This is a genomic window from Frondihabitans sp. OV104 (assembly GCF_057787745.1).
The window spans coordinates 676,227-904,851 of the sequence record NZ_CM173541.1 but is presented as its reverse complement, the minus strand read 5'-3'; the positions used below and the strand labels follow the sequence as shown (position 1 = coordinate 904,851).

The following is a 228,625-nucleotide window of genomic DNA, read 5'->3' as shown; positions in this document are numbered from 1 at the left end:
TCAGCACCGGATTTCGCAGGTTCGGGCATTGGGCTGGTTATTGCCGTCTTCACCACTGTCGCTCAGAGTCGTCATAGGGATTTCCATGACTGGGCGCTTTGTATGGATTCACGTCACCACCCGCCCCAGGAAGGCAATCATGAACGACAGCAGCAACACCACGCCCGGTGCTTCTGGAGCCCCCGAAGACTCCCAGGGCGAGGAGAGCACGACGCCGACGTCGGCCCCCGAGAACGAGGCCGCAGCCGATGGCGCCACCGAAGAGCTCCCCACGGCCCACACGCTCCCGCACCGCACCGGCCCGACGCCCGCCCACTACGTGAGCGAGGCGGCCCCGCAGCAGGGCGCACCGCAGCAGGCGGCACCCGCCGCCGGCTCGGAGTGGTCCGAGATGGGCGCCGACGGCTACGCGGCCCAGCAGCGGGCCGGCTACGGCCAGCAGCCATACGGGCAGCAGCAGTACGGCCAGCCCTACGGCCAGCAGCCCGGGTACGGCCAGCAGCCCGGCTACGGTCAGCAGCCCGGGTACGGCCAGCAGCCCGGCTACTACGGCCAGGCGCCCTCCGGCTACGGCGCCCCGGTGCCGCCCGCATTCCAGAACGCGAAGGGCAAGCCGAAGCGCTGGATGACCATCGTCGGCGCGGCCGCGGCCGGCGTCATCATCGTCGGAGCAGCCGGCGGCGCCTTCGCGCTCGGTCACTCCACCGGCGAGAAGGCGGCCGACGCCGCCGGCCAGAGCCAGACGCTGCAGCTCCCGAACGGGTCGAGCGGCTCCGGATCATCCGGATCGGGTTCGACAGGCGGCACCTACGGCTTCGGCCAGGGCACGCTGCCCGGCTCCGGCGGCTCGTCGAGCGACGGGTCGAGCTCCGGCACCGGCACCGTTCCCGCCGACGCCACCGCGGCCACGTCCGCCGAGAAGCAGGGCGTCGTCACGATCGTGTCGACCCTCGACTACGACGAGTCGTCGAAGTCGGCCGGAACGGGCATGGTCATGACCAGCGACGGCGAGATCCTCACCAACAACCACGTCGTCGAGGGCGCCACGAGCATTACCGTCACGGTGGTCTCGACCGGCAAGTCGTACACGGCCAAGGTCGTCGGCACCGACGCGACGAACGACGTCGCCGTGCTCAAGCTCGAAGACGCGAGCGGGCTGCAGACGGTCTCCTTCGGCCAGAACGCCACCGTCTCGACCGACGACACGGTCCACTCCACCGGCAACGCGGAGGGCACCGGCAGCCTCGTCACGGCGAAGGGCACCGTCCTCGCGACCAAGCAGTCCATCACCGTGCAGAGCGAGTCCGGCACCGGCACCGAGTCGCTGTCGAACCTGATCGAGGTCAGCGCCGACGTGGTCTCGGGCGACTCCGGCGGCCCGCTCCGCAATTCGGACGGCAAGGTCGTCGGGATCATCACGGCCGCCTCGTCGGGCACCTCCGACACGACCGGCTACGCCATCCCGATCTCGGACGCCCTCACCATCGCCGGCAAGATCCTCGACGGCACGTCGACCAGCACGATCCAGATCGGCCTGCCGGCCTTCCTGGGCGCGCAGATCTCGTCCACCTCGACCGGCACGACCGGCAGCGGCGTCACCATCGCCGGAACCGTCTCGGGCAGCGCGGCCGCCAAGGCCGGGCTCGTCGCCGGCGACACCATCACGAAGCTCGGCAGCACGACGGTCACCGACTCGACCTCGCTGACCGACGCCGTGCAGTCGCACGACCCGGGCGACTCCGTCTCGGTGACCTACACCGACTCGGCCGGTGCCAGCCACACCGTCACCGTCACCCTCGGCGAGGGCCCGGCTCTCTAGCCACCCGCGTCACCGAACGGCCGTCCACCCCCGGGTGGGCGGCCGTTCCGCGTCGTGCAGGGCGCACGGCGCAGGAACTCGGGGCGCCCGCCTAGGCGAGCAGGTCGCGCAGCGCCGACGGCCCGATCACCGTCGCCCCGACGGCCGCCGAGCGCGAGGCGAGCTCCCGGTCGGCGGTCACCACGACGACCCGGGCCGAGCCGACGCGGGCCCGGGCCTCGGCGACCACGGCGGAGTCGCCGTCGGCCGGAGCCCGGACGACGGTCAGGAGGTCGGGGGCCGGGAGTTCCTGCGCGACCTTCGCTTCTCCTTCGACGACGAGCACGATGCCGGGCCAGCGTGTCGCGACGAGCGGGTCGTCGGTCAGGAGGGCGCCGGGGACTCCCCCGGCGGCGAGGCGGCCCAGGTCGGCGGCGAGGCGCTCGGTCGCGCCCACCCGGTCGCGCCACCAGCCGTCGGGCTTCGAGCCGACGACGTTGGCGGAGTCGACGATCAGGGCGACGCGGGTGTCGAGGAGCGGCCGGAGGCCCTTCCACGACGCGGCGAATCCCGGGTGGAGGGGGAGCGCGTCGACGGCGTCGACCGGCACCCACTCGAGCGCCTCGCTCTCGCCGTCGCCGATGACCGCCTCGAACGGGCGGATCGCCGTGGCGACGACGCTCGTGTACGACCAGAAGCCGAGGTCGACGGCCGAGGTGAACTCGATGCGGAGGGCGTCGGCGGGCACGGAGGCCTCTTCGGCGCTCTCGCGGAGGGCTCCGTCGACGGCGGACTCGTCGAACTGGCGGGCGCCGCCGGGGATGCCCCAGGTGCCGCCGAAGTGGCTCCATGCGACGCGGTGCTGCAGGAGGACGCGGTGCTGGGAGTCGACGATCAGGAGACCGGCCGCACCGGCCTTGCCCCAGTACTTCCGGCCGTCGGGCGCGACGACCCAGCCGTCGGCGGGTCCGTGAACAGTCACACCATGAAGCTTGCCACTGTTGGCGCCGGGTAAACGACCAGCGCCGCCCTCGACCGGATCAGAACAGCGGTGCGACGAACAGGAGGTAGGAGTACTGGGCGACGCCGAAGAGGCCGAGCCCCATCGCCCAGAGCGAGCGGCGGCGCCCGAAGGCCGCCTTGCCCCGGGCGACGAGCACGCGCGACCGGTGGAGGCCGAGGGCGCCGAAGACCAGGCCGAGCGCCGGGAGCACGTAGAAGCCGCTGACGAAGACCGCGCCGATCCCGACGATGATGCCCGCGATCGCGAAGCGGTTCGTCAGCTCGGGGTCGCGCACGGCCTGCACCGGCGAGAGGCCCGGATCGGCCCCGTCGACGCGTGCCCCCGCGGCTTGCGCCATGCGGCGGCGCAGGCGCTCGGCTCGGAGCGACATGGACGTCACCGGTTGCGGCGGCGAGACCGCGGGCGGCGTCGGGACTGCGGGGCGCGTCGGCTCCGAGGGCGGCGTCGGGTCCGTCTGGTCAGCTGGCATGGCCCAGCAAGGATACCCGGGCTGTCAGGTCGACCGCGGCTCGACCGGACAGCGGCTCAGTTGGCGAGAACCGAGAGGATGTTGCCCGAGGGGTCGAGGAACCAGGCGATGTCGGGCCCCCGATCGGCCGCCTTGCCGCGCATGATGCCGCGCTCGTCGGCCCAGCCGCCGTAGTTCTCGAGCGAGACCCCGGCGGCCTCGAGCTCGTCGACCGCCGCGTCGATGTCGGCGACCTCGAAGTTGAGGATCGTGAAGACGGCGGGCACGTGGTCGTCCTTCGGGTAGGCGATGACGTGGGCGCCGCCGGGAAGCGCGATGTCGAGGATCCCCATCCCGTTCTGCTCGACGGAGAACCCGAGCACTCCCCCGTAGAACTCCCGGGCGGCGTTGACGTCGCGGACGGCGAAACCGGAGAACGCGTGAGACGTGGTGAGCATGACGACTCCTTCGTGTCGATGTTGCATCAGCATGCCACTGGTGGTTCGATGTCGGGATGCTCTCGAACGACTCGGGAACCCACCACCCCGAGGATCAGTGAGGATTCGATGACCGACACCCGCGTGTCCGTTCCCGAGGCGCTGCACCGCGCGCTGGCGGACGTCGCGCTCGGCGGTCCGCTCACGTCGTGGGCCCACCTGACCGTCCAGGGCGACCGCACCCGGCCCGACGGCTGGCTCGACTCGCGCCGCCACACCCTCCGCCAGCACCTCTGGTCGGCCGGCGCACCCGAACCCGACATCGACGCGATCGACGCCGCCATGGCCGTCGCGCCGGATGTCCCGGGCCGCGCCAGCCGCTTCGTCGTCGCCCGCGACGGCGGTCTCCTGCTCAACGAGCTCCTGCTCGGCGACCGCGCCGGGCACGACACCGGAGGCACGGGCTTCGTGCCCGACGTGGCGCCGGTGCTGGCCGCGTTCGGCACCGTCGACGGCGGTGGCGCGCCGACCCGGTACGACGGCCTCGGCGTGCGCGACACCGTGCGGTCGCTGCGGGCGGGCCGCGTCGGCGTGCTGACGCTCGGCGACGCGGGATTCGGCGAGCAGACGGTGGTCGCCCTGCGCGGGGCGCCCTGGCTGGGCGAGGTCGGCGACCTCGGGCTCGACGACGCCGACCGTCTGGCGCTCGTGCCGACGCGCGCCGGACTGCTGCGGGCGGCCCTGCAGACGGGTGTCGAGGTGGCGTTCGCGCAGCCCGGCGGCGTGCCCGACGACCTGCCGGTCGCGTACACGTTCCGCTGACCGCGCCTACTCCCGGCCGGGCGGAGGGTCAGACGAACCGGACGGACTGCTGCAGGCGGTCGCGCAGCTCAAAGACGTCGACCCGCGGAGCCTCAGGGTCGAGCCCCTCTCGCAGCAGGTGCGGGAGCACGGATCGGCGTACGAGGTACGCCGAGTTCCGGCGCCCCTTGCCGATCGGCTCGACCGGATCGCCGGCGGCGTCGTCGGGCACCACGACCAGCAGGGCCGTGAAGGGCACCCGGCTGGTCTTGGCGAATGCGCGGGCGCTCCGGGTCAGCGCGCGCACCGGCTGCTCGTCGGGCGGGACGCCGTCGCCCACGAGCTCGCCCTTCACAGCCGACACCCGGCCGCCCCAGTCGTCGGACCGGATCGCGTACACGCCGGTCGGGGCCAGCACGACGTGGTCGAGCTTCACCTCGGCGCGCGCGGAGACGTCGCTCCAGACCGTGTAGGCGATGCCGAGCTCGCCGATGGCGGTCGCCGTCGCCTCTTCGGCCAGCGCCTTCGCCAGGCACCGACGGATCTCCCCCGGCGCCGAGCGCACCAGCACCGTGTCGTACGGGTCGTCGACGGTCTCGCCGCGGCCGACCCACTCGTGCAGCAGAGCCAGGTACAGCTCGCGCGCCTGCCCGCCCGGGTGGCCGAACGCGCGGGCGCGGGGCTTCGACTCGGTGCGGCGCCGCGGCGGGGCGGGCGCCCAGGTGTGCCCCTCGCGCTGCGATTCACGGGCGGCGGGCCGCCCGCTGTCGTACCGGGCCCGATCGTCGACGGAGCCGACGAGCTCCCAGGCGAGCTGCACGCGCCGGAACCTCTCGGGAGTGCCGCCGAGGTCGGGATGCGTCTGGCGTGCCAGCCGCCGGTAGGCCCGACGCAGTTCGTCCTGACTGACGGCAGGCGAGACGCCCAGGACCTCGTAGGGCGTGGCGGAAGCGGGGCTGTCTGACATGTGTCGCACGAGGATACCGGGAGGGGATCGCCCCAGTATCCGAGAACGCCCCGAATCATCGGCGACGGCCGGGATCGCGGCCCGGGTACGGTTGTCGCGTGACTGATGACGACCTGAAGCCCCCGGCCAAGCGCAACGTCAAGGCGCTCTCGGCGTTCCTCGCCGAGATGGAGCCCGACGACGCGATCGTCGCCACCTTCGCCACCGAGCGGTACGGCGTCTTCGCCGTGCGCGGCCAGTCGAAGCACTCGCAGTCGCTGGGCGGCTACAGCCTCGGCAGCCACCCCCTCGACTCGAACAAGAAGCCGCAGAAGACCCTGCAGCTGCTGCGGACCTTCCACTCGGCGGAGCGAGAGGCCCAGGCGCAGGAACTCCCGTCGGAGCCGCCCGCCGTCGACGCCTCCGTCGCCCACGGCGCCCTCGTGCGCGTCACCGTCTCCGAGCCCGCCTACGGGGTCTTCGACGTCGCCGGGGTTGCCGTGCACTCGTCCGTCGACGACAGCGTGCTGGTGGGCTCGTGGATCGTGTCGACCCGCGGCATCGTGGCCGAGCGGGTCGCCGCCGTCGAGGTGCTCGCGCCGGTCGGCGGGCACGACCTGGCCGTCCCCCGCGAGATCACGAGCTGGGGAGCCGAGGCGAGCGCCGAGGTCTAGCGCGGCGCTCGGGGGCGCAATCTGATGCGTTGTCGCTCCGCCGACATAGCTCCGCTATCGTCGGCGGCGCTCCGCCTTGCATCTCACGCCCCCGAGCACCGCGCCTTTACGGGGTGGGGGCGGCTTTGCGGGCGCGGCGACGCGCGCGACGGGCCTGGAACCAGGCGATGGCGCCCCGCACCTTGCGCTGCACCCACATGTTGAGCCGGTGCGCCGCCGGGAACTCCGTGCCGAGGATCGCCAGTCCGAGGAAGACGACGAGCCACCCCGGCCCCGGCAGCGGGATCAGGATGATGCCCGCGATGACGACCGCGAAGCCGATGATGCCGATCGCGACCTTGTAGGCCGTCCGCAGCCGCGGGTACAGGTTGAGCCGGGCACGGAAGAGACGGGCGCGCCTCGCGATCCGCGTGTTGCGGAGGCGGTGGTGGTGCGCGGGGTGGTCGGCCTCGTGCAGCGGCTCGTGCAGCGACATGACCGAAGCGTACCGGCGGCCCTTGGGAACCCCCGGGGTGCGAAGTGAGCGCTCACGGCCGGAGGGGTCTAGGCAGGACCAATGGAATACACACACCTCGGACGCACAGGGTTGTCCGTCTCCCGCGCCATCCTCGGCACCATGAACTTCGGTCCCGAGACCAGCGAGGCCGACAGCCACGCCATCATGGACGCCGCTCACGACAAGGGCGTCAACTTCTTCGACACCGCCAACGTCTACGGCGGCTCGGTGGGCAAGGGAGCCACCGAGTCGATCATCGGCCGCTGGTTCGCCCAGGGCGGCGGCCGCCGCGACAAGACCGTGCTCGCCACCAAGCTCTACGGCGACATGGGCGACTGGCCGAACTCGGGCAAGCTCAGCGCCTTCAACATCCGCCACGCCATCGACGCCAGCCTCGAGCGCCTCCAGACCGACCACATCGATCTGATCCAGTTCCACCACGTCGACCGCGACACCCCGTGGGACGAGATCTGGACCGCCATCGAGGTCGCCGTCACTCAGGGCAAGATCCTCTACGCCGGGTCGAGCAACTTCGCCGGCTGGCACATAGCGCAAGCGCAGGAGGCCGCGAAGGCCCGGCACTTCCTGGGCCTGGTCTCGGAGCAGTCGCTCTACAACCTCGTCGCCCGCGACATCGAGCTCGAGGTGCTGCCCGCCGCCCGCCACTACGGTCTCGGCGTCATCCCCTGGTCGCCCCTGCACGGCGGCATCCTGGGCGGGATCGTCGGAAAGGAGTCCTCGGGCAAGCGCCGCCTGACCGGACGCTCGAAGGAGTTCGTCGACGCGCACCGCGAGCAGCTCGAGTCGTACGAGACGCTGGCGCAGGAACTCGGCCACGCCCCCGGCGAGCTCGCCCTCGCGTGGCTGCTCCACCAGCCCGGGGTCACCGGGCCCATCACCGGCCCGCGCACCATGGAGCAGTTCGACTCCGCGGTCGCCGCCGTCGACATCCACCTCGACGACGCCGCCCTGGCACGCCTCGACGAGCTGTTCCCGGGGCACAAGCCCGCCCCGGAGGACTACGCGTGGTAAGAACGCAGCACCCGACGGCGGGAGCTGGCTCCTGCAACCCCTACGACAACGAGAGAGACCATTCATGAGACAGCGCATCATCGGAGATGTCAGCGTCAGCGCGATCGGACTCGGCGGCATGCCGATGTCGATCGAGGGCCGGCCCGACCGCAAGCGGTCCATCGCCACCATCCACGCCGCCCTCGAGGCAGGCGTGACGCTCATCGACACGGCCGACGCCTACAGCCTCGGCGGCAAGCCCGACGACGAGGGTCACAACGAGATCCTCATCGCCGAGGCGCTGAAATCGTGGCACGGGAGCATGGACGACGTGCTCGTTGCCACGAAGGGCGGCCACACGCGGATCCACAGCACCGACGGAGGCTGGGATCAGGACGGCTCCCCCGCCCACCTGAAGGAGGCCGCCAAGGCGTCCGCCAAGCGCCTCGGCGTCGACGCCATCGGGCTGTACCAGTTTCACCGGCCCGACCCCAGGGTGCCGTTCGCGGACTCGATCGGCGCGCTCGTGGAGCTGCTCGACGAGGGCGTGATCCGGATGGCCGGCATCTCGAACGCCAACGTCGACCAGATCCGCGAGGCCAACACGATCCTCGACGACCGCCTCGTGTCGGTGCAGAACCAGTTCAGCCCGGCGTTCCTGTCGTCGACGGCCGAACTGGAGCTGTGCGACGAGATGAGCATCGCCTTCCTGCCGTGGTCGCCCCTCGGCGGCATCACGGGGGCGTCCGCGCTCGGGTCGAACCACGCCGTGTTCGCCGAGATCGCGAACGCGCGCCGGCTCTCGCCTCAGGTCGTGTGCCTGGCATGGGAGATGCGCAAGTCGGAGGTCGTCATCCCGATCCCGGGAGCCAGCCGCCCGCAGTCGATCATGGACTCGGTCACCGCCGCGTCGATCAAGCTGAGCGACGACGAGTTCGCGCGTCTGGAAGCCGCCGCCGTCTCGGCGTAGGCCACCTCGAAAAGCCCCGATCGGGTGTTCTCGCTTGCGAGAACCCCCGATCGGGGCTTTTGACGTCTCCGCGGGGGGGGTCTAGGCCTCGCGGCCCGTCGGCATCTGCGTCAGCGTCGGGTCGGTCTCGGCCAGGCCGGCGAAGACGCCCTCGATGCGCTCGACGACGTCGGCCTCGAGAGCGACGCCCGCGGCGACCGCGTTCGACTCGACCTGCTCGGGGCGCGAGGCCCCGATGATGGCCGAGGCGACGTTGTCGTTGTGCAGCACCCAGGCGAGCGAGAGCTGCGCCTGCGTGAGGCCGAGGTCGGCGGCGATCGGCTCGAGCTGGGCCACCGCGTCGAGCACGTCGTCGCGCATCCAGCGGGAGATCATGCCGGCGCCGCCCTTGTCGTCGGTGGCTCGGGAGCCGGCAGGGAGTTCCTGCCCCTTCTTGTACTTTCCGGTCAGGACACCCTGGGCGATGGGCGACCAGACGATCTGCGAGATGCCGAGCTCCTTCGAGGCGGGCACGACCTCCTCTTCGATCACTCGCCACAGCAGGGAGTACTCGGGCTGGTTCGAGATGAGCTGGATGCCGAGCTCCTTCGCGAGGGCGGCGCCGTCGCGGAGCTGCTGGGCGTTCCACTCGCTGACGCCGATGTAGAGCACCTTGCCCTGGCGCACCAGGTCGGCGAACGCCTGCATGGTCTCTTCGAGCGGGGTCTCGACGTCGTAGCGGTGCGCCTGATAGAGGTCGACGTAGTCGGTCTGGAGGCGCTTCAGCGAGCCGTTGATCGACTCGGTGATGTGCTTGCGGCTGAGTCCGGTGTCGTTGTGCCCCTTGGGCCCGGTCGGGCCGTAGACCTTCGTGAAGATCTCAAGCGACTCGCGCCGCTCGCCCTTGAGGGCCTCGCCGAGCACGACCTCGGCCTGCGTGTTGGCGTACACGTCGGCGGTGTCGAAGGTCGAGATGCCGACGTCGAGGGCGGCGCGAACGCACGCCGTCGCAGTGTCGTTCTCGACCTGGGAGCCGTGGGTGAGCCAGTTGCCGTACGTGAGCTCCGAGATCTTGAGGCCGGAGTTGCCGAGATACCTGAATTCCATGCGAGTGTCGCTCCTGTCGTGGGGCGCGGCGGTGCGCCCTGGGCGACGGTACTCCGTGAGCGCTCACACGGGCGCGCGATCCGAGCCGTCGGAACCCTCGGAGTCAGAGGCGGAAGGTCGCGCGCGGGATCGTGTCGACGAGGTCGCGCGCGACGCGGAGGGCGTCGTCCTCGCTCATCTGATGGGTGACGACGAGCGACGCCAGGTAGCCGGCGTCGACCCGGCGCGACATGTCGTGGCGGGCCGGTATCGAGCAGAACGCGCGCGTGTCGTCGATGAAGCCGGAGGTCTTCGTGAAGCCGACGCTGTCGGTGACGGCCTCGCGGTAGCGGCGGATGGCCGCCGGGGTGTCGATGAACCACCAGGGAGCGCCCGCGAAGACCGAGGGGTAGAAGCCGGCGAGCGGCGCGATCTCGCTCGAGAAGGCCGTCTCGTCGACGGTGAAGAGCACCAGCCGGAACGTCGGGTGCGTGCCGAACGCCTCGAGGATCGGCCTGAGCGGACGCGTGTACGTGCCGGCGACGTCGGGCAGGTCGTGCCCGCGGTCGGGCCCGAAGCGGTCGAGCGACGGACGGTGGTGGTTGCGGAGCACGCCGGGGTGGAGCTGCATGACCAGGCCGTCGTCGGCCGACATCGCGGCGCTCTGGAAGAGCATGGTGCGGCGGTAGGCGACGGCGTCGTCGGGTGTCGCCAGGCCGCGGAGGGCGAGTGCATGCACGCGCTCGGCGTCGGCCGGGTCGAGCGGCTCGGACGACGCGTCGGGCACGCCGGTGTCGGTGGCGGTCGCACCGTGCCGGATGAAGTGCTCGCGGCGCGACCTCAGGGCGTCGAGAAGCCCCCGGTGCGTCGAGGTGTCGATGCCGCTGACCTCGGCGAGGCGCTCGACCGAGGCCGCCCACTCCGGCCGCGCCGGGTCGAAGTACGAGTCGGCGCGGAACGTCGGCAGCACGCGCCCGGTGAACGTCGGATCGTCGCGGAGCGCGGCGTGCGCCGAGAGCGACGAGGCCGGGTCGTCGGTGGTCGCGAGGACCTCGATGCGGAACGCGTCGAAGAGGGCACGCGGCCGCATGTCGCCAGCGGCGAGCCGCGACACGAGATGGTCGTACTGGCTGTCCGCGTTCTCTGCCGACGGATGCTCGTCGAGACCGAAGACGTCGTGCAGCTCGGTCTCGAACCAGTAGCGGACGGGTGTGCCGAGGAAGACGTCCCAGTGCTCGGCGAGGGCTCGCCACACCTCGCGGCCGGGCGCCGCCCCGCCCGACCCGTCGACCGGCTCGACGCCGAGCGCCTCGAGCGGCACCCCGGACGCGTGCAGCAGGCGCAGGACGTAGTGGTCGGGGGTGATCAGCAGCTCCGCCGGGTCGCCGAACGGCAGGTCGTCGACGAGCAGCTGCGCGTCGACGTGGCCGTGGGGCGACAGGATCGGCATCCGGGCGACCGACTCGTACAGGTCGCGCGCGATGCGCAGGGTCGCGGGGTCGGCCGGGAGCAGGCGGTCGGGGTGCGGGGCGAGGAGCCGCCCGATGGAGGTGGACGTCATCGTCGTGCCTTTCGTGATCAGCGAAGCGGGTTCGGTGGAGAGGGCTTGGTGGAGAAAGCTCAGTGGAGAGGGCTCAGCGGGGTGCGGGCCCGGTCGTCGACCGGACCGTCAGCGTGGTGGGGAGCACGACCGACTGGCGCTGGGGGTCCGTGCCGTCGGCCGAGCCGAGCTTCGCCATCAGCATGGAGACGGCCACGCGGCCGGCGCGCTCGATGGGGGCGTGGAGTGTCGTGAGCGGAGGGTTGCAGAAGTCGGCGCCGAAGATGTCGTCGCAGCCGACGATGCTGAGGTCGTCGGGCACCGACACGCCGCGCTCGCGGAGCCGCTGCAGCATGCCGATCGCGATGAGGTCGTTGAAGACGATGCAGGCGGTGGCACCCGAGTTCAGCGAGACATCGGCCGCGACCACGCCGGCGGCGGTCGTCGGCGTGAAGGGGCCGACGCGGCGGGGCGAGATCCCGAAGCGATCGGCGGCGCGCTCGAGCGACTTCCAGCGGCGCTCGTTCGACCACGACGTCACCGGACCCGACACGTAGACGATGTCACGGTGGCCGAGCGAGTAGAGGTGCTCGAGGGCCTGCTCGATGCCGCCCGGGGTGTCGATCAGGACGTTGGCCACACCCTCCGGCCGGCGGTTGATGGCGACGAGCGGAATCCGGCGCGCGAACTCGGCGAGGTCGGCATCCGGCAGCCGGGATGCGGTCAGGATGGCGCCCTCGGCGCTGGACCGCAGAGACATCAGGGTGGCGGCCTCGAGCTCGCCCGACTCCTCCGTGTCGACGAGCAGCTGCGTGTAGCCCGCCGCCTTCAGCTGCTGCTGCGTGCCGCGGATGATGTCGAAGTAGAACGGGTTGGTGATGTCGGCCACGAGCACCGCGATGGCCCGCGAACGGACCTGGCGGCCCGAACGACCGGACCTCGACGGCACATAGCCGATCTCGGCCGCCGCGCGCTCGACCCGGGCGCGAGTGGCGTCGCCCACCCGCTCGGGCGTCGACAGGGCGCGCGACACGGTCGACGGCGCGACGCCGATCATCTCGGCGACGTCGGTGATCGTCGCGGCCTTCCGGCGGGAGGGATCGGTCATGCGATCCATCATGTGGCAACGAAAGGCAATCGTGGCAAATTAGTGGCAAATAATTGTCTCTAATTTGCCATCCTCCTAGGGTCGGGGCAGTCGACGACGGACGCGGTCACCACGCATCGCCGCTTGACGCCACTCACCGTTTCAAGGAGGAAACCGATGAAAGCTCGCACGATCGCCGCGACCGTCGCCGCCATGGCAGCGCTCGCCCTCGCCCTGCAGGGCTGCTCCAGTTCCGGGTCGTCCGGCGACGGATCCGTGAGCGGCGCCGGCAAGACGCTCAACGTCCTGACGGGCGTCGACACCCTCTACCCCGCCGAGCAGAAGCAATGGCAGCAGGATCAGGCCGCCCGGTTCAAGAAGGACACCGGCGCCACCCTCAAGTACGACACCTACGCCTCGGCCAACGAGGAGCTCACGAAGATCCAGACCTCGGTCGTGTCGGGCCAGGGCCCCGACGTCTACAGCATCGGCACGACCTTCACGCCGACCGCGTACTCGACCGGCGCGTTCGTGAAGCTGAGCGACGACGACTGGAAGAAGGTCGGCGGGCGCGACAGGTTCGTGCAGGCGAGCCTCGGCATCTCGGGCCCCTCGAAGGGCGACGAGATCGGCGTGCCGTTCGCCAGCCGCCCGTTCGTGATGGCCTACAACACGAAGCTGCTGAAGGCCGCCGGCATCGAGAAGCCGGCGACGACGTGGGATGAGTTCGCCGAGCAGGCCAAGGCCCTGACGAAGGGCGACACCTACGGCATCGCGGCGGGCTACGCCGACGGATTCGACGTCTGGAAGTTCGTGTGGGCGATGGCCAACCAGGCGGGCAACCCGATCGTCGACGGCAAGACCGCCACCATCGACAGCCCGGCCATGCGCGCCGCCTACAAGGCCTACTTCGGCTGGGTGACCTCCGACAGGGTCGTCGACCCGGCGTCCGTCGGCTGGAACAACGCGCAGGCGCTCGTCGCCTTCGCCTCGGGCAAGGCCGCGTACTTCCCGATGACGACGGCGACCAGCAAGAACACGCTCGACAAGTCGGCAGTCAAGGGCGACTACGCGTACGCGCTCATGCCCACCGTCCCGCCGGGCGCCACGGAGCGTCCCGCCGATGGCAGGGACGCCGCGTCGATCCTCTCGGGCGACAACCTCGTCGTCGCGAACTACTCGTCGAACCAGGACCTCGCCTTCGCCTACATCAAGCAGGTGACGGAGCAGAAGGAGCAGGAGGACTTCTACACGACCTTCGGCCAGCTCCCCACGAACCAGGCCGCCGCGACCGCCCTCGAGACGGACGACAGCACGCTGGCTCCCCTGATCGCCGCCGCCGGCAAGTCCGTCGCCACCCCGTTCTCCGGAGCCTGGGGCGACGTGCAGCTGGCGATCACCAACATCACCGTGCAGAGCATCCCGGCACTGAAGAGCGGCTCGATCTCGGACGATGCGATCGAGAAGCAGCTCCAGACAGCCCAGAAGGCCGCGGAGTCATCGCTGAAGAGGACGAAGTGAGATGGTCATGACGACTCCCACCGTCGGCGAGCGCGCCGCTGCGCCGACCGGCGACCTGCGGCCGCAGCCGAAGCCGCCCCGGCGACGAGGTCTCTCGACCCGGGGGCGTCCGCTGTGGATGCTGCTCCCGGGCGGCGTGCTCATGGGCCTGGTCATCGTGGTCCCGCTGCTGCTGGGCGTGTTCATCGCGCTCCTCGACCTCGACCAGTACACGCTGCGCGCGTGGCTCACGGCCCCGTTCATCGGGGTGCAGAACTTCGTCGAGGCCCTGACCGACTCGCCGCTGCTGTCGTCGATCGGCATCAGCGCCAGCTTCGCGCTGATCGTCACGGCGGTCACGCTCCCGATCGGCGTCACCGCGGCGATCGCGACGCAGAACGCGTTCCGGGGTCGGGCTGTGATCCGCTCGATCTTCCTGATCCCGTACGTGCTGCCCGCGTTCGTCGTGGCGACGGTGTGGCGCACGATCCTGCAGCCCTCGGGTATCGCGAACAACGTGCTCAGCGGCTTCGGCATCGACGGCGGCCTGTGGCTGAACGGGCCGAAGAGCTACTGGGCCCTGGTGTTCGTGGCGATCTGGTCGTCGTGGCCGTTCATCTACCTGCTCGCGCTGTCGGGCCTGCAGAGCGTCGACACCGAGGTGCACGAGGCGGCCGCGATCGACGGCGCCCTCTGGTGGGCGAAGCTGCGCTACGTGATCTTCCCGTACCTGAAGGGGCCGATCTCGCTGGCGATCATCATCTCGATCCTGCACGCGATCAACAACTTCACGCTGCCGTTCGTGCTGTTCGGGGTTCCGACGCCGTCGAACGTGCAGGTGATGCCGGTGCTGACCTACATCCACAGCTTCCAGAGCTTCAGGTTCGGGCTGTCGGCCGCGATGGCGATCGTGTCGCTCGTGATCGTCGCCATCCCCCTGTTCGTCTACCTGCGGGCAGTGCGTCTCGACTCGGGCGACGAGAAGGTCCTGACCGAGACGGAGGCCGCCGAGTGAGCGCCGTCACCCCCCTGAAGAGCACGGGCGCAGGAACTCGCCGCTCCCGCTCGCAGCAGGCGCAGATCATGCGCCTCCTCCCCCGCCCCCTCCTCGTCGTGATCCTCGCGGTGCTCCTCGCGTTCGTGCTGATCCCCGTCGTGTACATCCTCCTGGCGTCGGTGAACTCCGATATCGCGGTGGCGCGCGGCGACTTCTGGCCGACCGCGTTCACGATGGAGAACTACTCGAAGATCTGGACGACGGTCGCCCTGGGCCGGGGCCTCGCCAACAGCGTGATCGTCGCCGGCGGCGTCGCCCTCGTCTGCGCGTTCCTCGCCGTCGCGACGGCGTACGTGCTGGTGCGGTTCCAGTTCCGCGGCCGCCTGACCTTCCTCCGCGGCCTCCTGGCGCTGCAGTCGATCCCGGGGACTCTGCTTCTTTTGCCGGTGTTCGTGCTGTTCTCCAGCTTCGCCACGGTCACGGGGGTCCAGGTGATCGGCACCCGGTGGGGCCTGTTCATCACGTACCTGACCTTCGCCCTGCCGTTCTCCACCTGGGTCATGGTGACCTACCTGCGCGGGCTCCCCCGCGAGCTCGAGGAGGCCGCCCGCATCGACGGGGCGTCGTCGTGGCGGATCCTCACCCGCATCGTGGTGCCGCTGTCGTGGCCCGGGATCGTGGTGTCGGGCATCTTCGCGTTCCTGCTCGGCTGGAACGACGTGCTGTTCGCCTCGATCATGACCAACCCGGACAGCCGCACGGCCGCGGTCGCGCTCCAGGTGTTCGGGGCCACGCAGGAGGGCGGGGCCATCCCCGTCTACGGCCAGATGATGGCGGCCGCGCTCGTGTGCGCCCTGCCCGTCGTCGTGCTCTATCTCATCTTCCAGCGCTACCTCGTCGGTGGCCTGACCGCAGGAGGCGTCAAATGACCACAGCAACCTCGACACTCACCTGGACCCTCTCGGGGTTCGGCGACGAGATCGACGCCGACCCGGGCGTTCAGGCGGCCGTGCTCGGCTCGCTCGGCGCCCGCCACATCGAGGTGCGCGGCGCCTGGGGCACCAACGTCGTCGACTTCACCGCCGAGCAGCTCGCCGAGCTGGCGTCGGTGCTCGAGCGCCGCGGCATGAGCGTCTCGGCCATCGCCTCCCCCGTCGGCAAGGTGCCGGTGTCGCTGCCCGTCGAGCACGAGGTCGAGAGGCTGGGCCGGGCCATCCGCGCCGCCCACGCCCTCGGCGCCCGCTACGTGCGGATCTTCTCGTTCTACCCGGCCGAGGGCCAGGACCCCGACGAGATCCGCGACGAGGTGATGGCGCGGATGCGCGCTCTCGCCGAGGTCGCCGAGCGGGAGGGCGTGATCCTGCTGCATGAGAACGAGAAGGAGATCTTCGGCGACATCCCCCGCCGCGTTCTCGACATCGTGACGACGGTCGACTCCCCCGCGCTGAGGCTCGCCTGGGACAACGCGAACTTCGTGCAGTGCGGCGTCAGGCCGTTCACGGAGGCGTGGCCGCTGCTCCACGAGTGGGTGGACTACCTCCAGGTGAAGGACGCCGTCATGGCAACCGGTCAGGTCGTTCCTGCGGGAGAGGGCGACGGGGAGCTTCTCGAGACCGTCACCGCCCTGCGCGATCGGGGGTACGACGGCTTCGCCTCCCTCGAGCCCCACCTCGCCGACACCAACGCCCTCGGCGGCTTCTCGGGCCCCGCCGAGTTCGGGCGCGCCGCCCGCGCCTTCGCCCTCCTCACCGACCGAATCGGAGTCACCACAGCATGAGCACGATCAAGGCAGCCATCGTCGGCTGCGGCGTCATCGGACGCCACCACGCAGCCGTCCTGACCGCGCACGACGGCTTCGTCGTCACGGCCGCCGTCGACTCCGTGCTGCCCGCCGCGACGGCGCTCGCCGACGAGCTCTCCGCCGCCGGCGCACCCTCCCCCTTCGTCGCCGAGAGCCTGGGCGAGGCGCTCGCCGGCGCGGACGTCGACCTCGTCGTCGTCTGCTCGCCCAGCGGCCTGCACGTGTCGCTCGCCGAGACCGCGATCGCAGCCGGCCGCCACGTCGTCATCGAGAAGCCCCTCGACGTCAGCATCGCCCGCGCCCGCCGCATCTCGGAGCTCGCCGCCGAGGCGGCCGAGCGCGGTCTGGTGGTCTCGGTCATCAGCCAGCACCGCTTCGACCCGGCCAACGCCCTGCTCGCCGGCGCCGCCCACGACGGCCGCTTCGGACGCATCACCTCGGGCCTCGCCTCGGTCGCCTGGTGGCGGAGCCAGAAGTACTACGACTCCGGCGACTGGCGCGGCACCTGGGCGCTCGACGGCGGAGGCTCGGTGATGAACCAGGGCGTGCACACCGTCGACCTGCTCGTCTGGATGCTCGGACGGCCGGTCGAGGTCAGCGCCCAGACCGCCGTGCTCGCCCACGATCGCATCGAGGTCGAGGACCTTGCCGTGGCGACGATCCGCTTCGAGTCGGGCGCCCTCGCGGTCGTCCACGCGACCACCGCCGCCTACCCGGGCGATCTCACGCGGATCCAGGTGCACGGCGACCGCGGCACCGGGATCGTCTCGGACGACCGGCTGGAGTACTTCCACGTCCGGGCCGACGACGTCGAGGACACCCTGCAGGGCTCGGCGAGCAAGGAGAACCAGGCGGCGGGGATGCTGCCCGACGACCAGATGGCGGGGGGCCCGGCCGAGAAGGACCACTTCGTGCGCGGCCACTCGCGCCAGTACGACGACATCCTCGGCGCGATCACGGAGGGCCGTCAGCCGGCCGTCCGCGTCGACGACGCCCTGCTCTCGCTCGCCACCGTCAAGGCCGTCTACGTCGCGGCCACGCTCGGCCGGCCGGTGGTCGTCGACGAGGTGCTCACCGGCATCCTCGACGACCAGGACGTCACCGTGGGGGTGCGCTCGTGAGGTTCTCCGTCTTCACCGCGTCCACGCCCGACTGGGAGCCCGCCGAGGCGGCGCGCACCCTCGCGTCTCAGGGGTGGGAGGGCGTCGAGTGGCGCGTCGTCGACCAGCCCGCCTCCGACTCCCCCGGGTTCTGGGCGGGCAACCGCTCGACCTGGCCGCTGACCGGGCTCGAGGAGTCCCTCCCGGCGATCGCCGCCGTGACGAACGACGCCGGCCTCGCGATGTCGGGCATCGGCGGGTACGCCCGCGCCGACCAGCACGACGACGTCGAGCGGATGCTCGCCGCGACGGCGGCGCTCGGCGCGGGCCAGGTGCGCGTCACCATGCCGCGCACGGACACCGGCGCCGCCTACCCCGCCGTGCAGCGGCGCACGCGCGAAGACCTCGAGTGGGTCGCGTCGCGCGCCGCCGAGCACGGGGTCAAAGCGCTCGTCGAGCTCCACCACGAGACCATCACGCCCTCGGCCAGTGCCGCGATGCGCCTGATCGACGGACTCGACCCGGTCCACGTCGGCGTCATCCACGACCTCGGCAACCTCGTGATCGAGGGGCGCGAGAACCACGTCGCGGCATTCCAGCTGCTGGGCGAGTACCTTGCCCACGTGCACGTGAAGAACGCCCGCTGGGTGACCGACGGCTCCCGCCGCGACGACGGATCGCTGATCTGGACCCACGAGTGGGCCCCGCTCCGCGACGGCCAGGCCGACGTCGGCGGGTATCTCCGCGACCTGGCCGACCACGGGTACGACGGCTGGGTCACCGTCGAGGACTTCTCGACCGACCTGCCGCTCGCCGAGCGCACGGCCGACGACCTGGCCTTCCTGCGCTCGCTCGTGAGCGCGCATGTCTGAGCGGCTCACGGCGGCGGCGCTCTCCCCGGACGCAGCCGCGGTGCGGGCGAACCGGCGGCGCGGCATCGTGCACCTCGGCCTCGGCGCCTTCCACCGGTCGCACGAGGCCTGGTTCACGCAGCGCGTTCCGGCCGACCGAGAGCAGTGGGGCATCGTGGCCTTCACCGGCCGGAAACCCGATGCGGCGCAGGAACTCGCCACACAAGGCGCGGTCTACACCCTGCTCGAACGCTCGGCCGACGACGACACGGCCACCCTCGTCGACGTGATCCTCGAGGCGCACGACGGGGCCGACGCCGCCGCCTGGCGGGCTGCCGTGGCGTCGCCGGCCACGGCCGTCATCAGCCTCACCGTCACCGAGGCCGCCTACTGCCGCGCGGCCGACGGCTCCGTCGACGTCGACCTGCCGGAGGTCGCCGCCGACCTGGCGGCCCTGGCCGCCGGCGAGCCCTGCCGCACCGTCCCGGGCCGGCTCGTCGACGGACTCCGCGCCCGGCGCGACGCCGGCTCGGGGCCAGTCGCGATCGTCCCGTGCGACAACCTGACGGCGAACGGCGAGGTCGTGGCGCGGGTCGTGACGACGCTCGCGGAGCTCGCCGGGGATACCGGGCTTGCCGCATGGATCGACGCCAACGTCTCGTTCGTCTCGTCGATGGTCGACCGCATCACGCCGGCGGCGACGGACGCCGACCGCGCCGACGCCGAGGCGCTCACCGGCTGGCGCGACGAGTGCGTCGTCGTGGCGGAGCCGTTCGCCGAGTGGATCGTCGCGGGCGACTTCCCCGCCGGACGCCCCGCGTGGGAGACCGCCGGAGTCCGATTCGTCGACGACGTCACGCCGTTCGAGCAGCGCAAGCTCTGGCTGCTCAACGGGGGCCACTCGCTGCTCGCCTACCTCGGCCTGCTGCGCGGCCACGAGACGATCGCCGAGGCCATGGGCGACGCCGCGTGCGTCGAGGCCCTCGAGACGCTGTGGAGCGAGGCCGCCGCCGAGCTCTCCCTGCCCGTCTCCGAAGTCGACGAGGCCCGCGCAGCGCTCCGGACCCGCTTCGAGAACCCCCGCATCCGCCACCTCCTCCGCCAGATCGCCGCCGACGGCTCGCACAAGATCCCGGTCCGGGTGATCGACCCGCTGCGGCGCCGCCTGCAGCGCGGAGCCGGAGTCGGACCCGGGCAGGCGACCGCCCTCGCGGCCTGGCTGCTGCACCTGCGCGAGCAGCCGTCGCTCGTCTCCGACCCCGGGGCTCCGGAGGCCTCGACGTCCGCCGTCCTCGCCGCCGTCGCTCCCGACCTCGCCACCCTGCCCGACCTCACCGAGGCGGTCGACGCCGCCGTCGACCGCCTCTCCGCCGACCTAGGAGTTCCCGCATGATCATCGCCAAGGCCGAAGTCATCGTCACCAGCCCCGACCGCAACTTCGTCACCCTCAAGCTCACGACCGACGACGGCCTGACCGGCCTCGGCGACGCCACGCTGAACGGACGCGAGCTCGCCGTCGTCGCCTACCTCGAGGAGCACGTGCTGCCGTTGCTGATCGGCAAGGACGCCCATCGGATCGAGGACATGTGGCAGTTCCTGTACCGGAGCGCCTACTGGCGCCGCGGCCCGGTGACGATGGCCTCGATCGCCGCGGTCGACGTCGCCCTCTGGGACATCAAGGCGAAGGCCGCCGGGATGCCCCTCTACCAGCTGCTCGGCGGCGCCTCGCGCACCGGGCTCCTCACGTACGGCCATGCCTCGGGCAAGGACCTCGAGGAGCTCTTCGACAGCGTGCGCTCGCACCAGGAGCAGGGCTACAAGGCCATCCGCATCCAGACCGGCGTGCCCGGCCTGAAGTCGATCTACGGCATCGCCTCCAACGCGACCTTCGAGGCCAACAAGGGCGTCCGCTACGACCACGAGCCCGCGCAGCGCGGGGCCCTGCCGAACGAGGAGGACTGGGACACCCGCTCCTACCTCCGCCACGTGCCGACGGTCTTCGAGGCCGTCCGCAACGAGTTCGGCCCCGACATCCCGCTGCTGCACGACGGGCACCACCGCATGACGCCGATCCAGGCCGCGTCGCTCGGCAAGAGCCTCGAGCCGTACGACCTGTTCTGGCTCGAGGACGTCACGCCGGCCGAGAACCCGGAGGCGCTGCGCCTGGTGCGCCAGCACACCACGACGCCGCTCGCGATCGGCGAGATCTTCAACACGGTGTGGGACTACCAGCAGATCATCCGCGAGCAGCTCATCGACTACGTCCGGAGCGCCGTGACGCACACCGGGGGCATCACGCACCTGAAGAAGATCCTCGAGTACGCGTCGCAGTACCAGATCAAGTCGGGCATGCACGGCCCGACCGACATCTCGCCGGTCGGCATGGCCGCCGCGATGCACCTCGGCCTGTCGATCCACAACTTCGGCATCCAGGAGTACATGAAGCACGGCGAGAAGACCGACGCCGTCTTCGAGCAGTCGTTCACCTTCGAGGACGGGATGCTGCACCCCGGCGACAAGCCCGGCATCGGAGTCGAGCTCGACGTCGACGAGGCGGGCAGGTACCCGTACGAGAAGGCGTACCTGCCGTACAACCGGCTCGCCGACGGCACGGTGCACGACTGGTGACGCGCGCCGGCCACGCACGCGATCTGCGGCGCTGTCGGTCGCCTAGGAGCCGAGGCCGGCCACGAGGTTGTCGGTCGCCTAGGAGCCGAGGCCGGCCACGAGGTTGATGAGCGTCGCCAGGATCACGGAGCCGAAGAGGTACGACAGCAGGCAGTGCCCGAGGACCACGTGGCGGATGGCGCTCTGCGTGATGCTGGTGTCGCTGATCTGGAAGGTCATGCCGAGGTCGAAGGCGACGTAGGCGAAGTCGAGGTACGCCGGCGGCTCGTCCTGGTTGAAGTCGATGCCGCCCACCTTCTCGCCCGAGTAGTAGAGGACGGCGTACCGGAGCATGTAGAGGGTGTGGATCAGGAACCACGACAGCGCCACGCTCGTGAGGGCGAGCCCGGCCAGCAGATCGGCGTGCAGCCCGGTGGCGTCGTGGGCCTCGACGACCGTCACCACGACCGTCACCAGGCTCGCGACGCTGGCGAGCACGAGCAGCAGATGGCTCGTCGGGCGCGACGGATCTTCGCGGTGGGCGTGCGTGCGGACCTCGCCGGCGGGCAGCGGCACCACGACGGCCCACACCCAGACGAGGAAGGTCAGGCACGCGACGGCCCAGCCGATCACGACGGACTGGAGGCCCGCGCCCAGCGCGGCGGCGACCCCGCCGCTCGCGAGGCCGACCGCCGCCATCACCGCGAACCGGAGGCGGCTGCGACCCCGGATGCCCGCCTCGGTGCTGGTGGCGTCGGGGCTGCTGTCCATGGGCTGATCGTCGCGCGCGCCCGGGGCCAGCGCGCGGCGACACGCCGTGTCGCGTCGTCCGCGCGCGGGGGCGCGCCGTGCGCGTGTCGTGCGTGCGTGTCGTCCGCGTGCGTGCTCGCGCTGCTCGGGCCGCGCGAGGTGGCCCTCCGCGTCGCACGCGTCCCGCCCGCCCGACGGCGAGGGCCACCTCGCGGGCTCGCCGACTCGCCGACTCGCCGACTCGCCGGCTCACCGGCCCGCCGGCCCGCCGAGCCGGCACGGCCTCGCGGCCCGACGCCGTCGCATCCGCCGGCGCGACCCCACCCGCCACACCCCGCGAGATGGCCCTCCGCGTCGCCGGCACCCCACCCGCCCGACGGCGAGGACCACCTCGCGGGCTCACGCCGGGGGGGGGCGCCGGGCCGGGCGCGGCGCCGCGGCAGCGGCAACGCCGGGCGCGGCCCCGGGGCCGGGCAGCGACAGCGGCCGGGGCCTGGGCCGGGGCCGGGGCCGGGGCCGGGGTTACGGCATCACGACGCGGGCCGACGGCGCGAGGCCTCGCCGCGAGCCAGCGCGCGACGCAGCCGTCCGACGAACGCCGCCCAGTGGGGGCCGCGGAGATCGTCGTCCGAGAGATAGAGCACGGTCCACCCGGCGTCGGCGAGTGCCTCGCGGCGGCGCTTGTCGTCGCGGTACGTCGTCCGGTTCGTGCGGTGGTGGTCGCCGTCGTACTCGACGCACACCCGTTCCCGGCCGAAGATGATGTCGGGCCGCGCCACGAAGCGGTCGTCGGCGTCGTGGATCGCGCAGTTGAGCAGCGGCAGACGGAACCCCTCCCGCAGCAGCTGGAGCCTGAGGCGCGTCTCGCGCGGCGACTCCGACCCGACGCGCACCTGGTCGAGCGCCGCGCACAGGGCTCGCACTCCGCGCTGCCCGCGCCGGCGGTCGGCAGCGGCGCGGAGCTCGTCGAGGTCGCAGCCCGCCGGCCCGACGAGGTGGTCGCCTGCGGCGACGAGCTCGTCGACCGAGAGGAGCGTTGCGCACTCCGCCCACGCGTCGACGCGGTCGGACACGCGGATGCCGCGCAGCACGGCCACCCGCGCCCGCTCGGCCGTGATCCGATGGCCGACGAAGCCGTCCCGTCGAGTGACCGACCCCGTCCCGATCGTCGTCGTGTGGACACCGTCGACCGCCGGGACGGGCATGCCCCAGAGAGCGGCGGCCGTCGTGTGGCTGAAGTGCTGGTTCGGGCCCAGCACCCCGGCCAGGAGCACGGGCGGAGGCAGCCCCGCGAGCGACACGTGCGCTCGGAGGCCGCGCGCAGGGCGCAGCAGATCGCGGCGGCGGAGGCGCTCGGGCGAGACGAGAGGGAGGGCGTCGCGGACGACGAACGGGTGAGTGCTCAAAGGCGAAGGAAGGGGTCGGGGGCGCATGCCGACAGAGTGGCCGAGCCGGGAGTTCCTGCGCTGGTGCTCTCCACAGGGTGCGGCGAGCTCTCCACAGGCCCCCGCGCCGTGAGATGGCCCCCGCCGTCGCCGTGCTGGCTGGCGAGCACGTCGAGGGCGGCCCGCCGCTCGACGCCGAGGGCGTAGGCGAGCATCGAGGTGCGCACCTCGGGCGGTGGCGGCGACGCGAACGAGCAGTCGAGGATCCCCTCGGCCAGGGCGGGCGACCACGCCGTGCGGATGGCGCAGGATCGCCCCCACGTCGCCGTGCTCGTGCATGTCCGGGCCGGTGTCGACGAGGACGAGCCCGGCGACCACGTCGGGGTGGGCGAGTGCGAGTTCCTGCGCCAGGGCACCGCCTGTCGAGTGGCCGATCACGACGGCGGGTTCGCCGCGCGCTCTCGCGAGATGGCCCTGCTCGTCTGGCCGCCCGCGCCGAAACGGCTGGCACGGCCATCTCGCGCGACACGACCCGGGCGGCGACGCCGCAGCGCCGACCCGCGATCCAGGCGACGCGTGTAGAAGGGACGACGGACCAAAGGAGAACACATGAGCACGACCTCACGCACGAACCCCTACGACGACATCGCCCAGGTGCCGACCTTCGACCTCACCTCGACCGACGTCGGAGACGGCTCCGAGCTGCCCACCCCGCAGGTCTCCGGCATCTTCGGCGCCGGCGGAGACGACGTCAGTCCGCAGCTCAGCTGGTCGGGATTTCCCGAGGGCACCAAGAGCTTCGCCGTCACGGTGTACGACCCCGACGCCCCCACCGCCTCGGGCTTCTGGCACTGGGCCGTCGTCGACGTGCCCGTAGCAACGACGTCATTGCCTTCCGGCGCGGGCGATGCCGAGGGGTCGGGCCTGCCATCCGGCGCGTTCCAGCTCAAGAACGACGGGGGTCTCGCCCACTACCTCGGCGCGGCTCCCCCGGAGGGCCACGGCAGGCACCGGTACTTCATCGCCGTGCACGCGCTCGACGTCGACACGCTGGGCATCGACGCGAGTGCCACGCCCGGCTTCCTCGGCTTCAACCTGTTCAGCCACACCCTCGCGCGGGCCGTCATCACGCCCTGGTTCGAGGTCAAGTAGCGGTCAGGCCGCTCAGCCCCTCCGTTTCGGCGCACCCCCTGCATCCCGCGGGCGGGATCGTGCCGAAGCGGAGGGGCTTCGCCGTGAAGGCGACAGATCTTACGAATCGCGCAGGAACTCCGGCCCACGCCCGTGGACACCTCGCCCCGGCCGTACGCTCGACACGATGGTTACCCTCGTCTTCCTGGGGCTCGTCGGTGGTCTGATCACCGGCATCTCGCCCTGCATCCTGCCGGTGCTCCCGGTCATCTTCCTGTCTGGCGGCGCGCAGGGCGCGAGAGAGAACATGCGGGACGTCGGCAGTCGTCCGTTCCTGGTCGTAGCGGGTCTCGCTCTGAGCTTCAGCGTCTTCACGCTGCTGGGCTCCGTCGTGCTGAGCGCCCTGCCGCTGCCGCAGGACATCATCCGCTGGGTCGGCCTCGCCGCCCTCGTGCTGCTCGGCGTCGGCATGATCGTGCCGCGCTTCCAGCACCTGCTCGAGAAGCCGTTCTCGTGGGTGCCGCAGCGGCAGGTCGGCACCGACCGCGGCGGGTTCCTGCTCGGCCTCATCCTCGGCGCGGTCTACGTGCCGTGCGCGGGCCCGGTGCTCGCCGCCATCACGGTGGCGGGGGCGACCGGCAGGATCGGCGGCGACACCGTCGTGCTCACCGTCGCATTCGCGATCGGCACCGCCACGCCCCTCCTGATCTTCGCGCTCGCCGGCCGTGGCGTCGCCGAGCGGGTCAAGGCGTTCCGCACGCGGCAGCGCGCCATCCGCGTCGGCGCCGGCGTGGTCGTGCTGGGCCTCGCCGTCGCGCTCGCGTTCAACGCCACCGACGGGATCCAACGGGCCATCCCCGACTACACAGCGTCTCTCGACCAGTCACTGCAGAGCGGCAGCTCCGGCGTCTCGTCTGCCTTGCAGGACGCCAGCGGGTCGGGGTCGGGGTCGTCCGGGAGCACCGGCGGCTCCGGTGTCTCCGCCGGCGACGGCAGCCTCGCGACCTGCCAGGGGGAGGCTCAATACACCGTCGCCAAGACGCTGCGCGACTGCGGCGCCGCACCGGCGCTCACCGGCCTGACCGGCTGGTTCAACACGGCCGACGACAAGCCCGTCACCCTGGCGTCTCTCCGAGGCAAGGTCGTGCTCGTCGACTTCTGGGCGTACTCGTGCATCAACTGCCAGCGCGCGATCGCGCACGTGGAGCAGTGGTCGAAGACGTACTCGGCCGACGACTTCGTCGTGCTCGGCGTGCACAGCCCCGAGTACGCGTTCGAGCACGTCGGCTCGAACGTGAAAGCCGGAGCGAAGCGCCTCGGAATCACGTACCCCGTCGCCCAGGACAACGGGTACAAGACGTGGTCGGCTTACGCGAACACGTCGTGGCCGTCCGACTACCTGATCGACGCGTCGGGCGACATCCGCCACGTGTCGGTCGGCGAGGGCGACTATGCCGGCGTCGAGGGCATGATCCGGCAGCTCCTCGCCGCGGCCGATCCGACGGCGACCCTGCCGCCGGCGACCGATGTGGCCGACACGACGCCGACCGACTCGTCGCAGTCGCCCGAGACCTACCTCGGCACGAAGCGGGCGACCTACTACGCGGGCAGCCCCGACCTGGCGAACGGCACAGCGACTTTCACGACGCCGTCGACCGTGCCCGCCGACGAGTTCGCGCTCGGCGGGCGGTGGAAGGCCGGCTCCGAGAAGCTGACGAGCGTGTCCGGATCGACGATCACGCTCAGCTACACGGCGTCGAAGGTCTTCCTCGACGTCGGCGGGACGGGCACGCTGACCGTCGGTGGCAAGTCGATCGCCGTGTCGGGGGCGCCGAACATCTACACGGTGGCGTCGTCGTCGGCCGCGGAGACGGGTACGATCACGGTCCACCTCACGCCGGGTCTCGACGCCTACTCGTGCACCTTCGGGTAGGTGGCGTGCGGCGCCAGCCGCTCGGCGCCAGCCGCTCGGCGCCAGCCGCGGTCGCCTTCTCGAGATGGCCGTGCGCGTCGGCGCGACGCCGGCCCGACGACACGCACGGCCACCTCGCGCCACGAAGCCGCGCCCACCGCGGCCACCTCGCGCCACGCGGCCGCGCCCACGACGGCCACCTCGCGCCACGCGGCCGCCGGCGCGCCGGCCGGGCGACGCGCGCCCGCGCTACCCCAGCCAGGCCTGGATCGGCCCCCGAGCGAAGTAGACGAGGAATCCGACGGCCACGATCCAGAGCAGCGGGCTGATCTCGCGTGCCTTGCCGGACAGCGACCGGATCAGCACCCACGAGATGAAGCCCGCGCCGATGCCGTTCGAGATGGAGTACGTCAGCGGCATGACGATGACGGTGAGGAACACCGGCAGCGCGACGGAGAACTCGCCCCAGTCGATGTGCCGGATCTGCGACACCATCAGGGCGCCGACGACGACGAGCGACGCGGCGGCCACCTCGAGCGGCACCACCTGGGTCAGCGGCGTCAGGAACATCGCGAGCAGGAAGAGCACGCCCGTCACGACCGATGCGAGGCCCGTGCGGGCGCCCTCGCCGATGCCGGCCGCCGACTCGACGAACACCGTGTTCGACGAGCCCGACGATGCACCTCCGGCCACGGCGCCCACGCCCTCGACGATGAGGGCCGAGCGGAGCCGCGGGAACGTGCCGTCGGGGGCCGCGATCTCCGCCTGGCGGGCGAGTCCGGTCATGGTGCCCATCGCATCGAAGAAGTTCGTGAAGACGAGGGTGAAGACGAGCATCGTCGCGGCGACGCCGCCGATGCGCGAGAAGGCGCCGAAGAGGTCGAACTGGCCGACGAGCGAGAGGTCGGGCAGCGAGACGATACCGGTCGGCAGGACGGGCGCGTTGAGGTTCCAGCCGGCCGGGTTGGTCCCGAGCGACTCCGGGACCTTGAAGATCGCGTTGAGGATGATGGCGATGATCGTCGTCGCCACGATGCCGATCAGGATCGCCGCCTTGACCCTGCGGGCCATCAGCACGCCGATGACGATCACGCCGATCACGAAGACGATCGTCGGCAGCGTCTGGATCGACCCGGCGTCGCCGAGCTGCACCGGTGGCGACGCCTCGCCCGATGTCCGCACGAAGCCCGCGTCCACCAGCCCGATGAACGCGATGAACAGGCCGATGCCGACGGTGATCGCCGTCTTGAGGGCCGAGGGCACGGCCTTGAAGATCATCGTGCGGAGGCCGGTGGCCGCCAGGATCACGATCACGAGGCCCTCGATCACGACGAGGCCCATCGCCTCGGGCCAGGTGACGTCTTTCACGACGCTGACCGCGAGGAACGAGTTGATGCCGAGGCCCGCCGCGAGGCCGAACGGCATGCGGGCGACGACGCCGAACAGGATGGTCATCACGCCGGCGGTCAGGGCCGTGACGGCGCCGACCTGGGCGTTCTGCAGCCAGTTGCCGAGGATGTCCTTCGACGCCTGATCGGCCGAGAAGCCGCCCAGGATCAGGGGGTTCAGGATCACGATGTAGGCCATCGTGACGAAGGTCACGAGGCCGCCGCGGACCTCCCTGCCCCAGGTCGACCCCCGCTTCGTGATCTCGAAGTAGGTGTCGACGGTCGTCGAGAGAGCGCGGTTCGCCATCGGTTCTCCTCAGGTTCAGGAATGGCCGTCAGCAAGCCTACGGCGTGGCCGGACCCTCACACGACCGAGGCCGCCGCGGTCACGGAAGGCGCGTGACCCGGAGGGGGATGACGCGCTCGGGGAACGACATCGGCGCCTGCAGGCCCGCCGAGGCGAGGGCAGCCCCCGGCAGGTCGACGCCGGGCCACCATGACGGAGGCCGGAGGCCCGGCTCGGGCTCGCCGATCAGGATCGGCTCGACGCGGTAGCGCGCCGCCGGGTCCAGGCCCGGCAGCACGAAGCGGCCCGCCGGCGCCGTGATCGACGTGCCCGTGAACGCGACGAAGAACAGGGCCTCCGACCGGTCGCCCGCCACGGCGCCGTACACGTTCAACGTGGGGTCCTCGGTGTCGGAGCGCACGACGACGCCGGTGTGCATCAGGGCGCGCGAGCGCTTGTAGAGCGCGACCCACTCGGTCAGCTCGGCCATCTCGAGTTCCTGCGCCTGGCCGAGGTCCCACTCGATGCCGAAGTGGCCGAAGATCGCCGTGCCGGCACGGAACGACAGCGGGTGCGCGCGCCCGGTCGTGTGGCTGACCCCCGAGCCGATGTGCGAGCCGAGCAGCTCGGGCGGCAGCAGCTGCATGCTCCAGCGGTTCATGTCCTGGCGCTCGAGCGGGTCGATGCAGTCCGAGACCCAGACCCGGTCGGTGCGCTCGATGACGCCGAGGTCGACGCGGCCGCCGCCCGACGCGCAGGCCTCGATCTCGAGGCCCGGGTGGCGGCGCTTCAGCTCGTCCATCAGCGCGTAGGCGGCGAGCGTCTGCGCGTGGACGCCGGGCGCGCCGACGGGAGGAGTGCCCGCGTCGAACAGGTCGCGGTTGTGGTCCCACTTGATGTAGGCGATGGCGTACTCGTCGAGCAGCGCCGACATCCGCTCGAGGATGTGATCGAACGCCTCGGGGATGCCGAGGTTCAGCACCTGCTGGCTGCGGGCGCGCACCGGAAGCCGGTCTCCGGTCTGCAGGATCCACTCCGGGTGGGCGCGCGCCAGGTCGCTGTCCTCGCTGATCATCTCGGGCTCGAACCACAGCCCGAACTCCATGCCGAGGCCGGTGACGTGATCGATCAGCGGCCCGAGCCCGTCGGGCCAGACGCCCTCGTCGACGTACCAGTCGCCGAGTCCGCGGGTGTCGTCGCGCCTCCCGCGGAACCACCCGTCGTCGAGCACGTACCGCTCGACGCCGACCTGGGCCGCGCGGTCGGCGAGGTCGGTCAGGCGCCCGAGGTCGTGGTCGAAGTAGACGGCCTCCCACACGTTCAGGGTCATCGGGCGCGGCCGCGTCGGGTGCTGCTCGCGCGACCGCAGCCAGCGGTGGAACCGCGCCGCCTGATCGTCGAGCCCGTCGCCGTAGGCCGCGTAGACCCACGGCGACCGGTAGGCGCCGCCCTGCTCCAGCCTGATCTCACCGGGAAGCAAGAACTCTCCCCCGCCGACGACCGCGGCGCCGGTGAAGAGGCGCTCGGCGTAGTGCCGGTGGTTGCCGCTGAACGCCGTGTGCACGCCCCACACCTCGCCGCGGCGGAACCCGAAGCCGGGCACGCCCGCGCTGAGCACCGTCGCCGCATCGGCGCCGGTGCGCCCCTTGCGGCCCTCGCGCTCGTGGATGCCGACGGCGAAGTCGTTGCGCTGCGGCACGCGCTCCTTGCCCCAGCGGCCCGCGAAGTCGAGAAGCACCTTCGCCCGGGGTGGCACGGGGAAGGCGAGGTTCAGTTCCTGCACCCGGTACAGGCCCGGGGCCTCGTTCAGGAGGGTCGCCCGCGCGCGGACGAGCCCGGAGGCGAGCAGCTCGAGCTCGACGGTGATCAGCAGGCCGGCGACCGCGTCGCGGGCCCCGACGACCAGGAGCCCCGCCCCCGCCTCGACGAAGACGCCGAACGCGGCGCCGTCGAGGGCCACGCCGTCGAGGGTGGACGACTCGGGGGTGAACGCGGGAGCCCAGGCCGAGCCGTCGTCGCGGTTGCCGGCGACGCCGGGCTTGCCCGCCCAGCCGACGTGCTGCTCGGGCACCAGGGCCAGGCGGATCGGGTCATCGACGATGTTGCCGGTGCGCGCCTCGACGTTGGCCAGCACGAGCGCCTCGGCGTCGGCCCGGGTCAGCTCGCCGAGGTCGGCGCCCCAGTGGACGATCGCCGGCAGCGCGGCGTCGGCGATGTCGACGAGCAGGCTGACTCCAGACGAACGGAGGTGGACGAGTTTCGGCATTGGAACTCCAGGGGGGGGGTGAGGCGCGATCGGCGGAAACACCAGTATGGCGACGTTGACACTCCGTTACGAGCGACCCGCGCGGAGAGCCGCGACGACGAGCGGAACTTGCAGCGGCAGGCGCACCACGGCGATCGCCCTGCGTCGGTTCGATGCGCGCGGGCTCCGGAGGGCGCCGACGGCCATCGTCACGTTCGCGGGAAACACCGCCACGAACAGCGCGGCCGTCAGCACCCCGCCGAGACGCCGAGTGCGCGGCACGGCGAGGGCCGCGGCGCAGACCAGCTCGGCTGCGCCCGACAGGTGAGTCCAGGTGCGGGCGGTGCCCGGCAGGGATCTCGGCACGATTCCGTCGAAGGTCTGAGGGCGAGCGAAGTGCAGGGTGCCCGACGTGCCCAGCAGGGCGACGAGGGATGCGGCGAGACGGGTCATGACGACGATCTCACTCCGCCCGGCTGACACCGCGACTCAGGATCGCGCTCGTCAGGGCCTCGACCGGCTCGCGCGCGGCCGACGGATTCGCCTGCAGCACGTAGTCGACGTCGCCCAGGTCGGGCAGCGCGAACCGCACCGACACCTTCACCAGGTCGGACGGGATCAGCGAGTACGGGAACGCCGCCACCCCGATGCCGGCGCGCACCGCCGCCAGGATCCCGTTCACGTCGCGCGTGTTGCAGGTGATCCGCCAGGTGCGGCCCGCGGCCTCCAGCGCGTCGATCGCCATCTGCCGGCTGAGGCTCGGCCCCTGGTACGTGATCAGCGGAACCGGCTGGTCGGGGTCGAGCTGCATCCGCTCCTGCGCCATCCACACCATCGGGTCGCCGGCCACCCGCGTGCCGGTGTCGAACTCCCCCGCGTTCTGCTTGACGAAGATGAGGTCGAGGTGGCCCGACGCGAGGCGCCGCCGCAGGGGCATCGACTGGTTGACGGTCAGCTCCAGGTTGATCTGGGGGTAGAGCTGGCGAAAATGGCGCAGGATCCGCGGCAGCTGCGTGATAGCCAGGTCGTCCGCCGCGCCGAACCTCAGCCGCCCCCGCATCGCCGAGCCCGAGAAGTAGCTCTCCGCCGCCGCGTGCGCGGCCAGGATCGTACGTGCGAACCCGGCCATGGCGTCGCCGTTGTCGGTCAGCGCCACCTCGCGGGTGTCGCGGGCGACGAGCACGCGGCCAGCCGCCTTCTCGAGCTTCGAGACGTGCTGGCTCACCGTCGGCTGGCTGATGGCCAGGCGCTGCGCGGCCTGCGTGAAGCTGTGCGTCTCGGCGACGACGAGGAAGGTGCGGAGCAGGGTCGGGTCGTACACGCGGTCTCCTCGCATTACGAAAGCCAATGACCTTGATTATGGCCATAGGGGAACAGAATGACAACGACGAACCTAGCGTGGAACGAGATCATCTCTCTCGCACCACGACCTCTGGAAACCTCTCTGTGACATCGTCGACGTCGACTGCCTTCCCCCCTACCGAACCGCTCACGATCGTGACCGAGCGCCCGCCGTGGCGTCACACCTTCATCGCCCTCTCCGTCCGCAACTTCCGCGTCTGGACGGCCGGCAACATGGTCGCCATGACCGCCGGCTGGATGCAGCGCGTCGCTCAGGACTGGCTCGTGCTCGAGCTCACCGGCAGCGCCACCGCCGTCGGCATCACCGTCGCCATGCAGTTCGCCCCGATGATCATGTTCGGCCTCCTCGGCGGCGTGCTCGTCGACCGGGTCTCGAAGCGCATGCTGATGATGATCACGCAGTCGGTCTTCGCCGTGCTCTCGGTCGGCCTCGCGGCCCTGACCCTCTCGGGCGTCGTCGAGGCCTGGATGGTCTGGGGCATCGCCTTCGTCACCGGTCTCGTCACCGTCATCGACAACCCCGCCCGCCAGGTGATCGTGACCGAGCTCGTCGGCCCGAAGAACCTCCGCAACGCGATCAGCGTCAACTCGTCGGTGTTCCAGCTCGGCGGCATGATCGGCCCGGCTATCGCGGGGGTCCTGCTGCTCGCGGTCGGCGCCGGCTGGGCGTTCGTCATCAACGGCGCGGCCTGCCTGCTCGTGGTCGGCATGCTGTCGCTGCTCCGGGCCGGAGAGATGTTCCGCACTGCTCCCGCGCCGCGCCAGAAGGGCGCGCTCAAGGCGGGCCTCGCCTACGCCGTCGGCAAGCCGACGATCATCTGGCCGGTGTTCCTGGTCGCCGTGTTCGCCGTCTTCGGCCTCACGATGCCGGTGCTGCTCGCCTCGTACGCCGACGTCGTGTTCAAGGTCGGCGCGGGCGGCTACGGCCTGTTCAACTCCATGGTCGCGGTCGGCGCCCTCACCGGTGCGCTGCTGTCGACCCGGCGCGCCAACCTGCGGCTCCGCACCGTCGTCATCGGCGTCGGCGTCACCGGGGTCATCCAGGCGGCCGGCGGGCTCATGCCGAACATCGTCGCGTTCGCCGTCGTGCTCATCGGCGTCGGCATGTCGGCGCTGCTGTTCCAGACCGCGTCGAACTCGCTCGTGCAGATGTCGTCGAACATCGGCGTGCGCGGACGCGTGATGTCGCTGTACATCCTCGTGCTGCTCGGGGGTCAGGCCGTCGGCGGGCCGCTGATGGGCTGGATCGTCCAGAGCTTCGGCGTGCACGTCGGCATGATGGTGTCGGGCGGGGTGCCGGCGCTCGCGGCCGTCTTCGCCGGCGTGATGCTGGCGCGCCGCGGGCACCTGGCGCTGCACGTGCGGGTGCGCCACCACGTGCCGGTGCTGAGCATCGACCACCGCGTGGCGTAGGCGGCGTCGCTCTCCGCGAGGTGGCCCGCGCCGTCGGGCCCCGCCGCGCGGGCCGACGCCCACGGCCACCTCGCGAGATGGCCCACGCCGTCGCGCCCCGCCGCGCGGGCCGACGCCCACGGCCACCTCGCGAGATGGCCCGCGCCGTCGCACCCCGCCGCGCACCGCGAGATGGCCCGCGCCGTCAGGACCCGCTGCGCGAGCCGACGCCCACGGCCACCTCGCGAGATGGCCCACGACGTCACGCCCCGCCGCGCGGGCCGACGCCCACGGCCACCTCGCGAGATGGCCCACGCCGTCGCGCCCCGCCGCGCACCGCGAAATGGCCCGCGCCGTCGGGCTCCGCCGCGCACCGCGAAATGGCCCGCGCCGTCGGGACCCGCCGCGCGAGCCGACGCCCACGGCCACCTCGCGCCGCAGCTACTCGCTCGCCGAGGCCACCGCCGACGCGCTCGGTCCGCCGCTCGGTGCACCGACGCCGCCGTCGCGGTGGTCGCGGTGGTCGCGGTGCAACTGACCGTCGCGCTCGGCCTGCACCCGCACCGACGATGTGTCGACGCGCGCGTCCCCGTCCGACGGCGCCGTGCCGACCCCGCCGCCCTGGGCGCTGTTCGCGGCCTCCTCGGCCGCCTTGCGCCCGGCCGCGATGGCGAGACCCTGCGCCGTCGCGAGCATCGAGGGCCGCTTGCCGGTGATGGCGGCCGTGCGCATCCGGCGCGTGAACAGCTTCTTGCCGAAGATCGTGAGCAGGGCTCCGGCCACGAGGTACCCCGCGAAGATCCGGAAGGCGCTCCACACGTCGGGGCCGACGCCGTACTCGGCGCGTCGCAGCAGCTCGATGGTGCCCGTTCCTGCGACGAAGGGGTGAAGGTGCTGGAAGAACTCCGGCACGAGCTGCACGGGGATGGCTCCACCCGAGGCCGGGACGGTGAAGAAGACGAAGATCAGAAGGGCGCCCGCGGCGACGAACCGGCCGAGGAAGTACGCGAGCCCGTTGGTCACGAGACCGACGGTGAAGACCGTGAGCGCGCCGATCCCCCAGATCTCGAAGAAGTTGCCCGACACGGCACCGATGATCGAGTGCGTGATCACCACGGCGATGAGCGGCAGCACGACGGCGACGCCGGCGATGATGGCCAGGCGCACCCGGTGCCGCAGGGCGCCGCCCATCAGGCCGACGAACATCGCGCTCATGTAGCCGGCGATCATGAAGACGAGCGTGACGTAGAAGAGCACCGTGCCGAACGAGTCGCCGGCGGGCAGGGGTGCGAGGTCGTCTACCGCGAGAGTGCCACCGAGCTGAGTCGCGACCGGAGTGAATGCCGTCTTGGCGAGGGTGGCGATCTGGTACTGCGCAGCGCTCGCGACCACCAGGGTCGAGGTGGTCGTGCCGGGCTCGAAGGCGGCGACGAGCTCGCCCGACCGCACGCCTTCGCGGGCCTCGGCGAGCGTCGCGACGGTGGTGACGTCGAACTTGCCGACCGTCTGCTTGGCGAACGCGTCCGCGACCTCGGAGCTCGATGAGCCGACGAACGCGACCGGGAGGTCTCTGGGCGTCGGGTCGTGGAACGCCAGCACGTAGAAGAAGCGGAAGCAGATCACGAAGAAGAACGGCAGCCAGAGCTGGAGCCCGATGAGCTGGACCCCGGGCGGCAGCTTCTCGTACGAGTTGCGGTAGCGGGTCCAGGCGCCGGGCTTGTCGCCGACGTGCTTGTGAGAGTCTTCTGCAGTTGTCATGGCTTCAGGCAGGATATCCCCGACAGGTGTCGGTCTTGGCGGGTGGCGCTCAGACTGCCGTGCGACGGCGCCCGCCGAAGGCCAGCGACACGTCGAGCCGCCACGGCGACTCCGACCACGGCGTCTGCACCTCGCCCACGAAGCGCAGCCGGTCGCCCGCGTGCACGGTGAGGCGCCCGCTGAGGTCGAACCGCGAGCTCAGGGCGAAGACGGCCTCCCCCTCGTCGAGCTCCAGGTCGTCGACGAAGGCGGTGTCGATGGTCGCCCCGAACCCCGCCTCGTCGAACCATACCGGGACCCTCGCGAGCAGGATCTGCGGAGCCACCGTCGCCCACTCCGCCACAGCGCCGGGCACAGCACCGGCGAGCACGCGCGCGTCGAGGCACCCGTCGGCGTCGAGGGTGGCCACCGACCTCCGGAGGTCGACGCCGAGGTCGACGCCGTCCACGCGAAACCGGTCGTCCATCCGTCCAGCGTAGGCCGCCGTCCGTTTACTTGTAGAGACAACCAATTGCTAGGATCTCGCCCATGACGGAAACCCGGTGGCTCACCTCCGACGAGCGCGAGGCGTGGGTGCGGTTCGCGGCCGTCCTGGAGCTGCTCCCGGGCGTCCTCGACTCCCAGCTGCAGCGCGACGAGCGGCTCACCCACTTCGACTACTTCGTGCTGGCGATGCTGTCCGAGGCACCCGACCGCACGCTCCGCATGACGGCGCTGGCGACCCGCACCAACGCCACGCTGCCCCGGCTCTCCCGGGTCGTGACCCGCCTCGAAGAGCAGAGGCTCGTGGCCCGCAGCCCCAGCGCCGACGACCGCCGCGCCACCGACGCCTCGCTCACGGACGCGGGCTGGCGGAAGGTCGTGCACGCCGCGCCCGGCCACGTGGCTAACGTCCGCGACTCGGTCATCGACGCCTTGACGCCCGCGCAGGTCGCGCAGCTCCGCTCCATCAGCGACGCGGTGCTCGGCCGGCTCGACCCCGACGGGAAGCTCTTCGCCTCCGGTAGTTGACTGGGCTCATGCGAACCATCGTCTACACCGAGCCCGGCGCCCCCGACGTCCTCCACCTCGTCGACCGCGACATCCCGACCCCCGGCCCCGGCGAGGTGCGCGTGCGCGTCGTCGTCTCGGCCGTCAACCCCACCGACTGGAAGTCGCGGCAGAACGGACCCGTCGAGTTCCCCGAGGTCACCCCGAACCAAGACGGAGCGGGCGTCGTCGACGCTCTCGGCGACGGCGTCTCGACCCTCGAGGTCGGCGACCGCGTCTGGACGTACCTCTCGGCTCGCAACCGACCGACCGGCACCGCGCAGGAGTACACCGTCCTCCCAGCCGAGCGGGTCGTGAAGCTCCCCGCGGGCACCAGCTTCGACGTCGGGGCGACCATGGGCGTCCCCGCGATGACCGCCCACCGCGCCCTGACCGTGCTCGAGGGCGGTCCCGACCGCCTGCACTCGGGCGCGCTCGACGGGCGGGTGGTGCTCGTCGCGGGTGGCGCCGGAGCCGTGGGCCACGCCGCCATCCAGCTCGCGCGCTGGGCGGGCGCGACCGTCATCACGACGATCTCGAGCGACGAGAAGGCCGAGCTGGCGCGACGCGCGGGCGCGCACCACGTGGTGAACTACCGCACCGAAGACACGGCCGCCGTCGTGAAGGCGATCGCCCCCGACGGCGTCGACATCGTCGTCGAGGTCTCGATCGTGCAGAACGCCGACCTCGACGCCGACGTGGTCGGGCAGCGCGCCGTCGTGTCGATGTACGCCGACGACGGCGGCGCGACCGCAGAGCTCGCGGTGCGTCCCAACATGTCGAAGAACACGCGCTACCAGTTCGTGCTGCTCTACACGATCGGCGAGACGGCCATGCGGGCTGCGGTCGAGGACGTCACCGAGGCCCTCATCGCCGGCGCGCTCCCCGTCGGCGAGGCCGCGGGGCTCCCGCTCGTCCGCTTCCCCCTCGCCGAGACGGCGGCGGCGCACCAGGCCGTCCAGGATTCCGTCACCGGGAAGGTGCTCATCGACATCGGCGACACGACCTCAGCCGGCTGACGTCCCTGCGGCGGGGCGGCGGCGGCCGAGGTGCCGGCCACGTCAGTCGCCCCCGCCGCCGCCTCCCCCGCCCCCGCCGTCTCCACCCGAGCCGCCGCCGTCGAATCCGCCGCCGCCGCCGTGCCCACCGCCGAGGTCGAACCCGCCGCCGTGACCGCCCGGATGGTGTCCGCCGCCGGAATCGCCGACGCCGACCCCGAAGGCGTAGGGCGCGTAGTCGACGTCGTTCCGGCCCACCGCAGGCTCCCGCCGCGCCACGATGATCCTGCGCACCGCCTGCGCCACGTCGGCCTCGCGGTGCACCTTCAGCCGCTCGGGGTCGATCGGCGTCACGAGCCGGCGCAGGATCCCCGCGGCGTCGCAGAACCCCACCAGCGCGCGGGTGCGCTCGTCTCCGTCGACCTCCCCCGCGAGGACGGCCTGCATCGCCGCCACGGCGCGCGTGCCGACCGCGGCGTCGCCCTCGACGACCGAGCGGCGCCGGAAGACCCCCAGCACCCTCCGCTCCCGTTCGACGAGCACGCCTCGCGCGATGAGGTCGTCGCGCACCGCGTCGCGCATGACATCGGTGTCGAAGAGGGCGAGCCAGCGGACGATCGGGTGCGGACGCGGATCGGCCACGACGAGGCCGAGCGCCCGGTCGACGGCCGGATCGCCGACGGGACGCTTGTCGAGCACGACGATGCGGTCGCGCGCGTCGCGGGCGACGCGGCGCGCGATCAGGAGGTCGGCGAGGAGCGCGCCGGCGAGGGCCGGCCCGTAGGCGTCGGTGCCGCAGAGGAGCGAGCCGGTAGCGGGGTCGCGAGCCAGCAGCGCGAAGTCGGAGGCGACGGTCATGCCGCGATCCTAGGGGGCGACGGGCGACGCGGTCCCGCGGCGAGTTAACGCACCCGTAACAGCAGAGAAACGGGGGCGTGACGCCACGCTTCCAGACTGTGAGGCACATACCTGTCGCTCGACAGGAATTCCCCTCGCGAAAGGCACGTCATGAGCTCGCCCTCTCGCTCCACCCCGCTCTCGCCCCGCACCGAGCCCGCTGCGGTCCGCACCGACTCGGCGGAGCCGAACGCGCTCGGCTACCCGCAGGACCTCCACCGCGGCGTGGGCTCCTTCGCCTCGTTCGCCGCCGGATTCTCGTTCGTCTCGATCCTCACGACCGTGTTCCAGCTGTTCGGCCTCGGCTTCTCGTTCGGCGGCGCCGCGTTCTTCTGGGCGTGGCCGGTCGTGTTCGTCGGCCAGCTGATGGTGGCCCTCAACTTCGCGCAGCTGGCGGCCTGGTGGCCGATCTCAGGCGCCATCTTCCAGTGGTCGAGCCGCCTGGCCGGGTCGGTGGTCGGCTGGTTCACCGGCTGGACGATGATCATCGGGCAGATCCTCACCGTCGCCGTCGCAGCGGTCGCCGTGCAGGCCGTGCTCCCGGCGATCTGGTCCGGCTTCCAGATCGTCGGCGGCCCGACGGCCGACTCGGCACCGCTGTCTGCGACAGGAGCGCAGAACGCCGTCGTGCTCGGCATCATCATGCTGGCGATCACGACGGCGGTGAACATCGTCTCGGTGAAGCTCATGGCGCGCGTGACGAGCGTCGGCGTCACCATCGAGATCGTCGGCGTCGTCGTGCTCGTGGCGGCGCTGTTCCTCCTGCCCGAGCGGTCGGCGAGCGTCGTCTTCACGACCGAGGGCCGCGCCCCGGGCGGCTCGTACCTCTGGGTGTGGCTGGCGTCGGCGCTGATGGCGGCCTACGTCATGGTGGGCTTCGACTCGGCGGGCGAGCTCTCGGAGGAGACGCATGCGCCCCGCCGCACGACGCCCAAGACGATCATCCGCGCCCTCACGGTCTCGGGCCTCGGCGGCGCGCTCCTGATCGTCGCGGCTCTCGTCGCGGCTCCGAGCCTGTCCGACGGCTCGCTCGTCTCCGGCGGGCTCGCCGGCGTGGTCGAGTCCCGGCTCGGAGGCGTCCTCGGACGACTGCTCCTGTGCTGCGTGGCCGTGGCGGTCTTCGCCTGCACGCTGGCGGTGCAGACGTCGGGCTCGCGCATGGTCTACTCCATGGCCCGCGAGCGGGCTCTGCCGTTCTCGGCCTTCCTCGCGAGGGTGTCTCCGCGCACGGGGACGCCGATCGCGACCTCGGTCGTCGTGGGCGTGGCCGCCGCGATCGCGCTGGCCGTCAACTCGGGCAACTCGGCCCTGTTCACGGCGCTGTCGAGCCTCTGCATCGCGATGCTCTACCTCGCCTACCTCGGCGTCACCGTGCCGCTCCTCGTGCGGCGTCTCCAGGGCTGGACGCGCGACAAGGAGGCCGGCGTCGACGAGGACGGCAGGCCGCTGTTCTCGATGGGCCGCTGGGCCATCCCGGTCAACGTCGTCGCGGTCGTCTTCCAGGTGCTCATGGTGATCAACCTCGCCTGGCCGCGAGCGGCGATCTACGACCTGACCGGGCACAGCTGGTGGCTGCAGTGGTCGGCGCTCCTGTTCATCACGGCCACGCTCCTCGTCGGCGGCGCGTACTACGCCGCGACGCACCGCCGTCACAGCGCCCTGCGGCTCGTCCCGACGACCGCCGCGATCCCCCTGGTGGAAGCCGCATGACCACCGACACGACGGCCATCGGCGCCGCGGCTCCCGGCACGGACACGGTGTGGGCCGCCCGCGAGAACGCGCGGGCTCGGGCGGAGCTGACGGCCGACTTCATGCCGTACCTCCCGGCCTCCACCTCGCCGTTCGCGCCCGAGGGCATCGATCCGAGCGACCTGACCTGGGCCGAGACAGTCGCGCCCGGCGGATACACCCACCGCGTCGTCGCCCGAGGCACGCGCATCCGCTTCGACGATCCGACGGGCGACGCGTGCGCGCACGTGCTCGTCTTCAATGCGCTCGAGCCGTGGGAGCGCCTGAACGTCGCCGACACGCAGAAGATCCCGTGGCAGGCGTACCTCGGCGAGGGGCATCCGCTTCTCTCGGGCGACGGGCGGGTGCTCGCCACGGTGACCCGCGACGGCTCGGGTCATCACGACGCGTTCTGCGGCACGTCGAGCGCGGCCTGGAACGACAGGAAGTACGGCGCCAGCGTGCCCGAGGGCCCGGCGCCGGCGGGCCGCGACCTCTTCGTGCTCGGCGCCGCGAAGCACGGCCTGACGCCGCGCGACCTGCCGCCGTCGGTCTCGTTCTTCCAGGGCGCCCGCGTCGACGAGCAGGGCGACGTGCACTTCGACGGGAGCGCAGGAGTGGGCGCCTTCGTCGAGCTGACCGCCGAGCTCCCGCTGATCCTGCTCGTGGCCAACGTGCCGCACCCCCTCGACCCGCGGGAGTCGTACACGGTGGGCCCGCTGCGGGTCCACGCGTGGCGAGGCTCCCCCACCGGTCCGGGCGATGCGGCGTGGAGCGCCAGCCCGGAGCGCACCCGCGCCTACCTCAACACCGCCGACTACTGGGAGGCACGCCGACCGTGACCCTGTTCGCCACCACCACCGGAACCCTGGAGTCGACCGTCCCGGTCGGCGCCTCGATGGCCGACGGGTCGCCGCTCGACTGGTCCGGCCCGCTGTCCGCCGGAGCAGTCGTCCTCGACGCTCGGATCGCACCCCGCGCCTCGTGGTCGGGAATCGTCGCCTCAGGCGACGTCCTCACCATCGTCGACGTCGGCGGCAACCAGTCGGCCGACTGCCTGATCTTCGACGCGCTCGACCACGGCCGGCGCTACAGCGTGCCCGACACGATCGCCTGGCAGGGCAACGCCTACGTGCGGGAGGGCACCGTGCTGCGCTCCGGCGAGGGCGAGCCGCTGATGACGGTGACGGCGAACGAGATCGACCGCCAGGACACCATCGGGGGCGCCTGCTCCAAGGAGTCGAACACGCTCCGCTACGGCTACCACACGCACTTCCAGCACGGCTGCCGCGAGAACTTCCTGGCGGAGGGCGCCAAGCACGGCCTCGGCGCCCGCGACCTGGTGTCGAACCTGAACTGGTTCATGAACGTCCCCGTCGAGCAGGACGGCACCCTCGGCATCGTCGACGGGATCAGCGCGCCGGGCCGCCGCGTCGCGGTCCGCGCCGAGCGCGACGTCCTCGTGGTCATCTCGAACTGCCCGCAGATGAACAACCCCTGCAACGACTTCAACCCGACTCCGCTCCGGATGATCGTCACGTCCGGCGGGGCCGCGCTGTGAGCGCCCGCTTCGACACCGTCCTGATCGCCAACCGCGGCGAGATCGCCCGGCGCGTCATCCGTTCCGCGCACGACCTCGGCCTGAAGGCCGTCGCCGTGTTCTCCGAGGCCGACCGGGCCGCCCCCCACGTCCGCGAGGCCGACGAGCGCGTGCTGCTCGGACCGGCGCCGGCCCGAGAGTCGTACCTGCGGATCGACGCGATCCTCGAGGCGGCGGAGCGCACCGGCGCGGGCGCCGTCCACCCGGGCTACGGGTTCCTCTCGGAGAACGTCGAGTTCGCCCGCGCCGTCGAGGGCGCGGGGCTGGCCTTCGTCGGCCCGACGCCCGAGCAGATCGTGTCGTTCGGGGCGAAGCACACCGCCAGGGCTCTGGCCGGCCAGGCCGGCGTGCCGATGCTGGCCGGGACGGGCCTGCTCGCAAGCGCCGACGAGGCGGTCGCCGAGGCGCTCCGCATCGGGCTGCCCGTCATGCTCAAGGCGACCGGCGGCGGCGGCGGGATCGGCATGCAGGCCTGCGCGACCGTCGACGAGGTGCGGGAGGCCTACCTCGGCGTGGCGCGGCTCGCCGAGAAGAACTTCGGCTCGGCCGGAGTCTTCCTCGAGCGCCTCGTGCGCCCCGCCCGGCACGTCGAGGTCCAGCTGTTCGGCGACGGCGAGGGCCGTGTCGCCGTGTTCGGCGATCGCGACTGCTCCCTCCAGCGCCGCAACCAGAAGGTCATCGAGGAGGCCCCGGCACCGGCCCTGCCAGGCCACGTGCGCGAGCTGCTGCACTCGTCGGCGCGATCGCTGGCCGAGAGCGTGGGGTACCGCTCTGCGGGCACGGTGGAGTTCGTCTACGACCCGGTCCGCGAGGAGGCGTCCTTCCTGGAGGTCAACACCCGGCTGCAGGTCGAGCACCCGGTGACCGAGGAGGTCTACGGGGTCGACCTCGTCGCCCTCATGCTCCGACTCGCGCGCGACGGCTCCGCCGGCATCGACGACGCAGTGTTCGACGCCGCCGCCGAAGCGCGTGGACATGCCGTCGAGGCGCGCGTCTACGCGGAGGACCCGGCGAAGCAGAGCCGCCCGAGCTCGGGCCTCGTCACCCGCGCGGCCTTTCCGGGAGACGGCTCCCCCGCTCTCGACGGAGTCCGCGTCGACGGCTGGATCGAGACCGGGCTCGAGGTGTCGCCCTTCTACGACCCGATGCTCGCGAAGGTCATCGCGTCGGCGCCGAGCCGCGACGGCGCGCTCGACCTGCTGCGCGAGGGCCTCGAGTCGTCTCGCGTCGATGGCGTGGTGACCAATCTCGCGTTCCTGCGCTCCCTCACCGACGACGTCGAGCTGCGCGGTGCCGTGCACTCGACCTCGACGCTCGACGAGACGCACGACCCGGACGCCCGCATCGACGTCGTCTCGCCCGGTCTTCAGACGACGGTGCAGGATCTCCCCGGCCGCGTCGGCTACTGGCAGGTCGGGGTGCCTCCGTCGGGTCCCTTCGACCCGGTGTCGTTCGCCGAGGCGAACCTCGCGGTCGGCAACCCGGAGGGCGCGCCGGCGCTCGAGGTGACCGCCACCGGACCCACGCTGACCTTCTCGACGCCGAGCGTCGTCGCCGTCACCGGGGCGCCCGCGACGATCGAGGTCGACGGCGTTCCCGTGGCGCAGTGGGAGCCGTTCGACGTCGGAGCCGGGCAGACCGTGTCGGTCGGCACGGCCGCGGGGCCCGGCCTCCGTCTCTACCTGGCGGTCCGGGGCGGCATCGACGTGCCGCCGTACCTCGGCAGCGCCTCCACGTTCACCCTCGGCGGCTTCGGCGGCCACGCGGGGCGAGCACTGCTCGCCGGCGACGTCCTGCGCACGGGCTCGCCCGACTCCGAGGCCGACCACCCGGCCATCGTCGGCGACGAGCGGCTGACGCGGATCCCGGGGCCGACCCCCGCGCACCGTCGGCCCGCGCTCACGTCGAGCTGGCAGATCGGCGTCACGGAGGGGCCGCACGCGGCGCCCGACTTCTTCACGCGCGCCGACCTCGACGCCTTCTACGCGACCGACTACGGCGTGCACCACAACTCGGCGCGCACGGGGGTGCGCCTCATCGGGCCCCGCCCCGGCTGGGCCCGCGAGGACGGCGGCGAGGCCGGACTGCACCCGTCGAACATCCACGACACCGCCTACGCCGTCGGCGCCGTCGACTTCACGGGAGACACGCCGATCATCCTGGGCCCCGACGGGCCGAGCCTCGGCGGCTTCGTCTGCCCTGCCGTCGTCGCGAGCGGCGAGCTGTGGAAGGTCGGCCAGCTCCGCCCGGGCGACACCGTCCGGTTCGTGCCGGTGAGAGAAGGCGACGCCGCGGCGCTCGTCGACCACCGGGCCTCGCTCACCCTGCTGACCTCCGGCGGCGACGGCGACGACGGGGTGCTCGCACGGCGCGACGCGTCGGCCGATGGGCCGAGCGTCACCTACCGACGCGACGGCGACGACAACGTGCTGGTCGAGTACGGCGACATGACGCTCGACATCGGTCTCAGGATGCGCGTGCACGCTCTCCAGGAGCGGCTGGCGGAGGCCGGGGTGGCCGGCGTCGTCGACGTCACCCCCGGTATCCGGTCGCTGCAGGTCCACACGGACGCCCGCACGCTGAGGGCCTCCGACATGGCGAGGATCCTGCAGGAGCTCGAGACGGAGATCCCGCCGACCGGCGAGCTCGTGGTTCCGTCGCGCACCGTGCGGCTGCCCCTGTCGTGGGACGACCCGGCGACGCGCCTCGCGATCGAGCGCTACATGGCCGGCGTCCGGAGCGACGCCCCGTGGACCCCGTGGAACATCGAGTTCATCCGCCGCATCAACGGCCTCGAGACGGTCGACGACGTGTTCCGCACCGTCTTCGACGCCAGCTACCTCGTGCTCGGCCTCGGCGACGTGTACCTCGGCGCGCCGGTCGCGACGCCGCTCGATCCACGGCACCGGCTCGTCACCACGAAGTACAACCCGGCCCGCACCTGGACCGCCGAGAACTCCGTCGGCATCGGCGGGGCGTACCTCTGCATCTACGGCATGGAGGGCCCGGGCGGCTACCAGTTCATCGGGCGCACCACGCAGATCTGGAACCGGTTCCGCAAGGGCGGCCTGTTCCAGGACGACCCCTGGGCGCTCCGCTTCTTCGACCGCATCGAGTGGTACCCCGTCTCGGCCGACGAGCTCCTCGAGCTCCGCGCCGAGACGGACGCCGGGCGCGGTGTCGTCGACACGACCGACGGCGAGTTCTCGATCGCGTCGTACCAGCGGTTCCTCGACGACAACGCCGGGTCGATCGCCGACTTCCGTGCCGTGCAGGCGGCGGCGTTCGACGCCGAGAAGGAGCGCTGGCGGGTCTCTGGCGAGTTCGACGTGCGCGACGAGCCGCCCGTTCCCGCGACCGACGAGGTCGTCCTGCCCGAGGGAGCGACGGGGGTGTCGGCGCCCTTCCTGTCGACGATCTGGCAGGTGAACGTCGAGAAGGGGGCGATCGTCGAGAAGGGCGACCGCATCCTGGCCGTGGAGGCGATGAAGATGGAGTCGGTGATCGAAGCACCCGTGTCGGGGCGGATCCTCGAGGTGTACGCGAGCACCGGCGATCAGGTGTCGCCCGGCCAGGTGCTGGTGTCCATCGAGCACGGCTCGAACGGAGCCGCGTCGTGAGCGCCGTCGCGCGCGTCGAGGCGGCGTTCGCCCGGATCGCCGAGGCCGACCGGCCCGAGGTCTTCATCAGCCTGCGCTCTCTCGACGAGGCCCTGGTCGAGGCCCGCGCACTCGACGAGCGGGCGTCGGCCGGCGAGCATCTTCCCCTCCACGGCCTGGTCGCCGCGGTCAAGGACAACATCGACGTCGCGGGGCTGCCGACGACAGCGGGCGCCGCCGCCTACTCGTACGAGCCCTCGCAGGATTCGACGGCCGTCGCCCGGCTCCGCGCCCTGGGCGCGCTCGTCCTCGGCAAGACCAACCTCGACCAGTTCGCGACCGGCCTCGTCGGCACGCGGAGCCCCTACGGCGCCGTCCGCAACGCGTGGGATGCCTCGCGCATCTCGGGCGGCTCCTCGTCGGGATCGGCCGTGGCCGTGGCGCTCGGCATCGTCGACCTGGCGTTCGGCACCGACACGGCAGGATCAGGCCGGGTCCCCGCCGCGCTCAACGGGATCGTCGGCGTGAAGGCCACTCGCGGCCTCCTCCCGACCACAGGCTCCGTGCCGGCGTGCCGCTCGATCGACTGCATCACGGTGTTCGCCCGCGACCTGGGGCTCGCCCGGACGGCCGTCGAGCTGCTCTCCGGCACCGACGGCCTCGACCCGCTGTCCCGCGACGACCGGCCGACCGAGATCGTCCTGCCGGCCCGCCCCCGCGTCGCCGTCCCCGCGCCCGTGCACCTCGACGGGCTCGCCCCCGGCTGGGCAGACGCCTTCGCGCGCAGCGTCGCGGCCCTCGCGGCCACCGGCGTGGACATCGTCGAGGTCGACATCGCCCCGCTCCTCGAAGCGGCGACCCTCCTGTACGGCGGAGCCTTCGTCGCCGAGCGCTACGCCGCGGTCGGCGACTTCGTCGACGGGCACCGCGACCTCATCGGAACCGACCTCGACCCGACCGTCGCGTCCATCGTGCTGGCGGGTGCAGAGCCGAGCGCCGTCGACCTCTTCCGCGACCGGGAGACGCTGGAGAGGCTCGGCCAGACGGGGCTCGCCGCCCTCGACGGCTGCGATGCGCTCCTCACCCCGACGACGACCTGGCATCCGACCCTCGCCGAGGTGGCCGCCGACCCGGTCGGCGCCAACTCGCGCATGGGGCGCTTCACGAACTTCGCCAACCTGCTCGACCTCGCGTCTCTGGCGGTGCCCGCCGGCTTCGTCGACGGACTCCCCTTCGGCGTGATGCTGACCGGGCCCGCGTTCTCGGATCGCGCGCTTGCGGGGCTGGCCACGCGCATCCTGCACCCCCGCATCGACCTGCTCGTCGTCGGGGCGCACCTGCGCGGGCAGCCGCTCGAGCGGCAGCTCGTCGTCGCCGGAGGGACGTTCTCGCGAGCCGTCCGGACCGCCGCCTCGTACCGTCTCCACGCGCTGGCCACCACGCCGCCGAAACCCGGACTCGTGGCCGTCTCGGCGGGCGGCGCGCCTATCGCCGGCGAGGTCTGGTCGCTGCCGGCGGCGGGATTCGCGACGTTCGTCGACGCGCTGCCCGCGCCCATGACGATCGGAGCCGTGGCGCTCGAGGACGGCGCCGTCGTGCGCGGCTTCCTCTGCGAGCCGGCCGCCCTCGACGGCGCTCGCGACATCACGCGCTTCGGCGGGTGGAGGACTTATCTGGCGGACGCAGCCCTCGTCGAGTCCGCCCAGTCGGCGTCGGCAGAATAGGTCGCATGAGCACACGTCCCGCCAAGGTCGGCCGCCCGCGCGCCGTCTCGGACGCGGCGCCCGAGACCTCGGCCCGCGACCAGATCCTGACAGCAGCCGCCGCCCTGTTCGTCGACCAGGGCTTCGGCCAGACCTCGACCCGCGCGATCGCCGAGGCCGTCGGGATCCGCCAGGCATCGCTCTACTACCACTTCGCGGGCAAGGACGAGATCCTCGTCGAGCTGCTCGAGACCTCGGTCCGGCCCAGCGTCGACGTGGCCGAGCGGTTCGCTGCGGATGTCGGCGACGACGCCACCCGGGCGGCGGCCACGCTCTTCGCGTTGGCTCACGTGGACGTCGGCACGCTCTCGTCGACTCCGCACAACATCGGCACGCTCTACCTCCTCCCGGAGGTGCAGGATGCCCGCTACGACGAGTTCCGCGGCGAGCGCGATCGTCTGCAAGGCGTCTACGGGAGGCTCGGCGCCCTGGCCTCGCCTCTCGCGATCCCGGAGCCTCTGATCGGCTCGCTCCTCATCCAGATGGTCGAGGTCGTGATCCAGCTCCGCCGTCAGGGGGTGGCACCGGAGTCGATCGACCGCCGCGCGATCGCTGCGTCGTGCCTGCGGATGCTGGGCCTCGGCGACGACGACGTCCGCGCTGCCGCGTCGGCGGGCGCCCTCCTCCTGCCCCGCCCCTGACGCGCCGGACCGCGACGACGACCGCCATTCGGCCGGTCGCGGAACGAGCCCGCCCTCCGGCTTCCCTCTGGAGCCACTTCACGTCCGCGTGAATTCACGCCCAGGGAAAGCCTCCCGAGTGACTTTCCCTGGGCGTGAATTCACGCGCAGGCAAAGCGGCTGGAAACGGGAACCCGGTTGCCAGCGCGGGGCGGTCAGGTGATGATCGCGGCGGTCGAGCCGGCGTTCGCTCCCGAGGTCGACGAGGCGCGGTGCTGCTCGATCGACGAGCGGACGGCGCGGGCGACGTCGGCGTCGCGGAACGGCTTCAGCACGTGGCGGTCGACGGGGCCTGCCACGCGGCGGAGCACGCCGGTCGCGTCGCAGATGCCGATCAGCGCCTGCGCGCTCTCGTCGGCCTTGACCTCGCCGGCGAGCACGACGCGGATCGTCTCGAACGCGGTGCGACCCGCCTCGCCCGTGGTCGCCGGGTAGCGCTTCGAGGGGAAGATGCCGAGCACGCGCTTCTCCTGCAGCGACACGTCGCCGCGACGTAGGAGCAGCCCGATGACGTCGTCCTGCACCTCACGGCGCTCGAAGCGCGACACCCACCGCGCCACGGAGCGGTGCTTCGGGTCGGCCTGGACAGCGGCGAGCGCCCTGTCGAGCACGGCGTCGCCGAGCGGCCGGGGGTCCATCAGCTGGAGCTTGCCGCGGTCGTCCCACGAGATCCGGCGCTCGATGAGCAGGTCGGCGACGACGGCTCCGGCCACCCCCGCGGCATAGGCGATCTGGTCGACCAGGAGCTTGCCGGTCTGCGGATCGCGGGCGAGCAGTGCGAAGTCGGTCGTCGTCCCCATGGGGCGAGCCTAGGGGACGGTGCGTATTGCGCCGGGTGAAACGTCGCCGTCACAGAGCGGACTGCGGCGTAATCGAGCTTTAACTGGCACGACGCCGGCGGCTGTCGCGCCGCCCACACACTGAGTCTGTCCCCGTCAGACCGACAAACGAGGTGCTCATGTTCCATCTGTCCTGGTTCCTTCAGACCGGTTTCGGCGCCTACGGCTGGAATCAGCAGTGGTCGGGAAACATGGCGAAGGACGTCGCCAACCCGCAGCTGTTCATCGACATCGCGACGAGCCTCGAGCGGGCCGGCTTCGACTACATGATGCTGGAGGACTCCAGCGTCATCCCGGACGTCTTTCAGGGAACGATGGAGTCGTCGCTGAAAGGCGGGACGGTCCGCATGGACCCGATGCCGCTGGTGCCGCTGCTGGCGCAGCACACGAAGCACCTCGGCATCATCGCCACGGCCGCCACGACGTTCTACCCGCCGTTCCTCGCGGCGCGGCTGTTCTCGACGCTCGATCACCTGACTGATGGCCGCTTCGGCGCCAACCTCGTCACGGCGAGCCCGCACGCGGCGGCCCAGAACTACGGCTACGAGAAGCACTTCGAGCACGACCTCCGCTACCGAATGGCTGACGAGTGGGTCGCCGCGGTGAAGGCGCTGTGGGACACCTGGGAGCCCGGCGCCCTCACCCTGAACGAGGAGACCGGCGTGTTCGCCGACCACACCAAAGTGCACCGCGCGGACTTCGAAGGCGAGTTCTACAAGACCCGCGGACCCCTGAACACGGTGCCGTCGCCGCAGGGCCATCCCGTGTTCTGCCAGGCCGGCGGCAGCCCGGCGGGCATGGACTTCGGCGCGAAGAACGCCGACACGATGATCGCGACAGCTCCCGGCGTGGAGGCGATGAAGGCGTACCGCGAGAACATCTCCGAGCGGATGCGGAAGTTCGGCCGCGATCCCGAGGACGCCAAGGTGCTCTTCCTCGTCGAGCCAGTGCTCGGCGACACCGACGCCGAGGCCCAGGCGAAGAAGGACCGCGCCGACGCCGCCTTCTACGCCAACCCGAACGGCGCCCTCGCCGGGCTCTCGTACACGTCGGGGATCGACTTCTCGCAGTTCGACCTCGACGCGCCCCTCCCCGACATCACGGGCAGGCACAACGGCCACCAGAGCGTGATCGAGACGTTCTACGAACAGGCCGCCGGCAAGACCCTCCGCGACGCGCTCTACGACACCCGCAGCGTCACGCACTCGATCGAGCTCGTCGGCTCGCCCGAGACGGTGGCCGACCAGATGGAGGAGGCGATGGACTTCGTCGGCGGTGACGGGTTCCTCGTGGCCCTCCCCGTCACCCGCAAGAACATCACCGAGGTGTGCGACGGGCTCGCGCCCGTGCTCCGTCGGCGGGGCCTGATCCGCGACGGCTACGAGTACGGCACCTTCCGCGAGAACCTCCTCGCCTTCTAGACCCTTCCCTCGCGGAAGACCGCACGGCACCACCGCAGCACCGTTCCCTCCCTGCTCCATGTCCGCACCCACCCGCCACATGAACTGGAACGAATCCCCATGAAACGACCTCTCCATCTCACACGCGCGATCGCCGTGGCCGTCGCCGCGACGCTCGCGCTCGCCGGCTGCGCCTCGGGCGGCTCGTCGTCCGCCGGCGGCGGCCTGACCTCGATCGTCGAGGCAGTTCCTGCGTATCCGACCTCGTTCTCGTTCGACGGGCTCGGCTCCGACGCCGTCGAGCTGCTGCAGCAGACGAACGCGACGCTGATCCGGAACCCGTACGTCGAGTCGAACGACAAGACCGCCAACACGCAGGACTGGTACCACTGGGAGGGCGTGCTCGCGAAGAGCTACGACGTGTCGTCGGACGGCCTCGTGTACACGTTCCACCTCCGCACCGGCGTGAAGAGCCAGGCGGGCAACCCGCTCACGGCCGACGACGTCATCTACTCGTTCGAGCGCAAGTGGGGGGCCGCGACCGGGATCACCTCGTCGATCGCCCTGCCCGAGCTGACCGACCCGGCCAAGCAGATCAAGAAGGTCGACGACCACACGGTCACGTTCACCGTGGCGAAGAAGGGCTACGGCTTCCCTCTGCTCGCCCTGATCTCGAAGATCTCGGGCCACATCTACGACTCCAAGCTGCTCAAGGAGCACGCCACCAAGGCCGACCCGTACGCGGTGAAGTGGTCGAGCGAGAACGGCAACTACGGCTTCGGCGCGTACGACATCGACTCCTTCAAGGACGGCGAGCAGATCGTGCTCAAGGCGAACCCGAACTACCCGCTCGGCGAGGTCGCGATCAAGCAGATCACGATGAAGGTCGTCGGCGACGCCGCGAACCGCGCGGTGCTGCTGAAGAACGGCGACGTGCAGGGCGCGACCCAGCTCCGCCCGGCCGACGTGGCCGACCTCTCGAAGGACTCCGGGGTGTCGACGTTCACCGCCGAGACGAACAACTTCCTCTGGGCGCTCCTCAACACCACCAAGGCGCCGCTCGACGACGTGGAGGTGCGCCAGGCGCTGTTCTACGCCGTGCCCTACGAGCAGATCATGAAAGAGGTCTACAAAGACCGCGCCGACCCGGCGGTGGCACTGCTCGACCAGGACAGCCCCGGCTACGACGGCGACGGGCTCCTCGATCAGAGCTACCAGCCTGAGAAGTCGCTCGAGCTGCTGAAGAAGGCGGGCATCACCACTCCGGTGACCGTCAACCTGCTGATGTCGAACTCGCAGCCCGACCTGCAGGAGGCCGCCGTGCAGATGCAGTCCTACGGCGAGGCCGCCGGCTTCAAGTTCACGATCGACGTGGTCCCGACCGCGACTGTCTCGGCGAAGACCACAGCGAAGAACTACGACGTCGAGCTGCTGCGCGACATGTCGATCTCGTACGAGTCGATGCCGTACTCGCTGCTGCTGGCGTTCCCTGAGAACAACCCGCAGCGCTCCACGACCGGCTGGGCTCCTGCGAACTACTACGCCGCCGTCAACAAGGGCATCGACGCGGGCGACTCGCTCAGCGATGAAGCCGGAAAGTACTGGAACGAAGCGCAGCAGATCTGGCAGGCGGGCCGACCCATGATCCAGATCACCCGCGTCGACCCGCTGAACGCGATGTCGAGCAAGCTGACCGGCTTCGCCCAGCGCTCCGACAACATCATCGACTGGTCGGTCGTCAAGCCGAAGTCGTAGCACCACCCCGGCGGGCGGCCTCTTCCGGGGCCGCCCGCCTTCCCTCCCCACCCCAAAGAAAGACGGCACGCAAATGTTCCACATGTCATGGTTCCTCGGTCTCGGTTTCGGCGCTTACGGCTGGAACCAGCAGTGGTCGGGCAACGTCGCCAAAGACGTCGCCAACCCGCAGCTGTTCATCGACATGGCCACCAGCCTCGAGCGGGCCGGCTTCGACTACATGATGCTGGAGGACTCGAGCGTCATCCCCGACGTCTTCCAGGGCACCATGGAGTCGGCGCTGCGCTCCGGCGTCATTCGCATGGACCCGATGCCGCTGGTGCCGCTGCTGGCCCAGCACACCAAGCACCTCGGCATCATCGCCACGGCCGCCACGACGTTCTACCCGCCGTTCCTCGCCGCCCGCCTGTTCTCGACGCTCGACCACCTCACGGACGGCCGTGTCGGGATGAACCTGGTCACTGCCAGCCCCCACGCGGCGGCGCAGAACTACGGCTACGAGAAGCACTTCGAGCACGACCTCCGGTACAAGATGGCCGACGAATGGGTGCAGGCGGTGAAGTCGCTCTGGGACACCTGGGAACCCGGCGCCCTCACCCTCAACGAGGAGACCGGCGTCTTCGCCGACCACACCAAGGTGCACCGCGCCGACTTCGAGGGAGAGTTCTACAAGACCCGCGGCCCGCTCAACACCGTGCCCGGGCCGCAGGGCCACCCCGTCATCTGCCAGGCCGGAGGCTCCCCCGCCGGCAAGGACTTCGGGGCGAAGAACGCCGACACGATCATCGCGTCGCTCGCCGAGAACCCGGGCGCTGCCAACATGAAGGCGTACCGGGAGGACATCTCCGAGCGGATGATCGGATTCGGCCGAGACCCGAAGGATGCCAAGGTGCTCTTTCTGATCGACCCGATCCTCGCCGACACCGACCGCGACGCGAGAGACAAGCAGGAGCGCATCCAGAAGGCGATGTCGGAGAACACCAACGGGCTGCTGTCGATGTTCTCGTACTTCTCAGGCCTCGACTTCTCGAAGCTCGACCTCGACGCCCCGCTGCCCGACCTCGAGGGCCAGCACAACGGCCACCAGAGCCTCATGCACGACTTCATGAAGAAGGCCGAGGGCAAGACCCTCCGCGAGGCTCTCACCGCCCGCGCCATGCACTCCGGCTCGGTCGAGCTCGTCGGGTCGCCCGACACCGTGGCCGCGAAGATGGGCGAGGTCATGGAGGAGGTCGGCGGCGACGGGTTCCTCGTCGCGAGCGCCGTCACCCGCAAGAACATCACCGAGGTGTGCGACGGCCTGGCGCCCGCGCTCCGCCGCCGCGGCCTGATCCGCGACGGCTACGAGCACGCCACCTTCCGCGAGAACCTGCTGGCCTTCTGATGTTCCACATGGGCTGGTTCGTCGGGCAGGGGGTCTCTGCCAGCGGCTGGACCGACTTCTGGGCCGGCGACCGCATGACCGACTGGGTGAAGCCCGACCTGCTGATGGACCTCGCCCGCTCGATGGAGCGCGCCGGCTTCGACTACATGATGCTCGAGGACGCCTCGCTCATTCCCGACGTGTACCAGGGGTCGACCGAGACGTACCTGAAGTACGGCATCAGCTCGCCGAAGAACGACCCGGTCACGCTCGTGCCCCTGCTCGGGCACGTGACCAGCCGCCTCGGCATCATCGCCACCGTGACGACGACGTTCTACCACCCGTTCATGGCGGCGCGGCTCTTCGCGTCGCTCGACCACCTCACGAACGGCCGCGTCGGCGCGAACCTCGTCACCGCGCACAACGCTCGCGGCGCGCAGAACTATGGTCGCCCGGCGATGCCCGAGCACGACACCCGCTACCGGATGGCGCGCGAGTGGATCGACATCGCCGGGCAGCTGTGGGACTCGTGGGAGGAGGGTGCCGTGGTCAACGACCTCGCCGAACCACGCCTCGTCGACCACACGAAGGTGCACCCGATCGACTACGAGGGCGAGTTCTTCTCGTCGCGCGGGCCACTCAACACGATCCCCGGCCCTCAGCGGCGCCCGGTGATCTGCCAGGCCGGCGGCTCCCCCGCCGGCAAGGCGTTCGCGGCCGAGGTCGCCGACACGATCATCGCCGGCGGCAAGAGCCCGGCTGCGATGAAGGCGTACCGCGACGACATCTCCGCGCTGATGACCGGATTCGGCCGGAAGCCGACCGACTGCAAGGTGCTCATGACAGCCACGCCGATCCTGGGCGAGACGAACGAGGAGGCGAAGGCGAAGCAGAAGCGCCTCCTCGCGCAGAACACCGAGCGGATCGACTACCTGCTCGCCGGCCTCTCGTACACGACGGCGATCGACATGGCGAGGTTCGACCTCGACGCGCCGATCCCCGACGACCTCGAGACCGACGGCGCGCAGAGCATTCTCGCCGACCTCAAGCGCGTCGCGAACGGCCGCACCCTCCGCGAGGTCGTGACCGGCCCTCGGGAGTCCGACTCCGACGACTTCGTCGGCACGCCCGACAAGGTCGCCAGCGTCATGGGCGACATCATCGACGAGACCGGCGGCGACGGCTACCTGCTCGGCAACCAGGTGGAGCGCCGCACCATCGGCGAGATCACCGACGGCCTCATGCCCGCGCTGCGGCGGCGCGGGCTCGTGCGCGACCACTACGAGCACGAACACCTGCGCGACAACCTGCTCGCGTTCTAGAGGCCTTGACAACACCGAGGGGCGCAGGAACTCGCAGTTCCTGCGCCCCCTGCGTCTTTCGGGCGGACGCTCCGGGTCCTAGTCGAGGATGCGAGCCGTCGCGTCGCCCCGCGCCGAGAGCGCCACCCGGTCGCCGCGGAAGTGCGTGTAGCTGTACTCGCGGGCCTGCCCGTCGCGGTCGCGCAGGACCATCTCGCGCACCAGCATCGGCCATCCCGGCTCGAGGCCCATTAGCTCGGCCACCTCGGGATCGCACGGCACCGCCTCGATCGACGCGCTCGCCCGGCCGAAGGGCACGCCGAAGACGATCTCGAAGGTCTCCTCGATCGGCGACGAGTGGCTCGCGTCGAGCACGACCCCGTCGGCGGCATCGTCGGCGAGCATCGGCAGGTACCCGATGCGCAGGAAGAGCGGCTCGTCGCGGTACCAGCCGAGCTGCTCGTGCACGAGGATCCGCTCGGCGTCGAGCGCCATCCGCGTCGCGATGACCGCCGGGGTGTCGACGACGTGCATCCAGCTGTCGCGCACCTCGACGACCGCGACCTCGCCGGCGGCCTCGGCGTCGCCCGCGGGAGCCGCCGACGCCTTCGACGCGCGCGGGGTCGTCGTGGTCGGGAACTCCAGGATCTCGCCGTTGATCGCCGTGCCCACGCGCGGCCGACGCACCAGGAGCCCGTCGCGCGCGAGCATCTGGAGGCTGCGGCGGAGCGAGTTGCGGGTCGCGCCGAAGGCCGCGATCAGCTCGGCCTCGGCGAGGCGGTCGTCGAGGATGCCCCCGGAGACGATGCCCGAGCGGAACTGCTCGTAGCTGCGGCGCGACGAGTTGTCGAGCCGGGCGGCTCCCTCGCGCTGGCGGCGCATGTAGGCGGCGCGCGCGGGATCGATCGGTGCGTAGCTCATGCACCTATGAGACGGCGTCGGGCAGCAGACGACAAGTGTCGTCCGGCATTCGTCACGAGATCGATTCATCCCGGCGCGCGGCGAAATCAGTCGGACACACGATCGCGCCGCGGGTGAAACAGCCCCGGCATAGCATCGGGACCACTCGTTCCACCCATGCGATCACACTCATTCTGCGGGGGCGACATGACGCTGCTCAACCAGGCACCACTCGGTTCGGGGCATTCGGACGCACCCTCGGTGCGCGCCTACGAGCTGCTTCGCACCGCCATCCGCGCCGGCGACTTCGGCCCGACCGGCCGGGTGGCGGTCGACGAGCTCAGCCGCGCGACCGGGATCGACGCGGAGACCGTGCAGGGTGCCGCCCGGCAGCTCGCGGGGCACGGCATCGTGCGCATCGACTCGGACGGCGCGGTCGTCTCGCGGCCGCGCTTCGTGCAGATATCCGTCGTCGACCTCGCGCTCGGCGACCCCTCGTGTCCCGGCTCGGTCGTGTCGGGCGAGTTCCGGGTCGACGAGGTCGAGCACCGCGTCGTGCAGTCGACACCTGTCATCCGGGCCCGGCTGCGCACCGACGTCGACCGGGTGCTGATGGTCGAGCAGCGCGGCGTCTTCGACGGCGAGACGATCTACGTCCGCGTCGGCTACTACGCCGAAGACGACCCGCACTCGCTGTCGCGCGCCATGATCGCGGAAGACCAGCCGCCGATCGCGCCGATGAAGGAGGTCTTCCGCCGCCTCTTCGGGGCCGGATTCGGCACGGCCGCCACCACGGTGCAGGCTGTCCGCAGCGACCCCGCGACGGCATCCACCCTGGGGGTCCGGGCCGGCACCCCGGTGCTCCTGCGCGAGTCGACGATCGCCGACGAGAGCGGGCGCCCGCGGACGTTCAGCTACACGCACTACCGGTCCGACCGGGTATCGCTGTCCGATCTCACGGCCTGACCTCGGCCAGGCAGCCTCATGTTTCGGGCGCGTGAATTCAGGCGCAATGGGGTTTTCACGTAGGTCGCCTCCCGCCGAAACACGCCGCCACAAGACTCATTACCACCTGATCGAAACTCACCCTTCGAACGCCAAAGGACGGTAATGGCTTCCACGACCAGCTCCCCTGAACTCTTCGGGCCCGATCTCTCCGGGCGCCTCGCCTCCGGCCCGCTGCTCGAGGTCGAGGGCCTCAGCGTCCGCTACGGCGGTCCTGACGGCCACCTGGCCGTCAAGGGCGTCGACTTCCACATCGGCCGCGGCGAGCGAGTCGCCCTGGTCGGCGAGTCCGGCTCGGGCAAGACCTCGCTGGGTCTCGCCACGGCCGGATTCCTGACGCAGCCCGGCGTCGTCGTCGAGACGAAGCGCATCGCCTTCGACGGGAAGCCGCTGCAGGAACTCGGGAAGCACCGTCTGCCCCGCCGCATCCCCGGCATCTCCATGGTCTTCCAGGACGCCATGACGTCGCTCGACCCGACGTGGCGCGTGGGCTCGCAGCTGCGCGCCGTGCTCCGCGCCAACGCGAGGCTCTCGAAGAGGGAGGCCACCGACCTGGCGCGCGAATGGCTTGTCCGCGTCGGCCTGACGGACACCGACCGGGTCATGCACGCGCGCCCGTACGAGCTGTCGGGCGGCATGCGCCAGCGCGTCATGCTCGCGATCGCGCTCTGCGGCAACCCGCGCCTCGTGATCGCCGACGAGCCCACCAGCGCGCTCGACGCCTCGGTGTCGCGCGCCACGATGGACCTCCTCGTCGAGCTCACCGACACCTTCGACACGTCGCTCCTGATCGTGAGCCATGACATCCACCTGTGCATGGAGTACTCGGACCGCACGATGGTGATGTACCACGGCGACATCGTCGAGCAGGGCCGGTCGGCCGACCTGGCGACCGGTGCCTCGCACCCGTACGCCGTCGCGCTGCTCGAGTGCATCCCGTCGCTCGAGAGCCGCCACCTGGCGCACCTGCCCACCCTCACGGACTTCCTGCCCGAGAACGCCGTCGAGGTCGCCGCGTGACCACCACCGCATCCTCCCCCGTGTCGCTCGTGCCCGCGCCCGGCGTCGTCGACACCGTCGTCTCGTTCGAGCGCGTCGCGAAGCAGTACGGACCCCGATCGCACCGCCACACGGCCGTCGCCGAGACCAGCGTGTCGTTCGACAACACGCGGCGCATCGGGATCGTGGGCGAGTCCGGCTCGGGCAAGTCGACGATGTCGCGCATGGTGGTGGGGCTCGAGACCCCCACGGCCGGTCGCGTGCTGTTCAGGACCGGCGACGCGTCGGCGCCCGAGCGCGACGTCGCCGACCTGCTGCAGCGCAGGAGCGACCGGGAGGAGTTCCGGCGCGCTGTGCAGTTCATCGGTCAGGACACGACGTCGTCGTTCGACCCGCGGCATCGGCTGATCGAGGCCGTCACCGACCCGTCGATGGTCTTGCATGGTCTCTCGCAGACCGCCGCCAAGGAGCGTGCCCTGGAGGCCCTCGACAGCCTGGGCCTGCCGCGGGCGCTTGCGGAGCGGTACCCCGGCGACGTGTCGGGCGGCCAGCGGCAGCGGTTCGCGATCGCGCGCGCCCTGGTGGTGCGACCGAGGATCCTGATCTGCGACGAGGTCGTCTCGGCGCTCGACGTCTCGGTGCAGGGGTCGATCCTGAACCTGCTGCGCGACTACTGCGACGCGAACTCGGCCGGCCTGGTGTTCGTGTCGCACGGGCTCCCGGCCACGGCGTTCGTCGCAACCGAGCTGATGGTCATGTACCTCGGCGAGGTGATCGAGCAGGGGACCACGGACGACGTCGTCGACCGCCCCCAGCACGAGTACACGCGGCGCCTGCTGAGGGCCTACCGCGGACCCGCGCCCGTGGCGGTGATGAGCTGATGGAGACGCTCCGCCGCCAGCGCTGGTGGATCCAGCGCGTCGTCGCCCTGCCGGTGTACCTGCTGGTGTTCACCGTCGCGACGTTCTTCCTGATCCGGACGATCCCGGGCGACCCGGTGCTCGCCGTGCTCGGCGACAGCTGGACGCCGGCCGACTACACGCGGATGCAGCAGACCCTCGGGCTCGACGGCTCGCTGCTCACGCAGCTCGGCCGCTACCTGGCGAACCTGCTGCACTTCGACCTCGGCAACTCCATCGTGAGCGGCAAGTCGATCGCCGCCGACCTGTCGACCAGACTCCCCGCGACCTTCGAGCTCGCCATCCAGGCGCTGCTCGTCTCAATCGTGGTGAGCCTGGTCGCGTCGTACTTCGTGATCATGAAGCCGGCCAACCCCCTCGCCCGCGTCATCAACGGCTACGCCCGCGCCGCCGGAGCGATCCCCGAGTACGTGCTCGCCGTCGCCGGCCTGTTCATCTTCTACTCGGTGCTGCACTGGGCGCCCGCGCCCCTCGGCCGCATGGACGTCGCAGTGCTCACCCCCGACACGATCACCGGGATGCCGGTGCTCGACGCGGTCATCCAGGGCAACTGGGCCGCCGTCGGGTCGCTCGTGTCGCACCTGGTGATCCCGATCACCGTCATGGCGCTCGGCCAGTCGGCACTCCTGATCAAGCTGCTGACGGCGAGCCTGGAGGAGGCCCTCGACGCCGCCCCCACCCGCTTCCGGATCGCTGCCGGGGCCGGGCGCGTCTCGGTGATGCTGTCGATCTTCCGCCGCGCGCTCCCCCCGGCGGTCACCATGTGCGGCACTCTCTTCGGCTACCTGCTCGGCGGCGCGATCATCATCGAGTCGCTCTTCGGGTTCGCCGGCCTCGGCGACTACGCGGTGGCCGCCGTCGGATCGAACGACTACACGGCGCTGCAGGGCTTCCTGCTGGTGATCGCCGCCATGACGCTGATCCTCTTCCTGATCGTCGACATCGTGAACATGTTCATCGACCCCCGGCGTCGCCCGGGTGTCCGTACGGAGGACGCATGACCGCCACCATCGACGGCGAGGCGATCAAGACCATCGCCCGCTCACGCCGCCCGCGGCCCAACAGGGCCCGCAAACCCGGCCTCCGCGGCACCTGGCCCCGCCTGATCCCGTTCGCGGTGATCATCATCGTCGCCGTCTTCCTCGTCGGCGTCACCCCGTTCAGCCCGATCCGCGTCTCGGGCGCCGCCTCGCTCCCGCCCGGGCCGAAGCACTGGTTCGGCACCGACTCGGCCGGACTCGACGTCTTCTCGCGGACCATCGCGGCCACGCGGATCAACCTGCTCATCGCCCTGCTCGTCGCCGCCCTCGCGACCGCCGGAGGCATCGTGCTCGGCCTCGTCATCGGCATGAACGAGTCGGCTCGAGGCGCCCGCGGACGCATCGCCCAGGGCACCGCCCGGGTAATCGACCTCGTCGAGGCCGTGCCCGGGATCATCATCGGCCTCGTCGCCGTCGCCTTCTACGGGGCCAACGTCGTGACGCTGACCCTCGCGATGGCGTTCATCCTGTTTCCCCTGCAGTCGCGGCTCACCCGCACCGAGGTGCTCCGCGTGCGCTCGGAGGCCTACCTCGACGCGGCGCGCATGAAGGGGATGAGCGAGTTCGCGCTCACCGTGCGGCACGTCATGCCGAACGCGTCGTGGGCCGCGCTCGAGAACTCGTCGGTGATCTTCGCCGTCAGCATCATCCTCACCGCCGGGTTGGGCTTCATCGGCGTCGGCCTCCCGCCGCCCACGCCGGAGTGGGGCGCCATGCTGTCGCGCGGCGCGAGCGACGCGCTCGTCGGCAAGTGGTGGTCGGCGGCCTTCCCCGCGCTGGCGCTGGCCGTGACCGTCGCCGCCGTCAGCCTCGCCAGCGGCGCCGTCTTCGCCGCCCGCCGCCGCTAGCGCCGCCGCCGGCGCCCGCCCGCCGCCGCCGCCGCCCCCGCCCGCCGCCCACCCGCCCGTGAGACTCCAGCGTTGGCCCCCGATTCGCACCTGCGAGGGGCCAACGCTGGAGTCTCGTCGCTCACCGACGCGGCAAGAGGCGGCCGAATCGATCGACGAGTTCCGTCGACGGCAGGTCGACCGAGGTCACCCGCACCACCCTCCAGTCCGCATCGGCGAATCGTTCGCGCCGCTGAATGTCCGTGCGGAAGGTCCGCGCGCTCGTCCGGTGGTGGTCCCCCTCGTACTCGATGGCGATTCGCAACGACGGATATGCCAGATCGGGGCGACCGAGGTAGACGCCGTCGTCGGAGTACTGCTTCTCGTTGAGGGCGTCCGGCTCGCGCCAGCCGTTTCGCAGGATGAAGAGCCGCAGCTCGGTCTCCTTCGGAGACCAGACCTTGGGCCGGCACAACTCGAAGGCCTCCCTGAGCCGGACGGCACCACGGCGTCCGGCCGCCTCACGCACCGCTGCGCCCAGGCGCTCGGTCTTGAGGTAGCGAGCCGGCCCGTACGGGGACCACTTCGAGAGGAGGGCATCCCCCATCGCGACGAGGTCATCGACGTCGAAGCTCTCGGCGCACTGGATCCACGCTCGCAGGGGCCTCACCACGGGAACGCCTCGGTGGATCGAAAGCGGTATGCCACGGCCTGAGTGGCCGACGACCCCGTCCCGTCGAGGCTCCCGGAAGGAGGCGACGGAGACCACATGCAGCTCGCTGTCGGGCCGGGAGCACCACGAGGGCAACGGCAGGCCCCACAGGCCGGCCGCGGTCGCGTGGCTGAACCCCTGGCCTGGAAGCAGCAGCGGCAGGAGCTCCCGACAGCGGCCGGCGAGGTCGGCGGGGAGTTCGCCCCGACTCCGCACTCCCGAGTGGGGAGTCCGAAGTGACGGTGCCCGGAGGCGCTTGCGCGACACTCCGAGGGCGATGGCGTCGGCGGTTCGAAAGTCGGGCGCGTCGAGCCCTTCCGGCAGTTCTGTCTCCATCCCGACACCCTCGCCGATGCGCTCGTTTCGCCGCTGCGGTTCTCCACAGCGGACGAGACTCCAGCGTTGGCCCGGAAACCGAGCGTCGGAGGGGCCAACGCTGGAGTCTCGATGGGCGGCCGGCGACGGCGGGGGGGGGGGGGGGGGGGGGGGGGGGCGGCGGAGGCGCTAGTTCGCGACGAAGCTGCGCAGCGCGGCGACGACGAGGTCGTGGTCGACGACGTCCTTCAGGCCCGAGGCCGTGATGGTGCCGACGACCTGCCCGCCGACCACGAGGGGGAATGCCCCGCCTGACACGGCGTAGGTGTCGTCGACGAGCAGCGGAGTTCCTGCGCCCTCGTCGTTCAGGCGGGTGAGGAGCGACGGCTGCGAGTCGCGGACGGCGACGGCCGCCTTGCGGCGCAGCCACGAGTCGGTGTCGGGCGAGACACCGCCCTGCGCGCTCTTGTAGACGACGTGGTCGCCGAGCACGACCTGGATGGCGAGCGCGTACCCGTTCTCGCGGACGAGCTCGGCGGCGAGCGACCCGAGGGTGTACGCGTCGCTCTGGTCGAACGAGTCGAACCGCAGCTCGTCGAGCTGGGCCTGCACGTCGGAGGGGGTGAACTCAGGAAGGGTCTCGGTCGTCATGCGCCCCAGTCTGTCAGGCGATCCGGGCGCAGGAACTCGGGGTGCTCGCGATCCCCGGCGAGTAGCGTCGAGCGCATGCCCGCACTCACCGATACGTTCACCCTCTCCAACGACGTCGAGATCCCGAAGATCGGCTTCGGCACCTGGCAGATCCCCGACGGCCCCGACGCCTACGACTCGGTCGCCGCCGCGCTGAAGGCCGGCTACCGCCACATCGACACCGCCCGCGCCTACGGCAACGAGGCGAGCGTCGCCCGGGCCATCCGCGACAGCGGCATCCCGCGCGACGAGATCTTCGTCACCACGAAGCTGCCCGCCGAGATCAAGGACCACGACGAGGCCCTCGCCAGCTTCGAGACGACGATGTCGGCGCTCGAGATGGACTACGTCGACCTCTACCTGATCCACGCACCCTGGCCCTGGACCGACATGGGCAGCGACCACCGCACCGGAAACCAGGCCGTGTGGAAGGCCCTCGAGGGCATCCACGCCTCCGGCCGCGCCCGCTCGATCGGCATCTCGAACTTCACCGTCGACGACATCGAGTCGCTGATGGAGACCGCGACGGTCACGCCGCACGTCAACCAGATCCGCTGGTACGTCGGCTACACGCAGGACGAGACGACGGCCTACTGCCAGCAGAAGGGGATCCTCGTCGAGGGCTACTCGCCGCTCGCGACCGGCGCGATCCTCGACAGCGCCGACCTCGCGGGCATCGCCGCGAAGTACGGCAAGTCGGTGGCGCAGCTCTGCATCCGCTACCTGCTCGAGAAGGACGTGCTGCCGCTGCCGAAGACGACTAGCGCCGAGCGGGCGGCCGAGAACGCCGACGTCGACTTCGAGATCTCGGCCGACGACCTCGCCGCCCTCGACGCGCTGACCGACCCGACGGCCTGACCGACCGAACGGCCTGGCGGGCCCGCCGACCTGACGGGCCCGCCGGCCCGACTGCCGCCTACGACCCGGCGATCGCGGCGGTCACGCCGGCGACGTAGCGTTCCAGCTGATCGCCCGACGGGTCGTGCGTGGGGTTCACCTCGGTGAGGCTCAGCGCCCGCAGGTTCGGGGCCGACAGCAGGAACTGCACGACGTCGAGCGCACCCGCCAGCGTCTGCCCCGTGCCGTAGTGCGGGAAGTCGGCGAGCGGCAGGTCGGCGGAGTCCACCGCGTCGACGTCGAAGTGCACGACGAGCCCTTCGAACACGTCGAGGCGGGTGCGCGCCGAGCCGGCGGCCTCCATCGGCACCTCACGCAGGTGGTCGTCGCTGAAGTGGAGCACCTCGCGGTCGTCGGTGAGGACGTCGTCGTCGAACGAGTCGGGGTCGTCCTGGTTGTAGCCGAGCAGGACGATCTGGTCCTCTTCGAGCGGCGGCCACGACGGCCCCAGGCGGCCGAGCGGCGAGTCGACGATGCCGAGCAGGTGCGACACGACCGTCGAGTCGAGGATGCCGCTGCCACGCACGCCGGGCACGGAGAGGTCGGCGTCGCCGTCGACGTAGGCGACGCCCACCTCGGCCTGGACGCGCTGGACGCCGGCCACGACACCGAGGGTGACGGTGCAGTCGCCGCCGATCACGACGGGGATGCGGCCGTCGCGGACGATGCGCTCGACCTCGTCGGCGACCTGGCCCGCGACCTCGATCGCGGCGGCGATGTTGCGCGCGCCGCCGACGGGGTCGGGATCGGCCCGGAACACCGAGCCCGCCACGTCGCCCGCGTCGATCACATCGGCGCCGGCCTCGCGGAGCCGGTCGACGAAGCCGAAGTCGCGCAGGGCCTTCGGCCCGAGCTCCAGCCCCGCGTGGTGGGCCCCCGCGCTCGAAGGGACACCGAGGACTTCGTACGCTCGCGCTTCGCTCATGCCTCGAGCGTGCCATGTCGGCGACGGGTGTGCCCGATATGCACGGGGAGCGTGCAGTTCCTGCGCCCCCTAGAGCACCCGGGCGGCCTCCTCGATGGCGGCCGGGCGCCGCTGGATCTCGGCGATGCGGGCGATGTCGAACTTGCCGGAGCGATCGAACGCGTAGAGGCCGTTCTGCTCCTGGAACACGTCGGTGAGCTGCGTGTAGCAGTAGCCGAACATGTCGGCGTTGCCGAGCAGCGTCGTGACCAGCCCCTCGAAGCGCTCGTAGAACTCCTCGGCGGTGCGGACTCGCTCGCCGTACCCCCACGACGTCGTGCCCGACTGCGGGGCGGCGTCGGTCGCCGCGGCGGTCTCGGCGTTCCACCAGATGCCGCCGAACTCGCTGCAGAAGTAGGGCTGGCCGTTGTAGGGGACGCTCCACGGCTGAACGTCGTACTGCTGGAGGTCGCGGTCGTCCTCGGTGTTGAGGAAGGCCGTCTTCGAGCCCACGTCGAGCAGGCCCATCGTCTCGCGGAAGGTGGCCGGCACCTGGTCGTAGTTGTGGCTGTCGTAGATGTCGGTCTCGAACACGCGGTGCGAGTAGCCGGAGGTGTCGAGCACGGGACGCGTGGTGTCCATGGCCTTGGTGGCGAGGAACATGCCGTGCATGACGTCGTCGAGCACGGTGATGCGGTCGGAGATGTGCTGGCGCGTCTCGTTGAGCGGGCACCAGCCGATGATCGCCGGGTGCGAGTAGTCGCGCTCGAGCGCCTCGAGCCACTGCGTCGTGTAGGTCGCGCCGGGCTGCTGGCGGTCGTCGCTCGGGCCGGTCGTCTTGCAGCCCCAGTCGCCGAACTCGCCCCACACGAGGTAGCCCATGCGGTCGGCGTGGTAGAGGAAGCGCTCCTCGAACACCTTCTGGTGCAGGCGCGCCCCGTTGAAGCCGGCCTCCATCGAGAGGCGGATGTCGTCGATCAGCGCCTGGTCGCTCGGCGCCGTGAGGAGGCCGTCGGCGTAGAGGCCCTGGTCGAGCACGAGGCGCTGGAAGACGGTCTCGCCGTTGATCAGGACCGCCTGGCCGACGATCGAGACGCTGCGGAGTCCGGCGTAGCTGCCGATCGAGTCCACCACGTCGCCGTCGGCGCCGAGCAGCTCGATGCGCACGCCGTAGAGGAACGGGTCGCCGATCGACCACACGCGAACACGGTCGGCGGGGATCGGCACGGTGACGCGGGGCGACAGGGTGAGATCGGCTCGGGCGTCGTGCACCGCGACCTCGCCGTCGTCGTCGGACAGGACGACGCGCACGCGGCCGCCGGCGAGCCCCGTCGACAGCGGCACCTCGACGGTGAACGACTCGGAGCCGAGGTCGGGCGTGATGCGCGGCCGACCGATGGCGACCTGCGGCACCGGCTCGAGCCACACCGTCTGCCAGATGCCGGTGGTGCGGGTGTAGTCGGCGTCGTGGTTCCAGTACTCGGCCGACTGCTTGCCGCGGGCCTGCGGGGCGTCTTTGGAGTCGCGGGCCCGCACGGTGATGACGACCGTGTCGCCGGCCTTCGCGCCGGCACGGCTGGTGATGTCGGCCGTGAAGCTCGTGAAGCCGCCGCGGTGCCGCTCGACCTCGGCGCCGTCGACCCAGACCGTCGCGTCGTGGTCGACCGCGCCGAAGTGCATGAGCACGCGGTCCCCGGCCCACTCCGCCGGGATATCCACCTCGCGGCGGTACCAGACGGCGTGGTGGAAGTCGTCGTCGCCGATCCCCGACAGGGGCGCCTCCGGGGCGAACGGCACTGTTATCTCGGCACGCAGGAACTGCGACGCGTCGGCGAGCCCGCGCTCGAACCCGGAGTCGCCCGGATCGAACTCGAACTGCCACTGGCCGTTGAGGTTCAGCCACCGCTCGCGCGTGAACTGGGGGCGGGGGTACTCCGGGCGCGGGATGGTTGCGGTCATGACGTCGTCCTCGAGGTCGTGGAACAGGTGATCCGCGTCCACGCTACAACGTTGTAATAGCCCGTCGCACCTTCCCTGCCCAGAAATTCAAGGAGAAATGTGCCTCGACCTTGGGCGGCATGCGGATCACCAGGGCGGGTCGGCGAAGATCTCCTTGAATTTCTGGAGACGGGCGGGCGGGGGCGGGGCGGGCGGGGGCGGGGCGCGGCGTCAGGCCGGGACGAACAGCGTGATCGTGTCGACGACGAGAGCCGGCCTGTCGGAGCCCTCGATCTCGACCGTGACCCGGTAGGCGAGCCGCACTCCCCCGGAGCCGGGCGTCACGCCGGTGATCTCGCCGACGGCCCGCACGCGCGACCCGACGACGACGGGCTGCACGAACCGCAGCCGGTCGGCGCCGTAGTTGATGGCGGCCGAGACGCCGTCGACCCGCAGCAGCCCGTCGGCGAACGCGGGCAGCAGCGACAGCGTGAGGTACCCGTGGGCGATCGTCGCGCCGAACGGGCCGTCGGCCGCGCGCGCCGGATCGACGTGGATCCACTGCTGGTCGCCGGTCGCGTCGGCGAACGCCTGGATCCGCGCCTGGTCGATCACGATCCACTCCGACGGACCGAGCTCGGTGCCCTCCGACCCCGCCAGATCGGCGGGTGCGGCGAAGACCGCGGCGCTCACGAGAGCGGCCCTCCCGCCACGTACAGCACCTGCCCCGACACGTAGCCGGCCTCCTCGGAGCAGAAGTAGGCGGCGGCCGCGGCGACGTCGTCGGGCTGGCCGACGCGGCGCACGGCGATCTGCTTCGCGGCCTCGGTCAGGAAGGTCTCGAGCGGCACCTTCATGCGCTCCGCGGTCTGCGCGATCATCGCCGTCTCGATGAACCCCGGTGCGATCGCGTTCACCGTGACGCCGAACGGGCCGAGCTCGATCGCGAGCGTCTTGGTGAACCCCTGCATCCCGGCCTTGGCCGCCGAGTAGTTCGCCTGCCCGCGGTTGCCGAGCGCCGACGACGACGACAGGTTCACGATGCGGCCCCAGCCCTGGTCGACCTGGTGCTTCTGCACCGCCCGGCTCATCAGGAAGGCCCCGCGGAGGTGCACGCCGAGCACGGCGTCCCAGTCGTCGACGCTCATCTTGAAGAGCAGGTTGTCACGCAGGATCCCGGCGTTGTTGACGAGCACGGTCGGCGCCCCGAGCTCGGCCTCCACGCGGCCCACCGCGCCCGCCACCGACTCCTCATCCGAGACGTCCGCTGCCACGCCGACGGCACGGCCCCCGGCCGCCGTGATCTCCGCCGCGGCGGCGTCGGCGTCCTCCTGCCTCAGGTCGACGAGAGCGACGGCCATGCCGTCGCGGGCGAGGCGGCGGCCGACCGCGGCGCCGATGCCGCGGCCTCCCCCGGTGACGATGGCGATGCGCTGCTCGGGGTCGGTGCGCTGGTCGGTCATGGTGTTCCTCTCTGAAGTGCGGAAGTACTGAAGTGCGGAAGTACTGAAGTGCGGAGGTACTGAAGTGCGGAGGTACTGAAGTGCCGGAGTCCGGACGTGCCGGAGTCCGGAGGCTCTGCGGCGCCCGTCAGGGCGACGGGAAGACGATCAGCTGACGGAGCGCCTCGCCGTCGGCCAGCGAGTCCATCGCCTCGTTCAGGCCCGAGAGCGGGATGGTCGACGACACGAGCTTCTCGACGGGGAGGAGGCCCTTGCGCCACAGGTCGACGTAGACGGGGATGTCGCGCGACGGGACCGACGAGCCCAGGTAGCTGCCGACGACGGTGCGCGCCTCGGCCGTGAGCGTGAGCGGGGCGATCGTCGAGCGCGCACCGGGCCTGGGCAGCCCGACGGTGACAGTGGTTCCGCCGGGCGCGGTGAGAGCGAACGCCGTCTCGAACGCGGCGGGGTGGCCCGCCGCCTCGATGACGACGGGAGCCCGGAGCCCCAGGGCGACGGCGTCGTCCGGCGACGCGACCTGCGCGGCGCCGAGGGCCGTCGCGAGTTCCAGCTTCGCAGGGACGGCGTCGATGCCGATGACCCGGTGCCCGGTCGCCTTCGCCACGAGGACGGCCGCCATCCCGACGCCGCCGAGGCCCACGACGACGACGTCCGCCCCGGGGTCGGGGCGCCCGGCGTTCAGGACCGCGCCACCGCCGGTGAGGACCGCGCAGCCGAGAAGGGCTGCGACCTCGGGCGGGACGTCCGGATCGACGCGGACCACCGAGGTCTCGCTCACGACCGCATGGGTGGCGAAGGCGGACACGCCGAGGTGATGGTGCACGGACACGCCGTCGCGGGTCAGCCGCGAACCACCGCCGACCAGCACGCCGTCGCCGTTGGCGCGGCTGCCGACGATGCACGGCAGGCGTCCGTCTGTCTGACAGGCCTGACACCTGCCGCACCGCGGCAGGAACGTCATGACGACGCGATCACCGGGCGCCACGTCGGTGACACCGGCGCCGACGACCTCGACGATGCCGGCGGCCTCGTGGCCGAGCAGCATCGGCACCGGTCGCACCCGGGCGCCGTCGACCACCGAGAGGTCGCTGTGGCAGACGCCCGCCGCCTCGATCCGCACCAGCATCTCGCCGGCCCCGGGCGGGTCGAGCTCGAGCGTCGAGAGCGTGAGCGGGCGCGACCCGGCGAAGGGCCGGGCCGCATCGGTCCGCTCGAGCACGACGCCGTCGATCCTCACCGCGAGCTCCAGGCCGGACGACCGCTCACGAGATCCGCGCGATCACCATCGCCATGCCCTGGCCGCCGCCGACGCACATGGTCTCGAGGCCGAAGGTGGCGTCGCGGGTGCGGAGGCCGTTGAGCAGAGTCCCGGTGATGCGGGCGCCGGTCATGCCGAAGGGGTGGCCGACGGCGATCGATCCGCCGTGCACGTTCAGCCGCTCGACGTCGACGCCGAGTTCGCGCGCCGACGGGATCACCTGGGCGGCGAACGCCTCGTTGATCTCGACGAGGTCCATGTCGCCGATCGACATGCCGGCGCGAGCCAGCGCCTGGCGCGATGCCTCCACCGGGCCGAGCCCCATGATCTCGGGGCTGAGACCGGTGACCCCGGTCGAGATGATCCGGGCCAGCGGCGTGATGCCGAGCTCGGCGGCGCGGGTGTCGCTCATGACCACGAGCGCCGCGGCCCCGTCGTTGAGCGGGCAGGCGTTTCCGGCCGTGACCGTGCCGTCCTCGCGGAAGACCGGCTTGAGGCCGGCCAGCGTCTCGGGCGTGACGCCCGGGCGCGGCCCGTCGTCCACGGTCATGACCGTGCCGTCGGCGAGCGGGTAGGGGGTGATCTCGCGCGCCCAGAATTCGTCGACGATGGCCTGCTCGGCCCGGTTCTGGCTCAGGGCGGCGAACTCGTCCTGCTCGCGACGGCTGATCCCGAGCATCCCGGCGACGTTCTCGGCGGTCTCGCCCATTGAGATGTACGGGTCGGGCAGGGCGCCGCGGAGGCGCGGATCGACCCAGTCGCCGCCGTCGGCGGGGGCGTGGAACTCGGGGAAGCGCGGGTTGCGGAGGTCGACCCCGGGGATGTAGTCGCTCGAGCCGCGGGCCGCGCCCGACACGCTCTCGACGCCGGCCGAGATGAACACGTCGCCCTCGCCGGCCTTGATCGCGTGGAACGCCATGCGCGTGGACTGGAGGCTCGACGAGCAGTACCGGTTGACGGTCGTGCCGGGCAGGTGGTCGTAGCCGAGCGCCACGGCGACGATGCGGGCGATGTTCATGCCCTGCTCGCCGCCGGGCATGCCGCACCCCATCACGAGGTCGTCGATGGCGGCCGGGTCGAGTTCCGGCACCTTCGAGAGCACGTCGCGCACGATGAACGCCGCGAGATCGTCGGCGCGCTCGCGGCGGAGCGAGCCCTTCATGGCGCGGCCGATGGGCGTGCGGGAGACCGCGACGATGACTGCCTCGGTCATGAGACGAACGCGCTCGTGCCGGTGATGGCGCGGCCGACGATGAGGGAGTTCATCTCGCGGGTGCCCTCGAACGAGTAGATGGCCTCGGCGTCGGCGAAGCGGCGGGCCACCCCGTAGTCGAGGACGATGCCGTTGCCGCCCATGACCTCGCGGCACCAGGCGACCGTCTCGCGCATCCGCGACGTCGCGAACGACTTGGCCATCGACGCGTGCGCGTCGGTCTGGCGGTCGTGGTCGAGGAGGTCGGAGGTCTGCATGCAGAGGGCGATGGAGGCCGAGATGTTGCTCAGGCAGCGCGAGAGCAGGTCTTGAACGAGCTGGAACGACGACAGCTTCTTGCCGAACTGCTCGCGCTGCTTCACGTAGGCGACGGCCGCCTCGTAGGCGCCGATCGCGTTGCCGATGGCCTGCCAGGCGACGTCGGCGCGGGTGAGGAGGAGCACCTTGGCGGTGTCGCGGAAGGAGTCGCCGCGCTGCAGCCGCCGCTCCTCGGGCACGATGACGTCGACCATCTCGATGTCGGCGTTCTGCACGATGCGGAGGCTCTGCTTGCGCTCGATCTTGGTCGCGGTGAAGCCGGCGGTGTCGGTCGTGACGAGGAAGCCCTTGACCTGGCCGTCGGCGGTGTCGCGGGCCCAGATCACGACGACGTCGGCGAAGGTGGCGTTGCCGATCCAGCGCTTCTGGCCGTTCAGGGTCCAGCTGTCGCCGTGGCGGGTCGCCGTGGTGCGGAGGCCGCCGGCCGAGTCGGAGCCGGACAGCGGCTCGGTGAGGCCGAAGGCGCCGATGGTCTCGCCGGTCGCCATCTTCGGCAGCCACTCGGCGCGCTGCTGAGGGCTGCCCGCGACGCCGATCGAGCCCATGGCGAGACCCGAGGTGACGCCGATGAAGGTCGACACGCTCGCGTCGATCCGGCCGGACTCGAGCGCCGCCCAGCCGCGGAACTTCGCGCTGTTCTCGAACTGGCGCGACTCCTCCCAGATCGGGCCGTAGGCGCCGAGATCGGCCAGGGGCTTGATGACCTGGTGCGGGAACTCGGCCCGCTCCCAGAAGTCGTCGGCGATCGGGGCCACCTCGGTCTCGAGATAGTGGCGCAGCTCGTGGATGTTCTCGTTCTCGCGAGCGGTGAGGGCGTCCTGGGCGAAGTAGAAGTCGCTCGACAGGTAGGCGGTTTCAGGTGTTGTGAGGGTCACTGGTCAGCTCCGTTGCGTGGTGTGTGACTACCGGTTGCCTCCATCATGCATCGTTTTCGAAAATGTTGCACGGACTCCCTGTGAATGCCTAGAGTGCTCTCATGTCGACGCAGACCGCAGCCCCCGCCGCCGTGCCGGCGTCGTGGGCGGGCAGCGTCGCGATCCGCGTGCCGTCCGAGCTCTCGGCCCGCCTGGCCGCCGGCACCCACTCCGACACGGTGCGCGCGTTCGTCCTTGCGCGCCGGACGTTCCTCGCCGGCGAGCGGGTCGACATGAACGTTCTGGCCGCCGGCCTCGGCGTCGACCGCACGTCGCTGTTCCGCTGGCTGGGCAACCGCGACGCCCTTCTGAGCGAGGTGCTGTGGTCGCTCGCCGAGCCGACGCTGACCCGCATCGAGAGGTCGACCGACGCCGTCGGGGCGGCACGCCTGACCCGCGTGCTGGGCGACTTCGTCGCCGCCCTGATCGAGGCGTCGTCCTTTCAGGGGTTCCTGACGCGCGAGCCCGCTCGGGCGCTGCGGGTCCTGACGACGAAGGAGAGCCAGGTGCAGCGCCGCTACCTGGCCTTCGTCGAGGCTCTGCTCGAGGCCGAGGTCGCCCGCGGCGCGATCCGGTTCTCGCTCCCGATCCACGACCTCGCGTACCTGCTCGTGCGGATCTCGGAGTCGTTCACGTACGCCGACCTGATCACGGGCGAGAAGCCCAGCGCCGAGCGGGCCCGCGCGGCGTTCGAATACGTTCTGAGGGACTCATGATCGACGGAACCCGCCCCTACCGCCTCGCCGTGGCGACCCGCTGGAACGACAACGACGTCTACGGCCACCTGAACAACACCGTGTACTACCAGGCGATGGACACCGCGATCAACACCTGGATGATCACGGTGGCGGGGCTCGATCCGCTGCACGGGCCCGCGCTCGGGTTCTGCGTCGCGTCGTCGTGCGAGTTCCAGGCTTCCGCGGGGTTTCCGGACGAGATCGCGGTCGAGCTCTCGATCGCGAGGCTCGGCACCACGAGCGTGACCTGGGCACCCAGGATCCTGCGCGACCGCGACGACACGCAGCTCGCCGTCGGCACGTTCACCACCGTGTTCGTCGACCGGGAGACGACGCGACCCGTGCCGATCCCGACGGGGATCCGGCTCGCCATCGAGAGCGAGTTCGCCGTCCCCGCCGCCTGACCTCATCACACCCGCATCACCGAACGAAGGACGAACGATGACGTTCACCACCGCCCCCGCGACCACCGCCCCTGATGGCACCGCGGAGCTGCTCGACGGCCCCGGCCTCGGCACCCTGTCGATCGCCGCGATCCTCGCCGAGAGCGCCCGTCGCCACCACGACCGGCCGGCCCTGCTCTTCTCGGGCGGCACCACGACCTACAGCGAGCTCTGGAACCAGACGCGTGCCTACGCCGGGGCCCTTCGCGCGCGCGGCATCGGCCCGGGCGACCGCGTCGCCCTGATCGTGCCGAACGTGCCCGACTTCTGCCGCGCCTACTACGCCGTGCTCGCGTTGGGCGCGATCGTCGTGCCGGTGCACCTGCTGTTCAAGTCGGAGGAGATCGAGTACGTGCTGCGCGACTCGGGCGCCCTGCTCGCGATCGTCGCGGCGCCCCAGCTCGGCGAGGCGCTTCCCGCTGCGGCAGCCGCCGGGGTCCCCGTGGTGTCGGTGCTCCTCCCGGCCGACGCGCCGACGCCCGTTCCGGTAGCGCGGCTCGAGGTCGAGGCCGCCGCGGCCACGCCCATCGAGCGCTACGAGTCGGTCAACCCGCTCGCGGCGGCGACGATCCTCTACACGTCGGGCACGACCGGCCACCCCAAGGGCGCCGTCGGCTCGCACCTGGCGATGATCGAGCAGGTCAGCGCCGAGCTGATCGACTGCACCGACATGGCCAAGGAGGACGTCGTGTTCGGCGGCCTCCCGTTCTTCCACGCCTTCGGCCAGACGTCGGTGCTCAACACCGTGTTCCGGCGCGGCGCCGCGATCGTGCTGCTGCCGAAGTTCGACCCGGCCGCCGCGCTCACCCTGATGGCGGCGACGAGGACGACGATCTTCACGGCCGTGCCGACCATGTACATCGGCCTGCTCGCCGCCGCGGCAGCCGCGCCCGACGAGCCGCGCCCGCCGCTCCGCTACGCGGTGTCGGGCGGCTCGGCGCTGCCGGTGGCCGTGCTCGAGCGGTTCCAGGAGACGTTCGGCGCGCCCGTGCAGGAGGGCTACGGCCTCACCGAGACGAGCCCCGTGGCGACGGTGAACGACCTGGACGACCCGCGCGCGGGAACGATCGGCAAGCCCATCTGGGGCGTCGACGTCGAGATCGTGAAGCCCGATGTGGACGACCACGTCGAGTTCCTGCCCCGGGGCGAGATGGGCGAGATCGTCATCCGCGGGCACAACCTGATGAAGGGCTATCTGGGCAACCCCGAGGCGACCGACCAGGCGATGGTCGACGGCTGGTTCCACACCGGCGACCTGGGGTCGAAAGACGAGGACGACGTGGTGACGATCGTCGACCGCAAGAAGGACATGATCGTGCGCAACGGCTACAACGTGTACCCGAGCGAGGTCGAGGACTGCCTGATGCGCCACCCCGGCGTGATGAACGCGGCGGTCTTCGGCGAGCCCGACGACGTGCACGGCCAGGAGGTGCACGCGGCAGTCGTCGCGCGGCCCGGCGAGGCGATCGACTGCGACGACGTCATCGCCTTCGTCAAGGAGCACCTGGCGGCGTACAAGTTCCCGCGCGTGGTGCACGTGGTCGAGTCGCTGCCGCTCGGGGCCAGCGGGAAGGTGCTGAAGCGGGAGCTCGTCACGCTGTTTGCGTGAGCGAGAACACCGACGCTCTTTGCGTGAGCGGGGGCGGCCGAAGCGCGAATAGGCTCGGAGCATGACCGATACACCCTCGTCCAGCCCCCGCCGCGCCCTCGTCCTCGGAGGGGGTGGCATCGCCGGCATCGCGTGGCACCTCGGCGTCCTGACCGAGCTGCTCGCGGTCGACGTCGACGTCGACCACGCCGACCTCGTCGTCGGCACCAGCGCCGGCTCGGTGGCGGGGAGCATCCTGCGATTCGGCATGGCGCCGGCCGTCTTCGCCGCCCAGGCCGCCGCCGGCTCGGCTGTCACGACTCCCCCGGAGGGCGTCGACGCGCCCGGAGCCGACATGAGCGACTTCGGGCAGAAGGTGATGGACGTCGTGGCGGGTGCGACCAGCCAGCAGGAGGCCCGCGCCAAGCTCGGCCAGGCCGCGATCGCCTTCGCCCGGGGCGCCGAGTCGCCGCTGCTCGCTCAGCTCGGCAGTCAGTTCCCCGACGCGTTCGGCTGGCCGCCCGCGCCGCTCAGGGTGTGCGTGGTCCGTGCCGACACCGGCGAGTTCGAGGTGCTCGACTCGTCGAGCGGCGTGCCGCTCTCCCGTGCCGTGGCCGCCAGCTGCTCCGTGCCGCTCGTCTTCCCGCCCGTCGAGATCGGCGGCCACCCGTACGTCGACGGCGGTGCCCGCTCGGCGACCAACGCCGACGTCGCAGACGGCTTCGACCGGGTGCTCGTGCTCTCGTGCGGCACCGAAGACCCGGCCAACCCGCTCGGGCCCCAGCTCGACGAGGCCGTCGCCGGGCTGCGCGCGGCCGGCGCCGACGTGATGGTCATCACCGCCGACGAGGCCAGCCTCAAGGCCTTCGGCGGCAACTCGCTCGACGACTCGTCGCGCATCCCGTCAGCGCTCGCCGGCCGCACGCAGGCCGCGGGCATCGCCGGCGAGGTCGCGGCCTTCTGGTCGTGAGCCGCGAGGGCGAGGCGGCGCAGGAACTCGCCGTCCTCCTCCGTGCCACGGTCGACCGACTGACCGCCGCCGGCGCCCGCGACGAGGCGCTCGGCGCCGTCAAGGAGCCGCGCGGCTTCGGCCCGTTCAAGTCGAGCCCGGCGATCGCCCCGATCGGCCGAGCCTGGCGCCTCGGGAGCCTGCTGCTCGGCGCCGACGCGTCGCTGTTCTCGGTCGGCCGGATCACCCGCGCCACCGACACCGGCCGCCCGCAGGGGCTGTCGCTCGGCGTCGAGCAGCGCCGCGCCGAGCGGATCGCGGCGATGCGCGGCCGCTTCGCCGACGGCGAGGTCGTCAACTTCGACTACGAGCCCGTCGACACCGGCGCCGCCGCCCTGGCCGACGGCCGCGGCACCCTGCTGCTCGGCGCCGACGGGACCGTGCGCCTGCGGTGGAACTCCGCCGGCGACACCCGCGCGCTCGCCGCCTACCTCGACGAGCAGATCGCGCTGCTGCTCGACGGCGTCTGGCCCGCCGACGACTGAGCGGCGCTACTTCTTCGCGCGGGAGGGCTGCACGCGGGGCGGCTCCCCCGGCATCTTGGGGAAGTCGGGCGGGAAGGGCAGTTCCTGCGACCCGTCGCGCTCCCACCACTCGAGCAGCGGGGCGATCGAGCCACCCGGAGTCTCGTGCATCGCCTGCCACGGGTCGCCGACGGTCTCGAGCCGCGAGGGCACCGACAGGACCGTGAACGACGCAGGATCCACGGCACCGAGCTCCTCCCACGACACCGGCGTCGACACGGTCGCCGAAGCCAGCGCCCGCGGGCTGTAGGCGCCGGCCATCGTCCGGTCGCGGTTCGCCTGGTTGTAGTCGACGAAGATGCGCTTGCCGCGCTCCTCCTTCCACCAGTGGGCGGTCACGGCGTCGGGCAGGCGCCGCTCGAGCTCGTGCGCGGCGGCGATGACGGCGTGGCGGACGTCGAGGAACTCGTGCTCCGGCGCGATCGGCGCGAAGACGTGGATGCCGCGGTTGCCCGACGTCTTGACGTACGCGGTCAGACCGACCTCGTCGAGCACGGCGCGCAGGGCGACGGCTGCGGCGATGGCGTCGGCGAAGTCGGTGCCCGGCTGCGGGTCGAGGTCGATGCGCATCTCGTCGGGGAAGTCGGGTGCGTCGGCGCGCGAGGCCCACGGGTGGAACACGACCGTGTTCATCTGCGCGGCCCACACGGCCGCGGCCGGCTCGTCGATCACGAGCTGCGGGTGCACGCGTCCGCTCGGGTAGGTGACGTCGGTGGCGCGCACGTAGTCGGGCGTGCCGCGGGGCGGGTTCTTCGAGAAGAACTGCTCGCCGTCGACGCCGCCCGGAAACCGCTGCAGCGAGATCGGCCGACCGCCGTTGGCTCGCACGAACGTCTCGCCGACGGTCACCAGGTAGTTCGCCAGGTCGAGCTTCGTGATGCCGAGCTCCGGCCACAGCACGCGCCCCGGACTCGAGACGCGCACCTCCCGCTCGCCGACCTGCACCATCACCGCGTCTGACGCCATGCCGTCACCGTACTGCTCCCGCCGGCAGAGCGTGCGGCGGCGGCTGCGACGGGCCACACTCGGGGCATGATCCCGAGCGCGCAGAACCCCGTCAGCCCGATGCTGGCGAAGGCCGTGGCGGCCGTGCCCGACGGGCCCGGCCTGGCGTACGAGCCGAAGTGGGACGGCTTCCGCGGGCTCGTGTACGTCGACGACGACGGCGGCGTCGAGATCGGCAGCCGGGGGTCGAAGTTCCTGACCCGGTACTTTCCCGAACTGGTCGACGCCGTCCGCGAGCAGGTCACCGGAGCGTGCGTGCTCGACGGCGAGATCGTGCTGCGCCAGGGCGACGAGGGCCACGAGACCCTCGACTGGGAGGCGCTCTCGGCCCGCATCCACCCGGCCGCGTCGCGCATCGCGAAGCTCAGCGCCGAGACGCCGGCCTCGTTCATCGCCTTCGACCTCCTCGCCTGCGGCGACCTCGACCTCACCGGCGTCGCGTTCTCGGAGCGCCGCGCCGCGCTCGTCGACCTGTCGGCGTCGTTCCGGGCGCCGCTGCACCTCGGACGCACCACGGACGACCCCGAGCTCGCCCGCAGCTGGCTCGACCAGTTCGAGGGAGCCGGCCTCGACGGCGTCGTCGCCAAGCCGCTCGACGCCGTCTACGAACCGGGCAAGCGCCGCCTGCTCAAGATCAAGCACCACCGCACCGCCGACGTGGTCGCCATCGGCTACCGCGTGCACGCCTCGGGCTCCGGGGTGGGCTCGCTGCTCGTCGCGCTCCACGACGAGAACGGCGAGCTCAGGAACGTGGGCGGCGTCTCCGCCTTCTCGAACGCCACGCGCCTGGCCCTCGTCGACGAGCTCGCGCCCCTCCTGCTCCGCGACGACGACGGCTCGCCGGTCGCCGCTCAAGGCGAGCGCAACCGGTTCTCCAGCTCGAAGGACGTCTCGTTCGTGCCGCTCGAGCCGACGCGCGTGCTCGAGGTGCGCTACGACCAGATGGAGGGCCACCGGTTCAGGCACACGGTGCAGTTCGAGCGCTGGCGGCCCGACCGCGAGGCTTCGACCTGCACGTTCGAGCAGCTCGAGGTCCCTGCCGCGTACGACTTCGGGGCGATCGTCGTCTGAGCGACGCGATCAGGCCATCGGCGCGACCTTCGCCAGCCCGTCGAGGATCGTCTGCCAGTTCGACGCCGAGTGCGCGGCGGCCTCCTCCGAGTCGTTCCCGGTCTGCTCCACGGTCACGCGGCAGCCGCCGTCGACCGGCTGGATCCGGTAGCTGACCCGCTGGTAGTTCTCGGGCACGTCGGGCTTGCCCGACATCGGGCTGAAGAAGCTGGTGACGAGCCGCAGCGGCTCCGCCCGGTCGAGGACGGTGCCGTGGTCGCGGTAGGGCCTGCCCTCCCACTCGCCGGAGTAGGTGATGGGGCTGCCGATCTCCCAGTCGCTGTCGACGACGGTGCCGAAGAAGTACTGCTTCACGAGGGCCGGATCGGTGAGTGCCTTCCAGCACTGCTCCGGGTCGGCGTCGACCACCTTCATGGCGCGTGCAACATGGTCGGTCATGGATCCTCCAGACGTGTCACGCGCAATGATGCTCTTCCCGGCGGAGAGCCGCCACAGTAACGTGTGGCCATGACAGCGACCGAGGCACCTGCGAACCACACGACGACCGTCCGCTCGACGGTGATCTCGGCGCCCGCGTCCGCGATCCTCCCCTATCTGACCGACTTCACGACCTGGGTCGATTGGTCGCCGTGGGAGAAGAGCGGCACCAAGCGCGAGTACCAGGGCCCGCAGGGCGAGGTCGGCGCGTTCTACGGCTGGGACGGCGACCGCAAGACCGGAGCGGGCCACATGACCGTCGCCAAGATCGCGCCGACCGCCGTCACCATCGACCTCGACTTCACGCGCCCCTTCACGACGTCGAGCAAGGTGCACTTCGGCCTGTTCGAGACCGACGGCGCGACCAAGGTCGTCTGGACCATGTACAGCCCCAAGAACGTGATGTCGCGCATCATGGGCCTGTTCATGAACTTCGACAAGATGATCGGCGGCGACTTCGAGACCGGGCTCGCGAAGCTCAAGGCGCTGGTCGAGAAGGGCTGACGCAGCCTCGTGCGCCGCGACCTCCGCGGGAGTAGAACGAGACCATGACTCTCGGGACGACACTCCTCCGCATCACCGTCGGCGGCTTCTTCATCGGCCACGGACTCCAGAAGCTCAACGGATCCTTCGGCGGCCCCGGCCTCGAAGGCGCCGCCGGCATGATGGAGTCGCTCGAACTCCGCCCGGCCAAGCGCAACGCGCTCCTCGCCGCGGCTACGGAGACCGCCGGGGGCGCGGCCATCGTGCTCGGCGCCGCCACCCCGCTCGCCGCGGCCGGCCTCATCGCCACCATGACGACGGCGATCCGCACCGTCCACGTGAAGAACGGCCCGTGGAACGCCGACGGCGGCTACGAGTACAACGCGACGCTCATCGCGGCGCTCGCCGCAGTGGCGTCCGGCCCCGGGCACGTCTCGTTCGACGCCTTGTTCGGCAAGAAGAAGTGGGGAGTGGGCGGCACCCTGTTCGCCCTCGCCGCCGGTTTCGCCGCGTCGACGGCCGTGATCGAGATGGGGCGCAGGAACTAGCGCCCCGCGTCATCGATCCCGCGCTCGGTGCGCGAGTTCCTGCGGATGAGGCACGGCCTCCCCGCGGAGCGTCACCAGCCCAGCGTGCCGGGCGCTCCCTTGAACGGCCCGACGATGCGCGCCGTGATCCAGCCGCCGTAGAAGTCGCCCTCCTGCGCGGCGACTCGCTCGCCGTCGACGTCGCACGACTCCATCGCGCCGGGGTAGACGGCCACCGTGTCGCGCAGCATCTCGAAGCCCGGCCACGGCTCGCGGTAGAACCAGCCGGCGCGCGGAGCGACGACTCCCCCGGCGACGACGTCGAGGTACGCCGCCTGCCCCTTGAACTCGCAGAGGCTGCGGCCCGGGGCGGGCTGCAGCGCGCCGGGCGAGAACGCTGAGCGGGGCAGGTAGTAGACCGGCGGGTGGCTCGTCTCGAGCACGCGGAACGACGCGTCCGTCTCGGCGACCGTCTGGCCGCCGAGCCGCACGACGATGTGCTCGCCCGACGGCTCGACGCGGGGCGGGCGCGGGTAGTCCCAGACGGACTCCTGGCCGGGGCCGGGGTCGACGCGGTGCGGGGGGCGGCGGGTGGTGTGGCGCATGGGGCCATCGTGCTCCTGCTCGCCGTGTGCGCTCACACGCTCGCGAGGATTCTGGGCGTAGACGTCCTTGTCAGGGTCGCGCCGACGCGCGCTCCTCCTTGTCACGCGTGCACGACGGCGCGTCAGTCCTTCTGAAGCGACGTGGCGTCCTTGCACAAGGACCACGCGCTACTGCGGCACGGGCCCCGACAGCGCCCCGACGACCGCGACGGCCGCCGGCCAGTACGACGCGTAGTGGTTCGGATCGGCGTTGACCTGCACCTCGTGCGCGGCCTCGGTCGGCGCGAGCGTCTTCCAGCTCGGCAGCCGCACGAGCTTGTCGAAGAAGTGGGTTGCCGCGATGTACGGGGTCATGCGGTCGGAGTACGTGCCCCACGCCCCGTTGTCGCGCTGCTGAAACAGCCCGCGACTGTCGGGCCCGACCGCGTCGCCGTGGTCGATGTTGACGAGGCTCGACTCGCCCATCGCCGTCATCACGCCGATCGCCTGGGTGCGCGTGCCGATACCCTGAGCCCGTGCGGCGTTGATGATGTGGGCGGCGTTGATCAGGCGGTCCTGGCAGTAGCCGGCGATCGGGCCCGCAGGAACTCGGACGCTCCCGACCTGCACCGCCTTCACGGCCGGGCAGCTGACCCCGGCCGACCCCGCGTCGGCTCCGCCGGCCGTCGTCCCCGACTGTCCGGCGGCTCCGCCCGAGGCGGCCTTCGCGACTGCGTTCGCGGCGTCGCCGATCCGGGTGCCGACCCCCGACGCGACGGCGGAGATGCCGATCGCGACGGCTAGGGTGACGACGAGGCCCGAGCCGATCGCGAGCGCGAACCCGAGCAGCCGCTGGGTCGGCCGCGGCGTGAGGCCGGCGCGCCGGCGGTTGCCGCCGCGCGGCCTCGCCGAGCCGCGGCCAGCCGTCGAGCGGCGGCGAGCCGACCCTGCCCGGCGCGGACTCCGCGTGGGCACGGCACTGCGACGGGACGACGGACGACGGGGCACCAGACGAGGCTAGGCGATGCCTCCGACAATGACCTCGTACTCGAGGACGAGACCCGGCGAGGTCGCCCCGCGCTCGCACACTGCGTTCGCGCACAGCGCCCGCGCCCTGCGTTCGCTCACAAGGACGCGTGCGCGCCCGAGAAGGATTTCGCCGCCGAGGCGCAGCTCCCGCAAGGAGAACCGCGCCCGACTGCGCGCCCCACGAGGACGCCTCTGCCAGCAATCCTTGCCACCGAGCGCAGCGCGCAGCGCTACGCCGCCGACGCCGCGATGTTCACGAGCCAGGGGCGACGAGATGCGTCGATGATGACAGACGCAGCCGACATCCGGGTGATGATCAGACGAACGCCAGCACCACGACCGCGTTCACCGTCACGGTCGCCCAGAACGCCCACTGGAACGACGACTTGCGCGTCTTGTGCCGGAACACCTGCTGCGCGACGACGGCGCCCATCCAGCCGCCCAGCACCCCGACGACGAGCAGGTTGCGCTCGCTGATCCTCCATCGACCACGGCGCGCGGCCCGCTTGTCGACGCCGTAGACGATGAACAGCAGCACGCCGAGCGCGAGGTAGATCCACGGGGTCCCCGACGGGAACTCGCGGACGGAGGCGCGCCACAGGTACAGCGCGGCGAAGGCGGGGAGGGAGAGCCACGAGAGGAGGGAGCGCACTCGGCGATGGTACTGGGCGAGGTGCCGCACGTTCCTGCACACCAGATCACCCCGGCTGACGACACAGCCCGGCACGCGGAGCTAGCCTGGACGAGTGCCCTTCCATCCGCTCGCCGACGCCGTCTCGCCGGGAATGGCGCACACCGAGACTCGCGCCCGGGTCGTCGCGCTGACGCAGCTGCGGTCCGACCTGTTCATCCGGGCGGCGTCCGCCGGCCTCAGGGTGGTGCTCGTGAGCGACGAGCAGACCCGGCTCACCGACGCCTACCGCGACCTCATGGCGATCGCCGGCGGTGCATGGGTGGTCCGCTCGGCCGAGGGGCTGCGCGACGGGATCACCGGCCGCACGCTGCCGTCGGTCGAGGCCGTGCTCGAACCGCCCGCTGACGACGACGCCGTGTCGTCGCGCTACGCCACCCTCGAGCAGCCCGACCAGACGCAGTTCGTGGTGTCGGCCTCGATCCGGCACCGGGCAGACGACGCGACCCGCCTCGGCCGTGCCGTGGAGGTGTTCGCGACCCTCGGCGGCGCCACGGCCCCGACCTGGTGGGGCACCGCCGAGCCCCTCGACGAGCCGTGGAGCAAGGACGCCGTGACGGCCGCGATCCGCGCCCGCATGCCGCACGACACCCGCGTGCTGGTCGGCGGCTCAGCCGAGCACCCCCTGGCGGCGAGCCTCCTGGGGCGACGCACCGACCGCGGCGTCGAGGAGGTCGTCACCGGCCTCGTCGGCGTCGGCGCGCCCGGGTCGAGTGCCGTGGCCCGCGCGTTCCATGCCGCCCCGAGCCTGCTGGCGTCGCTGGCCGACGAGGCTCTCCCCCTCGTCGCCTCGATCTTTGTACGCGTGGGCAACCGCGATCTGGCCACGCGACCTTTCGTGCGGCAGGATCCCGAGCCCGTCGCCCTCCTGATCGGCGCCCCGGCGGTCCGCGACCTGGGGCTCGACCCGGCCGGGATGGCCGACCGGTTCGGAGCCGTCCTCGCCGGCCGTCCCCGCGTGCCGGCCCTCGTCTTCCCGCTCCGCGACGACCCGGCCGACCGCACCGGCGGCTGGCCCCGCGCCGAGGCCGTCGTCGAGGCGCTCGGCCGCGACCGCCTGGAGCAGCTGACCGGCCTGCGCCTGCGCCCGAGCATGCGCCAGACGAACGATTCGATCCGAGAGGCGCACCCCGATGCCCCGTGAGTTCGTGCTGCTGACGCCCGAGATGCCCGGCGATGCGGCCTTCCGGAGCGCGGCCGACGCCATCGGGGTGCCGATCGCGCTGCACCTCGACGCCGGCGGCCTGCTGGCCCGCTTCAGCACGCCGGAGTCCGATCCGCTCGTGACCGTCCTGCACCCGCAGCGCGCCCCCGGGCCCGACGAGATCGCGCGGATCCTGCCGGGTGCCCAGCCTCGGCCGGGCACCCTGGAGCACGTCTGGTGGTCCGATGTGGTCGTGCCATGGGGCGCGGCGCAGCAACTGGCCGTCCGCCTCGCCGAAGCGATCGCCTCAGCCCTCGGCGGCACCCTCGTCGACCTGGCGTCCCCGCCGATGCCGCCGTCGACCGACCCGGCCCCCTAGGCCTTCGGCGTCACTCCGAACCGCTGGGTCAGCTGCCCCCCGATGAGGTCGCCGAGCGCGTCGGAGACGTCGTCGACCAGTCGCGTCACGACGTCGGGCACCCTGCCGCCGACCCCGGCGACGGGTGCCGACCGGTCGACGTTCTCGAGTCCTGCCGGCGCCTTAGCGAGGCCCGCGGCTTCGAGGGGACGCCACACCCGCTCGAGGCCGGCGACGTCGCCTGACTCGATGCGGCTCGCGAACACGTCGCTGAACACGGCCTGCAGGAGGCTGTCGAGCCAGCCGCCCCACTCGGCACGCCTGCTCTCGGAGGCGAGCGCCGAGGCGATGTCGCGGTTCGCGTCGAGCTGCGCGGCGGTACTCGCCGACACCGCGGCGAAGAGGTCGCTCCACTCGGGTGAGCTCTCGAGCGCGGAGAGCTGATCCGGCCAGGTGACAGGCGCTGCGAGGGCGGCCGTGATGACAGGCGAGTCGAGGGCCTCGTCGGGCGCGACCACGGGGGCATCGCCGACGCCCGCGAGGGCGGCGAGCCAGGGGGGCAGGAACTCGGCCGAGCGCGGGTAGCGGCGCAGGTCTTCGCGCCAGTCGTCGTCGGTCGGCATGACGTCGTCCGGGTCGTCGGGCGGCGTGAGCAGGCCGGTGAGAGAACCACCGTACGGTCGGACGTCGTAGTTGAAGTCGTAGTGGAACCTGCCGGCCGCCTCGATGGTCACGGTCGCCGACAGCCACGTGCCTCTCTCACCGTCGACCATCGCGGCGCGAACGGCGGACCAGGCTTCGAAGACGGCGAACCCGCCCCTGACACTGTCCGTGGACGAATCAGCGCGAATGACCTCTGAACTCGCGATATTCGCCGATCCGCCCTCGACGAACTCGCTCACGAGGGTGATCCACTCACCCGGGGGAGCCGCACGGAAGAGCGTGAGGGCCAGCTCGCGTTGGGCGTCGGCGGACCTCTGGACTTCTTCGAGAGTGGGACTCACTGCTTTGCTGTCGCTTTCGTCGGTTGCACGGCTACCAGGATGGCACCGATCAGTTTCGGAAGGACCGCTGATACATCTTCCCGTCGATGTTCCACTCGACTGTGTAGCCGGTGGGAATTCGCGTCGGGTCGCCGTGCGGATAGGAGAAGTCGATCGTCACATCGACACTGTGACCGGCGTCGATCTTCTTGGCCCACGAGTCTTCCAGAGCGCGATACGCGCCGCGGTTGACCTCGGACAGCTGCGGCACGTTGTTGAGACCTTCAGCCGGGGTGTCGAAGCGAATCCCGAACGGGTGGCCCGCGTCGTAACCCGGGATCTTGCCCGGCATGACGCGCTGCTGATACGCGTTGCGAGCCGTGCCGTCCGTCACCTGGTTCGGATCGAAGTGCCCCTCAGCGTGCTGCAGCCGGCCGACGTCGTCGGTGTGGAAGACGTACTTGCCGTCGTCGACGACGTAGACCGTGTTCGGCTCGATCCTGCTGTGGTACATCTCGTGGTTCCACGCGCCGGGGCTGCCCGAGTCGAGCGTGACGACGGCCGGGTCGGTGGCGGTGGCGACGTGGTCGGGAGGCGTCTCGACGTAATCCGACGAACGGTGAGGCCCCGCGTCGTGCGGCTGACCGCCGAGGTCGCCGTCCGCGCCGTGCTGCGGGCCGTGCGGCGGGGTCTCCCCGCCGCTCGAGCCGTGGCCGGAGGCGCCGCCGCCCGAGCCGTTGCCTGAGCCGCTGCTGCCTGAGCCGCCGCTGCCCGAACCGGAGTCGGCGTGCGACGGCCCACTTGCGTGCGAGGGCTGCGATGCGTCGACGTGGCTCTGCGGGCTGGCATCGGGGCCGCGCTCGACCGTCGTCGAGCCGTGCTCGGCGGACGGCGGCCGGACCGAGTCCGCGGCGCCGGACCCGGAGGCGCCGTGCTCGGCACCCGAGGCACCGGAGCCGACGAGCGCAGGCTCGTGCTCGACGGCGCTCGGCAGCTGCTCGACGGGGGCGTCGTGCCCCGACCACACCTTCGACTGGAGGTCGTGGACCGTGTCGATCTCGGAGAGGTCGGCCACCGGCGGCACGGCGTCGTCGGCCAGGCGCACCGGCTCGATGCCCTTGAGCACCTCGGAGTCGACGCCCTTGGTGGCGGCGATCAGGTCGAGCGGCGTGCCGGCCTTGCCCACCGCCTCGGCGAACCCGCCGAGGTGAGACGCCTCGGCGCCGTGCGCCGCGGCTCCGGCCGCCTCGGCGCCGTGCGCTCCCGCGCCGACCTCGCCGGCGCCGGGGATGAAGAACGACCCGATGTTGAAGACCGACTCGCCGGCGGCCCCGCCGGGGTCGTCGACCCACGACTGCGCGATGTTGTAGCCGTCCCACGACTTCGACTCCCACCACTGATCGGGGAGCTTCAGCCCGACGAGGCCGCCGACCGTGTCACCGAGTGCGGTGAAGTCGGCGTGGGCCTGATCCTGCATCGTGGTCTTCACCGCGTCGGGGAGGACGTCGGCGAGCGGCGACAGAGCGAGGCCGTCGATCGCCTGCTGCACCGGGTTCAACGACGCGGCCAGATGCGACAGACCCATCCAGGCACCGCCGTACGCCTGACCGGCCCGGCTCCAGGCGTCGCCGGTCAGGTCGGACCGCCCGGTCACAGCGCCGGCGATGAGCTCGGCGTACCAGGGGACGCCAGTTCCGTCGTAGCCGGTGAGGAGGGTATTGACACCCTGCACCATCTTGTAAGCACCGGTGACCACTCCCCCGACAAGGTGCGCCGGGAATCCGAGCGTCTTCTCGCCGCAGGATTCTTTTCGGCTGCCGGTCGAGCCCCATGGGGTCGTGATGTCTTTCTCGCCCTCCCACGGCATCTTCGGCATCATCGCTTCGACCTGGTCCATGATCTCGGCGGGTGTCTGACGACCCGACGTCGAGTCGGGCGACTGGCCGGCTGCGGTCAGGATCGCGGCGGCGCACGTCTCCTGAGCGGCGATCCACTGGTCGGCGAGGTCTTTGCCGCGGCGGATGAGGTCGTTGTTCTTGTCGACCATCGCCTGGTCCTGATCCCAGGAGTCGATGGTGACCGTCGGCAGGATGCTGCCCGTGACGACGCCGCTGGCGATCACCCACGGGTCGGTGCTGACCTGGTCGTGCGCCGTGTAGTGGTTCGCCTGGTAGACGAACGTCTGCGCCTCGGCCTTGAGCGCGGCGAGCTGCTTCTGGATCGGCGTCACCGCCTCGGCGTAGGCCGAGAGGGCTGCGGCCACGGCGCCGAAGCCGTCGCCGATGACAGTCGAGGCCTGCCCCACCGGGGTCATCACGTCGTAGAGGTGCTCGGCGCCGTCCGACTGATAGGACGCGGGCAGGGTCTGCCAGGCGCGGAGAGTCGCGGCACCGGCGTCGCGGATGTCGGTGCCCAGGCCGTCGAGGGTGGTCGCGTCGGCGGCGACCTGCCAGGGCCGCAGCCCTTCGCCGGGGAGGGCGGCGGGGTCGATGAGGCTCACTGGGCGGCCCCGGGGCGCTGGCTCGACGGCGTCGGGGCGGATCCTGCGTCCGTGCCAGAGCCCTGCCCGTCGAAGAACGAGAAGTCGTTCGTCGTCGCGGCGTGGACGGCCATCGACTCGGAGGTCGCCGCCATCTCCTCGTCGCCGTGGTTGATCGCGATCGTCGCGGTGGCGGCACCGTCGACGGCGGCCGGGATGCGCTGCTGCACGGTCTCGGTCGACTTCGTGATCGACGAGAAGAACTCGCCGAGCGCCGACGCGATGACCTGCGACTGCGCGTTGAGCGCCGCCGACTGCACGGTGGCGTCGACCTTGCCGAGCGCGTCGTAGATGGGCGCGCTCTCAGTGGTGACGCTCGAGAGGACCGACTTCACGCCGGCCGGATCGACCTTCCAGGTCATGGTGCTCCCCCTTGCATGGAACGGCCCGGTCAGCCGATGTTGTCGACCGCGCTCTTCGCCTTCTGGAGCGTGGCCTGCGCGGTGTCGTCGTTGCTCTGGAGCGACGTGCGGAGGGTCTGGATGATCTGCTTGACCTCGGCGGCCGCGTTCTTCCAGCGGAGCTCTTTCGACTGGTATTCGTCCGAGACGCCGTCGGCCTGGTAGTCGCTCATCGCGGCACGGACGTCGCCGTCGCGCTGGTCGATGAGCGCCTCGAGGCGTGCGGCGACGGTGTTGAAGTTGTCTTGAGCGCTCTGCGACGCGGCGACGTCGTAGTCGCGGCGGTCTGCCTGGTTGCCTGCCATCTGTCTCTCCCCCTCAGTGCGAGCCGCTGAAGCGCGCGGCGTCGAAGTTGACCGAGCCCTGGGCCTGGGCCTGGTCGTCGGCGAGCTGCTGGTCGCCGGTTCCGAATGCGGTGTTCATGCCGCCGATGCCGGTGAGCACGGCCGACAGCGAGGCGTTGAGCTCGTTCGCGACCTCGTCGGACTGACCCTTGAAGCGGTCGAAGGCGGCGCGCCCCTGGCCGTTGAACTTGCCTTGGAGCGGCTCGGCCGCCTGAACCAGCGCCTTGACCTGCGCTCCGAGGTCTTGCGACGCCCCGCCGGTCTTCTTGCTCAGCACTCCGAGAGTGTCTGCGCCCATTGCGAACTTCACGGTGATCCCCCATCGATCTCATCGTCGTTGCCGGCCCTGGTTGCAAGACCGCCCGCACCCCCTCAACGAGGGTCGCCAAACCATCCTGCGCCCCGATTGCGCATCATGCAACTTCACTCGCGGATTGTCCCCCGGGTTGCCGACAGCATTTCGTCCCCTGACAAAACAGGCCGTCGGGGCCGTTATCGTAGGGTATTCGACGTTGACGGCTACCAGGGGGGAGCACTCATGAGCGGCGCCCTGCTGGGTTCTCTGAGCTGCGCGCGGTGCGCGACGATCCTCCCCTCCGACGATCTCTTCTGCACCCGTTGCGGTGCCCGACAGCTGCGGTCCGCAGCAGGAGGGGCCCTCGTGCAGAGCGCCGGGCTCACCGCCGGCGTGGTCCAGGCGGTGCCCTCGCGCCGGCGTGCGGCCGATGCGGTCGACGTCGCCGCGGCGATCCTGGGCGGGGTCCTGGGCGGAGCCGCGGCCCTCGGCTCGGGCCTGGTCGTCGCCGCCCTGATCATCGGCATCGTCGTCGTCGCCGCCGTCCAGCTCGCGTTCCTCTCTCGTACCGGCCGCACTCTCGGCCTGCGCGTGCTGAACCTCCGCCGCGTCGACAACCTGACGGCGCTTCCGTCCACTGTCCTCGGGGCCGCTGAGGCCGCTCTCGTGCCCTGGCGCCCGCGCTCCGTCCTCACGGCGGATCTCTCGCGGGGTCGCGATCCGCTGGCCCCGGTCAGCTCGGCGGCGTCGCTCGCAGAGCTCCACGTGGCCTCCGGGGCCGAGCCGAGTCCGTCCGAGCGTCCCCTCGGCAGGCGGGCACAGGGCGACTCACCGCACGGGCTCTCTCCCCACGACCTCGGGGACGTCCCGCCGAGCGCCGCCGACTCGCCCCGCCGCAGCCGCCACGGGGCCCGCGCCGCGACCGCCGACGCCACCGGCACCGCGCTGGCGTCGGTCCGCCTCCTCTTCGACACCGGCGCCGAGCTCGAGCTGTCGGGGTCGCTGCTCGTCGGCCGCAACCCCGAGACCGACGCCCGCGGCACCGACGTCCACGCCCTCCCCGACCTGTCGCGGAGCCTCTCTCGCACGCACGTGCTCCTCGACTGGCGCGACGGCCTGCTGTGGGTCACCGACCTGAACACCACGAACGGCAGCGCGATCGTCGACGCCGACGGCGGCTACCGACCGCTCGTCCCGGGCCTGAAGTCGGCGGCCTCGCCCGGCTGGCGCGTCGAGATCGGCCGCCGCACCATCCAGATCCTCCCAGGAGCACCCGCATGAACAACGACGCCATCCTCCTCGAGTCGGTCAGGACGCACCGGGCGAGGCTCCGCGGCGCATTCCTGGTCGGCGAGCTCGCCGAGCGGCGCGACGTCAACGACAACGTGAAGAGGCTCATCGGCAGCGTCGTGCTCGGCGCGGTCATCTGCGCGGGCTGCGTCGGGACGTCGTTCGTGCTGAACGCCCTGGCCGACCAGAAGGCGGCGTCCTCGACGTCGACGGCGGCTCCGCAGTGACCGACTACACGCGTCTGACGATCGTCGGCTCGGCGAGACGGGCGACGATCGTGGTCCCGAGCGACGAGTCGATCGGCGCGCTGGTGCCCCGGCTGATGGAGCTCCTCGAGGAGCGCGTCGCGAGCGTCGCCCGCCCGCTGACGCTGGTTCGGCTGACCGGCGAGCAGCTCGACGCCACGATGTCGACGGCGGAGCAGGGTGTCGGCGACGGGGAGGTCCTGCGCCTCCTGCGGCTCGACGAGGCTCCGCCGCCGCCCGAGGTCAGCGACGTCACCGACACCGTGAGCGAGACCCTGGCCACGCGACCCGGACTCTGGTCGGCCGGCCACCGCACGGTGCTCGGCGCCGGCGCCATTGGAACCCTGGCGCTCGTCGCCGGATTCGGAACCGACACCGCGCCGGTCGCCGCCGTGGCCGGCTGGGCGGTCGCCGCTGTCGCCGCTGCATCGCTCGGCCTGGCCGGCCGGGTCTCCGCCTCGCGGGTGCTGCTCGGAGCGGCGCTCGGGCTCTCCCTGCCCGCAGCCGTCTGGCTGGCCACGGGGCTCCGTTTCGGCTTCGAGGCAGGCGTCGAAGTCGTCGAGACCAAGGAGCAGTTCGTTCTCGACGCGGTGGCGTTCCCGGTGGCCGCCCTGCTCGTCTTCGCCTGGCTCGCGCTGCTGCTCGGCGTCGGGGTCGGCCGCCGATCGCGCCCGGCAGCCCTCGGATCCGCCGCCGGTGCGGTCTCGGGGATCGTAGCGTCGGCGATGCTGACCGCCGGGCTCCCGCTCGGCGAGGCGGCTGCGATCCTCACGCTGCTCGCCGCCGTGGCCTGCGGTCTCGTTCCCTGGTACGCCATGAGCGCATCGGGCCTCACCGGCCTCGACGACCAGGTCATGGCCGGGCGCCTGGCCGAACGCACGTCGGTGCTCCAGACCGTCGGCGACGCCTACCGCACCCTCACCTGGACCACCTTTGCCGTCGCCACCGCACTCGCCGCTGGCCTGACCGGGCTGGTGTGGTCGCAGGATCCCTGGCTGAACGCGCTCGCCGCCGTCGCGATCCTGGTCTCCGCCCTGCGCACGCGCGCCTTCCCCCTCGCGGCACAGGCCTGGGCGCTCTGGGTCGCCGCACTCGTCCCGATCGTCGGCTACGTCGTCTGGCACCCGGGATCGACCTGGCTGCTCGGCGCCGTCGCACTCGTCGTCGCCCTCCTCGTCATCGCCCGGCCCGCGATCCACCAGCGCGCGTCGCTCCGCCGACTCGGCAACGTCGTCGAGTCGCTCGCCGTCATCGCCCTGGTCCCGCTCGCGCTCGGTGCATTCGGCGTCTTCGGTCAGCTCCTGGGAGCGTTCTGATGCCGGCCCTCCGCAGCCTTCTCGCCAGCGCGCCCGCGGCCGTCTTCGGCTCCGCCACGGCCGGCCTCACCGAGCTCGACGGCGCCGACCGCGTCATCCGGGCGCCCCTCGCGCTCAGCCACCGGATCGCCTTCGTCCAGCTCGCCGGAGGAACCGGCACCTCGACCGCGTCGGCGGCCGTGGCGAGCCTCCTGGCGCACCGGCGGCGCGGCCCGGTGCTCGGCGTCGCGGCGTCCGGCGGCGACCGCACGCTGCTCTGGCACTCCGGCGCGACCGACGTCGAGCCGGGCGGCGAGCCCGATCCCCGTCGTCGATCACCTCGCGGGTTCACCGACGCGTCGGCCGGTCTCGCGGTGTCGCCGGGCGGGCTGCACCTTCTCGACGTGCGGCCGGGGCCGGCGCCCATCGCCGCGACCGAGGCCGACTGGGCCCTCTCGGTCGCGCCGATCACACGGTTCTTCGACGTCGTCTGCACCGACTGGGGCGTCCGGCGCCCCGAGCTCGACCTGGGCGGCGTCGCCGCGGGAAGCCACGCCGTGTGCCTGGTCGCCCGTGCCGACCGGTCCAGCCTCGAGCAGGCCGTCGCCGTCGGGCGCGCGCTCAGCGCCCTCGAGAGCCGGCCGCGCGTCGTCCTGGCCGCCGTCGACCTCGGCGACACCGGCGGGCGTGCCCCCGAGGCCGTGCGCTGGGAGCCCGGCACCACGATCATCCGGATCCCCTTCGATCCGGCGCGCTCCGCAGACGCACCGGCCGGGAGCGCCGAGCTGTCGACCCGGTCGCGACTCGCGACGACGCGGCTCGCCGCTCGTCTCATGCCGCCACTGGCGACACCGGCCCTCGCCGAGGAGGCGCTCCGATGACCCGCCGCCTCGTGCACCGTCCGACCCGCGTCAGCCGGCCGCTCCGCCCCGACGAGGAGGAGCCGCTCGCTCCCCCGCCGGCCCTCACCGAGGGCCCGGTCGGCGGCATCCCCCTGCAGACGCTGCTCCCCGTGGTCGGCTCGTTCTCGTCGATCATCATGATCGTCGTACTCCGGAACGCGAACCCCGTGTTCATGGTCGTCGGAGCACTGGTGCTGGTCGTGGCACTCGTCGGCGGACTCGGGATGGCCGTGTCGCAGCGCGGCAATGCCGCCCGCACCCGCCGGACGCAGCGCGAGAGGTACCTCGACTTCCTGGAGCGCACCCGCGGCACGATGCGCCGCCGGGGCCGCGAGGTGCGCGCCAAGGCGGCGACCCTCAACCCGGAGCCCGCGGCGCTCACCGAGCTGGTGCGCGACCCCGCGCGACTGTGGGAGCGGCGCCGCAGCGACACGGACTTCCTCGACGTCCGCCTCGGCACCGGCGACGTCCGCTGGTTCGACCTCACCCTGCCCCGCGACCAGAACCCCGTGCAGCCGTTCGACCCGATCATGCTGGCCGAGGCGGAGACCGTCGCGCGGCACTACTCGATGGTCGCCGGGATGCCGGTGACCCTCGACCTCGACCACGCGGGCCACGTGGCGATCATCGGCGACCGCGACGGTGTCGTGCGCGCCGCCCGGGCCCTGATCAGCCAGCTGGCCGCGCTGCACTCGCCCGACGACCTGCATCTGGCCGCCGCCTACCCCGCCGACGCGGCGGCCGAGTGGGACGGCTTCGACCTCCTGCCGCACGCCGTCGATGACGCGCTGAGGGATGGGCCCGTTCCTGCGCGCAGGATCGCCACCGACACGACGGCTCTGCTCCGTGTGATCGGAGGTGAGCTCGCCGACCGGGCGCAGCTCGCCGCGACGGCGAAACGCAGCGCGGGCACGTCGGGAACCGCGCTCGGCTCGCGCCTCGTCGTGTTCGTCGATGACTACGGCCACGTCGCCAGCGGCCTGCCGGTGCCCGACGCCGACCTCGACCTCGCCGACCTGCAGGTGACGGCGGTGCACCTGCTGAGCGACCGCCTGCACGAGCCGTCGAACGTCACGGTCCGGGTGACCGTCGACGGCGACGAGGCCGTGGTGACCGACGCCCGGGTGGAGGCGAACGGCGAGGTCACGACCTCGACCGTGCGGCTCGACAGCGTGGCCCCCTCGACGTTCCAGACGCTCACCCGCGAGCTGGCCCCGCTGCGGCTCAGCCTCACCGCTCAGGACGAAGCGGAGTCGGTCGAGGGGATCAGCGTCACCGACCTGCTCGGCATCGCCGACGTGACCCGCGTGGCCCCGGAGAACGCCTGGACGCCCCGGTCGCCCCGCGACTTCCTGCGCGTGCCGATCGGCCTGGACGACTTCGGCGCGCCCGTGCTGCTCGACCTGAAGGAGTCGGCACAGCTCGGCATGGGACCACACGGCATCTGCATCGGCGCGACCGGATCAGGCAAGAGCGAGATGCTCCGCACGCTGGTGCTCGGCCTGGGCCTGTCGCACTCCCCCGAAGACCTGAGCATGGTGCTCGTCGACTACAAGGGCGGCGCAGCATTCGCGGCCTTCGCCGGCCTGCCCCACGTCGCCGGGATCATCGACAATCTCGCCGACGACGCGGGCCTCACCGAGCGCGCCCGGGCGTCGATCGCCGGCGAGGTGGTGCGCCGCCAGAAGGTGCTGCGCGACGCCGACAGCTCGCCCTCGATCACGCACTACCGCGAGCTGCGCGAGCAGCGCCCCGAGCTCCCGCCGCTGCCGCACCTGCTGCTGGTCATCGACGAGTTCGGCGAGCTGCTGACGGCCGAGCCCGAGTTCATCGACCTGCTGATGACGATCGGCCGCATCGGGCGCTCGATCGGCGTGCACCTGCTGCTGTCGAGCCAGCGGATCGAGGCCGGCAAGCTGCGCGGCCTCGACACCTACCTGTCGTACCGGATCGGCCTCCGCACCTTCTCGGAGGCGGAGTCGACGACGATCCTCGACCGGCCCGACGCCTTCCACCTGCCCGCGATCCCCGGCTACGGCTACCTCAAGGTCGACACGTCGATCTACCGGCGGTTCCGCGCCGGCTACGTCTCGGGGCCGATCGAGCAGTCGACCAGCCCGGCCTCGGACCCCGCCGCCCGGCCCGAGCCGCTGGTCCTGCCCGCCTACAACACGCTGGCCTCGGCAGACGCGACCGGCGACGAGCCGGAGGCCGAGCTCGAGCGACCATCCGTCGGCCGCGCCCTCGTCGACGAGGCCGTCGACCGGCTCCGTGTCGCCGGACGCACGGTCAGCCCGGTCTGGCTCCCGCCGCTCCCGGACCGGCTCGCCCTGTCGCGCGTGGTCCAGGGGCGACGCGAGCTCGACGAGGCCCTCCGGATCCCGCTCGGCCTCGTCGACGACCCGGCCAGCCAGTCGCAGGGCTCGTGGGTGCTCGACCTCACCCGCTCCGGCGGCCACGCGGCCGTCATCGGCGCCCCGCAGACCGGCCGCTCGACGCTGCTGCGGTCGGTCGCCGCCGCCACGGCGCTCACGACGACGCCCCGCCAGGTGGCGGTCTACGGCCTCGACCTCTCGGGCGGCGGCCTGGCGCGCATCGAGGGGTTCCCGCACGTCGGCGGCGTCGCCACGCGCTCCGACCCCGACCGCGTGCTGCGCCTCCTCGAAGAGCTGCACCTGATGCTCACGCAGCGCGAGCGGGTGTTCCGCGAGAACGGCATCGACTCGCTGCCGGCGCTCCGTGCCCGGCACGCCGCAGGAGGACTGCCCGAGCTGCCGTCCGCCGACGTGATCCTGCTGGTCGACGGCTACGGCGCCGTGCGCGACGAGTTCGAGCGCTTCGACCAGCCGCTCGCCGAGCTGCTCCAGCGCGGGTCGAGCTTCGGCATCCACGTCGTCCTGTCGCTCACCCGCTGGAACGAGGTGCGGATGAACCTCCAGCCCCTGATCGGCACCCGCCTCGAGCTCCGCCTCAACGACGCAGCCGACTCGGTCATCGACCGCAAGCTCGCGCAGACGATCCAGCCGTCGCAGAAGGGCCGCATGATCACGGAGGAGCGCCGCTTCGCGCAGATCGCCCTGCCGGTGCTCGACGACGTCGACGACGACGGCGTGCCCGAGGCGATGGCGCAGCTCGCCGCTCGCGCGAGCGCCAGCTGGAACGGCCCCGCCGCGGCCCCGATCCGCCTGCTGCCGACCGACTACACGCCCTCCGAGCTGCCCGACGTCTTCGACGAGCCCGACCGGATCCCGTTCGGCCTCCGCCAGGACACCATGCAGCCCGCCGTCCTCGACCTGCAGCACACCGACCAGCACCTCACCGTCTTCGGAGACGGCGGCTCGGGCAAGACGACCCTGCTGCGCGGCCTGATCGAGGGGCTCGTCGAGCGCTACACGGCCGACGAGCTCGTGATAGCCGTGATGGACGCCCGCGGCACCCTCGCCGACGTCACCCCCGACGACTACCTCGGCGGCTACGCGTCGTCCGCGCTCGAGGCCCGCCAGCTGACGACCGCGATCGCGCAGGAACTCGACAGCCGTGGCGCGTCACCCGACCGATCGAAAGGACCCCGCATCGTCGTGGTCGCCGACGACTTCGACATCCTCGCCTCGGGCGGCACCGAGCCGCTGCGGCCCCTCCTCCCGTACCTCCCGTCGGCGCGCGACCTGCGCCTCAACGTCCTCCTCGCGAGGCCGGTCGCCGGCCTCCAGCGCGCCCTCTTCGACACGTCGCTCCAGTCGATCCGCGACACCGGCGGCTCCACCTTCCTCATGTCGGGCGAGCGCGCCGAGGGGCAGATCCTGCCGCGGCTGTATGCCGAGCAGATGGTCGCCGGGCGCGGCCGCCTCGTGCGGCGCGGCGAGCGGCCGTTCGTGGCGCAGGTGGCGCACTTCGGGGCCGGGGTCGTGCCCGCCGACGGGGCTGCCGATGTCTGACTTCGAGCGGCGCCGCGAGACCCGCGGGGTCCGGGTCGTGCTCGCCGGGACCGCCGGCGGCACCGGCACGACCACGCTGGCCGCGCTCGTCTTCGAGAGCCTCCGGCACTCGCTCGAGGGTGCGCCGGTGCTCTACGACCACTCCGGCGGCGACCTGGGCGCCCGGCTGACCAACGGCGACGATGTCGCGCAGCTCGACGACTCGCTCGCGCTGCACGACATCGGGCCGCACGCGTTCACCGGAGGAATCGACGCCCTCGAGGCGCCCCACGACCTCCTGGTCGCCGTGACAGCCGCGTCGCCCGCCGGCCTGTCGCTCGCCGAGCGACTGCTCTCGACCGCGGCCGACCGGTTCGGCGCCGCCGGGACCTCGCGCCTCGTCGTCGTCGCCAACGGGGCCGCGGGGCGCTCGCGCATCGGCCGAACCGCCGAGGTTCTGCGCGACCGGTTCGGACAGGGTGCCGTGGTGCTGTTCCCGCGCGACGAGGCCCTCGCGATCGGCGGCCGGATCCCGCTCACGCGTCTGGGGATGCCTGCCCGCCTCGGCCAGGCCGCGCTGGCGCAGCGATCCGGCGAGCTGCTTGCGATGCACCGTCGGGCCCGCTGACCCGCACACTCTGCGCCGCGGAGCAGGACCTCAGCCGAAGACCGGCGACGGCGCCGGGATCCGCACGGGCGGCCGCGCGGCGAGGCGCTTCTTGACGCCGGCCCAGATCTTCTTGCGGCGGCCCTTGAACCAGTCGTCGTCGTCCTTGTGGTTCGTGATCTCCTGGTACGCGAGATACACCGACATGGCGAGGCTCAGCACCGAGAGCTGCTGTCCGTCGAGCAGTCCGACGACGCCCTGCGCCGCGAAGCCCACGACGACTGCCCAGCTCAGGATCCGGCGCTGCGTCAGAGCGACGTAGCGCTCGCGAGAGCCCTTCACCGTCCTGCGGACCCGCCCCGTGAGGGCGGTCTCGGCGAGGATCACAGCGAAGAGGACCATCGAGATGCTGTAGCTGACGGTTTCCATTGCATGCCTTCTGTCTCGGTCCATTGTCGACCCGAACCCTTGTCGTCCGCTACGAGTGCTCGGCGGTCGTCTTCACGAGGGGAGGTCGCCGGCGGCGGCCCGCGCCCGGAACGCCACCATGTTCATCCGGTTGCCGCACCGCACGCTGCAGAACCGCTTCGACCCGTTGCGCGAGAGGTCGACCAGCACGCCGTCGCAGTCGAAGGCCTCGCAGGTGCGCAGGCGCCCCATCTCGTCGCTGCGGAGCACGTCGACGAGCGCGAGCGCCGCCTCGACGCGGATGCGGTCGGCGAGCGGCGCCGTGAGGTCGGTCGCGTGCAGGTGCCAGTCCAGAGCGTCGTGCCGGACGAGCTGCGGCAGGGCGCCGACCTCGCGCAGCATGAGGTTGACCTCGGCGACGGCGGCATCGCGGTCCATCACAAAGACCCCGCGCAGGCGGTCGCGCGCGTCGAGCACGGCGACGAGCTCGGCCTCGTCGCGATCGAACCGCCCGGAGTACCCGAACGCATCGAGCAGCGCCGTCAGCTCGGACGGCGTCGCGATCTCGTCGACGCCCGATCTCGACGCCGTGGGCACCGTGTTCGACAGGGCCACGACGAACTCGAGGGCCTCGTCGGTGTCAGGGGCAAAATGCAAGTTGACTCCTTACTCAGAGCCACACTAACGTCTCGATCAGAAGCACGACAACCTCTCATCTCCGACTCGCGCACACGCCTCGATCAAGGACCGCCCATGCCCCGCTCGTCCACCACCACCGGCCTCGTCATCGCCGTCGTCGCCGCGTTCACCTTCGGCATGTCGGGCGCGTTCGTGAAGCCGATGCTCGAGGCCGGCTGGAGCCCGGCGGCGGCGGTCACCGTGCGCGCCCTGGTCGGCGGGATCGTGCTCGCACCCGTCGCCGCGATCAGCCTCCGCGGCCGCTGGAGCGCGCTGTGGCGCGGCCGCTGGCGCGTGCTTGCCATGGCGGTCATCGGCGTGGCGGGGTGCCAGCTGGCGTACTTCGCGGCGATCCAGCGGGTTCCGGTCGGCACCGCGATCCTGCTGGAGTACATGGCTCCGCTTCTGCTCGTCGGGCTGGTGTGGGTCCGCACGCGGCGCCGCCCCGAGACCGTGGTGATCGTGGGCAGCGTCGTCGCCGTGGCGGGCCTCGTGCTCGTCGTCGCACCGGCCTCGGGCGTGCACCTCGACGCTCTCGGCCTGTTCTTCGGCGTGCTGGCCATGGTCGGCTGCGCGATCTACTACGTGGTGGCGGCGGCTCCGGCCGACGGGCTGCCCTCCGTCGCCCTCGCCGCCGGAGGCCTCCTGATCGGCGGACTCGTGCTCGGCGCCCTCGGCCTGGTGGGCGCGCTGCCGTTCACCGCGAGCTTCGCGCCCGTCACCGTGCTCGGATCGACCGTCGACTGGTGGGTGCCCGTCCTGATCGTCGGGCTCGTCGCCACCGCGATCGCCTACACGGCCAACATCACGGCCAGCGAGATGCTCGGGGCCCGCCTCGCCTCGTTCGCCGGCCTGCTCGAGGTCGTCGCGGCGACCCTGTACGCGTGGGTGCTGCTCGGCGAAGACCTGACGGTGCCGCAGCTGCTCGGCGGCGTCCTGATCCTGGCCGGGATCGCGTTCGTCCGCTCGGCCAGGGGCGACGCCTCGACGCGCATCCCGACCGGGCCCGCGGCACCGGCCATCGACCCCACGCCGACAGGGCCGCTCACCCTCGTCTAGTCCCGCCCAGAAGCAGTCAGCCCAAGCCGGTCAGCCCAGAAGCTTCTGGCGCAGGAACTCGACCATCGTCCGAACGAGCTCCCGCTTCGAGTCGGCCCTGCGGTACTCGTGCCCCTCCCCGGCCAGCTCGAGGTACGCCACGTCGGCGCCGCGCTCGTCGAGGGCCGCGACGATCTGGTGCGACTCCCCCACCGGCACGTTGGTGTCGAGCTCGCCGTGCACGACCAGCAGCGGTGCGACGATGTCGTCGGCCCGGCCGAGCGGCGACAGCTCGGCGAGCAGCTCCGCGTCGTCGACCGGGTGACCGTACTTGGTGGTGGCGGCCGCCGCGATCCAGGGCTCGGTGTCGCGGTAGAACGTGTGAAGGTCGCTCATGCCGCAGACGGCCACGCCGGCGGCGAAGACGTCGGGCGTGAAGGCGAGCGACGCGAGCGTGGCGTAGCCGCCGTAGGAGCGCCCTTCGACGGCGACGGTGGAGGCGACGGCGAGTTCCTGCGCCAGAAGCCAGTCGCGGCAGTCGACGATGTCGGCGTGCGCGTTCCAGCGGAGGGCGAGGTCGTCGGCGTGGACGAACTCCGAGCCGAAGCCGGAGGATCCCCGGATGTTCGGCGCGAAGACGGTGATGCCGGCGGCGACGAGCGCCTGGTGCTGGGGCGAGAAGGCGGGGCGCTCCTGCGACTCGGGGCCGCCGTGCAGGTGGATCATCGCGGCGGGCGGGCCGTCGCCTGACGCCGCGCGGTACAGCCACCCGGTCAGCGTCAGCCCGTCGCGCGCGGTGAGGGTCTCGAGCGTCGGCTCGACGAGGCCCTCGGGCAGCTCGGGCCCGTCGGTGACCGGCGACCAGGCGTGCGTCGAGGTGTCCAGGCGCCAGAGCGCGCGCGGGCGGAGCGGCCCCTCGACCGTGAGGAGCACGCTGCGGCCGTCGCGCGAGATGACCGGGTTGGTGACGACCTGGCCGGGGAGGCCGTCGACCCGGGTGCGCTGGCCGGAGGCGGTGTCGAGCAGGTCGATCTCGCTGCGTCCGGCGGCGTTCCAGACCAGCAGCAGCACCCGCCCGGCGTCGTCGGCGTCGAGCTCTTCGAGCTCCGCGTCGTCGCGGCCGGCGAGAACGTGCGACTCGCCGCGCCAGCCGTGCGGGCCGAGCGGCATCGCGACGAGCTGACGCCGAGGCAGCCCGGCCTCGGTGGCGAGGTAGGCGATGAGCGGGCTCGACTCCGACTCGGGCGAGGGCCGGATCAGCGCCGTCTCGGCCGACCCCGCCCACGGCTCGACGAGCAGCGGGTGGTCGTCGTCGGTGAGGCGGTCGACCACGACGACGAACTCGTGGCCGCGACCGCCGTCGCGCAGGATCACGAGACGCTCCTCGACCGACACGTCGAGGATGTGGATCAGCTCGCCGGTGGCCAGGTCGTCACGGGCGCCCGACTCGGGGTCGACGAGGTAGGCGCGAGCCGGCTGCTCCGGCTCGGTCGAGGGCAGCGTGACGACGACCCGGTGGCCGCTGCGCGACCACGGTCCGAGCTCGGCGTGCTGGTCGCGCGATCCGGCGATGCGCTGCGCGTCGGAGCCGTCGGGCCGCACGACCCAGACCTGCTGGCGCACACCGCCGTCGGTGGCCACGGCGACGGCGAGCCAGGCGCTGTCGGCCGACCACGAGACGGCGATGACGGGGTCGTCGCTCAGGGTGATGCGGTGCGGGGTCGGGAGAGTTCCTGCGCTGATGACGTCCTGGACGAACACCTCGGGACAGCCGAAGCGGTCGCTGACGAAGGCGACGCGACGGGCGTTCCGGGTCATGGTCGGGCCCCAGGAGCCCCACGCGCCGACGAGCTGGTCGACGAACGGATCGGCGACGGTGTTCACAGCCGTCACGAGGTCACCCCCTGGGCCTGCAGCCACATCTCGAGGGTGGCGAGCTGCCAGAGGGCGTTGGATCCGAGGGTGGTCCGGGCGTTGTTGGGATTCGCGAGCATCGACTCGACGGTAGCCGGGTGGAAGAATCCTCGCTCGCGGGCGGCAGGATCGAGCAGGGCGTCGCGCACCTTCTGCAGGTAGGGCCCCTCGAGCTGGCGGATCGCCGGCACCGGGAAGTACCCCTTGGTGCGGTCGATCACGGCGTCGGGGACGATGCCGCGGGCGGCCCGCTTCAGGACCCCCTTGCCGCCGTCCTGCAGCTTGAGCTGCGGCGGGATCCGCCCGGCCAGCTCGACGAGCTCGTGGTCGAGGAAGGGGACGCGCGCCTCGAGCCCCCATGCCATCGTCATGTTGTCGACGCGCTTGACCGGGTCGTCGGTCAGCATGATCGAGGTGTCGATCCGCAGGGCCGCGTCGACGCTGGTCTCGGCGCCGGGCCGGGCGAAGTGCTCGTCGACGAACAGGGAGGGCACGTCGGTCTCGGCCAGCCACTCCGGGCGCAGGATCCGCGGCATGTCGCGCCAGCGCCGATCGAAGAACACCGACGCGTACGCCTCGGCGGCTCGCGCGCGCGGCACGCCGTTCAGCGGCGGGTACCAGTCGTAGCCCCCGAGCACCTCGTCGGCACCCTGGCCCGACTGCACCACCTTGATGCTCTTCGACACCTCCTGGCTCAGCAGGTAGAAGGCGACGCAGTCGTGGCTCACCATCGGCTCGCTCATCGCGGCGATGGTGCCGTCGATGCCGGGCAGCAGCTGGTCGCCGGGGATCGGGATGCGGTGGTGGTCGGTGCCGAACTCCTTCGCGACGATCGACGAGTACTCGAACTCGTCGCCCGACTCGCCGCCCGCCGACTCGAAGCCGATGCTGAACGTCGCCAGGTCGGTCTGGCCGGCCTCGGCCAGGAGCGCCACGACGAGGCTGGAGTCGATTCCGCCCGAGAGGAGCACGCCCACCGGGACGTCCGACACCATGCGGCGCTTGACGGCGGTGCGGAGCGAGTCGATCAGGGCGTCCTGCCAGTCCTGGTCGCTCCAGCCGGCCTCGGCCTCGTCGCGAGCGAACGCGGCCTCCCAGTAGAGGGTGTCGGAGTGCTCGCCGGTGGGCTCGACCACGCGGATCGTCGCCGGCGGCAGCTTCTTGACGCCGTTCAGGATGGTGCGCGGCGCCGGCACGACCGAGTGGAACGTGAGGTACTCGGCCAGCGCGTCGACGTCGATCGAGGTGTCGGTGCCGCCGCCCGCCAGGAGCGCCGGCAGGGTCGAGGCGAACCGGATCCGCTCGGGCGTCGCGTCGTAGTAGAGCGGCTTGATGCCGAGGCGGTCGCGCACCAGGATCAACCGGCCCGACCGGTGCTCCCAGATCGCGATGGCGAACATGCCGAGCAGGTGGCTCGCGAACCGCGTGCCCCACTCGGAGTAGGCCTTGAGGATCACCTCGGTGTCGGAGGTCGAGAAGAAGTGATGCCCCTTGCGGCGCAGCTCGTCGCGGAGCTCGACGTAGTTGTAGATCATGCCGTTGTAGGCGATCGTCAGCCCGAGCTCGGCGTCGACCATGGGCTGCGCCCCGCCTGGGCTGAGGTCGATGATCGAGAGCCGGCGGTGCGCGAGGCCGATCGGTCCGCGCGTCCACAGGCCGTCGCCGTCGGGGCCGCGGTGCACCTGGCAGCCCGACATCCGGCTGAGGGTCGCAGGATCCGCCTGCCGCCCGTCGAACCGCAGCTCGCCCGCGAGCCCGCACACGTCAGGCCTCCCCGTCGGAGCCGGCGTCCGGCCCGATGATCCAGGTGTCTTTCGCGCCGCCGCCCCGCGACGAGTTGACGACCATGCTGCCCTCGGGCGCCACCCGGGTCAGGGCGAAGTCGGCCAGGCGCGCCTGCGTCGGCCCGACCCCGGTCAGGTAGACGAAGGCGCGGAGGTCGACGTGGCGCGGCTCGAGGCCGGTCGCCGTCAGAGTCGGGTGCGACGAGAGCGTCACGACCTCCTGCGCCACCCAGCGGGCCGGGTCGGCGGCGATCTCCGCGCGGCGCGCCGCGACCTCGGCCGCGTTCGCGCTCGGCCCGATCAGCACGCCGTGGCCGCCCTCGCCGTCGACCGGCTTCGTGACGAGCTCGCCGACGCGATCGAGCACGCTCAGCTTCTCGGCCTCGTCGCTCAGCCGGTACGTCGGCACCGACTCGAGCTTCGGCTTCTCGTCGAGGTAGTACTCGATCAGGTCGGGCACCGCGACGTACATGGCCTTGTCGTCGGCGAGGCCGTTGCCCGGCGCGTTGGCGAGGAAGACGTCGCCGGTGGCGGCGACGTCGATGATGCGCGCGCCGAGGTCGGGGTCGGCGGGGGTTGCCAGTTCCAGCACCTCGCCGTCCATGCGGAGGTAGAGCGCGTCGATGACCTCGCCCGTCGCCGCGTGCCGCACGCGGTGGCCGTCGACTGCGAGGTCGTCGGCGGTGACCAGGAGCAGTCCGGCGCCCTCGGCCAGGGCCTGGTGCTCGAACCAGGCGCCGCTGCCGGGCCCGCTGCTCAGGACGGCGCCCACCGGCTCGGGGTTCGTGCTGTGGGCGAGGAGCGTCTCGCGCAGCAGGGCGAAGACCGTCTCGGGGTTCAGGAGTCCGGCCGGGCGGGGCGCCTCGGGCACGACCTCGTCGAGGAGGTGGCGGACCGCCACGGCGTAGGCGGCGCCGCTCGGGCTGCGGACGTTGTCTTCGAGCACGCGCCAGCCGCCGAACTCGTTTCGGATCAGGTCGAAGCCCTGGATCGGCGCACGGACGGTGCCCGTCGGCAGGAGGGAGGCCTCGACGCGCCAGCCGCTCGCGTCGACGACCTGGGCCTCGCTCAGGACGCCGTCCGCGACGATGCGCCGGGATCCGTAGGCGTCTTCGAGGAACGCCTCGATCGCCCGGGCGCGCTGTGCGAGCCCGGCGGCCAGCTGCTTCCACTCGTGGTGCGTGACGATGCGCGGCACGAGGTCGACCCCGAAGCCTCGGAGCTTCTCGTCGACGACGAAGCTCAGGCCCCTCTTCTGCGCCCACTCGTCGCGACGCTCGTTCTTCGCGCGGATCGCCTCGGCGTCGAGCGTGCGGAAGTAGCCGCCCACGTCGGCGTAGGCCGGGCGGGCCCGGAGTCCCGGCCCGATCGCCTCGTCTCCGGCACGGAACCGGTAGCCCCGGATCGTCGGGGTCGTCGGCAGGTCGCCGGCGGCGGGCCCGTGCGTCTCTTTCACGACCTGGTCGACGACGTCGTCGAGGCTGCCGTGCTCGGCGAATGCGGCGCGCTGGCGGTCGGCCGAGTTGCCGCGCGCCAGGGTCTGCTCGATCAGTCCCTCGACGTCGTGCCAGTCGCCGAGCTCCTCCAGCTGCGGACGGAGGGAGGTGGCGAGCGACCGCACGGCCTGCGCCGCCGGGAGCCGCTCGGGGTGGATGCCCAGCCCGAGCAGCTCGCCCGTCAGGCCGGCGCGGGCCGCCTGCCACATGGCGGCGCGGTGCAGGGGCGCCGCGCGCTGGCGATCGGGCCGGCCGTCGAGGATGTCGATCTCGGCCTTGCGGACGGCCGCCCGGAAGAGCCCCGCGATCAGGACGGCGTCGTCGACGATCGGGCACGCGTCGCAGGTGCGGAGCTCGAGCGTCGGCGCGTGCGACGACGGCCGGATGTCGAAGTACGCCATCTTGGCGTCGGCGATGACGCCCGAGCCGATGAGGTCCTGCACCATGCGGTCGTACTCGGCGGCGCCCGACATCGGGCCCGTCGCGCCGGCGCTCGGCCAGCGCTGCCAGATGATCGAGCGGATGCTCGCGTAGCCGGTGTCCTGCCCGTTCCAGAACGGGGAGCTCGCGCTGAGCGCCAGGAGGCCCGGGAGGTACGGGGCCACACGGCCCATGATCTGCACGGCGAGATCGCGGTCGGAGACGCCGACGTGCACCTGCAGGCCGCAGATCAGCTGCTCGTCGACGAGCATGCGGTACTGCTCCTGCATGCGCCCGTAGCGGCCCGTCGTGGTGAGCTCGAAGTCGGCGAACTCGGAGCGCGGGGCGGTACCGGCCGCGGCGATCGCGAGATCGTTCGCGGTCGCGACCTCGACGAGGTCTCTCCGCAGGGCGAGGATCTCGCGGCGCAGATCGGTGAGGTTCGTGACGACCGGCACGTTCGTCTCGACGGTGGTGCGCTGGAGCTCCGCCCCGTACTTGTCGGGCGGCAGCTTCGACAACAGCTGTGGCGCACGCGCGGAGAGCCTCTTCGTCTCGAGGTCGATCAGGTGGAGCTCTTCTTCTGCCCCCAGGGTCAGCTCTGCGCTCATTGCTCGAACCTAGTCGGGTTCGTCTACCAGCGGTAGGACTCTTGGGGGTTCCTCATGGAAGTGGCGGGTCGGCCCCGCCGGATCGGCCCGGCCCCGCCCGGCCGGCGTCGCGCGCCGCTCGCCCCCGCCGGATCGGCCCAGCCCCGCCGAACGCCCAGCGGGCTCGTGCCGATTCAGCGGGCATGAGCCCCACGATCGGCCGAGCCCAGCCCCGCCCGGCCGGCCGGCGTCGCGCGCCGCTCACCCCCGCCGGATCGGCCCAGTCCCGCCCGGCCGGCGTCGCGCGCCGCTCGCCCCCGCCGGATCGGCCCGGCCCCGCCGAACACCCAGCGGGCACGTGCCGATTCGGCGGGCATGAGCCCCACGAGCAGCCCGCCCGAGGCCGAGACTCATAAGCCCTCGCCTGATATCGCTCAGATATCAGGCCAGGGCTAATACCCAGCACAGCCCGGCGAGGGCGAAGGCGCACGCCCAGCTGACGAGGCTCCCGATCAGGAAGTACTCGGCCTGATCACCGCCCGACGCCTTGTTGATCTCGGGGAACCGCACGATGCCCTTGGCCGCGATCAGCGCCGCCACGACCGGCCACGCCCCGGCCAGCGTGAAGCCGGCGAGCAACAGGCGCTCGATCGGGCCGATCATGCGGCCGCCCTTGAGGGGTTCGGGTCGCGGCTGCTCCGGAGCCGGCGCCTGTCGCCACCGACGCTTGGCGACGGCCGGCGGAGCGCTCGCCTTCTGAACGCCGGTCGGCAGCGCTGACGTCACGATCACGTTCGCCGACTCGATCAGGAAGAGCGCCGAGCCGATCCCGGCGACGACGGCCGCCAGCGGCACCGGGCGCAGGAACTCGAGATGGTCACCCCGGTACCAGTCCCCCACGAATCCGCCCGCTTCAGCGCCGACACCCCCGCCGAGCACCAGGGCCGCCAGCCCAGCGGCCAGACCCGCCACCGGAAACCACCGTCCGACCGCGCGCGACGCCCGACCCGACCGCGTCGTCGCGATCCACACGGCGGCTCCGACGACCTCGATCAGGGCACCCCAGAGCGGCAGGCCGAGCCCGAGCCACGCGACCCAGACGATCAGGGCCCAGGCGATCGCGATGGCGACGAAGGCGCGCTTGCGCGGAGCCGGGGTCTGCTCCCGGGCGGCCGCACGGATGATGTCGGTGATTCCGATGAGAGCGAGCAGGACGGCGGCGAGCATCAGGCGGCCCCTTCATGGCGGGGCACGGCGGCGAGCACGCGGAGGCCATCGACCAGCGCCATCGCGCCCGACGACTGCAGCGACTGCGACACAGCCGACTGCGTGACCCCTTCGGCGCGGGCGATCTCGGCCTGCGTGCTGCCGCGAAGCACTCCGAGCGCGACCCGTCGGGCGCGGGCGTTCATCCGCGACACGATCTGGTCGCGCGCGAGGAAGTACGAGTTCACGAGCCGCTCCTCCAGGCCGCCCGGATCGGTGGACGACACGAACCAGGATCGCAGGCTCGGGTTCTTCGCGTCCTCCCGCCGGTGCGACTCGTTGATCGCGTCGCGCGCCGACCACCAGCCCGGGCCGTCCTGCAACGGACCCCTGCCGCCCTCTCCGATCGGACGCACGAGGCCGGCCCCGAGGCCGAAACGCAGCTCGAGCCCCGCCGGAAGCCCGAGCATCGCCGCCGTCGTCGCGACGACCGCGTCGCCGAGGGCCGCGTAGACCACCTGGAACTCGTCGCCGACCGTGGCCTGCAGCGCATCGGCGGCCTCGACACCCGACTCGGCGAAGGCGGCCTCGACGAGCCGCTGAGCCCCGGCCCGGTCGGTCATGTCGCGGGAGTTGACGATGTCGCCGATGACGGCGATCACAGGTGAAGCGTCCATCCCGTAAGCATATCGCTTATTTCTGCAATTTATAAGCCCCTAGCTAATTCCCGCACCCGCCGTCTGCACCGACACCCGCACCAGCGGCGGGTAGCCGCCGGTGGGTGCTACTCGCAGCCGACGCCGTCGCCGTCGCGGTCGAGCTTGGACGAGTACCCCGGGTCGCCACGATAAATGGGCGCGGCGCCATGATTGCGAACGTCGGTGCAGTTCTCGTAGTAGGCGGTCGCGGCCGGAGCGGCAGCCGCAGCGGCAGCCGCCTGGTCCGCGGCGGCCTTGTCCGCGGCCGCCTTTGCCGCGGCGTCGGCAGCGGCCTTCTTCGCCGCCGCAGCCTTCTTCGCCGTGGCGACCTTCGCGGCAGCGGCAGCTTTCTTCTTGGCAGCCGCGACGTGCGCCGCGTGCTTGACATTCGTGACGCCCACGGCGACGGCCTCGGTCACCGCCTGATCGGCATCAGGCGAGGTCGTGGTCGACACGAACGGCGACACCGGCGCATCGAGCTCGGGGCACGAGATGAGGATCCGCTCGATCGAATCGTGCTCGGCCGGCGTCATCCACAGGCCGTACTCGGCCTTGACCGTCACTTGGCGCGAGACGTACACGCACCGGAACGCCTTGCTCTTCGGCAGCCACGATGCCGCGTCCGAGTCACTCTTCTGCTCGTTCGAGGCGCCGTCGACGGCGAGGAGGTTGACGGGGTCGTTCGCCAGGGAGACGCGCTGCGCCTGCGTGAGCTGCTGTGCGCCGGTCTGCCACGCGTCGCCGAGAGCGACGAGGTGATCGATCTGAACGGCAGTCGAGGTGCCCTCGCCGCGCGTGAAAGCGATCGTCCTGGCGGTGTAGGGCGACACCAGCGTTCCTGATTCGACGGTGCAGTCGCCATCGATCGCCGCGTCCGTGAGGTCGCGGGCGAGGATGTCGTTCCGGGTGTCACAGCCGTTGCCGTCGACGTCGGTCCAGGCGTCCCCGAACGAAGCGACGCGATCGTATCCGGTCATCGGCGCGCGTCCCTTCACGGGGAGTGTGGCAAGGAGCGACATGGCCGAGGTCTCGTACACGGCAGGATCGGCGGTCACGGGGGCAGCCTCTCCGACGGTCGCCGGCTCGACGGTCGCGGCGCTGGTCGCCGGTGCCGAGTGGTCGGGAGTGGTGGTCGCAGTTCCTGCGGCCTCGGTGGGGGTGTCGGAGGTCGACGGATCGAGAGCGCCGCTGACGCCGGAAAGCGCGATGGATCCGGCCAGGACCAGAGCACCCACCTTGCGCGACGGGAGCCGTGCCCACGAGGCACGACCCGTGATGACGACGTAAAGAGCCGTGAAGAGGCCGGCGACACCGATGGCACCAAGGGCCATGGCTTGCCCGCTGCTCGCGAGCATGACGATGACGAAGAATGCGACAACGGCACCGCCGATGACGGTGGTGCGCGTCGTCGGGCGGCGGCTCTGCGGCTTCCACTGGCTCATCGGACTACCCCCGTCGAGGTCAACGAGCGGACAAGGCAGAGCGAAATCGGGCGCACGGAGGCTGCTTTCGGGGAGGCCCCCGACGAGCGGGGGTCGTGATCGGTTGAGGCGCCGACGGGGTCTGATCCGTTGCCGGGACGCTTACGCCATCGTAGGCAGACCAACCGGTTCGGCCGACAGCCCCCGAGCGGGGGCGTCGCCGCCCGGCCCGACCCCGCAAATGGACCCAGCCATCAGTCCGCGGACACCCGCTGTGGTCGTCCGCACCGGGTCTAGCGGCCGCCGACGAACGGCGACACCGGCGCCGCCATCATCGGGCAGGCGGCCAGGATCCGGGCCATCGCCGCGTGCTCCGCGGGAGTGACCCATAGCGCGTACTCGACCTTGACGCTGACCTGGTGCGCCACGTACGTGCACCGGTACGACTTGTTCGCCGGGAGCCAGGACGCCGCGTCGGAGTCGCTCTTCTGCTGGTTCGACGGCCCGTCGACGGCGAGGAGGTTGACGGGGTCGTTCGCGAGCGAGACCCGCTGGGCCTGCGTGAGCCGCTGCGCGCCGGTCTGCCACGCGTCCGAGAGCGCGACCATGTGGTCGATCTGCACCTCGGCCGAGGTGTCGTAGCCGCGGGTGAAGGCGATCGTCTCGCCGGTGTAGGGCGATGCGAGCGTGCCCGACTCGACGTCGCAGTCGGCGGCGATGTCGGTCGCGGTGAGGTCGCGCGTGAGGATGTCCTCGCGGGTGTCGCAGCCGTTGCGGTCGACGTCGGTCCACGCCTCGCCGAAGTCTCCGACGCGGTCGTAGCCGGTGCTCGGAGCCCGGCCCTTCACCGGCAGCGTGGCCAGGAGCGCCAGCGCAGTCGTGTCGAAGACAGCCGGATCGGCGATCACGGGAGACTCGTCGCCGCCTGCCCCGGAGCCGCCTGCCCCGGAGCCGTCTGCCGCAGAGCCGCCTGCCCCAGAGCCGCCCGCCCCGGACGCCCCCGGGCTCGAGGTGACCGACGGCGCTGACGACTCGGTCACCGTGGGCACGGGCGCCGGCGCCCGGGAAGGAGACCGGGACGGTGACGTCGATGCCGGAGCCGGTGCAGTCCGCTGAGGATCCAGCTGCGACACCCCGACCCCGGTAACGATGAGCACGCCGACGAGGCCGAGGGCGGCGATCGGCCGCGACCGGAACCGCAGCCACGACGGCCGCGCCGAGATCAGGGCGTAGAGCGCCGTGCCGGCGACGCACAGGCCGAAGCTGATGAGAGCACTGGGGAGCCCGCCGCCGAAAGCGAAGAAGACGACCACGAGGGCGACCGCCGCGACGCCGACGGCGGTGCCGGGGTGCACGGTGCGGCCTGGTCGCCGAGGTGGCGGGGCATCCTCGAACTGGCTGTCGGTCGGGGTGAGGAACGAGAAGCCGTCGGCCGGCCCCTGGCGCCTGCCGCGCAGCGGGTCGCCGCGGGTGCGAGAGGCAGCGTCCTGCTCCCCGGGTCTCTGCGCCGGGTCGGACGAGGAGGGCGGGTCTCCGAACCCGAAGCCGAAGCCGTCGTCGTCGTTCGAGCTCACTCAGATCACGTCGCGCGAGGCGAGGACCCACTTGAGCGGGTCGACGATGCGGAACGGCGAGATGCCGAAGTGGCTGAGCGACTCGCCGTCGGGCGATTCGCCTAGCACGGAGACGGCGAAGAAGCGGTGGTCGATGCCGGCGCCGCGATTCGCCTGCTCCAGCGAGAACACGAAGTTCTGCGCGCCCAGCTTGTGCAGCAGGCTGCGGACCTCGAGGTGCAGCAGCTCGCCGTCGGCCGAGTCGTAGCCGCCGGTGTCGAGACTCGGGTCGCGCTGGTAGGCGGCGCCGGGGTTCGACATGACGGCTTTCCAGTCGACGTCGTTGACCCGCGCCAGCGCCTGCAGGGCGTCGAACTTCGAGACGATGACGGCGATCCGCGTCGACGATCCGGCGGTGAGCCGCAGCAGGTTTCCGAGCACGACCTTCGGGTCGCCGCCGCGATACAGCTGCTGCGGCACGAGGTCGCGCAGGCGGTCGCGGATCTCGGTGATCGCGAGCGGGTCGAACATGAAGAACACGCTGTCGGCGTACCGCAGGAAGGACAGGTTGGGAGCGTCGGCGGCGGCGTTCTCCATCTCCTCCCCGGCGACGTCGCGGATCACCAGAAAGCGTGGTCGACCCCGCAGCATGCCGAGCGAGAAGATCATCGGGTCGCGCTGGTACGAGTTGTCGGTGTTCGCGCGAGGGGTCGGCGCGATGATGCCCATCTGCTCGTAGAGCGGCTTCTCGTAGACGGTCTGGTAGACGTCGCGCGTGCGGTCGTTGCCGAAGTCGAAGGTCGAGCCGAGCTTGCCCAGCAGCACCTCGAGCTGCTGGATCACGACCGCGATGTAGAACGACTTGCCCGTCGCGCGGGCGCCGTTCATGGCGATCGTGGTCACGTCGTTCGAGCGCCAGTCGGGCGGGAGCGCGTAGTGGCAGATCGGGCACGCCTCGACCTGCGGCTGCGGGCAGCGGCCGCAGTACTTCACCGGCGATGGAGCCCAGCGGCGTGGCGCGTCGGCCGGCTTCTGCTCGAAGTTCATGTTGCCCGAGAGGGTGCTGCTGCCGAGGAACGACGACGCGATCGGGTCGTGCGTCTTCTCGCACTGCGGGTTCTGGCAGATCCAGGCGTAGACGTCGGCGGGGAGCTGCTGGAAGCAGCTGGGGCAGGCGGTCATCGGGCGATCCTCTCGGCGTGGGGCGTGCCGGGCGCGAAGACGCCGTCGAGCAGGGAGCGGACGAGGCGGCGGAGTTCCTGCGCGTCGTGGAGGAGGCGGGTCGCGGCCGGCTGGCCCGCGGCCACGGGCTCGAGGTGCGTGACGGGACCGCCGGTGGTCGCCAGGAGCTCGAAGGCGCGGCGCTCCAGAAGCACGACGGGGTGGCGCAGGTCGGTCGGAGTCGTGGCCGGTCGTGCGGCGGCGAGCACGTCGTCCGACACCAGGTAGGCCACCGTCGGCTCGCCCGGGTGGCGTCCGGACAGCGCCGGGTCGTCGAGGTCGGCACCCGTCGAGAGGCGGGTCGCCCCGCGCAGGCGCTGCAGGTCGGCCGCGAGATCGGCGGCAGAGGCAGAGGGGCGCAGGAACTCGACGCCATCCGTCACGAGCGCGACCTCCACGCTGCGGCCGGCCGCGATGACGTCGGCCACTCCCAGCAGCACCTCCACGAGAGCCGCGAGGGTCCCGTCGCGCCACCGCGCCTCGAGGGAGGCCGAGCCGTCGACGGCCACCGTCACGTTCACCGCCGACTCGGCGCCGACGCGGTCGACCGAGAGGATCTCGCGAGTCGCGATGCGCGCCGCGGTCGCGAGCTCGGAGAGCACCGCGGCGGACTCGACGGCGGCAGCGCGGGCGGTGAGCTTCGCACCGGTGACGTCGAGCGTCGCCAGGTCGCGGTGCGGGAGCCCCGACACGTCGACGTTCGCGAGCACGATCCGGTCGGGGTCGGGGAGGCGCTCGTCGACGACGAGGGTGACGCCCAGCACGGTGCCGGCGGGGAACGCGGCGGCGCCGACGGGCGACACCCGGACGGCGCTGTGACCGGCGGGCATCGGCACGACGAGCATGCCGGGTCGGGGCGCGATCACCCCGGCGACGGGCGCGCCCGCGTCGGTCAGCGCGACGGCGATCCGACCCGGTCCGGTCGCGCCGACGGCGACGACCTGGACGGTCAGGGCTCCGACGCGCACGGTGACGTCGCCGTTGCCCTCGAGAACGTAGGTGGGCATCAGCTGTCTTCTTTCTTGTTCTGGCGCGAGCCGAGTCGGCCCAGGAGGGAGGAGCGCGACTTCGACTGCGCGTCGGCTCCGGTCACGTCGTCGAGGTAGTCGCGGGTCCAGCGCTTCGCGTCGGAGACGGGAAGCGACCCGTCGGCGCGGTGGAGGGAGCGCGCCACGACGTCGGGGAGCTGCTCGGCTGTCGCCGCCCAGGCGTGCTCGAGCCCCAGCTGCAGCAGGATGCTCGCCACACGCGAGCCGTCTCGGGTCGTCAAGCGCGCGACGACGTCGCGCGGCTTGGTGGCGGGGAACGGCACGGGGAAGCCGCCGATGCCCCGCACGCCGATCTCGGCGATGGCCGGCATGTCGTCCTGGCCGAGCACCTTCGCCTCGAAGGTGAGGTCGAGGATCCGCGCCAGGGCGACGGAGTCGACGGCCCTGGCGATCTCGGTCAGGCGCTGCTCGAGGACGACTCCGAACGTCGCGTTCAGGCCGCGGAGCACGACCGCGGTGGCTGCGGCGGCGACGATGGCTTCTTCCGCACCGGGAAAGTACGTCCTGTGATCGTCGAGGAGCCGCACGAGCGGCGACAGGATGCTGATCTGCCGGTCCACGCCCTCGTCGCGGATCTTCTGCGCCAGCAGACGGAAATCGGCGGCATCGAAGGCCACGCCCGACCTCGTCGCAGAGACCTGCCGCGCCAGCTCGAGCATCTCCGCCGCGTCCGCAGGGCGCACGGCGAGGGCTCCGACGACGGCGCGGTCGGGAAGCGTGCCGGGCCGATCGGCCTCGATCGACAGCGCCTCCCGGACGCTCCAGGGCGGCATCGCGGTCCCGAGCGCGCTGATGACCGAATCGCCGCCGGCATTCCGTTCGAGCACCTCGCGCACGATCGACGCACGCAGGTCGGCGGCACCGCCGACGTCGCCGTTCCGCGCGCACTGGATGACGTACTCCCGGTCGAGGCTGCCGAGGCGCCCGGTGGCGGGATCGACGGAGACGGCCGCGCCCTCGGGGTAGAGCCAGGCGAGCACATCGGGCAGGAGGACTCCGCCGATGGGTCCGGTCTGGACGCGCTCGGCCGATGCCACGACCTCTCGGAGCAGGCGGGCCGTTCCGGGGGCGAGAGGGCCGGCGCGGGTCATGAGCGCCCGCGGCACATGCACGCCGTCGACCACGACGAGAGGCGCGACGGCGACCTCGAGGAGGATCTCGGATCCCTGGTCGGCGGCGCCGGACAGACCCGATCGCACCAGGAAGTCGACCAGGCGGACGGCCGCCACGGCGTCGTCGACGGTGACCGCTGCCGCGGACAGCCGGTCGGTCATCGCGGCGACCGTCTCGGCGGCCGCCGTCTCGACGCGCGAGACCGGGGTGAACGCCGTGGGTGCCGGAGCGGCTGACGATCCTGTGAGCCAGGGCAGGTCGCGGAGGGCGCGTCCGACGTAGACGGCCGACGCGAGGGCGGTGATCGTCGTGCCCGGGGCGCACGCCTCGAGGAAGCGCCAGACCTCGCCCGTGCTGGAGCCGAACATGCCGTCGGTCAGGTCGTGCATGGCCGACCAGAGGCCGTCGTGATCGATGACCCGGGCGGGCGTCGAGTCGCGCAGCACGGCCGCGGCCTCCTCGCGCGCGTCGGCGAGCTCGTCGCTCCTCGTGGCCACGGCCATCGCGAGCGGCCAGTCGACCGAGAGGCCGCGGTCGCCGATCTCGTTCGAGACGGCGTCGACGCGCGACAGCGTCCGAAGTGCCGTGTCGGGATCTTGCAAGACGACCTGCGCCATCGCCGACCACGCGGTCACCGCGACGCGAGAGCCGCGAGCCGTGACGCTGTCGGCGCCGCCGAGGTCGCCGAGCGACGGCGACTCGGCACTGTCGATGATGATCGCGCCCGATGTCTGCGAGTCGGTCAGGGCGGAGGCGTCGGCCCGAGGGAGTGCCGCGAGCAGCACGCCCCGCCGGAAGGCGAGGTCGAGCCCCGTCGAGCGCTCGAACAGCGAGAACGACAGGCGGCGACTCGTGCCCGCCGACAGGAAGGCGCTCACGCCGGTCACCCAGAGCGCGGCCTCGTCGGGATCCTCGACGACGAGGACGACCGGGCGGCCACCGCGAAGTGCTTCGGCGACGGCGTCGAGCAGCACGCTGAAGACCCCGACGCGCCAGACGGACGGGTCGAGCAGGAAGGCCACCGCGGCGGCGCGCGCGGCTCCCGGTTCGACGACGAGAGGTGGGGCGACGCCGAGCGCCGCCGCGACGACGTCCTGCTGGCCGAACGGCGCGAGCCAGCCGCGCCGCCAGGACTCGATCGGGCGCACAGCCGGGCTCTCGTGCGCCGGATGACGGTCGAGCACCACGTGCGAGAACACGTTGCCGGGGCGTCCCGTGCCGTCGAGCCCGCTCTGGACCGCGTGCCAGTAGGCGAACGACCCCGACGCGTCGAGTGGTCCGTAGACGAGGCGTCGCGGCTGGGCCGCGATGTCGTCGGGGCTCGGGAACTGCGGCAGCGCGTCGACGGGCTCGAACGAGGTGACGATGCGCGAGCGCAGGGTCTCCTCCTCGGCCTCGGTGAGGATCCCGCGGATCTCCTTGACCTGCCAGCCGCCCCGACCGCTGCCCGTGTCGAACGAGGTGTAGGTGAGCTGCGCCCACCGCTCCGCCGCCTTCCGCCCCCGGTCAGACACCGAAGCGGCCCGCCTTTCCGACGCGCAGCGACGAGGCGGCCGGATCGAGCAGCGCCACCGAACCGAGAGCGTCGGCAGGCACCTCGACGAAGAGACGCACGTAGCCGGTCGCCCCACCGGACTCGGCCTTCCAGGTGTCGGAAGGGGTGCGCCAGGCGATGCCCGGGGCGTCCCTCTGCACGTTCGGCAGCTGGGCGCGGCGCACCGGCATCCCGCCGAGCTCCTCTGCCGCCACCGTCATGGCGACCCCGTCGCTCATGCTCAACGGAAACCGCTCGGGGTTGTGCACGAGGACGCAGACGACGGGCCGGTCGACCGACTCGCTCACGGCGTGCACGGAGAACGTCACTCCCGTCACCTGCCGCATGATGTTGCGGTTGACCTCGAGGTCGTAGCGGAGGCGCGTGAGACCGGGGTACGAGACGGTGGTCGGCGCGCCCTGGACGCTGTTGCCGTTGTGGAACGCGACGGGCACCAGGTGCACGTCGTAGCCCTTCGTCGGCAGGGGGCTCGGGAAGGTGAAGCCGCCCGCCTGCTTGTACTGCTCGAGCGAGACCTCCAGAGCCCGGCTCTGCGCGATCGCGTCGACGGCCGAGCGCCCCGGTGCCGAGCCGTAGATCTGCACCGACGCGGCACCCTCTGGCCAGGCGAAGGTCAGGATCTGCTTGGTCACGCGCTCGACGATCTTCGCCGCCTTGATCGACCGTGGCCCGGCGTGCGACACCGTGGTGCCGACGAAGGCCTGACCGCCGAGCAGGGTCACCGGGGTGAAGTACGCCCGGGTCCAGGTGCGGGGCCAGGGCACGTCGGTCATGCCGCGGGCGCCCTCCTCCCCGACCTCGATCGGGTGGGCGAGGCGGTCGCCGTCGGCCAGGAGCGTCTGCACGAGCGATCCCTCGGGCAGCGGCTCGCGGTCGGCACCCGGCTGAGGCGGCTGCTCGGTCCGGTAGACGACGACCTGCCCGCCTGCCGGGGCCGTCCAGGCCAGATCGAACCGGCGGTCGTCGTCGCCGCCGTGAGCCTCGATGCGAAGGTCGCGAACCGGCTCCAGCACGTCCGAGACGAGGACGTCGCGCGGTGTCGGGAGCGACTGCTGCGTGACCCCGTCGACCGCGGCCTCGGCCACGATCGCGTAGAGGTAGCGAGCACCCCGCTCGGCCTGCGTGTCGACGAAGCCGCCCAGGTTCGTCGACTCGGTCATGATCTGGTACTGCGGGTTGCTCAGCCCGTGCGCGGCGCGCGAGACCGGGACGCGGTACACGAGCACCCGGCTCGTGCCGGGCCACACCGTCCACTGGCCGATGACGCGTCCCTCGTCCTCGCGGATCTCGATGTCGCGCGGCTGAGCGACGAACGCCCCGGTCGCGTGCAGAGCGGGCTGGGCGGCACGAGCAGACGCCTCGTCGGCTCCGCCGTTCGCCCAGACCTGCACGTGACGCACGGCGGTGGTGAAAGGCCGCTCGTCGCGCAGCGTGAGCTGCGTCGTGGCGCCGACGACGTCGGCGAGGTCGGGCGTGTAGGGAGCGAACTCATCGCTCGAGACAACCCGGTAGATCGTGACGTTCTGAGGAGTCGCCCCGGGAGCTCCGGCGAACGCCGCCCAGCTGAACGTGAACGACAGGTCGGGCGTCTGCACGCCCGCGAGCTGGACGGTCGCGTTGCCGGCGGGGATCAGCGCGTAGGGCGCGAAGCCGCTCGCCTCCACCGGCCCGGCGGCCGTCGAGTCGCTGCCGACGGGGCGAGGCGACGGTGAGGCCGCCTCGAAGATCCGAGGTTCGGCAGGTGCGGCGACCGGCTCGCGCTCGGGCTCCCGTGCCTGCGGCGTCACGGGCGCAGGAACTGCCTCGTCGACCGCGGCCGCCGACCCCGCCGGCTGCCCGACGCCGTCGAGCACGTCGCCGATCTCGTCGGCGAACTGCGCTTCGCCCGCCGACAGCATCGACCTGACCTGGTCGCGGCTGAGGCTGGTCATCCGCGCGATGCCGCGCAGCTTGAACTCCTTGAGCGCCGAGACGCCCTCGCGATTGCGCGCGAGCTGAGCGGCGCGCCAGCTCCGGAGCGCCTCGAAGCGGGCCTCGGCCTGCGGGTCGGCCGACGCCCCAGCGGCCGGGGTCTCAGCGGCCGGCGTCTCGGGCAGCGGCCTGGTCTCGGCGGCCGTGGTCTCGGGCAGCGGCTTGGTCGCCGGCTCCGCTCCGGACGACGCACCCGGCGCCGGCCGGCCCACCGGCGACTCGAGCTCGGGCGGGATGTCGGGGAAGCGCACGCCCATCCGCATCTGGTGGTTCAGGAACCCGAGCGTGGGCAGCCAGGAGACGACCTCGGGCGTGATCGGCACCTCGTCGAGCGGCACACCCTGCGCGACGGCCCGGAGGGAGTGCTCGTCGGGCACCGCGTAGCCGGCGCCGGACCTCGTGGCCGCCCAGCGCTGGAGGACGTCGAGCCGGTCTTCGGGAGTCAGTGCCATTCGTGGATTCCTGTGTCGGTGGTGGTCGGCGGCGTCGGTCGGACGGCGTGCGCGGTCGGAGCGGCTAGAACCGGAAGCCCTCGGGGGCGCCGCCGTCGAAGCCGCGGAGCGGCTCCGGCGCCGGAGTCGGATCGGGCGCGGTGGGCAGGATCGCGGCCCCGCCGAACGCCGTGAACGAGTACGGCGCCGACCCGCCCGAGAGCTGGGTCATTGTCGCGACGACCGAGAGGCCGTCGGCGCTGCGTCGGCCCCACGTGCTCGCCACCCGGGCGGCCGTCCCGGCCTGCGCCTCGGACGTCAGCTCGCCGACGTCGAAGGTCGCACCGAGATCGACGGCCTCGGGGGTGTCGACCTTGGCGAGGAAGTCCTCGAGCGGCAGCGCCAGGGCATCCGGCCGGCCCAGCGGCACGATCGACTTGAGCAGGGGCGAGACGAGGTGCGCCTGAGTGCCGCCGAGGGCCACCCGCGTGTCTCGCCAGACCCGGTCGGCGACCTCGGACTCGACAGCGACTCCGCCGATCAGCTCCACCCAGCGGGTGAGGAGCGAGCCCGGCTCCGCGCCCAGGCCGAAGAGTGCGCGCGGGTTCTCCCGGAGCTCGTAGGCGTCCGCGCCGATGGTCTGGGCGGCCGATCCGGTCAGCGACTGCCATGGCTCGTCGAGCCACCCGACGCGGAACACCTGCCGTCGGAGGGTGACGACGGCGTCGGCGAGCGTCGTGTCGTCGACGAGCGCCGATCCGAGCGAGACGCCGAGCGGGAGCGCCGGGCTGAGGCGGGTGTCGTCGTGCAGAGCGGCCGTGGGCGTGCCGAGCGGCGCGTCGAGGAGCGTGCCGACGGCGCGCGAGCACGCGAGGAACTGCCCGTACGCGTCCGTCAGACGGCGCAGGTCGCGAACCGCCTGGCGAAGGTTGCGCCGGTCGATCTCGACCTGCTCGGCGGCCTCCTTGCGGGCGTTGAGCAGCCGGAAGAGCTCGCGCTGCGAGCGGTAGAACGTGATCGACCCGATGAGGAACCAGATCACGACGAGTGCGGCCAGCGCGATCCAGAACCACTTCGGCTCGATCGTGTGGCGGGCGAACAGCACGACGTCGACGACGATCAGCGCGAGGAAGACGACGCTGACGATCCGGATGAACCGGGCGAGCCGCGCCTGCGTGTCGAGCACTGCCCGGTCGGTCTCGTCGCCGCCGGAAGCGGCCTTGAAGCGCTCCAGCAGGTCGCGGATCTCGTCGTTGGTGCGCTGGATGGCTCCGCCGATGGCCTCGCCGACGCGGGTCGCGAAGCTGGTGCGGTGCTTCGCCGTCCAGGCGAGGAGCTCATCATCGCTGCGGCTGGCGTCGAGGCCGAGCTGCAGGTCGTCGTTCTGCACGGAGACCAGGCGGCGGTGCAGGTCGTTGATCGCCAGCACGTCGTACGCGTCGACCGGCTCGCTGTCGACGCGCGCCGCGATGTGACCCGGGATGCCGTCGAAGCGCGCCTGCGGTGCCGGGACGATCAGGTCGGCACGGCGGAGCACGGCGCGCTGAGTGCCGATGACGACCGGCGGGAGCTCGGCGACGCGCTCCCCCGCGTCGCCCAGGGTGAGAGCCGCGGCGGCGTAGTCGGTCCAGGTGGACGACAGGTCGGTGCGCGCCTGGTGCTCCCGCGACCGCGGGTCGTTCTCGAAGACCTCGCCGATCGCGTCGGCCGCGGTCGCCAGCTCGTGCCAGCGCGCGGGCAGCCCGTCGGCGGTCACTCCGTTGACGACCACCGCGTACGCGGACGGCTTGTCGCCGAAGATCGCCGAATGGACGACTGCGGCCGCCCGGGACGACACCTTCGCGACGGTCGCGCGGTACCACTGGGCGGGCGCGTTGCGGATCGCGGCGCCGAGGAACCCGAAGAACAGGCGCAGCGCGGCGAGGACGCCGAGCGGCGTCGGCTGCACGGCGGGCCGGGTCTCGCGAGGGCCGCGGAGCACGTGCGCGTGCTTCTTCCAGAACGCGTCGGCCATGGTCGCCGTGGCCAGGGCCTCGTCGTCGATGTAGACGCTGGCGGGACCGACTTCGACCGGCAGCGGGAGCGAGTCGGAGGTCAGCGTGACGCGGCGGCGGAGCTCGGCCTCGAGCCGCTCGCTCTGGAGGCGGCGGTAGTAGGTGCGCGCCAGGCGGACGCTCTCGCCGGGCAGCATCTCGACGTCGTCGAGCGGGGCGCCGTCGAGGCCCGTCCAGAGCCCGGCCAGACCGGCGAGGCCGGCGGCGCCGTGCGAGCCGAAGCCGCGGTCGCCCGCACCGACCCCGAGGAGGTCGCGGCCGCGCTCGGGGCCGGCCGCCTGCTCGGGCGACAGGAGCACGTTGTGCCAGCCGGCGTGGGCGAGGTCGGCCGAAGTGGCCGGATCGCCGTGCCGCACGAGCGCGAGCCTGATCCTGCTCACTCGCGCGCCGCCGGAGCTCGATGACAGGAGGGTGAGCACGCGCTGCTCGTCGTCGGCCGAGACGGGCTCGGCGCCCGTGACGACCGGAACGAGGACGACCAGGCGGATCACGTCGACCCTCGCCGCCGTCACCAGCGCCTGCAGCGACGATCCCGTCGTCTCGCCGCCCGTGACCGAGAGGGCTCCGATCTGCGCGCCGCCGATCATGGCGGGCTCCACCCAGGCGAACGGCGACACGAGGCCGACCGCCGACCAGTCGGTCAGCGCGGCGCGCACGTGTGAGCAGGGTCCGGCCGGCGCGACGACGACGGTCAGCTCTGCCACTAGAAGACGCCGCCGTCGGGGATCTGGATGACGGACTCGTCGACGGTCGGGCCGCTCGACGTGCTCGCGCCTCCCGCGGTGACAGCCCGGTACGGCTCGTCTCTGACACGGTCGACGATGGCGATCAGCTCGCCGGCGACGACGTAGACGTCTTCGGCGAGGTCGCGGAAGAGCGGCGTCGCGGACGCGGCGGCGCGCGACGTGACCGAGCTGAACTGACCGCCGCCCGGAGCGCCCGCCTGGCCGGCGTGCAGGTAGTGGACGCCCGCGAGGTCGCGCACCCCCGACAGCCACTTCGTGGCCAGTGCCGCGCGCTCGGCGGGCGTCGCACCGGGCGTGACGCCGGCCATCGACGTGGCGCGGCCGGCGGCCCCGGCGCCGCTGGCGATCCAGTTGGCGAGGGATCGGTGGCTCGCGCGCTCCTGGATGCCCGTGGTGGGCCGGTCGGCCGCCGCGTCGTAGAGCGAGCGGAGCAGCGTGTAGGGGACGAACGACTCGAGGACCGGCGCCTCGTGAGCGCGTGCGACTGCGATGAGCGACGACTCGAGCACGGCGGGCATCCAGTCGTACTGCGCCTTGAACTCGGACGGCGGCGTGAGCAGCGGGTTCGGGAACGAGGCCCAGGCCGCCTTCTCGGCGTTCCAGATGCGGACGGCGGAGGTGAACGGCTCGTCGGGCAGGACGATGTCGCCCACGATCTGGCCGATGAACCAGCCGCCGACCATCGCGCGGCGCTCGGCCTCGCCCATCGGCAGTGACGCCGTCAGCGGGCGGGCGCGGCGCCACTTCCACCAGTCGGAGCGCCCCTGCGCGGGCAGCGCCGACCACTCCTGCGCGACGGGTTCGAGCACAGAGTCGAAGACGACCGGAGAGTAGTTCGGGTACGAGCCGAAGATGTCGATGCGCGTGATCGCGTCGTTCGAGGTCAGCGCGTTCGCGATGTTGGTGCGGCTGGCCTGGTCGACCCTGGTGTCGCGGGTGATCTCGTCGACGAGCTGGTCGGCGACCGGCCCGACGTCCGAGAAGGGGACCTCCGAGAACTTGTAGCGGTACTCCATGTCGCGGTTGTGGATGCGCTGCACGGCGGTCGCGTCGACACTGACCAGCGGGCGCGCCAGCGTGAGCGCCTCGCGGAACTTCGTCGTGATCTCGCGGCGGCGCTCCTGGATCTCGACCTCCGTGGCGTCGGCCCCGAGCACGTACTGCTTGAGAGACACCGTGCAGAAGTTGTCGAAGCTCTCGCGGGGACGTCCGACGAACTGGCGCGAGCGGGACAGGATGTCGGTCGCGCGGACGTGCAGGCTGAACTGCGCAGTGAGCGGCGCCTCGACCTGGTTCGTGAACGGATTGACCGTGAACGTGCGCGAGCGCCACGGCACGTCGAGGGTGAGCAGTCCGCGGGGCGGCTGGGCGGCCCCGGTGGTGCGCCAGTTGCCCGTGACGATCTGGCCCACGACGGTCGCGCGGGCACCCGCGTAGTCGGTGGCGGCCGCGCTGCCGAGGGAGGCGCGGACGTCGGCTTCGTACTGCGACGGGAAGACCGTCGACCGGGTGAGCAGCACCTCGTTGTTGGCGACGTCGAAGCGCGCGGGCACGCGGAGGTCGTCGTCGGACGGCCAGGCGCGATAGAGGTCGGTCTCGAGGCGCGCGAGGCCGAGGCCGTCGACGGGTGCGTCGTGCGACTGGGTGAGCAGCGCGTGGCCCTCGCCGACGGCCTTGATCAGCGGCGTGACGACGCCCGGGAGCGCGTCGGCCATGACCTGCTCGGCGAGGGCCGCCGACTGGCCGTAGAGCTCGTCGCCGTAGTTCGCCTGCACCTTCTGGTTCAGCTGCTCGAACACCTCGGCGCCGTTGACGATGGCGCCCTTCATGGCCGCGATGCGCTGACCGAAGCCGGTGTCGATCTGGGCGATGTCGTTGCGGCCCCGGAGCGAGAGCTCGTGGAGACCGCGGACGACGGTGTTGGCGAGGTGGCGCTCGACGCGCTGGAGCAGGGCGGTCGCGTAGGCGAGGCCGAACGTCGCTGTCGCCTCCTCCGTCATCGTCATGAGGCGGACGACGAAGGCCTGCTGCCAGGTGTGGGCCCACTGCGCGGCCGATGAGGCGATCGCGGCGGTGGCCGACGACCGGCCCTCGCGGAGGCGCTGCGCGACGGTGTCGAGCCACTGGCTGGCGACGACGCCGCCGGGCTGCGGCATGCGGCCCGACACGTGGGTCTCGGCGAGGCCGCGGACGACCGCCTGCATCTCGGAGCGCGGGGCGGCGGTCGAGGTGAACCAGGTGAGCAGGGTGCGCGGGTCGAGCGCGCTGCCCTCCTCGGCGGGGAGGCCGAGGGTCTCCATGGTGCGCGACCACTGGCTGTCCAGCAGGCGGGTGACCTGCTGGTCGGCCGACGCGGTCGAGCCGGCCTGGAGGTGCCCGAAGAGGAGGCGGTCGGCGCTGGTGCGGGCCAGTCGCTGAGCGGAGTACTCGCGGTAGCGCTCGCGCCCCATGCTCAGGCTCGAGAAGCCGAACGAGCCCCACTGCAGGGTGTCCCACGCGACGCCCCAGCCGAGGGCGCCCTGGCGGCCGGTCAGACCGCCGGTGTTCGTGAGGTCGTACGACACGAACTGGTTGCTGGCGCTGCCGCTGGTCATCAGGGCGGCGAGGCCGCGCCCGAGACCGCGGTAGACGGCCTGCTGGCTGCCGTCGCCGAACAGGGTGCGCTGAGCGCCTGAGAAGCGGCCTATCGGGAACACGCGCTGGAACGGGATCGCCTCGCCCTGGCCGTTCTGCATGCCGAGGGCCTGCAGGGTGTCGGCATCGTGGCGCCACGCCGCTGCGGCCTGGGTCGCGACGATCTCGCCGAGCATGGCGAGCGAGTTGCTGCGGACGCCGGAGCGCGCCGCCTCGGGCAGCTGGTCGAAGATGTCGGCCGACACCATGAACATGCCGAGCAGGTGCGGGTCGAGACCCGGGAGCTGCGTCAGGATCCGCGCGATGTCGAGCGCCATCGACGCACCGGCGCCCCCGGCCATCGACGACACGACCAGGACCACGGGCGCCTCGTTGTCGTCGAACGCGCCGATGCCGGGAAGGTCGAGGGCGCGCATCTCGGAGTTCGTCTCCACGCGCGTGAGCTGATCCCAGGCGTTCTGAAGAGTCTGACGGATCTCCTTCGCGCGAGACAGGGCGATCATGCGCCCGACCGCGCGGTACTGGCCCGCGCCCTCGGAGATGGCGACGCCGACCTGCGACGGGGTGCGAGGCGCCCAGGTGGCGATCTTGTCGAGCGAGTCGGAGGTCAGCAGGCGCTGGCTGACCCCGTCGTCGAGCACCGAGTAGCTGATGCCGGTGGCGCCGCTACCGTAGTAGCTGCCGCCGAGGTCGTCGACGCTGCCGAGCCCGTCGGCCTCGCTGCGCGACCCGACCGGCACGTCGACGTGCACGAACTGCCAGCCGGCCGGCAGCTTGTCGATGCCGTGCAGACCGAGGTCGGACTGCAGCTGGTCCATCAGGTACGAGAGCGTGGCTCCGCCGGAGCCTCCGCACCCCACGACTAGGAACTTCTTCACTGCATCCACCCATCCGCGGCGTGCGCCGCGCGTTCGTCGTTGTTCGTGTCCATCGTGCCTGAGGCCTCTGTCATCGAGTTGATCGTCGTGGAGCGGGCGGCCGCTACCGCCGGTCGCCGGGCTCGTCGAAGCCGAACCCGAAGCCCTGATCCGCCGTCGTCGGCGCCGATACCCCGAAGGCGCCGCCGGTGTCGGCCGGTGCCGCCGGCCCGCCGGTCCGGTGCACGAGCCCTGCGAGAACACCCGGGAGCCGGTCGTTGACGTCGTCGACGAGCTTGCGCTTTCGGTCGGCGTCGGCGTCGCCGCTGACGAGGAGAACGACGGTCGCGTCGTCCGGCCGCGACCCGGGCGTCCAGACGACCACCCAGTGGTTGTGGACGGCCAGGGGCAGGAGAGCGCTCGTTCCGGTCGCGTCGGATGACGGAACCTGGTCGGACGCACTGACCTCGCCCAGCGACGTCGCCACCACGTGGCCGACGCCGAACGGGGATGCGCCGGGCTTCACGGCCAGGCGCAGGCCGGCAACGTCGAGGCTTCGCTCGCCGCCCGGCCGGATGCTCCGGAGGTCGCGCAGGTCGGTCTCGCGCAGCGCGAACCGCTCGCCGTCGCGCCGCACGACGCCGTCGACGACCTCGACCGGGACTCGCTGAGACAGGAGCGGAGCCGCTGGGATCCTCGACGCGTACCACTTCGCGAGGTAGAGCAGGCCGAGCGGGATGCCGGGGCCGAGCAGCAGCGCGACGATGAGCGTGAGCAGGAAGTTCGTCTGGTTGAGGGGCTTCCGCACGTCGGCCGTGAACGCCACCGTCGTGGTGAGCACCTTGTCGTCGCCGGCCTTCGGTGCGAGGTCGACGGTGATCGTGCCGTTGATCGAGCCGTTGTCGGCTGTGTCGAATGCGAGCTTCACCGGCAGCGATGCGCCTCCCGAGACGCAGTCGGCCTTCGCGGCCGCGGTCGACGTGACGGCGACCCTGCCGACGTCGCTCGGCGAGGCCGCGATCGACGGCTTCGCCGCGGGAAGCCAGGCGCAGCCCGAGCCGGTCACCGCGAGGTCCGCCGTCGCCTCGGTCTTCCCGTCGACGACGCCGAAGTCGATGCTGTTGGCGACGACGGGGTACTGCGACGGCGGGCGGATCGTGATGGGGACGCTGACCTCGGCGGGCTCGAGCTGCGTGCCCGCGACGCTGGAGCCGTCAGGGGCGGTGGCGTCGGCGGTGGTGAGGTCGAGCGTGAGCTCGAGGGTGGCGGCGCCGGTCGCGAGTTCCTGCACCGTCGTCGTGCTCTTCGAGGGGATGCTCGTCTTGGCGAGGCCGCTCGCGAGCACGAGCTGCTTGCCGGCGGAGTCGACGAGGGTCGCGCTCAGCGTGGCCGCACCCAGGATGGACGACCCGGCGACGGCCTCGCCGCTGCCGTCGACGATGCCGAACGTGCCCGGGAGGGTCTCGCCGCTGTGCACGACGGCGGTCGACTTCTCGCTCCACGCCGGCTTGTAGTCGGACGAGATGTGGATGTTCGACCGCGAGGTCTTGCCCGCCGACGACGAGGTGGGGTCGATGAAGACGAGCTTCCAGAGGCCGGTCCAGCCGCTGCTGCCGCCCGCCTGCGTCTGGTCGATCTCGATCGTGTTGTCGGACTGCCAGGTGTAGGCGACCTTCGCTCCGGCGACCGAGACCGACGACTGCGTGCCCGTGCCCTCGTTGGGCAGCGCGACGGGCGAGCCCGTGGGCCCGACGAGGTCGACGTCGACCTTCGCGATGTCGGCCGACGCGAGGATGTGCACCCTGGAGATCGAGGTGTCGAGCACGTAGCGGTGGAACTGGTCGGTGCAGTAGGCGCCCTGGCAGATGCCGCTCTGCTGCTGGATCGGCGCCTGGCCGGGAGTCGAGATGGCGTCGAACGCGAACAGGAGGTCGCTGATGTCGGAGGCCGTCTCGAAGGCCCCGACGGGCTTCGCGATCGTGCCGCACTTCGTCGACGTCTCAGTGTCGGAGCCCGTCGCGATCGCGTTCAGCAGCCCGAAGTCGTCGGCCGAGGCGCTCGACGACTCGAGCCCGATCGCGAACATCGTGACGTCGGACGACCGGAGCTGGTCGGCGAGGCCGCCCGAGCGGCAGAGCTGATTCTGGGCGTCTTTCTTGACGGTCGCGACTCCGGCCGCGGTCGTCATGTCGGCGCCCGGGGCGAACGGCTTCGTCGTGCCGTACGCCTTCGCGAGCGCGTCGGTCGAGCGCACGTCGTAGTCGAGCTTGCCGTCGGTGAACCAGGCGACGGCCTGGCAGCTCGTCGTCTCACCCCGGTCCGACGCGCGCTGGGCCAGGTCTTTGCGGGCGCCCTCGAGCGCCGACCAGTAGTCGGTCTCGAAGCCGGTGTTCGCGGTCGACAGGCCGTCGATGCTCGAGTCGACCGAGCGGGCGCCCGACGCGCTCAGCGTCGTCCACGCCGAGACCGGGCGGTAGGTCGTGCTGAACGCCGAGACCTTGACCGCGATCGAGGAGCCGCTCGTCGCCGCGAACGAGGTGAGCTGGTCGACGAGGTACTTCGCCGCCGTCACGCGGGCGTTCGCCGAGTCGGACTGCTTGAGGCTGCCCGAGTCGTCGATCAGCACCAGGAAGTCGCCCGTGCCGCCGCCCGCGAGGCACGCCCCGTAGTTCGACACCGCCGTCTTGACCGTCGAGCCGCGGGCCGCGACCGTGTGCACCGTCGCCGACGAGGGCGTCTCCTGGGCCGCCCCCGCCACGCCGCCGATCACGAGGGCGGGCACGGCCAGAAGCAGGGCCAGACTCGGGCGCAGGGCACTCTTCATTCGCAGAAACGCGCGGCCGCGTCGTCCTGCCCGATCGGCCCGGGCGCGCTCGACCCCGCCGCCCCTCACAGCCGCCCCACGTACACGGCGATGCGGAGGGCCGCGGCGATCACGCCGATCAGCACGAGGGCCAGGGCGACCGCGTACAGCACGCGCGTCGAGGCCGGGGACGAGTAGAACGCCCTGGCCCGCTGCCGCGTGTCGTTCACGCTGAAGAGCGCGACGAAGCCGATGCCGATCGGGCCGCCGAGCAGCCACGCGACGACGGCGACGACGATCGACTCACCGAGCAGGGCCGCCAGCACGATGGCGGCGATCCCCGACGCAGCGGCGGCGGCCAGCCAGACGAGGGGCGGGCCGGCGACACCGGCGAGGTTCTGCGTGGCGGGCGACGGCGACGTCGACCAGCCCGCGCCGGGGTCGTTGCCGTCGACGGAGTCCCACCCGGTGCCCGACGCCGAGCCGGAGCCCGGGTTCGACGAGGTGTTCGACGCTGGGTTCGAGAAGTCGAACGGGTCGGACGGAGTCATCGACGCCCCGGGCGGACGCGTCGTCGGCGTCGAGCGGTGAATGCGGACAACTTCTCCCCCAGGTGCTTGCAAGTTCGGAAACTATATCCAATCGACCAGTCCGATTCGTCCGGCTTCGGGACGAGATCGGGTCGGCCCTGCGATCAGTTTCCGGTGACGCCCAACCAGAACGCGACGCACGGCGCCAGGCTGATGTAGCCGATGATCAGGGCTGCCAGAGCGAGCCCGCCGCCGGTCCGGGTGCCGTGCCGAGCCTGCCATCGAGCGATGTGCCCGAAGATGATGGCCAGCGGAGTCAAGGCGAAGAAGCAGAGCGAGAAGACGAACGCCCAGATCGCGACGCCGCTGAATTTCGGCCGCCCTCGGCCGGCGGGGGGATACGGCGTCGGCGCCGGGCGCGCGGCCGGCTGCGTCGGTGCCGGCCGGTACGACCGGGGCATCCGGTACGACGGCTCTGTCGGCGGCATCGACCGGGACGGGCGCGGCGGCTGAGCGGCCGTCGCCGGACGCGGCGGAACCGACGCCGCCGGCTTGGCCGTCGAGATCGGCGTCGTCGGAGCGGGCGGCCGGGTCGGAGCGGGCGCGGCGGCAGCCCTCGGGGGCTCGACGGGCGGGTTCGGCGCCGGCACGAGGGGCGTGGCGTCCTGCGTGCAGTACCGCAGGTCGTCGGCGTAGGTCGCGTGGCAGGTCGGGCATGCGTGCACGCCCTCATGCTAGCCAGCGCCGCCGAACCGGCACAGCCCCGCCGCACCGGCGCCCCGCCCCGCCGAATCGGCACAGCCCCGCCGTCGAGACGGCGGGCACGAGCCGGTTCGGCGGGGCTGGGCGCGCCGCCCACCTGCGGCCGAGTCGTTGCCGAGGATCACTCACCATGCCGTTAGGATTCGAGGGCCCGCCCACCACGCGGGTAGATCACGTCAGATTCCTCCCGAATAGGAACCCCTTGAAACTCCTCGATCTGGCGCGCTCCCGCGCGCTCGCACTCGCCCTCGCCGGCTCCGTCGCGTTCGGCTCGCTCGTCGCTGTCGACGCGTCCGCCGCCTTCGCCGACGACCCGGCCACCCCGGTCGTCGTCGACCCGGGCACCACCGACCCGGGCACGCCCGCCGACCCCGGCACCGGCACCACCGACCCGGGCACCGGCACGACAGACCCGGGTGCTGGCACCGACCCGGGCACGCCGACCTCGATGCCGTTCGCGGAAAGCGGGCCGAGTTCGATCTCGCCCGCTCCCGAGGTGGGCGTCACGGTCACCGCGGATCCTGCGCCCTGGACTCCGACGCCTGCCTTCACGTACCAGTGGTTCCGCGACGACGTCGCGATCCCCGGGGCCACCGGGAAGTACTACACCGTCGAACCCGCCGACGCCGGCCACCTGCTCCGCGTCGACACCACCGGCACCGCCGACGGGTACACGACGAAGATGGAGCCGGGCGCACCGGTGAAGGTGCTACTCGGCACCCTGACACCCGTCACCCCGACGATCCAGGGCACGGCCACCGTCTTCAAGAAGCTGACCGCCTGGACCGGCGACTGGCAGCCCGCCTCCACCTTCACCTACCGCTGGTACCGAGGCGACTCGCCGATCTCGGGCGCGACGAAGAGCGCGTACACGCTGACTCCGTCGGATGCGGGCAAGCCGGTCAGCGTCCGCGTCACGGGTCACGCCTCCGGCTACGCCGCAAAGACGGAGCCCTCCGGCGCCGTGAAGATCAGGCTCGCGACGTTCCCGAGGGTCCCGGCCGCGAAGATCACCGGAACCGCCACCGTCACCAAGCACCTCAACGCCAACCACGGCACCTGGCCGGTGTCGGGCGTGAAGTTCTCGTACCGCTGGTACAGCAACGGCAAGCCGATCGCGGGCGCGACGAAGTCGTCGTTCCAGCTGCCGATCTCGTCGGCCGGCACGAAGATCAAGGTCGTCGTCAAGGGTTCCAAGGCGGGCTACGCGTCGGTCTCGAAGACGAGCGCCTCGGTCACTCCGAAGCTCATGAGGTTCGCGAGCACCCCGAAGCCCCAGATCGCAGGAACTCCCCAGCAGGGGAAGTCCCTGACCGCCCACGCGGGAACCTGGTCGCCGTCGGGCGCCGCCCTCGCCTACCGCTGGTACCGCAACGGAACCGCCATCGGCGGGGCCACCCACACGACCTACACGGCGACGGCCACCGACGTGGGCAAGCAGATCCGCGTCGCGGTCAAGGCGACGAAGCGCGGCTACTCCGACGCCCGTGTCGTGAGCGACGCCGTCGTCCCGGTCGCTCCGCCGGCGCCGCCGGCCGCGGCTCCCGCGCCCGCCCCGTCGCAGCAGGGCTACATCATCCCCGGTGCGTTCTGCAAGGACGCCGACGTCGGGGACGTGCGCCAGGCCGCCAATGGCCGCTCGTACCGGTGCGGCGGTCACGGCGCAGACGCCAACGGCCACTACCACTGGAACACGATCCCGTAGCCGCCCCGGCTCGGCCAGCGGCGCCCGTCACCCTCGCGGTGGCGGGCGTCGCCATGTCGGGCCGCTGCCGAACGGCCTCCCCCACTCGCGGGGCTGTGCCCGCACCCCTCCGGTCAGAGACGATAGACAGACCGGACTAGCAGGTTCGGACGACACCAGGGGGAACACGTGACACACGGCGGCTACGCGGTAATCGACTTCGAGACGACGGGCCTGTGGCCCGCGAAGCACGATCGGGTCGTCGAGATCGGCGTCGTGCTCGTGTCGGCGAGCGGCGCGATCGAGGGCGAGTTCGAGACGGTGGTGAATCCGGGGCGCGATCTCGGTCCGACGCACATCCACCGGCTGCGGGGCGCGGACGTCGCCGACGCTCCGGTGTTCGCCGACGTGGTGGGCGAGTTCCTGGACCTCCTGGTCGGTCGGGTGGTCGTGGCGCACAATGCTCGCTTCGAGGTGGACTTCCTGCGCGCCGAGCTCGCACTCGTCGGGCTGGCGTCGCCGCTCGACACCGGCGACGCCCTGTGCACCATGAAGCTGGCGACGCGGTACCTGCCGGGATCGGGACGCCGCCTCGCCGACTGCTGCGCCGCGTTCGACATCGAGCTGACGGACGCCCACGAGGCTCTCGCCGACGCCCGGGCCACGGCACGACTGCTGGCCGAGTACCTGCGGGTCGGCGCCGGGGACGCCGGGCACTGGGACGAGTGGGGAGAGCGGGCGAAGTTCCTGCGCTGGCCCATCACCTCGTGGCCGGGTACGCCGGCGAAGGCTCGGCCGCGCACGGCGGCTCTCGCGGATGCTCCGACACCTGTGCGGTCGCTCGAGCAGGCGGCGACGCGACTCCCGGCACTCGACACGACGCACGGCGAGTCGCAGTACGCCGCGATGCTCGACCAGGCGCTGTCCGACGGCTACCTGTCGCTCGACGAGGCCGACGCGCTGCGCGACCTTGCGCTGAAGCTCGGCATCGACGCCGTCCGTCGCCGGGTGCTGCACGAGGACTACTTCAGGGCGCTCGTCGACGCCGTGTGGATGGACGGCATCCTGACCTCCGACGAGCGGGCGGAGCTCGACTCCGTGGCACGGATGCTGGATATCTCGAACGAGATGCAGCAGGCCGCGCTCGTCCCGCCCGCGCCGGGCGGGTTCGGCGCGACGCTGAACCGAACCGACAACGTCGAGCTCAACCCCGGCGACGTCGTCGTGCTGACCGGCGACATGTGGCTGCCGCGCGGCGAGATCGAGAAGCGCCTGGCCGCCCACGGCATCGTCGTGTGGCCGGCGATCACCAAGAAGACGGCGCTGCTCATCGCCGCCGACCCGACGTCGCTGTCGGGCAAGGCGCGGAAGGCCCGCGACTACGGCATCCCAGTCGCCGCCGAAGAGGACCTGAAGCGCGTTCTCGCCTAGCTGATCCTGCGGCTCAACCCACCGATCCGGCGTGAACTAACCGATCCGGCCCAGGCACAAGTCCGCGGACGGGCGGATTGGCCGACGGACAGGCTTCGCCGTCGGGCGCTTGACGTGCCTAAACAACATAGCTAGGTTAAACCGCATGGAACCACTCCAGCGCATCACCCAGCCCACCCGCGACGTGCTCGCCGCCCTGCTGCAGGGCGGCGACGAGCCCGTCTGGGGCCTGCTCATCATGAAGAGCACGGGCCGACCGTCAGGAACGATCTACCCGATCCTGGAGCGGCTCGAACGCCAGGGGTGGGTGCTCGCGTCGTGGGAGGCCGACACCGACCGCCTCGGCCCGCGTCGCCGGTTCTACGAGTTCACCGCCGACGGCCGCGTGGCCGCCGCCGAGGTGCTCGCGGCTCAGGCTCCGGCCCCGAGGCCGTCCCGAGCGGCGGGTGCATCCGGCAGCACGGCGTCCGGAACGGCGGCCACCGCATGAGCCGCCTCGCCGCGCGCATCGTCGCCGTCGCCGCCGCGCTCTCCCCCGCCGAGCAGCGCGGCGAGCGCCGCGAGACATGGCAGGCCGACATCCGGGATGCCACGTCACTCGACCTCTCTCCCACTCGAATCGCCCTAGGAGCCCTGTCCACCGTGATCCTTCACCCGTCGCCCCGCCGCGAAGCCCGCCTGCCCATCGCCGCGCAGCCGCACACGATCCGGACCATCCCGGTGCTCGTGGCCGTGGCCTTCCTCTCGGTGCTGGCCGGCGGCGCGCTGATCGCGCTCCTCGGCCGGTACAGCGGGTCGCCGTCGCTGGTCACGGCCAAGTGGATGGCGCTCGCACTGCTGTCCGCAGTTCCTGCGCTGGCTCTCATGGGCGCAGCCCTTCTCGTCGAGGGCGCCTCGCGTCGCGCCCGAGCCATCGCCTGCGTCGCATTTGCCGTTGCGACGTTCCTCTTCACGGCCCCGCTCACAGGCGCGCTGCGCTCGACCTGGATCTGCACCGCCCTCGCCGCAGCCCTGGCACTCGGCACCTGGCTCGCCCTTCGTGGCCGGCTGCGCTCGTCGTGGTTGCTGATCGTCGCGCCCGCCGTGGCGACGTTCGCGGTCGAGCTTCTCGTCCCTGCGACCCTGACGCTCCCGTCGACGCCGGTAGCCGTGCTGACGATGGCCTACTGGGGCCTGACCCTCGTGCCGTTCGCAGTCGTCGTCGCGTGCGTGCGGCTGGCCGTCGGCGCTCCCGTGGCGGGTGCCGGGCGCGAGGCTGGGCCCTCCCTTCCGGCCTAAACCGGCCGAACACCGCCGCACCGCCGCGCCGTAGGCTCGACGCATGATCGACCCCTCCGACGTCCTGGCCCACTGGGGCTGGGTCTACGACACCGACGACCGGGGCCCGATGAGCGGCGAGTTCGCACTCCTGACCGACGGGTCGCTCTTCATCCGGTCGGGCGGCTCGAGCAGCCACCAGGGCGAGACGACGTGGCAGTTCAGCGACTGGACTCCCATGCGTGCCTGGGAGCCCGTCACCGACGCCGACGCAGCAATGACCGCGATCAAGGAGCGCTACTACTCGCTCGCGGCGCCCGGCCCTGTGCCCGTCGACGCCACGGAGGCCGGGCCGTTCCCCGGCCACCCGGAGAGAGCCCGCTACCTCTAGGCCGCCCCTCCCTCTTGCTCTGCCGCTCTTCCCACCGAATGCGCACGATCGCGTAAATTGGCCCCGTGCCCACCCCCTACCGCGACTCCTCCGACAGGCTCCTCACCGACTACCCGCGGCCGAGCGTCGCCGTCGATACGGCCGTGCTGACGGTGACCCCGGAGGCCGAGCTCGGCGTGCTCCTGGTCCGCTCGGAGGCTGGCGGGTGGCGGCTGCCGGGCACGTTCCTGCACCCGGGAGAACGTCTCGTCGATGCGGTCATCCGCGCCCTCGACGTCAAGGCCGGAGTCCGCGGGCTCGCCCCTCGCCAGCTCCACGTCTTCGACGAGCCCGACCGAGACGATCGCGGCTGGGTGCTGTCGGTGGCGCACCTCGACGTCGTGCCCTTCGATTCTCTGGCGCAGGATCCCGACCACGCCACGATCGTCCCCACCGCCGCGCTCGAGGCCTGGCTCCCCGCTCCCCTCCCCTACGGCCACGCGCAGATCATCGCCGTGGCCGTCGCCGAGCTCCGCGCCGAGTTCGCCGAGCGCCCCGACCCGGCGGGCCTGCTGCCGGAGCCGTTCACCCTCAGCTCGCTGCGCCGCCTCCACGAGGCGGTGGCCGGCCGCCGTCTCCTGCCGGACTCATTCCGCCGCCTGATGCAGCCGCAGCTGGCCCCCACAGACGACGTCTCCGAGGGCTCGGTCGGCAAGCCCGCGCGCCTCTTCCGGCGCGAGCCCGCCGCCTGACCCCCGCGCTCGCGCCCGACGACATTTTTGTCGCCGCACGACACCGCTTTCGCCCCACGACACCGCTTTCGCCCCACGACACCGGCGATATCCGGTGTCCTCCGGCGATTCCGGTGTCAGGCCGTCGCCCGCGGCGCGGCGCGGCGCCGCTCGGCGAGCCGACCGACCGACCGACGGACCGCCCGCTAGCCCAGCAGCCCCGTCGACACCCCGACCAGCACGAAGATCCCGACGGCGATGAACACCGCACCGCCGACCGCCATGAGCGCCGGCGACTGCGTGTTCGGGCCGACCCGGATGCCGCGCCGCTCGCGCTGAGCTCGAGCCGCGCGAGAGATGTGCCCGCGGAAGAGGATGAAGCACACCCCGAACACGATGGCGAGAGGCCCCCACACCAGGGCGAAAACGTGAGCGTCCATCCCTCGACTCAACCGCACGGGCCAGACGAACGCCCGGCGGGCCTTCTGCCGAACTCGTTCCGCCTGACCCCGAGCAGGTGTAGCTTGCCCGTCATGGCTGCGAAGAGACGCATTCTTAACCTCCACCCCTGGTGGCGGGTGCTCGGCGTCGGCGTGACCCTGACCCTCGCCGTCGCGGCGATCGTGATGTTCGCGCTTCACGAGCACGACGCGAAGAAGGTCTTCGACGTCGGCGCACTCGTGGGAGCAGCGACAGCCGTCTCCTGGGCGATCCTGCGGCACCGGTACGAGCCGGCCGACGACGAGCCGGCCGACTCCTAGCCCAGCCGCAACGTCACGTCTGCGATCAGGACAGAGCTCCCCCGCTCACAGCGGATCGCGCTCGTTCAGCTCGGCGAGCGCCTGCCGGGCACGCTCGACACGGTCGCCGACCGGTTCGTCCCACCAGTACGGTCCGCGCTCTCCGAGGCCGTGCTTGGCCAGGCCGACGCGATCCCGCGCCTCCCGCTCCGCTTCGGACTCGCCGGCCCTCTTGGCCACGCCGACGGCCGACCGGGCCCGCCCGAGGTGACGCTTGAGGTCGCGCACGACCTCGTCGGGCAGTTGCGGGTCGGTGCGACGCCACCGTCGCCCGCCGATGACGAGCCATCGCTCGTCATCGTGAGGCATTTCTGAAACCTACGCGCAGCCCGTGTGCGCGGCCTACTTCAGGTTCTGCCGGGGTACGACGACCTCGCGCAGGATCAGCATCGCCGCCGCCGCTACCGGCACCGCGATGAGCGCTCCGAGCACGCCGAGGAGCGTTCCGCCGACGAGCGCGGCGATGACCACCATGGCGCCCGGCACGTGCACGGCCCGACGCATGACCCGCGGCGCCAGGAGGTACGCCTCGACCTGCATGTAGACGAGGTACCAGATGCCGAGCACGATCCAGGTCGACGGGTGCGTGGGCAGCAGGGCGAGCTGGGCGAGCACGATGACGGCGGCCGCGGAGACGGTGCCGACCAGCGGGATGAGAGCGCCGACGAAGGCGACGAACGCGAAGAAGGCGGGCAGCTGGGCACCCGTGATGCTGAGGATGATGAAGCTGCACACGCCGTTCAGGAGCGCCAGGGCGACCTGGCCGAGCACGTAGCGCCCGACCGACTCGCTGATCTCCTCGGCGAGGCGACTGAACTCCGGTCGCCCGGACGCGGGCACCAGCGCGTACAGGCCCCGCTTCATGCTCCGCAGCGACGCCATGAAGTACAGGGTCAGGATGATGACGGCGATGGTTCCGGCGACTCCGTTGCCGATCGCGGCGCCGACGGCCAGCAGGCCGCCGCCGATGGTCGCCAGGTTCTTCGGATCCGTGACGAACGACACCCCGTTGTCGACGAGCGACTGGATGTCGAGGGTCGATTTCGGCACGAGCTCCTGGACGCTGTCGATGATGCCCTGGGAGGTCGTGTTCTGCACGTAGCTCGCGAGGTTGCCGATGAGCGTGCTCGTCTGCGAGATCACGGTCGGGACGATGGCGAAGACGATTCCGGCGAGCGCGACGAGGACCCCTACCGTGACGATGGTCACGGCGAGCGGTCGCGACAGCTTCCGGCGTTCGAGCCAGACGACGAGCGGGTCGAGCCCGAGGGCGAGGAAGAGCGCGATGCCGATGTACGTGATGACCGTTGTCAGGTGGCCCAGGGCCGTGCCGATGACGATGGCGGTCAGGACGCCCAGGCCGCCCACGAGGCCGAGACGGAAGGCGGAGTGAATTCGCACGGGGTTCTCCTCCGGCGAGAAAGCGGACTTGTGCTCCGGCCGGTCGGAGCGCGCCCTGTGGCGAGACCGCCGACCTCCGACCCTATCGACGTCGCGGCCGTCGCGACCGCCTCGTCAGTCGGCGTCGACGCCCGTCACCGCGATGGCTACGCCCGGCGCGATGAGGAGGTCAGTGGCACGATACGATCCCTCGCCGTGGTTGACCCGGAGCCAGAACGGCTCCCTCGCGCTGACGGCTCCGGCGATCTGCGCCTTCACCTCATCGAGATCGACGTCTGCCACGGTGTAGTCGACCCCGCCGTAGGTGATCGATACGCGCTTCATCGAGCGGCCGGAGCATCGCCGGCGGGGCCATGCGGCTCGGGAAGCACCTGCAGGCCGTGCGGAGCGTTGGCGGACTGCTCGAGGAGGCCCAGCCACTCGCGGTTCAGCCCGGGCATCCGCGAGCCGTAGAACTTGAAGACGAGCGAGATCGTCGGATGCACCCAGATGGTCGTCCGGCCGTCGCCGACGCGCTGGTCGTCTTTCCACGAGAAGTAGAACGACTCGTTCCGCCTGAGCTTCGAGCCGATCACGACCTGGAGATGCCCCAGGGTCCTGTCGTCGAATTCGACGCTCAGCGCCTGGCCGTACGTCAGATTGCCCATGAGGCACCTTCATCCCGCTGGCGAGGGTCGCACGGAGTGCGACCCGCTCGCACGCTGCAGGCCCTCATGGTTGCACAGGCTGTCGCTGTTCGGGGCATCGCCTAGTAGTCGGTCGGGTACGCATCGTCGATCTCGGGGTCGTCTTCCGTCAGGGGTCGTGGCATGCCCAAAGCGGCGGTCAGGCGCTCGATGTCGGCCACTACGCCGGCATCCTCGACGTCGTCGTAGTCGCTGGGCTCGGGGACCATCAAAAGCTGACTCGCAGGGCCGATCAGGATCTTCGCGGTCGCCGTCAGGCCCGACGCGAGAACGATCGGGAACGAGACCAGGTCGGACTTCTCGTTCAGCGCGAGCGCCTGCGCGTAGCGGCCGATCGCGTCGGCGATGCGGTCCCCCGTCACGATGGAGCCGGACGCATAGGTGATTCGCTGCACAGCGTCCTCTCGTCTACCTGGCCGGCTTCGAATCAGGCGAAGCCGGCCAGGATCACCAGACGAACGGTCGTCGTCGGCCACGTCGACGCTACGGGTAAACGCGGACGGGGATGAGGGTCTTGACAGTTCCTGCGAATCGCTTCGTTCTCAGGAGGCGTCGCCCGATGCGGGCGGGTTCTCGGCGAACCAGCCGATGAGCTGACTCAGGGCGAGCGACGTGCCGCCGCGCGGGGAGCCGTTGCCCGAGATGTCGTCGAAGGCGGTGCGGTAGCCGGGGATCTCGTCGGCCATCGTGTCGGTGACGGGGCGGTACGCCATCGTCCACTCGGGGAACCGTCTCTCGGGCAGGATCTCCTCGAGCTGCGTCTCGACCTGACCGTGGCGGGGGTCGGCCTGGATGATCGCCATGCGTTCGCGGACGACGTCGAGGGGCCCTTCGATCAGCTGGAGGAAGTACCCGTCGCGGTAGAGCAGAAGCCCTGTGAGGCCGAGCCGCTTGTTGTTCGATCGGCTGTTCATCAGGAGGACGGCGAGATCAGCGTCCGTGAACTCGGTGGTGGCGACGCTGGAGTAGACGATTGACAGCAAGTAGAACCCTTCGACTCGCTGAGGCTACTGCGTCACGGCGCCGGCGGGCGGCTCACCGTGTGCGCTTGCCCCCGACCCCCGGCACCGCCGCCACCTGCCGCATCCACTCGGCGACCTGCACCTCGTCGAGATCGGCGAGGGTCCGCAGCTCCACTCCGCGCGTCGCCTTGCCCATCCCGGTCGGAGTCACTGGCGGAACAGGATCGAGCACCGTCGCCGCGTTGATGAACATGAGCTTGACGTGGCCCGCGAACCCGCCGCTGCTGAAGCACCAGCCGTCGCCGACGCCGTAGTACGCCATGCCCCACTTCACCGACCGGTGGAGGCCGGGCAGCGTCGCGGCCGCCAGCGCGTCCACCGCCTCGGCGACGCCGCGCTGCGGTTGCGGAAGGCTCTCGATGTAGGCGAGCACCGGGGCGTCGCCGTCGGCGGCCTTGGCGGGGCTGGCCCGCCCTGTCATTCCCTCTGGCAGCACGAACGGTGCGGCTGCGTCGTCATCGGGCTTCATATCGTCATTCCTACCCCCGTGCCGGGCCGCCTCGGCGTGCCGGAGGTCAGAGTAGAGGTATGGACACATCAGACGTCGCCCGCGCACCCCTGCCGGCGACCGTCGGCATGCGACCGGGCTGGCCGAGCGCCATCGCCAGCGTCCTCGCCCTCGTCTGCGCAGGACCAGTCGGCTGGCTCGTGCTTCTCGCGATCTTCGTCCCCGCAGATCGAGGCGAGGAGTCGGCGGCGGTCGCCCTCGGCATCGTCAGCGGCAGCGTCTGGGCTGTGCTCGTCGTCATCTCAGCGCTCCTGGCCTTCACCGGCCGCAGGCGCCGCGGCGCTGTCCTCTTCGTGCCGCCGCTGCTCATCAGCCTCGCCATCACGCTCGCTCCGCTCGTCGCGGTGTCCGCCTAGGGCCCGCCCGCCACGCGGTCGGTGAGACGATGACAGCGTGACGGACACCCTCGACCCCGCGCTCGTCCCCGAGCTGCTCGTCACCGACCTCGATCGCAGCCTCCGGTTCTGGTGCGACCTCTGCGGCTTCGACATCAGGTACTCGCGGCCGGCCGAGCGGTTCGCGTACATCGCACTCGGCTCCGCGCACCTAATGCTGGAGCAGATAGGCGTCGGCCGAAACTGGGTCACCGGCGCCCTCGAGGCCCCACTCGGCAGGGGCATCAACTTCCAGATCACCGTCCCCGACGCCGGCGCCCTGGCCGAAGCCCTGAACCGCGCCGACGTCGAGCTGTTCCTGGAGCCCGAGACGAGGTGGTACCGCGTCGGCGACGAGGACGCCGGTGTCCGGCAGTTCCTGGTGCAGGATCCCGACGGCTACCTCGTCAGGTTCCAGTCGTCGGTCGGGCGCAGGCCGGCCTCCCCCTGACCGACACGGATTGTTTAATACAGCCATCACTGTATTAATGGTCTGGTGCTGACCCTCTCCTCCCGCCTCGACGTCATGAACCGTCTCGGTCGCGCCATGGCCGATCCGTCACGGTCGAGGATCCTGCTCGTCTTGATGGAGGGGGCGTCGTACCCGGCGGCCCTCGCAGACCGTCTCGGAATGACGCGGCAGAACGTGTCGAATCACCTGACCTGCCTCCGCGACTGCGGCATCGTCGTGGGAGAACCCGAAGGTCGGCGGACTCGCTACGAGATCAGCGACGCGCATCTGGCCCGCGCGCTCGAAGCGCTTCTCGACGTCGTGCTCGCGGTCGACACGTCGGCTGCGTGCAACGACGAGGGCTGCACTGTTCCGGGCTGCTGCGAGTCGTTCTCGTGAGCGCGCTGACAGGAACGTCGCCGCGCCGCGCAGCCCTGCAGCGTCGCCTCCGCCTGGTCGTCGGCATCACCATCGGCTACAACCTGATCGAAGCGGTCATCGCCCTCAGCTCCGGTGCGGCCTCGTCGTCGACGGCGCTCATCGGGTTCGGCCTCGACTCGACCATCGAGGTCTTGTCGGCCGGCGCCGTCGCCTGGCAGTTCACGCGGAGAGAACCCGAGCGATACGAGAAGGGAACGCTCCGCGTCATCGCCCTGGCGTTCTTCGCCCTCGCCGCCTACGTGCTCACGACCTCGACGCTCGCGCTCATCGGCCTCGACCGGCCTGACCACTCGACCGTCGGCATCGTGCTGACGGCCGTCAGCGTCGTCGTGATGCCGGGGCTGTCACTCGTCGAGCGTCGTACCGGCATCGAGCTCGGCTCGGCGACGGCGATCGCCGACTCCAAGCAGACGCTGATCTGCACCTATCTCTCGGCCGCGGTGCTGGTCGGGCTGATCCTGAACGCGCTGTTCGGCTGGTGGTGGGCCGACCCGGTCGCGGCGCTCGTAATCGTCTTCTTCGCCCTCCGGGAGGGCATCGAGGCCTGGCGGGGCGATGCCTGCGCCACCTCGGTGGGCATGCTCCTCGACGACGAGGAAGACGAGCATGAGCACGGCCACGACCACGGGGAAGCCGACCACGAGCACTCCGGCCACTGACCCCGAATCCTCCTCCCCGGCTGTCGAGCTCACGCCACCGACCCCGCTCAGTCGTCGCTGTCGACGGTGTTCGTGACGACGGCGCCCGTGCTGCTGTCGAGACGGATGCTGTGCTTGACGCCGGCCGCGTCGACGACGTCGCCCTCCCAGACGGTCTTCCCGAGGTGGTCGTCCAGACCGAGCTCGACGACCGTGCCTGCCACGGTGGCCCTTATCGTCGACGCGGCCTTCGCGTAGCCGATGCCCGAGGCGGCGACGAACGCCTTGTTCTCGGCGAGGTCCTCGGCGTCCGTCGAATTCTTCGCGGGCCCGGCGGTGATCGACGTGCCATCCGCGCCCGTGTGGACCTCCTGCTCGGCTCCGTCTGACGTCGCGACCAGGATCTCCCACGACGTCGCGCCGGTCTCCTGCTCGATAGACAGGATCGACCCCCCGGAGACCGCGGCCAGGGCGGTCTTCGCAGCCGTCGTCAGGGCCCCGGCGTCCGAGGCGCTCGACGTGGCCCCGGGTGCGGGCGACGAGGTGGTGGCGGGGGCCGAGGCCGCGGTGGTCGGCGAGCTCCCTGAGCCTGCGCCCTGATCGGCGGTGGAGGTCGAGCAGCCGGCGAGGGCGAGAGCGCCGACCAGGGGAAGGGCGACGGCAAGGGCGATGGTCTGGGGCTTCTTCGTGGTGAACATGCGTCCAGAGTGCCGGGGCGATGCTTAAGCGGAGCCTAAGCGGCAGGAACTCGCACGACGAACCGCGCCCCGCCCCCGTCGGCGGTCTCGACCGCGACCGTCCCCCCGTGCGATCGCACGACCGACTCGACGATCGCCAGGCCCAGCCCCGACCCGCCCGAGTCGCGGTCGCGGCCCTCGTCGAGGCGGACGAACCGGTCGAACACCCGCTCGCGGTCGGCCTCGGGGATACCGGCGCCGTCGTCGTCGACGATGAGCATCACGGTGTCGCCGGCGAGCGCCGTGCTGACACGCACCCGGCTCCCGGCGTGGCGCGCCGCGTTGTCGACGAGGTTGCGGACGGCCATCGTTAGCAGGCGCTCGTCGCCCGTCACCCGGACGGCTGCGACCTGGGAGCTGTCGACGGCCACTCGCCCCAGGGCCCGGACCCGCGACGCCTCGGCGAGGACGACGTCGTCGAGGTCCACCGCCGAACGGGTGCTGGGCGCGATCTCGTCGAGCCTGCTCAGGAGGAGGAGGGAGTCGACGAGTTCCTGCTGCCGGGTGCCTTCCGAGAGCACGACGTCGGCCAGCTCGCTGAGGCTCGTCTCGTCGGGGTAGAGCCGTGCGAGCTCGGCGTGCTGGCGCACGGTCGCGAGGGGCGAGCGGAGTTCGTGCGAGGCGTCGGAGACGAAGCGCTGCTGCGCCGACTGGGCTGCGTCGAGGCGGCCGAGCATGCCGTTGAGGGTGCGCGCGAGGCGGTCGACCTCGTCGCCGGTTCCGGGTTCGACGACGCGGTCGTGGAGCCCCTCGCCGCGGATGGCCTCGGCGTCGAGCCGTATCCGTTCCACGGGGCGCAGCGCCCGGCCCACCACGATCCAGGTCAGGACGGCCATCGCCACGACCACGATCGGGACGACGATCACAAGGAGCTGGATCACGGTGGAGACGGCGTCGTCGGCATCGTCGAGGGATGCGCCGACGACGAGGGTCGCATCGTCGATGCCGGCCGCGTCGACGTCGTCGGAGACGAGCAGCCAGCGCTCGTCGTCGCGGACGACGATGGCGCCGTCGTCGGTCGACAGCGGCGAGCCGCCCGCGTCGTCGCCATGAGCCACAACGGAGCCGCTGTCGGTCTGGAGCTGCACGAGCAGGTCGTCGTCCTGACCGGTAACGACGCCCGCCCCCTCGGTCTCGACGCGGCTGGAGATGGTGCTGAGGGTCTGCTCGGCCGCCGACCTGACGCCGTCGTGCAGCGAGTGCCGGAGGACGACCACGAACGCGGCCGCGCCGAGAGCGCCGACCACGAGCGCGATGAGAGCGACCCAGGCCGTGGCGCGCGTTCGGATGGAGCGCCGTCGGCGCGCGACGTCACTCATCGCCCGTGCCGAGTCGGTAGCCGGCGCCGCGGACCGTCTCGATGGTCACGGTGCCGTACGGACGGTCGAGCTTGCGTCGCAGGTGCGCGACGTACACCTCGACGATCGACGGATCGCCGTCGAAGTCGTCGTCCCATACGCCGGCCACGATCTGGCGCTTCGACACGACGTGGCCGGCATTGCGGGCGAGGAACTCGAGCACGGCGAACTCGCGGCTCGTCAGGTCGATCTCGTCGTCACCCCGGTGGGCACGGCGGCGGCCCGGATCGACCCGGAGGTCGCCGATCTCGTGGACGACCGGACGCGCCGGCGCACCCCGCCGGGCGAGCGCGCGGATCCGAGCCACGAGGACGGGGAACGAGAACGGCTTCGTGACGTAGTCGTCGGCGCCGGCATCGAGAGCCTCGACCTGATCCCACTCGCCGTCCTTGGCGGTCAGCATGAGCACGGGCGTCCAGTTCTGCTCGTCGCGCAGCGCCCGGCACACGGCCCAGCCGCTCATCTTCGGCATCATGAGGTCGAGCAGGATCGCGTCGTAGGTGTTCTCGCGCGCGAACCAGAGGCCGTCGACCCCGTCGTGGGCGACGTCGACCGCGAAGCCCTCGGCCATCAGCGCGCGCCGCACTCCGTCGGCCAGGCGCTTCTCGTCGTCGACTACAAGGATTCGCATGCGACCACCTTGCCCGACGCTTCCTTGCGCGCAGCCTAAGCGGGCGGAGTCAGGACACCGGCAGCCGCCCCGCGCAGGGCCGCGACGAGCGCCTTCGCCATGCCGCTGCCGGCGCTCCCGCGGCGGACCGCGATCGAGACGCGGCGGTGGCCGTGCCCGTCGAGGGGCACCGTGACGACGTCGGAGCGGTGCCGCACGGCGAGCTCGGGAAGCACGGCCACACCATGACCGGCGGCGACGTGACCGGCGACCAGGTCGAACGTCGAGAAGCGCGCGGCGACGGACGGCTCGAAGCCGGCCCGGCGGCAGAGGCGCGGGACCAGCTCGCCCAGGAAGCTGCCCTCCCGGTCGAGCACCCACGCCTCGTCGCGTAGCTCGGCGAGTCTGCTCACGCTCCTCGGTGCCCCGCCTGGCAGCACGATCATGAGCGGGTCGCTGCCGAGCGGCAGCAGCACGACGCCCGGGTCGGGCCGGAACGAGCCGTCCTCCTGATCGAACGTGACGGCGACATCGCACTCGCCCCGCTGCAGGGCGGCGACGCTCTCGTGCGGCTCGAGCTCGACGAGCTCGACCCGCAGGGCCGGATGCGCCGCGACGACGGCCGAGCGGGCGGTGGCGAGCAGCGGAACGACCGAGCTGGCGAACCCGGCGAGCCGCACGTGTCCTGAGACGACGCCGTGGGCCTCGCCGACCTCGACGGCGATCGACTCCAGCCGGTCGAGCAGCTCGCGAGCCCGGACGACGAGGAGCTCGCCGAGCGGGGTGAGGCGGATCCTGCGCCCTGATCTCTCGAACAGGACCGCACCCGCCTCGCGCTCGAGGACGGCGAACTGCTGCGACACGCTGGACGGGCTGAGGCGGTGCTCGTCGGCGACGGCGCGCACCGTGCCGAGGCGGGCGAACGACTCGATGAGGCGGAGTCGTTGCGGATCGAGCGTCGGCCTTGTGCGGTTCATCCGAACAGCGTATGCGGAAGAGAGTGCTGGTCCCGCACAACGGCTCACTCCTAGTGTCGCTGTATGGCTCTCGCAGACTTCGAACGGTACCCGCTCACCTTCGGCCCCTCGCCCGTGCACCCGCTGACGCGCCTCACCGAGCACCTCGGCGGCGCGAGCATCTGGGCGAAGCGCGAAGACGTCAACTCGGGCCTCGCCTACGGCGGCAACAAGACACGCAAGCTCGAGTACCTCGTGCCCGACGCCATCGCATCCGGCGCCGACACCCTCGTCTCGATCGGCGGCGTGCAGTCGAACCACACCCGCCAGGTCGCGGCGGTGGCGGCGAAGCTCGGCATGAAGGCGGTGCTCGTTCAGGAGAACTGGGTCGACTGGCCCGACTCGGTGAACGACCGCGTCGGCAACATCATGCTCTCGAGGATCATGGGGGCAGAGGTCAGGCTTGATCCTGCCGGATTCGGGATCGGCTTCAAGAGCAGCTGGGAACGAGCCCTCGACGACGTGCGCGAGCGGGGCGGCACGCCCTACGCGATCCCCGCCGGCGCCTCGGACCACCGTCTCGGCGGCCTCGGCTTCGCCAACTGGGCGTCCGAGGTCGAGCAGCAGGAGCGCGAGCTCGGCGTCTTCTTCGACACCATCGTGGTCTGCAGCGTCACAGGCTCGACGCACGCCGGCATGATCGCCGGCTTCGCGGGGCAGGAACGCGCCCGCCGCGTGATCGGCATCGACGCGTCGGCGAAGATCGACGAGACGCGGGCCCAGGTCGCCCGCATCGCCCGCAGCACGGCGTCGCTGATCGACCTCGGCCGCGAGCTGCGCGACGACGAGATCACCGTGCTCGAGGGCTGGGCCGGCGACTACTACGGGATCCCCGTCGACTCCACCCTTGAGGCGATCCGCCTCACCGGCTCGCTCGAGGGCGTCATCATCGACCCGGTCTACGAGGGCAAGTCGATGGCCGGGCTGATCGACCTCGTGACCTCGGGCGACATTGCGCGCGACAGCACCGTGCTCTACGCGCACCTCGGCGGGCAACCCGCGATCAACGCGTACAGCGCGCTCTTTCGCTGACGCGGCGACGACGCCCTACAGCGACTCGAGGTACTCCGCGTTCGCGCGCACGGCCGGCTTGTAGCGCTCGAGCTCCCCGGCATCGACGTGGTCGGCCAGCAGGCGGAGCACGGCGGCGAGCGCCGCATCCTTCCGGCCGGCCGCGTGCAGGCTCAGCGCCTCGAATGCGCCCAGCGACACCGAGTCAGGAAACTCGTCTCGGGCCCGCGCGAACACGGCGAGCGACTCGTCGACCCGGCCGAGATTCCTGAGCGTGCTCCCGTACTGCAGGTAGCACCGGCGCAGCAGGTCGCCCGAGAGTCCGGCCGCGAAGGCCTGCTCGTAGAACCCGACCGCTGCCGACTCCTCCCCCGCCGTGTCGTAGGCGCCGGCGAGCTCGTAGAGGACGCGGGGGTCGCGAGGGTGCACCTCGTACACCGCACGGAGGGCGGCGATGGTCGGGGACATGTCGTCGCGGTCGCGGGCGGCGAGGAGGCGGTCGAGGTGGTCTGCGAGTTCCTGCGTCATGGGGCTCCCTCTGCAGGCGTCCGCCCGCCCGACCACGCTAGCGGGCGCGAGCGCGGTGCCGTCAGAGCGAGGCGGGGAAAGCCGTTCGCCGCCCGATGAGGGTCAGCACCAGCGCCGCCACCCCGAAGACGAGCATGACGACGGCCAGGATGAGGCCGTCGCCGACGGTGAGGAGGGCGCCTCCCACGATGCCGGCGAGGAAGATCGCGATGTTGAACGCCACCGGCAGGAACGAGCTGGCCACGTCGGCGTTCTCCCCGCCCGCCGTCGTGAGAGCGGCCTGCACCTGCGTGGCTGCGCCGCCGAAGGAGAGACCCCAGAGGACCGCCGCGACGAGCACCGCGACGACCGAGTCGTGGGCGAGGAGCAGCAGCAGGGCGGCGACGATGAATGCGCCCACGCTGATGTGGAGCAGCGGTCGCGGGCGACGGTCGATCAGAGCCCCGGTGATCACCACGCCGCCGATCGCGGCCACCCCGTACACGAGCAGCACCAGGCCCGCGGCGAGGCCGGTGGAGGTCGCCGAGAGGTACGGCGAGATGTACGTGTAGATGGTGTTGTGGGCGAGCATCCACGCCACGATGACGGCCAGGATGATCACGATCCCCGGGATGCGGATCACCTGGGCGAGCGGGAGCCGGACCGCCGCCGACTGGCCGGGGGCGTCGGGCACGAACGCCAGGATCAGCACGAGCACGACCGCGCCGACGAGGCTGAGCCCGCCGAACGACCAGCGCCAGCTGGCCACGGAGCCGATGGCCGAGCCGAGCGGCGTCCCGAGGGCGAACCCCAGCGGGGCACCCGTCGAGACGATGGCGAGCGACAGCCCCGCGAACCGGGGCGGGCTGATCCGTCGCGCGTAGGTGGCGAACATGCCCCAGATGACTCCCGACATGGAGCCGGCGACGAAGCGCGACCCCAGCGACAGGGCGAGGGACGGCGAGAGCGCGGTCACCGCGTTGGCGAGCACGAGCAGCGCCACGGCTGTCAGCAGCAGCGGCTTCCGCCGGAATCCGCGCGTGAGCGTGATGGCCGGGACGGTGACGATGACCGTTCCGATGGCGTACGCGCTCACGAACAGCCCGACGCCGGCCTGAGTCGTGCCGAGACCCCGGGATATCTCCGGCAGCAGCCCGGCCGGCATGGTCTCCATGGCGACGAGGACGAACCCGATGGCCGCGAGGAGCGAGAGCGGAAACCAGGGCAGTCGCTCGGATCTCGGGCCCGCCTGCGTGGGCGTCTCAGACGTGGTGGTGTTCATCGGTCCTTTTCTCGGCGATCCGCTCGGTGGCGGCCCAGGAGGCGAGCATCTCAGTCATGACGCGAGATGGCTAGTCGACGTCGGTCGTGACGCTCTTCGCCTCCCACGCGGCGATGTCCGACTCGAGGGCCGCGAGGGCCTTGCGCACGATGGGCACCGCGTCGGACCCCAGCACGAGCAGGAACGGCAGCCCGCCGCCGTCGACCGCCTCCACCAGCACGGATGCGGCCTTGGCGGGGTCGCCCGCCTGGGTGCCGTGGGTCGTGTCGGCGCCGATGCGGCGCTTGCCGCTGGTCTCGTCGTAGTCGGCGATGCGGGTGGCCGACTCCGTCAGCGAGCGGCCGGAGAAGTCGGTGCGGAAGCCGCCCGGCTCGACCACCGTGGCGGTGATGCCGAGGGGTGCGACCTCGGTGCGGAGGGCCATGGTCAGCTGCTCGACGGCGGCCTTGGCGGCGCCGTAGTAGCCGGATCCTGCGCCCGTGGTCCGCGCCCCGATCGACGAGAAGTTGACGATGGTGCCCGAGCGTCGCGCGCGCATGCCCGGCAGGACGGCCTTGATCGTGCGCACTGTGCCGTGGATGTGCGTGTCGAAGAGCTTCGCGACGTCGGCGTCGTCGCCCTCTTCGACGGCGGCGCGGTAGCCGTAGCCGGCGTTGTTCAGCAGCACGTCGATCTGCCCGAATCGCTCGATTCCGGCGTCGACCGCGGCGGCGACGCTGCTCTCGTCGGTTACGTCGAGTGCGACGGCGAGCGCGGTATCGGGATACGTCGATTCGAGGTCGGCGACCGTGCCCTTGTCGCGAGCGGTGACGACGACGTTGTGCCCCTTGGCGAGGGCCTCTTCGGCGAAGGCGCGGCCGAGGCCGGTCGACGATCCGGTGATGAGCCAGGCGGTCATGGGGTTCCTTTCGCGTGGTGCCGGGCCGTTCGGCCCTAGGGATACGCAACACCCGATCGCGCGGGGGTGCGTGGTGCTGGCGGTACCTCCCTTGCGCGCCGCGCCCGTGGGTTCCGCACGAGCCGGGCTCAGGGCACGAGCACGTACCGACCGAAGACCGAGCCCTCGTCCATGCCGCGGTGCGCCTCAGCCGCGTCGGCGAGCGGCAGCACCCCGTGGACCACGGCCGCGATCTCACCCCGCGCGGCTGACGCGAACAGCTGCGCCCGCGCCGCATTCCGCTCGGGCACCGGGACCGTGTCGAGGCTGAACGTCGCGAACGACAGCGACCGCTGAAACAGCCGCATCAGCCCCATGCCGAAGTCGGCCGGCGGGTAGCCTCCGACGATGCCGATCGACACGATGCGGCCGTTGGGGGCGAGCCGGTCGAAGAACGCGGGCAGGCCCTCGCCGCCGATCACGTCGATCAGGACGTCGAAGGTCGTGTCGCCGTCACCGGTGCCGAACTGGCGGCCATCCCGATCCAGTACGTCGGTCGCGCCCAGGGCGAGCAGTCGTTCGCCGCGCTCCTGAGACGACGTCGTCACGGCGATCCGTCCGGCCCCGCCCAGTGCCGCGAGCTGCACGGCCATGATCCCCAGGCTCCCCGACGCACCACGCACGAGCACCGACTCCCCCTGGGCGAACCGGCCGTGCGCGAGCGCGAAGCGCGCCACCGGGCCCGCGCTGCCGAGGGCGACGGCGTCGGTCGCGGCGAGTCCGTCAGGAATCTCGGTCACATCCCGCTCGGCAGCCACCGCCAGCTCGGCGTAGCCGCCCTGGATTCCTGTAAACGCCCACACCCGCTTGCCGAGCCAGCGCCCGTCGACCCCGTCGCCGACCCGCACGACCGTCCCGGCGACCTCGCTGCCCGGGATCATCCCCACCGCGAACCCGCTGCCGAGCGTCCCCCGCCGGATGACGGCGTCGACTCCCCCGACGCCGATCGCCTCCACCGCGATCAGCATGACACCTGATCCGGGCGCAGGATCCGGCCGCTCCGACACGACCAACCCCGACGCCGGCCCGTACTTCTCGATCGTCACTGCCCGCACTGGGTGCTCCTTCTCCTGATTGCGCGTCGCTCGCGCCGAGTGCGACCGTAGCGGACGCCCCTGTCCACTTCGCTAAAGTGAGACCCGTGACCGACCGATTGCCTCACCTCCTGCGCAGCGACGCCCAGGGCAACCGCGACCGGGTGCTCGCCGCGGCGCGCGAGCTCTTCGCGACGGAGGGCCTGGGGGTGCCGATGCGCGAGATCTCGAGGCGAGCCGGGGTGGGCCCGGCGACGCTGTACCGCCGCTTTCCGACCAAGCCCGACCTGGTGGCCGCCGCGTTCGCCGACGAGCTGAGCGCCTGCCGGGCGATCGTCGAGGATGGCGCCGCTGATCCTGCGCCCTGGCGCGGCCTGCAGTCGGTCATCGTGGAGCTCACGGAGCTGAACGCGCGCAACCACGGGTTCGTCGAGGCGTTCACGAGCCAGTATCCGGACGCCGCCGACTTCACGACCCACCGCCGCGAGCTGCTGCGCCTGCTGACCTCGCTGGTGCGGCGCGCTCAGGAGTCGGGCGAGCTGCGCGCCGACTTCGTGATGAACGACCTGATGCTCGTGCTGCTCGCCGGGCGCGGCCTCGCGGCGCTGCCGCCGTCAGGGCGCGATGCGGCTGCCCGCCGCTTTGCCGACCTCGCCATCGATGCGCTGAGGGCGTCGGCCTGAGCCGCTACTGGCGAACCGCCTGAGCGATTCGTGCCGCGACGATGTCGGCCGCGAGGCCGGTTGTGTCGACGACCTCGGCCTCGGCATGCAGCCACGTCCGCGACGCCTCGGCGTAGGGCTCGAGGTAGGCACGACGGAAGACGGAGGGGCCGAGCTCGTGGTCGTTCTCGATTCGCGCACTCAGCTCGTCCTGGTCGGCGTGCAGCACGAAGTGCCGGACCGAGATGCCGTGCGACGCGAGCCCGGAGCTGATCTCGCGCCAGTACTCCTCGACCAGCACGGTCATCGGCATGATCAGCGTGCCGCCCGTGTACTCGAGCACCCGCCGGGCCGTCTCGACGACGAGGGGCCGCCAGGGTGACCAGTGCTGGAAGTTGTCGGTCGCCGGGAGCCCGGGCGTGACGTCCATCAGCACCTCGCCGACCTTCTCGGCGTCGAGGATCCGCGAGTCGGCGACCAGCGGCTGCAGCAGGCGGGCGGTCGTCGTCTTTCCTGCACCGTGTGTTCCGTTGAGCCAGACGATCATGGTGGCGACTCTAGGCGCGTGCAATTTCGTCTCGCGTCCGCCGGAGGGGTGATCGTCGATCGAAAAGCAGAGCACCCTCTCGACAGCCGAAGCTAACCATGTTAGCTTTTGGCTAACGCAATTAGCCGACTGGGAGAGATCATGACCGAGACACTCGACATCGATGGCCAGACCATCGCCTACGACCTGCAGGGCCACGGCCCCCTGGTCGTGCTCGCCCACGGCATGGGCGACAGCCGCCACTCGTACCGCTTCATCGTCCCGGCCCTCGTCGCGGCCGGCTACCGAGTCGCTAACGTCGACATCCGCGGGTGCGGAGAGTCGAGCACCGGGTGGACCGGGTACGGGCGCACCGACATCGCCGGTGACCTCGTCGCGCTGGTCCGGCACCTCGGCGGCCCGGCGGTCGTCGTCGGCCAGTCGATCAGCGGGGGCGCGGCGACTATCGCCGCCGCCACGGCACCCGACCTCATCGCGGGGATCGTCGAGCTCGCGCCCTTCACCCGCACGCAGTCGGTCGACCTGGGCGGTCTTCTTCGGGTCAAGAACCACCGCCGAGGAACGATCCAGCTCGCGAGAGTCATGATGAGCGGCAGCCTGACGGGCTGGATGAACTACCTCGACATCGCCATCCCGACGAAGCCGGCCGACTGGAGCATCGAGCGGGCTCGCATCGAGACGACGCTCACCGACCCCGAGCGGATGGGCGTCCTGCGGGCCATGACGAAGACGAGCCCCGCGGATGCCGGCGCTCGTCTCGCCGACGTCCGCTGCCCGGTGCTCATCGTCGAGGGCGGCGCCGACCCGGACTGGGCCGACCCACGCGCCGAGGGCGAGCGCATCATGGCCGACCTCCCCACTGGCCTCGGCCAGCTCGCGGTCATCGACGGTGCCGGCCACTACCCGCACGCGGAGACGCCTGAGAAGCTGCTCGACCTGCTCCTGCCGTTCCTGACATCGACGGTCCCTGTCGGCACGGAGACCGACAATGCCTAGAGCGGGCCTGGATGCCGACGTCGTGACCAGAGCGGCGGCCACCGTGGCCGACGAGATCGGGCTGTCGCAGCTGAACATGAACGTCGTCGCCGCGCATCTCGGCGTCAAGGCGCCCTCGCTCTACAAGCACGTCGACGGCCTGGCGGCCCTGGTGCACCGCGTCGCCGTTCTGGCGGCCACCGAGCTGAGCGACGCTGTTCGCGACGCGACCCAGGGCCGTGCGGGCAGCGACGCCCTCGCTGCGGCGGCCCACGCGATGCGCGCGTTCGTCCGAGACCACCCGGGCCGGTACGAAGCCACCGTGGGAGCCCGCGCCACCGGCCCCGACGACCCCCTGTCGATCGCGCTGCTGCGCGGCCTCGACTCGTTCGCGGCCGTCCTGCGGGGCTACCGTCTCGACCCGTCCGACGAGACCCATGCGCTGCGGATGCTGCGCAGCAGCCTCCACGGGTTCGCGATGCTCGAGATGGCGGGCGGCTTCCAGATGGCGACCGACGTCGACGAGAGCTTCGCCTGGATGGTCGACTTCATCGACCGCGGTCTGACGGCGACCACCGCTCCGCCGGCCGAGTAGCAGGGCGGGGCGGGGTCATTCGTTCGCTCGCCCGTGACCGAGTTCGGCGCAGTTGCTGAGAATCAATCGCTTCTGCTCTAGCATGAGCGAACGTCACTTCGGACGCTCGTCGTGGGGAACGCCCCGCCCGGACAAGGACACCCATGATCATTCCCGCGCATCTCGGCCGCCGCCGATCTCGCCTCGCCATCGCCCTTCTTGCGCTTGCCCTCGCGCCCTCGGCGTCCATCGCTCCGGGGTTGCGAGCTGATGCCGCCACCGCAACGCGGACAGTGAGCGGTGTGATCGGCGATGCGACCACCGGTGCCGTTCCGGCGAACACCTCCATCACCCTGGAGTACGGCGAATCGGGAACCGTCTTCGCCTACGGCTCGGTCTCGAAGACCGGGAAGTACTCGTTCGCGCTCCCCAAGGTCGCGGGCACGGGCTTTTACGTGGCAGTCTTCACGGACGACGGCAAGCACGTCCTCGAGACGCACTCTCCCTCGTTCGACCTGACGACCACGACCCCGAGCTTCACGCGCAACGTGAAGATCGCGGCCGGGGCCAGACTCACCGGGCATGCGACTCCGACCAGCACCACTGCCCGCTACGCCCAGGCGTACACCGCCGACGGCGACTACAGCGGCTACCCCGGTTCCGTCGAGTCGAACGGCGCGTTCACGATCACTGGACTCGCGGCAGGAAGCTACCGAGTGCGAATCTCGGGCGACGACATCGCGCCGGTCTACGTAGGCGGCACCTCCTCGCTGGCCGCAGCCACAGCCTTCGAAGTGGCCACCGGCCAGACAATCGACACGGGTGTGACCGCGGTGTCACCCGGAGCCACGATCTCCGGCCACGTCACGGGCAGCCCGGGAGGCGCCGCCGATATGGCAGAAGTCTCGCTGCTCGACGTCGACGCGCCCTCTTCTGAAAAAGCGTCATTCTCCCCGTCGCACCCGCCCTTCGGCGCATTCACCTACACCGACGAGAACGGGTACTACTCGCTCGAGAACGTCCCCGCGGGCACCTATACGCTCCGCTTCGGTGCCTCGTACAACGATGTCAAGCATGTGACGCAGTTCTCTGCCGGGAACAACACCGGCGTCGTCCACCGCTCCGACGCAGAGCAGATCGCCGTGTCCGGGACCGGCCAGATAACGCGCGACATCGCCCTTCCCCTCGGCGGCAGCATCACCGGGACGGTGACCGCCGATGGCAAGCGCGCGACCTTCACCTCGACCGCCTACGCGCAGGACTCCGACGGCAAGTGGGAGGCGCTGGCGCGCGGCTCGTCGTACGAGGGCGACGGCAAGTACGTCATCCCGGGTCTCTCGGCCGGCACCTACAAGGTCGGCTTCACCAGCTACTCGACGGCGGCGCTGTTCACTGACGAGTACTACGACGACTCGCGTACGATCGCCGATTCGCAGACAGTACAGGTGGTGGGCACCTCGGCCACGAAGGGGATCAACGCCGTCCTGACCGTCGCGGGCCCCCTGGCCAAGTTCGCGACCCACCCGCTTCCCGTCATCACCGGCACGACCGCCGTGCGCAGCAAGCTGACCGCTGTCCCCGGCACCTGGTCGCCCACCGCCACGTCGTACACGTACCAGTGGAAGCGGAACGGCACCGCGATCTCCGGGGCCACGAAGAGCACGTACACGCTCCTCGGCGCCGACGCAGGGAAGGCCATCACCGTCACGGTGAAGGGCGTACGGTCCGGCTACACGAGCATCAGTCAGACGAGCGCCGCCACCGACGCCGTCACGCCGGGCACGATCACGATCTCCTCGGTGACGACGGGCGGAACCCACGCGGTCGGGGCCACCCAGAAGGCCGTGACGATCGTCTCCCCCTCGAGCGCGACGCTGACCTACCAGTGGCTCCGGGACGGCGCCACGATCAGCGGTGCCACGAAGGCGACCCACAAGCTCGTCGCGGCCGACGGCGGCAAGGCCGTCTCGGTCAGGGTCACGGCGAAGCTCACGGGCTATACGACCACATCGCAGAGCTCGGCCTCGTTCACCCCTCCGCGCGCGCTCACAGCGACGCCCGTGCCGAAGATCACCGGAACAGCGGCCGTGGGCAAGAAGCTGACGGCGAAGGCGGGCACGTGGTCGCCCGCACCGGTGACGCTCACCTACCAGTGGAAGCGCGGATCGACGTCCATCGCCAAGGCCACCAAGTCGACCTACACGCCCACGGCGACCGACCGGGGCAAGAAGCTGACTGTCGTCGTCTCGGGCGCCAAGTCCGGCTACAGCAAGGTCGCCAAGAGCAGCGCATCGGTCACCGTGAAGTGACGTCGGGCACGCTCCCGCGCCTCTCGCTGTGGGTGGCCTGCCTCGCGCCGATCGTGTTCTTGCCTGGGGCCCTCGACCGCTGGTTCCTCCCCAAGGCGGTCGTGCTCGCCACCGCCTGCGCGGTGGCGAGCTTCGCGCGAACCGGTGACGGCCGCCTGCCGCGGTGGTTCGCTCCGCTGGTCGCGGCGGCCGCCGTCGTGCTCGTGACGGCAGCCGTGCTGTCACCAGCACCCTGGGCCGAGATCTGGGGCCGGTGGCCGCGGTACGAAGGAGCCGTCATGCTGCCGGTGTACGTCGCCGCGGTGTGGCTGGGCGCTCGGATCCTGGGCCCGAGAGCGCCCTCCTCCCGGTCGGCGACGCTGGTCTCCGGGGTCGCGACCGCGTCCCTCCTCCTGGGGTTCGTGTCGCTGCTCGAGACGATCGGCCTCCGCCCCCTCGGCAGCAGCGCCGACCGGCCGGGGGCGCTCCTCGGCAACGCGAGTGACCAGGGACTCGTGGGCGTCGTGTTCGCGTCCGTCCTCCTGCTCCCCACCCTCCGTGCCTGGGCTCCAGTGGCTCGCCCCGGGCGTGCAGTCGCGAAGCGCGGCAAGGTGTCGCCGCCACGTGCCGTCCTCCCGGCGCCGACTTCGTCGAGCCGCCGGGTCGTGCTCGTCGCAGCCCTGGCTGCGGCGGTGTTCACCATCGTCGCGTCCGCATCGCGCGGTGCGGCGGCGGCGGCAGCGGTGACCGTCGTCGTCCACCTCGTGATCGAGCTTCGTCGGGCGGGCAGCCCGCGTCAGCGCCGCACCATCATCGTCGTGTCAGCCGCCGTGCTCGTGGTGGTCGTCGCCACGACCCTGGCCCTGCCCGCAACCCGGGCGCGTTTCGTCTCGACCGACGGACTGGCCTTCGAGTCCGCCGCCGACCGGCTTCTCATCTGGCGCGAGGCCCTGGCCGTCATCGCTCAACGCCCCGTCCTCGGCTGGGGGCCGAGCGGCTTCCTCGACGCCGTCAGCCGCATCCACGGCGCGCAGTGGCAGCGCGACGTGGGTTCGGCCACGACCTTGGACTCGCCGCACAACTGGATCCTGCAGCTCCTCTCCGCCGGCGGCATCCTCCTCTTGTGCGTTGGTCTCGTCGCGCTCGTTCTCGGTGTGGTCTCGGCGCGCAGGAACTGGACAGCCGCCACCCGACCACCCGCCGACGGCCCGCCCGTCTCCTCCGATCCCGACCGGGCCGACGTCCTCGCTGCCGCCGTCGCCGCTCTGTCCGGCCTTGCCGTCGGCTGGTCGGTGACTTTCACGGCACCGGGAACGGTCATCCTGCCGGCGTTGCTGTTCGGAGCCCTGGTGGCGCGGGCGCCCGCGCCGAAGCGGGCGCTACGGCGCCCACTCGGCGCGTTGCGATCAGTTGGCGTCGTCGCGTGGTGCGCCTTCCTGGGGGTCGCGGCTGTCGCCGACATCCCGCTTGGAAACGGCGTCACTGCCGCCGCAGCCGGTGATATCGCCCGGGCGGACTCCTCGTTCGAGACCACCGCGCGCCTCCGGCCGTGGGATGCCGATGTCGCGTCGATCGCCGCCCAGTCGTTGGCGGCGTCCGCCGACGCAGGGAACACCGCAGCCGCTCCTCTCACCGTGAACTGGGCCCGCCGCGCGCTGCGGTCGACGCCCGGCGACCTCCTGGCGAGTAAGGCCCTCGCCGTCGGCGAGCAGTACACGGGCGATCTCGATGGCGCAGCGTCGACGCTGCGCGGGCTTGCGGACGACCACCCGTACGATTCCGAGGTGGCTCAGCGGCTCGGAGGCGTGCTTCTCTTGCAGGGCAAGCTCGACGACGCGACCACCGAGCTCGTGCGGGCGTCCGAGCTCGCACCCGACGATGTCGACATCTGGAAGACGCTGGCCTTCGCGTATCAGCAGTCGGGCGAACAGGCGAGCCAGACGCGGGCCGAGGCGCGGATCGCAGACCTTTCTAGCGGTGGTCGCTAGCTGTCCCCGGACGTCAGCCGAATGAATCGACTCAGCAAGCCCAGCTCCGACAGCGAGTGCGGCAGCCCGGTCGCGAGCCTCGGCGAGCACACCAGGAACGCCGCCCACTGCGCCCGCGAGATCGCGACGTTCAGGCGGTTCGGCTGCAGCAGGAACTCCAGACCCCGTGCGATGTCAGCGCTCGACGAGGCGGCCAGCGACACGATCGCGATGACGCCTTCACGGCCCTGGAACATATCGACGGTTCCGGCCTGCGTCTCGTGCAGGCCGGCGTCGTCGAGGGCGTCGCGCAGCAGGTGCACCTGCGCGTTGTAGGGCGCGACCACGATGACGTCGCGCGCCTCCAACGGATGACCGACGATGTCGTCGGGGCCGTCGAACCAGCGGCGCCCGACGGCGTCGAGGGCGATGGCCACGACGCGTGCAGCCTCCTCGGGCGACGACGTCGTGTTGCCGAGGTGGTCGACCGCGGCGACGTGCAGGCCGGGCTCGATGCCCTCGAGCAGCCGCTGGGGGGCTCGCGATCGCAGCTCGCCGGCGTACGAGAGGGCCGAGACCGGTGCGCACAGCGCCGGGTCCATGCGGCGGGTCTGCGCGAGGAAGTACCCGAACTCCGCCGGCAGCACGTCGCGCCCGTCGGCGAGCCAGCCGAGCGCCGACTCGTCGACCGGCTCGGGGTGCGTGCCCTGGCTGACCTGCGGCAGCTGCTGCGGGTCACCGAGCAGCAGCAGGCGCTCGGCCGAGATCGCGGCGGCGATGGTCGGCGCGAGCGAGAACTGCCCGGCCTCCTCGACGACGAGCAGGTCGAACGAGCGCCGCTCGGCCAGCGATCCGGCGAAGGTCCACGCCGTCCCGCCGAAGACGAGACCGCCTTCTTGGCCCAGGAACTCGCCCTCCCCCGTCTTCTTGACGAGCGCGGTCCACTCCGAGTCGTGCTTCTCGGCGTCCTTCGGGGCCTTGCCGATGCGGTCGGGGCTCAGCCCGACGGCACGGCCAGCCTTCACGACGGCGTCGAGCACGTTCTCGACGGCGGCGTGCGACTGGGCGACGACGCCGACGCGCCAGCCGTGGGCGGCGACGAGGCGCGCGATGACGTGGGAGCCGACGTAGGTCTTGCCCGTTCCTGGTGGGCCTTGGATTGCGAGGTAGGTGTGGTCGGACGACAGCAGCGTCGACACGACCGCCTCGACGGTCTCGTCGTCGTGGATGCCGGCGATCGTCGCGCGCGGCGGGATGCGGCGCAGCAGGTCGAGCACCGGGTCGGCCGGCAGCTCTGCGCCCGCTCGGAAGTGGTCGAGCAGAGTGGCGCCCCACTCGCCGATGGCGTCGCTCTGGATCTTCGTCGCGATCGGCGGGCCGGGCGTCAGGGCGACCGGGTGGTCGTCGTAGGGCTCGACGTCTTTGGGCAGGCGCTCGAGCATGACCGCCTCGACGGTGGTCTCGGTCGTGCCCACGATGTCGAAGATCTCGATCGATCCGGTGAAGCCGCGCGATGCCGGGCCCGACGTCTTGAGACCGGGCGGCGGCGGGAAGTCGTAGAGGGCGCGAGGCTTGGCTCCGACCGACAGGCGGCTGCCGGGTGCGGGGCGGAGCGTCAGCCGCAGGGTGCGCGACCAGCTGCGCGCGGGTTTCACCGGCGGCGCCCAGTCGGCGTCGACCGTCGCGCGCTCGACGACGAAGACGTCTTTCTCGTCGGCGAAGTCGTCGATGTCGGCTTCGAGGCGGTTGAAGTGCTCCTGCCACGACTTCTTGGCCTCGCGGCGGTGGTAGTCGATGGCGCCGGCGGCGAGGGCGATAGCCGTCTGGTCTGGGGTGCGGTCGGCGGGGTCGATGCCCTCGATCGTCGCCATGAGCGAGATGAAGGTGGAGTTCGGCTCGGCGGGCACCGGGGCTTCTGCCAGGTCGAGCTCCGGAGCGGCGTCTGTCTCGACGGGCGGGCGCAGGCTCAGCAGCCAGTCGCGTAGCTTGAGCGTCGAGATGCAGTCGTAGCGGTTGTAGTCGCCGACCTGGTCGAGCAGCCTCTGGCCTTTGACAGCGTCGCCCGATCGCACGACGTCGATGGCGTGGGCGTACGCGGCGATGCTGTCGACGGCGTTCGCCACATCGTAGCCGGCGCGCGTGGTGTCCATGTAGAGGGGCTCGAGCTTCTTGATGGAGTAGCTGTGCGACCCGACGACGATCGCCTGCTTCACGATCGGGTACAGGTCGACGAGCACGTTCTGGCGCAGCAGCTCGTCGATCTCGTCCTCGCCGACGCCGTGGCGTGCGGCGATCGAGAGCAGGTGCGTCTTCTCGTACGAGGCGTAGTGGTAGATGTGCATGCCGGGGTGCGCCGCGCGGCGTTCCCGCACGTAGTCGAGGAAGCCTTCTAGCGCGGTGCGCTCCTCGGCGATCGTGTGCGCCCAGAAGGTGACGAAGGTCTCGTCGTTCTCGATCAGGCCAAAGAGGTAATCGAGCCCCCAGGTGCGGTTGTCTTCGGTGTAGAGCGGGTCGCCCTCGAAGTCGAAGAAGATGTCGCCGGCGTCGGGCGCGGGGATGGCGTCGAGCGCCCGCGGTGCGACGACCTCGACCTCGGGCACCGGTCCGGTGGTCGCGAGCTGGGCCGCGGCCTGGCGCCGCATGCGGTCGAGCACCGTCGTCGAGATGCCCGCGATCGGCCCGGTTGACCGTGCGAGCTGGTCGATGGTGGTGATGCCGGCGGCGTTCAGGCGACCGCGCTGCTCGAGCCGCATGCCCGCCACGAGCACGACGTCGCGCGACGCCTCCACCTCGACGGAGCACTGCGCACACCGCCCGCAGGCGGCGAACCGCGGGTCGCCCCACTCGAGCGCGGCATCGGCGGCGAGCCGGTCGGCGAGCACCTCGCGAAGACGCGCGAGCTGCACCCGGTACACCGGCAGGATGTCGGCCAGCGCGTGCGTGCTCACCGTGCCGTTGCCGAGCACGAGGTGCACGCGGTCGCCCACGGGGATCCCGAGGGCCGCGATCTGCTCGGAGTACCCCGCCAGCTGCAGCAGCGCCGAGATCTTGGCGTGGCGCGCGAGCTTCGTGTCGTAGACCTCGTATTCGCCGGCGTCGTTCAGTACCAGGAAGTCGGAGAACCCCAGAAACCAGCCGTCGAAGAACGTGGCTTGATACAGCGCAGGAACTCGGGCCTCCATCGCCGCCCGAGCCGCCGCGGCCGCCTCGCCGTACTCGCTCGGCTTCGGCCGGTCAGCGAACTCCGCGATGTTGTCAGCGCCGAGCTGCCCCCGCAGCGTCTCCAGCCACCGCTCCTCGTGCTCGATGCCGAGCGCGGCCGTGCGCTCGAGCATGGCGTCGGGCACGTCGACCGCCTTGTCGATCCGCCCGAGCTTCGCGTCGAGCCGCCGCAAAAATGCCCACTCGCACGCCGCCCACGTGCTCAGGTCGGACGGACTGGTGACGACGCGGTCGTTGGCTGTGTCGACGTACAAGGGGCTCCTCCGGAGTCGATCTGGCTGGCTTTCGTGTCGCTCACGCTAGTGGGGGCCGCCGACATCGGGGGGGGCTTGGAAGGCGAGGCCTAGGTGCTGGATGAAGCAGGGATGAATCAACGCAAGTACTCCCGGAGGGGCGCGTCACAGACATAGACGAATGTGCCGAGAATGCCGCGAGTGAGCAGCACTCCGTAGATCTGCGTGATGAATCTGAGGAGGTCGTCGTCCGAGTACGTCAGACCCAGTGCCGGGTTGTTCTCCTTGCCCTTCTTGTCGAAGTACGAAGCCCGGTCCACGAAGAGTCGCTTCTCGATCGGATCGAAGCGCAGATCGGGACCGATGATGACTCCGGCGTAGTTCAGGTCGTAACCCTGCACCGTGTGGATCGAACCGACCTCGAGCACCGACCCGGGGGACGCTATCCAGTCGGTTGCCGTGCTGTTCCATCTCAAGTCGAGCCCGTCGATCGTGATGTCGAAGGCGGCTGAGTCGTTCTTCGATGTCCACGGCCAAGCGAACCCGGCAACAAGTCGCGACAGTCCGACATCAGCGTCTCGCTTGAGAATCGCAGCCCTCATGGCTTCGATGTCGTCAAACAACTGCAGGTCGTAGCCGTCGAAAATCGCTGGGGCCAACAGGTCGGCTCTCGAACGCGTGCCGAGCAGAGATCGCACGTAGCCGACGTAGTCAGAACCAGCCTGAACTCGCATTTGGGTCCGAAGCTTGTGGTAGCGACGAGCCTCCGAGGTCGATTCGATCAGCTCAAGCAGCGTCTTCGCCGGGAGGTCCGCAGGCCGCACGCTCTGTGCCGTATCGAGAAAGAAGATTTGTCGCGTGCTCTTGCTCTGAATCCAGTCGAGCTGGGTCTTCGACTTGTCGTCCCAGCCGAAGAGTTTCGTGGTCACGTCCCGGAACTGCGCGTTCTGAACGCCCGAGGGCTGATTGGCCCTCTGGTTGAGTCGATGCGACTCGTCGACAAGAAGCAGGTCGAAGTGTTCCGCAGACCGGCCGACATCGAATGGTGTCATGACCATCGACGGCCGTAACCCCGGAGTCTTTGCGAAGACCTTTTTGATGGATTCGCGGAGCGATTGCTGCGGTACGACGAGTCCGATCCGGAGCCCTTGAAGAAGCTTCTTCGTGTCGTCGACGAAGTATTCAGAAAATCGAGAGTCGGGGTCAAGGTCGTCCAGAGAGGTGAAGGTCATGATGTCGGTCAGCAGCTTCATCAGGTAGATCGCCACCACGGTCTTGCCCGTCCCAGGCTCACCCTGCACGACGATGGCCGCGTCGATCGGCGCAACGTCGGAGCCCTGGCTCTCGATGTCGCCGATCAGACCGTCGACGATGTCCTCGACCGAGGCGGCTTGCTCTTCGGAGAGGGTCTTGAACGGCGAGAGCTTGAACAGGTCGCTGTTCTCGATCTCGTGAGCGGTGCGAGTGAAAACCCCATCTCGGACGAGCTCGTCGAAGACGTCCTTGAACCCCGATTGGTACGCATCCCGATCAAAGTAGTTCGCCTCGGTGATTCCGATGTTCCGGTTGAGCACCCGGTAAGCGCCATCGCCAGAGAGCATGCGGATCAGGTACGCCTCCAGATCAAGACAGACCGACTTGTTGAACCTCTCGTCGATGAGGACCCGGATCGAACGAAGATGTTGCTTCGCCGGAGTCTCGAGATGCTGCCTCATTCGAGTCGCGGCGTTGAGAGTCTCTCCCACGTAGACGTCACTCAAGACCCGTTTGCTTTTCGCGCGCGGCTGCGAGCCGTCGTCGATGACGTAGACCACGGGCCAATTGGCGTGACGAGGGTCACCTTGTTTCCACAATTCGACCGCGCGCTTCGAGAACGGCAGGCGCTCTATCTCAGAGCCGGTCATACTTCGTGCTTCGACCGCGGGCCTTCTCGACCGGGTACTTGAGGCGTGACTTCTCAAGCTTCGAGGCGACAATCTCAGCAGGATCGACGCCCAGCCGGTCGGCCATCATCAGACAGTAGGTCAGCACGTCAGCTAACTCATCGCGAACCCGATCGAGGTCTCCATCAGGCTCCCACTGATAGCACTCGAGGAGCTCGCCGGCCTCGATCGAGATGCTTTTGGCGAGGTTCTCGGGACTGTGGAACTGCGACCAGTCGCGCTCTTCGACGAATGCGCGCAGCGACTCGGTGGTCTCTTCCCAGTTGCTCATGAAGTCCTTCACCGATCCCATCACTATCAATTACTACTTAATTGCAAACAATCCTTGTGGCACAGAGATACGGAAATCGTGCCAAGTCGAGAATTTAGAGTGAGTGGCACCTGTCCGATGACCGGAGACATCAAATCCTGCTTATCCGCCATCGCCGCCACCTTTCATCAGGTGTTGCGACGACCTCTGGATCTCAGGCAGCTGCCACGGTTTCGCGCTTCGATGGCGGTATCAGCCGGTGAATGCGTCGGAGAAGTAGCCAAGATGCGGGTCATCGAGCGTGCCGATTACCAGCCCTCTATCAAGGAACCGATTAAACTCTTCGCAGCTCGTCTCGGGGAGCAAGCCGCAGGCATGACACGCTGCAAGATTGCACGAATCCGGCCCCTGGCCCTTTGTGCCCGCGTCCATACACACCGGGTCCGTGGAACACCAGTGTGCGTCAGCCAGGGCAGAGGCAAAGACCTGACGCAGGTTTTGCGGGCGGGCCATTCGAACGAGCCCACCCATGGTCCCTTCCGAGTCACCTGCAGCGGTGTAGATCAACGCTCCGGACATGTTCCGGTCGGTCGACTCGGAGATGTAGAGGCGCTCTCGGAGCGATGCGGAGCTGTAACCGCAGGCAAAAATCAGCTCGTTGATGAGCAGATGAGACAGCGTGTGCAATAGCACGAACCGCGGGCTGATTGTGCGGCCCAGTAGCCCGCGCTGGCTCGCCACCGATCCGTAGTGGTCGGTGATCCGCTGAGCGCGGGCCTGCACGTCTGCACGCCCTTCCCAGGCCGCCAGCCTCGCACTGTCGAGCTCGAAGTAGATGCCTTCTCCCTTCACGACATATGCCGGGAGCCAGTCCTGTGCAGGCGTCAGGCTAGTTCGTCTGAGCATCGCCTTCCCCTCGGTCAGTTTCAACTCTCCGTCGCGCACTCGAGTGAACCCGCGCAGCGCGCGCGTCTCTCGAAGGGCATCTACAGACCTCACGCGAGACAGGTGACTCGCTAGATCGGCGTCAAGCCCCGGGTCGGATGCAACGAGGAAATCGTCCTTCGGTGTCTCTCGGATCTTCACGTACTCGGGGTGACGCCAGATATCGTCGCTCGTTAGACTTTCCGCGTCGACCGGAGTTTCGGCTCGCGCCTCCCCGCTGCTCTCGCCGATGCCGAACTGATCCTGATATGCCGCCAGTACCTCTTCGTCAGAGATGGGAGCAAAGAGCTCGGGTGGGACGTTCCGCTCCAGGAGTCTCCGAAGTTGCCCGCCGGACACTTCACCTAGCCCCAGCTGGAACACGTTGTTGAACGTCGTGCTCACAGCAGGATGCCTTAGCAACTGATGGAGTTCCTCACTTACGGCGCCTTCGCGCCGAGGGAGATACAGCGAGGACTCAATCTTCGGGAAGTAGACGTTTCCTGCCGCCCGCAAGGCGCCGCGAATTGGCTCATCGCACACGCCCTCATGCTGAGCGAGCCAGGGTCGAGCGCCACCGCACATATAGGGCTGGTCCGACGACACAAGTTGATCGCTCAAGTTCGTGTGCTCTTCACCGTTCTTGTCGAACCGCGCCTCCGTGATCCCGCGAAGTGATCGCTCTTGCTTGCAGGCATCGCACGTAACCACCTGCCCCTCGAGTCCACCGCCTCCGCGAGATACGAGGCGGAGAGTGCCTGTGCATGTCGGCTGGGCCGAACGATGCACCCACTCGTCGAACGGAAAGTCATCCAAGTGCCCGCGGGTGCAGATTGCCACAAACGGAACCTGCGACATCTTCGGCTTGTACTTCTTGTCGACATGCTCCTTGTCCTGGCACTCCACGAGGGTTTTCATCGTGAGTTTGCCCAGTTCCAGACGCTTGCAGTAGATACAGAACGACCAACGCGGGAAGCGCAGCACAGGAACCGTGAGCTTAACATTCCGAAGGTCGCTGCCCTGGGCCGACGGCCTGTAGTCCGGAGGTAGCCGGAACTCCGACACCTTAAGCCGGGACTCGAGTCGCCAGTCGTGCTCCCGGTATTCCTCCATCGCGAGAGCGCTGTGATCGACAACTTCATACCAGTGGTCAAGGCCAGCGGTTATGACGGAGGTCCCATTTACGAGCACGCTCATGGCACCGACACCAAACGGTGTCACCAGTTGCGCGCGGCGCATCGCCCCAGTACTCATACGGGCTCCTCCGCTGAAGTGTCCTCGAATAGGTACGCCTGACTGATCTCAAGACGACATTCGGCATCGACGTTCCGCATGCTTGTCGGTACGTCCCAGATTGTCGCGCGGCGGTCAAGATCAGGAAGTGTTCCTGCGAACCGCATGAGTCCTTGCAGCGGGTCGCCGAAAGGCGCAGGGTTCGCATCCCAATTGGTTCGTTCCCACCCTCCCCACTGCCGGGCGCGTTCGCGCGCTAGGCGATCGAGGACCGGAACCTCATCAGGCTCTACGATCTCCGCTCGCTCCCGCAGCAACCGAATGGCCTCGTCGTAGGCAAACGAGGGGAACGGATCAGGTCCAAGAGTCTCTGGAGAGGTCTGCCGTACATAGGCGACCGCCACCGCGTGGAGTGCTCGGCGAAGAACGGGCATGGCGAATGGGGTGACGGAAGTCGGTTCAACTTGCGCGTAAAGCTGCTGATGGTACGTGCGGAAGCGCTCGTAATGACTGCGATCGCGCGGCTTTGCAGCCCCGTAGATGGTGATGACCAGTCCAGGGCTGACCTCCGGTTTCCGGCCGACTCGACCGCTAACCTGAATGTACTGGGCCGTGGTCTTTGGCTGACCGACGATCGTCATCAGGGCGAGTCGATCGATGTCCACACCGACCTCGATGATATTCGAGGCCAGGCAGATGTCGAACGCCTCCTGGCGCTCGCTGCCAACGGCGTACTTCACCTGAAGTTGCTCGATCGCCTTTGGAATCTCGTCGGAACGACGCCGCGACGTCAGCTCCATCGTCCGATTCGGCCAGCGGGGCTCGATCCCGTCGCGCCGCCGGAGTCCGGTGAGGTAGTCCGGTATATCGGATTGGATGAGCGAGACCGTGTTTCCGAGCTCTCGGAGCGAGTTGAGGAAGTTGAGGTTCGTCCAGTAGCCGTCCCGATCCCCCTCTGGGATATCGACCGCGGCTTGAAGCGTTGCGGCAGCGACACGTACCTGGACGGTCTGAGTGGAACCAAGAGATGCGCTCATAACCCCGATATAGCGTCGCCCTGGCTCTGGCGTACCGTCGGCGGAAGTCGCGGGCTCAGCAAAGAAGGAGCGGCCTTCTTCCAGACCGTGCGGCGGGAAGAGCGCGACAGTCTCCCTGCCGAACAGTCCCCTGATCTGGTCCTCGTAGCGCCTGACCGTCGCGGTGGAGGCGATGATCTTGGGTAGCACAGGGCTTGCGCCGCGACGATCAGTGCAGAGTTCGTCAATCACCGGCTCGTAGAGACCGACCATCGAGCCAAGCGGGCCAGAAATGAGGTGCAGTTCGTCCTGGATGATCAAGCTGGGCGGAGATACATTCCGCGCGCCGCTCGCATCTAGACCAAAGAGATTCCGGGCACGCGGTCGCCACGCCATCATCGCGAACTTATCGACGGTCCCGATGACGATCGACGGTCGAACTTCGTAGATATCGTCGTCGACAACGTGGACCGGTAGGCCAGAACGACGGGAGTACTTGCACTGGTCGTCGATACAGCGGAGCACGACCTTGCCCGCCGCTTCCTCGTAGCCGATCGGCTCTTGTCCACCACCTCTTTTTTGCTGAGGGCCCATCTGCGCTCCGCACCAGGGGCATCGGAGCAGGAGGAAGAGGTTCTGCTCGTGCGGCTTTCGGCGCAGTGCGCGAAGGTTCTTGAGGGCCGCGTCCCAGGTGTTTGGTGTCGAGCTGCCCCCAAGCCAAATCCCGATCCCAAAGGGACTGGACCCCAGGACATCGGAGTTCTGCCCCCTGATGTCTTCGAGGACACAAACCAGCGAGGCTGCGCGGAGGAACTGCTGCGCGGTGAGGAGACGCAGGGTATACCGCATGAGCGTGTCCGTCCCGGCGTCGCCAGGCTCACGAAGCCGCCGAGCGAACAGGCTGACCGCAGCCGCACCGAGATATGCCTCGGTCTTGCCGCCACCTGTGGGAAAGAAGATCAGGTCGACGTCCCCACGCGTCTGACGTGCCGGTTCAACCAGCTCTGGCAGGACGGCAAGCAGGAACGCAATCTGGAATGGGCGCCAATATCCACGGCCAGCCGGAACATCGGGGGCGGGGTGCGCCCCGACAACTCTCCATCGTCCATCACCGCTTTGCTTGACCTCGCGCAGGTCAAAACTTGATCGAACCTGCTGGAGCAGCATCGCCTCGTTTGCCCAGCGAAATGCTTTCGCAGCCCGGTCGCTCGTTGCCACGAGGCTCCAGCCGGTGCGCATTCTCGCCAGCGCCGATCGCGCCCGATACATATGCTCCCACGCAGCTTCCTGGTACCGTGAGAGCAACTCAGGGATCTCGGCCTCGCGCCGATCGATCCAGTCCTCGTACTGACTCAGGACGAGGTCAACCTGAGCGGCGCCGTCGTCGCCGCCACGCGCCAAAGCATCCATGCTTACGGCAACTGGCTGTCGCCGCCCCTCGGCATCGACAATTAAAGTTCCGTGGTCATCAGTTAGGTACACGTTCGGGGAGAGACTTACCACTTCATATGCCGGCAGCGCTGTGGCCTGTACGAACGGCACGACCCCATCGGCACTGACCGCTCCCCACTCGGCCGCACAGCCATGTCCGATTGCAAAAGTGCGCTGGTTCCGATAGAGGAGGTCGAGAGACCGCTCCTCCTCGTCTCGATCGGGGAGCTCGACCTCTGGATACGGGACAATCTCAGCTCCGACTACCGCTGACACCTTGAAGCCGACCTGGAAGACGGCCGCTGAAGGGCCCGAGCCAGGAGCATCATTGACGACTGCGACGGTGATGATCCTGAGGGCGAGGTCGTCAGCACCAGGGACCGGTCGACTAAACACTCGCACCGCCAGTGGGATCACGGCCTCGCCAGTCGGCGGCACGACATCCACTATTTTGAGGCGACTCGTTTCATGGAGAACGGTTCGAGCAGATATTGCACCGACAGCCTGGAAAGGACGTCTTGCCCACCACTCAACCGGCTTAGCGACACCCGGAATGTGCACCGTCAGCTTTTCGTATCTCGCCCCGGCAACCTCGACCATCAGGGAACTCGTGGCCACCATGCGGGCCTCGAACGAGATGGCCATCGCTGACGGCTTGAACGTATTGGCATCGGTGAGATCGAAGTCATCCGAGTCGGCGACATCATGACGGACGTAGCCCTGAACCTCGATAGGCGGCCCAATCAGGTCATCCTCGGATACTGCAATGCCGGTGACTCCGTCGAGGTCCTCTGCGCTGTCGCCTTCGGCGAGCTCGACCGGCGACCCACCGACACTGGCGCCCGCGAACAAGACTCCGACGCCGTAGCGCTTGAGCGGGGTGCCGCCCGTAAGGATCTCCTCGCCGGTTTCTGCGTCGTGGAACTGGCCGCGAGAGGCTTCCTTTGTGTCAAAGTGCACGATCCCTGCACGGATCGTCAGCGGCTTTCCGCGCAGCGCGTCACCGCCAACCGGGCCGAAGAGTTCGCGGCGAAGCGATGCCTCGACCGTCTCACGAGCCTCTAGACCGCTCACACGTAACCCCCCATAAGTCCTCGCAGTGTCTTCGTTTCTACCATGGCGGTCAGACGATCCGTCGCACGAGTCAGCCCGACGTAGACGAGCGCATCAAAGTTCGGCCCACGTGACTCGTCGAGGTCAGTGACGATGATGGCCGGAGCATCCAGTCCCTTGAAGGAGTGAATGGTGGAGTAACGCAACCGCCCCTTCATCGGCTTCGATCCGTCGGCCGGACTTAGCAACTGGCGGAGCCAGGGTTCGGACGTGCTGGCGGCGACAGAGTGGCTGCCGAGCGGACTGAGCACGACGATCTCTGTCAAGTCAAAGCCGTCGTCGCGCAGATCGCTAACAGCCTTCCGCAGTAAGGCAGCCTGGTCGTCACCTCGCGCGTACTTGATGATCGCCGGGTCGATACCGTCGTCGGATCGGCGAAAGTCCCTGAACCCCGGAGCGAGGTGACCGAGGAGATTAACCTGATATCCGATGCGGGGAAGGTTCCTGCAGTTCTCTGACAGTCGGAACGACGCCAGATGCGGTGCTCGGGTCCGAAGCATTTCGCGCGCGGTCTCTTTCCCATAGATCGCCTGACGTTCAAAATCACCAAACATAAGGACGCGCCCGTTGCTCAGCCCGCCCTTGACGACCAGATCGAGGAAGTCGAGGTACGTGTCGGTCGCGATGTCCTGGATCTCATCGATGATGAGGAAGTCTCCCACCTCCTCCACACTCCGCTCGGCAAGGCCTTCAAGTGCCAGTTCGGGCAGTACCCGCTCCCAGAAGTTGCTATCGGCGTCTGTCGGCGGGCCGCTGATGCCGGCGAGTCGCAGCATCTCCTGGTGCAAAGTGCCCACGCGAAGCCCCACGACATCCGAGAGTTTCTCGCGGAGGCTATGCCCTAGCATGCGGTTGAAGCATAGAAGTCGCCCCGCTCGTCCCTGAGCGACCTCCCGCTGAGCCGACTCGGCGGCGAGAAAGGTCTTGCCCGTTCCGGCAGGGCCTGTAAACAAAATGCCTATATTGTCGGCGGCTGAGTCCAGAGCACGGTACTGCTCCTCGACGAACTGTGCGAGCTGACCCTCTCGTGCTTGTCGGCGGTCGCCGACAGTGATGACGACCTCGAATCGCGGACGAAGTGTCGCTACTATCCGTTCAGCGGTGGCGTGGTCCGGGCCAAATCCACCAAAGCCGAAGTACTTGATCGTGGAGGCGAGATGTTGCGCTCCCTCTCTCATGACTCGCTCAACCGCTTGAGGTGCGCCTGGAAGATCACTCGAATCGAGCACCTGCCACGAGTGCCACTCCGGTGAGTCGGGCAGCGTCGCTCGCGCACGCACTCCCGTGAACCACACGGCGTGCGAGACTGGGACATCCCGCAGCTCGATGCGTTTACTCAGGAGGTAGTCCCGGATACTGTGCATCGCCTCCTGCGCCTGCCTGAAGGGTCCTCGGACGGTCGGAGGCTCCTGACCGAGGCGCCATGTGCCATCGGAACTCCGCGCGACCGACAGGTGAGACTTCACCTCGATCACGAGCAGGCCGACATCGGGCGCGATGATGACGAAGTCCGCCTCGCCTTCGACTTGTCTCTCATGCTGCGTAATCCCAAGTGAATGCAGCACCGTCCAGTGCTCAGTGCCAGCTGCATCTCGCAGCGCGGCGAAGACGGCCTTCTCCCCCGGGGGCGCGGACTCGACACAATAGGCCGGAATCATTCGAGCCATCGAGCACCCTCGTCAGCAAAGGGCACGCGAGCGTCGTGACGGGCAACCAGTTCCGTAAAAGGAGCGACGGCAAGTACGCGGGTAACGAACATGCCCCGAAATCCCGGCTCGGCAATATCGAGCGTCATGTGACCAGTGCCTTCGAGCTCGCGAAGGTTCGCGACATTCGCCGCCGCTTCCAGCCGATCACGCAGCTCCCGAGTGGCTCGATGTACCTCGTGTCTCAGCAACGACGCGTGCTCGAAGTGCGGCCGTACGGGTAGCCCCAGCCACTCGAGGAGGCGCTCGAAGTCACCGTCACTCTGCGGACGGATGACATGAGGCGATGCCCAAGCACGAAGCTGGCCAGCCGCGCGAACCCCGACTGCGCGCAAAGCGCGTTGGGAGTCGCGGACACCTCTCGTCCTGAGTCGCTCAATCAATGCAGACTTCCAGGACGCCTGCGACGCCCGGACTGCGGACGCGCGAGGGCCGATTCGCGCAAATGCTCGCGCGCGGAGGGACTCGCGCTCGGCCTCACCTTCACGCAGAAGCAAGTATGTGCCCAAAGCGACTGCGGGCACAGCGGAATAACCAACGCGCTCGCCATGCGGCTGCGTCGGATCAAGCGCACGGATGCGCTCACCATCGTCGTCAAGCCAGATCGCTCGGTTCCCTGACAGGAGAACCTTGCGCGCCTCAACCTCGTCCGCGCCAGGCGCACGGTCCTCACTCACCCGGCTTCCCCAGACCGGCTGCGGAAGGAGGTCGTCCTCAGAGATCAGCTCTGTGTCCGCCGTAACAGGCTCCGGCAAAATGGGCGACGGATCACCAGCCACGATGATGCGCGAGGTGACCTGAATACCGCCTTCAGCGAACTGTGCGATTGCAGACATTGGGACAATTCGGTCGCCGAACCACGCCGGGAGGATGAACGTGACCTCTGGCGTACGGGGCGCAGTAACCGCCGCCGATTTGAAGAATCGAGGCGGACCCAAGAAATAGGCGATAGCCTCGGGCACCTCGACGCGCTCAAGCTCGCCGAGCGTAAGAACTCGTGCTCCAACTAAGCCGAGCCATTCGCCAAGGGCATCTCGCGATCTGCTGCTTGCGGCCACGACAATTGCCGAGCCCGCGCCGACCTCAGCCAGCGACTCAAGCAGCACGGCGCCCAAGAGCGGGTCGCGGGTACAGAGGGCAGCCGCCGCGTCAGCAATCTCTCCCAGCAGCGCATCTTCGTCGACGGCGCCGACGAGCCGCCGAGCCTGACGAATCACCTCACTCGCGGCGGCCGTGAGCTGAGCATTGCGATCTATTGGAACAGGGTCGGTGATGAGGCGCCACCGCAGGGCTTTCGCGGCACCGGCGACATCGTCCCAAACGCCGGGCCCATCACGTTGGACTAGTCGGAACAGACCGCGGGTGGCCGAATCTAATCTCGCGCCGAGTGCGTCCCGAACAAGGATGATCTCGACGCCATGCCGGGCCAGCGAAGCGGAGGCCGCGTATCGCTGATCGAGTCCGATAATTCGGGACGTCATAGTGCCACCGTGAATGCGAGTGCTTCGATTCCGGCAGGGGGACTCCATCGCAGCTGAGACGATAGCGCCATCGGCTCCCCACGTGAATTCCTGAGCTGCATCACTTGTTCAGCTGCACTCTCGTCAGCAACCGATCGATCGAAAACACACACGACAACCGGACTCAGAACCTCATGTAGGTACTTGATCGCACCCTGGCCGTCCAAAATCGTGAGTACTACGTCGTCTGGAAGCGGGAGCTGGTCAGCAAACTTCGAAGATGAATAAATGCGCGAGAACCACGTCGCCGACTTCTCGGTCCTTGGGAGAAGCAACGTTGCCAAGGAATCTCCGTCGGAATCGTCCCCTTGAGCCAAGACGGCCTCAAGGTCATCATTGATCCAGCTCTTCGTACCCACGATTGCGAGGTCGGCCGCGGGTGCGACAAGACGCCGCGCCCAATCCCGATCCACCCCGGCCATGCGACCGATGCTTCCGATGTGCGGCCGGGGCATCTTCTCGGCCGGGTCACCCTCTCGCACGGGTGCAACGGCTTCCAGTCGATCAACGGCCCAGTGACCCGCCAAAGCGACCCGCGCTTGCGCGTTACTTTCATCAAGTCCCTGAAAAAGCCCCGAGATCACGTGTGTAGCGTTCAACGCCCGGTAGCTAGCTCGCGGCAGGGCTCCTTGAAGCACCGACAATGGATCGGTCGTTACCTGAGCAGGAGGCCTGCAAAGAGTCCACCCGACCCCGATCAGCACCGCCGCGTATTCGCGGCTCGGGACCGAAACCGTGACAATCACTTGCCGCCCAGCAAAGGAATCCGCCTGGCGTGCAAGTCGCGTCCCGAGCGCGACAATCGGACCGATCCAGGCTGACCGAACCGGCGTTGATTCAGGATTTTCAACAAGGCTAAGGAGCACGTTCGGCCCCCGCCGATCCCCTGCGTCGCTCATCATCTTCCCCCACTCGTTGCCACTCGACTCTATCGATGACTACCGCCATTCCGGCGGCAACAACCATGCCGACTACGCAGCGATCCCCTGGTCGATACTCGACACCGCGGGCAGCGCAGCGCGAATGGCCGCGGCGAGGGATCTAGCTATTGGCGGTGGAACCGCATTGGAGACCTGCTCCACCTGCTGCGAGAGAGTGCCCTCAAGGACGAAATTCTTTGGAAAGCCCTGAAGGAGCATTGCCTCGTAGATGCTCAGTCGGCGAGTCCCGTCTGGGTGCACGTGAATTTCGCGATGCCCGTAGGCCACCGTCGGGCTTGGTTTGTCCCACGAGAGGCGTCGGAAGCTCCTGGTAGGCGCCGGACCATCGACCTCGCCCTTGAATCGCTTGGACCGGGGTGTCATCGTCCAGTGGTTCGGATGGGGTCGGATCTCGTCGGCTGAGACATTCCGCGAAAAGAACGCTGGCTGGGGGAGGAAACCGATCGCGCCCCTCACGGTTAAATCGACTTTGTCGCGAGGGATGGTCTTCGGCTTCAGAGCCTTGGCCGCAGCCTCGTCCTTAAACCCCGAGATGATCACTCGGTTCCGCGTCTGGGGCACACCGTAGTCGAGAGCCGAATGCTGGGCGACGCCCGCGGTTAGTTTCAAGTGCTCGAACCGCGCGAGGATACTGTGGAAGACCACGGAGTGCTTCGCATCGCGGATGCCCATCACGTTCTCGAAGAGGACGAACTGCACGTCGTAGCGGGCTTGCAACGCCTCGACGATTTCGAGGTAAAAGGCCGGCATTTGGTTGCGAGGGTCGTCGGCGCGCGAGTTCGGGTTCGCGCGGGAGAACCCTTGGCACGGGGGACCGCCGATGATTCCGATTGCCTCGCCGTCCTTCAAGGCTTTCGCGATCTCATCCAAGACAAGGAGCTTCCCGGACGTCTCTCTCCGAGTCGTGATGTCCCCCGCGACTGACATAGTTTTAGGAAAGTTACGCTTGTGTGTCTGGATCGCAGCGGCCATCCGATCGACCGCGAAGGCGATCTCGTAGCCCTCCTGATGGAAACCAAGATCAAGTCCGCCGGCACCCGAAAAAAGGCTCACGATACGAGGCAGGACCATCGGGCTCTCCTTCGGCAACGCAGGCACCCGGATTTGGGCCTATGCAGATCAGCGTAGCGGCAACGATGGCTGGGATCAGCACGATTGCAGCGTGTCGAGGAGACGCGGTCCCTCCTGCGGGCTGGCGCGATACGCGCGCCACAAGAAGGTGCTTGACTGCCCTGCTCGGCGGAATTGGGTCACTCCTGCAATGCCTCCGCCATGCCCACCCACCACGCCACCGGCATCGTCGCCTCGCGCCTCACCGGCTTCGCCCGGAGCGTCCTGCTCGTGGCCGCGATCGGCGGCACGAGCGCGTCGCCCGGCGGGCAGATCTTCGACGTCGCGAACGCGCTGCCGACGAACTTCTTCACGCTGATCGCCGGCGGAGTCCTCGCCTCCGTGCTGCTCCCCCACCTCGTCGAGTACGTGGCAAAGGGGCAGCGACGGCAGCGTGACGGCCGCGCTCCTGGTCGGGCTGGTGGGCACGGCGGCGCTCCTGGCGGGAGCGCCCGGCCTGGTGCGCATCTACGCCGGATCCTGGCCGGCCGACTGGCTGCGACTCGGAACGTGGCTGGCGCTGTGGTACCTCCCGCAGGTGTTCTTCTCAGTCGCATTCGCGGTGGCGGCCCAGCTGCTCAACGCCTACGGCAACGTGGTGGCGGCTGCCTGGGCGCCAGTGGCCGCGAACGGGGTTGCGTGCGGAGGGGTGGCCGCGTTCCTGCGCCTCGTGCCCTCGGGGTTGGTCGCTCCTGAGGAGTGGACCCTGACGATGGTGCTGCTGACTGCGGGCGGGGCCACGGCCGGGGCCGTCGTTCAGGCGGCGGTGCTGGTGGTGCCGCTGTGGCGATGCGGGTTCTGGTTTCGGCCGCGCTTCGCCTTCAGATCTCTGAGCAGGATCGGCGACGCTGCGCTCTGGTCGTTCGCCGCGACGCTGGCGGGGCAGCTCGCCTTCGTCGTCACCTCGTCGGTGTCGTCGTCGGCCGGGGCTCGGCTCACCGCCGCCGGGGTCGTCGGGCCGAGCCTCAATTCGCTGTCGAATGCGTACCTGCTGGGACTTGTTCCGTTCAGCGTGTTCGTGGTCGCGGTGACGACGACCAAGGCCAAGGCGCTGGTCGAGGCGTCGCCGCAGGAGCTCGAGCGACTCGTAGGGCGGCTGCTGGCTTTCGTGCTGGCGGTGATGACTCCGTCGGTGGTGGCGCTCGTGGTGCTCGCGCCGGTCGTGAGCCGGATCATCTGGAACACCGACGTGATCGGCACGGTGGTGATCTGCCTGGCGCCGGGGATGGTCCCGTTCGCGCTGCTCTACGTCTGCACCCGGGTGCTGTACGCGGTGAGGCGGGCACGGCTGGCGTTCGTGCCGCAGGGAGTGGTGGCGGTGGCGACTGCGGCGAGCGCCGCCGTGGCGTCGGCCCTGCTGCCGGACGAGCAAGTCGTGCTGGGTGTCGCCGTGGGGGTCGGGGTGGCGAATGCGGTGGGGGTGGGTGTGGCGCTGGTCCTGATGCGACGGCGTGCCGGGGTGCGGGTGGGGCTGCGACGCCTCGCGCCCCCAGCGTCGTAGCGTGTGGTCATGGACACCCCGCGGACCATCGACGATTACCGGTCGGGCGCAGTGCACGAGAGCTGGATGCGAATCTGCCGCTTCCTGCTGAGCGACGACGAGTTCCGCACCCTCCGCATCGAGATCGTCGACGACCATGGCAAGGCTGTCGCCGGGAGCACGGTCGTCGGCGAGAACGACTTCGGCGCGCGCGTCACGATCGCCGACGAGCAGCTGAACGTCTCGCTGTTCGAGCCGCGCTCCGTCGACGAGATCGCCTCGCAGTTCTACAACGACCTGCAGGACTTCATCTCGGAGTCCGCCTTCGGCTGGGGCGAGCTGCGCGGGCCGATGTGGGCGTGGGACGAGCAGGGCGGGCCGGCGCCGTACGAGGCGTGAGCCGAGCGCCGTCACGGGGGTGACCCTGTTGCGGTCGGAGTGACTTTCCCTGGGCGTGAATTCACGCACAGGGAAAGTGTCCCGAAAGGGAAGGCGGGGGGCGGCAGGCGGGGCGCGGGCGGGCGGGCCCGACGGCGGCGCGCCAGTTCCTGCGCCTGTAGGCACTTCTGGCCCTGTGGACAACTCTGCCGGGGTCGACGGGGTCGTCTACGGTGGACGTGTGAACGACGCCCTCTTCGACAGCCTCTTCCGCGCCCTGGAGGCCGAGCCCGACAACGCCGAGCTGCGGGGCCAGGTCGCCGAGCTGCTGCTCGAACGCGGGCGCCACGCCGAGGCGCTCGAGCACGCGTCGCGCATCCTCCGTACCGAGCCGACCAGCGCCACCGCGCTCACGGTGATCGCGGGGGCGAGTGCAGCCCTAGCAGGAACTCCGGCTCCCCAGCCAGCAGCCCCCTCAGCCGAGCCTCCCGCCGCCCCAGCCGCCGCACCCGCCGCCGCCGAGACGACCGCGTTCGACTGGCACCGCGCCGAGGCCGACCTCGGCCCGCAAGACGTCCCCGCGCCGTTCGTGAGCGACGACGCCGACGGCACGGACGACGGGCGCATCGCCATCCAGCCCGGTGACGACGCCGTCGTCCCCTCCCTCGACGTCGAGATCCCCACGGTGACGCTGGCCGATGTCGGCGGCCTGGAGGTGGTGAAGCAGCGGATCCGCGAGTCGTTCCTCGAGCCGATGAAGCACCCGGAGGTCGCGGCGGCGTTCGGCAAGACGCTCCGCGGCGGGCTGCTGCTCTACGGCCCTCCCGGCTGCGGCAAGACGTTCATGGCCAAGGCGATCGCGGGCGAGCTCGGTGCTCGGTTCATCACGGTCGGAATCAGCGACATCGTCGGCAGCTACCAGGGCGAGACCGAGCGCAACCTGCACAACCTGTTCGAGAAGGCCCGCAGCCTGGCGCCCGCCGTGCTCTTCCTCGACGAGCTCGACGCCATCGGCGCCCGCCGCTCCGGCCTCGGCGCCGGCTGGTCGGGGCTCCGCCTCATGGTCGACCAGCTGCTGCTCGAGCTCGACTCGATGGTCGCCGACAACGACGGCCTATTCGTGCTCGGGGCCACCAACTCGCCGTGGGACGTCGATGCGTCGCTCCTTCGCCCCGGCCGCTTCGACCGCATGATGCTCGTGCTCCCGCCCGACGCCCCGGCGCGCGAGGCCATCCTCACGCACCACCTCGAACGCCGCCCCATCGCCGGCATCCAGCTGCAGAAGCTCGTCGACCGCACCGACGGCTTCTCAGGCGCCGATCTCGAGCACCTCGTCGCCTCTGCGGCGGAGCAGGCGATGACCCGGTCGATCAAGTCGGGCGTCATCGAGCCGATCGGCATGAAAGACCTCGAGACCGTGCTCAAGCAGGTCAAGCCGAGCACCGGCTCGTGGCTCGTCAGCGCCAAGAATGTCGCCAGCTTCGCCAACGCCGACGGCCGCTACGACGACCTCGTCGAGTACCTCAAGCAGAAGCGGATTCTCTAGCGACCGATGGAGGGGGACGCAGAGGGGATCATCACCCGGGCCGATCAGCTGCGCGGGCTCGGCCAGCACGACCGTGCCCGCACACTCATCGACGACGCCCTCGGCGCCGACCCCGAGAACCCCGACCTGCTGTTCGAGCACGCTCTCCTGCTCACCGACGCCGGCACCCGCTGGGGCCTCATCCTGGCCGAGAGCACCCTTCGCGAGGTCATCGCCGCCGAGCCCGACAGGCTGCCGTTCCGCGTTGCCTGGGCCACCGTCATGTCGCTCCTCGGCCACCTCGACGAAGCTCGGTCCGCCCTCCTCGACCTGCTCGCGGTCTCGCCCGACCTCGCCGAAGCCCATCTGCAGCTGGCGATCACCTACCTCGGCGAGGGCGACGGCAACGCGCACCTCGCCGACGAGACCCTGGCCCGCTCCGCCTCCCGCCGCAGCCTCGAGCTCACCCGCGGCTCGACCCGTGCATACCTCACGGCGATCACCATCGAGCGCCACTTCGGCCACGACGCCGAAGCCCTGCGCCTCACGAACGCCGCGCTCGAGACCGACCCGACGAACTTGCCGCTGCAGGTCGTCCGGGCCGAGCTGGCACCCCTGGCCGAGCAGGCGTCGCGCGCCCTCGACCTGCTCACGCTCGACCCGACCGACGGCCCCTCGCGGTCGCTCCTCGACGCCGTCGTCACTTGGCGTCGGCGCGCGGCCGCGACCCCGCTCCTGCTCGCCGCGCTCCTGCCCGGGCTGCTGCTCGTGCTCGACCTCTCCCCTGCGCTCCCGGCGGTCGGCGCCGTCGCCTCTCTCGTGGTGTGCGCGCTGGCCGGAGCCGCCTACCGCGACTTCCGCCGCGGGCTGCCCCCGGCGTACCTGGCGCTGAGGCGCACCGAGTTCAGGCAAGGTCCCCTCGTGGTCGGCGGGGCGGCGGCCGGGCTGGTGGTGATGGCGGTCGGTGCGGCGGTGACGGTGGCCTCACGGGATGCCGCCGCGTTCCTGCTGCTGATCGCCTCACTGATCGACTTCGCCGTCTTCGTGATGATCGCGTGGGACGACCACCGGATTCTCTACCGTGCCCAGCCCGGCGCGGCGTCCGCGTACGGAACCGCCTACCGCTTCGCCCGACGACGCCTCGAACTCGGCGCGTGGACCGCAGTCGCGACCGCCGTCGTCGGCCTCGTCATCGCGGTCACCCCCTACGTCCGCAGCGACGTCGACCCCACCGCCGACGTGATCCCGTTCGCCGCCGTCGGCGCCGCGTTCGCCGTCATCACGATCTACACGCTCGTCGAGACCGTCGCGTCGCACCAGAGCGTGCCGCTCACGCGCAGTCGGATGCGCCTGTTTCGTGCCCGCCGGGCCTTCTCCGTGATGGCTGTCGCGCTGACGATGGGCGGCTTCGCGGTGGGCGCCGCCACGGGCTTCACGCTCGATGACGGCGCAGGAACTCCCCACCCCGCCTCGACCCTCCACCCCGCGCCCTACACCCCCGACCCTGCCGAACCCGCCTCCGGGGCCTGCGCCTACACGCACCCGCACGCCTTCACGCCCTCGACCCCCTGCGGCCCCTGATGGCGACAGACCCCGAAGCCGTCTTGCACCAGGCTCTCACCTTCGAGGGGCTCGGGCAGACGCAGCGCGCCTTCGAGCTCGTCGGAGCAGCCGTCGTCGAGCACCCCGGCCACCCCAAGCTGCTGACCGAGCTCGCCTCGCTGCAGGCCGACCTCGGCGACCTACCGCGCGCCGAGGTACGCGCCCGCGAGGCCGTGGCCGCCGCGCCGAACGCACCCGGGCCGCGCATCATGCTGGCCAACATCATCCTGCGGGGCGGCCGCAAGGAGGCCGCACGGAAGCACCTCGACGTCGTGCTGCAGCTCTCGCCCGACCACCCGGCGGCGCACATCAACTACGCGCTCACCTACCTCGGAGCCCGCTCGGCCCGCGAGCGCGCCATCGGCCGCCAGGCGTACGAGCGCGCTCTCGAGCTGAGCCGCGGCTCCTCGTCGATGGTCGACCTGGCCGCGATGATCGAGCACGACTACGGCAACGACCCCGAGGCCATCCGGCTGCTCGACCAGGCGCTCGAGCTGGAGCCGCAGAACCGCGCGCTCCTCAAGTCGCGTGTGGAGTACTCGGCCGTCGGCGAGCAGACCGACGCCCTGACGACGCTGCTTCAGGCCGACCCGGGCGACTCGGAGTCGCGCGAGCTGCTCGACGCCGTCGTCACGTGGCGCCGGCGGGCCGCCGGGTCGGCTCCGCTGATCGCGGCCTTTTTGCCCGCACTGCTGTTCGTCTCCACGCGAGCCTGGCCGATGACCGTCGCCGGAGTGGTGATCGGCCTGATCGGCTGCGCCCTCGCCGGCGCCTGGTACCGCGGGTACCTGCAGCGGCTGCCGGAGGCGTACCGGCGGGTGCGCCGGTCGGAGTTCCGCGGGTTCGGGGTGGCGCGGGCGCTCGCGGCGGCGGGGCTCGCGGCGCTGGCGGCCGCCGGGGTCGCCGCACCCGTGTCGGTGTGGGCGAGTTCCTGCGCCCTCGGGGTCTCGGCCCTGCTCGAGGTCGCCGCGCTGTCGATCGCCGCGCAGGACGACCGCCGCGTGCTCAGGACGGCCCGGGCCCGCACCGGCTACGCCTGGTACGGCACGGCCAACCGCTTCGGGACGCTCCGTCAGGAGCTCGCCCTCTGGACAGCGCTCGCCACCGCCGTCGTCGGACTCTCCGCCTATCTGACGGGGTGGAGCGTCGTCTCGGGCGGCGCGTCGGTCGCCCCGCTCGTCGCGATCGGGGTGGTCACCGCCGCGATCGCGATCTTCGCGCTGTGCGAGGCGATCATGACGACGGCCAGCGTTCCGCACCGGTTCGGCGGGCGGCTGGCATTCCGCTACCGGCTCGGGATCGCCGCGCTCGCAACGCTGGCACTCGTCGGGAGCCTCGCCGCCGGCGCATTGACCGGGTTCGCGCCGACGTCGTCGTCGAACCCCTCGCCCGGCGGCGACCCGTCGGTGGTCGACCCGGACTTCGACTTCCCGACCGACCCGGTCACCGTGCCGCACATCACGTTCTCGGTGCCGCCGGTGCCGACGTTCGCGCCGACGCCGTAGGGGGCGGGGCGGCGTGCCCTCCGCGGCCGCATCTAGTCGCGAATCCGACTTCTCGGCGCGTTTAATCGCGCCTAGAAGTCGGAATCGCGACTAGATGCGTCGGCGCGGCGGGGCGGGGCGGCGTGGGGCGGCGAGCGCCGCCTCGAGCTCGAGGGCGCCGGCCGTCGAGCGATCGTCGTAGAACTCGACCCACGCATGGGCGACGTGACCAAGCGGGTCCGCGTCGTGGACGACGTACGGAGCGTTCGACGCGCTGATCCGCTTGGTGCCGTGGTCGTCGGGTTCGCCGAGCACGAGTGCGTCGACTCCGTGCGACTCTCCCAGGGCCGTGATGACCTCTGCCGACCGCGCGCCGATGACGGCCACGATCGTCGCGTTCTGGACTGCCATGGCCCATTGGACGTCGCGGGTGCGGGGTGCACCCACGTGCAACCCGCTCGGGGCCGCCGGAGACGAATCTCAGCGAATACCCACCTTCCTGCTCGGGGCCTCCGAACAGTCGTCTGAAAGCAGGCATTCGACGACTCGAGGCAGCCATGACCACCATCACTCCCCCGCGACTCACCGCAGTTCGGCGCCAGACGGCCTCGGTAGCGGCCTCATCTCTCGTGGACTCAGACGTGCTGCGGGCTCTCGATGAGTCGGCGAGCCGCCGCCTCATCCGTGCAGCCGAGCGTCGTCGCCAGCGTGTCGTCACCGTGGCCTGCTCGATCCTCGTCGGACTCGGCGCCACCGGCACCCTCGCCTTCGCAAGCCTCCTCGTCGCCGGCCACTAGCGGCGGCTCGGCCACCCACGACCGGCGCCAGGCCTCAGGCCTCAGGCCACGGTGACCGTCACTTCGTCCCAGCCCTCGGCTCCGTCGGGAGCCGGCGGAACGTACTTCGCCGTCTGCCGCTTGCCGTCTTTCGACGTCGCCCGCACCTGGATCCGGTGCCGGCCCTTCGTGGCGTCCCACCGGTACACCCACTGCCGCCAGGTGTCGTCGCTGATCGAATCGGCGAGCGTCGCCTCGACCCAGTCACCGTTGTCGACGCGGATCTCGACGGCGGCGACGCCGGTGTGGGGCTCCCACGCGACGCCGGCGATCGGCACGGTGCCCGCCGACACGGTCTTCGAGCCCGACGGGGTGTCGATGCGCGACTCCAGCTTCGCCGGCCCCTTCTCGGTCCACCCGCGCGTCGACCAGTACGCCTTCTCGTCGGCGAAGCGCGTGACCTTCAGCGACGTCACCCACTTCGTGGCGCTCACGTAGCCGAACAGGCCGGGCACGACCATCCGCACCGGAAATCCATGCTCGAGCGGCAGAGGCTCACCGTTCATCCCGATCGCGAGGAGCGCCTGCGTCGAGTCGTCCTGCAGCACCGACAGCGGCGTGCCGGCGGTGAAGCCGTCGATGCTCCGCGACAGCACCATGTCGGCCGACGCGTCGGGAGCCCCGCGCTTGAGCAGCTCCCGGATCGGATAGCCGAGCCAGCGCGCGTTGCCGATGAGGTCGCCTCCGACCTCGTTCGACACGCACGACAGCGTGGCCGTGTGCTCGACGAGCGGAAGGTCGAGCAGCTGCTTCCAGGTCAGGGTGATGGGCGTCTCGACGAGCCCCTCGATCTGCAGGCTCCACGTCGACGGGTCGATCTGCGGCACGGAGAGCGCCGTGTCGATCCGGTAGAAGTCGGCGTTGGGCGTGATGTACGGCGTGATGCCGGCGACCGAGAGCAAAGCCCCCGCCGGAGCCGCATCCTCGGTCACGGCAGCGGCCGGCAGCTTCACCGCGGCACGCAGTGCCTCCGCATTGACGACGGCGCCGTTGATCACTCGGGCACCCGCCCCGACCACGGCCCACGCCGCAGCGCTGAGGGCGGTCCAGCGGAAGAACGCGCGCCGTTCCAGGCCCGACGACCGCATGGCGGGCGACAGCTTCGGCCGCACCTCCATCTCGCCGGCGTCGTACCGTGCGGCGGCCTCCCACCGGAACAGCCGCGCGATCACGGCATGGAGCACGAGAGTGGCGACGATGGCCCCGACGAGCGACGGCACGATGTCGAAGTTGCCCGCTCCGGCACGGGTGCGCACGGCGAGGATCGCCAGCAGCCCGCCGACGCCGAACACCACGCGCCCCCACGGTGGCCGGCTGCGTTCGAGCAGCCCGGCGCCCGCCGTGATGATCACGAGCAGAACCCCCATGAGCGCGAAGAGCGCAGCCTTGTCGCCGGTGCCGAAGAGTGCCACCATCAGGTTCTTCGCCCCGGGCGGCGCGAGGTCGATGACCGCGCCGCCGACGCCCACGAGCGGGCTGGACCCGGCGCCGATCACGACGGCGACCGCCTCGGCCGACGCGAGGAACGCGATCAGGGCGAGGACCCCGCCGAGCGCCGCCCACACCTTCAGCGCGCGGCTCGACGGCACCGCCGCGGCAGGCGGGGCCGCGACAGGCGGAGCGACACGTGTGGACATGGATCGAGGCTAGGCGAGCGGCCCGAGTTCCTGCTGTGGTTATCCACAGTCTCGCGGCATCTCGTAAGACCCGCGCCGTGCCTTATCGAAGGACGCCGCGTCGGCACACAAGGATTTCGCGCTCCGGCTGAAGGCACCACAAGGAGATCCGCCCTGCCGTGCGCACGCCACAAGGACGCTCACCCCCGCAATCCTCACCAAAGGCAGCCAACGATTTGCCAACCCGGCAAACGAGCTTGCCCCCGCACCCGCGCCGCCCCCACCCTGGGAGCATGACCTCCTCTCCCGTGCCCGACGAAGCCTTCTGGAACGACCTCTACGGCGACCGCCCGCGCTGGAGCGGCAACCCCAACCCGCACCTCGTCTCGACCGCGACGGGCCTCACGCCCGGCCGCGCACTCGAAATCGGATCAGGCGAAGGCGGCGACTCGATCTGGCTCGCACAGCAGGGATGGGATGTGACCGCACTCGAGCTCTCCACCGTGGCGCTCACGCGGGCCCGCACCGCCGCCGAGTCCGCCCCCGGGCTCCGCCCCGTCGAATGGCTGCACGCCGACGCCCTCACCTGGCAGCCGTCAGGCGCCGACTTCGACCTCGTCTCGTCGCAGTACTCGCACTTCCCGCCCGCTGAGATGTCGACGCTCCTGGCCACGATGGCGGCCGCCACCCGCCCGGGCGGGAAGCTCGTCGTGGTCGGCCACGAGGCGCACGAGCACGCGATGATCGGCCCGGAGTTCTTCTTCGCCGCCGCCGATCTCGCTCCGCAGCTCGGCGACGGCTGGACGATCGCGCAGGCGGGCCTGCTCCCGCACCCGGTGCGCGAGGGCCGCGACGAGGTGCTGGTGGCGGTGAAGGCGACCGCATAAGAAGAGGTCGCCGCTGGCCTGGTGCGCGTCTTTCGCGGGTCTGCATCGGCCCGTCACACGTCCGCCTCGGGCCCGCCTCGGGCCTGTGGAGAACGCCGACGAGTGTCGGCGGCCCCTGCCAGACTGGACCCATGACCGAGGCACCTCCCCTCGTCGATGCGACGGACGTGATCCGGCTGGTGGGCCGGCCGGCGTTCGAGCGCGCCAAGAGCTCTGTCCGGTCGCAGCTCGTGCTCAGCACCGCGTGGAATCCCGTCGAGCACCGCCTGAGCGGGTCGGTCAAGGGCAGCGAGGCCGAGCCGTACGAGGCCGCGGTTACCCTCACGCCGGCGCGCGGCGACTACGGCCGGCCGACGCAGAGCACCTGCACGTGCTTCGTCGGCGAGGCCTGCAAGCACGTCGCTGCGCTCCTGCTCGCGGCGAACGCGGCGAAGGTGCAGCAGACCGTGACGGCGGGCGCGCAAGCCGTGTCACCGGGGGCGCCTCCCGACCCGGCCGTCCCCGCCTGGAAGTCCGCGCTCGACGCCCTCACCGGCACCCCGGCACCTCCGCGCGAGACGGCTACGCCGATGGGGCTCCAGTTCGAGCTCCGCGAGCGTGGTCGCACGCCCACCCAGCGCTGGGGAGCACCGACGTCCCGACCCGCCACGCCCCGCTCGGCCACGGCGGGCGGCAGCTTCCGGCTCGGTGTCCGGCCCGTCACGATGAGCGCTCGAGGCAACTGGACTCGCGGCTCCCTGACCTGGACCACCCTCCCGTTCTCGCTCAACCGTCTCGGCTCCAGCCCCGAGCAGCACCGCTGGTTCGGCCAGTTCCAGGCGCTTCACCGGTCCGCCCGGGAGGCGTACGTACCGGGCGAGGCCGACTGGCTGTACCTCGACGACTTCGCGAGCCCTCTGCTCTGGCCGCTGCTGGCCGAGGGCGCCCGGCTCGGCATCGGCTTCGTCACCGGCAAGCGCGAGACCGACGTGACCGTGGCCGACGAGGCGCGGCTCACGCTCGACGCCGCGCGTGCTCCGCTCCCGGCCGCCGCCGACGACGCGTCGATCCACCTCACTCCGACGGTGCTCATCGGCGAGCGCTCCCATCCCGCGCCGTTCGTCGGGGTCGTCGCCGACCACGGGGTCTACACGTGGGCCTTCACGCCCGCGCCGCACTTCACCCTCGCGCCGACGGGGCACATGACCGCCGAGCAGCGGGCTCTGCTGACCAGCCCGCGCCCGATCGAGGTTCCGGCGGCGGCGAGGGACGAGTTCCTGCAGGAGTTCTATCCCCGCCTCGCCTCGACGGTGGAGGTCGTCAGCTCGGACGCCTCGGTGGCGCTGCCCGAGATCGAGCCGCCGATGCTGACGCTCACCTGCACGTTCGAGGAGGGCGACCGCCTCGACCTCGAGTGGGCGTGGGAGTACGCCGGCCGCGTCGAGAGGCTGTCGGAGTACGCGGTGCCGGGCGATCTCGACGGCGTGCTGGGCGGCCCGCCTGCCAAGCTCGCGTTGCGCGGGCTCGACGCCGCGGAGTTCGTCGCCACGGTCCTGCCGGTGCTCGAGGCCCGCGACGACGTGCGCGTGCGCCAGGTCGGCGAGCGCCCCGACTACCGCGAGCTGACCGAGACGCCGCAGCTCACGGTGACCACGGTCGAGACGGACAAGCGCGACTGGTTCGACCTCGGCGTGCTTGTCACCGTCGAGGGCCGCACCATCCCGTTCACGCCGCTGTTCAGCGCGCTGGCCAAGGGCCGCGACAAGCTGCTGATGGTCGACAAGACGTACCTGTCGCTGAAGCAGCCGGTCTTCGACGAGCTCAAGCGGCTGATCGCCGAGGCCGAGGCGCTCGACGAGTGGAGCGCTGGTGGCGGTCCGGCGGGCGAGCTCCACATCAACCGGTACCAGGCGAGCCTCTGGTCGGAGTTCGAGGAGCTCGCCGACGCCAGCCACCAGGCCGAGTCGTGGCGCCGCACCGCCGAGGGGCTCAACGGCATCGCGGCCGGTGAGAGCATCCAGGCGACTCCGGTGCCCGACACCGTGCAGGCCGAGCTGCGGCCGTATCAGGTCGACGGGTTCCGGTGGCTGGCCTTCCTCTACGAGCACGGGCTCGGCGGCGTGCTGGCCGACGACATGGGTCTGGGCAAGACGCTGCAGACGCTCGCCCTGATGGAGCATGTGCGGCGGGGTTCCGGAGTTCCTGCGCCCCCGTTCTTGGTCGTCGCACCGACGTCTGTGGTCTCGAACTGGGTGGCCGAGGCGGCGAAGTTCACGCCGGGCCTCCGTGTCGCGGGCGTGACGACGACGGCGGCGAAGGGGCGGCTGAAGCTCGACGAGCTGGCTGCCGCGCACGACGTGATCGTCACGTCGTACGCGCTTCTGCGGCTCGACCTCGCCAGGTACGAGGCGGTGGACTGGGCCGGGCTCGTGCTCGACGAGGCGCAGATGATCAAGAACCGGCAGTCGAAGGCGCACAAGGCGGCCGTCGAGATCCGTGCGCCGTTCAAGCTCGCCATCACGGGCACGCCGCTCGAGAACGACCTGATGGATCTCTGGTCGCTCTTCCATGTGGTGTCGCCGGGTCTGCTGACGACGGGTCTGCGGTTCACCGAGGAGTACCTCAAGCCGATCTCGCAGCACGACCGGCCCGATCTGCTCGCTCGACTGCGGCGGCGCGTGCGACCGCTGATGCTGCGGCGCACCAAGGAGCTCGTGGCGTCCGACCTGCCCGAGAAGCAGGAGCAGGTGCTGCGCGTCGACCTCGCGCCGGCGCACCGCAAGCTCTACGACCTCGTGCTGCAGCGGGAGCGGATGAAGCTGCTCGATCTCGTCGACGACCTGGATCGCAACCGGTTCATCGTGTTCCGGTCGCTGACGCTGCTGCGGATGCTGGCGCTCGACGCGTCGCTCATCGACGCCGAGGCCTACGCCGACGTGCCGTCGTCGAAGCTCGAGGTGCTGCTCGAAGAGCTCGCCGACGTGGTGGCGGGCGGGCACCGGGCGCTGATCTTCAGCCAGTTCACGTCGTACCTCCGGCTCGTCCAGGCCCGGCTCGACGGCGCGGGCATCGCGCACACCTACCTCGACGGCTCGACGCGCCACCGCGCCGAGGTGATCGACGAGTTCAAGGCGGGGGCGGCGCCGGTCTTCCTGATCAGCCTGAAGGCCGGCGGGTTCGGGCTGAACCTGACCGAGGCCGACTACGTCTTCCTGCTCGATCCCTGGTGGAACCCCGCCTCCGAGGCGCAGGCCATCGACCGCACCCACCGCATCGGTCAGACCTCGAACGTGATGGTCTACCGGATGATCGCCAACGACACCATCGAAGAGAAGGTCATGGCCCTGAAGGAGACGAAGGCCAAGCTGTTCGACGCGATGATGGACGACGACGAGGCCGCGTTCGGCGGGTCCCTCACAGCGGCCGACATCCGAGGCCTGCTCGAGGGGTAGCCCTGGCTCGTGCGTGCCCTCGAGGGGGACGGGCCCTGTGGATAACTTCAGCGGGATGTCGGCGGCCCCTGCGAGAGTAGGGGCATGACAGACGGCACCACGACCATCGACGGCACCTCTCTCGACGCGGAGGCCCTCGAGCTCCTGCGAGCGCTGACCGGGCGCGACGACGCGGTGTTCCACGACGGGCAGCTCGAGGCGATTCGGGCGCTGGTGGCCGATCGTCGGCGAGCCCTGGTCGTGCAGCGCACCGGATGGGGCAAGTCAGCCGTCTACTTCATCGCAACTCTTCTGCTCCGGCGTCGCGGGGCCGGCCCGACCCTGCTCGTCAGCCCTCTGCTCGCCCTCATGCGCGACCAGGTGGCGGCCGCTGCGCGTGCCGGAGTGCGCGCCGCAGCGCTCAACTCGGCCAACGCGCACGAGTGGGGCGACGTGCGCGAGCGCATCGCGGCCGGTGAGGTCGACGTGCTGCTGGTGTCGCCCGAGCGGCTCAACAACCCGCGGTTCCGTGACGAGCAGATGCCCGAGCTGATCCGCACGCTCGGCATGCTCGTCGTCGACGAGGCGCACTGCATCTCCGACTGGGGCCACGACTTCCGGCCCGACTACCGGCGGCTGGCCGACCTCATCCGCACCCTGCCGCACGAGGTGCCGGTGCTGGCGACGACCGCGACGGCGAATGCCCGAGTCGTGGCTGACGTCGAAGAGCAACTGGGCGCAGGAACCCCGGTGCTCACCATCCGAGGCTCCCTCGCCCGAGCCTCGCTCCGGCTCGGTGTGCTGACCCTGCCCTCGAGCAGAGAGCGCCTCGGCTGGCTCATCGACCACCTCACCGACCTGCCCGGCTCGGGCATCATCTACACGCTCACCATCTCCGCCGCCGACGACACCGCGCGGCTGCTGCGTGACGCCGGGTACGACGTCGCCTCCTACTCCGGGCGCACTGATCCCGAAGAGCGCGAACGGCTCGAGCAGCGCCTTAAGACGAACGACCTGAAAGCGCTCGTGGCGACCAGCGCCCTCGGCATGGGGTTCGACAAGCCCGACCTCGGGTTCGTCGTACACCTCGGCGCGCCGAGCTCCCCCGTCGCGTACTACCAGCAGATCGGCCGCGCGGGGCGAGCCACCGACTCGGCCGATGTGCTGCTGCTGCCGGGGAGCGAAGACGGCGAGATCTGGCAGTACTTCGCGACAGCGTCCATGCCCTCCGAGGCGCGGGCGCACGCGGTGCTGTCCGCGCTCACCGACCTGCCCATGTCGACGCAGGCGCTCGAGGCCCGGGTCGACGTCAAGCGGTCGCCGCTCGAGCTCATGCTCAAAGTGCTCGACGTCGACGGGGCCGCCAAGCGCGTGCAGGGCGGCTGGATCTCGACGGAGACCGGCTGGAGCTACGACGCCGAGCGCTACGGCCGCATCGCCGAGGCCCGCGTCGCCGAGCAGAACGCGATGATCCGGTACGAATCGGGCGAGACCTGCCGCATGCAGCTGCTGCAGGCCGACCTCGACGACCCGGCCGCCGCACCTTGCGGTCGGTGCGACGTCTGCGCCGGAGCGTGGTACCCGGTCGACGTCGACTCATCCGCAGCCACGCAGGCCGCCGGCGCCCTCGACCGGGTCGGCGTCGAGATCGAGCCCCGCGCGCAGTGGCCGACGGGCGCCGACCGCGTGGGCCTGTCGGTGAAGGGCAAGATCAGCCCCGCCAAGCGCGTGGAGCCCGGCCGTGCCCTCGCCCGACTCACCGATCTCGGGTGGGGAACAACCCTCCGCACCACCTTCGCCCCGGCCACCCCCGACGCGCCGCTCAGCCGCTCCCTCCTCGACGGGTGCGTGCGCGTCCTCGCCGACTGGCCGTGGGAGGCCCGACCCACCGGCATCGTCGCGATGCCGTCGTCGACCCACCCGCAGCTCATCGCATCCCTGGCCGAGGCCCTCGGCGCCGTCGGCAGGCTTCCCGTGCTGGGCTCGCTCGCGTCGTCGCGCGTGGCCCCTCCCGGCCCGACCGGTGCGGCCGATTCCGTTCCGGCCAGGCGCGAGCGCGGCGGAAACAGCGTCTTCCGCCTCGCCGACGTCTGGGAGAGCGTGCACGTGCCGGCCGAGCTCGCCGCGACCCTCGCCGCCCACTCTGGCCCCGTCCTGCTCGTGGACGACCTCGTCGACAGCCGCTGGACCCTCACCGTGGCCGGCCGCGCCCTTCGTCGTGCTGGCGCCGACGCCGTGCTGCCCTTCGCGCTCGCCGTCGTCGGCTAGGGCGGGCGGGGCGTCGCGTCCGCGCGTCCGCGCGCCCGGCGCACGCTCGCGCCCGGCGCACGCTCGCGCCCGGCGCGCCCGGCGCACGCTCGCGCCCGGCGTCCGCACGCCCGCGCCTCGTGTTCACCTCAGCCCGACGCCGCGCCCCCGCACCACGATCGGGACTCCACACCACGCACGCGGCCGAACGCACCACGATCAGGACTCCACACCACGTCGTGCCGTGGTGCCGAGTCCCGATCGTGGGCCGGGCCCGACGACCGGCCGCCGATGCCCCCGATCGCGATACTCCGGCCCACGATCGCGACATGACACCACAATCCGGCTTGGTGTCATGTCGCGATCGTGGGCCGAGTTGCCGCGAAGGACACTCCGAGCCACCCCGCAGGCGCGCCGCGCTACTCCGGCGGCACCCCAGGCCCACTCGACTCTGCACCAGACCCACTCGACCCCGCACCAGCCCCACCAGCCCCACCAGACCCCGCCGGGCCCCCCGGCCACGCCGACCCACCACCTCCGAGCCGCCGCCGCACCCGCGCGATCGGCCCGGTGCGCGGCTCGCGCTCGAGCGGCGCGACGACCTCGCGGTCGTAGTGCGCGCTGAGCTCGGAGAGCAGGACGGCGCGCTGGGCGCGCGCGTACGCCCGCGACTCGCGACTGAACGCGACGACGGTTGCCCAGCACATCAGGATCATCACGATGCTGAAGGGCAGCGCCGTGGTGATGGCGGCGGTCTTGAGGGCGGTGAGGCCGCCGGCGACGAGGAGCGCGATGGCCACGAGCGCAGTGATGCCGGCGAAGAAGACGCGTATCCACGCCTTCGGCTCGATGTCGCCGCCGGTCGCGATCATCGCCATGACGAGCGCGCCGCTGTCGGCCGACGTCACGAAGAACACGGCGATGAGGATGATCGCACCCACGACGAGCACCGACCCGGCCGGCAGCGACCCCAGCAGCTGAAACAGAGCCCCCTCGACGTCGACAGCCCCACCCGAGCCGGCACCAGACCCACCGAAGACATCCCCAGCCCCACCCGAGCCGGCACCAGAACCACCGAACACAGCCCCAGCCCCACCCGAGCCAGCACCAGACCCACCGAGAGCACCCCCGATCAACCCGCCACCCCCGTACAGCTGCGCGAACAGCGCCGTCCCGCCCAGCACGCCGAACCACAGGAAGGTCAGCAGCGTCGGAATGAGCAGCACCCCGAAGACGAACTGCCGCACGGTGCGTCCCTTCGAGATGCGCGCGATGAAGATCCCGACGAACGGCGCCCACGACATCCACCAGCCCCAGTAGAACGTCGTCCAGGTGCCCTGCCACGCCTCGCCGCGCGCACCCGAGAACGCGCTGACCGTGAACGACAGCCCGACGAAGCCCTGCAGGTAGGCGCCGATCGACTGCACGAATTCCCTCAGCAGGAACTGCGTGGGCCCGACGATCAACACGAAGACGAGCAGTGCGCCCGCGAGCAGCAGGTTGAAGTTCGACAGGAGCTTCATGCCCCGCGCCACTCCCGTGACGAGCGAGACGACGGCGACGAGCGTGACGACGATGATCAGCACGATCTGCACAGTCAGCGACGACTGCACGAACCCGGTCTTCTCGAGCCCGGCGCTGATCTGCAGGACGCCGAGGCCGAGCGAGGTGGCGACGCCGAACAGCGTGCCGACGAGAGCGATGACGTCGATGAGGTTGCCCCACCCGCCGCGCACCCGCTTGCCGAGTACGGGCTCGAGCGCCCAGCGGATCGATACCGGCCGGCCCCGTCGGTGCACGGCGTAGGCGAGGGCCAGCCCGACGACCACGTAGATGCCCCATGCGTGCAGGCCCCAGTGCAGGAAGGTCTGCGTGATCGCCTCCTGCGCGAGGTGCGCCGGCGTGCCGGTGACGCCGGGGCGCGGGTCGGCGAAGTGGCTGAGCGGCTCCGACACCCCGTAGAAGACGAGTCCGATGCCCATTCCCGCGGCGAAGAGCAGCGAGAACCACGACGCCGTCGAGAACTCCGGCTTGTCGGTGTCGCGGCCGAGCACGATGTCGCCGTACCGGCTGAACCCCATCCAGATCGCGAAGCCGACGAAGCCCGCGGCGATCAAGACGTAGTACCAGCTGAAGTCGCGCACGATGGCGGTCTGCACGGCGGCGAACACGCCCTCGGCGGTGGCGGGTGCGGCCAGCGTGAAGGCGACGAAAGCGAGCACCAGCACGGCGGCGGGCCAGAACACCCAGCGCTTGACGGCGGGCGCACCTGAAATCCTGACAGCAGGCGCACCTGACTTCTGCGACGACATTCCGACCCCGATCCGTGGGAGGTGAGCCCACTGAAATGGAGTATGCCACGAGTCGCGGCAGCGAGTTCCTGCGCCAGAAGCAGAACTGCACGATCTGCAATCTCCCCCGCAGACGTAACCGCGCCAAAACCACGAGGGCAGGATGGCCCGAATCGCACGACCCGAGCAGTAGATACTCCGGAGGTCCTCATGGCTGCAACGACCCAAGCGCCCGCGCCCAAGCAGGAGACGGAGCTCAAGCGGGCGATCGGCCCGAAGCTCCTGCTGCTGTTCATCGTCGGAGACATCCTCGGCACGGGCGTCTACGCCCTCACCGGGCAGGTCGCGGCGGAGGTCGGCGGGGCCGCGTGGCTGCCGTTCCTCATCGCGTTCGGCGTCGCGCTGGTGACGGCCTTCTCGTACCTGGAGCTCGTGACGAAGTACCCGCAGACCGCCGGCGCCGCGCTCTACGTGCACAAGGCATTCGGCATCCACTTCGTGACGTTCCTCATCACGTTCATCGTGATGTGCTCGGGCATCACCTCGGCGGCGACGGCCTCCCGTGCGTTCGCGGCGAACCTGGCGGCTGGCATCGACGTCGAGCTCGGCAACGGCACGGTCATGCTGATCGCGATGGGCTTCATGCTGCTGGTGATGGCCATCAACTTCCGCGGCGTCTCCGAGAGCGTCAAGGCGAACGTCGTGCTGACGCTGGTCGAGCTGTCGGGTCTGGTGATGGTGATCCTGATCGGCTTCTACGCCATCTTCGGCGGCCGCGCCGACTTCTCGCGCGTGGTCATGTTCGAGACCCCGGGCGACAAGGCGCTGCTGCTCAGCATCTCGACCGCGACGAGCCTGGCGTTCTTCGCGATGGTCGGCTTCGAAGACAGCGTCAACATGGCCGAAGAGACGAAGGACCCCTCGAAGATCTTCCCGCGCGTCATGCTCACCGGCCTCGGCATCACCGCCGTCATCTACGTGCTCGTGTCGCTCTGCGCGGTCGCCGTGGTGCCGATCGGCCAGCTCGCCGACAACGAGACGCCCCTGGTGACGGTGGTCGAGACGGCGGCGCCGGGGTTCCCGATCGGATCCCTGCTGCCGTTCATCTCGATGTTCGCGGTCGCCAACTCGGCGCTCATCAACATGATGATGGCCAGCCGCCTGCTCTACGGCATGAGCAAGCAGCGCGTGCTGCCCGGCTTCCTGTCGAAGGTGCACGCGAAGAACCAGACGCCCTGGGCCTCGATCCTCTTCACGACCGGGATCAGCCTTCTGCTGATCGGCTACGTGTCGCTGTCGCCGGAGTCGCCGATCGTCGCCGTGCTCGGCGGAACCACCTCGCTGCTCCTGCTCGCCGTGTTCGCGGTGGTCAACCTCGTCGTCCTGAAGCTGCGGCGCGACACCGTGCCGCACGGCCACTTCCGCGCCGGCCGCGTGCTGCCCGTCATCGGGATCCTCGCCTGCCTGTGGCTGGTCCTGCCCTGGTCGTCGGGCCGCGGCTACGAGCAGTACGAGATCGCCGGCGCCCTCCTCGTCATCGGGATCGTGCTCTGGGGCGTCACCTTCTTCGTCAGACGGCGCGCAGGAACTGCAGCTCCCGAAGCTGCACCGGCGCCCGAAGACGAGCCCGCCGCCCGCCCCTGACGGCGCCGCACCCCGCCTGAATTGCCGCCCCGGCACCACCCACCCCTCCCGACCGACTACGGTTCATACAGTGAGTGACGAAAAAGCCCCGATCGAGACCGAGAATCCCGCAGCCGCAGAGAGCGGCGAGAGCGACCAGGTGACGTTCGCCGACCTGGGGCTGAGCGACGAGGTCCTGAAGGCCGTCCGCTCCATCGGCTACGAGACGCCGTCGGCGATCCAGGCCGCGACGATCCCGACGCTGCTCGCCGGCCGCGACGTCGTCGGCCTCGCCCAGACCGGAACCGGCAAGACCGCCGCCTTCGCGCTCCCCATCCTGTCGCGCCTCGATGTGTCGGCCAAGAAGCCGCAGGCGCTCGTCCTCTCCCCCACCCGCGAGCTCGCGCTCCAGGTCTGCGAGGCGTTCGAGCAGTTCGCGTCGGGCATGCGCGGCGTCCACGTGCTCCCCGTCTACGGCGGCCAGGCCTACGGCGTGCAGCTGTCGGCTCTCCGCCGCGGCGTCCACGTCGTCGTCGGCACCCCCGGCCGCATCATGGACCACCTCGCCAAGGGCACGCTCGACCTGTCCGAGCTCAAGTACCTCGTGCTCGACGAGGCCGACGAGATGCTCAAGATGGGCTTCGCCGAAGACGTCGAGACGATCCTCGCCGACACCCCCGACGACAAGCAGGTCGCGCTGTTCTCGGCGACAATGCCGTCGCAGATCCGCCGCATCTCGAAGCAGTATCTGAACGACGCCGAAGAGATCACGGTCAAGCAGAAGACCACCACGTCGGCCAACACCACCCAGCGCTACCTGATGGTGTCGTACCCGCAGAAGGTCGATGCCCTCACGCGCATCCTCGAGGTCGAGAACTTCGAGGGCATGATCATCTTCGTCCGCACCAAGAGCGAGACCGAGACGCTGGCCGAGAAGTTGCGCGCCCGCGGGTACTCCGCCGCCGCCATCTCGGGAGACGTCGCCCAGGCGCAGCGCGAGCGCACCGTCAACCAGCTCAAGTCGGGCAAGCTCGACATCCTGGTCGCCACCGACGTCGCGGCCCGCGGCCTCGACGTCGACCGCATCAGCCACGTCGTCAACTACGACATCCCGATCGACACCGAGTCGTACGTCCACCGCATCGGCCGCACCGGTCGCGCAGGCCGCTCGGGCGCGGCGATCAGCTTCGTCACGCCCCGCGAGCGCCGCCTCCTCGGTGCGATCGAGAAGGCCACTCGCCAGCCGCTGACGCAGATGCAGCTGCCGACCGTCGAAGACGTCAACGTGACCCGCCTGACCCGCTTCGACGACTCGATCACCGAGGCGCTGTCGCAGGAGGCGCGGATCTCGGACTTCCGCGACATCATCGCCCACTATGTCGAGCACCACGACGTGCCCGAGGCCGACGTCGCCGCCGCCCTCGCCGTCGTCGCCCAGGGCGACACCCCGCTGCTGCTCGACCCGGCCGCCGAGCGCGCCGCGCGCCCACCGCGCGAGGAGCGCCCCGCCCGCGACGGAGACCGTCCGGCCCGCTCGTTCGACCGCGACGACCGCGGCGAGCGCCCCGAGCGCCGCCCCCGCTCGAACGCGCCGATGACCGCCTACCGCATCGAGGTCGGTCGCCGCCAGCGCGTCGAGCCGCGCCAGATCGTCGGCGCACTGGCCAACGAGGGCGGACTGTCGCGCGAGGACTTCGGCGCCATCCAGATCCGCCCCGACTTCTCGATCGTCGAGCTCTCGTCGGAGGTCGGCCAGGACATGCTCGACCGCCTCGCCGACACCCGCATCAGCGGCAAGCTCATCGAGATCCGTCCCGATCGCCGTGGTGCCGGGGTTGCGCGTCCGCCGCGCGAGTCCGACCGCGGGTCGCGCGACGAGCGGCCGGCGCGCAAGCCGCGCTACTAGAAGTCCTGCGGGCCCTGCCGCGGGTTGCGTCCAGGCGCGCGCGCTCGACGGGGTTGGGTGTGCGCTCCGACGGCAGGTTGCCGGCGGCAGTTCCTGCGCTTCCCGGACTCTTCGGCGAGGTGGCCCCCACCGTCGCCTCGCCGCCCGCGACCCGACGCGCAAGGCCACCTCGCGCGGCTCGACCGGCAACGCCACCTCGCGCGGCTAGACCGGCAACGCCACCTCGCGCGGCTAGACCGGCAACGCCACCTCGCGCCGCCAGACCCACGGCCCGGGCCAGACCACCCTGCAACCGGATACCCTCACCGCATGGACGATCTCACAGTCGAGCTGGCATCCGTCGGGCCCGCCGCCTTCACCGCATCTGACTACAGGCCGACTCGCGTACGGCACGTGGTGCTCTTCCGCTTCGGGCCGGAGGCGACGCAGGAGCAGCGCGACGAGGTGACTCGGCGGTTCCGGCAGCTGCGCCACTCGGTCCGGCCCGACGGCGCCCCGTACATTGTGTCGATCGAGGCGGGCCCGCAGTCGAGCGGCGAGAATGCCGGACACGGCTTCGAGGTCGGCTTCGTCGTGACCTTCGCGTCGGAGGGCGACCGCAACTACTACGTCGGCGCCCCCGTGCAGAGCGACCCCGCGTTCTTCGACCCGGAGCACGCCGCCTTCAAGGAGTTCGTCGGCCCCCTCCTCGAGACCGGCGGCCGCGGCGCGCTCGTGTTCGACATCGTCGACGACGGCGACTCCTGAGAAGCGCGGTCAGTTCCGCAGCTGCCGCGGCAGGTCGTCGATGCGCGCCATCTCGTCGTCGTCGAGGGCGAACCCGTCGAGGTCGATGTTCTCTCGGATCCGCTCCGGGTTTGACGACCGCGGAATCGCCACGATCCCCTTCTGCACGAGCCACCGCAGAGCGACCTGCGCGCTCGTGACGCCGTGATCAGATGCGATGGCACCCAGCGCAGGATCCCGCAGCACCGGCCCACCCTGCCCCAGGGGCGAGTACGCGGTCGTCGAGATCCCCCGCTGGCGGTTCTCCTCGACGAGCTCCGCGCGCTGGCGGCGGGGGTGCAGCTCGATCTGGTTGACGGCCGGCACGACGTCCGACCCCTTCGCGAGGGCGTCGAGGTCGGCCGCGTCGAAGTTCGAGACCCCGATGGCGCGGACCTGGCCGGCGTCGAGGAGTTCCTGCATCGCGAGCCAGGTCTCGAGGTTGGTCTTCGCGTTCTGCGGCCAGTGGATCAGGAGGAGGTCGATGACGTCGACTCCGAAGTTCTTGCTGGAAGCGTGGAAGGCGCGGCGGACTCCCCCGTCAGACATGTCGGTGCGCCAGATCTTCGTCGTGAGGAAGCGGTCGGCCGGGGCGAGGCCCTCGTCGGCCAGACCCGCGGCGACGTCGCGCTCCGTGTGGTACATCGTGGCGCTGTCGAACGCCGGGTAGCCGGCCGCAGCAGCAACGGCGACCGCCTCGCGGTTCACCTGCCAGGTGCCGAAGCCGATGGCGGGCATGGCGACGCCCGGGGCGTTGGGCAGGGGGACGGTCAGGTCGACGATGCTCATGCGGAGGGCCCTCTCACTCGGGGCCGTCTTCACGACCCGTCCTGATTCTGTCGTACCCGCTCGGAGGCGGGCCTGTCTCAGCACGGGCGGTTCGCGGCGGAGCGCCCCGCACCTGTCGCGAGATGGCCTCCGCTGTCGCCGTGCCGGATCGCAGGCGACGGCGAGGGCCATCTCGCCGGCAGCGCCACGCCCGCACGAACGAAGACGGCCGCCCGTAGGCGACCGTCTTCACAAGCGCGTCGTTAGCTGACACTGGTCGGGCTGACAGGATTTGAACCTGCGACCCCTTGACCCCCAGTCAAGTGCGCTACCAAGCTGCGCCACAGCCCGAGATTGCTCTTCGTGATGAAGTGCGACCCGGTGTTGCCCCGACCGAGGCAACCGGACCAGCATACCCGACTCCGGCGCCCGCTCCGAACCACTCCTGCATCGGCGGAGGTGCGGCGACCCCCGACCCGCGCCGTAGGCTGGGGGCACGATGAGAGCGACGCACGTGAAGCCCGCGACGACGGTGATCGCGGTGGCGATCCTGAGTTCCTGCGCCCTGGCTTTGACGGGGTGCTCGACGGGATACCCGAGTATCGAGGGCGTGTGGCGGGCCAGCGACGGCTCGGCGAACAAGACCGTCAGCGACGACGGAAACTGCACGAACATGCTCTACAAGGGCGCGACCATGATCGAGATCGCGAAGCCGGGCATGTGCCACATCACGGGCTCGGACGGCACCGGGTACACGCTCGAGGTCGAGCAGGGCGGCACGACTGTCGACTACACGGCGACGTTCTCGAAGAACGACTCGACGATGACGCTCTCCCGCGTCGGCGATGACTTCGTGACACTGACCAGGGTGCCCAGCGCCCACTGACCACCCGGGGCGCTCCCGCGGGCCCTCTCGCACGGCGGGCTCAGCCCCGCGCGCCGCGAGTTCGCAAGGATCGCGCGGCGGGGCGTCCTTGTCGGCGTCGCACCCGCGCCCCGGGATCCTCGTGGGGCATGCACGATTCGCCCGAAATCCTCGCTCGCGTACACGGCGTCCTTAGATAAGGACGACGACGACGACGCCCCTCACGCGTGATGCGCGCAGTGATCCCCCATCGGCTCCATCGGCAGGTCGAGCATGGGGTTGCCGTCGAAGAACCCGACGGGCTTGAGGTGGAACCCGGCGCGCGCGACCGGCATCACGGGCCAGTCCTCAGGCCGCACGACGTGGTGCACGCCGACGGTGTACCAGCAGACGACGTCCTGGTCTTCGAGCGGCCGGTCGCCCTCGATGAAGCGCGAGACGCCCTGGTCGACGGGCTGCTGCGCGATGTACTCGCCGGCCGCGTACCGCTCGCGCGGTGAGTACTGCGTCACCCAGAGCTGCTTCGTCGCGAAGGCTCCGCGCTCGCGCTGCTGCGACCCGGGCATCGCGAAGAAGGGCGCGGCCGCGCCGGGCTCGATCAGGTAGCCGGGGCGCCCGCCGATGCCGTTGAGAGTGTCGGACGACGTCACCAGCCAGGTGCGCGCGGTCTGCGGCGACGCCTCGCGGGCCGCGCCGGCCTCGGAGGTCAGGCGGGTGCGCGACACCTTCCACGCGCTCCCCCACGGGTTCTCTGGCCCCGCCGGGACAGCCGCCGAGTTCAGCTCGTCGACGTTGTTGCGCTGGCCGTCGACCTGCATGTCGAGGCGCACCGAGAAGAAGTGCTGGTGGTGCGGGCCGTAGAGCTGGGGCGCGACCTGCGTGCCGAAGCCGGGCTCGCCGCCGGGGGCGACCGCACCCTCGAGCAGGGCGCCGGTCGAGATGATGCCGGTGAGCTTCACCTCGAGCTCGATGGAGCCGTCGAGGTGCAGGTTCCAGTAGAAGCCGTAGTCGTAGTTGCCGACGGTGACGAAGAACGAGATGACGAGGCGGCGGTTGCGGCGCACCTCGCCGCGGCCGTCGCGGTACTCCGTGTGCTTCCAGCCGATGCCGGCGTCCTCCTCGTGGATGCAGATCCCGTTCGGGATCGTGATCGCGCCGCCGTCCTGGTCGTTCACCACGGCGTCGAGGTAGAGGATCTCGCCGACGCAGTCGCAGCCGAGCTCGAGCGAGTTCGCGAGCACTCCGAGGCCGTACTCGCCTTCGTCGAAGACGTTCTTGTTCCAGTGCGTAGCCGCGGGGTCGCCGTAGGGCACGTACATCTCGGCGACCGACCCGCGGTAGAGCACCGGCCGCAGGCGGCCGTGGTCGTCGTACCGGACATCCTGCAGCACCACGCCCTCCCGCGGCGTGTAGCCGACGTTAAGCCGCCACGGGCCCCAGCTCAGCGAGTGCCCCTCGAGCACCACGCTCGACCCCTCGGGCTGGCTGATCTCGATCGGCTTCATCGGCGCGCGGGCCGCGGTGAGCGGCGGGTACTGGCCGTCGCGCGACCAGAGCGCCTCCTCGAAGTTTCCGTTGGTCGGCGGCAGCGGCACGACGCCGTGGTCGACGACCTCCAGTACCTCCCAGGTGTCCATGTCGATGGTCACGATCAGGCCCTCGACGGGGTGCGCGTAGCCGTTGTCGTACTGCCCGCGCCGCACGAAGGTCAGCAGCCGGGCGAGGCGCCGCGTCGGGGCGTCGCCCTCGCCGGTGTAGCCCGACGACCACTTGTCGATCATGGCGCCGCTGAAGTCGTCGACCCCGCGCAGCCGCATGGCGGCCTGCCAGCGCGGGTCGGCGCGCACCAGCTCCTCGGACTTGTCGAACTCCTCCACCGTGATCGGCGGCTGCACGCCCTCGATGTGCTCGAACGACACCACGGCGTCCTGCGTCAGCGACACGATCGCCTCGTACGTCGCGTGCTCGGCCGTCTCGCGGATCACCGCGAACCCCTGGCGGTCCCACGCGTCGCCGGGCCGCCAGGCGACGACCTCCGCCTTGGGCGGGTCGAACGTCTCGATGAAGACGAACCGCGAAGTGGCCTTCAGCCCGTGATCCCGGCGCAGGATCCGCGCCACCCCGGCGATCTCGGCCGCCGACAGCGGCTCGAGCGGGTGCGCGGCGGGGCCGGCGTCGCTCGTGCGGGCGGCGTCAGCGGGCACCGCGTCGTCGTGGTGGGCGTGGCCGGCGTGCGCGTCGTGGCCGGCGTGCGCGTCGTGATCGCCGTGCGCGTCGTGGTCATGGCCGGCGTGCTCGGGCGCGGTGTCGTCGGCGTCGGCGTGGTCGGCGTCGGGCGGGGTGTGGGTCACGGGCGGTCCTCCGAGGCGGGGCTGGGGGCCGCGGCGACGTCGCCGGGCCGGCGTCCGTCGACCGTACCGACGGGGCGGGCCCCACGCCCACTGCCGAAACGGCGCGCAGGGTCGCCGTTTCGGCGGCGGCCGGCCGGCGCTACCCCTGCGACGCCGGCACGGCCCGCGTCGCCCGCGGCCGCGCGAGCAGCACGACGAGCACCAGCGCCGCGAGGGCGAGCGCGACGATCGCCGGGGCTCCCACGTCGACCGCGTGCGCGAGCCCGCCGGCGGTGGCCTCGGCTCCGAGCCACAGCGCGGCGGCCCCCTGCACCAGGTAGGCGACGAGGTAGACGGCCGACAGGGTTCCGGCGCGGTGGTGGGCGGGGGCGTAGCGGCTGACGATCTGGAGGCCGGCGGCGAACAGGAGGCTGTAGGCGACGCCGCCGAGCACGCAGAACACGAGGAAGAGCCCGAGCGAGTGCAGCGACGCGGCCAGGATGAGCGAGCCGAACCCGGCGGCGGCCGCGACGAACGCGATCGGGGTGGCCACGACGAGCGGGATCCTGCGCGATGCCAGCGCGACGACGCCGATCACGACCATCGACAGGGCGATGATGGCGCCGGTCACGAACGCGTTGTCGCTGCCGACGAGCTGCTTGCCGATCGACGCGCCGAGCGACAGCACCACGGCGCCGAGCGCGTACGAGGCGCTCACGCACACCGCCGCGGCGGCGACCGCGCCCCACAGGGCCTTCGGAACGTGGATGCCACGAGGTCGCCAGCGCGCGCCGCCGGCGGGGCGATCCGGCTCGAGGCGCCAGACCAGCACGAGCACGACGGCCTCGACGGCGAGCAGCACCCAGTAGGTGAGGTGCAGCGGGAACGGCGCGTACTGCACCAGCGCGCCACCCAGCAGGGTCGCGAACACGAGGCCGACCGCCGTCGACGCGGTGCTGATCGCGCCGGTGCGGGCCGAGTTGACCGGACCGGCGATGTCGATCATCTTCGCGGTTGCGGGGCTGAGCGACAGGCCGACTCCGAGGCCCATGAACCCACGGCCGATCAGCACCCAGACGACCCCGGGCGCGAGCGCGAACAGCAGCACGCCGACGATCGACGCGAGCACGCCCAGCAGGATGCTGCCTCGGCGCCCGATCGTGTCGCTGAGGTCGCCGAAGACGAGCAGCACGATCACGAGCACGAGCGGGTAGACGGCGAAGATGGCGGTCGTCGCGAACGGCGAGAGGTGCCAGTCGGCGGAGTAGAGCGGGTACACCGGCGTGGCCGCCCCTGACGTCCACAGCGCGAGGGCGAGGACGGCGGCGCAGGTCCAGAAGGCGAGACGGCTCGAAGCGGGCATGGGGCGACCCTAGCAGGGCTGGATACGGAAAACCAAGTGAGCTATCGTTGTCCCATGTCCCCGCGCCCCTGCCCCGACCCCACCTGCGGCATCGCCCAGAGCCTCGACGTCCTCGGCGAGCGCTGGGCCCTCCTCGTGGTGCGCGACGCGTTCCTCGGCAGAACCCGCTTCTCGGAGTTCCGCGCCTCCCTCGGCGTCTCTCCCGACGTGCTGACGACCCGCCTCGCGACCCTCGTCGAGTACGGGGTGCTCGAGCGGCAGACCTACCGCGAGCCCGGCGAGCGCGAGCGCGACGAGTACGTCCTGACCCCGGCCGGTCGCGAGCTGGCGCCGGTCCTGGCGGCACTCGGCCGGTGGGGCAACGACCACCGCCCGGTCGAGGGCGCAGGAACTCGCCTCTCGTACCGGGCCGCCGACACCGACGAGCCGCTGCGCCTGGCGTTCGTCGACCCAGCCGGGCGTGCTGTCGCGCCGTCGGCGGTGCGCGTCGAGCGGCGGCCGGTCGCGGCCCCGTAGCCGTCGCGCCGCCCGCGCCGCCGCGCCCCGCCGTCCGCCCGTGCACTCGCACGGCTAACCGTTTCGCGCGTCGCTAACCAACGCGACGGTTAGCGGCGCGTGAAACGGTTAGCTGAGCCCCTCCAGGCCGGCCAGCGGCCACGGCTGCCGCCCGCGCGGCCGCCGACCTCAGCCCCGCGCTGGCGGCGGGAACGCCGACCGCATCGTCGGCGACGACAGCTGCACGGCGACCCCGACCATGAGCGCCGAGAACACGAGCTGCTCGACGACCATCCACGTCGGGTACAGCCCCGGGAAGCTCGCGACGACAACCGTGACGAGCGGGAAGATCCGCGAGAACAGCCGCATCCGCGCGAACGCCCAGTAGTAGCCGAGCTGGGCGCGCCAGGCGAAGACGTAGAGCGACAGCGTCAGGAGCAGCACCACCGTGGAGCGGAACCACACAGCCCACGGCACCTTCACCCCGTGCGACGCGAGCACCACGGCGATGACGATCGCGGCGAGCCCGACCGCCGTCTCGCCGACGAGCAGGGCCCGGATGCGCTGGAAGGCCCGGACCGTCAGAGGGTGCGACCGCATGTCCTCGCGCACGACATAGGCGTGCTGACGGCCGCCGGCGAGCCGGTCGACGCGGAACCGGCCGAACAACCCGTCGAGCAGCGCTCCGAACGTGCCGGGGGTCGGCGTCGATGCGGTGGCCATGCCGTCCATTCTCGCCCATTCCCGCACCCGCGCCTCGCCTGCACAGACAGAATCGGCCTCGACGCCAGTCCGCGGACTGCCGTCGAGGCCGATTCGATGGGCCCAGGCCTACGCGCGCTTGCGCTTCTCGCGCACGCGCATGTTCACGGTGATCGGCGTGCCTTCGAAGCCGAAGATCTCGCGCAGGCGCCGGGTGATGAAGCGGCGGTACTGCGGGTCGAGGAACCCGGTCGTGAAGAGCACGAACGTCGGCGGACGGTTGGCCGCCTGCGTGCCGAACAGGATGCGGGGCTGCTTGCCGCCGCGCACGGGGTGCGGGTGCTCCTGGGTGAGCTCGGCGAGCAGGGCGTTGAACTTTCCGGTGGGCACGCGGGTGTCCCACGACTCGAGGGCGAGCTCGAGCGCGGGCACGAGCTTCTCGAGGTGGCGGCCGGTCTTGGCCGAGATGTTGACGCGCGGCGCCCAGGAGACGTGATCGAGGTCCTGCTCGATCTCGCGCTCGAGGTAGCGGCGGCGATCTTCGTCGAGGAGGTCCCACTTGTTGAACGCCAGGACCAGAGCGCGCCCGGACTCGAGGACGAGGTCGATGATGCGGAGATCCTGCGTCGAGATCGTCTCTGTCACGTCGAGGACCACGACAGCGACCTCGGCCTTCTCGAGAGCGGCAGACGTGCGCAGCGATGCGTAGAAGTCGGCGCCCTGCTGGAGGTGGACGCGCTTGCGGATGCCGGCGGTGTCGACGAAGGTCCAGATGCGGCCGCCGAGCTCGACCTGCTCGTCGACGGGGTCGCGGGTGGTGCCGGCCATCTCGTTGACGACGACGCGCTCTTCGCCGGCCGACTTGTTGAGCAGCGACGACTTGCCGACGTTCGGGCGACCGAGGATCGCGACGCGGCGGGGGCCGCCGATCTCTTCTTTGGCGACCTTCGAGACGGCCGGGAGCATCGTCATGGCCTTGTCGAGCAGGTCGGCGACGCCACGGCCGTGGAGGGCAGAGACCGGGAACGGCTCGCCGAGGCCGAGGCTCCAGAGCTCGGCCGCCTCGATGGCCTTGCGGTCGTCGTCGGTCTTGTTGGCCACGAGCAGCACGGGCTTGTGGGTGGCGCGGAGCATCCGCACGACGTGCTCATCGGTCGCGGTGGCCCCGACGTTGACGTCGACGACGAACAGCACGGCGTCGGCGAGGTCGACCGCGATCTCGGCCTGCATCGCGACGGAGGCGTCGATGCCGAGCGCGTCGGGCTCCCACCCGCCGGTGTCGACGACGGTGAAGCGGCGTCCGCCCCACTCGGCCTTGTACGAGACGCGGTCGCGGGTGACGCCGGGCTTGTCTTCGACGACGGCCTCACGGCGGCCGATGATGCGGTTGACGAGCTGCGACTTGCCGACGTTCGGGCGGCCGACGATGGCGAGCACCGGGAGCGCGGGCGCGTAGGTGATCGCGTTCGGGTCCCACTCCGACGCGTCGAGCACGTCGAGGTCTTCGTCTTCGAGCTCGTACGCCTCGAGGCCCTGGCGGAGCGACGCCGCGCGCTGGTCGGCGTCGACGTCGTCGAGGGTCGCCAGGCGGTCGGCCATGGAGTCGTCGAACTCCGGGAAGTCTTCTTTTTCGTTCGCCATGCTGGCTCCTTGCGGTTTGGTGCCCGCGCGCTCAGCCTTCGGCGGCGGGCGCCGTGGCAGTGGAACGCACGAGCTCGACCACGGCCGAGACGGTCTGATCGAAGTCGAGATGAGTGGAGTCGAGGGTGGTGACGCCGGGAGCGGCTGTCATGAAATCGACCACCTTGCTGTCCTGCTGGTCTCTCCTGGTCAGCTGCCGGGCTGTTTCTTCGGCACTCTGCCCCGTGATCTCCGCGGAACGCCTCGCCATTCTAGCCTCTTCGGACGCCGTGAGCAGGATTCGCACCTGAGCGTCCGGTGCGACCACCGTGGTGATGTCGCGCCCCTCGGTGACGACGCCGGGTTTCGACGTCGACGAGATCACGCCGCGAAAGAGGGAGACCAGGAACTCGCGCACCTCGGGAATCTTCGACACGTGCGCGACCGACTGTGTCACGCGCGGCGTCCTGATCTCGTCGGTGACGTCGACGCCTGCGACCTTCACGAAGTACTCGTCGGGGTCGATGCCGATCTCGTAGTCGAAGCTCGGGATGGCAGCCACCACCGCGGCGGGGTCGGTCAGATCGACGTCGGAGTTCGCGACGTGCAGCGCGAAGGCCCGGTAGGCGGCACCGGTGTCCTGGTAGTCGAAGCCGAGCGCCCGAGCGGCCGCCTTGCTGACACTGGACTTGCCGCTGCCGGCGGGGCCGTCGACGGCCACGACGACCGGGCGGTAGAGGTCGCTGGCGCGGTACCGCGCGAGGAGGTCGCTCTTGAAGGCGGCGAGCTCGGCGGACGTCTGCGGGTTCGAGTTCTGGGGGTTCGATTTCTGGGGAAGGTCTGCGTTGCTCACTGTGCTCCTGCGATGGTCCACCCGCGGCGGACCAGGTCGTCGATCAGTCGTTCTTCGTGCTCGGGCACGACGCTCACCTCGGCGAGGCCGAACTGGGCGCCGGGCGAGTGCTCCAGGCGGAGGTCCTCGAGGTTGACCCCGATCTCGCCGATCTCGGTCAGCAGGCGTCCGAGCTGGCCGGGGGTGTCGTCGACGAGCACCACCACCTGCGTGAACACCTTCTTTTGGCCGTGCTTGCCGGGCAGGCGGGCCACACCCGCGTTGCCCGAGCCGATCGCCTCGGCGACGACGCGGAGCGAGCCCGGGTCGGCGGGCGCGTCGAGTGCGGCGATGACGCCGTCGAGGTCGTCGCGGTAGGCGCGCAGCACGGTGGCGACCCCGGCCGCGTTGGCGCCGAGGATCTGCACCCAGAGCGCTGGATCGCTGGCAGCGATCCGCGTCACGTCGCGGACGCCCTGGCCGGCGAGGCCGAGCGAGGCGTCCGGAGCGTCGCGAAGGCGCGCCGCCATGAGCGACGCCACGACCTGCGGGGCATGCGACACGACGGCGACTCCGGCGTCGTGGTCTTCGGGAGTCATCTCGATCGGGGTCGCGCCGAGGTCGAGGACGAGGTCTTCGAGGGCCGCCGCAGCGCGGTAGCTGATGCCGTCGTGCCCCGCGATCACCCAGGGGCGCCCGACGAACAGGTCGGCGCGCGCCGAGACGGGGCCGCCGCGCTCGCGCCCGGCCATGGGGTGCGAGCCGATGTAGCGCGAGACGTCGGCGCCGCGGCGCTCGAGCTCGCGCAGGGGCTCCACCTTCACGCTGGCGACGTCGGTCACCAGGGCTGCGGGGTAGGACTCCAGCTCGCGCTCGACGATGTCGGCCGTCACGTCGGGCGGCACGCACACGACGATCAGCGTGGGCTCGTCGCCCTCGGCGGGAGCGCGGCCGGCGCCGTAGTCGATCGCGAGGCGGCGGGCCGACGGCGAGGCGTCGTCGAGGATGACCTCGACCCCCTGCTGCCGGAGCGCGAGGCCGATGCTGGCGCCGAGGAGGCCCGATCCGACGATCCGGACGACTCCGGCCAGGCGCTTGGAGTCGTCGCTCACCGGTCGCCTCCGGGTCGCTGCCCGCCCGGGCGCTGGCCCTTGCGGCGCTGCTCCTGCTGGCGGCGCACCTCCGAGCGGCGGCTGGGCGCCGGGGCGCGGCCGCCGGTCACGTCGCCGTTGACGGCCACGCGGCGGTTTCCGTCGCTGTCGTACTGCTTCTTCGGCACGCGGCGAGCGCCGGCATCGGACGCCTCGGCGGCACCGCGACGGCTCTCCTCGCGGGCGTCGAGCTCGGGCTCGTACTCCTCGTCGTCTTCGTCGTAGTACTCCTTGTCGCTCTCGGCGACGTCGTCCTCGACGTCGGCGACGAGCTCGACCCCCGTCGAATCCATGGCGTCCTGCACCACGGCCGCCACGACAGCCGACGGCTCGGCGGGAGCGATTCCGGCGTCGCGCGCGATCGTCAGGATGTCGCCCAGCTCGTCGCGGGTCAGGTCGCGGACCTCGCCGATGCGCAGCGACCCGAGGTGCAGCGGGCCGAACGAGCGGCGCACGAGGTCGACGACGGGGTGGCCCACAGCGTCGAGCATGCGCCGCACGATGCGGTTGCGGCCGGAGTGCAGAGTGATCTCGATGATGCTGGTGCCGCCCGCACGACCCGTGCCGCGGTCGACGATGCGCGCGGAGTCGGCGTGGATCGGCCCGTCGTCGAGCTCGATGCCCGCCATGAGCCTCTTGGCCGTGGCCGGAGTGATCGAGCCCTCGACCTTGGCGATGTACGTCTTCGTCACGCCGAACGACGGGTGCGCCAGCACATGAGCGAGCTCGCCGTCGTTGGTGAGGATGAGGAGCCCGCTGGTCTCGGCGTCGAGGCGGCCGACGTTGAAGAGGCGCTCCGGGTAGTGACGCGTGAACTCCGTGAGGTCGGGGCGGCCCCGCTCGTCTTTCAGCGACGAGACGACGCCGACCGGCTTGTTGAGCATGAGGTAGCGGCGCGACGTGTCGAGCTGCGCGGCCTGGCCGTCTACGACGACCTTGTCGACCGCGGGGTCGACCCGGCGGCCCGGCTCGGTCACGACGACGCCGTTGACCGTGACGCGCCCGGCGGCGATCAGGTCTTCGCTGACGCGGCGGCTGGCGATGCCGGCGGCGGCCATGACCTTCTGCAGGCGCTCGCCCTGTTGCTCGTTCTTATCGGACATCCTCGAACCCTCCGGCTCCATCGGGAAGCAGCGGCGAGATCAGCGGCAGGTCGTCGAGCGAGTTGATGCCGAGATGCGTCAGAAGCAGCTCCGTGGTCTCGTAGTTGATCGCCCCGGTCTCGGCGTCGGTGAACGACTCCGTGATGAGACCCCGCCCGAGCAGCGTGCGCACGACGCTGTCGACGTTGACCGCGCGGATCTGCGCGATGGCCCCGCGGGTGATCGGCTGCTTGTACGCGATCACGGCGAGCGTCTCGAGCGCAGCCTGCGACAGCTTCGTCGGGTTCTGCGTCAGCACGAAGTCGCGCACGATGGGGTCGAACTCCTCGCGCACGTAGAAGCGCCAGCCGCCGCCGACCTCGCGCAGCTCGAACCCGCGCCGCACTCCCCCGGCGTCGCCGTCGAAGTCGGCCACGAGGTCGTCGACGGCCTGTCTGACCGCAGGAACGGGCGCACCCACCGCCGTGGCCAGCGCCACGAGGCTCTGCGGCTCGTCGGCCACCATCAGGATGGCCTCCAGCGTGCGGGCGATGGGCACGCCGGGGGCGGGCTGATCCTGCGCCGCGTGCTTCTGCCCGGGCTCGTGCAACTGCTCTGCGGCTTGGCTGTCAGCCGTCATAGTCGGCCCCCAGGTTGGCGAGGTTCTCTTCGGTCCAGTGCTCCGCCGTCCAGCGGATGGTGAGGTCGCCCAGCGGCTCGAGCTGCTCGAAGCTCAGCGACGCGTGGCGGTACAGCTCGAGGATCGCGAGGAAGCGGGCGACCACGACGCCCTTGACGTCGACCCCGTCGATCAGCTCGCGGAAGCTCATCACGGCGCCGCGGCGGAGCATCGACACGACGATCGCGGCCTGCTCGCGGATGCTCACGAGCGGGGCGTGCAGGTGGTCGAGCCCGACGGTGGGCTCGTCGCGCGGCGTCATCGCCAGAGCCGCGATCGCCGCGAAGTCGTCGACCGAGAGGGTCCAGACGAGCTCGGGAGTCGAGACGCGGAACTTCTGCTCGAGGCGGACGCTGCGCGCGTGGCGGTCGCCCTCGGCCTCGCCCCGCGAGGCGAACCACTCGGCGGCCTGCTTGAACGCGCGGTACTGCAGCAGGCGCGCGAACAGGAGGTCGCGGGCCTCGAGGAGCGCGACGTCTTCGGCGTCGACGAGCTCGCCCTGGGGCAGGAGGCCCGCGACCTTGAGGTCGAGCAGGGTCGCTGCGACGACGAGGAACTCGCTGGCGCGGTCGAGCTCTTCATCGGAGTCGAGGCGGCGCAGGTACGAGAGGAACTCGTCGGTCACGGCGCTGAGGGCGATCTCGGTGATGTCCATCTCGCGCTTCGTGATGAGCGAGAGCAGGAGGTCGAAGGGCCCCGAGAAGTTCGTCAGGCTGACGCGGAAGGCGGAGTCGGTCGACGATTCGACGTCGGCGGCGACATCGGCCGGGTCGGCGGCAGCTGTCTCAGGCTGCGGCGCCACGGGCGATGAGCTCTCTGGCCAGCTGGCGGTAGGCCTCGGCGGCGGGGTGCGACGGAGCGAACTGGTTGATGGGCGCTGCGGCGACCGAGGCGTCGGGAAACTTCACGGTCCGCGTGATGACGGTCTCGAGCACCCGGTCGCCGAACGCGTCGACGACGCGCTCCAGCACCTCGCGGCTGTGGAGGGTGCGCGAGTCGTACATGGTCGGGAGGATGCCGTCGAGCTCGATGTCTTCGTTGAGGCGGTCGCGCACCTTGTCGATCGTCTCGACGAGGAGGGCCACGCCGCGGAGGGCGAAGAACTCGCACTCGAGCGGGATCAGGACGCCGTGAGCCGCGGTCAGCGCGTTGACGGTCAGGATGCCGAGCGACGGCTGGCAGTCGACGAGGATCACGTCGTAGTCGTCGCGGACCTTGCGGAGCACGCGCGCCAGGATCTGCTCGCGGGCCACCTCGTTGACGAGATGCACCTCGGCGGCGGAGAGGTCGATGTTGGCCGGGATCACGTCGAGACCCTCGACGCCGGTCGACTGGATGACCTCGTAAGGGTCCTTGACGGTGCCGATGAGCAGGTCGTAGATGGTGGGGACATCGTGCGTCTGCACTCCGAGGCCGGCGCTGAGCGCACCCTGCGGGTCGAAGTCGACGGCGAGCACGCGTCGGCCGTACTCGGCGAGCGAGGCGCCGAGGTTGATCGTGGTCGTGGTCTTGCCCACGCCGCCCTTCTGGTTGCAGAGCGAGATGATGCGCGCCGGGCCGTGGCTGAGCAGCACGGGCGGCACGGCGAACGTCGACAGGGGTCGGCCGGTCGGGCCCGTCTTCGGGGCCGACTCGGTGCTGGTGTTCGGCGTCGTGCTCACCCGGCAATCCTACCGGCGGGGCGGCTCCGCGCCGGTGTGGCGCGGCGGGCACGGACGTCCTTTCGCGAGGACGCGCTGCGCGTTCGCAAGGATCTTCGCCGCCGATCGCGCACCCCACAAGGAAGCATGGCCATAAACCGTCCCGTCGCAAGGACGCCCACCCCGCGAATCCTTCCGAACTACAGCCGCGCAGCCGCCGAGCGCGCAGCCGCCGACCGCTCGGCCCGAGCCCGCCGCGCCGCCGTCTCCCCCGGCGCCCATCGCGCGCGCGGGTGCGCCGCCCCGTACGCGTCGCGGAGCGCGTCGGCCGTCACCAGCGTGTAGATCTGCGTCGTGGCGACCGAGGCGTGTCCGAGCAGCTCCTGGACGACGCGCACGTCGGCGCCGCCTTCCAGCAGGTGCGTCGCGAACGAGTGGCGCAGCGTGTGCGGCGACACCTCGAACCCGAGCTCGGCGCGTTCGCCCGCCGCCTGGATGATCAGCCACGCGTTCTGCCGCGACACCCGCGCCCCGCGCACGCCGAGAAAGAGGGCCGGCGTCGCCGATCCCCGCGCCGAGAAGAGCGGCCGCGCCCGCACGAGGTACGCGTCGAGGGCCCGGCGGGCGTAGCTGCCGAGCGGCACGATCCGCTGCTTGCCGCCCTTGCCGAACAGTCGCACCACGTCGCCCTCGATGACGTCGTCGACGTTGAGCGAGACGGCCTCCGATACCCGGGCGCCCGTCGCGTACAGCAGCTCGAGCAGCGCCTTGTCGCGCAGCCGCGTGGGCTCGTCGCCGTCGGTCGCGGCCAGGAGCGCCTCGACCTGCGCGATGCTGATCGCTTTCGGCAGCCGCGACGGCAGCTTCGGCGGGCGCGTCGTCGTCGTGGCGTCGTCGGCGACGAGCCCTTCCTCGGCGGCGAACCGGTGGAAGCCCTTCACGCTCGACACGATCCGCGCGATCGACGACGCGGCCAGCGGCGGCTCGCGGGTCGCGAGGTGCGCGGGGAAGTCGCCGACGGTCGAGGGCTCGACGGACGCGGGGTCGACCACCCCTCTCTCGCGCAGGAACTCGGAGTACAGCCCGAGATCCCGCGTGTAGGCCGACACCGTGTGCGGCGACAGCCCCCGCTCGATCGCGATGTGCCGCAGGTAGCGGCTCACGGCGTCGGCGAGGGAGGTCATGCCCCCACGCTAGGCCAGGTGGGCGCCGACCCGGCTAGCGCCCCAGCTTCGCGTGCAGCGCCAGCGCCGCGATCGCGAGGATCGAGTTGTGCAGCCCGCCGTCGAGCACGCCGGCCACGATGTCGTCGAGGGCGACCCAGCGCACCTCGATGTCGGCCTCCTCCGCCTCGCGGTCGAATGCCTGATCGGTGGCGCTCACGCCGGTGGCGTGGAACACCACGAGCTTCTCGTTGCTGCCGCCGGGCGACGTGTTGAACGTGACGAGGTGCTCCCACGTGTCGGCGTGCAGGTCGGCCTCCTCGGCCAGCTCGCGCTGCGCGGCGACGAGGGTGTCTTCGCCGGGGATGTCGAGCAGCCCGGCCGGGAGCTCCCAGTCACGGCTGCGGACGGGGTGCCGATACTGCTTGATGAGCAGGATCCGCCCCGCGTCGTCCTGTGCGACGACAGCGACGGCGCCCGTGTGGTCGATGTACTCGCGGCGGATCGACTCGCCGTTGTACGTGAAGGCGTCGCGCCGCACGTTCCAGACGGCGCCGGTGAAGACGACGTCGGTCGCAGTGACGTCGACCTCGAACGCGTCGTCCGAGAGCGGGATCGACTCAGGCACCTTCGGCAACCTCGAACAGGCGGGTCGCGTTCTGGCGGTCGAGCGACGCCGAGACGAGGCCCTCGAACAGCGGGTGAGCGTGGTTCGGACGCGACCGGAGCTCGGGGTGCGCCTGCGTGCCGATGTAGTACGGGTGCTCGGCGCGGTCGAGCTCGACGTACTCGACGAGGTGGCCGTCGGGCGACGTGCCCGAGAACACCAGGCCGGCGTCGGCGATCTGCTCGCGGTAGTGGTTGTTGACCTCGTAGCGGTGGCGGTGGCGCTCCTCGACGAGCTCCGAGCCGTAGAGGTCGGCGGCGAGCGAGCCGGGCAGCAGAGCCGCCGGGTAGAGGCCGAGGCGCATGGTGCCGCCGAGGTCGCCGTCGGCGATGATGTCGACCTGCTCCGCCATCGTCGCGATGACGGGGTGCTCGGTGTCGGGGTCGAACTCCGACGACGAGGCGTGCTCGAGCCCGGCCTTGCTGCGGGCGTACTCGATCACCATGCACTGCAGACCCAGGCACAGGCCGAGTGCGGGGACGCCGTTCTCGCGGGCGAAGCGCAGCGCGCCGAGCTTGCCCTCGATGCCGCGGATGCCGAAGCCGCCGGGGACGCAGATGCCGTCGACCTCGCCGAGCGCTTTGGCGGCGCCTTCCGCGGTCTCGCAGTCGTCAGACGGGATCCACCGCAGCGAGACCTTCGTCTGCTGCGCGAAGCCGCCGGCCTTGAGGGCCTCGGTGACGCTGAGGTAGGCGTCGGGGAGGTCGATGTACTTGCCGACCAGCCCGATCGTGACCTCGTGCTTGGGCTCGTGCACGGCCGAGAGGATCGGGTTCCAGCCCGTCCAGTCGACGGCGCCAGCCTTCTCGTCGAGACCGAGGTGCTCGATGATGTACGCGTCGAGGCCCTGCTCGTTGAGCATCGCCGGGATCTCGTAGATGCTCGGCACGTCGCGCGCGTTGACCACGGCGTCCTCGTCGACGTCGCACATGAGGGCGATCTTGCGGCGGTTGGACTCGGTGACCGGACGGTCGCTGCGGAGCACCAGCGCGTCGGGCTGGATGCCGATGGCGCGGAGCGCGGCGACGGAGTGCTGCGTCGGCTTCGTCTTCTGCTCGCCGGAGGCGCCCATGAACGGCACCAGCGACACGTGCACGAAGAAGACGTTCGAGCGGCCGAGCTCGTGGCGCACCTGGCGGGCCGACTCCAGGAACGGCTGGCTCTCGATGTCGCCGACCGTGCCGCCGACCTCGGTGATGATGACGTCGGGCTGCGGCTCGTCGGAGGCCTGCAGGCGCATGCGGCGCTTGATCTCGTCGGTGATGTGCGGGATCACCTGGACCGTGTCGCCCAGGTACTCGCCGCGGCGCTCCTTCGCGATGACCGTCGAGTAGATCTGACCGGTCGTGACGTTCGCCCCCTGGTTGAGGTTGATGTCGAGGAAGCGCTCGTAGTGCCCGATGTCGAGGTCGGTCTCGGCGCCGTCGTCGGTGACGAACACCTCGCCGTGCTGGAACGGGTTCATCGTCCCGGGATCGACGTTGAGATACGGATCGAGCTTCTGCATGACGACGCGCAGACCGCGCGAGGTGAGCAGGTTGCCGAGGCTGGCTGCCGTGAGGCCCTTGCCGAGAGAGGAGACGACGCCCCCTGTAACGAATATGTGCTTCGTTACTTTGGAGGAGCTAGGACCCGAGTTCTGATTAACCACCACGGGCTTCCATCCTACGTCACTCACGGTTCCTCTCCCAGCCCCTCGCGTTACGACCGTGAGTCGACGGGCCGGCCCGCGCGTGTCGAGCCGTCTGAGGCGGCCAGGTCGAGCAGCTCGCGCGCGTGCTCGAGGCCGCTCTCGCTGTCCGGCAGGCCCGAGAGCAGCCGGGCCATCTCGGCGACGCGCTCGTCGCCGGTCAGCTGCTGCACGCTCGATGCGGTGACCGATCCCGTGGCGTCCTTCACGACGCGGAGGTGGTTCGTGGCGAACGCGGCGACCTGGGCCAGGTGCGTGACCACGATCACCTGCGACCGCTCGGCGAGCATCGCCAGGCGCCGCCCGATCTCGATCGCGGACGACCCGCCGACGCCGGAGTCGACCTCGTCGAACACGAACGTCGGCACGTCGCTCGACGCGGCCATGACGACCTCGATCGCCAGCATGATGCGCGAGAGCTCGCCGCCCGAGGCGCCCTTGCCCAGCGGCCGGGCCTCGCTGCCCGAATGCGGCTTGAGCAGGAACTCGAGATGGTCGGCTCCCGACCCGCCCAGCTCGTCGCGCTCGGTCACGGCGACGACGAGCTCGGCCCCGGTCATCGCCAGTGCCGAGAGCTCGGCCGATACCCGTCGGGCGAGGTCGTCGCCGGACGCCCGGCGCAGCTCGGTCAGCGTCGCGGCGAGGCGGCGGGCCTCGGCGTGGGACGCCTCGACGTCGTCGGCCAGCTGCGCGACGCGGTCGTCGTCCCCGTCGAGCTCGACCAGCCGCGCCGACCCCGTCGACACCAGGTCGATGACCTCGGCGAGCGAGGGACCGTGCTTTCGGACGAGCTGGGCGAGGAGGGCTCGGCGTTCCTGCACCGATTCGAGCTCGCGGCTGACATCGGCGTCGAGGGAGCCCAGGTAGCTGGAGAGCCGCGAGCTCGTCTCCGAGACCTGGACGCTCACCTCGGTGAGGAGGTCGGCGATCGACGCCAGCTCGGGATCGTGGCGCGAGACCCGCTCGATCTGGCGGCGCGCCTCGTCGACGAGGGTGACGACGTCGCGGGTCCCGTCGACGGAGTCGGTCGAGAGCACCTCGTGGGCCAGGCCGGCGGCGAGGCGGAGGTCTTCGGCGTTGCTCAGGCGCTCGGCCGTGGCCTCGAGCTCGTCGTCTTCGCCGGGCTGCGGATCGACGGCCACGATCTCGTCGATCGCGGCGCGCAGGGCCTCGGCCTCGGCGAGGCGGGCGTCGCGGTCGCCGGTGATCTCGGCCAGCTCGCGGGCAGCCAGCTGCCAGTCGTCGTAGGCGCGGCGGTACTCGGCGCTCGTCGCGGCCAGCTCGGCGCCGCCGTGGGCGTCGACCGCGTGCCGCTGGGCGGACGCCGACTTGAGGCGGATCTGCTCGGACTGCCCGTGCACGGCGACGAGGTGCTCGGCGAGGTCGCCCAGGACGCCGACCGGCGCGCTGCGTCCGCCGACGACGGCACGGCTGCGGCCCTCGCTCGACACGATGCGGCTCACGAACAGCTCGCCGTCGTCGATGTCGCCGCCGGCGTCGCGGACGCGCTCCGCGACGGCGCCGTCGTCGGGCACCGACCAGCGGCCGTCGACGACGGCCTGCGGCGAGCCCTGGCGCACGGCTCCGCCGTCGGCGCGCTGCCCGAGCAGGAGGCCGAGCGCCGAGACGACCATGGTCTTGCCGGCGCCTGTCTCGCCGGTCACCGCGGTGAACCCCGGGCCGAGCGGCAGTGTCGCGCGCCCGATCACACCGAGGTCTCTGATGCTGATCTCCTCAATCACGAAGGGCCTCGATCACGGAGTCTCCTGCGGGCCTCGCCAGCCGGTGACGGGCAGGTGGAACTTCGCCACGAGGCGATCCGCGAACGGCGCGCGTCGGAGGCGGGCCAGCCGCACGGGCTTGTCGGACCGCTTCGCGACGACGCGAGCGCCGGGCTCGAGCGTGTGAGCGCGGCGGCCGTCGCTCCAGAGGACTCCCGAGCCGTCGGTCCGGCTGAGCACCTCGACGGCGAGCGTCGAGTCGGGCCCGACGACCAGCGGGCGAGCGAACAGGGCGTGGGCGCTGAGCGGCACGAGGATCATCGCCTCGACCTGGGGCCAGACGACAGGGCCGCCGGCGCTGAAGTTGTAGGCGGTCGAGCCGGTCGGGGTCGACATGACGACCCCGTCGCAGCCGAACGACGACAGCGGGCGGCCGTCGACCTCGATGACGACCTCGAGCATCCGCTCGCGCGCGGCCTTCTCGACCGTCGCCTCGTTGAGGGCCCATGACTCGTACACGACCTCGCCGTCGACGAGCACCGCGATGTCGAGGGCGAAGCGCTCCTCGACCTCGTAGTCGAAGGCGAGGACGCGCTGGATCGTGTCCTGCAGGTCGTCGCGCTCGCTCTCGGCCAGGAACCCGACGTGGCCGAGGTTCACGCCGATGATGGGCGCACGAGTGCCCCGCACCAGCTCGGCGGCGCGCAGGATCGTGCCGTCGCCGCCGAGCACTACGACCGACTCGACGTCGTCGACCGACACGTCGGAGCCGAGGATGTCGACGCCGTCGAGCGTGGGCTCGGCGGCGCGGACGTCGTCGTACTCGTCTCGCGGCAGGACCGGGACGAGACCCGCGGCCACCAGCGCTCCGCACACCTCGAGCGCGGCGTCGATCGAGTCGCGCCGGCCCGTGTGGGAGACGATCAGAATGTGACGATCGGGCTGGGCGCTCGCGTCAGGAAGCTCGGCAGTCATGCTCAGCCCTTCGTCATCTCGTCGACCCGCTGGATCCATTCTGTCGGATTCACCCCGGCGGCAGCGCTGAGGTGCACGCAGTACTCGCGATTGCCGTTGGTGCCGACGATCGGCGACGGGATGACACCGGCCGTCCTGAGGCCGAGGTCGTGAGCCGACCAGAGCACCGACTGCACCGCGTCGGAGCGGAGGGCCGCATCGTGGACGATGCCCTCGCGGATGCCCTGCCGACCGACTTCGAACTGCGGCTTGACGAGCAGCACGAAGTCGCTCGCGGGTGCGACGGACGACACCAGCGCGGGCAGGACCAGACCCAGCGAGATGAACGAGAGGTCGCCGACGACGAGATCGATCGTCGACGCGTGCGGGCCGGAGGCGACGAGGGCGTCGCGCGTGAGGTAGCGCGCGTTCGATCCCTCCACCACGGCGACCCGGTCGTCGCCGCGGATGCGCGGCGCGAGCTGACCGTGGCCGACGTCGAGGGCGACGACGGAGCGGATGCCGCGCTCGAGAAGCACCTGGGTGAAGCCGCCCGTGGACGCCCCGACGTCGAGCGCGTCGCGCCCCGCGGGATCGACGCCGAACGCGTCGAGAGCGCCGATCAGCTTGTGAGCCGCCCGGCTGACGTAGTGGTCGAGGCCCGCCACCTCGATGCGCTGGACCGGCAGGGTCGAGAAGGACGCCTTCAGCACCGGCTTGCCGTCGACCGTCACGAGACCGTCGGCGAGCATCCGGTGGGCATGCGTCCGCGACCGCGCGAGGCCGCGGCTCGTGAGCGCCACGTCGAGTCGCTCGGGCCCCGACAGCGCGGCCTCGGGCTCGGTGGCAGGCGTCATGCCACTCCGGTCGATGCCTGACGGCCGCCGTCGAGCACGGCTCGCAGCTCGTCGTGAACGTGCGCGAATGCGACGGCGCGAGTCTCGAGCGGCTGGCCGTCGATGACGGCCAGTCGCGAGATGAGATCGTTCGTTGCTTCGTTCGCGTCGCTCATGGTCGATCCACCCTAACCGCTCCCGCCGACATCGCTCGGCGGCCGTCCACAGGGTCGCGCCGATCCTCCTGGATCAGGCGTGCAGCGCCGGGTCGACGACCATGCCGTAGATCATCAGTCCGCTCGCCCAGACGGCCGCAGCGCCGGCGCGCAGCAGGTCGACCGGGAGATCGCCGCTCTCGAGCACCGTGACGACATTGCCGTGCAGCTGCACGCGCGCGTCGCGCACCGTGAAGACTCGTGCGCCGTCTCGACTCGTCGTCTCGACGGTCGCCGGGTACTCCTCGTGCAGCTCCCGGAGGTCACCGAGGATGTACTGAGGACGCGAGTCTACCGCGGCGGCCAGCACCTGCTTGGCCTTGTCGATGCCGGTCAGCACCAGCACCGAGGGGATGCCCGCCTTGTTGGCGCCGATGATGTCGGTGTCGAGGCGATCGCCGATGAACAGCGGCGCCTCGGCGGCGTACCGCTCGAGGGCGGCGTCGAAGATCGCCCTCTCGGGCTTCCCCGCCACCAGCGGCAGCCGGCCGACTGCCGTGTGGACTGCGGAGACGAGCGTGCCGTTGCCGGGGGCGATGCCCCGCTCCTGCGGGATCGTCCAGTCCTGGTTCGTGGCGATCCAGGGGATGTCGGCGGCGAGAGCGAAGGACGCCTCGGCGAGGTCCTTCCAGCCGACCTCCGGCGCGAAGCCCTGGATGACGGCAGCCGGGGAGTCGTCCGCCGAGCGAGTCACGGTGAAGCCGGCAGACTGCACGACGGTGGTGAGACCCTCTCCCCCGACGACCAGGATCGTCGAGCCGGGCTCGACAGCGTCGACCAGGAGTCGGATGGCCGCCTGCGGGCTCGTGACGACGTCGTCGCCCGACACGTCGAGGCCGAAGCCGCTCAGCTGCGCGGCGACCGCGTCGGCCGTGCGTGAGGCGTTGTTGGTGATGTACGCGACGCGAGCGTCGGCGGCGGCCCTGTTCAGGCTCTCGACGGCGTGCGGGATCGCGTTACGGCCGGTGTACACGACGCCGTCGAGGTCGGCGAGGACGACGTCCACTCCTGCCAGCGGATATCGCGCCTCAGTCGACGGGGCGCTCGTCGTCGCCGTCGAGCTCGGAGTCGAGGGGGACGTCGTCTCCGTCGAATCCTTCGATTTCTTCTTCCACGATCTCAACGGTCTCTCGGTCCTCTTCGATGTCTGACGTGTTCAGGGCCGCGCGGGCACGACGGGCCAGGGCGTACCAGTCCGCGGCCTCGGCACCGCGGTCGAGCTCCTCGAGCACGGTCGCGTAGGCGTCGAACAGGTCGGGGCTGTAGCTGAACGCGCGGGTGCGGTCGAGCTGAGGGATCTCGAGCTCCCGCAGCGCCGCGTCGGCCTGGCCGAGATCGAGACGAGCGCCCGACAGGGCGATGGCAAGCGAGACCCGCACGGGGACTTCGAGCGAGCCGGCCTCCACCGACTGACCGAGCTCGAGCGCGCGGTCGGGCCGTTCGAGTCCGCGCTCGCTGTCGACCATCATGGGCAGCTGGTCGTTGCGGCCCGAGATGCGACGGTAGGTCCGCAGCTCGCGCAGCGCGAGAGCGTAGTCCTCCAGCGCGTAGGCCGTGATGGCGATCGTCTCGCGGACGACCGCGATGCGGCCGGCGCGACGACCCGCGGCCTGAGCGTGCTGGTGAGCGAGCTGGGGGTCTTCGTCGATGAGCGTCGCCGCCATGATCAGGTGGCGCGCGACGAAGTCGGCGTTCTCCTTGCTCAGAGTCTTCAGCTCGGCGCGGGCGACCTTGTCGAGCTGACGCGGCTCGACCTCGTCGGGCAGATGCGGCTCGAACTGGCGGGGACGGACGGAACGCAGGCCCAGCGGATCGCGGTCCTCCCACTCTCCGCCGTTGTCGCGAGGGTCGCGGCCGGCGCGGCTGCCGCGGTCGGGACCGTTGCGGTCGGGCCCACCGCGGTCGGGACGACCGCCCTGCGGAGGCCTGCCACCCTGAGTCGGACGACCGCCCTGCCCGGGACGCCCGCTTCGCTCGGCCGGTCGACCGCCGGTCTGCGGAGGACGACCGCCAGGACGGTAGGCACGCTCAGCACCCGCAGGACCGTCGCCGCGCGGAGGACGTCGGCTGTCAGACCTCTCCCCCGACGGGCGGCCGTTCGCCGGGCGGTCCTGCCACGGACGGCTGGGGCGCTCCGAGCCACCCCGCTCCGCACCACCACGGTCGGAACCACCCCGTGGCGGACGCGGGCTCCACGTCCGGTCGCGGCTCGCGCCATCGCGCGACGGAGCGCCGTCACGACGAGGGGCGCCGCTGTCACGGCTGTAGCTGCCGCCATCGCGACGCGGCGCACCACCATCACGAGCAGGACCACCATCGCGACGCGGACCACCGCGGTCAGGACGATCGCCATCGCGACGCGGACCACCGCGGTCAGGTCGGCCACCCTGAGGTCGATCACCGCGGCCTGAACTGCCGCCTCGAGGCACCGACCCGGTGTTGCGGGAGTCGTCGCGTCGCGGACGCTTGTCGTTGTCGTCGTCGCGATCGCTCACGCTGTTCTCCTGAAGTTCGGGTCTGTTTCGCGCGACGTCTGGCGACGTCGGCATCTGTGCCAGTGCACGTCGATGAGACGAACACGGAACCGAGGAACTCGCCCGGCGCTAACCGGGGTTCTCTCGATGGGGCCTGCTGTGGTGTTGTGAACCCAGCCTAACAGCCAGCCCCGGCGCTGCCGACGCTGGAGGGCTAAATGCGAAAAGACCACCCATTGCTGGGTGGCCTCTTCTAAGTTGAGTCCGGCGGTGTCCTACTCTCCCACAAGGTCCCCCTTGCAGTACCATCGGCGCTGAGAGTCTTAGCTTCCGGGTTCGGAATGTGACCGGGCGTTTCCCTCTCGCTATGGCCGCCGAAACACTAGGTCATCCAGTGACCCGTTTACCGGGTCCGGGATGAAGTCTTGTCTCGAGCTCAAAGCTCTGTATTGAGTTGTCTGTTCACGAAACCTGGGTCTGTCGACCGTGTTCCGGGAACCACATAGTGGACGCGAGCATCACCGCTCCTGCCCGTCGCGAGTTGCCTCGTGAGGGTGGTGGTGTTGTCAAGTTATCGGCTTATTAGTACCGGTCAGCTCCACGAGTCGTTAGTCCTCGCTTCCACATCCGGCCTATCAACCCAGTAGTCTAGCTGGGAGCCTCTCACCCCGAAGGGTATGGAAATCTCATCTCGAAGCCGGCTTCCCGCTTAGATGCTTTCAGCGGTTATCCGTTCCGAACGTAGCTAATCAGCGGTGCCCTTGGCAGGACAACTGACACACCAGAGGTTCGTCCATCCCGGTCCTCTCGTACTAGGGATAGATCTTCTCAAATTTCCTACGCGCGCAGCGGATAGGGACCGAACTGTCTCACGACGTTCTAAACCCAGCTCGCGTACCGCTTTAATGGGCGAACAGCCCAACCCTTGGGACCTACTCCAGCCCCAGGATGCGACGAGCCGACATCGAGGTGCCAAACCATGCCGTCGATATGGACTCTTGGGCAAGATCAGCCTGTTATCCCCGAGGTACCTTTTATCCGTTGAGCGACAGCGCTTCCACAAGCCACTGCCGGATCACTAGTCCCGACTTTCGTCCCTGCTCGACTTGTCAGTCTCACAGTCAAGCTCCCTTGTGCACTTACACTCGACACCTGATTGCCAACCAGGTTGAGGGAACCTTTGGGCGCCTCCGTTACTTTTTGGGAGGCAACCGCCCCAGTTAAACTACCCACCAGGCACTGTCCCAGAACCGGATCACGGTTCGTAGTTAGATATCCAAAGTGACCAGAGTGGTATTTCAACAATGACTCCACCCGAACTAGCGTCCGAGCTTCACAGTCTCCCACCTATCCTACACAAGCCACTCCGAACACCAATACCAAGCTGTAGTAAAGGTCACGGGGTCTTTCCGTCCTGCTGCGCGTAACGAGCATCTTTACTCGTAGTGCAATTTCGCCGAGTTCGCGGTTGAGACAGCTGGGAAGTCGTTACGCCATTCGTGCAGGTCGGAACTTACCCGACAAGGAATTTCGCTACCTTAGGATGGTTATAGTTACCACCGCCGTTTACTGGGGCTTAAATTCTGAGCTTCGCTTGCGCTAACCCTTCCTCTTAACCTTCCAGCACCGGGCAGGCGTCAGTCCGTATACATCGTCTTGCGACTTGGCACGGACCTGTGTTTTTAGTAAACAGTCGCTTCCCACTGGTCTCTGCGGCCTTTCCCGCTCCCGGAGTAAATCCGTTCACGGTTCCGGCCCCCCTTCTCCCGAAGTTACGGGGGCATTTTGCCGAGTTCCTTAACCACGATTCTCTCGATCTCCTTGGTATTCTCTACCTGACCACCTGAGTCGGTTTGGGGTACGGGCGGCTTGAACCTCGCGTCGATGCTTTTCTCGGCAGCATAGGATCACTGAATTCCCCCAATCGGGGTACGCATCGGATCTCAGGCATCGTTGACGACGGATTTGCCTATCGTCAGCCCTACGTCCTTACACCAGGTTCACCTTACGGATACCATCGCCTGGCTCAGCTACCTTCCTGCGTCACACCTGTTAATACGCTAAACGCACCAGCATGGGGTCGAGCGTTAGACCGGCCGGCATCACCCCGAAGGGATCCACTCAGCCGGGTTAGGACTCTTAGCACCACTGGATTATCTTGGGCGGTTCTTCGCCGGTACGGGAATATCAACCCGTTGTCCATCGACTACGCCTGTCGGCCTCGCCTTAGGTCCCGACTTACCCAGGGCGGATTAACCTGGCCCTGGAACCCTTGGTCTTTCGGAGGACGGGTTTCTCACCCGTCTTTCGCTACTCATGCCTGCATTCTCACTCGTGTGGCGTCCACGGCTGGTTTCCACCGCCGCTTCACTCGCCACACGACGCTCTCCTACCAATCCGTACGACTGAACCACGAAGGCTTATCGAAAGTACGAATTCTACAACTTCGGTGGTGTGCTTGAGCCCCGTTACATTGTCGGCGCGGAATCACTTGACCAGTGAGCTATTACGCACTCTTTCAAGGGTGGCTGCTTCTAAGCCAACCTCCTGGTTGTCTCTGCAACTCCACATCCTTTCCCACTTAGCACACGCTTAGGGACCTTAGTTGGTAGTCTGGGTTGTTTCCCTCTCGACGATGAAGCTTATCCCCCACCGTCTCACTGCTGCGCTCTCACTTACCGGCATTCGGAGTTTGGCTGACGTCAGTAAGCTTTTGGGCCCCATCGGCCATCCAGTAGCTCTACCTCCGGCAAGAAACACGCAACGCTGCACCTAAATGCATTTCGGAGAGAACCAGCTATCACGAAGTTTGATTGGCCTTTCACCCCTATCCACAGCTCATCCCCTCCATTTTCAACTGAAGTGGGTTCGGTCCTCCACGACGTCTTACCGTCGCTTCAACCTGGCCATGGATAGATCACTTCGCTTCGGGTCTAGGACATGCGACTGAATCGCCCTATTCAGACTCGCTTTCGCTACGGCTACCCCTCACGGGTTAACCTCGCCACATATCGCTAACTCGCAGGCTCATTCTTCAAAAGGCACGCTGTCACCCCTACTAAGGAGGCTCCAACGGTTTGTAAGCAAACGGTTTCAGGTACTATTTCACTCCCCTCCCGGGGTACTTTTCACCTTTCCCTCACGGTACTTGTCCGCTATCGGTCATCTGGGAGTATTTAGGCTTATCAGGTGGTCCTGACAGATTCACACGGGATTTCTCGGGCCCCGTGATACTTGGGATACACATTCAGCCAACACCAGCATTTCGGCTACGGGGTTCGCACCCTCTATGACCAGGCTTTCAATCCTGTTCGCCTATACTGCGCTGTAACTGTTCCAGTCCGGCAGAACTGAACAACATGTCCCACAACCCCGACCATGCAACGACCGCCGTCTATCACACATGACCGGTTTAGCCTCTTCCGATTTCGCTCGCCACTACTCACGGAATCACTGTTGTTTTCTCTTCCTGAGGGTACTGAGATGTTTCACTTCCCCCCGTTCCCTCTACCCGCCCTATATATTCAGGCGGGAGTCACCAGGTCAGCACGCCGCCTGGCGGGGTTTCCCCATTCGGACACCCTCGGATCACAGCTCGATTATCAGCTCCCCGAGGCTTATCGCAGATTTCTACGTCCTTCTTCGGCTCCAGATGCCAAGGCATCCACCGTTTGCTCTTAAAAACTTGACCACAAAGAACCACGACAAAACGGCCCCCCGAAGGAAGCCGACTTGACGCGGTAAATCAGTGTTATCTCGTTACCCCAACCAGCAGAAGCCGGCCGGGGAAGAAATTGCACTCGAACAACTCAAAGAGTTGTCCAAGATGCTCGCGTCCACTGTGTAGTTCTCAAAAAACGGGCGACCCCAAGAATCCCCGGCAAGCGATGCCAGATCATCAAGGTCCGCTAGAGGAGTTCAACCCACCACCACCCATCAAGGGAAAGCAGCAAGGTTTGGTCCCTCAGGACCCAACAACGTGCACGCCCCCAACACCCAGCCTCACACCGTTCCAGAACTCCGAAGAGAACGTACTGAGCACAAGACCTTCGATCGAAGGCCACTGTCAAAGTTCCACCCATGAGCGCCACCCACAGACATTCGCCGTGGTGTGACTTGACCGCATTGATCCCGTGTAAACAGCGGGGCGGTACATGCTCCTTAGAAAGGAGGTGATCCAGCCGCACCTTCCGGTACGGCTACCTTGTTACGACTTAGTCCTAATCACCGATCCCACCTTCGACAGCTCCCTCCACAAGGGTTGGGCCACCGGCTTCGGGTGTTACCGACTTTCATGACTTGACGGGCGGTGTGTACAAGGCCCGGGAACGTATTCACCGCAGCGTTGCTGATCTGCGATTACTAGCGACTCCGACTTCATGAGGTCGAGTTGCAGACCTCAATCCGAACTGAGACCGACTTTTTGGGATTCGCTCCACCTCGCGGTATTGCAGCCCTTTGTATCGGCCATTGTAGCATGCGTGAAGCCCAAGACATAAGGGGCATGATGATTTGACGTCATCCCCACCTTCCTCCGAGTTGACCCCGGCAGTCTCCTATGAGTTCCCACCATAACGTGCTGGCAACATAGAACGAGGGTTGCGCTCGTTGCGGGACTTAACCCAACATCTCACGACACGAGCTGACGACAACCATGCACCACCTGTATACCGACCTTGCGGGGCGACCATCTCTGGACGTTTCCGGTATATGTCAAGCCTTGGTAAGGTTCTTCGCGTTGCATCGAATTAATCCGCATGCTCCGCCGCTTGTGCGGGCCCCCGTCAATTCCTTTGAGTTTTAGCCTTGCGGCCGTACTCCCCAGGCGGGGAACTTAATGCGTTAGCTGCGACACAGAAACCGTGGAATGGCCCCTACATCTAGTTCCCAACGTTTACGGCATGGACTACCAGGGTATCTAATCCTGTTCGCTCCCCATGCTTTCGCTCCTCAGCGTCAGTAACGGCCCAGAGATCTGCCTTCGCCATCGGTGTTCCTCCTGATATCTGCGCATTCCACCGCTACACCAGGAATTCCAATCTCCCCTACCGCACTCTAGTCTGCCCGTACCCACTGCAGGCTGGGGGTTGAGCCCCCAGATTTCACAGCAGACGCGACAAACCGCCTACGAGCTCTTTACGCCCAATAATTCCGGACAACGCTTGCACCCTACGTATTACCGCGGCTGCTGGCACGTAGTTAGCCGGTGCTTTTTCTGCTGGTACCGTCAAGAGCAAGCTCCCTTCTTCCCAACTAAAAGAGGTTTACAACCCGAAGGCCGTCGTCCCTCACGCGGCGTTGCTGCATCAGGCTTTCGCCCATTGTGCAATATTCCCCACTGCTGCCTCCCGTAGGAGTCTGGGCCGTGTCTCAGTCCCAGTGTGGCCGGTCACCCTCTCAGGCCGGCTACCCGTCGTAGGCTTGGTGAGCCATTACCTCACCAACTACCTGATAGGCCGCGAGTCCATCCTTGACCAAAATTCTTTCCAACTGCAGACCATGCGGCCGCAGCTCATATCCGGTATTAGACGTCGTTTCCAACGCTTATCCCAGAGTCAAGGGCAGGTTACTCACGTGTTACTCACCCGTTCGCCACTAATCCCAGGAGCAAGCTCCTGTTCATCGTTCGACTTGCATGTGTTAAGCACGCCGCCAGCGTTCGTCCTGAGCCAGGATCAAACTCTCCGTAAAAGAAAAACACCACAAACCACCCGAAAATAGGTGACCTGCAGCAAGTTTGATGCTGACCAAAAGGTACAAACAATCTGACGATTGTTGTCCATTTCAATCTCAAAGAAACCCAACACCCAGATACATCACACCGAAAGGTGTAACAACACTGAATGCCGAGGTATAATTTGGCATTTGACAATGTGCACGCTGTTGAGTTCTCAAGGACCAAACGCACCCGAAACCCGACGATCTAAACCATCTTCGCCCGAGGCAACTTTGAAACCTTATCCACCCGATCGGGCCCTGTCAAACCCGTTCTTGCGAACGTTTCCGACTAGACTTCGGCCCCTCGAGACGAGGTGCCGCTTGCAAGATGTGCTTGCCAGGTGAAGAGTTGCAACCTTACTCACAATCATCTCGACTTGCAAGCAAGGAGATGAGGAGCAGGTGTCCCGCTTGAGGAAGGTTGAACTGGATCAGATCCAGGCCCGTTTCCGTTCCTTTGGGGTGACAAGAGAAAACAATACGTGCGGGTCGCAGATGCGGCAAATCCTGCGTGCATCTCGGGCGTGTCGCACGCTACTCCCCCGGAATCCCGGGCGTCAGGCCTGGACGGTGATGCCCGCGAGGGTCTTCTTGCCTCGGCGGAGCACGGCGTGACCACCCGACAGGGTGAGGCTCGCGATGTCCGTCGCCTCATCGGCGACCCGCTCATTGTTCACGTAGACGCCTCCCTCGGCCGTCGCCCTCCGGGCAGCACCCAGCGAGGCGACGAGCTCGGTCGCCACGAGTGCCTGCGACACCGTGGTCCCGGGAGCGACGGTCGCGTGCGGCAACTCGGCGATCGCCGAAGCGAGCACGTCGGCCGCCAGCAGGGCGAGATCGCCCTGGCCGAACAGCGCGGCGGACGCATCGATGGCGGCCTGGGCGGCGTCGTGACCGTGAACGAGTGCGGTCACCTCGTACGCGAGGCGCTTCTGGGCTTCGCGCGCGAAGGGCCGGGCTTCGACCTGGTCGGCGAGTTCCTGCACCTGGGCCTTCGTGAGGAACGTGAATATCTTGAGCCGATCGACGACGTCGGCGTCGTCTTGGTTGAGCCAGAACTGGTAGAAGGCGTAGGGCGAGGTCATCTCGGGATCGAGCCAGATGGCGTTGCCCTCGCTCTTGCCGAACTTGGTGCCATCGGAGTTCGTGATGAGCGGCGTGCCGATGGCATGCACCGACACCCCCTCCGAGCGACGGATCAGGTCGGTTCCGCTGGTCAGGTTGCCCCACTGGTCGCTCCCGCCGGTCTGGAGCACGCACCCGTAGGCGCGGTACAGCTCGCGGAAGTCGAGACCCTGCAGGATCTGGTAGCTGAACTCCGTGTAGCTGATGCCGGCATCCGAGTTGAGACGCGCCGACACGGCGTCTTTCTTGAGCATCGTGCCGACGCGGAAGTTCTTGCCGATGTCGCGAAGGAACTCGATGGCGCTGAGCGGCTCGGTCCAGTCGAGGTTGTTGACGATGCGGAGGGCGTTGTCGCCCTCGGACGACAGGAACTTCTCGACGTGCACCCGGATCCTGTCGACCCACTCCGCCGTCTGCTCGCGCGACTTGAGGACGCGTTCGGCCGTGGGACGCGGATCGCCGATGAGACCGGTCGAGCCGCCGACGAGGCCGAGCGGCTTGTGGCCGGCGAGCTGGAGGCGCCGCATCACGAGCAGCTGCACGAGATTGCCGAGGTGCAGGCTGGGGGCCGTCGGGTCGAAGCCGCAGTAGTACGTGATCGCCTCGCCGCCGAGCAGCTCGCGGAGAGCCTCCTGGTCGGTCGAGACATGGACGAGCCCGCGATAGACCAGTTCGTCCCACACGTTGTCGAACTCGGGATCGTTGGATTGGGTGGCCAGGATGTCGGCCGTCGTCAGACTCGTCACCCGACAACTTTAGCCGCGGCGGCGACTCACGGCGGCGCGGTATGCCGACACGGTCGGATCGTCGGCGATCCAGAACCGCCAGGGGAAGGCATCGGTGCCGGCGTGGCCGGAGACCCCGACGCGGGGGCCGGTGGTTCCTGCGACCGGTTCTCTCGGCAATTCGAGCGAGAACGGAGGTGTCGCGATCGACGAGCCGTCGTCGGACAGCTCGATGCCGAGGGCTGATCCGAGCCGTCCAGGTCCTTTCGCGAGCTCGATGTCGGTGCGGGCCGTCGGGCGCCGCGACCTCGCGACATCGAGGCCGTCGATCACTTCGCCCGACCGCAGCAGGCATCCCGACGCGTAGCCCTCCGGGCCGCAGACGATGTTGAGGCAGCGGTGGATTCCGTACGACAGGTACACGTACAGGGTTCCCGGGCCGCCCCAGAGGCTGGCGCTGCGCTCGGTGAACCCGCGGTGCGCGTGCGAGCCGGGGTCCTGGCCCTGGCCGTGATAGGCCTCGACCTCGGTGATCCGCACCGCCACCTCGCCCGCCCGGAACACAGCGCCGAGCAGCAGCGGCGCCGCCTCGAGCGCGGGGCGGGCGAGCGGGTGGGGTTCCACGACGGAGCGTCTCAGAGGAAGCGCTGCCCGGTCGCGATCGTGTAGACGATCGCGGCGACCACGACGACGACCGCGATCGCGATGATGATGCGAAGGAGCCAGGGCCGCGTGGAACGGGTGTCGTCGGTCATCGTCACACGGCCTTCGGGTCGAGTCCGGCGACCAGGGCGCGCACCTGAGCGGTGAGCGAAGCCAGCTGCTCGGCCACGCGCACCGGAGCGGTGCCGCCGACGCCGTCACGGCTCGCGATCGAGCCCTCGACGGTCAGCACGGTTCGGATGCTCGGCGTGAGATGCTCCGAGACGGCGGCGTACTGCTCGTCGGTCGGCTCGTCGAGGTCGAGGCCGTGGGTCTCGCAGAACTGCACGAGCGACCCGCTGATCTCGTGGGCGTCGCGGAACGGCACCCCCTGCTTGACCAGCCACTCGGCGACGTCGGTCGCCAGAGAGAAACCCTGCGGAGCCAGCTCTGCGAGACGCTCCGTGTCGAACTCGAGCGTCGCGATCATGCCGGTGAACGCCGGCAAGAGCACCTCGAGCTGAGTGACGGTGTCGAAGACGGGCTCTTTGTCTTCTTGAAGGTCGCGGTTGTACGCCAGGGGCAATCCCTTGAACGTCGCGAGGAGACCGGTCAGGTTGCCGATCAGGCGGCCCGACTTGCCGCGCGCGAGCTCGGCGATGTCGGGGTTCTTCTTCTGAGGCATGATCGACGACCCGGTGGAGTAGCCGTCGTGCAGCTTCACGAAGCCGAACTCGCGGGTGTTCCAGATGATCACCTCTTCGGCCAGGCGCGAGAGGTCGATGCCGATCGACGCCGTGACGAAGGCGAACTCGGCGACCACGTCGCGCGAGGCGGTGGCGTCGATCGAGTTCTCGGTCGTGCGGTCGAAGCCCAGCTCGCGGGCGACGAGCGCCGGGTCGAGCCCGAGCGACGAGCCGGCCAGGGCACCCGAGCCGTAGGGCGACGCGGCAGCTCGTCGCGACCAGTCGCGCAGGCGCTCGAGATCGCGGACCAGGGGCCAGGCGTGCGCGAGCAGGTGGTGCGCGAGCAGCACGGGCTGAGCGTGCTGGAGGTGCGTGCGACCGGGCATCACGGCCCTCTGATTGGCGCTCGCCTGTCCGGCGATCGCGTCGATCAGGTCGGTGACCTGGTGCGCGATGACCTGGCCGTGGTCGCGCAGGTACATCCGCACGAGGGTGGCGATCTGGTCGTTGCGGCTGCGGCCGGCGCGGAGCTTGCCGCCCAGCTCGGGCCCGGCGATCGACATGAGATGCCGCTCCAGCGCGGAGTGCACGTCTTCGTCCGACGCGGCCGCCGTGTAGGTGCCGTCGGCGACCCCGGCCTCGAGGGTGTCGAGGGCCCCCAGCATCCCGCCCAGCTCGGACTCGTCGAGATAGCCGGCCGCAGCCAGAGCTTTAGCGTGCGCACGCGATCCGGCGATGTCGTACGGGTACAGCTGCCAGTCGAACTGCGTCGACTTGCTCAGCGCCTGCAGCTCCGGGCTCGGACCCGACGCGAAGCGACCGCCCCAGAGAGCGCCTGCCTCGGCCGCGCGATTGCCCCCGGTCGTCATTCCTGCTCCAGCAGCCACGTCAGGAGGGCCTTCTGGGCGTGCAGACGGTTCTCGGCCTCGTCCCAGATCACGCTGCGCGGGCCGTCGATGACGTCGGCCTCCACCTCGTAGCCGCGGTCGGCTGGAAGGCAGTGCAAGAAGATCGCGTCGTCGTCGGCGTGCGCCATGAGGGCGTGGTCGACCTTGTACGAGCCGAAGGTCGCGACGCGGTGCGCCTTCTCGTCTTCCTTGCCCATCGACACCCAGGTGTCGGTCACGACGATGTCGGCGCCGGCGACGGCCTCGACCGCGTCGGTGACGACGACGGCCGATCCGCCGTTCACGGCGGCGATGCGCTGGGCATCCTCGAGAACAGCAGTCTCGGGCAGGAACTCCTCCGGGGCCCCGATCCGCACGTGCATGCCCGCCGTCGCTCCCGCCAGCAGGTACGACTGCGCCATGTTGCAGCGCCCGTCACCGACGAACGCCACCGTCAGGCCGGCGAGCGTGCCCTTCTGCTCGCGGATGGTCAGCAGGTCGGCGAGCAGCTGGCACGGGTGGAAGTCGTCCGACAGCGCGTTGACGACGGGAACCGTCGTGCCCTCGGCCATCTCCTCGAGGCCGGCCTGGCCGTAGGTGCGCCATACGATCGCGGCGACCTGGCGCTCGAGCACGCGAGCGGTGTCGCTCGGCGTCTCCTTGCCGCCGAGCTGGCTCGACGCGGTGGCGATGATGAGCGGCACTCCCCCGAGGTCGGCGATGCCGACAGCGAACGAGACACGAGTGCGGGTCGACGACTTGTCGAAGATCACGGCGACGGTCTGCGGGCCCGCGAGCGGGCGCGCTGAGTACCGGTCGGCCTTCAGCTTCTGGGCGAGGTCGAGAACGGCGCTCTGCTCGGCCTGCGTGAGGTCGTCGTCGCGGAGGAAGTGGCGGGTCATTCGAGACCTTTCAGAACGGAGGAGAAGATCTCGACGAACTCGGCGATCTCGGCGTCGCCGACGATCAGAGGCGGCGCGATGCGGATGCTGGAGTCGTTGGCGGCGTTCACGATGAGGCCGGCCTCGAGGCAGCGCGCGTTGATCTCGTTCGCGATCGGCTCGTGAAGCCCCACGCCGATCAGGAGCCCCCGACCGCGGACCTCCTTGACCAGCGGCGACCCGATGGCCTCGATCGCGGCTCGGATCTCCGCACCGCGGCGTGCTGCGTTGCCGACCAGGTCGGATGCCTCGATCTCGCCGAGCACGGCGACCGCCGCACTGGTCGCGAACGGGTTGCCACCGAAGGTCGAGCCGTGCTGGCCGGCCTCGAACAGGTCGCTGGTGTCGCCGAAGGTGACGAGTGCGCCGATCGGGATGCCTCCGGCGATGCCCTTGGCGATGGTGACCGCATCGGGCACGATGTCGAACTGCTGGAAGGTGAACCAGGTGCCCGTGCGGCCGACGCCGGTCTGGATCTCGTCGAGGATCAGCAGAGCGCCGTGCTTGGCGGTGAGCTCGCGGGCGGCCTTGAGATAGCCCTCGGGCAGGTCGACCACCCCGGCCTCGCCCTTGATCGGCTCGATGATCAAGCCGGCGACGGTGTCGTCCATCGCCTGCTCGAGCGCCTCGATGGACGTCTCGATGTGCTCGACGCCCGGGAGCATCGGCTCGAACGGCTCGCGCAGAGCCGGCTTGCCGGTGAGGGCGAGCGCACCCATGGTGCGGCCGTGGAAGGCGCTCTGAAGCGCGAGGATGCGGGTCTTCCTGCCGTCGGCGCCCTTGTTGAGACGGAACAGCTTGAAGGCCGCCTCGTTCGCCTCGGCCCCGGAGTTGCCGTAGTAGACGCGGCCGCGGTCGCCCGCACCGGTGATGCGCTTGAGCAGCTCGGCGAGCTCGACCTGCGACGGCGAGGCGAAGTAGTTGGAGACGTGGATGAGCGTCGCAGCCTGCTTCGAGACCGCGTCGACCAGCACGGGGTGCGCGTGGCCGAGCGCATTGACGGCGATGCCGGCGAGGAAGTCGAGATAGCGCTTCCCGTCGACGTCCCAGACCTGGCAGCCCTGGCCCCGCTCGAGCATGACCTTGGGGGTCGAGAGGCTCTTCATGATGGAGTCACCGAATCGGCGCTGCCACGTGCCTTCGGTTGTCGGTGTGGTCGTGGTCATGACTGTCCTCTCTTCTGATCTGCCTGGGGTGGCTGGTGCGGTAAGGCGATTTTCGCCTTGCCGTTGGGGATGACCTCGGTGCCCGCACCACGCTGGGTGAAGATCTCGAGGAGGATGGAGTGCGGGATGCGGCCGTCGATGATGGTCGCCCCGCCGACGCCCGCGACGACGGCGTCGAGGCAGGCGGTCATCTTGGGGATCATGCCGCTCTCGAGGCTCGGCAGCATCTCGGTCAGCTCGTCGACCGTGATCAGCGCGACGAGCGAGTCGCGGTTCGGCCAGTCGGCGTAGAGGCCGGGCACGTCCGTCAGCATGATCAGCTTCGACGCCTGGAGCGCGATGGCCAGAGCTGCGGCCGCTGCGTCGGCATTCACGTTGAGGGCCGAGTCGCGATCCATGTCGTTGACGGCGATGGACGAGACGACGGGGATCCTGCCGGCCTCGATCTCGGCGAGCACACGCGATGGGTCGACGCTCGTGATGTCGCCGACGTGGCCGAGATCGAAGGTCTCGCCGTCGACCTCGACGCCGCGCACGTGCCCCTCGAAGAGTCGCGCGGAATCGGTGCCGTCGCTGAACACGCCCCGCGCGAGGTCGCCGTGCTCGTTCATCATGTCGACGATCTCGCGGTTGACCTCGCCGGCCAGCACATCGCGGACCACCGAGATGGCCTCGGTCGTCGTCACGCGGTAGCCACCGCGGAACTCGGACTCGATGCCGGCCGCCTTGAGCGCCGCCGAGATCTGCGGACCGCCGCCGTGGACGACGACAGGGTGCAGGCCGACCGTGCGCAGGTAGACCATGTCTTCGGCGAAGGCGCGCTTGAGATCGTCGTTCACCATGGCGTTGCCGCCGAACTTCACGACCACGACGCGGTCACGGTAGTTGAGCAGCCAGGGGAGCGACTCGATGAGCGTCGCCGCCTTGACGGCAGCCAGGTCTTGCTCGCGGCGCAGCGCCTGTTCGGTATCCATGCCGCTCAGCTCGAGTACGCGCTGTTCTCATGCACGTAGTCGTGCGTGAGATCGTTCGTCAGGATCGTCGCCCGTGACTGACCCGCGTGCAGGTCGAGCTCGATGCGGAGCGCGCGGGGGGTCATGTCGACCTCGGTCACCGGGCGGTCGGGAGCACCCTCGGCGCAGAGCCGGACGCCGTTGAACGACACGTCGACGTCGTACGGGTCGAATACGGCGCTCGTCGTGCCGATCGCCGCGAGCACGCGTCCCCAGTTCGGATCGTTGCCGAAGACGGCGGCCATCAGGAGGTTGCTCCGGGCCAGCGAGCGGCCGACCTCGACGGCATCCTCTTCGGTGACGGCGCCCGAGACGTCGATCGTGATGTCGTGCGAGGCGCCCTCGGCATCGCCCTGGAGCTGCGCGGCCAGATCGGCGCAGAGCTCGGTGACGGCGGCTGCGAGCTCGTCCGGTGACGGCGTGACGCCCGACTCGCCGCTGGCCAGGAGAACGACCGTGTCGTTCGTGGACATGCAGCCGTCGGAGTCGAGGCGGTCGAAGGTGACGCGGGTCGCCTGCCGGAGTGCTGCGTCCAGCTCTCGGGCCGAGGCATCGGCGTCGGTCGTCAGGACGACCAGCATCGTCGCGAGGCCGGGGGCCAGCATGCCGGCGCCCTTCGCCATCCCGCCGACGACCCAGCCGTCGCCGTGCACGACCGCCTGCTTGGGGTGGGTGTCGGTCGTCATGATGGCGGTGGCGGCAGCGAGACCGCCATCGGCCGTGAGCTCGGACGCGGCCGCCCTCGTGCCCGCCAGGACCTTGTCGCGGAAGACCTGGTCGCCGACGCCGATGAGCCCCGTCGAGCAGACGATCACGTCGCCCGCCGAGACGTCGAGCACCTCGGCTGCGAGCTCGGCCGTCTGGTGGGTGGTCTGGAAGCCGAACGGGCCCGTGAAGCAGTTGGCCCCGCCCGAGTTGAGGATCACCGCGCGGGCCTGGCCGTCGGCCACGACCTGCTGCGACCAGACGACGGGGTGCGCCTTCGCTCGGTTGCTGGTGAAGACGCCGGCGACTGCCGCGCTGCGACCCGTGTTGACGAC

The 228,625-nt window shown here is 70.4% G+C and carries 194 protein-coding genes, 1 tRNA gene, 3 rRNA genes and 2 pseudogenes (1 of these 200 running past the window's edge); 82 read left to right on the top strand and 118 right to left on the bottom strand.

Features of this window, described 5'->3' with window-relative positions:
* The first annotated feature begins 139 nt into the window (after positions 1-139).
* Positions 140-1,819: a S1C family serine protease gene (locus tag AC3CBB_RS04245; RefSeq protein ID WP_488626129.1), complete on the top strand. Its 1,680-nt coding sequence runs from the start codon at positions 140-142 to the stop codon at positions 1,817-1,819.
* Positions 1,820-1,910: 91 nt separating this feature from the next.
* On the opposite strand, the gene AC3CBB_RS04240 is transcribed toward AC3CBB_RS04245, so the two are convergent.
* The 3 genes from AC3CBB_RS04240 to AC3CBB_RS04230 all read right to left on the bottom strand — a co-directional run bounded on the left by AC3CBB_RS04240 (position 1,911) and on the right by AC3CBB_RS04230 (position 3,728).
* Positions 1,911-2,780 (bottom strand): NUDIX domain-containing protein, encoded by an 870-nt coding sequence (locus tag AC3CBB_RS04240; protein ID WP_488626128.1) that lies wholly within the window; start codon positions 2,778-2,780, stop codon positions 1,911-1,913.
* Between the two features lie 58 nt (positions 2,781-2,838).
* Positions 2,839-3,192 carry a hypothetical protein gene (locus AC3CBB_RS04235; protein WP_488626127.1) on the bottom strand — a complete coding sequence of 118 codons (354 nt, stop codon included), beginning with the start codon at positions 3,190-3,192 and terminating at the stop codon, positions 2,839-2,841.
* Between the two features lie 155 nt (positions 3,193-3,347).
* Positions 3,348-3,728, bottom strand: a complete 381-nt coding sequence (locus tag AC3CBB_RS04230) for a VOC family protein (protein ID WP_123504411.1) — start codon at positions 3,726-3,728, stop codon at positions 3,348-3,350.
* Positions 3,729-3,836: 108 nt separating this feature from the next.
* On the opposite strand from AC3CBB_RS04230, the gene AC3CBB_RS04225 reads away from it, so the two are divergent.
* A complete protein-coding gene (locus AC3CBB_RS04225; RefSeq protein ID WP_488626126.1) occupies positions 3,837-4,529 on the top strand; it encodes a hypothetical protein in 693 nt (230 codons plus the stop codon).
* A 28-nt stretch (positions 4,530-4,557) separates the two neighbouring features.
* Here the strand turns inward: AC3CBB_RS04225 and AC3CBB_RS04220 are convergent, their stop codons facing one another.
* A complete protein-coding gene (locus AC3CBB_RS04220; protein ID WP_488626125.1) occupies positions 4,558-5,475 on the bottom strand; it encodes a J domain-containing protein in 918 nt (305 codons plus the stop codon).
* 98 nt (positions 5,476-5,573) lie between these two features.
* On the opposite strand from AC3CBB_RS04220, the gene AC3CBB_RS04215 reads away from it, so the two are divergent.
* On the top strand, positions 5,574-6,128 hold the full coding sequence (locus tag AC3CBB_RS04215; protein ID WP_488626124.1) for a hypothetical protein: 555 nt from the start codon (positions 5,574-5,576) through the stop codon (positions 6,126-6,128).
* Positions 6,129-6,234: 106 nt separating this feature from the next.
* Here AC3CBB_RS04215 and AC3CBB_RS04210 read toward each other — a convergent pair whose 3' ends face one another.
* Positions 6,235-6,603, bottom strand: a complete 369-nt coding sequence (locus AC3CBB_RS04210) for a TIGR02611 family protein (RefSeq protein WP_123504407.1) — start codon at positions 6,601-6,603, stop codon at positions 6,235-6,237.
* A gap of 81 nt (positions 6,604-6,684) precedes the next feature.
* Between AC3CBB_RS04210 and AC3CBB_RS04205 the strand changes: the two genes are divergently transcribed.
* Together AC3CBB_RS04205 and AC3CBB_RS04200 are read left to right on the top strand one after the other, a co-directional pair.
* The gene (locus AC3CBB_RS04205; protein WP_123504406.1) at positions 6,685-7,656 is read left to right on the top strand and encodes an aldo/keto reductase; all 972 of its coding nucleotides are present in this window, start codon (positions 6,685-6,687) and stop codon (positions 7,654-7,656) included.
* A gap of 64 nt (positions 7,657-7,720) precedes the next feature.
* A complete protein-coding gene (locus AC3CBB_RS04200; RefSeq protein ID WP_488626123.1) occupies positions 7,721-8,605 on the top strand; it encodes an aldo/keto reductase in 885 nt (294 codons plus the stop codon).
* Between the two features lie 81 nt (positions 8,606-8,686).
* On the opposite strand, the gene AC3CBB_RS04195 is transcribed toward AC3CBB_RS04200, so the two are convergent.
* The 3 genes from AC3CBB_RS04195 to AC3CBB_RS04185 form a co-directional block, all read right to left on the bottom strand.
* The gene (locus AC3CBB_RS04195; RefSeq protein ID WP_488626122.1) at positions 8,687-9,691 is read right to left on the bottom strand and encodes an aldo/keto reductase family protein; all 1,005 of its coding nucleotides are present in this window, start codon (positions 9,689-9,691) and stop codon (positions 8,687-8,689) included.
* A gap of 103 nt (positions 9,692-9,794) precedes the next feature.
* Entirely contained in the window at positions 9,795-11,231 is a 1,437-nt protein-coding gene (gene uxaC, locus AC3CBB_RS04190; protein ID WP_488626121.1) for a glucuronate isomerase, read from the bottom strand.
* Between the two features lie 73 nt (positions 11,232-11,304).
* Entirely contained in the window at positions 11,305-12,327 is a 1,023-nt protein-coding gene (locus AC3CBB_RS04185) for a LacI family DNA-binding transcriptional regulator (RefSeq protein WP_488626710.1), read from the bottom strand.
* Between the two features lie 147 nt (positions 12,328-12,474).
* Between AC3CBB_RS04185 and AC3CBB_RS04180 the strand changes: the two genes are divergently transcribed.
* The 8 genes from AC3CBB_RS04180 (at position 12,475) to manD (ending at position 21,174) form a co-directional block, all read left to right on the top strand.
* Positions 12,475-13,818 (top strand): sugar ABC transporter substrate-binding protein, encoded by a 1,344-nt coding sequence (locus tag AC3CBB_RS04180; protein WP_488626120.1) that lies wholly within the window; start codon positions 12,475-12,477, stop codon positions 13,816-13,818.
* A 7-nt stretch (positions 13,819-13,825) separates the two neighbouring features.
* The gene (locus AC3CBB_RS04175; protein ID WP_488626119.1) at positions 13,826-14,812 is read left to right on the top strand and encodes a carbohydrate ABC transporter permease; all 987 of its coding nucleotides are present in this window, start codon (positions 13,826-13,828) and stop codon (positions 14,810-14,812) included.
* A 68-nt stretch (positions 14,813-14,880) separates the two neighbouring features.
* Positions 14,881-15,723, top strand: coding sequence for a carbohydrate ABC transporter permease (locus AC3CBB_RS04170; protein ID WP_123505135.1), 843 nt, complete (start codon positions 14,881-14,883; stop codon positions 15,721-15,723).
* Positions 15,720-16,571 (top strand): sugar phosphate isomerase/epimerase family protein, encoded by an 852-nt coding sequence (locus tag AC3CBB_RS04165; RefSeq protein WP_488626118.1) that lies wholly within the window; start codon positions 15,720-15,722, stop codon positions 16,569-16,571. The genes AC3CBB_RS04170 and AC3CBB_RS04165 overlap by 4 nt, the downstream gene beginning before the upstream one ends.
* On the top strand, positions 16,568-17,716 hold the full coding sequence (locus tag AC3CBB_RS04160; RefSeq protein WP_488626117.1) for a Gfo/Idh/MocA family protein: 1,149 nt from the start codon (positions 16,568-16,570) through the stop codon (positions 17,714-17,716). Before AC3CBB_RS04165 ends, AC3CBB_RS04160 begins: the two co-directional genes overlap by 4 nt.
* Positions 17,713-18,567 carry a sugar phosphate isomerase/epimerase family protein gene (locus AC3CBB_RS04155; RefSeq protein WP_488626116.1) on the top strand — a complete coding sequence of 285 codons (855 nt, stop codon included), beginning with the start codon at positions 17,713-17,715 and terminating at the stop codon, positions 18,565-18,567. The genes AC3CBB_RS04160 and AC3CBB_RS04155 overlap by 4 nt, the downstream gene beginning before the upstream one ends.
* A complete protein-coding gene (locus AC3CBB_RS04150) occupies positions 18,560-19,939 on the top strand; it encodes a mannitol dehydrogenase family protein (protein ID WP_488626115.1) in 1,380 nt (459 codons plus the stop codon). Before AC3CBB_RS04155 ends, AC3CBB_RS04150 begins: the two co-directional genes overlap by 8 nt.
* Positions 19,936-21,174, top strand: coding sequence for a D-mannonate dehydratase ManD (gene manD, locus AC3CBB_RS04145; RefSeq protein ID WP_488626114.1), 1,239 nt, complete (start codon positions 19,936-19,938; stop codon positions 21,172-21,174). The genes AC3CBB_RS04150 and manD overlap by 4 nt, the downstream gene beginning before the upstream one ends.
* Positions 21,175-21,252: 78 nt before the next feature.
* Here manD and AC3CBB_RS04140 read toward each other — a convergent pair whose 3' ends face one another.
* From AC3CBB_RS04140 to AC3CBB_RS04130, 3 genes and pseudogenes are all read right to left on the bottom strand, one after another.
* Positions 21,253-21,924 (bottom strand): DUF1345 domain-containing protein, encoded by a 672-nt coding sequence (locus AC3CBB_RS04140; RefSeq protein WP_488626113.1) that lies wholly within the window; start codon positions 21,922-21,924, stop codon positions 21,253-21,255.
* A 509-nt stretch (positions 21,925-22,433) separates the two neighbouring features.
* A complete protein-coding gene (locus tag AC3CBB_RS04135) occupies positions 22,434-23,309 on the bottom strand; it encodes a DUF559 domain-containing protein (protein ID WP_488626773.1) in 876 nt (291 codons plus the stop codon).
* Between the two features lie 360 nt (positions 23,310-23,669).
* A pseudogene (locus AC3CBB_RS04130) lies at positions 23,670-23,726 on the bottom strand (hypothetical protein); the annotation flags it as partial.
* A gap of 171 nt (positions 23,727-23,897) precedes the next feature.
* Between AC3CBB_RS04130 and AC3CBB_RS04125 the strand changes: the two are divergent.
* Both AC3CBB_RS04125 and AC3CBB_RS04120 read left to right on the top strand, forming a co-directional pair.
* On the top strand, positions 23,898-24,440 hold the full coding sequence (locus AC3CBB_RS04125) for a YbhB/YbcL family Raf kinase inhibitor-like protein (protein WP_488626112.1): 543 nt from the start codon (positions 23,898-23,900) through the stop codon (positions 24,438-24,440).
* 166 nt (positions 24,441-24,606) lie between these two features.
* Positions 24,607-26,352 carry a cytochrome c biogenesis protein CcdA gene (locus AC3CBB_RS04120; RefSeq protein WP_488626111.1) on the top strand — a complete coding sequence of 582 codons (1,746 nt, stop codon included), beginning with the start codon at positions 24,607-24,609 and terminating at the stop codon, positions 26,350-26,352.
* A 228-nt stretch (positions 26,353-26,580) separates the two neighbouring features.
* On the opposite strand, the gene AC3CBB_RS04115 is transcribed toward AC3CBB_RS04120, so the two are convergent.
* The 4 genes from AC3CBB_RS04115 to AC3CBB_RS04100 form a co-directional block, all read right to left on the bottom strand.
* Positions 26,581-28,026, bottom strand: coding sequence for an NCS2 family permease (locus AC3CBB_RS04115; protein WP_488626110.1), 1,446 nt, complete (start codon positions 28,024-28,026; stop codon positions 26,581-26,583).
* Between the two features lie 79 nt (positions 28,027-28,105).
* Positions 28,106-30,271 (bottom strand): alpha-galactosidase, encoded by a 2,166-nt coding sequence (locus tag AC3CBB_RS04110; RefSeq protein WP_488626109.1) that lies wholly within the window; start codon positions 30,269-30,271, stop codon positions 28,106-28,108.
* A 66-nt stretch (positions 30,272-30,337) separates the two neighbouring features.
* Entirely contained in the window at positions 30,338-30,703 is a 366-nt protein-coding gene (locus AC3CBB_RS04105; RefSeq protein WP_488626108.1) for a DoxX family protein, read from the bottom strand.
* 10 nt (positions 30,704-30,713) lie between these two features.
* The gene (locus AC3CBB_RS04100; RefSeq protein WP_123505133.1) at positions 30,714-31,571 is read right to left on the bottom strand and encodes a LysR substrate-binding domain-containing protein; all 858 of its coding nucleotides are present in this window, start codon (positions 31,569-31,571) and stop codon (positions 30,714-30,716) included.
* A 176-nt stretch (positions 31,572-31,747) separates the two neighbouring features.
* Here AC3CBB_RS04100 and AC3CBB_RS04095 point away from each other — a divergent pair, with 176 nt between their 5' ends.
* A complete protein-coding gene (locus AC3CBB_RS04095; protein ID WP_488626107.1) occupies positions 31,748-33,025 on the top strand; it encodes an MFS transporter in 1,278 nt (425 codons plus the stop codon).
* A gap of 420 nt (positions 33,026-33,445) precedes the next feature.
* Here AC3CBB_RS04095 and AC3CBB_RS04090 read toward each other — a convergent pair whose 3' ends face one another.
* Together AC3CBB_RS04090 and AC3CBB_RS04085 are read right to left on the bottom strand one after the other, a co-directional pair.
* Positions 33,446-34,762, bottom strand: coding sequence for an ABC-2 transporter permease (locus AC3CBB_RS04090; RefSeq protein WP_488626106.1), 1,317 nt, complete (start codon positions 34,760-34,762; stop codon positions 33,446-33,448).
* A 49-nt stretch (positions 34,763-34,811) separates the two neighbouring features.
* Positions 34,812-35,228 (bottom strand): hypothetical protein, encoded by a 417-nt coding sequence (locus AC3CBB_RS04085; protein ID WP_488626105.1) that lies wholly within the window; start codon positions 35,226-35,228, stop codon positions 34,812-34,814.
* Between the two features lie 62 nt (positions 35,229-35,290).
* Here AC3CBB_RS04085 and AC3CBB_RS04080 point away from each other — a divergent pair, with 62 nt between their 5' ends.
* Both AC3CBB_RS04080 and AC3CBB_RS04075 read left to right on the top strand, forming a co-directional pair.
* Positions 35,291-35,773 carry a MarR family winged helix-turn-helix transcriptional regulator gene (locus AC3CBB_RS04080; protein ID WP_488626104.1) on the top strand — a complete coding sequence of 161 codons (483 nt, stop codon included), beginning with the start codon at positions 35,291-35,293 and terminating at the stop codon, positions 35,771-35,773.
* 8 nt (positions 35,774-35,781) lie between these two features.
* Positions 35,782-36,810, top strand: coding sequence for an NADPH:quinone reductase (locus AC3CBB_RS04075; protein WP_488626103.1), 1,029 nt, complete (start codon positions 35,782-35,784; stop codon positions 36,808-36,810).
* A 42-nt stretch (positions 36,811-36,852) separates the two neighbouring features.
* On the opposite strand, the gene AC3CBB_RS04070 is transcribed toward AC3CBB_RS04075, so the two are convergent.
* Positions 36,853-37,647 carry a GOLPH3/VPS74 family protein gene (locus AC3CBB_RS04070; RefSeq protein WP_488626102.1) on the bottom strand — a complete coding sequence of 265 codons (795 nt, stop codon included), beginning with the start codon at positions 37,645-37,647 and terminating at the stop codon, positions 36,853-36,855.
* 150 nt (positions 37,648-37,797) lie between these two features.
* On the opposite strand from AC3CBB_RS04070, the gene AC3CBB_RS04065 reads away from it, so the two are divergent.
* From AC3CBB_RS04065 to AC3CBB_RS04040, 6 genes are read left to right on the top strand one after another with little or no spacing between them, the layout of a single operon-like run.
* Positions 37,798-39,396: an APC family permease gene (locus AC3CBB_RS04065; protein WP_488626101.1), complete on the top strand. Its 1,599-nt coding sequence runs from the start codon at positions 37,798-37,800 to the stop codon at positions 39,394-39,396.
* Positions 39,393-40,256, top strand: coding sequence for an urea amidolyase associated protein UAAP1 (locus AC3CBB_RS04060; protein ID WP_488626100.1), 864 nt, complete (start codon positions 39,393-39,395; stop codon positions 40,254-40,256). The genes AC3CBB_RS04065 and AC3CBB_RS04060 overlap by 4 nt, the downstream gene beginning before the upstream one ends.
* 56 nt (positions 40,257-40,312) lie before the next feature.
* Positions 40,313-40,975, top strand: a complete 663-nt coding sequence (locus AC3CBB_RS04055) for an urea amidolyase associated protein UAAP2 (protein WP_488626709.1) — start codon at positions 40,313-40,315, stop codon at positions 40,973-40,975.
* Entirely contained in the window at positions 40,972-44,634 is a 3,663-nt protein-coding gene (uca, locus tag AC3CBB_RS04050; RefSeq protein WP_488626099.1) for an urea carboxylase, read from the top strand. Before AC3CBB_RS04055 ends, uca begins: the two co-directional genes overlap by 4 nt.
* Positions 44,631-46,337, top strand: a complete 1,707-nt coding sequence (gene atzF, locus AC3CBB_RS04045) for an allophanate hydrolase (RefSeq protein WP_488626098.1) — start codon at positions 44,631-44,633, stop codon at positions 46,335-46,337. Before uca ends, atzF begins: the two co-directional genes overlap by 4 nt.
* A gap of 5 nt (positions 46,338-46,342) precedes the next feature.
* The gene (locus AC3CBB_RS04040; protein WP_488626097.1) at positions 46,343-47,017 is read left to right on the top strand and encodes a TetR/AcrR family transcriptional regulator; all 675 of its coding nucleotides are present in this window, start codon (positions 46,343-46,345) and stop codon (positions 47,015-47,017) included.
* A 194-nt stretch (positions 47,018-47,211) separates the two neighbouring features.
* Here AC3CBB_RS04040 and AC3CBB_RS04035 read toward each other — a convergent pair whose 3' ends face one another.
* Positions 47,212-47,856 carry a GOLPH3/VPS74 family protein gene (locus AC3CBB_RS04035; protein WP_488626096.1) on the bottom strand — a complete coding sequence of 215 codons (645 nt, stop codon included), beginning with the start codon at positions 47,854-47,856 and terminating at the stop codon, positions 47,212-47,214.
* Between the two features lie 158 nt (positions 47,857-48,014).
* Between AC3CBB_RS04035 and AC3CBB_RS04030 the strand changes: the two genes are divergently transcribed.
* The 4 genes from AC3CBB_RS04030 to AC3CBB_RS04015 all read left to right on the top strand — a co-directional run bounded on the left by AC3CBB_RS04030 (position 48,015) and on the right by AC3CBB_RS04015 (position 53,735).
* Positions 48,015-49,316, top strand: coding sequence for an NtaA/DmoA family FMN-dependent monooxygenase (locus AC3CBB_RS04030; protein WP_488626095.1), 1,302 nt, complete (start codon positions 48,015-48,017; stop codon positions 49,314-49,316).
* Positions 49,317-49,415: 99 nt separating this feature from the next.
* Positions 49,416-51,050 (top strand): ABC transporter substrate-binding protein, encoded by a 1,635-nt coding sequence (locus AC3CBB_RS04025; protein WP_488626094.1) that lies wholly within the window; start codon positions 49,416-49,418, stop codon positions 51,048-51,050.
* A 73-nt stretch (positions 51,051-51,123) separates the two neighbouring features.
* The gene (locus AC3CBB_RS04020) at positions 51,124-52,434 is read left to right on the top strand and encodes an NtaA/DmoA family FMN-dependent monooxygenase (protein WP_488626093.1); all 1,311 of its coding nucleotides are present in this window, start codon (positions 51,124-51,126) and stop codon (positions 52,432-52,434) included.
* Positions 52,434-53,735 (top strand): NtaA/DmoA family FMN-dependent monooxygenase, encoded by a 1,302-nt coding sequence (locus tag AC3CBB_RS04015; protein ID WP_488626092.1) that lies wholly within the window; start codon positions 52,434-52,436, stop codon positions 53,733-53,735. Before AC3CBB_RS04020 ends, AC3CBB_RS04015 begins: the two co-directional genes overlap by 1 nt.
* Positions 53,736-53,813: 78 nt before the next feature.
* On the opposite strand, the gene AC3CBB_RS04010 is transcribed toward AC3CBB_RS04015, so the two are convergent.
* The gene (locus AC3CBB_RS04010; protein ID WP_488626091.1) at positions 53,814-54,635 is read right to left on the bottom strand and encodes a GntR family transcriptional regulator; all 822 of its coding nucleotides are present in this window, start codon (positions 54,633-54,635) and stop codon (positions 53,814-53,816) included.
* Between the two features lie 186 nt (positions 54,636-54,821).
* Between AC3CBB_RS04010 and AC3CBB_RS04005 the strand changes: the two genes are divergently transcribed.
* From AC3CBB_RS04005 to AC3CBB_RS03985, 5 genes are all read left to right on the top strand, one after another.
* Positions 54,822-55,580 (top strand): UTRA domain-containing protein, encoded by a 759-nt coding sequence (locus AC3CBB_RS04005; RefSeq protein WP_488626090.1) that lies wholly within the window; start codon positions 54,822-54,824, stop codon positions 55,578-55,580.
* A 144-nt stretch (positions 55,581-55,724) separates the two neighbouring features.
* The gene (locus AC3CBB_RS04000; protein ID WP_488626089.1) at positions 55,725-56,639 is read left to right on the top strand and encodes an ABC transporter ATP-binding protein; all 915 of its coding nucleotides are present in this window, start codon (positions 55,725-55,727) and stop codon (positions 56,637-56,639) included.
* Positions 56,636-57,499 (top strand): ABC transporter ATP-binding protein, encoded by an 864-nt coding sequence (locus tag AC3CBB_RS03995; RefSeq protein ID WP_488626088.1) that lies wholly within the window; start codon positions 56,636-56,638, stop codon positions 57,497-57,499. Before AC3CBB_RS04000 ends, AC3CBB_RS03995 begins: the two co-directional genes overlap by 4 nt.
* Entirely contained in the window at positions 57,499-58,539 is a 1,041-nt protein-coding gene (locus tag AC3CBB_RS03990) for an ABC transporter permease (protein WP_488626087.1), read from the top strand. Before AC3CBB_RS03995 ends, AC3CBB_RS03990 begins: the two co-directional genes overlap by 1 nt.
* Complete coding sequence (locus AC3CBB_RS03985) at positions 58,536-59,426, top strand: ABC transporter permease (RefSeq protein ID WP_488626086.1); 891 nt, start codon at positions 58,536-58,538, stop codon at positions 59,424-59,426. Before AC3CBB_RS03990 ends, AC3CBB_RS03985 begins: the two co-directional genes overlap by 4 nt.
* Positions 59,427-59,547: 121 nt before the next feature.
* On the opposite strand, the gene AC3CBB_RS03980 is transcribed toward AC3CBB_RS03985, so the two are convergent.
* Both AC3CBB_RS03980 and AC3CBB_RS03975 read right to left on the bottom strand, forming a co-directional pair.
* The gene (locus tag AC3CBB_RS03980) at positions 59,548-60,174 is read right to left on the bottom strand and encodes a hypothetical protein (RefSeq protein WP_488626085.1); all 627 of its coding nucleotides are present in this window, start codon (positions 60,172-60,174) and stop codon (positions 59,548-59,550) included.
* A 447-nt stretch (positions 60,175-60,621) separates the two neighbouring features.
* Positions 60,622-61,083 (bottom strand): heme-binding protein, encoded by a 462-nt coding sequence (locus AC3CBB_RS03975; RefSeq protein ID WP_123504370.1) that lies wholly within the window; start codon positions 61,081-61,083, stop codon positions 60,622-60,624.
* 75 nt (positions 61,084-61,158) lie between these two features.
* Between AC3CBB_RS03975 and AC3CBB_RS03970 the strand changes: the two genes are divergently transcribed.
* Complete coding sequence (locus AC3CBB_RS03970; protein WP_488626084.1) at positions 61,159-61,980, top strand: aldo/keto reductase family protein; 822 nt, start codon at positions 61,159-61,161, stop codon at positions 61,978-61,980.
* Positions 61,981-62,038: 58 nt separating this feature from the next.
* Here AC3CBB_RS03970 and AC3CBB_RS03965 read toward each other — a convergent pair whose 3' ends face one another.
* The 7 genes from AC3CBB_RS03965 to AC3CBB_RS03935 all read right to left on the bottom strand — a co-directional run bounded on the left by AC3CBB_RS03965 (position 62,039) and on the right by AC3CBB_RS03935 (position 69,988).
* Positions 62,039-62,944 (bottom strand): arginase family protein, encoded by a 906-nt coding sequence (locus tag AC3CBB_RS03965; protein WP_488626083.1) that lies wholly within the window; start codon positions 62,942-62,944, stop codon positions 62,039-62,041.
* A gap of 69 nt (positions 62,945-63,013) precedes the next feature.
* Positions 63,014-64,882, bottom strand: a complete 1,869-nt coding sequence (locus AC3CBB_RS03960) for a glycoside hydrolase family 2 protein (protein WP_488626708.1) — start codon at positions 64,880-64,882, stop codon at positions 63,014-63,016.
* Between the two features lie 210 nt (positions 64,883-65,092).
* Positions 65,093-65,554: a MaoC family dehydratase gene (locus AC3CBB_RS03955; protein ID WP_488626082.1), complete on the bottom strand. Its 462-nt coding sequence runs from the start codon at positions 65,552-65,554 to the stop codon at positions 65,093-65,095.
* Complete coding sequence (gene fabG, locus AC3CBB_RS03950; protein WP_123504366.1) at positions 65,551-66,324, bottom strand: 3-oxoacyl-ACP reductase FabG; 774 nt, start codon at positions 66,322-66,324, stop codon at positions 65,551-65,553. The genes AC3CBB_RS03955 and fabG overlap by 4 nt, the downstream gene beginning before the upstream one ends.
* A gap of 127 nt (positions 66,325-66,451) precedes the next feature.
* Positions 66,452-67,561 (bottom strand): alcohol dehydrogenase catalytic domain-containing protein, encoded by a 1,110-nt coding sequence (locus AC3CBB_RS03945; protein ID WP_488626081.1) that lies wholly within the window; start codon positions 67,559-67,561, stop codon positions 66,452-66,454.
* 25 nt (positions 67,562-67,586) lie between these two features.
* On the bottom strand, positions 67,587-68,795 hold the full coding sequence (locus AC3CBB_RS03940; protein WP_488626080.1) for an acetyl-CoA C-acetyltransferase: 1,209 nt from the start codon (positions 68,793-68,795) through the stop codon (positions 67,587-67,589).
* A complete protein-coding gene (locus AC3CBB_RS03935; protein WP_488626079.1) occupies positions 68,792-69,988 on the bottom strand; it encodes an acyl-CoA dehydrogenase family protein in 1,197 nt (398 codons plus the stop codon). Before AC3CBB_RS03935 ends, AC3CBB_RS03940 begins: the two co-directional genes overlap by 4 nt.
* 101 nt (positions 69,989-70,089) lie before the next feature.
* Here AC3CBB_RS03935 and AC3CBB_RS03930 point away from each other — a divergent pair, with 101 nt between their 5' ends.
* From AC3CBB_RS03930 to AC3CBB_RS03910, 5 genes are all read left to right on the top strand, one after another.
* A complete protein-coding gene (locus tag AC3CBB_RS03930) occupies positions 70,090-70,743 on the top strand; it encodes a QsdR family transcriptional regulator (protein ID WP_488626078.1) in 654 nt (217 codons plus the stop codon).
* Positions 70,740-71,168 carry an acyl-CoA thioesterase gene (locus tag AC3CBB_RS03925; protein WP_488626077.1) on the top strand — a complete coding sequence of 143 codons (429 nt, stop codon included), beginning with the start codon at positions 70,740-70,742 and terminating at the stop codon, positions 71,166-71,168. The genes AC3CBB_RS03930 and AC3CBB_RS03925 overlap by 4 nt, the downstream gene beginning before the upstream one ends.
* A gap of 37 nt (positions 71,169-71,205) precedes the next feature.
* Positions 71,206-72,816: a long-chain-fatty-acid--CoA ligase gene (locus AC3CBB_RS03920; RefSeq protein WP_488626076.1), complete on the top strand. Its 1,611-nt coding sequence runs from the start codon at positions 71,206-71,208 to the stop codon at positions 72,814-72,816.
* Between the two features lie 61 nt (positions 72,817-72,877).
* The gene (locus AC3CBB_RS03915; RefSeq protein ID WP_488626075.1) at positions 72,878-73,765 is read left to right on the top strand and encodes a patatin-like phospholipase family protein; all 888 of its coding nucleotides are present in this window, start codon (positions 72,878-72,880) and stop codon (positions 73,763-73,765) included.
* Positions 73,762-74,289 (top strand): hypothetical protein, encoded by a 528-nt coding sequence (locus AC3CBB_RS03910; protein WP_488626074.1) that lies wholly within the window; start codon positions 73,762-73,764, stop codon positions 74,287-74,289. Before AC3CBB_RS03915 ends, AC3CBB_RS03910 begins: the two co-directional genes overlap by 4 nt.
* Positions 74,290-74,295: 6 nt before the next feature.
* On the opposite strand, the gene ligD is transcribed toward AC3CBB_RS03910, so the two are convergent.
* A complete protein-coding gene (ligD, locus tag AC3CBB_RS03905) occupies positions 74,296-75,294 on the bottom strand; it encodes a non-homologous end-joining DNA ligase (protein WP_488626073.1) in 999 nt (332 codons plus the stop codon).
* A 66-nt stretch (positions 75,295-75,360) separates the two neighbouring features.
* Between ligD and AC3CBB_RS03900 the strand changes: the two genes are divergently transcribed.
* On the top strand, positions 75,361-76,404 hold the full coding sequence (locus tag AC3CBB_RS03900) for an ATP-dependent DNA ligase (RefSeq protein ID WP_488626072.1): 1,044 nt from the start codon (positions 75,361-75,363) through the stop codon (positions 76,402-76,404).
* 9 nt (positions 76,405-76,413) lie between these two features.
* Here the strand turns inward: AC3CBB_RS03900 and AC3CBB_RS03895 are convergent, their stop codons facing one another.
* Positions 76,414-76,842 carry an SRPBCC family protein gene (locus AC3CBB_RS03895; protein WP_488626071.1) on the bottom strand — a complete coding sequence of 143 codons (429 nt, stop codon included), beginning with the start codon at positions 76,840-76,842 and terminating at the stop codon, positions 76,414-76,416.
* Between the two features lie 69 nt (positions 76,843-76,911).
* Here AC3CBB_RS03895 and AC3CBB_RS03890 point away from each other — a divergent pair, with 69 nt between their 5' ends.
* The gene (locus tag AC3CBB_RS03890; RefSeq protein WP_123504358.1) at positions 76,912-77,385 is read left to right on the top strand and encodes an SRPBCC family protein; all 474 of its coding nucleotides are present in this window, start codon (positions 76,912-76,914) and stop codon (positions 77,383-77,385) included.
* A 44-nt stretch (positions 77,386-77,429) separates the two neighbouring features.
* On the top strand, positions 77,430-77,912 hold the full coding sequence (locus tag AC3CBB_RS03885) for a DoxX family protein (protein WP_123504357.1): 483 nt from the start codon (positions 77,430-77,432) through the stop codon (positions 77,910-77,912).
* Positions 77,913-77,983: 71 nt separating this feature from the next.
* On the opposite strand, the gene AC3CBB_RS03880 is transcribed toward AC3CBB_RS03885, so the two are convergent.
* The 3 genes from AC3CBB_RS03880 to AC3CBB_RS03870 all read right to left on the bottom strand — a co-directional run bounded on the left by AC3CBB_RS03880 (position 77,984) and on the right by AC3CBB_RS03870 (position 80,156).
* Positions 77,984-78,496 (bottom strand): DUF427 domain-containing protein, encoded by a 513-nt coding sequence (locus AC3CBB_RS03880; protein WP_488626070.1) that lies wholly within the window; start codon positions 78,494-78,496, stop codon positions 77,984-77,986.
* 168 nt (positions 78,497-78,664) lie between these two features.
* The gene (locus tag AC3CBB_RS03875) at positions 78,665-79,483 is read right to left on the bottom strand and encodes a hypothetical protein (RefSeq protein ID WP_488626069.1); all 819 of its coding nucleotides are present in this window, start codon (positions 79,481-79,483) and stop codon (positions 78,665-78,667) included.
* Positions 79,484-79,820: 337 nt separating this feature from the next.
* Complete coding sequence (locus tag AC3CBB_RS03870) at positions 79,821-80,156, bottom strand: DUF1294 domain-containing protein (RefSeq protein WP_488626068.1); 336 nt, start codon at positions 80,154-80,156, stop codon at positions 79,821-79,823.
* A 94-nt stretch (positions 80,157-80,250) separates the two neighbouring features.
* Here AC3CBB_RS03870 and AC3CBB_RS03865 point away from each other — a divergent pair, with 94 nt between their 5' ends.
* Together AC3CBB_RS03865 and AC3CBB_RS03860 are read left to right on the top strand one after the other, a co-directional pair.
* Entirely contained in the window at positions 80,251-81,339 is a 1,089-nt protein-coding gene (locus tag AC3CBB_RS03865; RefSeq protein WP_488626067.1) for a DUF6177 family protein, read from the top strand.
* A complete protein-coding gene (locus AC3CBB_RS03860) occupies positions 81,329-81,718 on the top strand; it encodes a hypothetical protein (protein WP_488626066.1) in 390 nt (129 codons plus the stop codon). The genes AC3CBB_RS03865 and AC3CBB_RS03860 overlap by 11 nt, the downstream gene beginning before the upstream one ends.
* Here the strand turns inward: AC3CBB_RS03860 and AC3CBB_RS03855 are convergent.
* Genes AC3CBB_RS03855 through AC3CBB_RS03835 form a run of 5 tightly spaced genes read right to left on the bottom strand, consistent with a single transcriptional unit; the run spans position 81,715 to position 86,274 of the window.
* Positions 81,715-82,701, bottom strand: coding sequence for a hypothetical protein (locus AC3CBB_RS03855; RefSeq protein WP_488626065.1), 987 nt, complete (start codon positions 82,699-82,701; stop codon positions 81,715-81,717). The two genes, AC3CBB_RS03860 and AC3CBB_RS03855, sit on opposite strands and share 4 nt — an antisense overlap.
* Before the next feature lie 49 nt (positions 82,702-82,750).
* On the bottom strand, positions 82,751-85,180 hold the full coding sequence (locus AC3CBB_RS03850; protein WP_488626064.1) for a DNA/RNA non-specific endonuclease: 2,430 nt from the start codon (positions 85,178-85,180) through the stop codon (positions 82,751-82,753).
* The gene (locus AC3CBB_RS03845) at positions 85,177-85,581 is read right to left on the bottom strand and encodes a DUF6507 family protein (protein ID WP_123504349.1); all 405 of its coding nucleotides are present in this window, start codon (positions 85,579-85,581) and stop codon (positions 85,177-85,179) included. Before AC3CBB_RS03845 ends, AC3CBB_RS03850 begins: the two co-directional genes overlap by 4 nt.
* Before the next feature lie 29 nt (positions 85,582-85,610).
* Complete coding sequence (locus AC3CBB_RS03840) at positions 85,611-85,925, bottom strand: pore-forming ESAT-6 family protein (RefSeq protein WP_123504348.1); 315 nt, start codon at positions 85,923-85,925, stop codon at positions 85,611-85,613.
* Between the two features lie 13 nt (positions 85,926-85,938).
* The gene (locus tag AC3CBB_RS03835) at positions 85,939-86,274 is read right to left on the bottom strand and encodes a hypothetical protein (protein ID WP_123504347.1); all 336 of its coding nucleotides are present in this window, start codon (positions 86,272-86,274) and stop codon (positions 85,939-85,941) included.
* A gap of 228 nt (positions 86,275-86,502) precedes the next feature.
* Here AC3CBB_RS03835 and AC3CBB_RS03830 point away from each other — a divergent pair, with 228 nt between their 5' ends.
* The 6 genes from AC3CBB_RS03830 to AC3CBB_RS03805 are packed head-to-tail and all read left to right on the top strand — an operon-like array spanning position 86,503 to position 94,533.
* Positions 86,503-87,540 (top strand): FHA domain-containing protein, encoded by a 1,038-nt coding sequence (locus tag AC3CBB_RS03830; RefSeq protein WP_488626063.1) that lies wholly within the window; start codon positions 86,503-86,505, stop codon positions 87,538-87,540.
* The gene (locus AC3CBB_RS03825) at positions 87,537-87,776 is read left to right on the top strand and encodes a hypothetical protein (protein ID WP_123504345.1); all 240 of its coding nucleotides are present in this window, start codon (positions 87,537-87,539) and stop codon (positions 87,774-87,776) included. Before AC3CBB_RS03830 ends, AC3CBB_RS03825 begins: the two co-directional genes overlap by 4 nt.
* Positions 87,773-89,110, top strand: coding sequence for an EsaB/YukD family protein (locus AC3CBB_RS03820; RefSeq protein WP_488626062.1), 1,338 nt, complete (start codon positions 87,773-87,775; stop codon positions 89,108-89,110). Before AC3CBB_RS03825 ends, AC3CBB_RS03820 begins: the two co-directional genes overlap by 4 nt.
* Positions 89,110-89,970, top strand: coding sequence for a P-loop NTPase family protein (locus tag AC3CBB_RS03815; RefSeq protein ID WP_488626061.1), 861 nt, complete (start codon positions 89,110-89,112; stop codon positions 89,968-89,970). The genes AC3CBB_RS03820 and AC3CBB_RS03815 overlap by 1 nt, the downstream gene beginning before the upstream one ends.
* Positions 89,967-93,926 (top strand): type VII secretion protein EccCa, encoded by a 3,960-nt coding sequence (eccCa, locus tag AC3CBB_RS03810; protein WP_488626060.1) that lies wholly within the window; start codon positions 89,967-89,969, stop codon positions 93,924-93,926. The genes AC3CBB_RS03815 and eccCa overlap by 4 nt, the downstream gene beginning before the upstream one ends.
* Positions 93,919-94,533 (top strand): hypothetical protein, encoded by a 615-nt coding sequence (locus AC3CBB_RS03805; protein WP_488626059.1) that lies wholly within the window; start codon positions 93,919-93,921, stop codon positions 94,531-94,533. The genes eccCa and AC3CBB_RS03805 overlap by 8 nt, the downstream gene beginning before the upstream one ends.
* 30 nt (positions 94,534-94,563) lie before the next feature.
* On the opposite strand, the gene AC3CBB_RS03800 is transcribed toward AC3CBB_RS03805, so the two are convergent.
* Positions 94,564-94,941, bottom strand: coding sequence for a hypothetical protein (locus AC3CBB_RS03800; RefSeq protein ID WP_488626058.1), 378 nt, complete (start codon positions 94,939-94,941; stop codon positions 94,564-94,566).
* A gap of 72 nt (positions 94,942-95,013) precedes the next feature.
* Positions 95,014-95,577 carry a CGNR zinc finger domain-containing protein gene (locus tag AC3CBB_RS03795; RefSeq protein ID WP_488626057.1) on the bottom strand — a complete coding sequence of 188 codons (564 nt, stop codon included), beginning with the start codon at positions 95,575-95,577 and terminating at the stop codon, positions 95,014-95,016.
* A gap of 96 nt (positions 95,578-95,673) precedes the next feature.
* Here AC3CBB_RS03795 and AC3CBB_RS03790 point away from each other — a divergent pair, with 96 nt between their 5' ends.
* The gene (locus AC3CBB_RS03790) at positions 95,674-96,657 is read left to right on the top strand and encodes an EamA family transporter (RefSeq protein WP_488626056.1); all 984 of its coding nucleotides are present in this window, start codon (positions 95,674-95,676) and stop codon (positions 96,655-96,657) included.
* Between the two features lie 30 nt (positions 96,658-96,687).
* On the opposite strand, the gene AC3CBB_RS03785 is transcribed toward AC3CBB_RS03790, so the two are convergent.
* The 16 genes from AC3CBB_RS03785 to AC3CBB_RS03710 all read right to left on the bottom strand — a co-directional run bounded on the left by AC3CBB_RS03785 (position 96,688) and on the right by AC3CBB_RS03710 (position 125,407).
* Complete coding sequence (locus AC3CBB_RS03785) at positions 96,688-98,529, bottom strand: S9 family peptidase (protein ID WP_488626055.1); 1,842 nt, start codon at positions 98,527-98,529, stop codon at positions 96,688-96,690.
* Positions 98,526-100,313 (bottom strand): N-acetylglutaminylglutamine amidotransferase, encoded by a 1,788-nt coding sequence (locus AC3CBB_RS03780; protein WP_488626054.1) that lies wholly within the window; start codon positions 100,311-100,313, stop codon positions 98,526-98,528. Before AC3CBB_RS03780 ends, AC3CBB_RS03785 begins: the two co-directional genes overlap by 4 nt.
* A 1-nt stretch (position 100,314) precedes the next feature.
* On the bottom strand, positions 100,315-102,861 hold the full coding sequence (locus AC3CBB_RS03775; RefSeq protein WP_488626053.1) for a glutamate--cysteine ligase: 2,547 nt from the start codon (positions 102,859-102,861) through the stop codon (positions 100,315-100,317).
* Positions 102,862-103,281: 420 nt separating this feature from the next.
* A complete protein-coding gene (locus AC3CBB_RS03770; RefSeq protein ID WP_488626052.1) occupies positions 103,282-104,067 on the bottom strand; it encodes a hypothetical protein in 786 nt (261 codons plus the stop codon).
* The gene (locus AC3CBB_RS03765; protein WP_488626051.1) at positions 104,067-104,723 is read right to left on the bottom strand and encodes a SatD family protein; all 657 of its coding nucleotides are present in this window, start codon (positions 104,721-104,723) and stop codon (positions 104,067-104,069) included. The genes AC3CBB_RS03770 and AC3CBB_RS03765 overlap by 1 nt, the downstream gene beginning before the upstream one ends.
* Positions 104,724-104,830: 107 nt before the next feature.
* Positions 104,831-106,186 carry an excalibur calcium-binding domain-containing protein gene (locus tag AC3CBB_RS03760; RefSeq protein WP_488626050.1) on the bottom strand — a complete coding sequence of 452 codons (1,356 nt, stop codon included), beginning with the start codon at positions 106,184-106,186 and terminating at the stop codon, positions 104,831-104,833.
* A 272-nt stretch (positions 106,187-106,458) separates the two neighbouring features.
* Positions 106,459-107,739, bottom strand: coding sequence for an HNH endonuclease family protein (locus AC3CBB_RS03755; protein ID WP_488626049.1), 1,281 nt, complete (start codon positions 107,737-107,739; stop codon positions 106,459-106,461).
* Positions 107,740-108,900 (bottom strand): TRAFAC clade GTPase domain-containing protein, encoded by a 1,161-nt coding sequence (locus tag AC3CBB_RS03750; RefSeq protein ID WP_488626048.1) that lies wholly within the window; start codon positions 108,898-108,900, stop codon positions 107,740-107,742. It lies immediately after the preceding gene.
* Positions 108,897-109,946: a hypothetical protein gene (locus AC3CBB_RS03745; protein WP_488626047.1), complete on the bottom strand. Its 1,050-nt coding sequence runs from the start codon at positions 109,944-109,946 to the stop codon at positions 108,897-108,899. Before AC3CBB_RS03745 ends, AC3CBB_RS03750 begins: the two co-directional genes overlap by 4 nt.
* Positions 109,946-112,615, bottom strand: coding sequence for a GAP1-N2 domain-containing protein (locus AC3CBB_RS03740; protein WP_488626046.1), 2,670 nt, complete (start codon positions 112,613-112,615; stop codon positions 109,946-109,948). The genes AC3CBB_RS03745 and AC3CBB_RS03740 overlap by 1 nt, the downstream gene beginning before the upstream one ends.
* Entirely contained in the window at positions 112,608-115,079 is a 2,472-nt protein-coding gene (locus AC3CBB_RS03735) for a SaeA-related protein (protein WP_488626045.1), read from the bottom strand. The genes AC3CBB_RS03740 and AC3CBB_RS03735 overlap by 8 nt, the downstream gene beginning before the upstream one ends.
* A gap of 64 nt (positions 115,080-115,143) precedes the next feature.
* The gene (locus tag AC3CBB_RS03730) at positions 115,144-117,816 is read right to left on the bottom strand and encodes a hypothetical protein (protein ID WP_488626044.1); all 2,673 of its coding nucleotides are present in this window, start codon (positions 117,814-117,816) and stop codon (positions 115,144-115,146) included.
* On the bottom strand, positions 117,816-121,370 hold the full coding sequence (locus AC3CBB_RS03725) for a tubulin-like doman-containing protein (RefSeq protein WP_488626043.1): 3,555 nt from the start codon (positions 121,368-121,370) through the stop codon (positions 117,816-117,818). The genes AC3CBB_RS03730 and AC3CBB_RS03725 overlap by 1 nt, the downstream gene beginning before the upstream one ends.
* 103 nt (positions 121,371-121,473) lie before the next feature.
* Positions 121,474-124,173, bottom strand: coding sequence for a VWA domain-containing protein (locus AC3CBB_RS03720; RefSeq protein ID WP_488626042.1), 2,700 nt, complete (start codon positions 124,171-124,173; stop codon positions 121,474-121,476).
* A 65-nt stretch (positions 124,174-124,238) separates the two neighbouring features.
* Complete coding sequence (locus AC3CBB_RS03715; RefSeq protein WP_488626041.1) at positions 124,239-124,703, bottom strand: hypothetical protein; 465 nt, start codon at positions 124,701-124,703, stop codon at positions 124,239-124,241.
* A 143-nt stretch (positions 124,704-124,846) separates the two neighbouring features.
* On the bottom strand, positions 124,847-125,407 hold the full coding sequence (locus AC3CBB_RS03710; protein ID WP_488626040.1) for a DUF4190 domain-containing protein: 561 nt from the start codon (positions 125,405-125,407) through the stop codon (positions 124,847-124,849).
* A 239-nt stretch (positions 125,408-125,646) separates the two neighbouring features.
* Between AC3CBB_RS03710 and AC3CBB_RS03705 the strand changes: the two genes are divergently transcribed.
* The 6 genes from AC3CBB_RS03705 to AC3CBB_RS03680 all read left to right on the top strand — a co-directional run bounded on the left by AC3CBB_RS03705 (position 125,647) and on the right by AC3CBB_RS03680 (position 130,938).
* Entirely contained in the window at positions 125,647-127,149 is a 1,503-nt protein-coding gene (locus tag AC3CBB_RS03705; protein ID WP_488626039.1) for a hypothetical protein, read from the top strand.
* A 168-nt stretch (positions 127,150-127,317) separates the two neighbouring features.
* Entirely contained in the window at positions 127,318-128,559 is a 1,242-nt protein-coding gene (locus tag AC3CBB_RS03700; RefSeq protein ID WP_488626038.1) for an exonuclease domain-containing protein, read from the top strand.
* A gap of 145 nt (positions 128,560-128,704) precedes the next feature.
* Positions 128,705-129,049: a PadR family transcriptional regulator gene (locus AC3CBB_RS03695; protein ID WP_488626037.1), complete on the top strand. Its 345-nt coding sequence runs from the start codon at positions 128,705-128,707 to the stop codon at positions 129,047-129,049.
* A complete protein-coding gene (locus AC3CBB_RS03690; protein WP_488626036.1) occupies positions 129,046-129,837 on the top strand; it encodes a hypothetical protein in 792 nt (263 codons plus the stop codon). The genes AC3CBB_RS03695 and AC3CBB_RS03690 overlap by 4 nt, the downstream gene beginning before the upstream one ends.
* A 43-nt stretch (positions 129,838-129,880) precedes the next feature.
* Complete coding sequence (locus AC3CBB_RS03685) at positions 129,881-130,207, top strand: hypothetical protein (protein ID WP_488626035.1); 327 nt, start codon at positions 129,881-129,883, stop codon at positions 130,205-130,207.
* Between the two features lie 65 nt (positions 130,208-130,272).
* Positions 130,273-130,938 (top strand): NUDIX hydrolase, encoded by a 666-nt coding sequence (locus tag AC3CBB_RS03680; protein WP_488626034.1) that lies wholly within the window; start codon positions 130,273-130,275, stop codon positions 130,936-130,938.
* A 185-nt stretch (positions 130,939-131,123) separates the two neighbouring features.
* Here the strand turns inward: AC3CBB_RS03680 and AC3CBB_RS03675 are convergent, their stop codons facing one another.
* Complete coding sequence (locus AC3CBB_RS03675; protein ID WP_488626033.1) at positions 131,124-131,357, bottom strand: hypothetical protein; 234 nt, start codon at positions 131,355-131,357, stop codon at positions 131,124-131,126.
* A gap of 93 nt (positions 131,358-131,450) precedes the next feature.
* Here AC3CBB_RS03675 and AC3CBB_RS03670 point away from each other — a divergent pair, with 93 nt between their 5' ends.
* On the top strand, positions 131,451-131,678 hold the full coding sequence (locus AC3CBB_RS03670) for a hypothetical protein (protein ID WP_488626032.1): 228 nt from the start codon (positions 131,451-131,453) through the stop codon (positions 131,676-131,678).
* 45 nt (positions 131,679-131,723) lie between these two features.
* On the opposite strand, the gene AC3CBB_RS03665 is transcribed toward AC3CBB_RS03670, so the two are convergent.
* From AC3CBB_RS03665 to AC3CBB_RS03635, 7 genes are all read right to left on the bottom strand, one after another.
* Positions 131,724-132,026 carry a biopolymer transporter Tol gene (locus AC3CBB_RS03665; RefSeq protein ID WP_488626031.1) on the bottom strand — a complete coding sequence of 101 codons (303 nt, stop codon included), beginning with the start codon at positions 132,024-132,026 and terminating at the stop codon, positions 131,724-131,726.
* 33 nt (positions 132,027-132,059) lie between these two features.
* Complete coding sequence (locus AC3CBB_RS03660) at positions 132,060-133,118, bottom strand: AI-2E family transporter (protein WP_488626030.1); 1,059 nt, start codon at positions 133,116-133,118, stop codon at positions 132,060-132,062.
* Between the two features lie 114 nt (positions 133,119-133,232).
* Positions 133,233-133,442, bottom strand: coding sequence for a hypothetical protein (locus AC3CBB_RS03655; RefSeq protein WP_488626029.1), 210 nt, complete (start codon positions 133,440-133,442; stop codon positions 133,233-133,235).
* Positions 133,439-133,765 (bottom strand): DUF7882 family protein, encoded by a 327-nt coding sequence (locus AC3CBB_RS03650; protein ID WP_123504323.1) that lies wholly within the window; start codon positions 133,763-133,765, stop codon positions 133,439-133,441. The genes AC3CBB_RS03655 and AC3CBB_RS03650 overlap by 4 nt, the downstream gene beginning before the upstream one ends.
* A 101-nt stretch (positions 133,766-133,866) precedes the next feature.
* Positions 133,867-134,199 (bottom strand): hypothetical protein, encoded by a 333-nt coding sequence (locus AC3CBB_RS03645; protein ID WP_123504322.1) that lies wholly within the window; start codon positions 134,197-134,199, stop codon positions 133,867-133,869.
* 147 nt (positions 134,200-134,346) lie between these two features.
* On the bottom strand, positions 134,347-134,787 hold the full coding sequence (locus AC3CBB_RS03640; RefSeq protein ID WP_488626028.1) for a BLUF domain-containing protein: 441 nt from the start codon (positions 134,785-134,787) through the stop codon (positions 134,347-134,349).
* 52 nt (positions 134,788-134,839) lie between these two features.
* Complete coding sequence (locus AC3CBB_RS03635) at positions 134,840-135,295, bottom strand: DUF1801 domain-containing protein (protein ID WP_488626027.1); 456 nt, start codon at positions 135,293-135,295, stop codon at positions 134,840-134,842.
* A 59-nt stretch (positions 135,296-135,354) separates the two neighbouring features.
* Here AC3CBB_RS03635 and AC3CBB_RS03630 point away from each other — a divergent pair, with 59 nt between their 5' ends.
* From AC3CBB_RS03630 to AC3CBB_RS03615, 4 genes are read left to right on the top strand one after another with little or no spacing between them, the layout of a single operon-like run.
* Positions 135,355-135,690 (top strand): hypothetical protein, encoded by a 336-nt coding sequence (locus AC3CBB_RS03630; protein ID WP_488626026.1) that lies wholly within the window; start codon positions 135,355-135,357, stop codon positions 135,688-135,690.
* Positions 135,691-135,727: 37 nt separating this feature from the next.
* Positions 135,728-136,159 (top strand): bleomycin resistance protein, encoded by a 432-nt coding sequence (locus tag AC3CBB_RS03625; RefSeq protein WP_488626025.1) that lies wholly within the window; start codon positions 135,728-135,730, stop codon positions 136,157-136,159.
* Positions 136,160-136,204: 45 nt separating this feature from the next.
* The gene (cmtR, locus tag AC3CBB_RS03620) at positions 136,205-136,558 is read left to right on the top strand and encodes a Cd(II)/Pb(II)-sensing metalloregulatory transcriptional regulator CmtR (RefSeq protein ID WP_488626024.1); all 354 of its coding nucleotides are present in this window, start codon (positions 136,205-136,207) and stop codon (positions 136,556-136,558) included.
* A 5-nt stretch (positions 136,559-136,563) separates the two neighbouring features.
* Complete coding sequence (locus AC3CBB_RS03615) at positions 136,564-137,259, top strand: cation efflux transmembrane domain-containing protein (protein ID WP_488626707.1); 696 nt, start codon at positions 136,564-136,566, stop codon at positions 137,257-137,259.
* A 47-nt stretch (positions 137,260-137,306) separates the two neighbouring features.
* On the opposite strand, the gene AC3CBB_RS03610 is transcribed toward AC3CBB_RS03615, so the two are convergent.
* The 4 genes from AC3CBB_RS03610 to AC3CBB_RS03595 are packed head-to-tail and all read right to left on the bottom strand — an operon-like array spanning position 137,307 to position 140,920.
* Complete coding sequence (locus tag AC3CBB_RS03610) at positions 137,307-137,936, bottom strand: PepSY domain-containing protein (protein WP_488626023.1); 630 nt, start codon at positions 137,934-137,936, stop codon at positions 137,307-137,309.
* Between the two features lie 35 nt (positions 137,937-137,971).
* Entirely contained in the window at positions 137,972-139,294 is a 1,323-nt protein-coding gene (locus tag AC3CBB_RS03605) for a sensor histidine kinase (RefSeq protein WP_488626022.1), read from the bottom strand.
* Positions 139,287-139,964, bottom strand: a complete 678-nt coding sequence (locus tag AC3CBB_RS03600; RefSeq protein WP_123504312.1) for a response regulator transcription factor — start codon at positions 139,962-139,964, stop codon at positions 139,287-139,289. Before AC3CBB_RS03600 ends, AC3CBB_RS03605 begins: the two co-directional genes overlap by 8 nt.
* A 35-nt stretch (positions 139,965-139,999) precedes the next feature.
* Positions 140,000-140,920, bottom strand: coding sequence for a LysR family transcriptional regulator (locus AC3CBB_RS03595; RefSeq protein WP_488626021.1), 921 nt, complete (start codon positions 140,918-140,920; stop codon positions 140,000-140,002).
* A 63-nt stretch (positions 140,921-140,983) separates the two neighbouring features.
* Here AC3CBB_RS03595 and AC3CBB_RS03590 point away from each other — a divergent pair, with 63 nt between their 5' ends.
* The gene (locus AC3CBB_RS03590; RefSeq protein ID WP_488626020.1) at positions 140,984-141,991 is read left to right on the top strand and encodes a 1-aminocyclopropane-1-carboxylate deaminase; all 1,008 of its coding nucleotides are present in this window, start codon (positions 140,984-140,986) and stop codon (positions 141,989-141,991) included.
* Between the two features lie 15 nt (positions 141,992-142,006).
* On the opposite strand, the gene AC3CBB_RS03585 is transcribed toward AC3CBB_RS03590, so the two are convergent.
* From AC3CBB_RS03585 to AC3CBB_RS03570, 4 genes are all read right to left on the bottom strand, one after another.
* Positions 142,007-142,498 (bottom strand): tetratricopeptide repeat protein, encoded by a 492-nt coding sequence (locus AC3CBB_RS03585; protein ID WP_488626019.1) that lies wholly within the window; start codon positions 142,496-142,498, stop codon positions 142,007-142,009.
* Positions 142,499-142,559: 61 nt separating this feature from the next.
* Positions 142,560-143,759, bottom strand: coding sequence for an MFS transporter (locus tag AC3CBB_RS03580; protein ID WP_488626018.1), 1,200 nt, complete (start codon positions 143,757-143,759; stop codon positions 142,560-142,562).
* A gap of 70 nt (positions 143,760-143,829) precedes the next feature.
* Positions 143,830-144,657, bottom strand: a complete 828-nt coding sequence (locus AC3CBB_RS03575; protein WP_488626017.1) for an oxidoreductase — start codon at positions 144,655-144,657, stop codon at positions 143,830-143,832.
* Positions 144,658-144,785: 128 nt separating this feature from the next.
* Positions 144,786-145,751, bottom strand: a complete 966-nt coding sequence (locus AC3CBB_RS03570; protein ID WP_488626016.1) for a zinc-binding dehydrogenase — start codon at positions 145,749-145,751, stop codon at positions 144,786-144,788.
* A gap of 86 nt (positions 145,752-145,837) precedes the next feature.
* Here AC3CBB_RS03570 and AC3CBB_RS03565 point away from each other — a divergent pair, with 86 nt between their 5' ends.
* Positions 145,838-146,413 carry a TetR/AcrR family transcriptional regulator gene (locus tag AC3CBB_RS03565; RefSeq protein WP_488626015.1) on the top strand — a complete coding sequence of 192 codons (576 nt, stop codon included), beginning with the start codon at positions 145,838-145,840 and terminating at the stop codon, positions 146,411-146,413.
* A 4-nt stretch (positions 146,414-146,417) separates the two neighbouring features.
* On the opposite strand, the gene AC3CBB_RS03560 is transcribed toward AC3CBB_RS03565, so the two are convergent.
* A complete protein-coding gene (locus AC3CBB_RS03560) occupies positions 146,418-146,939 on the bottom strand; it encodes a P-loop nucleotide/nucleoside kinase family protein (protein ID WP_488626014.1) in 522 nt (173 codons plus the stop codon).
* 141 nt (positions 146,940-147,080) lie between these two features.
* On the opposite strand from AC3CBB_RS03560, the gene AC3CBB_RS03555 reads away from it, so the two are divergent.
* The 4 genes from AC3CBB_RS03555 (at position 147,081) to AC3CBB_RS03540 (ending at position 152,764) form a co-directional block, all read left to right on the top strand.
* A complete protein-coding gene (locus AC3CBB_RS03555) occupies positions 147,081-147,935 on the top strand; it encodes an alpha/beta fold hydrolase (RefSeq protein WP_488626013.1) in 855 nt (284 codons plus the stop codon).
* Positions 147,928-148,509: a TetR/AcrR family transcriptional regulator gene (locus tag AC3CBB_RS03550; RefSeq protein WP_488626012.1), complete on the top strand. Its 582-nt coding sequence runs from the start codon at positions 147,928-147,930 to the stop codon at positions 148,507-148,509. Before AC3CBB_RS03555 ends, AC3CBB_RS03550 begins: the two co-directional genes overlap by 8 nt.
* Before the next feature lie 143 nt (positions 148,510-148,652).
* On the top strand, positions 148,653-150,797 hold the full coding sequence (locus AC3CBB_RS03545) for a hypothetical protein (RefSeq protein ID WP_488626011.1): 2,145 nt from the start codon (positions 148,653-148,655) through the stop codon (positions 150,795-150,797).
* Positions 150,794-152,764, top strand: coding sequence for an O-antigen ligase family protein (locus tag AC3CBB_RS03540; RefSeq protein WP_488626010.1), 1,971 nt, complete (start codon positions 150,794-150,796; stop codon positions 152,762-152,764). Before AC3CBB_RS03545 ends, AC3CBB_RS03540 begins: the two co-directional genes overlap by 4 nt.
* Here the strand turns inward: AC3CBB_RS03540 and AC3CBB_RS03535 are convergent.
* The 10 genes from AC3CBB_RS03535 to AC3CBB_RS03490 form a co-directional block, all read right to left on the bottom strand.
* Entirely contained in the window at positions 152,761-156,219 is a 3,459-nt protein-coding gene (locus AC3CBB_RS03535) for a TM0106 family RecB-like putative nuclease (RefSeq protein WP_488626009.1), read from the bottom strand. The two genes, AC3CBB_RS03540 and AC3CBB_RS03535, sit on opposite strands and share 4 nt — an antisense overlap.
* 116 nt (positions 156,220-156,335) lie before the next feature.
* Complete coding sequence (locus tag AC3CBB_RS03530; protein ID WP_488626008.1) at positions 156,336-158,102, bottom strand: DNA/RNA helicase domain-containing protein; 1,767 nt, start codon at positions 158,100-158,102, stop codon at positions 156,336-156,338.
* Positions 158,089-158,412 carry a nucleotide pyrophosphohydrolase gene (locus AC3CBB_RS03525; protein ID WP_488626706.1) on the bottom strand — a complete coding sequence of 108 codons (324 nt, stop codon included), beginning with the start codon at positions 158,410-158,412 and terminating at the stop codon, positions 158,089-158,091. Before AC3CBB_RS03525 ends, AC3CBB_RS03530 begins: the two co-directional genes overlap by 14 nt.
* A gap of 231 nt (positions 158,413-158,643) precedes the next feature.
* Complete coding sequence (gene drmB, locus AC3CBB_RS03520) at positions 158,644-160,554, bottom strand: DrmB family protein (RefSeq protein WP_488626705.1); 1,911 nt, start codon at positions 160,552-160,554, stop codon at positions 158,644-158,646.
* 11 nt (positions 160,555-160,565) lie between these two features.
* Positions 160,566-164,069 (bottom strand): helicase-related protein, encoded by a 3,504-nt coding sequence (locus AC3CBB_RS03515; RefSeq protein ID WP_488626007.1) that lies wholly within the window; start codon positions 164,067-164,069, stop codon positions 160,566-160,568.
* The gene (locus AC3CBB_RS03510) at positions 164,066-165,775 is read right to left on the bottom strand and encodes a nuclease-related domain-containing DEAD/DEAH box helicase (RefSeq protein ID WP_488626006.1); all 1,710 of its coding nucleotides are present in this window, start codon (positions 165,773-165,775) and stop codon (positions 164,066-164,068) included. Before AC3CBB_RS03510 ends, AC3CBB_RS03515 begins: the two co-directional genes overlap by 4 nt.
* Positions 165,763-167,295 (bottom strand): DISARM anti-phage system protein DrmE domain-containing protein, encoded by a 1,533-nt coding sequence (locus AC3CBB_RS03505; RefSeq protein ID WP_488626005.1) that lies wholly within the window; start codon positions 167,293-167,295, stop codon positions 165,763-165,765. The genes AC3CBB_RS03510 and AC3CBB_RS03505 overlap by 13 nt, the downstream gene beginning before the upstream one ends.
* Entirely contained in the window at positions 167,292-168,236 is a 945-nt protein-coding gene (locus tag AC3CBB_RS03500) for a hypothetical protein (RefSeq protein WP_488626004.1), read from the bottom strand. The genes AC3CBB_RS03505 and AC3CBB_RS03500 overlap by 4 nt, the downstream gene beginning before the upstream one ends.
* 69 nt (positions 168,237-168,305) lie before the next feature.
* Entirely contained in the window at positions 168,306-169,346 is a 1,041-nt protein-coding gene (locus tag AC3CBB_RS03495) for a DNA cytosine methyltransferase (RefSeq protein WP_488626003.1), read from the bottom strand.
* Positions 169,347-169,525: 179 nt separating this feature from the next.
* Positions 169,526-169,699: a hypothetical protein gene (locus AC3CBB_RS03490; RefSeq protein WP_488626002.1), complete on the bottom strand. Its 174-nt coding sequence runs from the start codon at positions 169,697-169,699 to the stop codon at positions 169,526-169,528.
* An 80-nt stretch (positions 169,700-169,779) separates the two neighbouring features.
* Between AC3CBB_RS03490 and AC3CBB_RS03485 the strand changes: the two genes are divergently transcribed.
* The 5 genes from AC3CBB_RS03485 (at position 169,780) to AC3CBB_RS03465 (ending at position 175,875) form a co-directional block, all read left to right on the top strand.
* The gene (locus tag AC3CBB_RS03485; protein WP_488626001.1) at positions 169,780-170,886 is read left to right on the top strand and encodes a lipid II flippase MurJ; all 1,107 of its coding nucleotides are present in this window, start codon (positions 169,780-169,782) and stop codon (positions 170,884-170,886) included.
* A gap of 9 nt (positions 170,887-170,895) precedes the next feature.
* Entirely contained in the window at positions 170,896-171,264 is a 369-nt protein-coding gene (locus AC3CBB_RS03480; RefSeq protein WP_488626000.1) for a hypothetical protein, read from the top strand.
* A 220-nt stretch (positions 171,265-171,484) separates the two neighbouring features.
* Positions 171,485-172,789: an AAA family ATPase gene (locus AC3CBB_RS03475; RefSeq protein WP_488625999.1), complete on the top strand. Its 1,305-nt coding sequence runs from the start codon at positions 171,485-171,487 to the stop codon at positions 172,787-172,789.
* Positions 172,790-172,795: 6 nt separating this feature from the next.
* Complete coding sequence (locus tag AC3CBB_RS03470; protein WP_488625998.1) at positions 172,796-174,349, top strand: tetratricopeptide repeat protein; 1,554 nt, start codon at positions 172,796-172,798, stop codon at positions 174,347-174,349.
* Positions 174,349-175,875 (top strand): tetratricopeptide repeat protein, encoded by a 1,527-nt coding sequence (locus AC3CBB_RS03465; RefSeq protein ID WP_488625997.1) that lies wholly within the window; start codon positions 174,349-174,351, stop codon positions 175,873-175,875. The genes AC3CBB_RS03470 and AC3CBB_RS03465 overlap by 1 nt, the downstream gene beginning before the upstream one ends.
* 90 nt (positions 175,876-175,965) lie before the next feature.
* Here the strand turns inward: AC3CBB_RS03465 and AC3CBB_RS03460 are convergent, their stop codons facing one another.
* Positions 175,966-176,265: a hypothetical protein gene (locus AC3CBB_RS03460; RefSeq protein ID WP_488625996.1), complete on the bottom strand. Its 300-nt coding sequence runs from the start codon at positions 176,263-176,265 to the stop codon at positions 175,966-175,968.
* Positions 176,266-176,411: 146 nt separating this feature from the next.
* On the opposite strand from AC3CBB_RS03460, the gene AC3CBB_RS03455 reads away from it, so the two are divergent.
* Positions 176,412-176,651 carry a hypothetical protein gene (locus AC3CBB_RS03455; RefSeq protein ID WP_488625995.1) on the top strand — a complete coding sequence of 80 codons (240 nt, stop codon included), beginning with the start codon at positions 176,412-176,414 and terminating at the stop codon, positions 176,649-176,651.
* Positions 176,652-176,692: 41 nt separating this feature from the next.
* Here AC3CBB_RS03455 and AC3CBB_RS03450 read toward each other — a convergent pair whose 3' ends face one another.
* Positions 176,693-178,327 carry a molybdopterin-dependent oxidoreductase gene (locus tag AC3CBB_RS03450; protein ID WP_488625994.1) on the bottom strand — a complete coding sequence of 545 codons (1,635 nt, stop codon included), beginning with the start codon at positions 178,325-178,327 and terminating at the stop codon, positions 176,693-176,695.
* A gap of 272 nt (positions 178,328-178,599) precedes the next feature.
* Between AC3CBB_RS03450 and AC3CBB_RS03445 the strand changes: the two genes are divergently transcribed.
* The 3 genes from AC3CBB_RS03445 to AC3CBB_RS03435 all read left to right on the top strand — a co-directional run bounded on the left by AC3CBB_RS03445 (position 178,600) and on the right by AC3CBB_RS03435 (position 184,871).
* Entirely contained in the window at positions 178,600-179,193 is a 594-nt protein-coding gene (locus tag AC3CBB_RS03445) for an SAM-dependent methyltransferase (RefSeq protein WP_488625993.1), read from the top strand.
* Between the two features lie 131 nt (positions 179,194-179,324).
* Positions 179,325-182,624 (top strand): SNF2-related protein, encoded by a 3,300-nt coding sequence (locus tag AC3CBB_RS03440; RefSeq protein ID WP_488625992.1) that lies wholly within the window; start codon positions 179,325-179,327, stop codon positions 182,622-182,624.
* Between the two features lie 84 nt (positions 182,625-182,708).
* A complete protein-coding gene (locus AC3CBB_RS03435) occupies positions 182,709-184,871 on the top strand; it encodes a RecQ family ATP-dependent DNA helicase (RefSeq protein ID WP_488625991.1) in 2,163 nt (720 codons plus the stop codon).
* A 398-nt stretch (positions 184,872-185,269) separates the two neighbouring features.
* Here AC3CBB_RS03435 and AC3CBB_RS03430 read toward each other — a convergent pair whose 3' ends face one another.
* On the bottom strand, positions 185,270-187,162 hold the full coding sequence (locus tag AC3CBB_RS03430; RefSeq protein ID WP_488625990.1) for a BCCT family transporter: 1,893 nt from the start codon (positions 187,160-187,162) through the stop codon (positions 185,270-185,272).
* A gap of 189 nt (positions 187,163-187,351) precedes the next feature.
* On the opposite strand from AC3CBB_RS03430, the gene AC3CBB_RS03425 reads away from it, so the two are divergent.
* The 3 genes from AC3CBB_RS03425 to AC3CBB_RS03415 all read left to right on the top strand — a co-directional run bounded on the left by AC3CBB_RS03425 (position 187,352) and on the right by AC3CBB_RS03415 (position 191,417).
* Positions 187,352-188,785, top strand: a complete 1,434-nt coding sequence (locus AC3CBB_RS03425) for an APC family permease (RefSeq protein WP_488625989.1) — start codon at positions 187,352-187,354, stop codon at positions 188,783-188,785.
* A gap of 91 nt (positions 188,786-188,876) precedes the next feature.
* The gene (locus tag AC3CBB_RS03420) at positions 188,877-190,670 is read left to right on the top strand and encodes a DEAD/DEAH box helicase (RefSeq protein WP_488626704.1); all 1,794 of its coding nucleotides are present in this window, start codon (positions 188,877-188,879) and stop codon (positions 190,668-190,670) included.
* Positions 190,671-190,979: 309 nt separating this feature from the next.
* Positions 190,980-191,417, top strand: coding sequence for a Dabb family protein (locus AC3CBB_RS03415; RefSeq protein WP_488625988.1), 438 nt, complete (start codon positions 190,980-190,982; stop codon positions 191,415-191,417).
* Between the two features lie 9 nt (positions 191,418-191,426).
* Here AC3CBB_RS03415 and AC3CBB_RS03410 read toward each other — a convergent pair whose 3' ends face one another.
* The gene (locus AC3CBB_RS03410) at positions 191,427-192,224 is read right to left on the bottom strand and encodes an aldo/keto reductase (RefSeq protein ID WP_488625987.1); all 798 of its coding nucleotides are present in this window, start codon (positions 192,222-192,224) and stop codon (positions 191,427-191,429) included.
* Between the two features lie 253 nt (positions 192,225-192,477).
* Positions 192,478-192,554 (bottom strand) — tRNA-Pro (locus AC3CBB_RS03405).
* A gap of 148 nt (positions 192,555-192,702) precedes the next feature.
* Here AC3CBB_RS03405 and AC3CBB_RS03400 point away from each other — a divergent pair.
* Complete coding sequence (locus AC3CBB_RS03400) at positions 192,703-193,089, top strand: hypothetical protein (protein WP_123504265.1); 387 nt, start codon at positions 192,703-192,705, stop codon at positions 193,087-193,089.
* Positions 193,090-193,289: 200 nt separating this feature from the next.
* Here the strand turns inward: AC3CBB_RS03400 and AC3CBB_RS03395 are convergent, their stop codons facing one another.
* Positions 193,290-195,419: a primary-amine oxidase gene (locus tag AC3CBB_RS03395; protein ID WP_488625986.1), complete on the bottom strand. Its 2,130-nt coding sequence runs from the start codon at positions 195,417-195,419 to the stop codon at positions 193,290-193,292.
* Positions 195,420-195,558: 139 nt separating this feature from the next.
* Positions 195,559-196,761 (bottom strand): MFS transporter, encoded by a 1,203-nt coding sequence (locus AC3CBB_RS03390; protein WP_488625985.1) that lies wholly within the window; start codon positions 196,759-196,761, stop codon positions 195,559-195,561.
* Between the two features lie 54 nt (positions 196,762-196,815).
* On the opposite strand from AC3CBB_RS03390, the gene AC3CBB_RS03385 reads away from it, so the two are divergent.
* Positions 196,816-197,277 carry a winged helix-turn-helix transcriptional regulator gene (locus AC3CBB_RS03385; RefSeq protein WP_488625984.1) on the top strand — a complete coding sequence of 154 codons (462 nt, stop codon included), beginning with the start codon at positions 196,816-196,818 and terminating at the stop codon, positions 197,275-197,277.
* A gap of 168 nt (positions 197,278-197,445) precedes the next feature.
* Here the strand turns inward: AC3CBB_RS03385 and AC3CBB_RS03380 are convergent, their stop codons facing one another.
* From AC3CBB_RS03380 to argJ, 27 genes and pseudogenes are all read right to left on the bottom strand, one after another.
* Positions 197,446-197,979: a hypothetical protein gene (locus AC3CBB_RS03380; RefSeq protein ID WP_488625983.1), complete on the bottom strand. Its 534-nt coding sequence runs from the start codon at positions 197,977-197,979 to the stop codon at positions 197,446-197,448.
* Between the two features lie 108 nt (positions 197,980-198,087).
* Positions 198,088-199,599, bottom strand: a complete 1,512-nt coding sequence (der, locus tag AC3CBB_RS03375; RefSeq protein ID WP_488625982.1) for a ribosome biogenesis GTPase Der — start codon at positions 199,597-199,599, stop codon at positions 198,088-198,090.
* A 31-nt stretch (positions 199,600-199,630) separates the two neighbouring features.
* Positions 199,631-200,299, bottom strand: coding sequence for a (d)CMP kinase (cmk, locus tag AC3CBB_RS03370; protein ID WP_123505120.1), 669 nt, complete (start codon positions 200,297-200,299; stop codon positions 199,631-199,633).
* Between the two features lie 128 nt (positions 200,300-200,427).
* On the bottom strand, positions 200,428-201,522 hold the full coding sequence (locus tag AC3CBB_RS03365) for a prephenate dehydrogenase (RefSeq protein ID WP_123504260.1): 1,095 nt from the start codon (positions 201,520-201,522) through the stop codon (positions 200,428-200,430).
* A gap of 371 nt (positions 201,523-201,893) precedes the next feature.
* Positions 201,894-202,664, bottom strand: a pseudogene (locus AC3CBB_RS03360) (pseudouridine synthase); the annotation flags it as partial.
* Positions 202,654-203,283: an SMC-Scp complex subunit ScpB gene (scpB, locus tag AC3CBB_RS03355; RefSeq protein ID WP_488625981.1), complete on the bottom strand. Its 630-nt coding sequence runs from the start codon at positions 203,281-203,283 to the stop codon at positions 202,654-202,656. The gene scpB and the pseudogene AC3CBB_RS03360, both read right to left, overlap by 11 nt.
* A complete protein-coding gene (locus tag AC3CBB_RS03350; protein ID WP_488625980.1) occupies positions 203,273-204,124 on the bottom strand; it encodes a segregation and condensation protein A in 852 nt (283 codons plus the stop codon). Before AC3CBB_RS03350 ends, scpB begins: the two co-directional genes overlap by 11 nt.
* Complete coding sequence (locus AC3CBB_RS03345) at positions 204,108-204,983, bottom strand: ParA family protein (RefSeq protein ID WP_123504256.1); 876 nt, start codon at positions 204,981-204,983, stop codon at positions 204,108-204,110. The genes AC3CBB_RS03350 and AC3CBB_RS03345 overlap by 17 nt, the downstream gene beginning before the upstream one ends.
* 179 nt (positions 204,984-205,162) lie before the next feature.
* Positions 205,163-206,146 (bottom strand): site-specific tyrosine recombinase XerD, encoded by a 984-nt coding sequence (gene xerD / locus AC3CBB_RS03340; protein WP_488625979.1) that lies wholly within the window; start codon positions 206,144-206,146, stop codon positions 205,163-205,165.
* A 34-nt stretch (positions 206,147-206,180) separates the two neighbouring features.
* Complete coding sequence (locus tag AC3CBB_RS03335) at positions 206,181-206,753, bottom strand: NUDIX domain-containing protein (RefSeq protein WP_488625978.1); 573 nt, start codon at positions 206,751-206,753, stop codon at positions 206,181-206,183.
* Positions 206,746-208,446 (bottom strand): CTP synthase, encoded by a 1,701-nt coding sequence (pyrG, locus tag AC3CBB_RS03330; RefSeq protein WP_123504253.1) that lies wholly within the window; start codon positions 208,444-208,446, stop codon positions 206,746-206,748. The genes AC3CBB_RS03335 and pyrG overlap by 8 nt, the downstream gene beginning before the upstream one ends.
* A 47-nt stretch (positions 208,447-208,493) precedes the next feature.
* Positions 208,494-210,224 (bottom strand): DNA repair protein RecN, encoded by a 1,731-nt coding sequence (gene recN / locus AC3CBB_RS03325; protein WP_488625977.1) that lies wholly within the window; start codon positions 210,222-210,224, stop codon positions 208,494-208,496.
* 12 nt (positions 210,225-210,236) lie between these two features.
* Positions 210,237-211,178 carry an NAD kinase gene (locus AC3CBB_RS03320; protein ID WP_123504251.1) on the bottom strand — a complete coding sequence of 314 codons (942 nt, stop codon included), beginning with the start codon at positions 211,176-211,178 and terminating at the stop codon, positions 210,237-210,239.
* 2 nt (positions 211,179-211,180) lie between these two features.
* Complete coding sequence (locus AC3CBB_RS03315) at positions 211,181-212,014, bottom strand: TlyA family RNA methyltransferase (RefSeq protein WP_488625976.1); 834 nt, start codon at positions 212,012-212,014, stop codon at positions 211,181-211,183.
* A complete protein-coding gene (locus AC3CBB_RS03310; protein ID WP_199738162.1) occupies positions 212,011-212,169 on the bottom strand; it encodes a hypothetical protein in 159 nt (52 codons plus the stop codon). Before AC3CBB_RS03310 ends, AC3CBB_RS03315 begins: the two co-directional genes overlap by 4 nt.
* A 73-nt stretch (positions 212,170-212,242) precedes the next feature.
* On the bottom strand, positions 212,243-213,214 hold the full coding sequence (locus AC3CBB_RS03305) for an HAD-IIA family hydrolase (protein WP_488625975.1): 972 nt from the start codon (positions 213,212-213,214) through the stop codon (positions 212,243-212,245).
* Between the two features lie 22 nt (positions 213,215-213,236).
* On the bottom strand, positions 213,237-213,872 hold the full coding sequence (locus AC3CBB_RS03300; RefSeq protein WP_488625974.1) for a hypothetical protein: 636 nt from the start codon (positions 213,870-213,872) through the stop codon (positions 213,237-213,239).
* Between the two features lie 1,072 nt (positions 213,873-214,944).
* Positions 214,945-215,061, bottom strand: a 5S ribosomal RNA gene (rrf, locus tag AC3CBB_RS03295).
* A 183-nt stretch (positions 215,062-215,244) separates the two neighbouring features.
* Positions 215,245-218,373 (bottom strand): 23S ribosomal RNA (locus tag AC3CBB_RS03290).
* 474 nt (positions 218,374-218,847) lie between these two features.
* Positions 218,848-220,373: ribosomal RNA gene (locus AC3CBB_RS03285) — 16S ribosomal RNA — on the bottom strand.
* Together the 16S, 23S and 5S rRNA genes form the textbook arrangement of a ribosomal RNA operon.
* 584 nt (positions 220,374-220,957) lie before the next feature.
* Positions 220,958-222,262 (bottom strand): tyrosine--tRNA ligase, encoded by a 1,305-nt coding sequence (tyrS, locus tag AC3CBB_RS03280; protein ID WP_488626703.1) that lies wholly within the window; start codon positions 222,260-222,262, stop codon positions 220,958-220,960.
* Positions 222,263-222,280: 18 nt separating this feature from the next.
* Entirely contained in the window at positions 222,281-222,874 is a 594-nt protein-coding gene (locus tag AC3CBB_RS03275) for a DNA-3-methyladenine glycosylase (protein WP_488625973.1), read from the bottom strand.
* Between the two features lie 133 nt (positions 222,875-223,007).
* Positions 223,008-224,447, bottom strand: a complete 1,440-nt coding sequence (argH, locus tag AC3CBB_RS03270) for an argininosuccinate lyase (protein WP_488625972.1) — start codon at positions 224,445-224,447, stop codon at positions 223,008-223,010.
* On the bottom strand, positions 224,444-225,367 hold the full coding sequence (argF, locus tag AC3CBB_RS03265) for an ornithine carbamoyltransferase (RefSeq protein ID WP_123505950.1): 924 nt from the start codon (positions 225,365-225,367) through the stop codon (positions 224,444-224,446). The genes argH and argF overlap by 4 nt, the downstream gene beginning before the upstream one ends.
* Positions 225,364-226,572 (bottom strand): acetylornithine transaminase, encoded by a 1,209-nt coding sequence (locus AC3CBB_RS03260; protein WP_123505951.1) that lies wholly within the window; start codon positions 226,570-226,572, stop codon positions 225,364-225,366. Before AC3CBB_RS03260 ends, argF begins: the two co-directional genes overlap by 4 nt.
* Positions 226,569-227,546, bottom strand: coding sequence for an acetylglutamate kinase (gene argB / locus AC3CBB_RS03255; protein ID WP_488625971.1), 978 nt, complete (start codon positions 227,544-227,546; stop codon positions 226,569-226,571). The genes AC3CBB_RS03260 and argB overlap by 4 nt, the downstream gene beginning before the upstream one ends.
* 5 nt (positions 227,547-227,551) lie before the next feature.
* A protein-coding gene (argJ, locus tag AC3CBB_RS03250) for a bifunctional glutamate N-acetyltransferase/amino-acid acetyltransferase ArgJ (RefSeq protein WP_488625970.1) crosses the window boundary here: on the bottom strand, positions 227,552-228,625 show its 3' portion. The gene runs 84 nt beyond the window's last position; only the last 1,074 of its 1,158 coding nucleotides appear in the window; its start codon lies off the right edge, out of view — the gene reads right to left on this strand; its stop codon occupies positions 227,552-227,554.

What these genes read in the sequence shown, in the direction of transcription:
- AC3CBB_RS04245 (WP_488626129.1), top strand. Translation starts at nt 140, where the DNA reads ATGAACGACAGCAGCAACACCACGCCCGGTGCTTCTGGAGCCCCCGAA.
- AC3CBB_RS04235 (WP_488626127.1), bottom strand. Translation starts at nt 3,192, where the DNA reads ATGTCGCTCCGAGCCGAGCGCCTGCGCCGCCGCATGGCGCAAGCCGCG.
- AC3CBB_RS04230 (WP_123504411.1), bottom strand. Translation starts at nt 3,728, where the DNA reads ATGCTCACCACGTCTCACGCGTTCTCCGGTTTCGCCGTCCGCGACGTC.
- AC3CBB_RS04225 (WP_488626126.1), top strand. Translation starts at nt 3,837, where the DNA reads ATGACCGACACCCGCGTGTCCGTTCCCGAGGCGCTGCACCGCGCGCTG.
- AC3CBB_RS04220 (WP_488626125.1), bottom strand. Translation starts at nt 5,475, where the DNA reads ATGTCAGACAGCCCCGCTTCCGCCACGCCCTACGAGGTCCTGGGCGTC.
- AC3CBB_RS04210 (WP_123504407.1), bottom strand. Translation starts at nt 6,603, where the DNA reads ATGTCGCTGCACGAGCCGCTGCACGAGGCCGACCACCCCGCGCACCAC.
- AC3CBB_RS04205 (WP_123504406.1), top strand. Translation starts at nt 6,685, where the DNA reads ATGGAATACACACACCTCGGACGCACAGGGTTGTCCGTCTCCCGCGCC.
- AC3CBB_RS04200 (WP_488626123.1), top strand. Translation starts at nt 7,721, where the DNA reads ATGAGACAGCGCATCATCGGAGATGTCAGCGTCAGCGCGATCGGACTC.
- AC3CBB_RS04195 (WP_488626122.1), bottom strand. Translation starts at nt 9,691, where the DNA reads ATGGAATTCAGGTATCTCGGCAACTCCGGCCTCAAGATCTCGGAGCTC.
- uxaC (WP_488626121.1), bottom strand. Translation starts at nt 11,231, where the DNA reads ATGACGTCCACCTCCATCGGGCGGCTCCTCGCCCCGCACCCCGACCGC.
- AC3CBB_RS04185 (WP_488626710.1), bottom strand. Translation starts at nt 12,327, where the DNA reads ATGGATCGCATGACCGATCCCTCCCGCCGGAAGGCCGCGACGATCACC.
- AC3CBB_RS04180 (WP_488626120.1), top strand. Translation starts at nt 12,475, where the DNA reads ATGAAAGCTCGCACGATCGCCGCGACCGTCGCCGCCATGGCAGCGCTC.
- AC3CBB_RS04175 (WP_488626119.1), top strand. Translation starts at nt 13,826, where the DNA reads ATGACGACTCCCACCGTCGGCGAGCGCGCCGCTGCGCCGACCGGCGAC.
- AC3CBB_RS04170 (WP_123505135.1), top strand. Translation starts at nt 14,881, where the DNA reads ATGCGCCTCCTCCCCCGCCCCCTCCTCGTCGTGATCCTCGCGGTGCTC.
- AC3CBB_RS04165 (WP_488626118.1), top strand. Translation starts at nt 15,720, where the DNA reads ATGACCACAGCAACCTCGACACTCACCTGGACCCTCTCGGGGTTCGGC.
- AC3CBB_RS04160 (WP_488626117.1), top strand. Translation starts at nt 16,568, where the DNA reads ATGAGCACGATCAAGGCAGCCATCGTCGGCTGCGGCGTCATCGGACGC.
- AC3CBB_RS04150 (WP_488626115.1), top strand. Translation starts at nt 18,560, where the DNA reads ATGTCTGAGCGGCTCACGGCGGCGGCGCTCTCCCCGGACGCAGCCGCG.
- manD (WP_488626114.1), top strand. Translation starts at nt 19,936, where the DNA reads ATGATCATCGCCAAGGCCGAAGTCATCGTCACCAGCCCCGACCGCAAC.
- AC3CBB_RS04140 (WP_488626113.1), bottom strand. Translation starts at nt 21,924, where the DNA reads ATGGACAGCAGCCCCGACGCCACCAGCACCGAGGCGGGCATCCGGGGT.
- AC3CBB_RS04125 (WP_488626112.1), top strand. Translation starts at nt 23,898, where the DNA reads ATGAGCACGACCTCACGCACGAACCCCTACGACGACATCGCCCAGGTG.
- AC3CBB_RS04120 (WP_488626111.1), top strand. Translation starts at nt 24,607, where the DNA reads ATGGTTACCCTCGTCTTCCTGGGGCTCGTCGGTGGTCTGATCACCGGC.
- AC3CBB_RS04115 (WP_488626110.1), bottom strand. Translation starts at nt 28,026, where the DNA reads ATGGCGAACCGCGCTCTCTCGACGACCGTCGACACCTACTTCGAGATC.
- AC3CBB_RS04110 (WP_488626109.1), bottom strand. Translation starts at nt 30,271, where the DNA reads ATGCCGAAACTCGTCCACCTCCGTTCGTCTGGAGTCAGCCTGCTCGTC.
- AC3CBB_RS04105 (WP_488626108.1), bottom strand. Translation starts at nt 30,703, where the DNA reads ATGACCCGTCTCGCCGCATCCCTCGTCGCCCTGCTGGGCACGTCGGGC.
- AC3CBB_RS04090 (WP_488626106.1), bottom strand. Translation starts at nt 34,762, where the DNA reads ATGACAACTGCAGAAGACTCTCACAAGCACGTCGGCGACAAGCCCGGC.
- AC3CBB_RS04085 (WP_488626105.1), bottom strand. Translation starts at nt 35,228, where the DNA reads ATGGACGACCGGTTTCGCGTGGACGGCGTCGACCTCGGCGTCGACCTC.
- AC3CBB_RS04080 (WP_488626104.1), top strand. Translation starts at nt 35,291, where the DNA reads ATGACGGAAACCCGGTGGCTCACCTCCGACGAGCGCGAGGCGTGGGTG.
- AC3CBB_RS04075 (WP_488626103.1), top strand. Translation starts at nt 35,782, where the DNA reads ATGCGAACCATCGTCTACACCGAGCCCGGCGCCCCCGACGTCCTCCAC.
- AC3CBB_RS04070 (WP_488626102.1), bottom strand. Translation starts at nt 37,647, where the DNA reads ATGACCGTCGCCTCCGACTTCGCGCTGCTGGCTCGCGACCCCGCTACC.
- AC3CBB_RS04065 (WP_488626101.1), top strand. Translation starts at nt 37,798, where the DNA reads ATGAGCTCGCCCTCTCGCTCCACCCCGCTCTCGCCCCGCACCGAGCCC.
- AC3CBB_RS04060 (WP_488626100.1), top strand. Translation starts at nt 39,393, where the DNA reads ATGACCACCGACACGACGGCCATCGGCGCCGCGGCTCCCGGCACGGAC.
- AC3CBB_RS04055 (WP_488626709.1), top strand. Translation starts at nt 40,313, where the DNA reads ATGGCCGACGGGTCGCCGCTCGACTGGTCCGGCCCGCTGTCCGCCGGA.
- AC3CBB_RS04040 (WP_488626097.1), top strand. Translation starts at nt 46,343, where the DNA reads ATGAGCACACGTCCCGCCAAGGTCGGCCGCCCGCGCGCCGTCTCGGAC.
- AC3CBB_RS04035 (WP_488626096.1), bottom strand. Translation starts at nt 47,856, where the DNA reads ATGGGGACGACGACCGACTTCGCACTGCTCGCCCGCGATCCGCAGACC.
- AC3CBB_RS04030 (WP_488626095.1), top strand. Translation starts at nt 48,015, where the DNA reads ATGTTCCATCTGTCCTGGTTCCTTCAGACCGGTTTCGGCGCCTACGGC.
- AC3CBB_RS04025 (WP_488626094.1), top strand. Translation starts at nt 49,416, where the DNA reads ATGAAACGACCTCTCCATCTCACACGCGCGATCGCCGTGGCCGTCGCC.
- AC3CBB_RS04020 (WP_488626093.1), top strand. Translation starts at nt 51,124, where the DNA reads ATGTTCCACATGTCATGGTTCCTCGGTCTCGGTTTCGGCGCTTACGGC.
- AC3CBB_RS04015 (WP_488626092.1), top strand. Translation starts at nt 52,434, where the DNA reads ATGTTCCACATGGGCTGGTTCGTCGGGCAGGGGGTCTCTGCCAGCGGC.
- AC3CBB_RS04010 (WP_488626091.1), bottom strand. Translation starts at nt 54,635, where the DNA reads ATGAGCTACGCACCGATCGATCCCGCGCGCGCCGCCTACATGCGCCGC.
- AC3CBB_RS04005 (WP_488626090.1), top strand. Translation starts at nt 54,822, where the DNA reads ATGACGCTGCTCAACCAGGCACCACTCGGTTCGGGGCATTCGGACGCA.
- AC3CBB_RS04000 (WP_488626089.1), top strand. Translation starts at nt 55,725, where the DNA reads ATGGCTTCCACGACCAGCTCCCCTGAACTCTTCGGGCCCGATCTCTCC.
- AC3CBB_RS03990 (WP_488626087.1), top strand. Translation starts at nt 57,499, where the DNA reads ATGGAGACGCTCCGCCGCCAGCGCTGGTGGATCCAGCGCGTCGTCGCC.
- AC3CBB_RS03985 (WP_488626086.1), top strand. Translation starts at nt 58,536, where the DNA reads ATGACCGCCACCATCGACGGCGAGGCGATCAAGACCATCGCCCGCTCA.
- AC3CBB_RS03975 (WP_123504370.1), bottom strand. Translation starts at nt 61,083, where the DNA reads ATGACGACCGAGACCCTTCCTGAGTTCACCCCCTCCGACGTGCAGGCC.
- AC3CBB_RS03970 (WP_488626084.1), top strand. Translation starts at nt 61,159, where the DNA reads ATGCCCGCACTCACCGATACGTTCACCCTCTCCAACGACGTCGAGATC.
- AC3CBB_RS03965 (WP_488626083.1), bottom strand. Translation starts at nt 62,944, where the DNA reads ATGAGCGAAGCGCGAGCGTACGAAGTCCTCGGTGTCCCTTCGAGCGCG.
- AC3CBB_RS03960 (WP_488626708.1), bottom strand. Translation starts at nt 64,882, where the DNA reads ATGACCGCAACCATCCCGCGCCCGGAGTACCCCCGCCCCCAGTTCACG.
- fabG (WP_123504366.1), bottom strand. Translation starts at nt 66,324, where the DNA reads ATGACCGACCAGCGCACCGACCCCGAGCAGCGCATCGCCATCGTCACC.
- AC3CBB_RS03940 (WP_488626080.1), bottom strand. Translation starts at nt 68,795, where the DNA reads ATGACCGAGGCAGTCATCGTCGCGGTCTCCCGCACGCCCATCGGCCGC.
- AC3CBB_RS03930 (WP_488626078.1), top strand. Translation starts at nt 70,090, where the DNA reads ATGTCGACGCAGACCGCAGCCCCCGCCGCCGTGCCGGCGTCGTGGGCG.
- AC3CBB_RS03925 (WP_488626077.1), top strand. Translation starts at nt 70,740, where the DNA reads ATGATCGACGGAACCCGCCCCTACCGCCTCGCCGTGGCGACCCGCTGG.
- AC3CBB_RS03920 (WP_488626076.1), top strand. Translation starts at nt 71,206, where the DNA reads ATGACGTTCACCACCGCCCCCGCGACCACCGCCCCTGATGGCACCGCG.
- AC3CBB_RS03915 (WP_488626075.1), top strand. Translation starts at nt 72,878, where the DNA reads ATGACCGATACACCCTCGTCCAGCCCCCGCCGCGCCCTCGTCCTCGGA.
- ligD (WP_488626073.1), bottom strand. Translation starts at nt 75,294, where the DNA reads ATGGCGTCAGACGCGGTGATGGTGCAGGTCGGCGAGCGGGAGGTGCGC.
- AC3CBB_RS03900 (WP_488626072.1), top strand. Translation starts at nt 75,361, where the DNA reads ATGATCCCGAGCGCGCAGAACCCCGTCAGCCCGATGCTGGCGAAGGCC.
- AC3CBB_RS03895 (WP_488626071.1), bottom strand. Translation starts at nt 76,842, where the DNA reads ATGACCGACCATGTTGCACGCGCCATGAAGGTGGTCGACGCCGACCCG.
- AC3CBB_RS03890 (WP_123504358.1), top strand. Translation starts at nt 76,912, where the DNA reads ATGACAGCGACCGAGGCACCTGCGAACCACACGACGACCGTCCGCTCG.
- AC3CBB_RS03885 (WP_123504357.1), top strand. Translation starts at nt 77,430, where the DNA reads ATGACTCTCGGGACGACACTCCTCCGCATCACCGTCGGCGGCTTCTTC.
- AC3CBB_RS03880 (WP_488626070.1), bottom strand. Translation starts at nt 78,496, where the DNA reads ATGCGCCACACCACCCGCCGCCCCCCGCACCGCGTCGACCCCGGCCCC.
- AC3CBB_RS03860 (WP_488626066.1), top strand. Translation starts at nt 81,329, where the DNA reads ATGCCCCGTGAGTTCGTGCTGCTGACGCCCGAGATGCCCGGCGATGCG.
- AC3CBB_RS03845 (WP_123504349.1), bottom strand. Translation starts at nt 85,581, where the DNA reads ATGACCTGGAAGGTCGATCCGGCCGGCGTGAAGTCGGTCCTCTCGAGC.
- AC3CBB_RS03840 (WP_123504348.1), bottom strand. Translation starts at nt 85,925, where the DNA reads ATGGCAGGCAACCAGGCAGACCGCCGCGACTACGACGTCGCCGCGTCG.
- AC3CBB_RS03830 (WP_488626063.1), top strand. Translation starts at nt 86,503, where the DNA reads ATGAGCGGCGCCCTGCTGGGTTCTCTGAGCTGCGCGCGGTGCGCGACG.
- AC3CBB_RS03825 (WP_123504345.1), top strand. Translation starts at nt 87,537, where the DNA reads ATGAACAACGACGCCATCCTCCTCGAGTCGGTCAGGACGCACCGGGCG.
- AC3CBB_RS03815 (WP_488626061.1), top strand. Translation starts at nt 89,110, where the DNA reads ATGCCGGCCCTCCGCAGCCTTCTCGCCAGCGCGCCCGCGGCCGTCTTC.
- eccCa (WP_488626060.1), top strand. Translation starts at nt 89,967, where the DNA reads ATGACCCGCCGCCTCGTGCACCGTCCGACCCGCGTCAGCCGGCCGCTC.
- AC3CBB_RS03805 (WP_488626059.1), top strand. Translation starts at nt 93,919, where the DNA reads ATGTCTGACTTCGAGCGGCGCCGCGAGACCCGCGGGGTCCGGGTCGTG.
- AC3CBB_RS03800 (WP_488626058.1), bottom strand. Translation starts at nt 94,941, where the DNA reads ATGGAAACCGTCAGCTACAGCATCTCGATGGTCCTCTTCGCTGTGATC.
- AC3CBB_RS03790 (WP_488626056.1), top strand. Translation starts at nt 95,674, where the DNA reads ATGCCCCGCTCGTCCACCACCACCGGCCTCGTCATCGCCGTCGTCGCC.
- AC3CBB_RS03775 (WP_488626053.1), bottom strand. Translation starts at nt 102,861, where the DNA reads ATGAGCGCAGAGCTGACCCTGGGGGCAGAAGAAGAGCTCCACCTGATC.
- AC3CBB_RS03770 (WP_488626052.1), bottom strand. Translation starts at nt 104,067, where the DNA reads ATGCTCGCCGCCGTCCTGCTCGCTCTCATCGGAATCACCGACATCATC.
- AC3CBB_RS03765 (WP_488626051.1), bottom strand. Translation starts at nt 104,723, where the DNA reads ATGGACGCTTCACCTGTGATCGCCGTCATCGGCGACATCGTCAACTCC.
- AC3CBB_RS03760 (WP_488626050.1), bottom strand. Translation starts at nt 106,186, where the DNA reads ATGAGCCAGTGGAAGCCGCAGAGCCGCCGCCCGACGACGCGCACCACC.
- AC3CBB_RS03750 (WP_488626048.1), bottom strand. Translation starts at nt 108,900, where the DNA reads ATGACCGCCTGCCCCAGCTGCTTCCAGCAGCTCCCCGCCGACGTCTAC.
- AC3CBB_RS03745 (WP_488626047.1), bottom strand. Translation starts at nt 109,946, where the DNA reads ATGCCCACCTACGTTCTCGAGGGCAACGGCGACGTCACCGTGCGCGTC.
- AC3CBB_RS03735 (WP_488626045.1), bottom strand. Translation starts at nt 115,079, where the DNA reads ATGGCACTGACTCCCGAAGACCGGCTCGACGTCCTCCAGCGCTGGGCG.
- AC3CBB_RS03720 (WP_488626042.1), bottom strand. Translation starts at nt 124,173, where the DNA reads ATGAAGAGTGCCCTGCGCCCGAGTCTGGCCCTGCTTCTGGCCGTGCCC.
- AC3CBB_RS03715 (WP_488626041.1), bottom strand. Translation starts at nt 124,703, where the DNA reads ATGACTCCGTCCGACCCGTTCGACTTCTCGAACCCAGCGTCGAACACC.
- AC3CBB_RS03695 (WP_488626037.1), top strand. Translation starts at nt 128,705, where the DNA reads ATGGAACCACTCCAGCGCATCACCCAGCCCACCCGCGACGTGCTCGCC.
- AC3CBB_RS03690 (WP_488626036.1), top strand. Translation starts at nt 129,046, where the DNA reads ATGAGCCGCCTCGCCGCGCGCATCGTCGCCGTCGCCGCCGCGCTCTCC.
- AC3CBB_RS03685 (WP_488626035.1), top strand. Translation starts at nt 129,881, where the DNA reads ATGATCGACCCCTCCGACGTCCTGGCCCACTGGGGCTGGGTCTACGAC.
- AC3CBB_RS03675 (WP_488626033.1), bottom strand. Translation starts at nt 131,357, where the DNA reads ATGGACGCTCACGTTTTCGCCCTGGTGTGGGGGCCTCTCGCCATCGTG.
- AC3CBB_RS03670 (WP_488626032.1), top strand. Translation starts at nt 131,451, where the DNA reads ATGGCTGCGAAGAGACGCATTCTTAACCTCCACCCCTGGTGGCGGGTG.
- AC3CBB_RS03665 (WP_488626031.1), bottom strand. Translation starts at nt 132,026, where the DNA reads ATGCCTCACGATGACGAGCGATGGCTCGTCATCGGCGGGCGACGGTGG.
- AC3CBB_RS03655 (WP_488626029.1), bottom strand. Translation starts at nt 133,442, where the DNA reads ATGAAGCGCGTATCGATCACCTACGGCGGGGTCGACTACACCGTGGCA.
- AC3CBB_RS03650 (WP_123504323.1), bottom strand. Translation starts at nt 133,765, where the DNA reads ATGGGCAATCTGACGTACGGCCAGGCGCTGAGCGTCGAATTCGACGAC.
- AC3CBB_RS03635 (WP_488626027.1), bottom strand. Translation starts at nt 135,295, where the DNA reads ATGAAGCCCGATGACGACGCAGCCGCACCGTTCGTGCTGCCAGAGGGA.
- AC3CBB_RS03630 (WP_488626026.1), top strand. Translation starts at nt 135,355, where the DNA reads ATGGACACATCAGACGTCGCCCGCGCACCCCTGCCGGCGACCGTCGGC.
- AC3CBB_RS03610 (WP_488626023.1), bottom strand. Translation starts at nt 137,936, where the DNA reads ATGTTCACCACGAAGAAGCCCCAGACCATCGCCCTTGCCGTCGCCCTT.
- AC3CBB_RS03605 (WP_488626022.1), bottom strand. Translation starts at nt 139,294, where the DNA reads ATGAGTGACGTCGCGCGCCGACGGCGCTCCATCCGAACGCGCGCCACG.
- AC3CBB_RS03600 (WP_123504312.1), bottom strand. Translation starts at nt 139,964, where the DNA reads ATGCGAATCCTTGTAGTCGACGACGAGAAGCGCCTGGCCGACGGAGTG.
- AC3CBB_RS03595 (WP_488626021.1), bottom strand. Translation starts at nt 140,920, where the DNA reads ATGAACCGCACAAGGCCGACGCTCGATCCGCAACGACTCCGCCTCATC.
- AC3CBB_RS03590 (WP_488626020.1), top strand. Translation starts at nt 140,984, where the DNA reads ATGGCTCTCGCAGACTTCGAACGGTACCCGCTCACCTTCGGCCCCTCG.
- AC3CBB_RS03585 (WP_488626019.1), bottom strand. Translation starts at nt 142,498, where the DNA reads ATGACGCAGGAACTCGCAGACCACCTCGACCGCCTCCTCGCCGCCCGC.
- AC3CBB_RS03580 (WP_488626018.1), bottom strand. Translation starts at nt 143,759, where the DNA reads ATGAACACCACCACGTCTGAGACGCCCACGCAGGCGGGCCCGAGATCC.
- AC3CBB_RS03575 (WP_488626017.1), bottom strand. Translation starts at nt 144,657, where the DNA reads ATGACCGCCTGGCTCATCACCGGATCGTCGACCGGCCTCGGCCGCGCC.
- AC3CBB_RS03560 (WP_488626014.1), bottom strand. Translation starts at nt 146,939, where the DNA reads ATGATCGTCTGGCTCAACGGAACACACGGTGCAGGAAAGACGACGACC.
- AC3CBB_RS03555 (WP_488626013.1), top strand. Translation starts at nt 147,081, where the DNA reads ATGACCGAGACACTCGACATCGATGGCCAGACCATCGCCTACGACCTG.
- AC3CBB_RS03550 (WP_488626012.1), top strand. Translation starts at nt 147,928, where the DNA reads ATGCCTAGAGCGGGCCTGGATGCCGACGTCGTGACCAGAGCGGCGGCC.
- AC3CBB_RS03545 (WP_488626011.1), top strand. Translation starts at nt 148,653, where the DNA reads ATGATCATTCCCGCGCATCTCGGCCGCCGCCGATCTCGCCTCGCCATC.
- AC3CBB_RS03530 (WP_488626008.1), bottom strand. Translation starts at nt 158,102, where the DNA reads ATGACCGGCTCTGAGATAGAGCGCCTGCCGTTCTCGAAGCGCGCGGTC.
- AC3CBB_RS03525 (WP_488626706.1), bottom strand. Translation starts at nt 158,412, where the DNA reads ATGAGCAACTGGGAAGAGACCACCGAGTCGCTGCGCGCATTCGTCGAA.
- drmB (WP_488626705.1), bottom strand. Translation starts at nt 160,554, where the DNA reads ATGCGCCGCGCGCAACTGGTGACACCGTTTGGTGTCGGTGCCATGAGC.
- AC3CBB_RS03510 (WP_488626006.1), bottom strand. Translation starts at nt 165,775, where the DNA reads ATGGCTCGAATGATTCCGGCCTATTGTGTCGAGTCCGCGCCCCCGGGG.
- AC3CBB_RS03505 (WP_488626005.1), bottom strand. Translation starts at nt 167,295, where the DNA reads ATGACGTCCCGAATTATCGGACTCGATCAGCGATACGCGGCCTCCGCT.
- AC3CBB_RS03500 (WP_488626004.1), bottom strand. Translation starts at nt 168,236, where the DNA reads ATGATGAGCGACGCAGGGGATCGGCGGGGGCCGAACGTGCTCCTTAGC.
- AC3CBB_RS03495 (WP_488626003.1), bottom strand. Translation starts at nt 169,346, where the DNA reads ATGGTCCTGCCTCGTATCGTGAGCCTTTTTTCGGGTGCCGGCGGACTT.
- AC3CBB_RS03480 (WP_488626000.1), top strand. Translation starts at nt 170,896, where the DNA reads ATGGACACCCCGCGGACCATCGACGATTACCGGTCGGGCGCAGTGCAC.
- AC3CBB_RS03470 (WP_488625998.1), top strand. Translation starts at nt 172,796, where the DNA reads ATGGAGGGGGACGCAGAGGGGATCATCACCCGGGCCGATCAGCTGCGC.
- AC3CBB_RS03465 (WP_488625997.1), top strand. Translation starts at nt 174,349, where the DNA reads ATGGCGACAGACCCCGAAGCCGTCTTGCACCAGGCTCTCACCTTCGAG.
- AC3CBB_RS03460 (WP_488625996.1), bottom strand. Translation starts at nt 176,265, where the DNA reads ATGGCAGTCCAGAACGCGACGATCGTGGCCGTCATCGGCGCGCGGTCG.
- AC3CBB_RS03455 (WP_488625995.1), top strand. Translation starts at nt 176,412, where the DNA reads ATGACCACCATCACTCCCCCGCGACTCACCGCAGTTCGGCGCCAGACG.
- AC3CBB_RS03450 (WP_488625994.1), bottom strand. Translation starts at nt 178,327, where the DNA reads ATGTCCACACGTGTCGCTCCGCCTGTCGCGGCCCCGCCTGCCGCGGCG.
- AC3CBB_RS03445 (WP_488625993.1), top strand. Translation starts at nt 178,600, where the DNA reads ATGACCTCCTCTCCCGTGCCCGACGAAGCCTTCTGGAACGACCTCTAC.
- AC3CBB_RS03440 (WP_488625992.1), top strand. Translation starts at nt 179,325, where the DNA reads ATGACCGAGGCACCTCCCCTCGTCGATGCGACGGACGTGATCCGGCTG.
- AC3CBB_RS03435 (WP_488625991.1), top strand. Translation starts at nt 182,709, where the DNA reads ATGACAGACGGCACCACGACCATCGACGGCACCTCTCTCGACGCGGAG.
- AC3CBB_RS03430 (WP_488625990.1), bottom strand. Translation starts at nt 187,162, where the DNA reads ATGTCGTCGCAGAAGTCAGGTGCGCCTGCTGTCAGGATTTCAGGTGCG.
- AC3CBB_RS03425 (WP_488625989.1), top strand. Translation starts at nt 187,352, where the DNA reads ATGGCTGCAACGACCCAAGCGCCCGCGCCCAAGCAGGAGACGGAGCTC.
- AC3CBB_RS03415 (WP_488625988.1), top strand. Translation starts at nt 190,980, where the DNA reads ATGGACGATCTCACAGTCGAGCTGGCATCCGTCGGGCCCGCCGCCTTC.
- AC3CBB_RS03410 (WP_488625987.1), bottom strand. Translation starts at nt 192,224, where the DNA reads ATGAGCATCGTCGACCTGACCGTCCCCCTGCCCAACGCCCCGGGCGTC.
- AC3CBB_RS03400 (WP_123504265.1), top strand. Translation starts at nt 192,703, where the DNA reads ATGAGAGCGACGCACGTGAAGCCCGCGACGACGGTGATCGCGGTGGCG.
- AC3CBB_RS03390 (WP_488625985.1), bottom strand. Translation starts at nt 196,761, where the DNA reads ATGCCCGCTTCGAGCCGTCTCGCCTTCTGGACCTGCGCCGCCGTCCTC.
- AC3CBB_RS03385 (WP_488625984.1), top strand. Translation starts at nt 196,816, where the DNA reads ATGTCCCCGCGCCCCTGCCCCGACCCCACCTGCGGCATCGCCCAGAGC.
- AC3CBB_RS03380 (WP_488625983.1), bottom strand. Translation starts at nt 197,979, where the DNA reads ATGGCCACCGCATCGACGCCGACCCCCGGCACGTTCGGAGCGCTGCTC.
- der (WP_488625982.1), bottom strand. Translation starts at nt 199,599, where the DNA reads ATGGCGAACGAAAAAGAAGACTTCCCGGAGTTCGACGACTCCATGGCC.
- scpB (WP_488625981.1), bottom strand. Translation starts at nt 203,283, where the DNA reads ATGACGGCTGACAGCCAAGCCGCAGAGCAGTTGCACGAGCCCGGGCAG.
- xerD (WP_488625979.1), bottom strand. Translation starts at nt 206,146, where the DNA reads ATGACCTCCCTCGCCGACGCCGTGAGCCGCTACCTGCGGCACATCGCG.
- AC3CBB_RS03320 (WP_123504251.1), bottom strand. Translation starts at nt 211,178, where the DNA reads ATGACTGCCGAGCTTCCTGACGCGAGCGCCCAGCCCGATCGTCACATT.
- AC3CBB_RS03315 (WP_488625976.1), bottom strand. Translation starts at nt 212,014, where the DNA reads ATGACGCCTGCCACCGAGCCCGAGGCCGCGCTGTCGGGGCCCGAGCGA.
- AC3CBB_RS03310 (WP_199738162.1), bottom strand. Translation starts at nt 212,169, where the DNA reads ATGAGCGACGCGAACGAAGCAACGAACGATCTCATCTCGCGACTGGCC.
- AC3CBB_RS03300 (WP_488625974.1), bottom strand. Translation starts at nt 213,872, where the DNA reads ATGGCGGCGACGCTCATCGACGAAGACCCCCAGCTCGCTCACCAGCAC.
- argH (WP_488625972.1), bottom strand. Translation starts at nt 224,447, where the DNA reads ATGACGACCGGGGGCAATCGCGCGGCCGAGGCAGGCGCTCTCTGGGGC.
- argF (WP_123505950.1), bottom strand. Translation starts at nt 225,367, where the DNA reads ATGACCCGCCACTTCCTCCGCGACGACGACCTCACGCAGGCCGAGCAG.
- AC3CBB_RS03260 (WP_123505951.1), bottom strand. Translation starts at nt 226,572, where the DNA reads ATGACCACGACCACACCGACAACCGAAGGCACGTGGCAGCGCCGATTC.
- argB (WP_488625971.1), bottom strand. Translation starts at nt 227,546, where the DNA reads ATGGATACCGAACAGGCGCTGCGCCGCGAGCAAGACCTGGCTGCCGTC.